This is a genomic window from Oenococcus kitaharae DSM 17330 (genome assembly GCF_000241055.1).
GTDB lineage: Bacteria > Bacillota > Bacilli > Lactobacillales > Lactobacillaceae > Oenococcus > Oenococcus kitaharae.
Genome location: NZ_CM001398.1, coordinates 57672 through 288357 on the forward strand (window position 1 = coordinate 57672; position 230686 = coordinate 288357).

Here is a 230686-nt window from a genome sequence, read left to right on the forward strand (position 1 = left end):
CATTACTTACATTGGTGATTGAACTACAAAAGGACAAGTTGGGCTGTTACCAAATGGCATCAGATCAGTTTACCAAGTAGTTACTCCCTCAAGATTGGGAAATCCTTTTTTCTAAAAAAACACGGGCTATTGCCGTGTTCGCATACGTAATATTAAAATTATCCTGATGTTTTAATAGCTCAAAAAATTTATCAAAACATAACTAATTACTTTAGAGCACTCTCCAATTCATTGTGAACACGGGTCTTTTTTTCAGTTTGGCGCATCAATTGCATGGATTGGCCGCCGATCGTGGCTCCGGTGCTGCGAATTTAATCAGACTAGATATTGTTTCAAACTTAGTGGTAATTCAAAACTGCCCAGCGACTAGTTAGAATTATTATTTAGATTTTTTAGAAACGCGATACACATTAAAATTACCATCCAATGGTAACTGATACTGGCCTTGCTTTTTTAGCATAAAATGTTTCTTCACATATTTCAGGAGTTTGCGTTCGTCTCGGCTCTTATGAAGTGAATTAGAATTGTAATTTGTCTCAATAAAATAGGTGGGTTTGGATTTCAATATTTTTTTGATACGCTGAGCGCTTATCTCAGCAATATTTGGATACACAGCTTTATAAATGCCCAACCCATTATCATGATTTTTATTTTCTAAAACAAAATTTTGGTTCTTCAAATAGTAAGAACAAACTGATACCGTCACAGGGTGATCGTAAATCAAAATAGTTTTTTTATTTACCCCCCTAAAGAAATTGTTGCACGTCTGAAAACTCTGATTATCTATAAGCATGCGTCTCATATAAACAACAGAATTCAGTGTGCCTAGGCAAAACACGGCAATTAATAGAATTTTTTTTAAATTCTCATGATCCGTTTTCGATATCAAAATAGAGATGCTAAACCAAAATATGCCGAGCCCTGGCACAAGATACCGACTAATCAATATTGGACGATCTACATAAGAAATCAGCGTGCCAGCTAAAATGACCAACAAAGTGGGAAGTATACCTCCAAGCGTTTCAAAATATTGAATTTCACAATTATTTCCGTGAGTACGATGTTCTTTTAGAAAAACAAACAGCCCAGCAACAATGATTAAGAATAGCAAGGCAGCTACCAAATATCCCGGTATCGAATTGATTAACGTAAAAGGAAATAGTACGAATTCAACGATTCGTTTCGGGCCAAATTTTCCTATCCAATAATCTGCACTTACTCCTGACACTTGGTGCAGGAAAGCCGGAATCCAAGGCAAATAAACCAATAGATCAACTACAACACTCAATAAATATTTCCAAAATTTGAATCCCTGATTTCTCCAACATAACAGGAATATAAAATAAATAAAAATCACATCTAAAAGAGCGTAGTAATGCGTATATGCAGCCAGAATGGAAAATACAGTCAAGCCAACCCAGAAGCGGTTTCGCGAACCCTGTTTCAATATGATCAATGCATTTAAAAAGGCACAGGTAACAAACAGAATCGCCCAACTATACATACGAATTTGTTCCCCGTATTGTAAAATCCCGGGCATCAAAAGAACGCTTACGCTAAAAATCAATGAAACAGTTTGTCCCCAAAACCGCTTAATATAAGTAAACGAAATTAAAAGTAAAAGTAAATACGGGAGCAAGGATACGAGACGCTCAATAGCTATTAATGCATAAATGTTTGTTGTACTAAAACTTAAAAATTTAGCTATCCAATAATACAAAAAGGGGTGAACATCTTTGGCTGTGAAATTTATTATCGACAGATATGAGTGGGGTATCATCGACAATGTGAAAGACTCATCGTTCCAAACATATTTAATTTGTGAATTAAAAATACACAGCAACAAAAAGATTAATATACATCCAATATTTGCAATCCTAAATAGTGTGTCCCTCTTCAATTTCATAAAAATTCCCTTCAAAAATTTTTTAAAAAATAAACATATACCAAGAAGCAGGAAAACTATAGGATCAAATCTCCGACTTCTAGATTTTCTTTAGTAATCGCATCAGCAGTTCCCACAAAAAAACAAACTCCTTTTTGTGCCAAAAGAGCAGCACAAAAATAAAAATATCAGCCGTCAAGGAAACAATCGCAATCAAGAACAAACCAGCAAAGCCACGCCAATCCAAAACGGTGGATAGATAAAAATTAAATGTCAAACTCAAACATAGAACCAACATATAAACGAGGTAATCTTTGAGATATGGGCTAAATTTCTTTCCGATACCATATTTCAAGACGAGACCCGGCTCCCACCAAGCATTAATTAGCAGATTGGTCAGGATTGTGCCTAAAAGTGTACCTGCAATACCCAATTTCAACACAGCAATAAAAAATACTGAGAGCAATAAGTTAAAGAAAGCTTCAATGATAGATTTCCAACCAATTTTACGATACAAGCCATATGCCGCAATGAAATTACCTGCTGGCTGCCGCATCTGATTGATTGCAAAATTGATAATAATTACAAAAACTGTAGTTGCAGACAACAGGTATCGGCTGCCAATCCAAACTTTAATAAATGGGTCAAGACAACTTGCCAACATCGAAACGACAAAAAATGTCAAGGAAAAATTTAGGAACACGTAGCGTTGGAAGATTTGGTAAACATGTTCCTTTGACCCATTCACAGTTAAATTACCCAAACTTGCCGTGGCTGCACCGACCGCTTTATTTAAAATACCGCCGAGTGCATTAGTGATAAGTGAGTAATTAGTATATAAACCAACCGATACCAAGCCTAGAAAGCTAGAAATCAAAAGGTTGTCAGTTCCAAAAACAATAATGCCGCCTATCTGAGATCCGATCAGACCCATGGTGTTATGCACAATATCATCTAAATCGCTTTTAGGGAGTTTAACCCCGGATAAATTATTTAAATATGGATATCTACGATCCACCTGCAGAGAAATAACCAAATTGGACAAAAATGTACAAGTTACCAGAATTATCAAAAAAAGAAAATAATTTTTCCAGACGAGAAGAATCACGACTTGCACAATTGACTGGAATAACATGAATATAAACTGATTGGCTAAATTCACATAATCTTTTTGATCAGCCGTCAGAATAGACCTCTTGTAAGCAAATAGATAGCTGACAACTGTATTAGCTAAAAAGAGGCAAAAATAGATTCTAATATATGGCACTGACCCATGCTTAATCAACAAGCCAATAAAGGGCAGAATGATCAGTCCGAGCATGCTAACTATGGCCGCGATGAAAGCATAGGCCTTCCGATAAAAACTCATTAAGGCTGCAATTTCATTTCGTTGGTCTTCTGCTAGTGGCCGATACATCGAGAAAATAATCGCCGAACCCAAGCCTAGTTCACTAAACGAGAGTAACGCCAAAATATTATTAAATAATCCATTTACACCTAGATACCTTAGCCCTAGTTCATGAATAAAAGTAGTTTGAACCACAAATCTCAATAAAATCGTTGCCATCTGAGTCAGGCTTGCAACCACAGAATTCAGAAGTGATCGTTGAAGTCGGCTTGATTCTTTCAATTAAACTCTCCTTTTTAACCACAATTAATCAGATTCAAGCACAATACAATCACCAATTAGAATGCGCAGTATGGACCCATCCATTTGCAGTTCATTTTATTTTTGATTCCCGAGGAATGTAAATTAGAATTAAATACATAAAGTGGTTTAACTCAAAGAAACTAATTCAAAACAAACCTTTTATTATTTTAGCCCTAAACAATTATATTGAAGATTCCATGGTCCTTACTTTAAATCAATTTTTTAAAATTGCAGAAGATCGTGCCTTAAGAGCGAGGACATATTTTGTCTCAATATGCATATCTGTTCACACATGTCATCCGTTTGGCTTGCCGACAATTGACCCTTTATGCCTGCCAACATGCCTCTCAGCTTTTGCTATACGATTATGAGAGGAGCTGTCAACAAACCTAAAAATGTCTGTTTATATTCCAATTGCCCACTGCGAGCTCTAAGAAATAGAACCATAATATTTATTTGACACCTTCTTATTTGTATAAAAACAAATTGTCAATCAGCTCCCAAGAGATCAATCCATTGTTTCATAACCTTTTTAGCGTTAAAAGCTTGAGAGCGCTCTAATGATAGTTCCTGATAATGTTTTAAAAGTGCTTTGTTGTGAAGTAATAAGTTAATTTTTGTCGCGAAAGATTCAATATCCAGTTGGTCAACCAAGATGCCATACTTGCCTTCACTTAGCAATTCTCTTGATCCAGAGGTTGAAAAAGCGACAACGGGAAGTCCCACACTCATTGCTTCGAGAATCACCAGTGAAAATGCCTCTGTTCGAGATGTTGAAATAAATAACGAACTATTGAGATAATGGTTCAAAAGTTCCTTCCCTTTTAAAAGGCCAACAAATTTAATTTGATTCGTTATTCCCTTGGAAATGATCATATTTTGAAACTTTGTTTCATCTTGTGGTGATCCCGTTCCAGCCACCTCAATATCTATGTCAGGTGATAATTTTTGAGCGATACTCGTTAACAAATCCAGCCCTTTGCTACCTAAATAGAAAGTTATTCTACTAGTATAAGAAACCACCTTATTATTTAAAGATGATACCTACCCATTATTCCCTAAATCAATCGCATTATGAATGAGAGAAATATGTGTATTCCATTTTGAAAAGTAGTGGACAGAATTTTCCGTGAGGCAGACGAGTTCATCAGCTCCTCGAATACCTGCTACCAAGTAATCATGAAATTCCTGCGTAACGGTGTTAATTGTTTTGTAACTTTCATGTATCCAAGCAATAACTCTGACATTTGGATATTTTTTTTTGATTTCAGGGATGGCTGCAAATTGATATCCAGATGTTAGTATCAATGTGTCAATGCCAGCCTTCATAATAAGCTGATTAACATCTCGAATGAATTGGTGCTGGAAAATATTGACATTATATTCATGACGGAAAAATAGGTCAATTCGGCGATAAACCGATAAACCTTTTCGTGCTAGAACAACAGGCAAAGCAGAAGAAGAAGATTTTGCCATAAAAACTTGATTAATATTCTTGAAATGCCACATGATGCGTGTGGGTGACACGGAATAATAATAGACTTTAATACCCTCTCGAGTACCTAAATGCTCACCAACAAAATTTACCATTCTTTCAACGCCACCAATTTCAAATCCCGAAGATACAAAACACAAGTTCATTTTCTCACCTTCCCATATATTGATGTATTAACCTTCAACCATTGTTAAAAAAATTACTAAATCCAATCTTTCAGAAACAAAAACCCTTGCATCTGGTCATCCCGAAAATACAATATTAGCCCCAAATGAAAACAGTGTCAGGCATAAGACTTTGATTAGAGTATATATTAATTACGATAGAACGAAGTTGCCTGGATTACTATCATTTTTCGTCACCAGTTTCTATTTTATGAGTCAATAGACCCAATGACAATGTATGCCCATTGTAAAGGGCACTTTTTGATTAATTGATCAGCCAGATGAAACTTAAATATTGTGAGAAAACTCTTGACCCAATCTTGAGATATCATACTAAATCGTCCTAACCTAAACTAGAATATTATTTTCGAATTCAATACATTCTCTAGTACCGAATCATACGAGTAATAGAGAAGAGAAAGCGCTGTTTGCACTTATCTATAAAAAGTTCCCGCGCATAATACGAAAATGAAATAAAAAAAGAAAATTTAATACTCTTGAGTATTAATAGAAATTTGTCGTTTAGTGAAATCTGATCAATAACTCGTTTAGCCATAACATAGCGTTTCTTTTCCCTTATAGAGTCAGACACTGAAATGGCCTTTTGAATTTCTTTCTCTGGAGTAATTATTCCCCGTCTGAGATTTTTTCTGATAATCTTAGAAATTAGAAATTGTCTGTATTCATTCACAGAACTAATCGAGTGAGTATTCGCTCTTTTTTTGACTAATTTATCCTTCATCATACCGAGTTTATATCCACACACTAAAGATCTTGCCACAAAATCATAATCTTCCACTGAGGGTATATTTCGATATGCGGATAAAGTGGTGAACACTTCCTTCCTTGCCAGCCACGTTGGATGCCAAAAAAAATTATTGATCTTTTCGAGTTTTAATACTTGCACCCCGATCAAGTTATGGTGAATACTGTTACTTTTAATATAACGATCGTTTTCATCAATCGAAGAAATTGATGAAGCTACAAGGTCGAGTTGATTGTTCTTTAAAAAGAACATCTCTTTTTTTAATCTGTCAGGGAGCATCACATCATCTGCATCCATACGAGCCAGATAAGATCCTTGGGCCACCTGGATACCCAAATTCAGTGAATTTACTAAACCTAAATTCTCCCTATTGATTATCAACTTTATAGGAAAATCCATTTCTTCTATTTTATCCTTTAATTGAGGTAGCGGATAATAATCAGGGTTATCAACCACTATGATTAATTCTTTGTTTCTATACGTTTGATGAATGATTGAGTCCAAGGCTTCTATAACCCAAATAAACGGTTCCTCATAGATCGACATGATGATACTAATTAAGTTCTCTCTAATTTCCATTTTCCATTCTTCTTATCTTTTTTATCTCATAACTTTAGATAGACAAAATTACCATTAGCCTGCATTCTTTTCCAGAAACCTAAATTGATCAAGAACTAATCACACACTTTCAAATTCCCCGTCAGAAAAAGCAACACGTTCGATCTGGTGCTTCATTTAACAACAAAGCGTCGTCAAAAATTTGTTTCTTTTTCAGTAGATATAGTTCCTAAATAAACCTCATTAATAAAACGCACAAAACCCACGGACATGTTATATGGGGATTTCTGAATTAATTCATTATCTCGTTTCCTACTCAATACCGAGGGTCTTTGATCAATCATTTTTTTCATAAAAGTTGACCAAACAGAAAGTGAATCACGTAGTGAAGGAAAATCATGGCCCTCCGTTATCTCGCCTTTGGTGTTTCTGCTTTCAGCTGACTGCAAAATTTTCATTCCACTAGCTTGCGCTTCAATGGCGACAAACGGCATCGCCTCAAAACGGGAAGGCAACAATAAGAAATCAGCCATGCTCATTAAATTGGGCACATCTCGTCGCACACCTAAAAATTTAATATATTGCTTATTAGGCGTAGACAGTGTATGTAAGAAACCATCTAGCGAACCTCCACCAACCATAACCAGAAAAACTTTTCCTTGTAATGTAGGAAAGCGCACTAACAAATCATTAAAAGCTGTAACTCCAAAATCTGGATATTTCTGAAATTCCAGCCTTCCTACGAACAGAAAAACACTTGCATCCTCGGGAATGCCTAAAGATTTTCTCATACTGGACCTTGTATCGAGATTAATTTTATAGTCTTTAGGATTCACACCATTAGGCAGAACGATAAATTGTTTATCATGAAACATCCACTTACCAGCTGCATCACTCGCAGCTACCTTAATTAAATTCGAATGGTCTAATATGTGTCTAAAATGAGGCATTCGTCCATAATAAAGAATCTTTTGAGTAAGGTTATTAAGATTTAGCGAGGTATTGTGCGAATGAAAAATAATTTTGGTCCGTAAATCCTTAAGTGCACCCAAGTAAGCAACCGAAGCAAGAGAATTAGCATTTATATGAACAAGATCAAACGCTCGCTCCTCAAAAAAACTTTTCAATATTCGATTTTTTCGAAAATGGTTCCGTCTCCCAAAGGGAAGATTGAGTTTGATAATTTTGATATCTAATTGCACAAAATCACTCTTCATAGAAATACCTTGTCTTGTGTCATCGAGTATATAAACATCAAATTCTTGATTGAAATTTTGTTGCAACAACTTCGCCATATTGAAAATAAAAGTTTCCGTACCGCCCCTGTTGGATGTCATTCCAATGAAAAGTATGGATTTTTTCCCCCCAGGGGAAAATTGAGTTGTAATAGGATCTACTTGTTCCTTCATCAAAATGCGGCCCTCCTCTCAAATGAATACATATATATGGAACAAGACTGAAACTAAACCTTTATGCATCGTAACTTGCGTACCTTTGAATCAAACTTTTATAAGCTCTAAATGTAAAAACTGGGATATCTCTTTTTTTAAATTTTGAATATACATCGAGCGAGTAACTCCAATTTCTATAATGTTTAAAGGACCAAAGAACGGCATACAAAGGTTCATGAAAATGGATTTTGTCAGATTTGATTAGCCTGTTATCCGATACGTTATTTTCTTTATAGACATAAGACGCAATTATAGCGTCAATTTGAGATTCAAAAAAATTCTTTCCTACTTTGTGTGACGTGGAAGAAGCCCTGTCAACGACCTTGTAAATTGAATACTTCGATATCTGAACAAAATGAGCATTAATGCCAACCATTTCCGAAAACATCGTATCTTCTTGTTTTAAAAATCGTGAGAAACCAAAACCGTTTTCTTTGATATATTTTCTTTTTATCATTTTTGACCAAGGTACATCGAAATTTAGTCTAATGCTCCACTCGTTGGCCATGATAGGATTTGAAAAATATTGGTCAAACAATCTTCTGAGAAATAGCCGATAATCATTGCGCTTTACAACTTCAACTTTTGGGCGAAAATATACCACATCGGAATCACTTTCAAAAAACTTCGGTAATATTTGGCTAGCCTGTTCATCAAAACAATCATCAGAGTCAGCAAAAATTAGCCATTTCCCTCGAGCTAAAGATATGCCATAATTTCTCGCAGCACCAGCGCCTTGAGCGGTACAATTTTCAATGATCACATTGGAAAACTGATCTCCTAAACTATTCAGGTTGTCTTTTACTGTCACAGACGAATGATCATCCACCACTATAATTTCAGAATCTTCAAGACTTTGGATAGAATGAACTAGCCTTTTTAAATTATTGAAATCATTTTTGTGTGGAACGATTATTGAGTATTTAACTTGCATTTCTTGTCTCCTTTAAACGACGCTTATTTTTTCTATTAATCCGCTAGTTTGCTAAAGCATAATGCGGCCTACTTAACCGTCGTTGATTTCGACAAAATTGCCAGCACGCACATCATTAATGCACCTGGCGCGCTTGAAAAAAAACTAGACGAGATGTTGATAGCGAGCAAGGAAATAAACATCGATATACAATAACAGTTTAGATTTTTATTTAATTGAGAAATTCTAAATGTTTTCACAACATTGATAGCGAGCGCTAAAAAAATCAAAATACCAATAAAACCAAATTGGCCAATTAATTCAGCAAAAAAATTATCAGATAAGAAACTCTTATCTCCACCTAGCCCCATCCCATAGAGTGTGTTATATCCTAGGTTCATGTATATGGGAGAATAATTTTGAGCTGCCATCGGAGATCCGAATGTTGCAAAACCAGCTCCAAATGGAAAATATTGCCTAAATAAATCAATGCTGCCAGTCATGAGTACCTGCCTAGGAGAGTAGAAACTTGTGTGAAAATAATTGATGATAGATGGCAAAGCAGTCAAGAGAGAAAAAAATAAAATAATGATAATCGTTCTCAAGCTAATTTGTGTGGGTTTCTGGCGAGTCAATGCCAATAACAATACAAAAACTGTGATAAAAAACAGTGACTGAGTTTTTAAAGATGACACAACCAAAATTGTGCATATCCAGAAAAAAGGTTGCTTATAAATATATTTCCGTGTATCCATAATTATTCCAAATAAAGCCAAAACTAATATGGCAAACGAAACTGGAAAACCAAAGAAAAACTCAAAATTTCTAAATGAATTATTTGTGGCTTCGCTCATGTCAACGATACGAAGTTGGTTGAGTAAACAAAAAAACAACGCAATCAGAAGAAATATTTTTATTGCAGAACCCAGCAATCTTTTCAGTTGAACCAAAGTATTTGAATTAGCTAATTGATAAACGGCAGAAAAAATCAGGAACGGTTTAGCAATAATAAGGGCATCGATTATGATTTCAATACTCGTTCTTTCAACACCACTAAAAAAATTTGAAGCAAGACCCGCTGAGAAAAATGTGGTCAATAGTAGCATAACGGTCAGAGATATTCGCTTTAATTTTCCCACAATAAAATAAAGTGTGTTGATCACCAAGGCTAAAATACCAGCTACCTCATCCAAGTTTGAAAATAAACCATTCAATGTAGACAACGCAAGTAAAACTAAAAGAAACAATATCAAAATAACTTGAAAATCAATTGTTCGCACATCATCTTCTACTTTACTTAACATTTTTAATGCCCAAAACTTTCTTTATCCACTCACTCTTAATACGTGAAACTGAGAGAGACCTTGCTCTTTCTAAAGAAAGACGCTGATATTTTAATAGTAAATTTCGGTTTTCCAACAATTTGCTAATCTGCTCAGCCATTTCTTTAGTATTGCTATTCGTGACCAAAACACCGTAAGTTCCATTTGATGTAACCTCCTCCAGCGATGGAATATCAAACGCAATAATTGGCAAACCAAAGCTCATTGCTTCAGCCGCTACCAAGGGAAAGCCTTCATATCTACTACACATCAAAAAAATCGTAGATCTCCAATAATGCTCTTTTAAATTTTCTCCAGAAAGTGCACCGACCCATTTGATTTTGTCTGACACTCGTTTTTGTTTGATAAGCTTTTTGAATTTTGTTTCTTCTTTCTTACTTCCGCTACCAGCGACCTCTATTGTGACACCACCGTCCAAATAAGTGGCTACATCACACAAATAATCTAAGCCCTTACTATCTATTTGTATTCTGCCTGTAAATGACACAATTTTAGAATTGAGAGAAGATTTTTCCCCCTCAGCATCTATAGTGACTGGGTTATGAATTACCACAACGTTGTTATTAATTTTTTTCCATCTTGAAGCCGTATAGCTCTCCAAGCAAACTATTTGGTCAGCCGACCTCATACTGGAAAAAAGTTTCTGCTTTTCGCTTTTAAACCTAACTTCGGTATAATTCTCATATAAATTGTGCGTCCAACAGATTACTTTGTTCGCACCGGTAATCTTTCTGATTTCATCAACAAACAAGATATATGGATTACACAAAATGGCGAGATCGTACTCTTCATCAGTAAAAGCGCTTTGAACGTTTTTCAAATGCCAGCGATCTATGACAGATCTCTTATCAAAGATGAACCTAACCACGGACCATATACACACTTTAAGCAAATTAATAATTTGAATAAAGTGTCGTGGCCTAATGATTTTTAAACCATTCAAATCGAAGTAATTATGATTCTCATAATATACGGTAACATCAACATCTTTATCTTTATTCAGCTCTTGAGCGATGAGTCTGACAATTTTTTGTTGACCGCCCATTTTGAATTGGGACTGAAAAAAAATGATCTTCATCTAATCATGGCCTCCTTCAACCGTCAATGGATGCATCAAGGATTTGATTGAAACTTTCAAAAAACTGAAGTCTGAAATTTTCACCGAAAAATATAGTCCCAACAAAAGATTCTTTAAATAAGCGGTTGGCATCGAACTGCAGGGCGAAATCTTTCCGTATTCGATCATATCTTTAGTTCTTATGGCAAATCTAGTTAAATAGGTTTTATCTAATTTTTTTTCTCTTTGAGAAAAATTTTGCTCGATCTGAACATTCAGAATCCGATATGTGAGACGTCTAGACCTAATTGAATCAAAAAAAAGTTGATCTACCTGATCTAAGAACAATCTTTCATCGTAAACATAGTCCCGATATATTGACGTTTTCACAGTTAAGCAGCTGTTGATAGCATTGAATTTTTTTGGGTTTATTTCTCCACTTTTTCGATTCAGTACTAATCTGTTCTTAAGAAACCCTTTTTCATTAGGGGAATAGATTACCCCATCTTGACCAATAATTTTGGGAACTATCACATCATAATGACGTCTAGTCTCAGACGATAACACTTTAAAAAACGATTTGTCTAAAACTGTATCGTCATCTAACCAACAAATATAATTGTTATCAGAAAAAGAATTCCGCCCAATATACTTCAAAGCCTTGTTATAAGATCGAGATAGACCCAAATTCAAACCATTTTGTATATATGCAATATGAGAATCAACATCATTTTTATTTCTCGACAAAAAAAATGGCTTATCACTGTTATCAATAACTACAATCTTGTTGTCACCCAAATTTTCCACCACGCTCTGGAAACTGTCAGAATTGTTTAAATATTTATTGTAAATTACAATAACAAAATAAATCATGGAGTCACCAGTACCTTAATCACGTTTCGATTTTTTTCAATACCAATCATTTGACGAACAGCCCTTCATACTTAGCAATAATAGTCTCCCAAGTAAATTCGTCAGCCACGCGCTTGCGAGCTGCCTTCGTATAAGCGGCAACGCGTTTGGCATCATAGGTCTCGGTCTCATTAATCTGAGCAGCTAGACTGCCTTGAGCTTTAGTCCAATACATGGCGCCTTCTTGAGCAACAGCCTGATTAAAAGGTACATCAATCAGCATATTTAATCGTGTCATCGATAAAGCTTCAAGCAAACTCGGATTTGTCCCGCCAACTTCGTGGCCATGAAAATAAGCAAAAGCCGATTCTCGAATATATTTCAACAGTTCCTGGTCATAGACAGTCCCGACAAATTTGACTCGCTGATCCTGATCAAAATGGGTCTGGGCTTTTAGCTGCTCGTAAAATTTATTCTCTTCGACATTCGTAATCAAGACAAAGTCCTTCTTTGTATCGCTGGCAATAAATTCGCGAATCATCGTCTCGTAATTGTTCTCCGGCACAAAGCGGCCGACAACAAGAAAATAATTATTCTCGGTGACATTTTTTTTAGCAAACCAGTCACGAACTTTTGTATCTTTGCTTGTAAGTTTGGACTTTTGTACATCAGTCCCATAAGCAATATAAGTCGTATTAGGATGAAAATCCGCATACTCCTTATTTATGTATTTCTCAATCTCAGGATTGTCAGCAATCACAAGATCAGCTGCCTGTACCATTTTCTTTTCTGAATATTTCCAGTATTTGCGGACAGGCTTGGGCCACTTAGCTCTCGCCCATTCGTGGCCATCCGGATTCAGATAGAACTTACCACCCAGAGCATGAATTTCTTTAACAAAATGCTGAGCAAAAGGTCCAATACGATTAGCAAGGACATAAAAAATAGGATGTTGATCCTTATTTTGTTTGCTAATCTGAATAGCTTCTTTGAGAGCTTTGTAATCATAAGCAATTGCTTGGGCCGAACCAATTTGCGGCACTTTAATTGAGAAGACATCGGCGCCATTGTAATCGAAGTGCTGATTTTTAGCCGCCAACTCACCGTTATCGGAACGTGAAGCAACATGATACTTGATTTTTTTATTTTGTTGACCAGCAGTCAGCTTATCAACAAAGGTTTCAAAACCCCCATAATTAGCTGGAATACCCTTTGAGCCAACGATATAAACATGCTGTATTTGTGAATCTGCCACTTAATATGCCCCCGTCTTCTTGCTACTAAAAAACACAAGTCTGACAGTTTTCAGACAAATCTTTGCATCGTTCATTAATGAGCGCTCTTCTATGTATTGGATATCAAGCCTAATCATATCGGCAAAATCCAGATCAGAGCGACCGGACACCTGCCAGAGGCCTGAGATGCCCGGTTGAACTAAAAGACGCTGCTTATCGTAATCTGAATACTTGCGCAGTTCCCTTTGCAGGCAAGGCCGTGGCCCGACAAGCGACATATCGCCCTTGATCACATTCCAGAATTGCGGCAGCTCGTCCAAAGAATAATGACGGATAGTACGGCCGATTTTCGTGACACGCGGGTCTTCTTTCATTTTGAACATACCACCATGCAGTTCGTTCTTCTCCAAGAGTTCGTCTTTCATATCATCGGCATTGGGTACCATACTGCGGAGCTTGTACATGGTGAAAGGACGGCCGTTCTTGCCAATACGCTCTTGGGCAAAGAAGATCGGGCCACCATCTTTTTTAATCACAATAGCTAAAAACAACATTGGAATAATACTCAAAATTAGGCCAATGCTGCCTCCTAATAGATCGAACAGTCTTTTAGCACACAAATAAAAAATTGATTTCTGACTAAAACCATTCAAATTTTTAATGTGGTCGTCTTCTGCCCGCAATGCCTTCATCTCCTGCTCCTCTCCTTTTAGATCAAAACTCTTCTGCAGCCATGCTATCGACTGGCAGTCCACCAATAATGCGAATCGCATTTTTCTTGAGAATATCAACACTTCGCCGCCCAACCGCACGCGTCAGCAAGGCATAAGCATCTGATAAATGATAGCGTTGATTCATCTCGGAACTATCCGCACCGCTAGCCACGGTCGCCGCTAAGCCTCTGCGAACTAAGTCCAAAGCCAGATCAGCGACTTCACTGCCGAATTGGCCATTGATAGAAGCTGCAGCAACTTGCAGAATCGCACCTTGCTCAACTAAGTGATTCAATTGCCCAGGATTAGCTAAGACAGCACGATTGGTCTCAGGATGTGCGATAATCATGGTCACACCGCGTGTCTTCAATTGAAAAATAACGCTAGCAGCAATCTTTGGAATCTGATCTTCTGGTAACTCGACCAGTAAGAATTTCTTGCTATCAGCTAACGTCAATAAATTGCCATGATCAAAGGCTGCTAAAAGATTCGCTGTCAATGGCACTACTTGTCCTGGAAGGATGTTAATGGGAATACCAGCTTCTTTGATCGAATTCCTCAAAGGGGCGATAGCCGCTTGGATGTCATCAGCTGTATTAGCCATCTTATCGGCCGATTGGTAAGGCGTGACGACTAAGGTCTGGATATTATCGGCGACAGCCGCCCTAGCTGCCTGCAAAGAATTGTCAATCGTCACAGGCCCTCTTGTCGGGTCAGGCAGTAAATGTGCATGTATATCAACCATCGGGAGAACCTTTGCAGTTGTTTCTTCATTAGCTGCAGCGCTAGGGGCAGGCGGTGTCTTGGTTTGTCTGCTAGCAATACGATTGGTCGCCTCAAAACTTGACCAGACCTTGGTCGGTTCAACAACCGCTTTTGTGGGCGTTACCTCTGTACTTTTGGCCTGATTCTGTACTGTCTCAGATTTTTTTTCTGGTCTATGATGGTGGGTATTCTGATGAACTTGTGCATTAGAAGCTCGCTTCATGGCGTCGCTGCTCATGACATTAGTCGTCGTATAACCATAGCCATAACCATATCCGTAAGCTTTCTCAGCTCTTTCAGGATCTCTGGATACAAGACCTAAGAGGTGTGCACGAGCTAAGGTCAAAATATGCGCTGCTTCCAAAAGACTCTTTTTCTTTGTCTTGCCTAGTGTAGCAACCAGCACGACTCCATCGGACCGCGGAATCAAAGACTGGGCGTCCGGTACTAGCAATAATGGTGTCGAATCAATGACCACAAGATCGAAATTACGACGCATCCAGTCAATAATCTGCACCATCTTATCAGAAGCTAGTAATTCAGAAGGATTTGGCGGCATCGGCCCAGAAGTCATGATAAAGAGATTGGACTGCTCTGAAGTATTGATAATTTCCGCCGGTTGATCATTCATGGCTAAGACGGTTGTCAGACCGCGATCGTTCGTCAGGCCAAAAGTCTTATGTATTGTCGGGCGACGGAAATCTGCATCAACCAAAAGAACTCGTTTACCTGTCTGAGCCCAAGTAACTGCCAGGTTCTGTGCCACCGTAGACTTACCATCAGACATTTCCGAACTCGTAAATAAAATCGTCTGAAAATGATTAATAGTAGCAGCCGCAAAATCAATATTTGCACGCAAGACGCGGAACTGTTCCGAGACGACATCTTGCGGATCATCCAGCGTGATCAGAGGTACACCATAACGAGAAGATCTTAAATCAACTGCTGATGCTTTCTTAGCTTTCCTCTTTGATGGCATTACTTCGCCCTCCCTTTGTGGAACGATGCATAATTCACCGTGCCAAGATTATTTAATTTCAATTGTTCAAGAAAGGACAAATCACGGTAGGTATTGTCAGACATTTCTTTAATTAGCACAAAGAGCACGACGATAAATACGCCCAGCAAAAAACCGGCCAGTGTAAATAGCCGGACATTCGGAGAAACCGGCGTATCTTGGCGAAGTCCCCTTGAGACGATAGAGACATTAGAAATAGATTTGCCCATCACCTGAACAGCTTTAGTCTTGAAGACATCGGCCGTCATATTGGCAATATCGCGTGATTCAACTGGGTCATTGGAACGAGCGCTGATAGAAAAAATCTGTGAATTTTGGACACTGGAGACTGTCACCATTGATGCCAGGCTACTGGAACTAATATCTGGATAACGACCACGCAGATTGCGAGCGACCTGATCCAGAATGACCGGACGCGTCGCTAAGTCTCTATATGTATAAATAATTTGAATATCAGCCTGCTGGTTGCCTAAAGCAGCATTAGGATCAGTATTGTTACTGCGATTAACTAGTAAAGCCGCCGTGGACTGGTATTTAGGATGAATAAGGAACCTGCTGCCGGCATAGGCAACTGCAGCCAGCACCAGAGCCGAAATGATTAGCAGAAAAAAATTCTTCTTGAACAGCTCCCATAGCCGCTGGTAAGAAATCGTCGTATCCATTAACTCTCCTAAAACTTCAAAAACAAAATGTATCACCTTAATACTAGCACCATACAAAAATGACAAAAACTAAATATTCATTTAATTTCAAAAAAACTGTCTTTAGCGATAATGTTCGTTTTTTCTCTTTTTGTCAAGTTTTAAAAAGGCCGAAAATCTATCAGTGACTATTTAGCAGCAGATTGCTCACACTTTCTCGCAAACGAATTAAACAAGGCTAAAAAGTTTGTTTTTCGTCTTAATCCGACTGATTTTCTCATAATCTGCAGCCTAATTCGGAAATCAACTGAAGATACATTATAGAAATAATATATAATCAAAGTTAATGAATGGAAATAAATTAGATTGGCTGGCTGCTGCTGCCGGAGTAGATATATTGAGGTACAGCATGCATAAAATTTTTCCTGTGTCAGTCGGAAACAAGCACTTTAATCGCGATCTGATGCTTGAAGCATCGGAAAAAGCAGAGGCCGGTTTATATACGATTGTTCAATATAAAGATATTTATGTGATGCTGATTCCAATTTCAGATCAGGAAGGCCTTCTGCTTGAACCAAAATTAGACCCAATCGACGATTTGCATAATGTTTTCGCAAATATTGACTTTGTTAATCATTCAATTAATACAGCTAAGCTTACGTATTATCTGTATACTGGCAAACCAGCTCCGGATTGGGATATCACATTGCTCCAGCTGCACGGCGCTATTAAAGCGGTCCGCACGGTCAGGCCTATGAACGAATTGGTTGCCTTCCACGTGTATACGGTCAAAATGATTGAAGCTCTGACAATTTTGGACGAAAAAAAATTCAAAGAGAGTCTCAGGGATATGCAGGGCTGTCATGTGTTTGGCCAAGCTCTCACGACGACGAACGTAATTCGCGGCCAAAAAGATATTCTGATTGATTTAATTAGCAAGTTGACAGATAACTTAAGCAATATGGGCTTTCCTGCTGGTCAAGCTATTCAAATGCAGACACAATCTGTCCAAAAAATTGAGTATCAGACAAACATTTTGAATTTCGATGCTTGGTTGAGGGAGATCCCTTGGATTTATTTCAGTGAATTTCGCAGGTACCAAAAGTCTCTTTTTCAAGATAAAGCCGAACGCATTAAAGATTATTTGGCCAACCATCTGCAAGATAATTCCCGTCTGAAAGACATCGCAAAAGCATTGAATATGTCTGAACAGACGCTCAATACGGTCTTCAAGAAAAAATTTCAAGTCACAATCAAGCAATTTTACATTCAGTTGAAAATCGAAGCAGCCAAACGTTTTTTGCTGACAACACGTATCAAGATCAAAGATATTGCCGATTATCTCGCCTTTATTGATGAGAGTTACTTCGTGATGACCTTCAGCAAAATCGTTGGCTGTACACCGGCGAAATATCGCCAGACTGGCAGACATCTTGATCAGAAAAAAAGCATCAAGTCCAAGATGTGAGCCTTAGTTTGTCTAGGCATAAAAATGCAACTCTTGGCCATCCCCGGCCGTTTTTCTTTATAATGACTTTAATGCAGGTGCTGGGAGCTTTAATTAGATTTACTTTCATGCGGTTAAAAAAATCGCATTTTTTTGCTGTGCTGGCTGCTTTGATTGTTGTTGCCAGTTTCGCCTTCAGCTTGTCGTCCCTTCTCGGACAATCCGGCAGCCGCATTAGCGAGAATGCCAGCGAATACGGAGCCGCGCAAAACGCGCTTGTCGTCTACGATGGTTACGCCAAAATCCCGACAGCCATTCAGGCCAGCTACAAAAATCTGCAAAGCCAGCTGAATCAGGTGGCCGGTGTTTTGGCCGATGATCAGATGGAAAATGGCAGCTCTTTTAGCCAATTGGATCTCTCGCTGCGCCAGACACAGCTTAAGCAGTTTGCCTACCGCCACCACATTCCAGTCAAAGATTCGCTTTCTTATCCGCAAGTCCAAGCACGGATGGCACAGGACCGCTACTACTTGTCGCGCGGCCGCAATGAAAATTCCCATATCCGCACACTGGCTGATGTCTTAAGCAGCTGGACAGGCCTGCTATTAACTGTCTTCAGTCTTTTCTGCGCGATTATCGCAGTCGCCGTGAGTGCCATCAGTGATACACAAAAATCGACTTTCAAGGGTCTGCCCATCAAAAACCGTCATTATGCCGCTGCCAATTTCCTCACAACGGCTGCCATCACCCTCAGTTCTTTGGTCATCAGCAGCTTATTGGTCGGCCTATTCGCCTTGTTATTAGGCGCCCGCCCAACCATTTCCAAAATTGTCTTTTTATCTTTTGGCCGCTTCCAAGCTGTCAATTTCTGGCTGTTATTCGTCATGATTCTGGTCACCAGCCTAGTTTTGTCGCTGCTTTTCTCCTTACTAGGACGCATTATCGAACAGTTCACAACGGTCAATTATTTTTTTGGCATCGGCTTGGGCCTGCTTTTCTCCCTGCCAGCTAATATCTTCGGCCTATTATCACTGCTTAACCCCCAGCAAATCCTCAGCGGAGACGCGGCCTTTGTCACAGGCCTGCACATGAATCTGCTGCCGATTTATTACCTGATTCTGCTAGTGCTGATTATCGCCAGCTATCTGGCAATGACCCTGCTGGCCGATCACAAAAAAGGGGGCCTGCTGTCATGAGAGCGAATTTTGTCTTTGAATTAAAACGCATTCTCAAACGCAAAAAGAATCGTTTCGCGATTGGCCTTTTTCTGATTTTGGCCCTCATTTTTGCGGGATTTTTCAGCCAGACAACTTTTCAAGGCGAGCGTGTCAATCAAGAACTGCTGACGCAGAATAATATTTATCAAATCCGCACTTTGCGCCATGTCCGCGCACACAATATCCCTAACCCGCCAGTCCTGGCTTTCTATCCCCAATCAATCCGCCTCAATACCCGCCGGGTTGCTGACCTTCAAAAACATAATTGGCAGCAATATGCCCGCGACAGCGCCGCTTATTTCCCAGCTTTTATCCGCTGGTATCAGCAAGGCGCCGCCCAAAATATGAGCTACCCGACCAACTATGGCGATACGAATACTTACCCGATGGGTTTTGTCGATTCAGCCAGCTATTACTATCGTTATGCAGCTAGCTATTATCGTGCCGCTGCCAATGCCAAGACTGTCAATCGTGCTGTCTTAGAAGAAGCTTCATCAGCCGGCAGTACATTAAATTTCCTGAAATCCGATGCCATGCCGGTCTTTTTCCTGCTTTTAATCGTGATTGTCTGCGATCAATTAGTCTCCGATAGAAAACACCGCTCGATTTTCCTCGGCCAGCCAGTTTCTTTATACCGGCGGACATGGTCTAAGACAGCGGCAGCCATATCAAGTTGGCTGATTCTGTCAGTCATCGCCATCGCACTGGTCGCTGTGATAAACGGCCTGCGTTTCGGCTTTTCCGACTGGCTGATTAACCATCCCTTGGCGCATAACGGCCGTTTTTACCCCTACTTCACACAAATTCAGCCCGCAATAGAGCTGCTGGAGGCAATTGCTTTACTGGCGATTTTAGGAATCTTGATCAGCCGGCTAGCCATCTTGCTGAATCTCATTTTGAAAAACGAATTCCTGACCGCCCTGATCCTAGCCATCCTAGTCTTTTTCGAGCGCGCCTACTGGTATCCCTACTGCGGCATTGGCGGCGATTACTCAATCTATCCCTTCCCCTACTTTCAGGTTGGCCGGCTAGTCACGGGCACGCAGAGCTCTATGTACGCACAAAACGGTCTCACATTTGCTAAAGGCATGCTGGTGACCGCTGCCTATGTGATCGTGCTGGAAATTCTGATTAAAATTATTTTGCTGGCGACAAAATCAGGCTATCTAAGGAGAAAATCATGATTAAAATCAGCCAATTAGATAAAAGTTTTAAAAATAAAGGCAGCCGGCAAGAAGTCTTAAAACAAATCGACCTGGATTTTCAACCCGGCCAGATTATCGGCCTGGTCGCACCCAATGGAACTGGTAAATCAACTTTGATTAATCTAATCATGGGCTATCTGCGGCCGACTGCCGGAACGATTGAGATTGATGGTGCCCGTTACAAAAATGAAGGCCAACGTGTAAAAATCCATCACAAAATTGTCACTTTGCCCGACCAGTTCGACTTGGAACCAGCCCTTTCCGGCCTCGATCATTTAAAACTTTACACCGGTGCTTACGGCCATGATAAAGACCGTGTGACAAAAATCATCGATCAGCTGAACATGTCCGGCTACGTGAAGAAAGCCGTTTCCAGTTATTCACTAGGCATGCGCCAACGACTGGTGTTTGCCATGGTCCTGGCTGCCGATGCCGATTATTTGATGCTGGATGAAGTCATGAACGGCCTGGATTTAAATAACGTCGAGCTGTTGTCGGATATCCTGCGGGCTCTGCGTGATTCCGGGAAAACCCTGATTATTGCTTCCCATATCCTAGCCAATCTGCAGTCAATTGCCGATCGGATTATCTTTTTGCATCACGGCAAAGTCGTCTTGGATTCTATCCAGCAGCAAGACGAGCAATTATTCGTCAAAGCTGACCTGACTGATACAGAATTGGCCAAACTGCCTGACGTCTTGAGTCACCATGCCATTAATTCTGTCGGTTACCGCCGGCTTTTCCCAGTCAGCACGCAGGGCTATGATTATGTGATCCGAGAAATTAAAAAAATCTCGCCAGCCGAAATCAGTTTCGGGACGAGAAATCTGGAAGATTATTATTGGAAATTCTTTGGTCAAGAGCAGTCGGCTGTTTGATTATTTTTTCAGGATTGAATCTGCAATCCGGCTGGTCAATTGCTGCCCGCTGGCTTGATCAAGATTGTTCTCTGTCAAAATCGCGACCAGATAGCGCTCTTTATCGGCAAATCCAATTGAATTCACATACCAGCGGTCTTGTGCGTTATTCAGCCAGCCGTTTTTAAAAGCCGGATCAGGCATGGTGCCAATGCCAAAACGCTGTCCGGGAACGATGCCTGCCATCACATTCAGGATATATGCCTGGTCAACTGCGGGCATTTTTTTAATATACTGCAATAGCTTGATCTGATCGGCAGCCGTTGTCGAAGACAGGCCAAAGCCGCTGTAATTAGCAACCGTCCCGGTCATCCCCAGCTTGGCCCAGAAAGCCATCAAGGCACGAAAGCCGCCGACCCGATAAAAAAGAGAGGTGGCAGCGTCATTGTCTGAAAACCGGATCATGGCCTGCGCTGTCTTGTCCAGATTGCCGCTTAAAGGGCCGTCGTCTTCAACAAGCATGGTTAAAATTGCAGCCTTAATCGAACTAGCCTGCCAGAAATTCGACCCGCCATTTTGAAAAGTCAGCTGACGGCCAGTCTGCGTGTCTAAGACAGAGACATCGACGCGAGTTTGGCCGATTAAAGCATTGATACGGCTTGTAAAGTCGGCTTGTGTCAGCATCGGGTCATTTGCAGCCGCGGCAGTGGCAGCGGCTAGGCGTTTTGCTGCCTGTTTTCTAGCAGTTACGCGGGCATAAGCACGCTGAGCCCAGGATTGAGACAGGATAAAACGGCGCGCTGGGCGAGTGCGGCGTGTCTTGCCAAGAATTTGAGAATTGTTTGCGACATAAATAAAAGCCCCCGCTAAGAGGACTGCAGAACAAATCACAAGCCACTTCTTTTTCATGGCAATCATCATACGCCTTTTCAATAAAATCCTGATTAAGCTTCCCGGGCAATCGTCTGCCAATCGTCCATGTAGACAAATCCGACTGCCTTTTCACCTGTATGTACACCGATCAAAGGACCGATTGTGATCAAGTCGCTTCGCAAATCGGGATAGGCTTCTTTAAAAGATGCCTGCCATTTTGTCGTCAGCTCGCGGTTGTTGGCATCAGCTAAAAGCACGCGGACTGGTTCGTCAAAACTGGGAAGATCCATCTCAAAACGTTTCAGTACCCAATCCCAGGCACGTTTCAGGTGCCTTTCTTTGGCAATTGCCACGATTTTACCTTCATCATTAAAAGTAAGAATCGGTTTGATATTCAAAAGCCCGGCCACCAAAGCGACACCGCCGGCCAGACGCCCAGTCCGTTTTAAATGACTGATATCATCCACGATGATAAAGACATGCGTCGAATTACGCAGGCGAGCCACTTTTTCCATAATCTGATCCCGCGTCTTGCCTTGTGCTGCCAGATCAGCTGCCATCAAAGCCTGGACACCGGAAACCATAATCGTAAAACGTGAATCCCAGACTAAAATATCCAAGCCTTCGTAATCGGCCGCTAGATTGACAGCTAGATTATAAAAGCCGGAAATGCCGCTGGACATGGTCATAAAAATAGCCTGCTGATAGCCATCGGCTTTGACTTGGTCAAAAGCTTTCAGTACATCAGCCGGGCTGGCCATCGACGTCGAGGGCATCTCTTTAGCTGCATTCATATCTTTGAAAAACTTTGCTGGACTGCTCCAGTCGGAATCGTATCTGACTTTGCCATTAAACAAAATCGGGGTCGGAATGACGTAGATACTGTATTTTTTTTCGTCTTCTTTGGAAATGTAAAAAGTGCTATCAACAATAATAGCGATGTTTTTTGCCATTTCAATCCTCCAATGTTTTATAGTCTTGTGCCCAGATAAAGCCCACAGCTTTCTCGCCCGTATGGACGCCGATCAAAGGGCCGATAATACCACGCTCAAAAACAATATCCGGCCATAGTGCCTTGCCTTTTTCCACCCAGGAATCCGCCAGCGTCGGGTTATCAGCATCGACAATCGTCACGCGCATTGGCCAGTTTGAATGGGCATAACCTTCAACAATTTTCCCAAAATTCTCTTCGATGTACTTCCAAGCACCGGTCATTTTCCGCTCTTTAGCAACGGCGACAATCTTGCCGTCCTTACTTGGATCAATATTTAAGATTGGTTTGATGCTCAGCAATCCAGCAATCAAAGCCTGGCCGCCGGAAAGACGCCCAGTCCGCTGCAGGTGTTTGATCGAATTAACGACAAAGAAGACACTGGTTCGATCTCTAAGCAACCTGAGCTTTTCTAAAATATCGGCCATCTGCCAGCCCTTTTCTGCTAAATCAGATGCCAATAAAGCTTGATTACCTGCACCCATTGTGGCGATCCGCGAATCCCAGACGTGAACATCTAGATCCTGATACTGTGCCGCTGCGGCAAAGGCTGCCTGATAAGTACCAGAAAAGCCTGAAGACAGCGTGACTAAAATAGCCTGATCGTAGCCGTCTTTTTTGACCTGATCAAAGATAGCCATTAAATCTCCGATAGACGGCTGGCTGGTCGTCGGTTGCACAGAACTGGCGGCCATTTGTTTGTAAAAAGCCGCATTCACGGGCCAATGAGATTCGTGATACACTTTACGGCCAAACAGCACCGGGTTATCGGCCACGTAAATGTGCTTGGCCAGCTGGACTTTATGAGGAATATAACTGGAACTATCAACAATGATGGCAATCTTGCTCATAAATTAAAATCTCCATTCAGAATCAAAGAAAGTTTCGCTAGAAAAAAGGGTCATAAGCTATTCTAACCCACTTGTCAAAAATCGTGATCCAAAAAAAGCACAAGTGAAGCTGTGAGCCTTTTCATTTAGAAACAAAAACAGCCTGCCCGGTCTAATAGGCAAACTGCTGTGTATATCTATTTAGGCTTTTTTGTCGACTGCATGGCCGCCGAATTCGTGACGCAAAGCAGCAACTACTTTGCCCGTGAAGGTATCGTCCTGCATGGAACGGTAACGCATCATCAATGACAAGGCGATAACAGGTGTCGGGACACGCAAGTCCATGGCTTCTTCCATGGTCCACTTGCCTTCACCAGAAGAATGCATACGTCCGGCAATCTGATCAAGATGCGGATCTTTAGAGAAGGCATCTTGAGCCAGTTCCATCAGCCAGCCGCGGATAACTGATCCATGGTTCCATAATTTAGCAACAGCTTCGTAATCGTAATCGAATTGTGAAGCTTCCAATACTTCAAAACCTTCGGCGATTGCCTGCATCTCGCCGTACTCGATACCGTTATGCACCATTTTCAAGTAATGGCCGGATCCAAGCTTGCCGGTATATAGGTAACCATCTTTTTCAGAGATAGCTTTGAATAAAGGCTCGATCGTCTTCCAAGCTTCAGGATCATCTCCGCCGATCATGAAGTTGCCGCCTTGACGTGCGCCTTCCATTCCGCCCGAAGTACCAGCGTCAAAGAATTTAATCCCGGCTTTAGTCGTGCGAACGTTTTGTTCCAAATTGTCTTTGAAGTTAGAATTACCACCGTCGATTAAGATATCGCCAGCATCCATTTTGCTGATCAAGTCATCAATAGTCGAATTTGTCGGTTTGCCAGCCGGTACCATGACCCAGATAATACGTGGGCTTTCCAGCTTGTCGACTAATTCCTGGGTGTCTTTAGCGGCTTCTGCACCAAAATCAACAGCTTCTTGTACTGATGCTGGATTCAAATCCAGGCCAACGACTGAAATATCGTGGTCAATCATGTTCTTAACTAAATTCAGGCCCATCTTGCCAAGGCCGATCATGCCAATTTTCATCTCTGCTCCTGCTCCTTATGTCCTCTATTATTTTATGAAATTATTTTTCTCTAATCAAGTTAATTAATGTAAAATATTTACATAGAGGTAAATCATGAATAATGTCGCAGAAGCAATCCGTTCACAATATCAGCAGCTCCACCCCGGCGAGAAAAAAATTGCCGATTACATTTTGGCTAATCAAGAGACAGTCGCCGATGCCACAATTCAAGGCCTGTCGCACAAAATCGGCACCTCGACCGCCTCGATTTCCCGTTTTGCCCGTCATATCGGCTACCCGAATTTCCGTGACTTTCTAATTGCACTGTCAGCTGGCAGAAAAAGCAGCAGTTCGGACTTTTTCACCGAGATCAAACAAGAAGATCAAAGCGAACAGATCGTGAAAAAACTGTTTTCTGCCGGTGTCTCAGCGCTGACGGCCACGGCCGCCAAATTAGACATGGCCGATTTGAACAAAGTCGTCGATTGGCTTATCTCATCATCGAAAATCGGCTTTTTCGGCATCGGCGGCTCATCGATTGTGGCCTTTAACGCCTATCACAAGTTCTTGCGCACGAATCTGAATATCGTCAGCCATCCAGACTACGATATCCAAATCATGCAGGCAGCTCATCTGACCAGCCGCGATCTTGGGATCGTTATCAGCCACTCCGGCCGAAATCAGGACACCTTATTAGTAGAAAACAAGCTTCGGGAAAACGGCTCAAAAATCGTTGCCATCACAGCCTTTCCAGAATCACCAATCGCAAAAAATGCCGATATCGTTTTAAATTCCTACTCTGAAGAAGTCAATTTCCGTCAAGAATCCATGAGTTCTTTGGTTGCCCAGATCACGATTATCGACACACTCTTTACGCTGGTTGGCCATCGCTTGAATAAAGAGACAGATCAGGTTATCGGTGCCATGCGGCACGTGATCGAGCAGACACGCGTGCACAAATAGTTTTGCCAGACAGAAAATTGATAAAATATAGCTGTAAATCCGATTTGGATCGGGTTGGATTAGAGGATGATCATGCCGCAAACATATCATTGGGCAATTGTTGGTCTCGGCCATATCGCCGAGGAATTTGCAAAAGCGTTTCAATCAGATAAGGGACAGCTTTATGCGGTCTGCTCGCGATCTATTGAAAAAGCCGAAGCTTTCGCTGCGGCACACAAGATTCCGAAAGCCTATGGCAGTTTGGATGATCTGCTGGCTGATCCGGTCGTGGATATTGTTTACGTGGCCACGCCGCATAATTTTCACATTCAGACGATTCTGCCGGCTTTAAAAGCTGGCAAACACGTACTGAGTGAGAAAGCCATTACGATGACCAGCTCAGAATTGGCGTCAGCAGTCGAATTAGCTGATCAGCAGCAGCTGGTCTTAGCAGAAGCGATGACCGTTTATCACATGCCTTTGTACGCCAAACTGCATCAATTTGCCAAGGATCGTCAATTAGGCGGCCTGAAAATGATTCAAGTTAGTTTCGGCAGTTATAAAGAAGCTGACCCGACCAACCGATTTTTTAATCCGCAATTGGCCGGTGGTGCTTTACTAGATATTGGCGTCTATGCTTTGGCCTTTGCGGCTGAATTTTTACAGGGCCGGCCGCAGGTGACGGGTACGAGCATGCATCGTTTTACCAGCGGTGTGGATGAATCTTCGACCATTTCTCTGCGGACAGATCAGGATGAATTGGCCAATGTATCACTGACTTTTCGTGCCAAAATGCCGAAAATGGGCATTGCTGCTTATGAACATGGCTACATCACGATCATGGATTTTCCAAGAGCCGACCAAGCTGTTTTCACAGCCACAGATGGCAGCACTGAGATTATCAAGGCTGGCGACAGCAAATCGGCCATGGCCTATGAAGTCCACGATTTTCAGGAAATGGTAGCTGGGCAAGAAAGCAATAATAGTCTGAAAAAGACACAGGCCGTCATGCGCCTGATGACTGAAGTCCGCAATCAGTGGGATTTCCGTTATCCCTTTGAAAAATGAGTACAAAAAAAGCAGCTCAAGCTGCTTTTTTATTTGATTGATTAATAGCCGCTTCCGGCTTGACCGGAATTGGCACCGCCACCGCTGAGCAGAGTCGAGATAATTGCGAAAATAACCTGATAAATAATCAGATATGAGCCAAGAAGCCACATTCCTGAGTAAAGCCAGAAATAACGCTTATAAAGGCCCTTTTTGGCAACTGGTGCTGCTGCCGGCTTATCCGTGCTGTCTGCCTTAGATGCTTTAACTGCTGGTGCAGTCGCCTGATCCAAGCCAAAGCCGTGTGCACGGATGAAGAATCCGCCCCAGATCAGGGCAATTCCGAGTCCAAGGAACAAAATCTGCTGCAAAATGATGTACAACCAATCAACAATGGTTATCCATATATTAATATTTGACATGTGTCTTCCTTTCGAACAACTTCTTTATTCTAACAAACAGATTGCGTTTTACTTAAAATACAGATTAAGAAACTTCTGTACTTCCGCCTGATAAGCCGCCGTATGCTGGCCAAAAGCCTGCACATGTCCGGAACCAGGAGCAATCCATAGTTGTTTTCTCGGATCCGGGTCAGCTTTATAAAGACTGTAAACCATGCGTGTCGGCACATAAGTATCTGCCCCGCCATGCATGAAAAGCATCGGGCGCGTGTTCTTCGCCACTTGTTTGACCGTACTTGCCTCGTGATAAGAATAGCCGGCAATATATTGCGAAAACAGGCTGACAGTCGGAATAATCGGGTCTTTAGGCAGGTGATACATTTGTTTGGCCTGATAAGCCACCTCGTCTTCGACACTGCTGTAGCCGGAATCTTCGATAATCGCCCGCACATTGGCCGGCAGCGGGTCGCCAGAAAGCATCGACACGGTCGCACCACCCATGGAAATACCAAAAGGCACAATCTCAACATTCTTATTTTGCGCCACTAGATATCGGATCCAGGCTTCGACATCATTTTTATCCAGCCAGCCAAAACCGACAAAATTCCCTTGAGACTGGCCGTGACCGCGATTATCGACAGTCAGTGTATTGTAGCCCAGCCGGTAGAACATATCAGCGTAGCCTTTCATACCAGTCTTATTGCTGCGAAAACCATGCACGACAATCACAGTCTTATTAGTCGGACGGGCAGCCGGCAGATAATCAGCATCCAAGGCCAGACCGCGATTTTGAATCGTCAATTGCCGGCCGGATTGGCTAAAACGCTGCTGAAAATCATCAACATAAGGCCTCGAAGTCGGTGTGAGCCCTTCATAGGTATAATCACGATTATTATGATTATTTCGAATCTCGGCAACATTAAAGAAATAGGCACAAGCCGCAATATAGACAACTATAAGTAAAATAAAAATTCTAAATAACCAACGTAACATCCGTTTAAATATACCATTCTATTTGTACTTTTCTTCTAATCCGCCCATCCACCAGCCAAGCAGGCAGCCCAAGACAAACATCACAAATGCCAGTATGCCCTGCATCAAATCCAGCTGGCTGTAATCGGCCACAGGCGGCAGCACGATCAACAGCGTCGAAGCAAGCACGATGCCCAAAATCGCGTGATAAAGTTTGCTGTAATAATGATCCAAAATTGCCGCCACTAAACGGGAAAACAGTGCTAACGCCAGCAGTGCGCCAATCGCCATCGGCAGAAATACTGACAAGCTGCCGGCTTTAAAAGCCGTAATCATCGGATCAAACAAGCCTAACAACAACAGAAAATTCGATGGGCTCAAGCCGGGAATAATAATCCCCATGGCAATTAAAGCACCGGCTAATAACCAGCTAGCAAAATTAGCCGGCAGCTGCCCGAACAAATTATCCATATTGGCCAAAAAAGTAAATGACACGATAAAAGCGATAGCTAAAGCCAGCCAATCACTTTTATGGCGGCCTTTTTGTCCGGCCTGTTTATATAGGGACGGAACCGTGCCAAGAATTGCACCAGCAAAGGCCCACATAACAATCAGGTTATAGTTGGTTAGCAGCCAACCAATCGGATTAGCCAAGGCAATAATGCCGGCCAGCGCGCCGATCCCAACCGGCAGAAAATAGCGGACGTTTAACCAAAAATGTTTCAGGGGATGAGCCATAAAGGCCAGCAAACGTTCATAAATACCTAAAATAGCGGCTAGGACACCACCGGAAACGCCCGGAAGGATAAATCCCAGAGCAATAAAGACACCTTTGAAAAAACGGAGCAGGTAATCGAGAATCGGGTTAACAGCAGACTTATTTTTCACTATATTTTATTCTCTCATATCTGGAGACGAACAAAGGTGCGCGTTTAATAAGCAGGCTTTTCCTGATAAGATAGAGGCATGTTTCCAGAGAGACTCAGAGCTTTGCGGCGCGGTAAAGGGATCACCTTAAAACAGCTCGCAAAAGCATTAAATCGGAATTTGGCCAAGGGCGAATCAAAGAACACGGAATCCCAGATTGGCAATTGGGAACGCGGCGAGAGAAACCCGAATTACCTTGAAGTCAAAAAATTGGCCGATTATTTTGATGTCTCGATGGATTATTTGGTCGGCCGCTACAATAACGATCAGGTTGACTTGGCTAAGGCCATGATCACGACTTCTAAGCTGACCTATAACGATACGCCGCTGGACAATAACGACAAGTACGAAATTCTCCAGCTCGTTTCCGGCTATCTGCACGCTCGCGGACGCCGTTCGACCGGTGATTTGCTGAATATCGATCATCAAGAGACTCTGGATTTATTCGACAACCACAATGGCTTTTAATCTGGAGACTTACATTCCCCGCCTCAAAGCCTGCCGGGATTATTTTGCCAAACTTTATTCTGTCAGCGATCTAATTGATGCGCTGCTTTTTTCTGATCTGGCCATCAGCCGGCAAAAACTGCCGGATAGCCTGCCTGAGTTGGCTTTGTCTGATTCGATGATGGTCGATATCCAGGATTTTTTGTCCAAACAGATTACAGCCGGCATGTCGGAACTGGAAATCCAGCAAAAAGTCCGCCCCGCTGAAGAACTGGATCAATTACTGGGCGACTACCGTCAGTATCTGATCGAACGTTACGGTATGTTTGCCTATATCGCCAAACCCTGGATTAATGACTTATATACCTACCTGGATGGCCGGCCGGCGCTGGAAATTATGGCCGGCAACGGCTTTTTGACTGCTGGATTGCGGCAATTACAGATTGATTACCCAATCACGGCCACTGACAATTTCGATTGGAAACTCATGGACCGGCAGATGACACCGATTACAAAAGTCGTCAAGATGGATGCCTCGGCTGCTGTCGAATATTATTTAAAAGATGTCGAGGTGATTGTATTGTCCTGGTCACCCCAGCACGCTAATTCGGACTGGCTGATTTTAAATTTCCTGCGTGTCCATCATTTCTTTAATCGCGGTGGTGAATTGATCGTGATCGGTGAGAAAAACGGCGTCACAAATTCCAAAAAATTCTGGCAGCAGGCTCAATTGAGCGTTCCGGTTTTGCTCAACCAAAATTGGCCGCGTTTTGACTTGGTCAAAGATCAAGTCTTTACTGTGAAATAATCTGGCGCAGTTTGCCGCGATAGGCACTAATATAGGATCCGGAAAATAGATGAGCATGCACCATTAAGTAATAAAGCTGATAGAACATCAGGCGTTGATCGACACCGGTTTGAAAAGGTCGGATACTCTGGTAACCCGCATAAAAATCGCGCGTGAAGCCGCCAAAAACAGTCGTAATACCGATATCGAATTCGCTATCGCCATAGTAAACGTCCGGATCGATGAAAATCGCTTCGCCATTATCGGCATCGAACATAAAATTGCCTGCCCAAAAATCACCATGAAGCAGGCTGGGTTGAACTTGGCGTTTTGCCATTAACTTGCGGAAAATCGAAATTGCCTGATTATAAGCCGCGTCATCCTGCCATTTGCCTTCGGAAATTAAGAGACGGCGCAAGACATTCAGGCGTTGTTCGATAAAAAAATTGGTCCAATCAGACTGCCAGCTGTTGATTTTGATTGTTTTTCCGGCTTTAAAATCGCTATCCAAGCCAAATTTATGGTTCGGACTCGTGATCGCGTGAATCTTGGCTAACCCCTGGCCCAGCGCGTATTGATTGCCGCTGTTAGTTGTGTGCAGGTACTCTAATAAGAGCCACTGATCTTTGCCGACTTCACCCAAAGCAAGTACCTTAGGCACACGGGCAGCCTGGCCTAATAAATGCAGCCCATCGGCTTCGTGCTGGAAAAATTCCGGCACTGATTTGGGCTGGACTTTAAGAAAATAGTGCCGCCCTTGACTGTCGGTCAAAGCATAAGCCCGATTGATGTCGCCGCCATGGACTTCTTGGAAATCAACGACTGGCGAATCTGTCGGTACTTTTTGCAAAAATTCTCGACTTAAAGTAAACATACTTTCATGATAAACATTTTCAATAGGCAGAAAAGCACATAAAAAAAGACGATCCGAAGATCGTCTAGTTTGGCTTTGCAGCTTTACGTTAGCTGCTAACGACAATTGTTACCAATTGCATCCACGTACTGTTAGTCCAGCAGCCTAGCAACTTCCACAAGATCCTAGGCGGCGGCGGAAATGCGTTCCTTGAGATTAAACTCAGCCGTCCGTGTTAGAAACGCGCCGTAGCAAACGTTTCCTCGACTCATCGCATCGAATAATAGTATATCACACACGACGCTTTTTGAACGCACGCAGTAACTTGGCCAGCGGTTTGCCATCATCATAATTCAGCGCATTGCGTGCATAAATACCAGATGCAAAACGCAGCATAATGGCAATCGTGATTACTTCCAAGCCGAAGGCGACCAGGCCATCCAAAGTTGTGGCCGAACCGACTGACATTCTAACCGGCATCACCGATTGGCTGAAGAAAGGAACGAAAGAAATAATTTTAAAAATTGGCGTGTTGGCTGCGGCCAAAGCTGCATAACCCAGGAAATAAGGCACAATCGCCACCCACATGACCGTCGAAGTCGATTGCGGTACATCTTCTTGGCGGCTGACCATTGAAGCAAAGACAGCTGCCAAAATAATATAGATGACAATAGCTCCGATCGTAATCAAAGAAGTCGAGATGATATAGCCGCTTCCCAGCTGCGACCAATCGATTAGATTGAGAAAACGTGCATAGCCGAATGGTCCAGCTAGCATAACGGCAATCACAGCTAAGATGGCATAGAAAATCAACTGGAAAATAAATAGCGAGACAATTGCAATCACCTTGCCGGCAAAATGCTGACGGGCAGGAACGGCCGCCAAGATACTGTCGAGGATCCGTGACCCTTTTTCCGTCCCCACTTCACTACCAGTCATCTGGACATAGACGGTCAGGAAGATGAAGATCGCGACCAAGGCAAACTGAGCAAAAGCATAACGCACGCCGCGATTTGTATTATCGTTGCTGGTACCGCCGTTTGTCACAGAAACATAACGGCTGTTAATCACGGCCGGGCTGGACAAGGAACTAACTTGCTCCGCTGTCAAATTCAAGCTGCTGATAGCAGATTGCACTTTCAGATTCGTGATCGCCTGACGGACCGTGTCGGCATCAATGGTGGCATCGGATTTATTGTTCGATACCAAAGTTGCCTTGGCATAGTCGCTGGAAACTGTCAGATAAGCATCAATGTGTTCTTTGGAGAGGCTTTTTCTTGCTTGAGCAGCTGTGTCCTGACGACGGACATCAGCCTGCCCTTTCAGTGAGGCTCTGATTGCCTGCACCTGCTGTCTGTTAGCGACAACGCCTAATGATGGCTTGTTATCAGAAATCGAATTCGTGACCAAAGCCGCAATACCGATACCGACAAGAATGAAAATAAAGGGCGACAGCAGCATCCAATAATAGGCCGGGCTTTTCAGATTTTTGAGAAAAACGTGTTTGGCTACAATCCAGGTCTTATTCATGAGTAAGTTCCTCCTTTTCGGCCTCGTCAATGGCATCCTGACCGATTTTCATCTTGAAAATTTGTTCCAAAGTTGGCGGTTGTTGATCAAACGCTGTGATATAGCCGTTTTTAGTCGCCAGCTCAAAGACTTGGCGTCCGACTTTTGGATCCGATAAAGTCACCTGCAGGCCGCCGGCATAATCCTCGACACTGACAACGCCTGGAATTGCAGATAGCTCGGCTTTTGTTGCAGGCGATTCCAAATAAATCATGGTCCGGCCAAAGGACTGGCGGACTTGACCGGTCTCACCATTTAAGACAACGTGGCCGCGATTAAGCATAATCACATCGTCAGCGATCGCCGAGACATTATTCATGTCATGTGATGAGTAAATAATCGCGGCGCCATTCTTTTTCTGTTCAACAATAATATCCAATAAAATCTGCGCGTTGACCGGATCCAAACCGCTGAACGGTTCGTCTAAAATAATTAATTTTGGTTCATGAATCAAGGCTGTGATCAGCTGGACTTTTTGCTGATTTCCTTTTGACAGCTTTTTGACTTTATCAGTCAGCTTGCCTTTAACATCAAATTTATCCATCCACTGCTGCATTTTCGGCCGGATTTCCTGGCGCGATTTACCATGCAGTTCAGCAAAGTAAAGAATCTGTTCGCCGATTTTCACATCCGGGTACAAGCCGCGTTCTTCCGGCAGAAAGCCAATCTCATTCATGACCTGGCTGTCAATTTTGCGGCCGTTCCAGGTAATCTGGCCGGAATCCGCTTCGATAAAGTTCAGGATCATCTTAAAGGTCGTGGATTTCCCAGCGCCGTTTTGACCGATTAATCCTAGAATCCGGCCATCGGCCAGTTCCCAAGACTCGTCGACAACCGCGCGAAGATCCCCGAAGGTCTTGCTGATATTTTCGAGTTTTAACATATCGCTCCTCTGAAACAAGTTTGATATCATAATAATAGCATATTAATACCACTGCTTGCTTTAAAAGCGCCAAAGAAAAAAGTCACTTTTTCGTGGCTTTTTTTCTTGTTGTTTTCTTGGCTGCGGCCTTTTTTGGTTTAGTTTCAGCTGCAGTATCTTTCTCTTCTTCTTTGGGCACTGGCGCAACCCAATTCTTTTCGATCTCAAAAAATGCCTCGATCTGATCGTTTAATTGGGTTAGATCATCCAATTGGACAATTTTCATTTTGGAATTGCTGATTTTCTCCGATTCGAATATCAAGTAGGTATGAACTGGAAGCTGAGCATCAGGATGGATCAGCTTGCGATATTCATTTTTATATCTCAAAGGCAGGATATAAGGTGCCAGCTCTAAAGAAATTGTCTGTCCGCCGCCTTCGACGCCACCGGCGATTTGTACTTCGCTGCGGTTAATCTGTGTGGGATCAAAGTTGCCTTCTAATGTATCAGCGACAGCTTGTGTATATTTGTCAGCTGGAAAGGAAGTCACGGCATAGTTTTGGCCGTCAATCAAATCCAGTATTGTTTGTCCTAAAATTTCAGTCATCTGCTCCATTCTAACAAAATGTTAGAATGACACTTGTGCAAAAGACAAAATCATCAAGTTCAGACCATTTGGATAAAGATCATATTCTGATTATGATCGCATTAGGCATTTTCACTTTTATGAGCGTTCTGGACGGCTCAATTGTGAATATTGCCCTGCCCTCAATCTCAAAAGATCTGGCCATTCCGCTAAACCAGGCAACTTGGACTGTGATTGTTTATTTAATCGTGATCTCGGGTCTATTGCTGCTGTTCGGCCGTATGGGAGATGTTTTTGGTAAAATCAAAATCTTTAAAATCGGTACGATCATCTTCACAATTGGTTCCTTTTTAGCCGGCATTTCCCGTTTCGGCCTCTACTTCTTGCTAGCAGCGCGTGTCGTACAAGCTGTGGGCGCTTCAATGACCATGTCGACAAGCTTTGGAATCACGACCTCTAATTTCCCAGCCAGCATGCGGGCACGAGCCATGTCTGTGATCGGGATGTTCGTCTCCTTGGGCGCAATTGCCGGTCCAGCTATCGGTGGCGCCATCCTGAGTATCTTCAATTGGACTTTCATTTTTTGGGTAAACGTGCCGATCGGTTTGATCGCCATCGTGATCGGTATCAAATATTTTCCGCAAGATACGATTGCCCAGCCCAACGAAAAAATCGACTACAGTGGTTCAACACTTTTCTTCTCCTTTGTCGCTGTTTTCTTCTTAGCGATTAATGCCGCCGAGGTAGTTGGTTTCCAAGATATTTGGGTCATCATCGGCTTGGTCGTGGCCCTTTTGCTTTTAGCAGCCTTCATCAAAGTCGAGAATTTAATCAAGTTTCCAATGATCAAACTCGAAATTTTCAAAAACCAGCTTTATTCCATTTCTTTGACAACGGCTTTTCTCGTCTTTGCGGTGAACTCCTATACAAATATCCTGATGCCCTTTTATTTGCAGGATCTTCGCGGCCTGACACCGGGTCAATCCGGCCTGATTTTAATGGCCTTTCCGATTGCCAATTTTATTTTTTCGCCGATTTCCGGATGGGCCGGCGACAAATTTGATAAAGAACTGATTACATTAATCGGTTTAGCCGGACTAATGCTCAGCCAGGTTGGCTACTTATTGATCAACGGCGGCTCACCCTATCTATTAATTATCCTGACCTTGATTGCAAACGGGACTTCGGCCGCCATCTTCCAGTCACCTAATAACGCTTTGACAATGAGTACAGTTCCCAAGCCTTTGTTAGGCATTGCCGGATCTGTCACCGCTTTAGCCAGAAATATTGGTTTTATTGTCGGCAATACATTTGCCACAACCATGCTGTTTCTCGGTATGAGTCATCTGGACGGACGACGTGTTTTAAATTATCTGCCTGCGCATCCTGATTATTTTCTGCAAGCCATGCACTGGAGCTTTATATTCGCCGCAGTCTTGGCTTTGGTAGCTTTTGTCCTGACCCTGTACCGCATGCTGAAACGACAAGTTCTCCAAAAATATATTGCTAAAAATTAACATTTTCACCCTTAGCATGCTTTAATGGAAACATGTATTATTCAAACGGGGAGTATTTTGAACTGACATTCAAACAAAAACTCTCGTATTTCTTTATCTCACTGGTCATTATTTCTTTGGGAAACGGCTTATCAATTGCTGCTGCCATGGGGGCAGCCCCTTGGTCGGCCTCTGCTGTTAATCTAGCCAATGTCACGCATCTGCCTACGATGCTTTTTTTAGCTATTGAGGCGATATTGGCGGCCGTTGTCAATCTTTTTTTGGTTGAGCATATCAATTGGCAAAGGACTTGCGGCAATATCATTTTTGGTCTGCTGTTCAGTCTGTTTGTGGCGGAATTTGCCAATCTGTTTCGTCCCTTATTTGTCGGTCTGGCCACCATTCCTAAAGTGATCATCGATCTGTTCGGTATTTGGTGCATCGGCATCGGCATTTCTGTGATTCAGCGCGCTAATTTCGTACTTCATCCCTTGGATAACTTGACAAACGTGGCCCGTTTTAAATTCTTCCATGGGTCGGCGCCATTAGGCCAATTATCCAATTTCGTGATCGCCGTCAGCATCTCGCTGGTTTGCTGGGCAATGTCGGGCCAGCTGCTGAGCTATGGTATCGGCACAGCCTACTGTTTCTTCCTGCAAGGCAATAATATTGCTTGGGGAGACCGGCACCTGTTCAAGCATCTTTTACATATTGATCCGACCAAAATATAAAAAAAGCTTCAGGCAATTTAACGCCTGAAGCTTTTTTTATTGGAAACAGCATCAGCTTAATCAGCACTTTTGCTGGTGTCCCAATGTTGTTTGATGAAATGGTCACGCTGCATATCCTGTAACGCCATGCGTGCTTGATGGTATTTGTAAAAATCTTGATGATAATCTTCAGCATCCCAGAAAGTCTGGGCATCTTCAATTGTTGTCACGATCGGGTCATCGCCAAATGTCCCTGAAGCAGCTAATTGTTTTTTAGAAGCCTCAGCAATTTGGCGCTGTTCTGGTGAATTGACAAAGATGACCGGTCGATAATTATCGCCGCGATCTTGGAATTGGCCACCCGCATCCGTGGGATCAGTCACTTGCCAATAAAGTTCGACCAGTTTTTCATAAGACATTTTTGCTGGATCGAACCAGATTTTAACTGCTTCGGTATGACCGGTCGTGTGTGACGAGACCTGCTCATAAGTGGGGTTGTCGACATGGCCGCCTGTATAGCCGGAACGCACTTTGATAATACCAGGAAGTGAATCAAAGGGTTCGACCATGCACCAGAAACAACCGCCGGCAAAGATAGCCGTTTGAATTTCGTCTGTCATAGAGCCTCCTTCAATGGAACGGATTCCAAAATCGTCCGCCATTGACAATTATCAGGATAAACCCAAAAATCACAATTAACAAGACAAACGACAAGACGGCCCAGTCGAGTGCTTTCAGTTTCTCAGAGAAATACCAGCTGCGTCTCTTTTTGGCACCAAAACGGCGTAGTTCCATAGCTTGGCTGACAGATTCAATCCGATCAATCGAGCTTAACAATAAGGGCACAAGAATGGCCGAAGCACCCTTCAAGCGTTTGAAAAATGGTGCTTTTTTAGAAATCTCGTTACCCTTGGCCTGCTGGGACAAGCTGATCTGGTGATATTCGCGTGTCACATCAGGAATATAACGCAAGGCCAACGAGACCGAATAACTGATTTTATAAGGAACACCGATGCGATTTAAGCTGGCAGCAAATTCAGATGGATTGGTCGTCAGCAGAAAAATCAAAGCCAGTGGAACAGCTACGATATATTCCAGGCCGATGTTGACCAAATACAACAATTCCTGCTGTGTCAAAGCGAAATAGCCGCTGCCCAATAAAATATCTTTGGATTGATAAATCTGACTGCCATAATTTGGCGCAAGGACATAAATCATGACCAGATTAATAGCCATAAACACAAGCACCAGCTTCATCAAAGCGGCCACTTCTGACATTTTCACGCGACTGATTTTCAGCAAAATCAAAGATAGAATCACAAGAAAAATCAGAAAACGTGTGTCTAAAACGATCATGGCAATGCCAGACAGCAGCACAAAACCCAGCAGTTTACTGGCACCGCTGCAACGATCCAGCCAAGTTCCACGATTTTTATAAGCCAAGCTAAAAGAATTATCAGCCACGAGTCATCTCCTCTTGTACCAGCCTTTTAGATAAAGCAACAGCATCTAGACCAGTCGATTCAGCTAAATCGTAAAGACTGGTCGGAGCAAGCGAGGCGCGTTTTAATAGGGCCGGATCATTGAGCAGTTCGGCCGGTGCCATGTCAGCAATCACCTGTCCGTCTACGAGTGCAATGGCACGATCTGTGTATTCCAGCATCAGGTGCATGTCGTGTGTGATCACAATGATCGAACAATCTTGTGTGCGATTCAGTTCTGCCACAAAATTCATCAGTGATCGGTAGTTGAGATAGTCCTGTCCAGCAGTCGGTTCGTCTAATATGAGCACTCTCGGCGCAAGTACCAGCACTGAAGCAATTGTGACACGCTTTTTCTGGCCAAAGCTCAAAGCTGAAATCGGCCAATGACGCATATTATCCAAGCCGGCTACTTCCAGCATGGTCCGTGTCTTAGCCTGGATCTGGTCATCAGACAGGCCACGCAATTTTAGCCCGTAAGCCACTTCATCGTAAACGATATTCTGGCTGATCATCTGATTTGGATCTTGAAGCACGTAGCCAATTTTATCGGCCCGTTCTTTGACTGACTGGCCATCTAGGGGCTGGTTATCAAACAAAATCCGGCCGCTATCAGGCTTCAAAAAGCCGGTCACAAGATTGGAAAATGTCGATTTGCCTGACCCGTTTTTCCCAACGATGGCGGTCATCTGCCCAGCAGGAAATGTCAGGTTCAAATCAGAAAACACAGCCTGTTTCGGGTAAGCAAAAGATAAATGCTGAATGGATAGAATAGGCTCCCTGGATTTTTTAGTCTTGTCGGGCTGTTTTTTCTCAAGCCAGACACTCAGCTGACGCTTGATTGCCTGGTGATCCAGTGAGGCTAAATCCGTAATATGTGCGATTTTGTTTAAATCCACGCCGGCATCGCGCATGGCTGTGATATATAAAGGTTCACGAAGGCCGGCCGAAATGACTGCAGCACTTGTTAAGACACGATCGGGTATATCATTTGCAATAATTTTGCCATGATCAATCACTAAAAGCTTGTCTGCTTGAATCCTCAAGGCTTCTTCCAAACGGTGTTCAATAATAATCACAGTCAAGCCGAGCTTCTTTTGCAGATCGGCAATCAATTGAATCGCCAAACGGCCGGAAGCCGGATCTAAATTAGCCAGTGGTTCATCAAACAGCAAAATTTTACTGTCGGAACTTAAAACACCGGCCATGCTGACACGTTGTTTTTGACCGCCAGAAAGTTCTTGAGGTGAATGTTTCTTCAGGGCTTCTAAATTTAATTCTTTTAACCAGTTCTCTGTTTGCGCAAGTAATTGGCTATGTTCTGTATTCTCATTCTCTAAAAGAAAAGCGGCGTCTTCAGCTACGGTCATGCCGACAAATTGGGCGTCCGTATCCTGCAGGACAGTACCGACTTCAAAAGAGAGCTGAAAAATATCCATTTTGGCAGCATCTTTGCCATTAATCAGAATACTGCCTGAATACTCACCAGGGACACTTTGCGGAATCAGGCCGTTAATCAAGTGGCCAATCGTTGTCTTGCCAGATCCTGAGGGGCCGGCGATAATGATTTTTTGCCCATAATCAAAAGCAAAGCTAACATTATGCAATGTAGCTTGGCTCTGAACACGATATTTAAAATTAACCTTTTGAAATTCGATCGCTGGCATGAATTATTTTTCAGACTTTAATGATCCGGTGCGAGTTCTCGTACGGCTGTATGCAACAAGCAGGATGCTTCCTACAATTGCAATGCCGACCATATTACCGATTCCGGCCCAAAAACCCTGAAGAAATACTTTAGCTGCTGGCTGGCGATAGACAACAATATCACCCAAAGGTGCAATCACAAACCAAGCAATCACGTTGGCAATCACCTGCCAGATATTGAAAAACCACAATTTTTTACTGGTCAATGTCTCTGTATCCAGCTTTAAATAGCGTTTTGCCAATCCAAGCAGCAGGCCCAAAACACCATCAGCAAAGACCCAAGTCCACCAGACGCCCCACCCGGCAACTGTGTCATTTAAGGCGTGACCGATAAATCCGACAAACAAACCGACAATCGGACCAAAAATAGCGCCGATCAAAGCCAGCCATGGCTCTGCTAAGTTAATCGTCGTATTTGCGACCGGCGTTGGAATAGCAACGAAACGCATCAAAACGAAAAAAACAGCAGTTCCGATACCAATAGCAACGACATCCCTGACGCTGATCCAACTCTTCTTCTTATCCTGCATCATCAATCTCCATTTTTAAAAATTATTGCACAAACAAATCTACCGACATAGCTTAGTAGACTGAATTAATATAAAACACATTGAAGCTGACTGCAAACCTATTCAGCTTTCGTCTGGTGCCTGGTTCTCCTGGCGTTTTTTCTCTCGATAAGCCTGGGCAAAATCTTCATGCGGCAAACGGTCCCAGAATTCCGGCTTATTCGTCTGACGCTGACGTGCAATCCCCATCGCGTGCTCGGCAACATCAGCTGTAATCGTCGATCCGGCTGCCGTAATTGCTTCTCTAGCGATGTCGACCGGCGCAATCAGTTTTGTATTGCTGCCGATAAAAGCATGGTCGCCGACCTTGGTAATGTGCTTATTTTTGCCATCGTAATTGACGAAAATCGTCCCTGCACCAATATTGACAGATTCGCCAATTCGAGCATCCCCGACATAGGTCAAATGGCCGATATGCGTATGGGCACCGATTTCAGCATTTTTTGTCTCGACAAAATTACCAATATGGACATCCGTACCTGTAACTGTCTTTTCACGCAAATGGGCATAGGGGCCAATTTCATTATCAGCACCAATCACAGAATCACGCTCAATCACGGTACCGGGTTTGATAACAGTGCCGGCACCGACGACGACATTGGCATCGATATAGGTGCTTTGCGGGTCAATCATCGAGACGCCATTGGCCATTAACTGTTCGTTGATGCGTTTGCGAGCCAGTTGATTAGCATCCGCCAATTGTTTTTGGTCATTAACGCCTAATAAATCGCGCCAGTCGTCTGCTTGAACAATTCGGGCACCAGGCAGCGCATCAGTCAGATAAAATTCTTTTTGCGCATTATTAGCTGTGACTTGTGAAATGGTGCGTTTAATATATTCTGTCCGAAAAAGATAAATGCCGGAATTGATCAGCTGAATTTGACGCTGGTCATCAGTGGCGTCTTTTTCTTCGACGATTTGTTCAACGACATTGCGTTGTCCAACAGGAATAATCCGGCCGTAACCAAAAGGATGCTTCAAAATTGTCGTCAAAACAGCCGCATCGAAGCCCTCGCCTTTTGCAACCAAATCAGCTAAAACATCACCTGTTACCAGCGGCATGTCACCGTTAATCACGAGAATTTTTTCGGCATCAACTTTAGAAAAAGCTGCCTGCAAAGCATCAGCAGACCCTAATTGCTGGGCTTGAACAACTGTCTCGTCAACATAAGATGCAAAATCTTCGCTCGCGGATTGAACCGCAATAATTTTATGCGGCTCAATTTTTCTCACAGCGCGGCAGACCCACTCTAAAATCGGCAGACCGGCAACCTCATGCAGCGGCTTGGGAAAATTATCTTTCATCCTGCTGCCCTTACCGGCCGCAAGAATGACTACATCAATTTCGGACACTTCGGTTTTCCCTTCCTCGGAATATATTTTCCTTGTAGTTGCCAATCTGCACTTTGATCACTTCACCGGAATCCAGATTTGTATCAACGTGCAAAAGCGACGTAAAATCATCTACCTGCCGCTGGCGGGCACGCCCTTCAGCAAACACAGCTACACCTTTAACGTGAGAATCGAATTCTTTAGCCAAGGTCTTCATGCCGTTGATCGTACCACCGGCTTTCATGAAGTCATCGACAATTAAGATATTTAATCCTGTCGGCAGGCTGCGGCGGGACAATTCCATTTTTTCAACATGTTTGGAAGAACCGGTCAGATAATTAACTGAAACAGTTGGGCCTTCGGTCACTTTATTTTCTCCGGAACGGACGATCACAAAAGGTACATTCAATTGAGCCGCAACAGCGGCTGCCATCGGAACACCCTTGGTCGCAGCTGTCATAACGGCTTGAATATCCATATCCAGATATTCGGTGGCAATAATGCGGCCGACTTGGCGCAAAATAGCCGGCTGACCTAAAAGATCAGACAAATAGACGTAGCCGCCTGGCAGAACACGGGTCTCATCGTTAACTTGTTTTAACATGTCGTTAACAAATTCGTCAGCTTCTCGCTCCAGAATATAAGGATAGAATTTAGCACCGCCAGCTGCACCAGGAATTGTCTCTAACAAGCCAACACCGCGCTCTTTCAGTGTTTTTTTTAAAATAGTCAAATCTTCGGAAATTGATGACTTAGCCGAAGAAAAACGATTGGCAAAAAAAGTCAGCGGGACCAATGTCCGCGGCCTTTCCATTAGATAACGGGTCATATCAACTAAACGTTCAGCTCGAGGTGTTTTCATAAATCTCCTTTCGCTAATATTCTACTAAAAAAAAATATAATTAACAGCAGATTCCGAACATTCGTCATTTCAAGCCGTCGGTTTTTCGGTTAGAATAAGGCTTATGAAAATCGTGAAATTTGGCGGAAGTTCTCTTGCAAACGGCGATCAAATCTTAAAAGTCATCAAGATTGTCAAAAGCGATCCGGCTCGGCGTGTCATTGTGGTTTCAGCTCCCGGAAAACGTTTTAGTGGTGATAGGAAAATTACGGATCTGCTTTTGGACTTGGCGCAAGCCGTCTTAAATCGGGAAGACCCGCAGGATATCTATGACAGTATTTTCCAACGCTATACCCAAATCGCGGCTTTTTTCCAATTGGATCCAGAAATTCTAACAGAATTGAAAACACATTTGTTCCAAATTACCCAAGCATCCTACCCTTCTGACGTTTTCTGCCAAGCTGCTTTATCAGCACAGGGCGAATATATGTCAGCCCGTTTAATCACGGCCGTCTTCAATCAAGTCGGACTAAAAGCGCGTATGCTGACACCCATGGCTATCGGGATGACTGTTTCCAAAGAAGCCAGAAATGCCCAGATTCTGCCGGCTTCCTATGCCAAAATCGCTCAGACAAAAATCGCTGACGACGAAATTATTATCTTCCCCGGCTTTTTTGGTATTACCAAAGACGGCTTGATCAACACTTTTTCTCGCGGCGGTTCTGATATTACGGGCGCAATTTTGGCTCGCGGGCTGGATGCCGATCTCTATGAAAACTTCACGGACGTCGATTCAATTTACGCGGTCAATCCAAAACTCGTCGACAATCCAGCACCGATTCATGAGATGACTTTTAGCGAGATGCGTGAGCTCAGTTATGCAGGTTTTGCCGTTTTCCACGATGAAGCTATTCTGCCGGCCATCGAAGGCAATATTCCGATTAATGTGAAAAACACGAACCATCCCGAAGCGGCCGGTACCATGATCGTCCCGCGCGCCAGGCTGACACACAAAAATAAAATCACAGGTATTGCCAGCGCCAATCATTTCCAGGCCATATACATCCATCGTTACCTGATTAATCGCCAAGTTGGTTTTACAGCAAGTATTTTAAAGATTCTCGCCGATCTGAATATCTCATATGAGCACATGCCCTCAGGAATTGACGACATCACGATTATTTTTGATAAAAAACAGCTTACAGGCGGCCGCAAAGAAAAACTGACACAGCGGATTCAAGAAGAAATTCAGCCCGACGCATTGGAATGGAAAAACGATTATGCGATTATCATGGTTGTCGGTGAGGGCTTGATTAATCGTGTCGGGGCTATGTCAGACGTCGTCGACCCTATGCGCGATGCCGGCGTCTCCTTGACCATGGTCAATCAGGGTGCTTCGGAAATTTCGATTATGCTGGGCGTCAAGCCTGAAGACGAGGCCAAAGCTGTCCGGGCCATTTATGACGCACACTTTGAAAACGGCCATGCAAAAAAAGAAGATTAAAGGCCAAGGCTGGCTTTTAAATCTTCTCCTAATTGATCAATTGTTAATTGTTCGTGAAAACGGACTTTTTTTGTAAACAAGTCTGCGATCGCAGCCGGCACAGGCAGCTTGGCAATTTGCGCGACTTGTTTGAGATTCGCGGCCGGATCATCAGCCGGCTTTTGGCCTAGTGCCGATAGGACAATTTCTGCAAACTTGAAAGGACTGGCCGTTGAAACAATTAATTGCTGCCGCTGAGTCGTAAACTGCTGATTTGCGTAAACAGCCACGGCCGTATGCGGATCCAATAAATAATCATGATCCCTGAAAGTCTCTTTGATCGTCTGGCTGGTCTGGTCAACATCAGCAAAAGCTGCGTTAAAAGACTGCTGCAGCAAGTCAAGGGTTTTGTCGTCGACTGTAAAGGTTTGCTTGTCAGCTAAATCGGCCATCCAGTGACGCGTCTTTTCAGCACCCGCAACATCAAAAAGCAGACGTTCCAGGTTGCTGGAGAGCAGAATATCCATGGCCGGGCTGGTCGTGACATGAAAATCGCGTTTGGCATTGTAAATTCCGCTGGCAAAAAAATCTGTCAGAACATGATTGGCATTGGAAGCGACTGTTAATTTGCCTAATGGCAAACCAAGCTTTTTAGCCCAGTAAGCCGCTAGAATATCACCAAAATTACCAGTTGGTACGGTCACGTCCAGTTTTTCACCAGACTTGAGACGACCGGATTTGAGCAGCTGCGCATAGGCATAGATATAGTAAATAACCTGTGCGACTAAGCGGCCAATGTTAATCGAATTGGCCGAAGAAAAACGCAAGCCGGCCGTCTGCATCTGTTTGGCCAATTCAGGATCCGCCAGCAGTTTTTTAACAACACGCTGAGCATCGTCAAAATTGCCTTCAACCGCCACAACATGCGCATTTTGACCTGGCGTTGTCGTCATTTGCTGACGCTGCAAAGCCGAGACGCCAACTGATGGATAGTAAACAACAATCTGTGTCTGGCCGATATCGCTAAATCCTTGCAAGGCTGCACCGCCCGTGTCCCCAGAAGTGGCCGTCAGAATAACCAAAACATCCTTTTGGCCGGTCTTTTTAACAGCCGCCGTCAATAAATAAGGCAGCAGCGATAAAGCCATATCCTTAAAAGCCAGTGTTGGACCGTGAAAAAGCTCTAGAAGCTGCCGTTTGCCATCTAAGGCATGGACTTTGACGATCTCCGGCCTATCGAATTGTGCATAGGCTTGATGCAGAAAATCCGCTAGCTCTCCTTGGCTGAATTCGTCAAAAAAGGTCGAGAGAACCAGCTGCCCAATTTGAAAATAATCGGCTTTTGCCAACTGGTCCCAATTAAAATCAATCTTCGGGAAAGCTTGCGGCACATATAGGCCGCCGTCCGGCGCCAAACCGTTTATCAGCGCCTGCAGGCCGCTGACGGCCGGCGCATTGCCACGCGTACTTTGAAATTTCATATAACCTCTGCGGTCATAATAGCAGAAAGGCGGATTTCGTGTTAGCATTTGTTCATGAAAAGTTATCGAATCGGTATTTTTGGTCTTGGCACTGTCGCTACAGGTGTTGTCAAAATCCTGCGCGAACAGGCCAAGACTTACGCCAAACGTTTTAACGTCGCTTTTGAAGTCGTCCAGGTCGTCGTCAGGGATACTGAAAAGTTGCGCGATCCCAAAACACAAGATCTCCCGATTTCCGATGACCCGAAAAGTATTTTGGAGAATCCTCATATCGACATCGTGATCGAACTGATCGGCGGTGTTAAGATCGCCAAGCACATCATCGAGCAGGCCTTAAAAGCCGGCAAACACGTAATTACAGCTAATAAGGATCTAATTGCTGCAGACGGCAGGCGTTTAGCAAAATTAGCTGAAGAAAATCAGGTTGGCCTTTATTATGAAGCGGCAGTCGCAGGCGGTATTCCGATTCTTCGGGCCTTATCGACCAGCCTCTCTCCGGACGAAATCCAGCAGATCAACGGTATTATGAACGGTACTTCGAATTTTATCCTGACACAAATGCGCCAGCACAAACTCTCATATGAAGACGCTTTAAAACTGGCTCAGGACAAGGGTTTTGCCGAGGCTGACCCGACCAATGATGTTCAAGGTATTGATGCAGCCTATAAATTACGCATCTTAACTGATTTTGCATTCGGCAAACAGGTCTCGCAAAACGATATCCAAATGACCGGTATTTCGACGATCACACAAACTGATTTAAAAGATGTCTCTGATCTCGGTTATGAAATCAAATTATTAGCGACTGTTAGCAAATCAGCAGCTAATAAATTGCAATTGTCCGTTGCACCAACACTGATGCCTAAAGACCACCCGCTGGCTTCTGTACAGAATGAGAACAATGCTATTTTCGTCAACAGCCGCTATTCCGGCGGTTTGATGTTTTACGGCCCTGGTGCCGGCGAATACGCAACGGCTAATTCCGTCGTCGCTGACTTATTAGCTCTGGTTACAGGATCGGCCGCACCGGCAAAATTTAATACACATCCCAGCAGTTCCTTGGCACTAGCAGGACCAAAGGATCGCATTGCCAGCCGTTATATGGTCTTTAAAGTCGCTGACCGGCCCGGCATTATCCATAAACTATCAGCTTTCTTTTTAATGAGCAACATTAATTTTAGAAACATTCGCCAGTATGATCCAGTTGATGACAGTACCCGCGTCGTGATTATTACCTATCCAGCTTCCGATGCTCAATTAAATCCAGTCAAGACGACAATCCGCCAGGCACGCGGCGTCAGTTTTATCCATGAATATAAATTGCTGGTCGAGCCAAAGGAAAACAGCCATGACTAAAATTATCGTACCAGCAACCAGCGCTAATATGGGACCAGGCTTTGATTCGCTGGGCCTAGCCGTCAATCTGTATTTGACAGTGACAATTGTCGGCCCCAGCAGCCAATGGCTGGTGCACCACCCCTTCGGCCCCGATGTTCCCAGCGATGAAAAAAATATGATCGTCTTATCAGCATTGACTGTCGATCACGATATTGAACCGCAAGAGCTGCGGATTGAATCAGACATTCCTTTGGCACGCGGCCTGGGATCATCCTCTTCAGCCATCATCGCCGGCCTCCTATTAGGCAACGAATTATCATCCACAGTCACATTAAGCAGCGAAACAATTTTCCAGCGTGCTGCTCAAATCGAAGGCCATCCTGATAACGTCGCTCCAGCAGTCTTTGGCGGTATTGTTGTTGCTGGGCCCAATCCAGCTAAGCCGAAAACTTTTTTGCACTACCAAGTTCAATTGCCTGCTGATTATCTGCCAATTGTTGTGATCCCTGATCGGCAATTAGCAACAAGCACATCACGTGATGTGCTGCCCGACCAGACTGACCGTCGTCAATCAGTGCAAAGCAGCGCACAAAGCAATATTCTTGTGGCATCACTTTTCAATAACGACTGGGCTAACACGGTACACTTGTTAGAGACAGACCGTTTTCATGAGCCTTATCGTTTAAAACTCGTTCCGGAACTGACAGAAGTTCGTCGCATCGCACATGACTTGGGCTTATCCGGCAGCTATTTGTCTGGCGCTGGTACGACCGTCATGACAATCGTCAAAAAAGATCAAGCAGGCAACCTGCTTGATCAATTAAAAAAATCCGAAAAATTAAAGGGTGCCCAAATTCAAGCTTTATCTTTTGATGCCAAAGGGGCACGGGTTATTAGAGATTAAAAAAAGATCCTCATGATGAGGATCTTTTTAAATCACGCGCTTTTAACCTCGCGGCCAAAGTTAATATCAATATTCTTCGTTAAAATATCTGTATAGCTATAAGAAACACGCTCGAACGTTCCTTCGGCCTTATCCAATTGCACAACGAACAGTGACGGATAAGTCTCCAATAAAACACCTTTGCGAGTCGTGGTCTTTTTGCGACCAGCCTGAGCGATTACCGTGATTTGACTACCGATTTTTGAATCAAGATCGTCTTTGATATTCTGCAGTACTTCTGGCATATAACCTCCTCGCGTTTTTACACTCTTACTATTTTAGCAGATATGGGTAAAATTTACAAGTGTTTGACAATTAGCGAGCAGAAATTACGGCGTTTTTGCGCAGATTCAACAGTAATTGTTCGTAATTTTCTAGGGTTAAACGCTCACCGCGAATCGAAAGATTAAAGCCGCTGTCAGTCAGAGATTGTTCAATCCGAGCACGATTTTCATCTGTTTTGCCGTAGCGGAAAAGCAGGTTGTTGACCAGAGATTTGCGCCGATGAGCGAAGGCGGCTTTAATCAAAGAAAAGAGCTCTTTTTCATAGGGAAAGGCTTTAAAACCGGCCTTGGGCGTCAGCATTACGACTGCAGAATCGACATTTGGCGAAGGCATGAAGGCTGACCGGGGTACTTGCAGCCGGATGGTCACGTCCGTACGATATTGGATAGCCAGACTTAATTCCCCGTATTCTTTGCTGCCGACTTGTGCCTGCAGGCGTGCGGCCACCTCTTTTTGCATCATGACCGTAATTGATTTAAATGCCAATTTTTCACCCAAGAGGTAAAAAAGAATCGGCGTTGTGATGTAATAAGGCAGGTTGGCGACAATTTTTAAGGATTTTGCGTCATGAAAAACAGAAAAATCAGCCTTCAAAATGTCCTGATTGATCACTTTGACATTGTCGTACGGCGCTAAAGTCTCCGCCAAGACAGGAATCAGTTTTTTATCAATTTCGTAGGCAACGACCTGCCCGGCTGCTTTAGCTAATTGCTCAGTCAACGAACCAATACCAGGGCCGATTTCCAAAACTGTATCATCCTGATTAATTGCTGCTAATTCAGCAATTTGACGCAGAACGTTTAAATCGATTAAAAAATTCTGTCCAAAACGTTTGCTGGCACGCAGATGATATTTATTCAAGATACCGGCAGTCCGTGCGGGACTGCCTATTTCTGGTCCTTCAATCAAAATTTTCTACCGCTTCTTTCAATTCTTTTTTTGTGATGCCAAACATATTCAGGCGTTTTAAAAGCTGTTTACCGTTGGTTTGGCCCAGATGCAGCTTGTCTGTTAATTTGCTGCGGCGAACTGCCGAATCCTGTCGATCAATCAGGCCCAAGCCGCTTAAATCTGCGCGCGTGATTTCTGGGCTGCTCTCTATTGCAGGCTGCTGGACATATTGTGCCAGTAATTTGCGTAGAATGGCCGGATCGGCATGCTCAACACCTAAAGAGCCTTTATGATGGGGCCGGCCTTCTGACTTTTGCAAGAAAGCCTGTCTGATTGTCGGCACCCGCTGACTGACGATTTTTCTAATCCGCTCTCCTTGGAAATCGGGATCCGTTAATAGAATCAATTCATGCTGCTGACTGGCTTGGTCAATCATAGCCAGCACAGCCGGACTGATTTTTGACCCACCCGTCTCAATTGTCTGGACTTGATTGCCAAAAGCCAAACGAAGCCTGGCTGTATCGTCTTTGCCCTCGACAATAAAGATCGTGCTTTTTACTTTTTCGGCCATAGACGATGCCCGTTTCTCATCGTAATTTGGGCTAATTCATCACGATCAATGCCTAAAATAGCAGCCAGGCCGTCAACGACAAATTTCGTCCAAGCCGGTTCATTGGTCTTGCCACGATGAGGAACCGGCGCCAGATAAGGCGCATCTGTCTCGACTAAAAGCCGGTCCAAAGGCACGACTTTAGCCGCTTCATGAATTTCTTTGGCATTTTTAAAAGTGACCATGCCGGAAAAACTAATATAACCGCCCAAATTAACCAGCTTCTCTGCCTGATGCCAATCACCGGCAAAAGAATGCATTTCGAATTTTTTGATGCCTTGTTCCTGCAAAATACGGTAGATATCATCAAAAGAATCGCGCATATGAATTGTGACCGGGAGATCAAATTCAGTGGCCAATTGTAAATGTTTTTCAAAAGCAGCCAATTGTGTCTGACGGTCAAATCCTTTAAAATGCCAATCCAAGCCCGTCTCGCCAACGCCGATCACAGCCGGATCAGATAACTGCTGGCGTAAAGGTTCTTGGGCAGCAGCATCAAATCCGCCCGTATCTTCAGGCTGAAAACCAACAATTGCCCGCACACCCTCATCAGCAAAATCATGGGCAATCTGAATCGCACGCAAATTAGCTTGAGCGTCATAACCGACCACATTCATTTCCATTACACGAAATTCGTGTGCACGGCCAACATAAGCCGCCACATCGTGATATAAAGCATCATCATTTAAATGCGTATGGGTATCGTAAACATCCCCAGGAATTTTAGTCGGATCGTAAATAGTCATGTTTCCAGTATAAAAGAAAAAGGCTATCTAGTTGAGCCTAATACCTGTGCAGTCTTATCTTTAATAAAGTCAGCTGACCGCTCCAGTTTCTCTTTTTCCTCGTCAGTCAGTGCCAAAGCCAACTGCTTAACAATTCCCTGCTTGCCGATGATTGCCGGATAGCCTAAATAAGAATCCAAAGGTGCGTAATAATTTGAAACTGGCAGCTCCTCATGAGCATCTTCGATGATCGCTTTTAACAATCTGCTGGCGGCGGCTGCGATTCCGAAATTCGTATAACGTTTGCCAAAGAAAACTGTATGACCGCCCATTTTAGCATCGTGATCAATTTGATCCAAATCCAGCTGCGTCTTAGATTCTGCCAACAATTCTTGAATCGGGCGGCCTAAGACACGCACAGTCGACCAAGCGACAAATTGCGAATTGCCATGCTCGCCCAAGCTGTAACCATCAACGCTGCGCGGATCAATATCCAAAGCGGCGGCTGTCGCGCGTTTCATACGAGAAGAATCCAGCAGCGTGCCGGTTCCTAGAACGCGATTTCGATCAAAGCCGGTCAAGCGCTGAAATAACGATGCGATCACGTCGCAAGGATTGGAAATCACGACCAAAACACCATGAAAACCGCTAGCCTTTAATTGCGGTGCACTCTCCTCGACATATTTTTTTGTAAAAGGCAGCTCAGCAAAACGATCCGTCGGCGTCTTCCAAGCCTCAGCTATATTGCCAAAAGCGCTGACAACAATATCAGCATCCTTCAAGTCTGCATATCCGCCAGCAAAAACACGCGTATGAGAAGCTAAATTAGCCTGCATATCCTGTAAATCCATGACATCAGCGGCCACTTTATCAGCTTTCGGATCAATTAAGACTAGTTCGGAAGCCAAACCCAATGTGACGATCTGCTGGGCTAAAGTCGAGCCGACATGCCCACTGCCTAAAATCCCAATTTTCGTCATGATCAGCCCTGAGTCCTATTGTGAGAGTGCATCGGAGCCGCATCAGCAGAAGCGTTTAAAACGGCCATATCTGCGTCTGAAATCTGAAAATCAAGCTGGCTGTCTTCTTCAATATGCTGCCGGCTGCGTGCTTTTGGCAAGGTGACCGTGCCATTTTGCAGAGTGAAACGCAGTGCTAACTGCGGCACGCTGACCTGATACTTGTCAGCTAATTGCTGCACAGACGGCGTGTTTAAAATATCGCCCGTAGCCAATGGCGAATAGGCTTCGATACGAATGTCGTTTTCCTTAGCAAAAGCCGAAATTTTCGGCTCGGTAAAACCAATATAATACTGAATCTGATTGACTACCGGCTTAATTTCAGCAATATTCAAAATGTTTGTCATATCATGGACATCGAAATTAGACAGGCCGATCGAACGAATCCGGCCGGAACGCTGCAATTCTTCCAGCGTTTTCCAGGTCTCTGTATTCTCACTGTCAAAGTGGCGACGGCCGGCTTGCGACCAAGGCCAAGGGCCGTGAATCAAATACAAGTCGATATAATCAAGATTTAAAGCTGTCATTGAGCGGTCAAAATCGGCCAGAATGGCATCACGTGTCTTATCGCCGGCTGGTAATTTGGTCGTCACCCAAAGATCTTCTCTTTTAACATCAGAATCCGCAATCGCTTGGCCAACAGAATGTTCGTTGCCGTAAGCACGGGCCGTGTCGATATGGCGATACCCTGTTTGCAAAGCTAAACTGACTGCATCATAAGCCGTCTTGCCCTCAGCTGTCTGCCAAGTGCCAAAACCGATTTTTGGAATCTTAGTTCCGTTATTTAAAGTATACGTATCTGTTAAAACTGACATCGCTGCCTCCTACTAATGAACATTATCCTGCTTCAAAGTGAGAAAATTAAGGTATGGCAGAAAAAGATTTATCACGTTTAACTAAAGAACAATTTAATGTCACACAAAAAGGCGCTACTGAACGCCCTTTTAGTGGAAAATATGATAATTTTTACGAAGCTGGTATCTATGTAGACGTCGTCGATGGCACACCGCTGTTTTCCAGCCAGGATAAATATGATGCCGAATGCGGTTGGCCAAGTTTTACTAAGCCGATTGCCGACCCGAATATCGTCGAAAAGACCGACGCCTCTTTTGGTATGACACGCACGGAAGTCAGAAGTAAGGCCGCCAACAGCCACTTGGGCCACGTCTTTGACGACGGTCCCTTAGACAGCGGCGGATTGCGCTTTTGCATCAATTCAGCTGCCTTGCGCTTTGTCCCGCTGGCTGATTTAAAGACCGAAGGCTACGGCGATTACGCTAAACTGTTCGACAAGCATCAAGCGCAGTCGTAACTGGGTTTTTCGCCTTCGTAAACATCAAGAATTTTACCAGACGGATCGACCGTGATTTCATCATACTGCCCGAATAATTCCTCATAATCCGGATTGATAGGCAGATCTTGAAGTTCCTTTTCATTGGCCGTTGGGCCGGAAATAATTAGATGCTGCGGATCAATTTGGTTCAGCAGCTCTTTTTTTTGAAAAATACCGTAATCACTCATTTTCAAATGTCCTTGAATCATTTCGTACACCCCGCTTTCTATGTTAAACATTCGCGAAAATTTTGCATTGCACCGCGTTTAACGACTTAAAATTGCTAAAATCGTGTCCAGCACGCCGTCATGATTGTTATCAGCAGCTGTCAAACGGCTCTTGTCAAAATACTGCTTCAATTCCGCTTGCGAGTTGGGCATGATATAGGGTTGGCCGACATATTGGAGCATCTCCAAATCATTCAGCCCGTCGCCGAAGGCTGCCATCTGGCCAGCCGGAATTTTCAAGTCATTGGCCAGCCTTTGCAGCCCAGTCGCTTTATCAGCACCGGCATTGACAATATCGATCGCGCCAAAACCCGACGTCGGCGTACGCAGGCCGGTTAACAGCGGATCATTTTCCAGCATGTCTAAAAACTGCTGGCCGGAATCCTGTTTCCAGTTGAGTGAAATTTTATCAATCGGGATCGTAATCTGGTAAAAAGAATCAATTGCCTGCCAATTAGGATAAAAATCGCTGATTGTTCCAGCGAAAAAAATCTGTGTCTTGGGATTTTGGACCGATTCCTGCCAATCAGGTGCAAAAGAACTGCCCTCTCCGGCAAACACAGCCGAAGTCGGTTTCGTGTCCAAAACCTGCAGCAAATCATAAATTCGCCTGACTTTTATCGGATTAATGACAGATTGATGCAGACGTTGATGACCCTTTTGAATGTAAGCACCGTTTTCTGCAACCATGGAAATCACATCCCCTTGCGGATCAAAGGGCGAAAAGAATTTGTTGATGCGCATGGCTTGATTGCCCGTTGCCAGCACGAAATGCTTCTTTTGCTGGCGCAGCAAGTCGACGACCTGTTTCATTTTTTTCTGATTGAAGTGATTGTGGCTGTCTAACAGCGTCCCATCCATATCACTGGCAAATAAGCGAATCGTTCCTGTCTCTGTCATGCTTTCTCCGTGTGCTGGCCATCGGGTAAATCCTTGACTAGATAACCTAAGGCGTGAATCTGATCGCGCAAACGATCAGAAGCGGCCCAATCTTTGTCAATGCGAGCCTGTTTGCGAGCCGCCAATAATTGTGACACATTATCAGGCAGCGGACGAGCGGCAGCATTGGCTTGCAAATCAATCCCAAAGACGCCCATCAATTGGGACAGTATGGCGAGAATGGCATCAGCAGAATCTTGTTTGGATCGACCGCTGTCAGCATAGGAATTAGCTAGCTTTACGAGCTCAAAAACGGCTGACAGAGCGTTAGCAACATTAAAATCATCATCCATAGCTGTGACGAAATTCTTTTCAATCACGGCCAAATTATCTGTAATCTCAGCATCGGCACCAACTGTTTTGCTGGCATGGGCCAGACGCTGATAAGCTTGGCGGATGCGGTCCAATTCAACTTTGGCACGATCCAATTCATCAGCTGAATAATTGATCGGACGGCGATAATGTGTGGCTGACATGAAATAGCGAATCACCTGCGGGTCATCATAGGAAGCCAAAAGATCATGCACAGTCGTAAAGTTGCCCAGCGACTTGCTCATTTTTTCGTTGTTCACATTGACAAAGCCGTTATGCAGCCAGTAATGAACAAATGTCTTGCCCGTATGTGCTTCGGATTGAGCGATTTCATCTGTATGGTGCGGGAAAACTAAATCAATGCCGCCACCGTGAATATCAATCGTATCGCCAAGATACTTGGTCGACATGACTGAGCATTCAATATGCCAGCCTGGACGCCCCTGCCCCCACGGAGACTGCCATTTAATCACATGGCGCGGCTCGTTTTTCCAAAGAGCAAAATCCAGCGGATCCTCTTTTAAAGCCAAAGCACCGTCATCCAGACGGCCTGAAGCACCTGTTTCCAAATCATCGAGGCTTTCATGTACCAAAGCCGTGTAATTCTTGGCCTTTCGGACACGAAAATAGACATCCCCAGATGATTCGTAGGCATAACCTTTATCAATCAAATCAGCGATGAAAGCGATAATGTCATCAATGACGTCAGTGGCTTTAGTCCGCGTTGTGGCCGGCAGAATATTAAGCGGCTTGGTATCGGCGTAAAAGGCCTTGATGTATTTATCGGCGATTTCCTTTTCGCTGACACCCTCTTCTTGGGCGCGATTAATGATTTTATCGTCAACATCCGTAAAATTCGAGACAAAGTTCACCTGATAACCCCGATAAATCAGGTAACGGCGGATTGTATCAAAAGCAATCGACGAACGCGCGTTTCCCACGTGAATATAGTTGTAAACAGTCGGCCCGCAGACATACATGGTTACTTTTCCGGCTTGGATGGGCTTGAAGACTTCTTTGCTTGCACTTGCGGTGTTGTAAACTTTCAGCATAATTCTATTTTACCTATCTCTGTCAATTCGAACATCGAAGCGCATTCAATTCTATTTATTTATTCGTCTGATTGAAAATAGTTGGCTGCGGCCGAATTGAATTCATGAGCATTCCTGCACTAGTTAGAAAAACAATGATCAAAAAACAATACTTTTAAGCGGTGGTGAACGTAAGCCTTAATGCGAAGATTTATCCGAAGATGTGCTATTTTTTAACAATTCCTTTTGCAGTTTTAAGGATTGTTCCAGCAAATCATTATTGCGCTGCTGGGCTTTCAGCAATTTTTTGGTTTCTTCCAACTGAGCATTGTAGCCGAATGCTTCGGAGGCGTTTTTCACAAGGAATTTATTGATTAGTTTCACAAAAAAGAAGACGCAGGCCGCGATCGCACATAAGGTGAGGACGTTTTCAAAAACAGTTCTGGAAGGATCCAGCACCAGTCTGAGATTGGCCGTATGACGCGGTGAAAATAAAAGCAGCGACATAAAATAAAACAAGTTCGATGCCAGGCTGATGACGCTTTTGATTAAATCGGTCAGGCTGCCGCCGACGATCACACCAATTGACAGCTGAATGATCGTTGGCGAGGTAATAAATTTCCGAAACTGATCGGCCTGTTCGCTGGCCAAAGTATCTTTAAGCTGGATTTTAAAATTCTTTTTCATCAGATTGCTCCTGTCAACTGTATTACTGTCTATTTTTCCATGAAAAAACCCGCTAATCAAGCAGCGGGTTTTAAATATGATGATTTATCTTCAAACTAATTGCATCAAGATCGGTACAACAATGATAAACAAGACAGTCGAAGTGGTCACAACATTCGTGGCATATTCAACATCCCCATGGCTCTGTCCGACCAAAATAGGCAGGACCGCCAATCCTGGAGCAGCCGATTGAATAATCAAAGTTGATGATTCCAAGGATGGCATACCAGCAGCAAACAAATGCAAAATACCAATCATTAAGGCTGGTGCAATGATAAAGCGGCCGATCAGGACAAGAATCGAATCTCGGTCAAAATGAATTGATTTCAATCCAGCATCGGCCAGCACAATGCCGATATAAATCAGAGACATCGGTGTGACAATCCCGCCAACCGTAGAAAAAGTCGTATCAATCCAGGCCGGTACTGGAATAGCCAGCAATAAGAACACCAGCGAAAACAGGAAACCAACTAAAGGCATCGGCAGTAGTTTTTTCCAATTAAAGGATGTTTTGGTGCCTTTGTCTTTTGTCGGATCATCAGCTGAAATGAAGAAGACGCCAATCGCCCAAGTCGAAATCGTATTCATAACATAATAAATCAAGAAATAAGGCATAGACTTGCTGCCAAACAAAGCCAGATTCAAAGGCAGGCCAATGAAAATCGTGTTTGCGTTGACAAACATATTAATAAAGGTACCGCGCCGTCCAGCACGAATTCTAAATATTTTTGTCAGTAGATAAGCAATGACATAACCCAAAAAGAAGCTGGCCGCCGCAAATAACAATCCGCCTGACAGAGAAACCAGCCGGCCGCGCGTCAAATAACGCAGCACGCTGACAAAAATCGATAAAGGCAAAGCAATATTCATAATTAAATAAGAAATATTGCCTTTAAAGGAATCGCTCAATTTGCCTGAGCGCCGCAAAATATATCCCAAAGCGATGATCAAAACAATTTCAACTACGCTTTGAACACTTGTAATAAAGGCATTCATTAGTATTCAGGCTCCCACTTCAAATCATCGACGGCCTTATTAACGTCTGCAATCGGCTCTCGGTTTAATCCTTGTTCAACGGCTTTTTTAGCTACAGCAATCGCCAGGGTGCGCGAGAATTCAGCCAGCTTAGCAACTGGTGGCAAGACAGCGGCACCAACCTTGCTAGTATCAACAATGCCGCCCAAACTATGAGCAGCGGCTGAAATCATTTCCGGCGTTAACAATTTGGCTTGTGCAGCAATCGCGCCTAGACCCAGTCCTGGATAAATCAAGGCATTATTCGCCTGGCCGATTTGATAGGTTTGACCTTTATAGCTGATATCAGAAACAGGCACGCCGGTCCCGATCAAAGCTTGGCCATCGGTCCATTTCAAAATATCCTCGGCTTTGGCTTCGGCTAATTTTGTCGGATTAGAAATGGGGAAAATAATCGGACGAGCTGTATTTTTAGCCATTTCCTTAACGACTTCTTCTGTGAAGGCACCCGGCTGCGTTGAAGTCCCAACCAAAATCGTCGGGTGAATGACCTTAACAGCAGCAGCTAAATCGGTTAAATCAGATGAATTGGCAAAATCTGCCCGTTACGCTGCGAAAGGTTTTTGTTCAGCAGTCAAAGTGTTGTCGTCATCAAAGAGCAAGCCTTGTTTGTCAACCAAGAAGAAATGCTTTTTGGCTTCCTCGTCGGATAAACCTTCTTGAACCATTTCTTCATGCAGCTGCTTGACAATTCCCATACCGGCAGTTCCGGCACCAAAACTCATGTAAGTCTGATCCGTCAGCTTTTCGCCGGAAATTTTTAAAGCACCTAAAACGCCGGCTAAGACGACGATACCAGTTCCCTGGATATCATCATTGAAAGTGGCGATCTTGTCTTCATATTTATTTAAAATCTCAGCTGCATTGGAACGACCGAAATCTTCCCAGTGCAGGTAGAGATTCGGGAAAAGTGTTTCAGCCTGATCCACAAAGTGATCAATAAAATCACTATATTTTTGCCCGCGTACACGTTTGAAACGATTGCCCAAATATAAAGGATCGTTTAACAGTTTTTCATTGTTCGTGCCAGCGTCAATCACAACTGGCAGCACGGTTGCCGGGTCAATGCCGGCAGCAGCTGTATAGACCATCAATTTTCCGACAGCGATATCGACACCTTGGACGCCCCAATCGCCGATACCTAAAATACCTTCAGCGTCCGTCACGACCAAAAGCTTGATATCACGGCCGTTAGCAGCGTGCTTTAAGCTATCTTGAATATTTTCCGGATGCATGATGTCCAGAAAAGCAGCGCCTTGTGTTTGCACAAAAAGACTGGAATAATTTTCGACTGAATCGGCGATCGTCGGGTCATAGACGATCGGCATGAATTCAACCACGTGCAGAGAAAATAGTTTATAAAATAGCACATGATTCGTGTTGAAGATTTCCATTAAAAAGAGGCGTTTTTCTAAATTAGTCTCTTTACTTTGAAATTGTGCGTAAGTCTGGTCAACTTGCTGCTGCAAACTCTGAATTTTGGCTGGCAGCAGTCCGTTCAAACCGAGTTCTTTACGTTCAGCTTCCGTAAAAGCCGTGCCCTTATTTGTAAAAGGGTCGTTTAAAATGCTTACTGGATCTGTCATATTTCTCTCCTAACAAACCCGATCAGCATAAACTTGTGCATCACGCATAGTCAAAATTTATAAATACGATAAAATTAATTTATATGAAATTGACAGACCTTGAGTACTTCAATAAGTTAGTGGATTTAGCTTCTTTCTCAAAGACGGCCGCTTTTTTCAATGTCAGCCAGCCGACGATTTCCTATGCAGTTCAACGTTTGGAACATGAATTTCAGCAGAATTTAATCATCCGCAGCCGTTCTCATGGCAGAGTTCAATTGACAAAGGCTGGCCAATTGCTGCAAATGCACGGTCAAAAAATTATGCAGGATATCCTGGCTGCTCATGAAGAAATCGATCGTCTGGCACTGCCGACATTAGAATTCGGCTTACCGCAGATCATTGGTAATTTTTACTTTCCGAAATTAATTAAGCATTTTATTAACAGTGCCATGTTTCAAAATATTTCCACCCATGAAGCGGGTTCAGGTCTACTGTTAAAAGCACTGCAAAAACATCAATTGGATATGGCACTGCTGTCATCAATAGAAACTATCAGCATGCCCGGCTGGCAGACAGTCGAGATCGATCGGCGGCAATATAAGATCGTGGTTAATCGCCGACATCGGCTAGCCAAACAGAAAAAAGTCGCTTTTGCAGATTTAAAAGATGAAAATTTTGTTGCTTTAAAAGAAGGATTCGTCCATCCGATTCCTTTTCGTCGATTAGAAGAAAAATATCGCATTTTCCCGAAAATCATTTACGAATCACCGGATATCAATATTATTAAAAAAATGGTCGCAGAAAACGCTGGAATTGCTTTTCTAGCTGAAATTGCCGTCAGCCCAGCAGACAAATTAGCGACACTCGAGATCGCTGCAGACAAAACGCCAGAATTTATAATCAGTCTCGTTTACCGCAAAGATTTGCAAATGGAAGAGATTGATCATTTTGCTCACGAATTAAAAAAGAAGTTACAAAAACCCGCTGAATTGAGAATAGCGGGTTTTTAATTTATTTCGTTGCGTTGAATGTTTGCGTCAGCCATTGGTCATAAGCAGGAATCCAGCCGTGCCGATAACCATATCCATGATGGATGCCTTGTAGGACTCGGCTTTGGACTGGAACGCCCGCCTGCCTTAGGGCTCGGATATTGGCCTGGAATTCATCGACAAAGGGATCTTCAGTTCCATAGCAGAAATAGGTCGGCGGCAATTGACCGCGGCGCAATTCATTGACATTGCGAGAAGCGATACTCAGCTGACCATAAAAGGAATAGATCATACCATCAGCAGCGACGTCAATCGGAATGCGGTCCAGGCTGTCGGGCTGGTATCGTTTATCTAAAGCCTGGCCCGTGACTGTGCTATCATAATTCAACAGCATTTCACCGGTTAAAATACCACCGGCTGAGAATCCCATGACAGCAATGTTCTTTTTCGGAAAACCGTAAACATCGGACTGTGAACTAACATAGCGGACACCGCGGCCAAATCCAAGGCGCCTTCATGCTGTGTATATGGCAGCACACGATAATTCACGACAAAACTCACATAGCCTCTTTTGGCCAGTTCTTCGGCGACCGGATAGCCTTCATTGACATTGCTGCGAAATTGAAAAGTACCGCCAGCACAAATTAAAACGGCGCCTTTGATTTTTGTGCCTCTTGCTACTGGAAAACTAATCATGTTCGGCCGGAAATTAGCACCGTCATCATTGCCGCCAGCGGCTTTATAATCCGTCTGTGTGGGCACATTATTTTTCTGCCAGAGATCAAAAGTCTGATGACGATGCGCATCGGCTTTCAAAGTTGGCGACACGACACCAGCCAATGGTGCTTTAGGCCTGCCTTGGTCTGTGCTCGATTCGCCTGAATTTCGAGGGTTTGGATTCTGAGCAGCCGAATTTTGATTGCCTGTAGAGCTTTGACTCGCCTGATTTTTTGATGCAGGAGTCCAAAATGGCCGTAAAAGAAAATAACCAATAGCCGCAATCACGACGAGAGCGGATAATGCGATAATCCATCGATTTTTTTTCAAAAAAATCACCTCTTTTGATTGGGAGCCAGCTGCCGTTCCCAAAAAGCCAAAGCTGAATTCTGCCAGCCCTCGGCACTAGTCCCGATTCCTAAAGCAAAACCATGTTCCAATCGCGGAAAATGATGAAATTCAGCTATCACACCGGCCTTTTTCAGATTATTGATGCGTTGGCGCATGATCGCCGGTGGGACAATCGCATCATCATCGCCCACTACGGCATAAGTTGGCGGATCAGTCCGACGAAATTCACTGCGCGACGTATATTGCATGATTACAGCTGCCGGCCGGCTTTTGAAATCAGCACCAAAGGTATCCGGCCCATAACTGGCAATATCTGCAGCCATTCTAGCGCCAGCTGAAGCGCCCCAGACTGAATAATTTCTTAGGGAGACTTGCAGCTGTTTCTCATTGCAGGAAATAAAAGCCAGTCCGGCAGCAAAATCTTCCGCAGCTTTTTGCTCGCTGCCAAGACGATATTGGACGCTAAAAGCACTAGCATTGTAGCCCTTTTCACTCAATGCTAGTGCTAGAGGCATACTTTCATGAATCGCACCGACATATTCAAAACCACCGCCGGGGCTAATAACAGCTGTAGGCGCGTTTTTCCGGCCACGAAAGAAAAATAAACCGCTATTGCGTTTTTCGGGATCTTTTCTCATTTCGGCTTCCGAATAGATCGGATAAAAGACCTTTTCCTGCCGCTGACGTGCCTGAATCAAATCATTCACGACACGCACGGTCGAGGCTGTGTCGATATGGCTGTGATAAGGCAGCAGTGGCTGAATATCATCCAAACGCATGTCACGATCCGGCAGCTGCTGATTAATTGGGAAAATGAATTCTGCAAAATCTTTAAAAGCCGGCAGGCCGATCACATCACGCACGGCCGTCTGTCCAGTAACCAATTGACCCTTTTTTAAAGAACTGACAGGTAATTTCAAACGTCTTTGACTAGATGCTGCCTGGTCAGCTGGTGCTTGCTGATTAGATCGTAAATTGATTGTGATAACCATCGCTGTCAGACCAAGAATGGCAATGACAATAAAGGCATATATTGCGTGTTGATACTTTCGCATGCGGGATCTCCTAAGGTCTTTGAATTGGAAAGGCTGTTTGGTGGCGAATCGCAAACAAATCTAATCTGGGTCATAATAGATGGTGTGTATTAAACGAACTTTAAGCGAGCACAATCGATCGAGAAAAAATGAGCTTATCTAAAAAAATCAAAGATCTTTTGCACAATCAGCCACCCAAGACTGAAAATCAAGACGATCCGGCAGCAGCAATCTCAGGCGACGGCCTAGTCCGTTTTCACTTACTTTTTTCTGGCCGTGTTCAACAAGTAGGCTTTCGCTACGAAGCCCAGCAGCTGGCGATCACCCTGAAGCTGACCGGCTGGGTGAAAAATTTATTTAACGGCCAAGTCGAAATGGAAATTCAAGGCCAGCCTGAAAAAATTGAGTCATTGATCAATCAGTTGTCGACCGTTGGCTGGATCAGAATTGATAGGGTGGAACGCCAGCAATTACCCGTCGACAGGCAGGAAAAACAGTTTATCGTCACAGGCTAGCTATTAGCCCTTCGGCTCAGACGCCGGAAAAACAAGTGTATCTTGGCACGCAGATGCTGGTAGGCCTGGTATGTGTGTCGCGAACGTTCTAGTTGTTTGTAACGGCGCGGATTTTTTTTATAAAACTGCTGATGGAAATTTTCTGCAGGCCAAAAAGTGCCAGCCGGTTCAATCGCCGTGACAATCGGTTGATCATAAAGACCAGATTTGGCCAAAGCTGTTTTAGAAGCCTGCGCGATCTGTCTTTGTTTGGCATCGCGAACAAAAATGACTGGTCGGTAATTGTCCCCACGGTCAGCAAACTGCCGCAAAGCATCCGTCGGATCCGTCAGCTGCCAATAAAGCGCCACGAGATCTTCATAATGAACAATCCGTGTGTCAAAAATGATTTCCACAGCTTCAACGTGCCCAGTTCCGCCTTGCAAGACTTCTTCATAACTGGGATTTTGCGTGTGTCCACCTGTATATCCTGACAAAACCAACAGAATACCCGGCTTATTTTCAAAGGGCTCGACCATACACCAGAAACAGCCGCCGGCAAAAATGGCCCGGTCGACATAGTCCGGGTCTTTTTCATAATGCCTGGACAAATCAAATTTCGCTTCACTACTGGCATTGTTCGTAAGTTTTAAATAAAAATCGGACAGGTCAGCCGTTAAATTATTGCGGGCCGCCAAGGGACGAAGCTGATATTCTAGATCAGACAAAGCTCCCTTTAAAGGACGGCCAGTTTCAGCTGCCTTTTTAGCTGTCAAAAGCTGTTTGCGCTCCCAGTCACGTGTGGCTGGATTTAAAATCAAGTTATAAATGTCATTCAGGATGTCTTCAGGATCGTTTATCATCTGGAGCACCGCCTTTTCGCTGAGGATGAAATCAGCTTCTGTCTTCATTATAAGGCGACGGCTGCCGACACGATTATCATAGAGATTATGGAGAAGCAGGAAAACATGGAAATCACAAAACTCATCACAGAATCTAGGAATCCCAACAGTATGCACATCGACCGTATGCCGACAATTGATCTGGTTAAGACCATCAACGCTGAAGATGCTAAAATCGCCAAAGCCGTAGCTAAACAATCCCAGCAGCTTGCCCAAGCCATTGATGCAGCCAGCAGTCGTTTTAATCAAGGCGGCAGGCTGATTTATTGTGGGGCCGGCACTTCTGGGCGTCTAGGTGTCTTAGATGCCGTTGAACTACTGCCGACTTATGGCCTGGATCCTAAACGCGCAATCGCTTTGATGGCTGGTGGACAATCAGCTATGTACCGCGCCGTCGAAGGTGCTGAGGACTCAGCCGATCTGGCTGACAAAGATCTGGCCGCCTTGCAGTTGTCTGAAAAAGATACTATCATTTCTCTAGCAGCCAGCGGTCGGACGCCTTATGCGATCGCAGCCGTTCGTTTTGCCAAACAAGCAGGCGCTTTAACGGTCGCCGTGACCTGTGTAGCAGACAGTCAACTCAGCCAATATGCCGATATCACGATCGCGGCCGTAACTGGGCCAGAAGTTGTCACAGGATCGACGCGCATGAAGGCCGGAACAGCTGAAAAAATGATTCTGAATACGTTATCGACGGGCATCATGATCAAAGCTGGCAAAGTCTATGAAAATCTCATGATTGATTTATTGGCAACAAACGCTAAATTGGTCGAGCGCGCAATCAATATCATCCACATCACCAGCGGCTGTGACTTAACAACAGCCCAAAACATTTTCCAACAGGCCAAACATCAACTGCCGCAAGCTATCATCATGGCCCAAACAAAATCCGGTTATCAGACTGCCGACAAATTGCTGCAGGCTCACGCTGGCAATGTTACGGCGGCTATCGCAGATTGGCAGGCTGAAAATGATGCAGAATAGTCAGGCGATCGCCGACTTAATGCGTGGCGCGATTGCCGATCAAGCTGTGTATGGTGTTTCTTATGCCTTGATTGGCAATGACGAAAACGAATCCCATTTTCTGGGCTTTCAAGGAGAAAATGCTGATGCTATCCCGATCGAAGCCGGCATGCGTTATGACTTGGCTTCTTTGACAAAAGTTGTCGGCACAAGCAGCCGGATTTTGCAGCTGCTGACTGCTGGCAAACTGCGTTTACAAGACCCAATCGGCCGTTTTATCAGCGGCTTGGACAAACCTGAAATCACAATCAGACAGTTATTACAGCATCGTAGCGGTTTGCGAGCCGACATTGCTCATGTCTGGGATTTTGACCGCAGCAGCTTAATTAAAGCCGTCAAACAAATGCCGCAACTGTGCCCAACTGATACAAAAACTATTTACTCGGATCTGAACTTTATGCTGCTCGGCTGGCTAATTGCTAAAATTGATGGCGATCTTTCAAAAAGCCTTCAGGAACATATCTTTAAGCCTTTAAATATGACAGATACAGGCTATAATCCCGACCAACACAATCTGGCAAATATCGTTCCGACTGAATACCAAGCCCAGCGCGGCGGTATCATTCGCGGTGTTGTTCATGATGGAAAAGCTCGTTTATTAGATGGCGTCAGCGGACATGCCGGCCTGTTTTCGACAATTAAAGATCTAACACATTTTTCGCAAATGTATCTTCATGACGGCCAATACCAGGGTCAGCAAATCTTACCATCAAGTGCTTTTCAGCTTTTGTCTGATAACGTGGCAGGCGGCCGGACGCTTGGCTGGCGCTGCTGGTCGCAACCAGCTGGATTAAAATTGTGGCACACAGGATTCACCGGGACTTCGATTGCGTTAGATTTAGTTAATCAAAAAGCCTTTATCTGTTTGACCAACCGCGTTTACCCAACCCGAGAAAACAAGCGCTGGCTCAGCTGGCGTTTAATGGCGATTCATGCTTTTTACGGCCAATCCGCGATGCAAATGCAATGACAAAAAAACGAGCCTTTCGACTCGTTTTTCATTTATTCTTATTCATCTTCGTCATCATCGACATTTGCAAGCTGTGCTTTGACATCGACAATCCCATCTTTGCCCATGCTCAGCAGCTGGTCAAAATGCAGTGCGCCGCCCAGCAATTGCTGATTGGCAAATTCGATGACCATCGGCAGATTCATACCCGTAACCACATTCAGTTGAGGATAGACAGCCAGCAATTTACTTGTGACATTAGCCGGCGTGCCGCCCAACAAATCCAGTGCAACGACAATATCAGAACCAGCCGCGTCTTCTTTGATGACAGTTTCAATCTGCGCCTGCAGTGTATCCGGACTCATACCCGGCTGCAAACTCAGCGCCGTGACACCTGCCACTTTGCCGACAATCATTTCTGCACTTTGCAGCAAGGCCTGAGACAAAGGACCGTGACTGACTAAAATTAACTTCATTGAACCTCCTTGTTTACATTAAGCAGCTTTGCCCAAAAGACCCAATGCCGAGCAGACAACGGCCACAATAATCACAATAAAAATCGCACGCGTTGACGTCATGCGTTTGCGGCCCAACATCCAGTATATAAGCCAAACAGCCAAACCAGGAATCAGTTTTGGCATAATCATATCCAAATGATCCTGCAGATTGATGGTCATCTTTCCGATATGAGCAACAAAGGGAATATTAACATTAATCAGGCTGGCGACCAAAGCACCTACAACATAGACACCCAGCAAAGTGGCCGCATTAGTCAAAGCATTCATCTGCCCTTGCAGCTTGGTCACAAGGGTAATACCACCTTTATAAGCGAAAGCCAGCTGACGCCAGCGGAAATACATAATTGCTAAATTCACAGCCAGCCAGATAAACAGGCCTGACGCGTTACCTTGGACAGCCATATTCGCAGCGATGGCACCAATGATCGCCGGAATCAAAGAAGCAAAAATCGTATCGCCAATTGCAGCCGTCGGACCCATGAGTCCGTTTTTCAAACCAGCGACAGTGGCTAGAGAATTAACACCCTCTTTTTCTTCCAAGGCCAGATCAACACCTTGAATCATCGTATTCAGATAAGGATTCGTATTGAAAAACTGATCCTGCACGCGCATGGCTTGTTTTAACTCCGGCGTATGATCACCATATAATTTACGCAGCTGCGGCAGCATGATAAACAAATAACCGGAACCCTGCATCTTTTCATAGTTCCAGCCTAACTGGTTCATGAAAAGATTTCGCCGGTTCATCTGCCGGAAGTCTTTTTTGGTTAACTTGTAATTAGTCTTCGTCGCCATTGATCTCACCATCCCCATCATCATTTTTAGGTGCAGCTGCTGTGCTATGAGAGGCCGGCAGTTTGCCCACCTCTTGTTTGTAAGCATTCAAAGCCAAGGCAAAACCAATCAAGGAAATGGCTACCATCGGCATGGCACTGAAACTGTTCGTAAAGCCCTTGGCAACAGATGCAAGGCCTGTGCCCAAAGACTGAATATTTGTGAAGACTGTGCTCAAAAGTGCTGTTAACGTAAAGCCCAAAATCAAATAGGCAAAATGTTTTTTAACCGGCAGATAACGCAGCAGAATCGCAAAACCAACAGCTGGCAATAAAGCGCCCGCCGTTGCCAGACCATTACTGAGCCAGACCATCTGTGTATTCAGCACTTTCACAATTTGTGCAACCAGTCCGCCGCCGAATTGTAAAGCAATAAAGACTGGGATACCGCGGGACAAAGCCCAAGGAATCGTGCCATAAAGATAGTTACGTTCAAAACCGCGATAGTTTTCCTCTTCGATCATTTTGTCGACCCGGTGCTGGAAGAAGGTGTTTGTAAAACGTCCTAAGACATCGGTCTCAATCATTAAAGAAGCTACCGGCACACCAATTGCGGCGACGGCCGTTTGGGCATTCATACCGGAACTAATTGAAAAAGCCGTGGCCAAAATCGTGCCAGAATTAGCATCGATTTTAGAGGCACCGCCAAATGTCCCAACACCCAAAACAGTCAGCTGCAAAGAACCACCGATGATCAGGCCTTGAGTCATGTTGCCCATTATGGCTCCAGTAATTAATCCGGCCCAGACTGGCTGTGCCAGAGAGGAAATAAAGGTCAGATCATCAATAATTTGATACATTGAATAAATCGTTAACAGGATTACCTGCCAAAGCAAAATTTGCCCACTCATGCTACTACTCTCTCCCTTATCTTACTTGACTAAATTTGTGTAACAGCTGCATCAAATCCAGCAATGGATCACTCGGCACCATTTGGACTGTCAGATTGACGCCTTTATCATGCAGTGCCATAAAAGCGTCAACATCTTCCTGCAGAACGTTAATTGATTTGGTCAGCGGACGCGTCCCCTCCGACTCGGACATATTGCCGACATTGACATCTGTAATCGCCACGCCAGCTGCAAGCAGATTGACAATCACTTGCGGTTTACGAGCTAGGATAAACACGCGCTGACTGTCATAGCGTCCCTTCAGGATATGATCAATCGCTTTTTCCTCATTTAAAATACTTAAGTTAACACCAGCTGGCCGAGCCAACTTAATCGCCGCTTTTTCAATTTCTGAATCGGCTGTTGCATTGTCAATGACCATGATCCGAGTGGGCTTGATCACACTCGTCCACATATTAGCCACTTGTCCATGTAACAAGCGCCCATCAATTCTCACCGCTGCAATTGCCATACTTACACCTTCCATCTAAAATCAGCTTCCCGGCTGATCCCTGTTCTCCTAGGTACATGCCCGAATTTTAGCCTACCTGGCCGGTAAATCCTGAATGATTGTTAGTAAAACTAACATTGGTCTATATAGTTCACACAAGAAAATCACTGGCAAAAAAAGCGGTCAAGTTTAATTCGATATAATCAAGTTGTCACCAGCTTCTACTAGCAGATTGAGGCCATCCAGTATGATTATTAAAATCCCGAAAAGATTAAAAAAAGGGCTGGATTTGTTTATCCATTATTTTCAGCAGGCCGATATTTCAAACAACGCGATCGTCTTAGCTTATTACCTGCTCTTATCTTTGCCGCCGCTTCTTTTGGTCTTAGGCAATCTATTGGCCTATCTGCAGGTGAGAAACGCGGACGCCATCAGCTACATCCTGCAAGTAACGCCGGCCGGCATGTCGGGCTATCTCAAACCCATCATCAGCTCTTTTCTCAATCAAGGCAGTAACGAAAGCTTATCTTTGGGCATTTTAATAGCCGTCTGGTCGGCTTCCGGCATGATCGCCACATTACGAAGCTGCTTTAACAAAATCTATCAGCCGAAAAAGCAAGAGAATCCGCTGCTATCACGAGCACTATCTTTTCTGCTGCTGGTCTTGGCTTTGCTGGCATTTGCGAGCCTGCTGACTTTGATCATTTTTGGCCAATACTTGTTAGACTTACTAAAAATTGACTGGCAGCATGCCTCCTTTTGGCTTTTAGAAATCGTTCAAGCCAAGAATCTGCTGGCCTTTGCTGGCTTTTTTGTCCTATTGTGTTCTCTATATTATTTCGTGCCCGAGACAAGGCCTAAAGCCAAATATGTCTGGTTAGGTGCCTTGTTTACCGATTGCTGCTGGTTCATGATGGCCGCGCTTTTTCAAAATTATGTGGCATTATTCGCTCATGGCATTTCTTCTTATCAGACGATCGGTACCTTTATTATTCTCATGTTCTGGTTAAACTTTTCCAGTCTTTTTCTGCTGTTAGGAGCTGTGATTAACGCCTGCTATCAAGCCTACTTTGAGCCGGGACGGCCAAGAAACAGCCAAGTCAAACGATCGTAAGATTTATATATTATAATTAAGTTATTATCAGACTATTTTGTAGGTAGAGTTTCACTTTTCACGCCATCGACAGGAGGTGACGACCTATGAATCTGAAAAGAATGTCGCTTTTATTACTCACGCTTTTTTGTGTCATCTCAATTGCTGTTTTAGAATTTGCCAATTACGGCTCGACCAGCAATAGCCATACGATTGAATTTTTCAATCAAAAACCCGAGGTCACGAGCGGCTATCAAGAGCTGGCTCGTTTATACGAGAAGACACATCCCAATATTAAGGTGAAAATTACGACCGTGGGAAACGGCAGTGGTGCTTCGGCTTTACAAGCCAAGTTTGTTTCTGGGGATGCCCCTGATATCGTCATGCTGGGCGGCCTTCCGGAAATCGACCGCTACCATAACCGCCTGCTGAATTTGGACAAACTGCCCATTCAAAAGAAAATCGTGCCGTCTTTGAAAAGCGGCGGTCGAATATACGGCCGCAATCTTGGTGTGGCAGTTGATATTGAAGGCTACGGCTGGGCTTATAACAAAGCTGTCTTTAAAAAAGCCGGCATTGATGCCGCTCAAATCACGGATTATGCCAGTTTTAAAGCAGCCGTCGAAAAATTAAATTCTCAGAAAAAGGCGCTCGGCCTCTCTGGTGTTTTTGGATTTAACGGTGCCGACACCAGTTCGATTACCTCTTTTTCGGCACAATTTTTGTCCCAGTCTTATCACAATAATCTGACAAAAGCCTACCGCAGCCAGCACTTAAACTGGCGTTACAGCAAGCGAATGGCGGCCTATGTTGATTTGGTTAAACGCTATAACGTCAAGCCGATTTTGTCGGTCCGATATGACGCATCTGTCCAAGACTTGTTTTTTCATGGCAAAGTGGCCATGATTCCACAGGGAAACTGGATTATTCCGACTTTGGATCAAGCACAAAAAGGTTTTTCAGCCAAGAATCTTGGCATGCTGCCTTATTTTGTCAAAGGCAAAGGCCAGATTATGACCGGTTCTTCTTGGTACTTAGGCATCACCAACGAACATCCTCAACGGGAAAAAGATGCCAAGGATTTTCTCCAATGGCTTTATAACTCTCCTGAAAGTGAAAATGTGATTGTCCAGCAGATGCGCTATGTCCCGCCGATAATCAATTTTGATCTGAATAAATTACCGGACCCGCTCTCCAAAGAAATTTATCGGATCGGCACCGGCAAACATGCAGAGGTTCCCGTGCACAAACAGTTCCCTAACGGCTTTAATCAAGAGGCTATCGGACCAAACATGCAGCGCTATTTTGCAAATAAGATCAGCTGGCAGCAGTTCGTACAACGCACTGAATCACAGTATTATCAGTTGCGGCAGATCCAAGGAGGCAGATAAATGTTTCAGAAAAAATATTACTACTGGCTTTTTGTCCTACCTAGCCTGGTTCTTATCAGCGTTATCATCCTAATCCCGTTTTTGATCGGAATCTTCTACTCTTTTACAAATTCCAATGGCATCACCGCTTCCTGGGTCGGCCTGAAAAATTACTTTCTGCTTTTCAGCGATGCCAATTTCCTGCAAAGCTGCTGGCTGACCTTCTTGTTCTCACTTTTGTCAGTGGCTGGTATCAATGTGATTGCGCTCAGTTTTGCGCTGCTAGTCACTCGCCGGGATAATCGTTTCACTAAATTCCTGCGGACAATTTTCTTCATTCCAAATCTGATCGGCGGTATTCTGCTGGGATTTATCTGGCAATTTATTTTCATCCAGATCTTTGGTGCTCTTGGCAGCCAGCTGCATCTTTCCTTTTTCAACGGCTGGCTAAGCACGCCTGAGAGCGGCCTGTGGGGCCTGGTTATTCTCTTCTGGTGGCAGATGAGCGGCTATATCATGCTGATTTATGTGGCTTTTCTAAATGCAATTCCGCGCAGTACGATCGAATCAGCAAAATTAGACGGCGCCAACGAAGGGCAAATCTTCTGGTGGATCAAGCTGCCGCAACTAGCACCAGCTTTTACGATCAGCCTTTTCTTAACCTTGGCAAACTCCTTTAAACTCTATGAACAAAACCTGGCTTTAACCAATGGCGGCCCATTCCGGTCAACTGAAATGATCGCGATGAATATTTATAACACAGCCTTCGTCAATTACCAGCAGGGTTATGCGCAAGCAGCTGGTATTCTACTCTTTATCTTCGTCGCCCTGGTTTCCTTTGCCCAGCTTTACTTCTCCAGAAAGGGGGAACGCCAAAATGAAAGCTAAAGTGGTTAGAAACATTACCTGGATTATCAGTGTTCTGCTGGCCTTAATCTGGTTATATCCATTCGTGATCGTTCTCATCAATTCGCTGAAAACAAAATCAGACTTGTTCAGCAATCCATTAGCGTTATCTCGACCGACTTTCGGTAATTATACCGAGGCATTCCTCTCTTTGAATTACGTCCAAAGTTTTTTCAATTCGACTTTAATCACCGTCACAAGTGTGTTGCTGATTACGCTGCTGGCTTCGATGACGGCGTATGCATTAGCTCGGACACATGGCAAAATCAGCTCGATCATTTATTACCTGTGTGCGGCAACGATGCTGATTCCCTTTCAATCCATTATGATTCCGCTGATTTCTCTGTTCGGACGAATCGATTTTTTGAACCGGATCAGCTTGATTCTCATGAATACAGGCCTGGCCTTGAGTTTATCGATCATCCTGTATTACGGGGCTTTTCTTGGGGTCCCAGCAAGTATTGACGAGGCAGCCATGATTGATGGTGCAAATACTGTCAAGGCCTTCTTCTCAGTTATTCTGCCTTCTGTCTCACCAATGACCGGAACCGTTGTTATTCTAAATGCCATGAAAATATGGAACGACTATCTGCTCCCATCACTGGTGATTAATAAAGACGGCATGTACACCATTCCACTGCGTATGTATTTCTTCTTCGGTGAAAACAATAGTAACTGGCAGCTAGCCCTAGCAGGACTGGTGCTGGCAATTATTCCGATCATCATTCTCTTTATTCTGCTGCAGAAACAGATTATGCAAAGTGCCACTGAAGGTGCAATCAAATAAGCGCTTAATCACCAATGACAACTTTTGTGTTAAAAGGCACGTTTTCATAGAACCATTTAGCATCAGATACAGTCAGACGAATGCAGCCATGAGAGGCCGGATGCCCCAGTTTCTCAGCTTCGGCCGCATTGTAGCTTTTATCAGCGCTGGTCGGCACACTATGGAAAAGATAAACGCCATGGTCTTTGAAGGAGACCCAATAGTTAGCACCTTCATTTAGAGATGGATTGAAAAAGGAAGGCCCGCGTTCTGCTTGGATATAAAAAGTACCGGTTGGTGTCGTATTATCCAAACCTGATGAACAATACATCGTATAGAGAGTTCGGCCGTCCTGGGCCTTGACATAGACGAGTTGTTCTTTTAAAGAGACTTGCACCCAAGCCCCGGGATTCTCCGAGAAAACAGGGTAGGCCTTTTTTTCGGATGCGGCCTGCCAATCAATTTTTGCAGGAAGCACTTTTGGGGCCGTTTTTTTTCTACTGGAGACGGCAGCCTGACTGGTTTGTGATTGAACAGACGAACTTTGGCTCTGGGTACCCGCTGTCTTTGGACGAGTGACAAAAAAGAGTATCAAAAAAGCCGCTAATAATATGACCCAAGCAGATAAGACAATGAGTTTTCTTCTTGTCATTACAAAGCCATTCTAGCTTACTTAGCGGCTCAAAATAGACAACTAGGCTGTTTTTAAAGGAGTATTAACGTAGATAACGCTGTTTTAATTCAGCCAAACTATCCTGATCCAAACCGATTATCTGCGTGAGATAGGCTTGTGGACTGCCAGCTACCTCACTCATGGCAGCAAAAGCGTTTGCCAGATAATCCGGATCTGTCATGATGAAATGTTTAGCATTATCAATATCAGCATCTGAAGCACCTTGTTGAATCATTTTGGTTAAATGAGCTTCATTTTCCGGCTGATTAAATTGATCAGACAGCGCGTAATCCCGGAAAACAGTCTCTTTGTCAACGCCAACCGCAGATAAAAACAGTGCCGAGGCCAAGCCGGTCCGATCTTTGCCCTTTGTGCAATGGAAAAGTAAAGCGCCTTGGCTGCCGTCCAATAAATAGCGAAAAAAAACCTGTAGGGTCTGCTGGGAAAATTCATCGACAACCATGTTGCGATAAGTAGCCATCATTCGCTCATAGGCAAAACCAAACTCGTGCGGTTCATGCCGAAAATCATTGGCATCGGCTGTGGAGTTGGTCGTATCCTCGTTTAGCAAAGGAAGTTCGATCTCTTCAATTGAATCCGAATAGGCATCCGGGTCATTTAAACGTTCATCTAAGCTTCTAAAATCAATCACACGTGCAATTTTATGATGCTTAAGTACTTTTAAATCACGAGCTGAAAAATCGGCCATCTTAGCGCCGCGAAAAAGGCGTCCCCAGCGAACTTGTCGATTGTCAATTGTCGAATAGCCGCCCAAATCTCGAAAGTTTCGGCCGCCTTTGATATTTAAAATACGTTTCTCGAACATATCACCTCAAAAAGAAAAAACCGCCATCGCGATTTAATTACTTAGTGCCGAATAAACGATCTCCGGCATCACCCAAGCCTGGGACGATGTAGCCTTTATCGTTCAAATGATCATCTAGTGCTGCTGCAAAAATATCAACATCCGGATCAGCCGCCTGAACAGCTTTGACACCTTCAGGTGCCGCAACTAGCACCATCAATTTAATATAACGAGCACCACGTTTTTTTAATGCCGCGATCGCGTCTTTAGCCGAACCGCCCGTTGCCAGCATGGGATCAACCACGATCACTTCACGCTTCTCGATATCTTCAGGCAGCTTGATAAAGTATTCATGCGGCTCCAGTGTTTTCTCGTCTCGATACATACCGATGTGGCCAATACGAGCAGCTGGAATTAATTTGACAACGCCATCGACCATGCCCAATCCTGCACGCAGAATCGGCACAACCGCCACCTTTTTTCCGGTTAATTGTTTGACGGTCGTATGTGCGACCGGCGTGTCGATTTCGACATCTTCCAGCTGCATATCCCGGCTGACTTCATAGGCCATCAAAGTGGCAATTTCGTTGACCAGCTCGCGAAAATCTTTTGTGCTCGTATTCTTGTCACGCAAAATCCTCAACTTGTGCTGAATCAGCGGATGATCAATAACTGTAAATTTAGACATTTTAGAACCCTTATCTATACTATCATTCCAAATGAAAATGTTGGCCGCCAGCTGACTTTTCCAAACGATTCATGTAAGCTTCTCCGATGCCTTTTTTCGCCAAGCCCTGGACATAAATTCTCTGAACGCTGTCGCGGTCGTCAAAGGCACGCAAGGCAGAAAACAATTCTTCGGCAGCAGAATCGGCGTTCTGGCCCAATGACCAGCTTCGCTCCTCAGGAAGGTCAAACTTCGCTAATATGTCCGTCAAAGCCAAAACCGCATCACTGGGTTTCAGCACTGTTTTTAGTTGTTCAGCATCCTCAGCCTGAAAAATAATCACTTCTTTGCTTGGCGCATAGTGGCGGTATTTCATGCCGGGTGCTTTTGGTGCAACACCTTTGGCCACCGTAATTGGTGAACTTGGGTCAATGACTTTTTCCCCAATCACTGCTGCAATCTCATCAGCTGTGACCGCACCAGGACGGAGAATCGTGGCGTCGGGAACTGATAAATCAACAATCGTCGATTCAACACCAATTTGTGAAGGGCCGTCATCAATTACAGCATCGATTCGGCCGGCCATATCATGCATCACATGCGCAGCCGTTGTTGTTGAGGGTTTGGTCGATAAATTAGCTGAAGGCCCGACGATTGGGTTGTTGAAAAGACTGATCAGGTTTCTCGTGACTTGACTTTTGGGATTTCGAAAAGCCGCCGTCGACAGGCCAGCCGTAACATTACTTGGCAGAATTTCATCATCAAGTAAAGGCAGAATCAAAGTCAAAGAACCCGGCCAGAAGTGAGCAATCAATTTCTCAGCCCGTTGATCTAATTTGGCAAATCGACGGAGCATCTGGTCATCGGAAACAGTCACAATTAAAGGATTATCATGAGGCCTTTTTTTTGCTGCAAAAACTTTATCAACCGGCTCGGATTTGGTTGCATCAGCACCAATGCCGTAGACTGTCTCAGTAGGAAAGGCTACCACGCCCCCTTTTGCCAAAATATCAGCTGCCCGCTGAATATCCTGATCATTCGTATGTAATAGTAATGTCACTTCAATTCCTCCATGCAATAAAACGATTAAGGCCGGCCATATCCTGAAAGATTTCCGGCTCGGCCTTGGGAAAACTAGCTTGAATCAGTTTGGAAATCGCCGGGCCTTGGGCATCATCCATCTCAAAAATAGCATATCCGTCCTTTTTTAAATGGCTAACCATTTCCGGTATCAAGCGGCGGTAGACATCCAAACCATCTTCTCCGGCAAAGAGCGCTTGATGAGGCTCATAATCCAATACCTGCTTGTCGACACTACCAGCGCCTTGGGAAATGTAAGGCGGATTAGAAACAATCAAATCAAATTGGCCGGTAACATTGTCCAATAAATCAGATAAAACAAATTTCACATTGGAAGCCGAGAGATTTTGTGCGTTTTCCCTAGCCAAATTCAAGGCTTTCCTACTTATGTCAACTGCTAACACTTTTTCAGCTTTTAATTCCAAAGCCAGCGTAATGGCAATATTGCCGCTGCCGGTGCCCACATCCAAAATAGCGAAATCCGGATCCAAAGGCAGCAGCTCCGCGTCTTTTACATGATCGATCAGCTCGGCTGTCTCGACTTCCGGAATCAAAACTCGCGAATCAACTTTAAAATGACGCCCGTAAAAATTTGCAAAACCCAACACGTATTGAACCGGTTTGCCCAAGACAACCTGCTGGAAATCCGACCTTAATTGTCGTTCTGTTTTGTCTGGAATTTCATCGGAAAATTTCAGCAGCAATTCGGTATTATTTAAGTTTAATTCACCACGCAAAAAAAGATCGATTGTTTCAAAATCAATCGACGTCTTAAAAAAATCATTTCTTATTTTGCGTAAAGTCGTCATGTTCCCTATTATAGTTAAATCATTTCCTCAAGCTGCTTTGTCTGATCGGCAATGATCAGTGCATCAATGATTTCTTCTAAATCACCATTCATGACACGATCCAACTTATTCAAGGTGAAATTGATACGATGGTCTGTCACACGGTTCTGCGGAAAATTATAAGTCCTGATGCGTTGAGAACGATCGCCGTTACCAATTTTAGTCCTTCTTTGCTGATCATAGAGCTCCCGATTTTCTTGAGAAAAATGATCGTAAACACGCGAACGCAGAATCTGCCAGGCTTTAGCACGATTCTGCTGCTGAGAACGCTGCTCCTGCATCTCCACTTTGATACCTGTCGGCAAATGCACCAGTCGAACAGCCGAACTCGTCTTATTGATATGCTGGCCGCCGGCTCCCGAAGAACGATAGACATCTTCACGCACGTCTTTAGGATCAATCAGATCGTCACTATCGATATCTTCAAATTCCGGCATCACTCCGACTGTGGCCGTACTCGTGTGAACACGTCCCTGTGTTTCGGTAACAGGCACACGCTGAACACGATGCGCACCGGATTCGAATTTGAGTTTGCTGTAAACTTTCTCTCCGGAAATATTGGCTACTACTTCTTTAAAACCACCAGCTTCACCAGGTGTCTGATCGACAATTTCAAACTGCCAATTCTGAGACTGCGAATAGCGTGCGTACATGTTCAACAGATCACCGGCGAACAAGTTGGCTTCATCCCCGCCTGCTGCACCCCGGATTTCAATAATAATGTTTTTATCATCATTGGGATCCTTTGGAATCATCATGAGTTTCAGTTCTTGAGCCAGTTTGTCTTGAGCGGGTTCTAGTACAGCCAATTCCGTTTTGGCTAACTCAGCCATTTCCTTATCGGCTAAAAGTTTTTTATCGTCTGCAATTTCCTGAGCATTTTTTTTGTACTGCTGATAGTTTTCGGCAATTGGCGTGATCTCCCCTAATTCCTTGGCGTACTTTGTGTATTTATTACTGTCTGCCGTTACTTCCGGATCGGCCAGCAGTTCGTTTAATTCGTCAAAACGATCAACGACTTTTTCTATTTGGGCAAAAAATTTATCCATCTCTTCTAGTATACGTGCTCGCTTTTAAAAATTTCAGTCACAACATTCCTTATCCAGTAACAAAAAAAGCCAGTCGTCATGGCTGGTTGGTTTGTTTAAAATTTCCGAAAACGCGCATAGCGCTGATCAACTAATTTCGTTGCCGGCATTGCAAATAATTCTTTAAATTCAGTGATTAACTGCTGTTTTAAAGCTGTGATATCCAACGGTTCGGCAATAATCTGGTCGACGATACCGTCATCCAGCAAGGCCTTGGGAGTCAGGCCCATTAATTCAGCTGCTTCGGCAGAGCGCTTAGCATCTTTCCATAAGATCGAGGCAAAACCCTCTGGAGATAAGACCGAATACTCACTATGTGCTGTCATCCATACCTGATCAGCACTAGCCAGCGCCAAGGCACCACCGCTGCCGCCTTCACCAAAGATCAGAGCAATCACAGGGACTTTTAACGACATCATGGTCGCGATGCAAGAAGCAATTGCTTCGCCTTGTCCGCCTTTTTCAGCATCAACACCTGGAAAAGCGCCCGGCGTATTGACCAGAGTTAAGACAGGCCGGTTAAAACGTTCAGCTTGTCTCATCAAGCGAATGGCCTTACGGTAGCCCCAAGGCTCCGGACTGCCAAAATGCGTAGCCAGACGATCTTTGACTTCAATCCCTTTTTGTGTCGCAATCAATGTGATCGGCTGGTCAAATAGACGGCCGATACCAGCAATAATGGCTGGATCGTCGCCGCTATGACGGTCACCATGGAATTCGTGAAAGTCTGTCAGCAGCTGATCAATTAATTGTCGACTGTCGCTTTTGCCATCGCTACGGGCTTGTTTGACAACTTCGGCAGCAGAAATGGCTTTCTCTTCTGTCATATCGCTGCCCCCCATATACGCTGTTGATTTAAAGCCAGCAGAGATTCAAGTTCCTGAGTTAAATTCTGGCGCGGGACAATTTCATCGACAAAACCGTTTTCCTGCAGTTTTTCAACACTTTGAAAATCGTCCGGCAATTTGCCACCCGTCGTCTGCTCAATCACACGTCGGCCCGCAAAGGCTACTAATGCCTTAGGTTCGGCTAGTGTGATGTCGGCTTCCATGGCAAAGCTGGCCGTCACGCCGCCAGTGGTTGGATCGGTCAAAACAACAATGTACAATAATCCAGCATCAGCATGCCGGGTAACAGCTGCGGTAATCTTAGCCATCTGCATTAAGGAATGAATCCCCTCCTGCATCCGCGCGCCGCCAGAAGCAGTGAATAGAATAACTGGCAGTTTCTGTTCAGTGGCGCGTTCAAAAAGCCGTGCTAATTTTTCTCCGGTCGCCTGACCCAGACTGCCCATCACAAAAAAGGGATCCATGATACCGACTGCTGCCAAATACTTATTCAAACGAACGCGCCCAGTCCAGACACTTTCATTCAACTTAGTGGTTTTCCGAGCCTTAGCTAATTTTTCCTGATAGCCTGGAAATGACAAAGGATCAGTGCTGACAACATCTTCATCCCATTCAGTGACATCGCTGGATAAGATTTTCAGACGTTTTCTGGCTGGAATCCGAAAAGCATAACCGCAATCAGGACAAATTTCCATATTGCCAAGACGCCGATAATAAAAACGCCCGTGGCATTTCGGACATTCACGTATAATCCCCGAAGGAATCTGTGATGAATAGGTATGGAGCAGTTTATCGGTCTGCTGTTTTGAGAAACTTGTTAATCGGTCAAACCAGGTCATGAAGCCTCCTTCTCAGTGAGCTGCTGTTTCCAAAGAGGCAAAAACTCTTTTTCAATATAATCCGTTGTCGAACTGTCCTGAACAACTGCTGGTGCATGCATCAAATCACGCTGATAGTCAAGGTTTGTTTTAACACCATCGATCGACATTTCGGTTAGCATACGATCCATCACCGACAACGCCTCTGGCCGATCTTTTCCGTGAGCAATCAGTTTGGCAATCATGGAATCATAGAAAGGTGGAATTCTGCTGCCGGAATCCACACCCGAATCAATACGCGCACCTGGGCAACCCAAAGGAAAATGAATCTTCTTAATCAGACCAGCTTGCGGCATAAAATTATGCCGTGGATCTTCGGCATTAATCCGGCACTCGATGGCACTGCCATAGATATGGATATCTTTTTGCTGCAAACGTAAGGCTTCTCCGGCCGCAACGTGAATCTGCATTTTCACAAGATCAAGTCCTGTCACCATTTCTGTGACCGGGTGTTCAACCTGAAGCCGCGTATTCATTTCCATGAAGTAGAAATGATGCTGGCTGTCCATCAGAAATTCAAAAGTACCTGTGTTCAAATAATCAATCTCATTAGCAGCTTTAGCCGCTTGAGCTAATAGCGCTTGACGTTCTTGTGTATTAATCAAAGAACAAGGACTTTCCTCAACCATTTTCTGATGTTCGCGCTGTAATGAACAGTCACGTTCTGGAAAAGCCAGCACATTGCCAAAAACATCCCGCATCACTTGCACTTCAATATGTTTCGGGTTTTCAATAACCTTTTCCAAATACATACTGTCATCATCAAAAGAAAGCTTTGTCTCGTGTTGGGCATCAGAAAACTTCTGACGAAGATCCTCAGCGCTATTGATCACACGGATACCCTTGCCGCCGCCTCCGGCCGCTGCCTTGAGCATGACGGGATAACCAATCTCATCTGCAACCTGCAAAGCCGCATCAACCGACGTAACAGCTTCTTCACTGCCTGGGATGACCGAAATACCATGTTTTTTCATCGTATCACGAGCATTGGATTTGTTACCCATTAACTCAATTGTGTCAGCTTTAGGACCAATGAAAACCAAACCGCACTCTTCACAAATTCGCGCAAACTCAACATTTTCAGATAGAAAACCGAACCCTGGGTGAATAGCATCAGCACCCGAAAGGACAGCTGCACTAACGATATTTTGAATATTCAAATAAGAATCCGCCGGTTGTGGACCGCCGATGCAGACAGCAATATCGGCCAGCTGAACATAAAGACTGTCGCGATCAGCTGTTGAATAGACCGCGACAGATTCTATTTGCATTTCACGAAGTGCTCGAATAATTCGAACTGCTATCTCGCCACGGTTGGCAATCAAGACCCGTTTAAACATCATCTTTACCTCACCCAATCAGAAAAAGTAAATCCGCTGAACAAGCCTTTTCCCCATCAACGGTCGCAACTGCATGAGCGCTGCCGATATTTTCCTTTAATTTATCCAAAGTAACTTCTAACTTTAGCACATCGCCAGGTCGAACCATACGGCGGAATTTAACCTTGTCGACACCACCAAAATAAGGTGTCTTGCCGGCAAAACGATCCATTTTAAGCAAGGCAATTGCGCCAGCCTGCGCCAAAGATTCAACGATTAAAACGCCAGGCATGACTGGGTTGCCAGGAAAATGACCCTGAAAAAATTCTTCATTGATCGTGACGTTTTTCTGTGCTTTGATGCTTTCTCCAGGAACTAATTCCAAGACTTTGTCAACCAGCAGCATCGGATAACGATGCGGTAAAACAGCTTGAATTTCTTCAGCTGTCATTTCAATTTTTTCTGTCATTTGCCTACCTCTGTTTTTACTTTGATCAAGGGCTGATCGTAATCAACCATTGACTCATTATCAATGAGAATTTCTGCAATTTGGCCGGCAACCTGGCTCTTAATTTCAGTCATCATCTTCATAGCTTCAATCACACAAACTACGTCGCCGACTTTCACCTGATCCCCGACTTTCACATAACTTTGAGCTTCTGGGTTGGGCTGCAGATAAGCCACGCCGACTAACGGCGATTTAATGGTTTGAAAATCATCCTCAGATTCGGCCGCTGATTTTTTTGGTGTTTCTTCTACGGCCGGAACAGCATTATCAGCCGCTGAAGATGCTGTATCCGCAACCTTCTGCTGCGGTATATCTGTTGTTGCCGGCACACTGTGATTTGCAGTCTTATTTTTAGATAAATAAAGATGCACGCCATCAACAGTCAGATCAAATTCACGGATACTGCTTTGATCGACTTGTTCGATTAAAGCTTTAATCGCTTTTTCGTCCACTTTTAATCACTCCATCTCTTTAATGCAAGTACAGCATTGTGCCCGCCAAAACCAAATGAATTACTCAAAGCATAATCTGCTTGTGTCTGTTTATTGGCTTCATTGACCAAATCAACTGGACATTCTGGATCTTGTTCAGTGATACCGACGTTAACCGGCAGCTGGCCATCTGATAACGCACGAGCAGTCGCGATCGCCTCGATCGCACCAGCTGCACCGAGTAAATGACCAGTCATCGATTTGGTACTGCTGACCAAAACATGGCTATCACTGCCAAACAATTGGTTAATTGCAGCAGCTTCTGCTGAATCATTACCCTTTGTAGCAGTACCGTGCGCATTAATATATCCGACTTGTGTTTTGTCTATACCAGCTTCTTCAACAGCCAGCTTCATTGCGCGAGCGGCTTGCGTGCCGGCCGGATCTGGGCTCGTAATATGATAAGCATCTTCGGTCGCACCATAGCCGACCAATTCGCCTAAGATCTTCGCACCGCGTGCTTGGGCATGTTCTAAGGACTCTAAAATCAAGGTACCAGCACCCTCACCCATGACAAAACCGTTTCGGGCTGCATCAAAAGGCAGAGAGGCTTTAGTTGGATCAGTGGATTTTGACAAAGTAGATAAAGCAGCAAAACCACTGATACCAATTTCGTTGACTGAGGCTTCTGATCCGCCTGTCAGCATGATATCCGCGCGTCCAGCTTGAATTGTCCGGAAGGCTTCTCCAATAGCATTTGCACCCGATGAACAAGCAGTTACAATGGTCATACAAATACCTTGGGCACCAAAACGGATTGCCAAATTGCCGGCAGCCATATTAGCAATTGAAGTTGGGACAAACATCGGCGATACACGATCATCGCCAAGATCATGCATACGAATCACTTGATCTTGGATTGTTGTTAATCCACCAATACCAGAGCCATAAATGACGCCAAAGCGTTCATCATCGACTGTATTTTCATTCAAACCAGCTTGTTCATAGGCCTCTAAAGCAGAATAAAGTGCTAATTGAGAAAAACGGTCCATTCTGCGCAAATCTTTTTTAGTCAAACGCTGCAAAGGATCAAAGCCATCTGTTTCACCAGCCAAAGTCACCCCTGTTGCACTTGAATCAAAAGCCGAAATAGGACGAAAACCAACTTTTTCTTGTCTCAATCCCTCGATAAATTCATCGGTCGAGTTTCCTAAGGGCGTCACTGCCCCCATTCCTGTGATTACTACTCGTGTCATACATTTCCTCCATCGTGAAATTAAAATCAAACCATGGCCAGGCCGCCATCAACTGTAATGACTTGGCCTGTCACATAATCGTTTTCCGCTAAAAAGACGGCCGTTTGAGCCACTTCATCAGGCTGGCCGAAATGGCCTAGCGGAATTTCGGATTTTAATTTTTCTTGTGTCTTTTCAGATAAAACGGCTACCATATCTGTCTCGATCATGCCAGGTGTAATCGCATTGCAACGTACATTCCTGCGGGCCGCTTCTCTGGCGATTGTCTTTGTCATGCCAATCAGGCCGGCTTTGCTGGCAGCGTAATTTACCTGGCCAACATTACCTATTAACGCAACAACACTGGAAATATTTATAATGCAGCCGCTGCGGGCACGATACATAGCTTTTAGTGCAGGCTGTGTCACATTAAAGCTGCCAATCAAGTTGGTCTCGATCGGTGCCTTAAAATCTTCCAAAGTCATGCGATTAGCCAGCATATCACGTGTGATACCAGCGTTGTTCACTAAAATGTCTAACTGGCCAAAATGTGCAAGTGCCTGAGCAACCATCTCCTGTGCTTCAGAAGCATCCGCCACATCACCCGTCACAGCAAACACACGCTGCGAATCAGTAAATTCAGCTAATACTTGTTCCGGAACATTTTTGCGGCCGTTTAAAACAACTCGGCATCCGGCTTGATAAAAAGCTTTGGCTATTGCCAGCCCGATACCGCGTGTACTTCCAGTAACCAAAACTGTTTTATTTTGTAAATCCATGCAAGAAAATCCTCCGAATATCAGTTTGAGACTGCTGCTAATGCTTCATCCAATGATTGCGCATCACTGACAGCCTGATAACTGTCGAGTTTGATTGTTTTTTTAGCGAAGCTCACCAAAGAATGGCCAGGACCTAATTCAATGACGTGAGTCACACCTTGACGCTGCAATTCTAATAAGCAATCTGTAAAACGGGTCGATGACACCATCTGCCGACTTAATGTCTCCTTGATTGTGTCCGCTTGAAAAGCTTGGCCTGTCGTGTTGCTGATCACATTGATCGCCATTGGCCGAAAATCAGTTTCGGCTAATTCCTGAACAAATTGATCATTAGCTGTTGCCATCAAAGGCGTATGAAAAGCACCACTGACCGGCAAATCGACGATCCGCTTGATACCGGCTTCCGTTAATTTCGAAACTGCTGCAGCCACAGCTTGTGTCTGGCCACCAATCACCGTCTGCTTGGGAAAATTATAGTTAGCCGGCTGAACAATCTGATTAGTCTCCTGCGAAATTTCTCGGCAGACGCGTTCAATTAAATCAGTATCAGTACTCATGACAGCTGCCATAGCGCCAGGAAAAGCTTCACTAGCCTGCTGCATTAAATCGGCACGTTTTTGAATCAGACGAAAAGCAGCGTCCCATTCTAATGCGCCAGCCGCTGCTAAAGCACTGTATTCTCCTAAACTCAAGCCAACTAAAGCCTGTGCTGCGGGCAATTGATTAGAGATAACTCGGTACAAGGCTGTACTCAGCGTAAAGATAGCAGGCTGAGCAAAACGCGTTTGTTCTAAACGTACATCTCCGGTCTGCCACATTTGCCAGAAATCAATGCCAGAGATCTCCGCAGCTCTTTGAAACACTTTAGAAAAAGCTGGAGAACTTTCATATAATCGGCTGTCCAAAGGGGCAATTTTGCCGCCTTGTCCGCTAAATAAATAAGCTAACTTAATTTTCTTGTCCTCCGAGCAGTGCCGCCGCCTGATCAGTCACTTCCTGCAAAATTTCAGAAGCAGGCTGGATCTTGTTGACTAATCCAGAAATTTCACCGGCCATATAGGCACCTTGTTCAGGATCGCCAGTCTGCACAGCACGCCTTAAGCTGCCGTTGCCAAGTTCTTCAACCGCTGCATAATCAGGATTATCGTTTTGTGCTTCGCCTTTTTCATTGCGGATATAATGCGTCGCCATTTTGTTTTTCAAAACACGCGCTGGATGACCAATATATTGACCAGTCACAAGTGTGTCGATGTCTTTAGCTTTTAAAACAGCTTCTTTATATAGCGGATGGATGTGACATTCTTCAGCCACAAGAAAACGTGTACCCATTTGTACACCTTGTGCACCCAGCATCATAGAAGCTGCCAAGCCGCGTCCATCACCAATACCGCCAGCAGCTATCACAGGAATATCGACTGCATCGACAACCTGCGGCACCAGAGCCATCGTTGTCATTCGGCCAATATGCCCACCGGATTCCATACCTTCAGCAATCACGGCATCAACACCTTCCCGTTCCATAATCCGAGCCATACCGGTGGATGGAACAACAGGGATAACACGAATACCCGCTTGTTGAAAAGCAGCTAAATATTCAGAGGGATTGCCAGCACCAGTTGTTACCAATGCGATTGAGTCCTTCTCTGCCAAAATCACTTCAATGACTTCTTTAACATGCGGAGAAAGCAGCATCACATTAATACCAAATGGGCGCTTGGTCAAAGACTTGGCGACCTCAATTTCGTGTCGAACCACATCAGCTGGTGCGTGGCCGGAACCAATAATTCCCATGCCGCCGGCGTTCGAAACAGCAGCTGCCAGTTTCCCATCTGCCACCCAAGCCATGCCGCCCTGAAAAATCGGATAACGCAAACCGAGTGATTTGAAAAACGGACTCAATAATTCCATCGAATTTATTCTCCCTTTTTTGCAACCAATTGCTTTGAGACAAAATCGACCAAGTCGCCAACTGTGTTCAAACCTTCTTCAACTTCGATCTTGACATCCAATTGGTCTTCGATCTCGTTCATTACTTCAAAAACATCCAAACTGTCGGCATCCAAATCGTTTTTAATGTCGGTGGTCATTTGAATTTTGTCAGCATCTTCACCAGTCTGGTCAGCGATGATGTCTTTTACTTTGTTGAATAATTCTTCTTGAGTCATGTGTTTATTTCTCCAAAATTTTTTTAATAGTAGTTGATTGATGTTTAAAAATGATAAATAATCGTGCCAACACTCAAGCCGGCACCAAAGCCGGTGAGTGTTAATAATTGATCCCGCTGAATCACGCCTTGGCGGACAAATTGATCCAGTAGCAAAGGGATACTTGCTGAGGAGGTGTTACCGAACTCGCTAACGTTGCTAAGAAAACGCTCATTAGGCTGCCCTAAAATCTGCGCTGCTTTATTCATGATCCGCTGATTAGCTTGGTGCATGAGAAAGTAATCCGAGTCATCCGGCGTCTGTTCAATTTGGTCAAAAGCCCGTCGAATAGATGCTGGGACCTGCCGCGTGGCAAATGAATATACCGCTTTGCCGTCCATTTGAAAATAAGGACTGCCCGTCTGCGGCTGCTGCCAGACCTTGGAAGCGACATAACTGCCGGCTGTCAAAGATTCGGCCTGCTCGCCATAAGTGCGCAAATCAGCCGCTAACAAACGATTTGCTTCCTGAGTTGTTTCCAACAAGACACCGGCCGCACCATCACCAAACAACACAGCGGTGCTTCGCTCCTGCCAATCGACGAGTTTGGACAAAACTTCCGAACCTATAACAACACCGTAACCCGCTGACAAGCTATTCACCAACCCTTGGGCTAGCTGTAAGGCGTAAACAAAGCCTGAACAGGCAACGTTAACATCAAATGCAAACGCATTAGTCAGTCCCATCGCAGCCGAGATCGTAGCTGCCGTTGAAGGCGCTAGACGGTCAGGACTCATCGTTGCCACAATCACATACGAAATTTCTTCGGGATGGATACCGCTGTCTTGAATCAGTTGTTTTAGAGCGCCGGCTGCCAGAGACGATGTCGTCTCATTGACTGCAATATGGCGATTAGAAATACCGGTCCGGCTTTTAATCCAGTCATCTGATGTATCCATGATCGCCGCTAGATCGTCATTGCTGACAATCTTTTCTGGCACCTGACTAGCCGTAGCAATTATTTTAATTGTCTTCATTGCTGTCGCCTTTCTCAGTCGCAATCTCTAAGAAGGACCGTAAATTCAACATAGCGCGTTCGATTAAATCAACTTGGCTGGTATCCATGTCGCCTAAGAAAGTCTCCGTCATCTGGCGATGAAAAGACTCGTGTGCGCGATAGATTAGCCGGCCGCGCCTGGTAAGGCCTAAACGAATGACACGTTGATCATCGGCAGATTGCAGCCGTACAACGTAGCCTTTTTTTACAAGCTTATCGATCGAAGCCGTCACAGTTCCTGGAGAAAGCTGCAATTTACGCGCCACAGCAGTCGTTGTCTTGTGGTCATACATCGTAATTGCATCAATTGTGTGCACTTCCTTGACTGTAATATCTTTAAAACGACTTGTGCGAAGGTACTTTTCTTCTACCTGCAGGATATCGTTATAAACTTCGATCAGCAGGCCGCTGATTCTCCTTATTTTTGGATCAGTCATACATTGCCGCCTGCGCTTTTTTAATGAACAAGTTCGTCCTTTTCCGGCGAAGCTGTCTCCTCAGGCGAAACAACGAACAAAAGCTGTGCACTCGCAATCTGTTCTGTGCCAACTGATGCTGTACAATCGACGACACCCATGTTTTCACGCACTTTGGTTAATTCAATACTAAGTTCGACCTGTTCGCCTGGAAGCAGCGAACGTACGAACCTTGCTGAGTGAATACCACCCAAGTAGGCCGTCTTATGTGCAAACTTAGGGGACTTCAGGATCAAAATCGAAGCCGCTTGAGCCAGCATCTCGATAATCAAAATATTCGGAACAGCTGTAATATCCCGCCGTCCCTGCATGAATTGTTCATTGACCGTGATATTCTTGACGGCCGTGATTGATTCATCCGGTGTAAATTTCGTGACACCATCAATCCAGGCAATCGGATATCGGTTAGGAATCAAATCAGCGATTTGTCGAGCATTTAATAACAACAGTCAACCTCCTTCAAATTTATTTCAAACATCAAAGTGTTTGTGCTTTGTATCTTAGCAACAGCTCTGCGTATTGTCAAACTTTGGCTACTTAAAAAAACGCACAAAATTCTTGTTTATGCCCAAATGAGGGCTCATAAAAGAAAAGATTACAAATTATTTTTCCTCTTAAAAACGAATAAAAGTAATTCGAACATCAAATAAATAGTTCTTGACAATGGTCAACTTATACCTGACAATTGGTTAACAAATGGGGGTGATTTTTATTGTCAACAAGTGAGACCCTGCTCGCTTTTCTCAGTCAGCATCCAGGGGAATGGCGCTCGGGAAGTGAACTGGCAACTCAATTAGCTATCAGCCGGACCGCGATTTGGAAGGCGTTTAATACGTTAAAAAATCAGGGTTACCTGATCGAAAGCAGACATGGCTTGGGATACAAATTATCAGCGGACGGCCGTCTGGACGAAAAAATTATCCGCAGTCTTTTGACAGCACCTGCCGATATTACATTGCATCTATTTGAAAGCGTCGATTCCACCAATACGCTGGCAAAAAAAATGCTGGCTGAGGGTCTAAAAAAGCCGGCGGTCATCATTGCAAACGAGCAGACCAGCGGTCATGGCCGTCGTGACCGCAATTTCTTTTCGCCTGCCAACAGCGGAATTTACATGACATTGGCCGTCCCGCTAAAACAAGGCGAAACTGTCATACCCGGCCTTTTGACAACCGCTTCAGCTGTTGCTTGCGGACGCGCCATTAAAGAAGTTTTTGGTATTCAAATTCAATACAAGTGGGTCAACGACCTCCTATTTCAGGATAAAAAATGCGGCGGGATTCTTTCTGAAGCCATCACGGACTTGGAAAGCGGTCAAATTAATGCCCTGCTGGTCGGGATCGGAATTAACGTATCGGAATCGCAGGCACCTCTACCGCCTTCTTTGAAAAACAAGGCCGGCAGTCTGGGCCAAGATGACGGTCAGCAGCGAAATGTCTTAATCGCTGCCTTGATCAATCAGTTTTTCAGATTATATGCTTCATATAAAGACACTGCATTCTTAGATGAATACCGACGTCATTCCTATATCCTGCGCCATCAGGTTGTGCTTGAATTTAATCATCAGAAAATCAGCGGCATTGCCCTGAAAATTGATGATGATGCTGAACTGGTTTTAGAAGACAGCAAGGGTCAACAGCGGCATTTTGCAGCTGGTGAAATTACAAAAGTAAATTTAAAAGAAAGGTTATATCATGGATAAATTCACCATTCAAAACAATTTAAAAAAGGTCGGGCTGGCTTTCCTATTAGCTATTTTCCTAGGATTCAGCTCGCAAATTACAATCCCATTAATTTGGGTGCCAATTACAGGCCAGACTTTAGCTGTCGGCCTAATTGCCAGTATCTTTGGCCTAAGTGTTGGTATTGAGTCTCTGTCGATCTACATTCTGTTGGGATGGTTGGGCCTGCCTGTGTTTGCTAATGCCCACGCCGGCCTGAGTGTTCTGTTAGGACCAACTGGCGGTTATATCTGGGGATTTTTAATCTACATCCTATTAGTACGTCTGATTAATCGCGACCACAATAGCTGGCAATTAGGTATTGCCAATCTATCAGCAGCCACGATTCAATTAATCATCGGTGCTGTCTGGCTCATGTTCGCCGCGCCAATGACACTGCCGGCTGCTATAGAAAACGGCATTTTGCCTTTCCTAATACCGGGATTAATCAAGATTACGATCATCTGTGGGATCACGATGCTGTCTTGGCGTTATCTACCAAAACTAAATCCAATTAATAAATAAAAAACAGGCCCCAGGGCCTGTTTTTTTAAGCTTTAACGATATTTTTACGAACCAGTATGACCACCAGCAAAATCGCAGCCATCAACAAGTCGGTCAACAGCCACTTTAATCAGCGGGCTGATCTTTTTGAGGAAACAGTTCTGCAAGCCGTTCTTTATCAGGATGGTGCCAATGCTTGCGGCAGACAGGCACGTAAGTCTCATCCCCGCCGATAAATACTTGGTCTCCAGCATACTGTGGTTTGCCATTAACAATACGCAGCTGCGTAATCGCCTTTTTGCCGCAAAAAGTACAAATCGTTTTCATCTCTTCTAATTTATCTGCGATTTCAAATAAACGCTTTGAGCCCGGGAAAAGATGATTAAAAGCGTCCTGACGCAGGCCAAAAGTCATGACAGGAATATTCAAATCATCAACAACTTCCGCCAGCTGGTCAACTTGTTCAGCGCTTAAAAACTGAGCTTCATCAATCAACACAGCCGAAATCGTATCAGTTGTCTTAGCTACTTCGTCAAAGAGGTTATCTTTTTTATGAATCGCGATCGCTTCGCGTTTTAAGCCGATGCGGCTGGCAATAATGCCGACACCCGCTCGGTCGTCAACATCAGGCGTCATCAGTAAGACTTTTTTGCCTTGTGATTCATAGTTATGGGCTACCTTCAGGATTTCGATTGTCTTGCCTGATCCCATAGCGCCGTATTCAAAAAATAGCTGTGTCATGTGTCCAATTATATCAGTGATATTTTTATGCTAGTCTATAATTTGTTTATGACTATTAGAAGCAAATTCGCCTTGTTTGCCGGATCGACAAGCTACATATTTTTACACAAAATCCTTCATCGCGGCGGCACCTCACTGCCTGGTAAAATCGCTTATCAGCTGGATCCAGCTATTTTAAAAGAATTTGCCGACAAAATCCAGACTGTGATTATCACAGGCACGAATGGTAAAACACTCACAACCGCCCTTTGCGCTCGAGTCTTATCCAAAAGCGGCCGCTTGATTATTACTAATAAATCCGGATCCAATATGATTCAAGGAATTGTTGCCACAATTATGGCTCACGCTGCTCAAATCCGCCAGGCTAATCGACAAGGGCAAAAACCCATTGCGGTTTTAGAAGTCGATGAAGCCAATGTGAAAGCGGCCGCCGAAAGTCTGCAGGCCAGTCATTTTGTCTTGACAAATATTTTTCGCGATCAGATGGATCGCTACGGCGAAATTTACACAACCTATGAAAAAATCACCGATGGTATCAATAGCAGCCCAAAAGCGGAAGTGATTGCTAACGGTGATTCTCCAATTTTCGCACGCAAACCCTATGCTAATCCCGTGACCTATTTTGGTTTTGCCGACCGCCCCGAGACTGGCGACCATCGTGCGCCAACAAACACGGACGGCATTTTGGCTCCGACCGATGATCAGGTACTGCATTACCACTATTTGACTTACGCCAATTTGGGCAGCTATTTTACGCCTGATAAAAGTTTCAAACGGCCCGATCTGAAATACGCCGTCACCAAAGTCGATTCGCTAACGCCAGCTAAATCTGATTTTGAAATTGATCAGCATGCTTTCACACTGCCTTTAGGCGGCCTCTACAATATTTATAACGCGCTGGCTGCTTATGCTTTGGGCCGTGAATTCGGGTTGACCGCTGATCAAATTTTTGCTGCTCTCAATGAAGATTCACGCATCTTTGGCCGCCAGGAACAGCTGCAAATCGGCGACCATCTTGTCACGATCGTCCTGATTAAAAATCCTGTCGGTGCTAACAGCGTCATTGACATGATGATTAGCGATCCGCAGCCCTTCAGCCTGGTGACACTGCTGAATGCCAATTATGCCGACGGTATTGATACCAGCTGGATTTTTGACGCGGAATTCGAGCGTCTGCATGAGACAAAACTGGCTAAAATTATTGTTGGCGGCCAGCGCTATAAAGACTTTAGCGTTCGTTTGAAAATGGCCGGTTTCCCCGACCAGATTGTCGAACAGGATTTTAGCAAACTGATTGACCGCATTAAAGCACTGCCGACAAAAAATGTTTACGTGGCTGCAACATATACAAGTATGCTCATGTTTCGGGCAGAATTAACCAAGGCCGGCTTGGCGAAAGGAAGCTTTTGATGGCAGATTACAAGCTTAGAATTGCGCACTTATATGGTGATTTGATGAATACATACGGTGATTACGGCAATGTGATTGCTTTGACCTACTATGCCAAACAGATTGGTGTAACTGTCGATTACGAGCTCGTCTCTCTTCACGATACTTTTAAAGCAGATGATTATGATTTCGTGCTTTTTGGCGGCGGGCAGGACTACGAAGAATCTGTGACCGCTAAAGACCTGCCTGGTAAATCAGCAGAAATTAAGACTTACATCGAACAAGGCGGGTCCTTATTAGCTGTTTGCGGCGGCTTTCAATTATTGGGCCGGACCATGGAATTTGCGGACGGCAAAGTCATCAATGGTATCGGCGTCATGTCGCATCATACTGTCAATCTGAATTCACCCGAATTAAAAGACGGCATGCGCGGCAAACGTTTAATCGGCAATATTGAAATTAAAAATAATGAAAACGGCGAAACTTACCATGGTTTTGAAAACCATCAGGGCCGCACTTTTTTGGGCGAGGGTGAAAAAGCTCTGGGCCATGTCATTTCCGGCAACGGCAATAACGGCGACGACCAGACAGAAGGCGTGATTTACAAACAAGTCTACGGCACCTATTTTCACGGCCCGATTCTGACACGCAATGGTAATTTGGCCAAGCGAATCCTTAAAAACGCACTCTCAAAACGATATCCCAAGGTTGATTGGCAAGGCAAATTAGCAGCAATCCCGACTGAGAGCTTTTAAAAATCAAGCAGCACTTTTTCGGCCAGCCAGCGTTTCCCAAAATAATAGGGCACAAAATATCAATCCCAGCAGGCCAAAAGCCATCGAAAAATTAATCATTTGGATCAGGTAACCGACCAGCGGAAACATGATAATCATCGATAAAGAAAAAAGCATACTGGCTGTGCTTAATAAGGTCGCTCGCTGACCGCTTGGAATTAATTGATTATTGTAATTGCTGAATAGCGGTTCAACAGCCGCAGCCAGCAGGTTGACGATTAAATAGAGGCCGACTAATGTCGGAATCCAATCGATCCATGTCAACAGCATACTTAAGGTCAGCAGAACACTCAGACCAAAAATTAAATGTTTTTGTGGAAAACGCCTCTGCAAATAAGGCGTCATCTGCACAGCGGCGATGTTGGTAATTGCCGAGGTCAGCATCAAAAGCGAGATTGACCAGCTGCTGAAATGATAGTCAGCCATCAAAGACTGGAAATAGTAATAGTAGCAGGTACAAATACTGGAAAATAAAGCCTCAATCATAATCAAATGCTGAAGCTGTTTTGTCTGATACAAAAATTTCGCCGATCCTTTGACAATGGACCAAATACGCGGCTGGCTTTCAGCGGCACGATCTTTTTGTCGGATGGGTTCATGCATTTTATAGGCCGTCAGGCCGGCAATGATAGCACAGGCAATTTCAATCCAATAGGTTGTCTGAAAATGCCAATGTACAAAGACAGCAGCCAACATAGCACCAATCGTACTGGCCGCCTCGATTAAAGAATTACTGACGCTAATCACATGCGGGTATCGGCCCTGGCGATCCTTTGGATCCAACGATTCGTACATCAGCGCATCGATCGTGCCGGACTGCATATTGTAAGACCAGGCACTAAAAATAAAAGAGACAGCAAAGAAAAAGAAATTGTTGGCAAAAAGCATAATGGCTGCACTAATAAAGGCCAACAGCCGGCCAAAGATGAGAATTGTTTTGTATTTGAAACGATCAGCTAAAACACCGGTCGGCAGTTCAAACATAAAACTGGCAATGTGAAAAATGCTTTCGCAGAGACCAATCTGCCATAATGACAAACCTCGCTGACCCAAATACATAACCCAGAGGCTCGTAATACCGAAATAGCTGGCAAATTGGTAGATGTAACCTTTATAGATATTTTGACGAATTATTTTATTGTCCATGCGACACTCCTAGAAGCATGTCAGGCCGACAATAAAAAGCGGTCAGCTCATCGCCAACCAACTGATCAAGTGTTTACAGTTCGGACTAACAGCAATAATTAATTATTTGCATTAAAAAAAGAGACACTTGTCCCCTTAGACGTTGAAATATTAATTATCGTGTGTTGTAGACTAATCCAAGCTGCCAAAATCACGAATCCCTTCAATAAATTAGATTCATTTTAACAAAAAATCATTTGCCGCGTAAGATTTTTTTCAAATTCTGCAAGAAAACATATCTGATTTTTTTAATGGGCAGAATAAACGCACCCATATCATCGACCATGTAGCCATTAAATCCCTTTTTAAATTCATAGACACCATCTTTGCCGGAACGATCACCCGAAACACCATAAAAATTATAGCCGGGAATCTTGGCATCAACGGCTAAATTCAGTATCTTCTCCTGAACTTGATAGGGCCCATAGAAATTCTTGAATTCGCTATTTGTGTAGCTGAACATATAACTAACTTCTTGCGGCTGAATAAAAAACAATGCACCGGCCAAATTAATCAAATGGCCTTTTTCCGCCATAATTTTCTTGGCCTGAGAAATCCGCTTGCCATGCTGCTCCATTTGACTGCGCAACTCTTTAATTTGATTGGCTTTATGGTTGTTTTGACGCTTTGCATCAGCAGCAGCCAATTTGTCAATTTGAGCTTGCAGCTGATCGATCAATTGCTGAAAATGCCCAATGTACTGATTCAATTCGATTTCGGCCACAACAAATTTCGCATTATCCTTAAAAGTCTTAAAAACACTTTCGTAATAAGCGAGCGACTTATCAGCAAAACCTAACCTCGCCGCCGTTTTACTTGTGTTTTCGTGAAATTTTGGCAACTCATCATAACCAATAAAGCGTGTCGTAACGCCGAATTCATGCGTTTTTTTAATCGAATACTGGGCCGCCTTGCTGAAACTGGCAAAAAGTGTTTTTCGATCTAATCCGGCGATATCCTTACGGTATTCATAATGAGGACTGGCAAAATTATAGCCAACTTGATCAAAAGACTGATAAATGAAGCCTAACTGTCGGTATATGGCCATGTAGCTGCTTTGATCCAGCTCAGTGACCTGTCCGTCATCGTCAATGCGCCGCAGACTCTTATTTGGAATGACACGCAGATAATAAACATGCTTTTTCTTTAAGCAGTCTTTTAAAGATTGGAAGAAAAAAATTAGCAGCTCACGGCTATTTTCGGCAGTCGGATCAATGACCGGTCCGCCCATAATCTCAGCGACACGTCCTGTTCGGCTTTTAACAATCGTAACCAAAGCCGACAAGAGAACATTTTCCCCCTCCTTGACGGCAAACAATTGTGCCTGTCTCGTATGCAAATTTTTAAAGTGATAATACTGCTCGATGCTTTGATAAAAAGACCCTTCAGGCTGAGTCTTTTCAAAACGATCAAACGATTCTGGATTCAGAATTGCAAATTCCACGTAATGACCTTCCTTTATATATTTAAGTATAAGCAATTCAAAAAAATGAACCATCAAAAAAACATCCGTCTAAGCAGATGTTTTTGAAAATTATTTTTTAGTTAACTTTAATATCAGATCATCTTTAGTGACCTGGCCGCTACTTTTCACGAGTTCAAAATGCGATAGGCTATTGGAATTCGTAATCACAACAATCACAGTATCATCGAAACCAGCTTTTTGAATGGCTGGATCCCAGAACTCAATCAGCAGATCTCCGCGTTTAACATGCTGGCCGCTTTCAAAATAATTAATAAAACCAGTACCGCGCATGTTGACCGTGCCGACTCCGATATGAATCAGACTGGCGATGCCGTCATCAGAAACCATTCCTACGGCATGCCGTGTCGAGAAAGTCGTTCGAATGATGCCGTCAAAAGGTGCATAGACTCGGCCATCATTGGGCTTGATCGCAAATCCTTCACCCATAGATCCAGAAGCAAAGGTCGGATCAGAGACATCCTTTAAAGGAACCAGTTCACCGGAAATCGGTGCATAATAGGCAAATTCACCTTCTTTTAATGCAGCAACTGGAATCCTAGCATTTTCCTTGCTGTCGCTGAAGTTTTTACCCCAGCTCTTTTCCAGTTGATCAACAATTTTGGCATGCGCCTTTTCGTCCAAAGTAACTTTCTTGAAAAACACAATTGTAGCAATGACCACGAGCAGTAAAGGCAGGCCGAACATCATGATTTTAAAGATTGTACTTCCCTGTCCTGTCACCGTATGAGAAGAAGCACCGGCTGTCATACCAGCCCAAACAGCCGTGATACCAACAACACCGTTTGAAATCGCGCCGCCTAGCTTATCCAGCAAAGGACGAACAGACAAAGTCAGGCTTTCGTCTCGATGCCCGAACTTCAATTGGCCGTATTCGACAGAATCCGTAATTGTCATCAAAACGACTAAGAAAACCAAAGGCTGCGGAATAAAGAAGAGTTCAGCACCGATCAGAACCAGCAGCAGAGAATTGCCAGCCATCGTAAACACAGCAATACCAACAACCAAGACAGCGATCGAAATGAAGAAGACATTTCGACGATTAAACTTTTGAGCCAGCGGCGGGAACAATAAGACGGCCAGCAAGCCAATGAAGGTGTTTAACGTAGCTAGAATTGAAAACTGGCTGGCATTGCCCAAGATATAGGTAAAGTAATACAGTTCCAGAGCATTTGTAATCTGAATACCAGTCGCATAAAAGGCATAAGACAAAGACAGCCACATTAATTGGTCATTGCGTGTCAAGACATGCAGAACATCCTTCAATGACGTCTTCTCTTTGTTCTTACGCAGATCAGAATCAATTTCTTTTGTTCCTAAACCAACAGCAATAGCCGAGATCCAAGAGATCAAACCAATAATCAACGCAAAAGCAAACCAGCCGCGATTGTCTCCCTGCCCATTATTGCTGCTCAAAGAAAAGAACAACACAATCGGCATCACAATTACACCAACAATATTCTGCCCGATCGTCGAACCAACACGAGCAAATGTTGCTGTCTTTTCCCGTTCGCGGGAATCAAATGACAAAGCCGGAATCATTGACCAAAAGCCGATATCCTTAAAGGAATAAAACACGTCCATCGTAATATACAGAACGGCAAAAATAATTAAATACAAGATCGGATTAGAAATATTCAATCCACCAAGATTAGTAAACAATAATGTTAGTGCAATCGAACCAACGGTACCACCAACAACAACCCAGGGCTTGAATTTACCCCAACGCGTTGTCGTGTTATCAATTGTATTTCCAATAAAGGGATCAATTGCCAGTTCGATAAAACGCAGCACCATAATAATCAGCGTAATATAGCCGATCATGCGGGCACCAGATGCACCGCTTTCCTTATCAAATAGATGCGATGTCACAAACATAATGAAATAGGTCGACAAAGTCGCATAAAACATGTCATGGCCAAAAGCACCAAAAGAATAAGACAGCCGCGAAGTTACTGTCTTCTTTGTTTTTTCCATAAAACTAAACTCTCCTTAATCCAGGTTATATTGCCAAACATTCTCAGGGATAGAACCTGCACATTATAGTAAGCGCTTCCAAAATAAATGTCAAGTTTTTTACTAAATGTTTATTAAAAATTTTCTAAACAGCAGCTACCAGCTGAAAAAATCACTCATTTTTATGCAGTGTAAGTAAAGCGCTAACAAAAATATTACAATGAGTTTAACTAACTATGGCAGTAACGATTAAAGAAATTGCAAAATTGGCATCCGTGTCTCCAGGAACTGTTTCTCGGATCTTAAATTCCGATCCGACTTTATCTGTGACCGAAAGTACACGCAAGCGCGTCAAACAAATCGCAGGCAAGCTGAATTATGAAAATAATCGCGAACAGAGAAGGAAAAATATTGCCACGATTGCGGTCGTTACCAGCATGTCCGAACAAAGAGAAGTCGATGACCCTTATTGGCGCAGCGTTCATCAGGGCATTAAGCAGGCCGCCAAACAAAGCAGAGCCACAATCGCAGGCATTTTTCGCTTGACTGATGGCCTGCATGGCGTTGATTTAAGCCAATATTCGGCCGTCATTGTAACCGGTGATCTATCCATTTCTGCCATTAGGCAAATCAAGAAAATAAACACGAATCTGGTTCTTGTTGATTCCCGAGACCGATTAGCCGATATCGATTCCGTCAACCCGGATTTAGCAGAAATGACCGAAAGAATTTTAAACGAATTCAAACAAAGCGGCCGCCAACACGTTGCCTTTATCGGCGGTATCAACGAACGAATTGATCTGGATGGTAAAATCAAAAGCCGCAGTAAAGATCCACGGACACTTGCTTATGAAAAATGGATGTCCCAAAAACAGCTTGAGAGTAGTGAAATACTAGGCAGCTGGTCGTCAGCTGCCGGTGTGGATGCAGTTAAAGTTCTGCTTCAGCAAAAGAAACCTTGTGATGCCTTATTAGTTGCGTCAGATGTGATTGCGATCGGTGCCATGAAAGCACTGCAGGAAAATGGCATTGTTATCGGAAAAGATTTGGCCTTGGCCAGCTTTGATGACTTAGATACAGCTGCCTATTTGAACCCTTCTTTGACCAGCGTGAACCTGCCTCAACACGCATTGGGTGCCAGTGCTGTCAGCCAAGCTATTGAGCTTTCCCAAAGCAGCCGCACTTGGACTAAGTGGGTAACCATCCCCAGCCGGCTTGTTTATCGCGAATCTTTTCAAAAAAATTGGTAAGCGCTTTCTTATGGCTTGCTTTTGTGGTAAACTACTTTTCGGATTTACTAAATGTTTACAAAAAACATCTATCTCGGCAGCCGAGGCGAGCTGAGTAGGCAGTTAGATAAATCACACCTGCAAACACGCATTGTTAGAAAGTATTGATTTCGAGACGAAATTTGGAGTTTTATTCATGACGGATATTTATACAAAATTAGAGACTATTTTTCAAGAAAAGTTTTCAGCTAAACCAGAGCGGCGTTTTTTCTCGCCTGGACGGATTAATTTGATCGGCGAACATACGGATTATAATGGCGGACATGTTTTTCCAGCTGCAATTACATTGGGTACTTATGGTGTTGCATCCAAAAGACAAGATCAGACAGTCCGCCTCTATTCGGGCAATTTTGAAGAACAAGGTGTTGTTAGTTTTGATTTGGATAAGATACAAAAAAGTCCTAACAACAGCTGGGACAATTACGTTAAAGGCATGATTCTCGCTTTGGAAAAGGAAGGTTTCCACATTCCTAATGGTTTTGACTTGGCCATCGAAGGCAATCTGCCGAATTCTTCGGGCTTGTCATCATCAGCTTCACTGGAGCTATTAATCGGCGTTGTTTTAGAAGACTTATTTGATCTGAAAACCACACGTTTGCAATTAGTTCAAGCTGGCCAACGGGCTGAGAATGACTTCATTGGCGTCAACTCAGGTATCATGGATCAGTTTGCCATCGGCTTTGGCAAAAAAGACCAGGCAATTTTCTTGGACACAAATACACTGGACTACGAACTCGTCCCAGCTAAATTCGGTGATAATGTGATTTTGATCATGAACACAAATAAGCAGCGCAAATTGGCGGATTCTAAATATAATGAGCGCCGCCAGCAATGCGAAGAAGCCCTCAAGAGGCTGCAGAGCAAGTTGGATATCAAATCCTTGGGCGAATTAAGCATCAGCGAATTCGATAAAAATACAGATCTCATCGCGGATGGTACCTTGATCAAGCGCGCACGCCATGCCGTTTACGAAAATCAGCGGACATTATTGGCTAAAGACGCACTGACAAATGGTGATTTGAAACAGTTCGGCCAGTTAATGAACCGCTCTCATAAGTCTTTGAAGGACGATTACGCAGTTACAGGGGATGAACTGGACACATTGGCCGAAACAGCTCAGCAGCAGGAAGGCGTTTTGGGTGCTCGTATGATTGGCGCTGGATTTGGCGGCTGTGCGATTGCACTTGTTGACAAAGATAAAGTGGACCAAGTCAAACAAGTTGTTGGCGACCGTTACTTTAAGAAATTCGGTTACCGTGCTGGTTTCTATGTCGCAAAAATCGGTGACGGTTCAAAAGCAGTAGATTAAAACAATATTTATATTTTATATGGAGGATTTTTAATGACGCAGAATTTAGCGGAGACTTTTGCGGATTTGGTTATCGGCTGCGGCCGTACTTATTCAGCGATGGATAAATTATATTTAGTCAATCGGATTTATGCTTTAAGCGGCGAAGAACATCAAGATTTTCCAGCCGGCATTTCTGACAAAGATATTCTACAGGTACGCGACCACTTGTTGCAGACAGCCGTTGCAAACGGAAAAATTGAAGACTCGTTAACAGACAAAGAAATTTTAGGGTCCGAATTAATGGCTTTGACAGTTCCAAAGCCCAGCACGGTTAATCACATTTTCTGGGAAAAATATAAACAATCACCCAACACAGCTACGGATTATTTCTTTAATTTGTCCAAGGCCAGCGATTACATCAAAACTAAAGCAATTGCCAAAAATATCGCTTTTCAGACAAAAACAGATTATGGCAATTTGGAAATTACAATCAATTTATCCAAACCGGAAAAAGATCCTAAAGCCATTGCTGCAGCCGGCAGACAAGCTTCGACCAGCTACCCGCTGTGCCAGTTATGTATGGAAAACGAAGGCTATTCAGGCCGTCTGGGCTACCCGGCTCGTGCTGAACACCGAATCGTGCGTCTGCCGTTAAATCACGAAACTTGGGGTTTTCAATATTCGCCTTATGCTTATTTCAATGAACACGCAATCTTTATCGCGCCAGTACACCGCCCCATGCATATTGATGCCGTCACGATCAATAACCTCTTGTCGATTGTGACAAAGTTCCCTGAATATACAGTCGGCTCCAATGCTGATCTGCCGATTGTCGGCGGGTCGATTTTAAGCCACGACCATTATCAAGGCGGCCGGCACGAATTTCCTATGGCCAAAGCAGCAGTTGAAAAGACTTTTGCCCTGGCGGGCTTTCCTGATGTTTCAGCCGGCATTGTCAAATGGCCAATGTCTGTGATCCGCCTTGCTGGTAAAGATCAAGACGATCTTGTCAAAGCGGCAGCGCATATTTTGGACAGCTGGCGGCACTATTCTGATGAGTCTGTTGATGTGCGTGCAGAAAGCCAAGGCGTCAGGCACCACACAGTGACACCAATCGCCCGCTTTAGAGATAATCAATTTGAATTAGATCTAGTTCTGCGCGACAATCAGACATCCAGCCAGTACCCTGATGGTATTTTCCATCCGCATCAAGATGTCCAGCATATTAAAAAGGAAAATATCGGCCTGATCGAAGTCATGGGATTAGCTATCTTGCCGGCACGTCTGAAGACCGAATTGGCCGAAGTGGTTAAATTTGTGCTCGGCCAAGACAATCAGATGGCCGATTACCACCGTCCTTGGGCTGAAAAACTGAAGGCTGATTTTACCGGTAAGGCCCAGGAAGCAGATGATTACGTTTTGCAGGCGACGGGGCGTGTCTTTGCCCGGGTTCTGGAAGATGCCGGCGTTTTCAAACGCAATGCAGAAGGTCAAGAAGCTTTTGACCGTTTTATTAAACAACTTTAAAACGAAATCAGTATCTTAAAAAGGAGGCCAGCATGATTTTTCGTCAAGATGCTTTTGGTAGATATGGTAAGCAGAAAGTGACTCGTTATACGCTGGTTAATCAGCATGGAACTAAAATTTCCGTCCTGAATTACGCCGGCATTTTGCAAGAATTTTCTGTCCTCGATGACGGTAAACGGCAACAGCTGCTGCTAAAGTCGGATGATTTAAGCAACTATACCGATAATGACCTTTATCTCAATCATATTGTCGGGCGTACCGCTGGCCGTATTAAGGATGCCTCATTTAAATTGAACGGCCAGGATGTTTCTCTGTTGGAGAATGAAAACGGCAATTCACTGCATGGCGGGCCGCAAGGCTTCTCTTTTCAATTCTTCCAAGTCGACCAGGCAGACGATCGCGGCAAGATTGTTTTATCCAAACAGATGACCGCCGCTGAAGACGGTTTTCCTGGTGATTTACTATTGACAGTCAGTTATGAATTAAGCGAGGATGATCGTTTAACAGTCACCTTCACAGGTCAACAGACAGGTACCGACGGGGTCTTCAATCCAACACTGCATACCTATTTCAATCTAGCTGACGATGAGGTTGGTGATATCACAGGACACGATCTATGGCTGAACAGTCATCAGCACTTGGCCTTTGATGCAAGCAAAGCCCCTGATGGCCGTTTGATCGATAATCAAGGCCCCTTTGATCTAAAAAATCAGCCGGATTTAGGCAAAGCACTGGAACAGTTAAAAAAGATGACCGCCGAAGGCGGGTTTGATGACGTCTTTTTGCTGGATCAGGCCCATCGCGTTGATACCGATCCTGCCGCTGTCATCACGGACCGCAGCAGCGGCAGACAGGTGCGCCTCTATTCGACAAGAAATGCTATTGTGGCCTATTCAGCCGATGCAATTGATCGGGCGCTGACCTTTAATCACGGCGCTGCTCATCCTTGGACTGCAATGGCATTGGAGGCTCAAACCGCACCAAACAGTGAAAATATCCCCAGCTTAGGTGATGTTGTCATTAGGGCCGGAAGTACACAGACTGTAAGTATCGATTACCAATATCGTCATTTATAAAGACATGAGTGATAAAGCCCCTTTTTTGAGAGGGGCTTTTTAATTAAAAAAGCTTATTATCCGAAAACTCAGGTAATAAGCTTTTAATATACATATAAAGAACAAGAGCAGGAAAATTAAGAAAACTTGATGCCGCCATCAACAGCAATGGACTGACCAGTAATATAATCACTTTCATCACTTGTCAGGAAACTAACCAGTTTGGCAACATCTTCAGGCTCCTCGCCGCGTCCCAAAAGAATGCCGTCAATAAAGGCTTGGCGTGTCGACCCCAATGGCACATTCTTGCGCTCCGAGAAACGCTGGTCAATTTCATCCCACATTGGTGTCAAAACAATACCAGGGTTATAAGCATTCACACGAATCTTATCAACGGCTAATTCCTTAGCAGCTGCTTGTACAAGACCGCGTGTAGCAAACTTGGTTGCTGAATAAATGCCCAGCATCTCAAAACCTTCCATACCAGCAATCGATGATGCCAATACGATTGAACCACCATCACCGGATTTGCGCATCAGACGCGGTGCTGTCTGCAAAGCCCAAATTTGCGACTTCAAGTTAATATTAATGACGTTGTCCACAGCCTCAGCTGGGGTTTCTTCGATGTTGTCAACCCAGTCAATTCCGGCATTGGCAACAAAAACATCCAGACGGCCGAATTTGTCTTCAGCGGTTTTGATCAAAGCTTCATTTACATCACGATGAGAAACATCCCCGGCAAAGGTAACGGCTTCCCCGCCGGCTGTTTTGATCTCACCAGCGACCTTATCCAATTTCGATTGTGTCCGGCCGTTAATAATCACAGCATATCCGTCATGCGACAGGCGCTTTGCGATTCCTTCGCCGATTCCTTGTCCGCCACCAGTAATAATTGCTACTTTTTTCGTCATTTCGCTCACACATCCTTTGTTTTGAAATTCACAAGTATTATTGTACAACTTTTTTGGAAAACGGTTACCATTTTAATCGCCAAACAGAAAAATTTATTCTTTTTCGACGTGAAAACAATCTGGAAGGTGTTTGCCGGCATGATCTTCGCCCAACAGCAGATGATCCACATGCCCCAAAAGCTGATTCAATGTATCAACAATATGCGGGTCATCCAATTCATAATAGACAGATTTTCCGATCCGCTCTTGGCTGATTAATTGATAGGCACGCAATTTCTGCAACTGATGAGAAACAGTGGACTGTTCTGACCCCAATGCGGCAACCAGTTCGCCAACATTCAACCGATCCTGCTCCAACAAATTCAAGATCTGGATTCGTGTTGGGTTGGCCAGCACTTTAGCAATTTTGGCCGCTTCATCCAGCTTTGCCTGATGGATTAATTTCAAACTTTCCGACATAGCTTCATTTTAAAGCATTAACAGAAAATGCTGAATTGTCCCCGATTCCCACATAATCGATGCACCAAGGAGAACATAAACAATTAATTGGAAAAGATCAGCATATGAATTTAAAAAACCGCGAATCAAAGGAAACTTCGTAATTTTCAAAGCAGTGAAAGATACAGCAGAGAGTATCAGCAAAAAGACAATCAAGATCACCGGCAGATAACTAAAATCCACACTAGCAAAAAAAGGAATGTAAATTGCGAGATTGTCGGCACTGCAAGTTGTCAAAGTCATCAGCACAACATCGCGGATTAAATGGGCATCAGAAGCTTTAGCTTTAGCAGTTTCATCTTCTTTTGAAAAGAAAGTCTTCAAGCCGACAGTAATCGGAAACAATCCTAATAAACCTAAAATCCAGCTTTCGGGAATAAATTTCAACAAATAAGCAAGCAGCAAGCTCATCACGATCAAAATACCATTGCCAATCAATTCACCAAAAAAGATCCGTCGATGGCAGCGGCTTTTTTGATGTTTCCCAAAAATTGCCAGTAAGACGATAAAATAATCTGATGTTGTCCCAAAATAAGAAAGCAAGGCACCTGATAAGACTGTAAGCATGATCCGCCTCTGATTAACATATGACTAACTATTCATATGTATATATGCTCATATTAGCATATGAAAAGTAAATAAAAAAGCCTTTCGGCTAATTAAGCAACTAAGCGTGTCCGGCGGATTTCGCTGCCATCTTTTGCTAAGATCAAAACATTCAAAGCTGCCTCTATCGAAGCGGAATGCGATCCACCGTCAATGTCATAACGGACACGATCGCTATCATCGTGCTGCATGGCTGCGATCGGGTTGCGGCTGTTGCCAGTCAGCAGAAAAGTCGGTGTATGTCCCGTCACAATCACTTTATCTGTCTGATTACGATGCCAGACAGAATCAACCGTTCCTCTTTTTTTAGGATCTTCCAGATACGCCTTCATGCCGCTGCTAAAAAGATAAGGTTCGCGAATCCAGATCAAGTCCTCGATGGCAGTGTCGTGATAATCCTGTTTGCTCCAATCAAGGCCCGCATGGACAAACAAACGCTGCTGGTCTTCGATGCCATATGGAATTCTATCCAAAAAATCAATATAATGTGCGTATTTCTCGTTCAGTTCTTCTTTGGTCAGCTCTATATTAATATCGTTGGGCGTCAAGCCGAGACGTTCCTGACTGCCTAAAATACCGTTCCTGCCCCAATTAAAAAACTTATCCGAATCCCCAAGTGCTGTGCCATACAGCATATCGTCATGATTGCCGTGAATAGCCAGCGCGCCATGATGTTCAACCTGGTCCATGATGAAGTCAATGACCTTGATCGGTTCATGTAAATTATCGCCGTTGCTGTCGGTGTAATCACCGAGGAAAATGAGCGTATAGCCATCCTGGCCAAATTCCGGCAGCTGGGTTATTTTTTTTAATGCCTGCCAATTCTCATGAATATCAGAGACTAAAATTGTTTTGTCGAGTTCGTTATGCCTTTCAAATTTATTCATTAAGAATATTTTAATATTCTGCGTTATCTTTTTCCGAACTTTTTAGAATTGTCAAAGCTTTTACATCTCTCTTTTCAAATTTTTTACTCATAGCAAGGCCGAATCAGACATTTCTTGGGCCGGCAAATAACCGCTATACAGCAATGGTTTTCAGTACTTTTTATCATCTATAAAAAAGATTGGATTTTTTGGAAAAAAAGACAAAAAAAATAACGTTCGTGTATTTTTGGGCTATTCTACATTTAAGCTAATTGATAACGCGTTTAGGGTGGTAATCCGAATATTTTTGGACAAAACGCTATTAGTGTGAAGATTTAGCAAAAAAGTTTAGGAGAGTTTTATGAATCGTTTTCGTTGGACTATTGTTGGAATAGTCGTCGTAATCATCGCAGCGGTTGGTGTTTACTTTGGCGTGAATAACGGCAAATCAGGCACTAACAACGCAGCTGGAAAGAGATCGGTTGCTATTATCACTGATACCGGTGGTATTGATGATCACTCATTTAACCAGTCTGCATGGGAAGGATTGCAGAAATATGGTAAGAGTGCAGGTTTATCCAGAGGAAATGGCGGATATAACTATTTCCAGAGTAATGATGAATCTGATTATAGGCCAAATATTAACTCAGCCGTTCAGGCTAAGTTCAATACCATTATCGGAATTGGTTTCTCTTTGGAAACAGTTATTAAGCAGTCTGCTCAACAAAACCCCAAAGTTAACTATGCCATCATCGATGATGTCATTCCAAATGTTAAAAACGTCGTTTCAGTAACATTCCAGACCGAACAGTCTTCATACCTGGCCGGTGTGGCAGCAGCAACAGCTTCAAAGACTCAAAAGATCGGCTTTATCGGTGGTGTTAAGGGTGACGTCATCGATACGTTCCAGGCCGGTTATGTTGCAGGTGCTAAGTCTGTCAACAAAAATATCCGTATTGATGTTCAATATGCGAACTCGTTCGCAAATGCAGCCCAAGGCCGTACGATCGCTTCTGCAATGTACGCCAATGGTGATGATGTGATCTTTACAGCTGCCGGTGGTACTGGTAACGGTGTCTTTGCTGAAGCGAAAGCTTTGAACCAGAGAAACACAGCAGCTAATAAAGTTTGGGTCATCGGTGTTGACCGTGACCAAAAGGCCGATGGCGCTTACACCGACAAAAACGGTAGCAAGTCGAATTTCACTTTGGCTTCAGCTGTTAAGGAAGTCGGACAGTCCGTTATCGATATTGCAAAGCAAGCACAAAACGGCAAGTTCCCTGGTGGCAAAGTTGTTACCTTCGGTTTCAAGCAGAATGGTGTTTATCTAGCAAGAGATTCAATGAGTGCCAACGTTTGGCAAGCTGTCCAAGCACAGCAGAAGCGGATCGAATCAGGTGCAATTAAGGTACCTGTTCATCCAAAGTCTTACGCTTCGGTACAATAAGATTAATCCTGCTCATCGCTTAATGGCGGTGAGCCTACATATTGGGGAGACACGAGGAAAGCATGGTAAATCAAACCCAGCAGGACATTCCTGCAATCGAAATGAAGCACATTGTCAAAAAATTCGGCGATTTCGCGGCCAATGATGATATCAACCTTGATGTGAGAGCAGGCGAAATTCACGCTTTGCTTGGCGAAAACGGTGCTGGAAAGTCTACGTTAATGAATATCTTGTCAGGTCTGCTGCAGCCGACCTCTGGCGAGATTTTTTTGCGCGGTAAAAAAATCACCATCAAAGATCCGGCGGCGGCGGCCAAACTCGGTATTGGTATGGTCCACCAGCATTTTATGCTGGTTGATGCCTTCACAGTCGCCGAAAACATTATCCTTGGTGCTGAGACAACTAAGGGCATGTCCTTGGATTTAAAAGCAGCCAAGAAAAGAATTCAAGAGCTCGTTGACAAATATAAGCTGGCTGTCGATCCAGAAGCTTTAACAGCCGATATTTCAGTCGGCCAGCAGCAGCGTGTTGAAATTCTCAAAACACTCTATCGTCAAGCCGATGTCCTAATTTTTGACGAACCTACTGCCGTTTTGACTCCGCAAGAAATTCAGGAATTAATTGCGATTATGAAAAATCTGGCAGCCGAAGGCAAGGCAATTATTCTGATCACACATAAGCTGGAAGAAATCAGACAGGCCGCCGATCGCGTGACAGTCATTCGTGCCGGTAAATCTTATGAGACCTTTGATGCAAAAAATGTTTCTGCTGTCACATTGGCTGAAAAAATGGTTGGCCGCAAAGTCTCCTTTACGACAGAAAAAAAGCCGGCCCAAGTTGGCAAAAGCATTCTTGATATTGAACATCTAACTGTTCAAAACGCTGAAGGCGTCACCAAAGTCAACGACTTATCTCTGGATATCCATGCGGGTGAAATCATTGGTGTTGCGGGCATCGATGGTAATGGTCAAACAGAGTTGGTTCAAGCAATTACAGGCCTGACTCATATACAATCCGGTAAGGTCACACTGGATGGCAAAGACATTACGAATAAATCTCCTCGGAAAATTATTCAATCCGGTACCGCGCATATTCCTGAAGATCGTTTACGCCACGGTCTGGAAGTCAACATGTCTCTTGCTTACAACATGGTCATCCAAAATTATTATGAGTCGCCTTATGCCAAAATGGGCGTCCTCCAATGGAAAGCTATCGCAGACCATGCACGCAAACTAGTCGATCAATTCGATGTGAAAATTACTTCTATTGAAGAACCAGCTGGGGCTCTTTCTGGCGGTAATCAGCAAAAAGCCGTTTTAGCTCGTGAATTATCCAGAAAATCAAAGATTGTCATCGCCGCTCAGCCAACTCGTGGACTAGATGTCGGTGCGATTGAATATATTCATAAACAGCTCGTTTCACAAAGAGATCTTGGTAAAGCTGTTTTGCTGGTCAGCTTCGAACTTGATGAAATCTTAGATTTAGCTGATAAAATCGCCGTTATTTCGTCCGGCAAAATTATCGGTACCGTTGATGCCAAAGAGACAAGTAAGGAAGAACTGGGCCTTATGATGACGGGCATGAGCCTGCAAAAAGCAAGACAGGAACTATCAGCAACCAAAGCGGAGGCCAAATAATGACACAAACTAACAACAAAGCATTGATTGCGGTTCTATCTGTTGTTTTCGGATTAGTTGCCGGTGCCATCATTATGCTGATCTTCGGCTACAATCCCTTCAGTGGATATGGGTCTTTAATTGCAACAGCCTTTGGTACGCCACAAAATATCGGTGAAATTTTCTCACAGATGACGCCGCTTATTTTGACCGGTTTATCCTTTTTAGTTGCGCAACAGGCTGGTTTTTTCAACATTGGTATGTCCGGCCAGCTCTACGCCGCTTGGGTAGGGAGCGTTTGGTTTGCACTAACCTTCCCACAATTACCAAATTTCTTGATTATTATCGGCGCAACCCTATTCGGTGTGATACTTGGCGGCATTTCTGGCTTGATTCCGGGCTACCTGCGTGCGAAATTCGGTGCATCTGAAGTCATTATTACGATTATGCTGAACTACGTTATTCTCTACCTTGGCAATAGCGCAATCACATCTTTTCCAAAGGCCATCAGACAGACAACTGATTCGACTAACCAAGTCGGTGATCATGGCAGCATTGCAATGAAGTGGCTGTCGGATTTAACCAATCAATCCTCCATTTCTGCAGGTATCTTTATCGCCGTGATCGTGACAATCCTAGTCTGGTTCATCATGAAAAAAACAACCTTTGGTTTCTCAATTGAAGCTGTTGGTAAAAACGCTGACGCGGCCAAGTATGCTGGCATTAACGAAAAAGCAACACAGATCTGGGCAATGACACTGTCTGGCGCCTTAGCCGGTTTGGGCGGTGTGACTGAAGGCTTGGGCCATTATGGCAACGTCTTTGTTCAAAACTCGACACCAGAGACAGGCTTTAACGGCATGGCGGTTGCTCTGTTAGGATCCGGTTCCTTTATCGGTGTCATCCTGGCAGCGGCTTTATTCTCAGCCCTGACAGTTGGCGGTTCCGGTATGCCTAACATCTCGGGTGTGCCAACCGAACTCGTTTCGATTGTCATCGCCTTGATTATTTTCTTTGTTGGTTCCAGCTATTTGATTCAGCTCCTGATTAAAAAGATCAAGGCAGCTGATGCAGCCTCTGCCGGTTCTGGAAAAGGTCCTAAGGGTAAAAAACCTAAGAAAACAAACCAGACTGAGGAGGCACAAGCATGAATATCCTATCAATTTTGGCCTTGCTAATTAGTACCACCATCATCTACTCGGCTCCTTTGGCTTTTACAGCAATCGGCGGGACTTTTTCTGAAAGAGGCGGCGTGGTCAACGTTGGCCTTGAAGGCATTATGACCATGGGTGCTTTCAGTTCGATTGTTTTCAACTTGTCTTTTGGCAATAGTCTTGGGCAATTAACACCTTGGCTGGGTTTGGTAGTTGGTGCCATTGTCGGTTTGGCTATTGCTTGGCTGCATGCTCTTGCCACAGTTACTTTGCGTGCGGACCATATCGTTTCCGGTACGGTTATCAATCTGATTGCGCCGGCCTTGGGTGTCTTTTTAATCAAGGTTATCTATGGCAAAGGACAGACAGACCAGATTAGCCAGAGTTTTGGTTATTCCGATATTCCTTTGCTGGATCGCATTCCGATTCTAGGCCGCCTTTTCTTCCATAACACAAGCTATCCAGCCCTGCTTTCTATCTTGGTTGCTTTCTTAACTTTTTACATCATCTATAAAACACGTTTCGGCTTGCGACTCAGGTCAGTCGGTGAAAATCCTCAGGCTGCTGATACTTTGGGCCTGAACGTTGCCCGGCTGCGTTACGAAGGGGTTCTGATTTCCGGCCTGCTTGGCGGTATTGGCGGTGCCCTTTACGCCGAATCGATTGCGCTGAACTTTGCCGTTTCAACGATTGCTGGTCAAGGATTTATTTCGATGGCTGCGATGATTTTTGGCCGCTGGAATCCGATTGGTGCCATGCTTGCAGCGATGTTCTTCGGCCTATCACAGTCCTTATCGGTTATCGGCGCACAAATTCCTTTAATCAATCAGGTACCGTCGGTCTGGCTGCAGATTTTCCCTTACGTGCTAACAATCATCATCTTGACAATCTTCTTTGGTAAGACGCGAGCACCAAAGGCAGATGGTGTTAATTACATCAAATCCGAATAAAACAAAAGCGGTTTTCCTAAGAAAACCGCTTTTTTAATACCTAAAATTATTTCTTAACATAAGCGTACTTGTAGTAGAAGGAATCACCAGAATTAAAGTTCTGCAGCCCCTTCAATTTCGGATTAACCAAGCTCGGATAAGCATTCCAATAAACTGGTGCTGCACCGGCATCCTTGGCTAAGGCGACTTCGGCATCAACTTCATCTTTCGTCCTGGCTTTGCTGTTCAAAGCATCTTGATCCATAGCCCGATTAAAGGCATCTGTATAAGTCTTTGACTGCCACTTGCCATCATTGTTTGTGCCATTATTTGTAAACAAAGTCAGATAACCAGTCGGCTCAGAATAATCAGATGACCAACCTGCGACCATCACATCAAAATTCTGATTCTGTTGATCTTGCAGACGCTGCTGGAAAGGTACAAATTTTTCAGACACCTTGACGTTTCCAAGCTGCTGCCAAGCCTGCTGCAGGTAATCAACTTCAGGCTTAGAAACAGGATTTTCAGCTGTCGCTTCTACAGAAAGGGACAAACTCGTCAAACCGGCCTGCTTCATTCCCTTTTTGAACAACTTTTTAGCCTGCTTGATATTGTATTGATAGTAACGTCCTGTCTGTTTACGCACAGCAGTCCCAAAATCTTTGCCATCAGCCGTTTTACCGCCAGCCCCGACAGGTACAAGCCCTGTGGCTGCCTTATACATACCGCCGGATATTTGATCAGCAATCGCCTGACGGTCAATCGACCGGCTCAAGGCCAGACGAATATTACGATTAGTCAGTCCTTTTGTCTTGCCAGTCTGGTTGAATTCCAGGTAAAAACTGGCATTTCCGTCATAGGTCTTAAAATCAGACCGGTTCTTATTAGCTGCAACAGCCTGTTGGGAGCCAAGTGGTGCCAAATCCAAACGACCCCTCTTATATAGTCCAATAGCTGCTGTAGGCTCTTTCACGACTGTCTCGACGACTTTATCCGTCTTAACGTGCTTTTGATCCCAATAGTTGCTATTTTTAATCAGATTGAATGAGCCATTGGTGCCATTCCAACCGACCAAACGATAAGGGCCGTCATAAACCTGCTTATTTGAAGCCGTACCGAGTTGTTTGCCGTATTGGCGCGCCACTTTAGGATTCTGAGCAAAAAATTGTGGTGCTGCCATTTCCAGCTCGAATTGCGGCATCGGATGATCCAACTCAACAACAAAAGTCCGGCTGTCTTTAGCGCGAACGCCCAACGAACTAGCTGACATCTTGCCCGCTTGAATGGCATCGGCATTCTTGATTCCTGAGAATTTATAGGCCGCTTGACTGCCGGTCTTCGGATTGACGATTCGCCGCCAGGCAAAGACAAAGTCGGACGCTGTCAACTTGTCCCCGTTTGACCATTTGAGTCCCTTCCGTAATTTAAAAGTCCATGTTTTGCCATCGCTGCTATGCGACCATTTTTCAGCCAAGCCAGCCTTAATTTGGCCATTTGCTTGACGGCTCAATAGGCCTTCCTGTACGTTAATCGCAATTTGGTCCGCATAGGCATCAGTCATCAAAGCCGTGTCCATCGTCGTCAAATCAGTCGGCATAGAAAAGTACAATGGCGGCCTCGCTTTTGCTTGTGCTGCTAGTGGTACTGCTGCTGACACACTCACGCCGGCAATTAACAACGCTGTCATTAAAGCTGCGCGTCCTCTGGTTTTTAAAATCATGTTTTAATGCTCCTCTCCTTCTCAATTCATGTTGAAAATAAAATTCCTTTATTATAACCACGAAAACGCGGCAGAATCAAATAAATTTACGAAATAATGACAAAATTTGTCCAACGTGAGACAGGTATGGTTTACAATTGCTGGAATACGATTTTTTCCAGTATAATTGAAAACGGAAATCAGCTCCTTAAAAACTGATAAAGATAATATGGCCGCGCGTTACATAGAAATTTATCAACAATTGAAAACAGAAATTATCCAAAATAAATATCCGATAGATTCCTTTTTGCCCAGCGAATGCAAAATGGCCGATCGTTTCGACTGCTCGCGGGATACAATTCGAAAAGCACTATTACGGCTTGGTGAAGATGGCTATATTCAAAAGCGGCATGGGCGCGGCTCGCAAGTCTTGCATCATAATCTGATTAATTTTCCTATTTCCGGTTTGACCAGTTTTCAAGAACTCAAGGAAGGCCAAAAACTCAATGCCAGCACAAAGGTTGTGGTTTTTGAGGAAATACAATCCACAACGGCTAATCATAAATTAACTGCATTTCCGATAGGCAGCAGGCTTTATCATGTTGTTCGCGTTCGATCCATCGATGGCTCTCCAAGCGTGATCGATGAAGATTACTTTGACCAAAAAATCGTCAGCAAATTAACACCTGAAATCGCCGCTGCCTCGATCTACGACTATTTGGAAAACCAAATCGGCTTGAAGATTGCCTACGCTGAAAAATCCGTTACCGCCACGCTAATAACTGACGCAGACCGCAAGTTGATGCCGGACCTGCCGAAATACGAAAATAGACTGATTCAAATTGAAAGCCGTGTCCATTTAGCCGATACAACTTATTTTCAGCACACGATCAGCCGTCATCGCCCAGATAAATTTCAATTTAACGAATTTTCTAGGCGTCAAAAGACAAACTAAAACCCAGTTGCAAAGACTGGGTTTTTATAATCAATATTTAACTGCAATAACTTCATAAGGGCGCAGGACAAACTTGTCAGCCATTCTGCTATCTGAATAATTGGCCAGAAGCAGGCTTCCTGATTGGGCCTCTTTGGGCAAATCGACCGTGACAGCTTTTTCGCCAAAGTGAGTGATAACCAGCAGGTACTGATCTTGCAGCTGTCGTTTAAAAGCATAGACCTCAGCTAGGTCAGCAAACATTGGCTGATAATCGCCTAATGCGATCACAGGTTCCTGTTTTCTTAAAGCAATCAAACGCTGATAAAATTGGAAAAGCCCTTGAGGGTCGGCCAAATCCTTGGCAACATTAATCTGCTGGAAATCGCCATTGGCCAGCCATGGCTTGTGATCAGAAAAACCAGCATACTTTTCTGTATTCCACTGCATCGGAATCCGAGCATTATCGCGAGACTTGCTTTTGACGATCGCAAAGGCCTCATCAGCACTTACCCCCTTATCCAGAAGCTCCTGATAAGCATTTTGAGACTCGACATCGACATAATCGGCCATCGATTTAAAATCAGGATCGGTCATACCGATTTCTTCACCCATATAAATATAGGGTGTGCCGCGATTCAGATGAATGGCAGCTGCCAGCATCGCCGCGCCAAGATGATAATACTGAGGGTTTTTGATGAAACGGTTAATCGCCCGCGGCTGATCATGATTGTTCCAAAACCAAGCCGGCCAGCCGCCGCCGTCAGAAAGCCCCTTACCCCATTCGTGGAGGATATGACGCAGTTTCTCGAAATCATAAGGTATTTTCGTCCATTTATTGCCGTTCTCATAATCCACCTTTAAGTGGTGGAAACTGAACGCCATGGACAATTCATGTCTGTCAGCTGCCGTGTAGGCGATAGCATTCTCTACAGTGGTCGAACTCAGTTCGCCAACCGTAATAACTCCTGGATGCTTGGCGAACACATCGCGATACATATTCTGCAGATATTCGTGGACAATCGGGCGATCAGTATACATGGGTTTGCCGTTGCCGCCATGCGGATCATCCAAAAGCTTCTGGTCTTTACCGACAACATTAATCACATCAAAGCGGAAGGCTTTAGCACCTTTATCCAGCCAAAAACCTAGGACCTTATTTAATTCAGCAATAACTTCTGGATTCCGCCAATTCAAATCAGCTTGCGAAATATCGTATAAATGCAGATAATCCAAATCAGTATTACCGAATGGTGCCCAAGCACTGCCACCGAATTTTGATTCCCAACTTGTTGGAGCCGAACCATCAGCTTTTTTTGGTCGTAGAATGTAGTAATCCTGATATTTTTTGTCACCAGCTAAAGCTTTTTGAAACCAAATATGTGCCGTCGACGTATGATTGAAGACCATATCCATCATGATGCTGATGTGATGTTCTGCCGCTTTAGCAACTAATTCTTCAAAATCAGCCATCGTGCCGAAGACCGGGTCAATCGCACAATAGTCGCTAATATCGTAGCCATTATCACGTTGCGGCGAAGGAAAAATCGGGTTCAGCCATAGATAATCAATACCTAGTTTGGCCAAATACGGCAGTTTTTCAATAATTCCGCGCAGGTCACCGATGCCATCCCCATTAGTGTCTTTGAATGATTTTGGATAAGCCTGATAAACAACTTTATTTGCAAATGTAGATTGTGTTTCCTTCATAAATTAATTAACCGCATCCTTAAAGACATTTTTCTTTTCAACATTGCGGACTGTATCAACATCACTGTCTTTAAAGCCCCAAAGATAAACAGCTAAGAAGGATACAATCGTCGTAATAGCACTTGCTAGCAGGAAGATGTAAATATTATTCGGATTTGTTTTTGAGAAAAAGGATGGAAAACCGATCCAAGAACCCGTGAAACCAAACATATCAATTTTCAAAAGCCCTGCGACAAAGGCACCCACGGCACTACCGACATTGGCCATCCAAAAGACACGGCCGTACTTCAAGTTAATACCATACATAGCGGGTTCAGTAACACCAGCAAAGCCTGACAGCGCACCGGCTAATGACAAACCTCTGATATCCGCTTTCTTACTTTTAGCCCAAACTGCTAATGCACCGGCACCTTGTGCGATCATCGTGAAGTTAATCAAACCATTTAATACAGAATGACCAGTGGAGGCAATATCATTAGAGATCAACGGAATAACCATCCAATGGAGACCGAAGATAACCAAGCACTGATAGAAGCCGCCTATTACCAAGCCGGCAATGGCTTCGTTGGCTGTGACTAAGAAGTTGATCACGGCGGCCAGGCCAGCAGAAATAAGTGAAATTACCGGTCCAAAGAGTACCAGCACAGCGGCCGATACGATAAACAAAGTAAATAGCGGCTGGAAAATAGAGCGCAAGCTTAGCGGCAAGACTTTCTTAAACCAGTTGCCAACCGGCCTTGCCAGCCAAGCTGCGAAAATAATTGGAAAGATCGAGTATGTGTATTGCGGAATATGAATCGGAATACCGAACAAGCTGGCATTCAATGGAATACCGAACAACGTACTCATCCCCTTTGTAGGTGCTGCCCACAAAGCGGCAATTGTCGGGTGAACCAGCACGCCGGCAATCGCGGCTACAACAATCGGATCAGACCGCAATTGTTTGGCTGCGGTGTAACCAACAAGAATCGGCAGGAAATAAAAAGTCGAATCGCCCATGGCATTAATAATGATATAAGTCGACGATTTAACATCAATCCAGCCTAAGTTGAAGGTAAACAGGGTTAAGAGGCCCTTTAAAATACCGGAAGCAGCCAGCAACCCAATAATCGGAATCATTGATCCTGTAATTGTTCCGATCAAAACCTGAAAAGCATATTTGATCCATCCCCAGAGATTAGTGGGGCGTTTCTTGGCTGCTTGTGCCTGTGTGGCTGCGATCGCCTGGTTGGTTGCGTCCTCATCAACAACGCGATCACCCAGCTGGGCAATTACCTCGTCGTAAACATCTGTGACAGCCGGTCCAATGACGACTTGGAACTGATCCAAAGCTGCATTATAGACAGCTCCAGCAATACCGTCCAGACTAGAGACCTTGTTAGCATCAGCCTTCTTAGGGTCCTTCAGGTAAAAACGCAGACGTGTAATACAGTGGATTAATTTATCAACGTTATCAGCACCACCGACACCGTCAATGATATCGGCTGCTAATTTTTTATAATCTTGTTTTGCCATAATAACCTTTCTTTCATCAATTACTTGCTTGTCGCCTGGCCAATTTCCTGGCCTTGCTGAGCCGGGCCGTAATTAACCGAAAATGTGTCCAGCGCATCTTTAGAATTCGTAATCAGCACCATCGTGGTTAATGGAAAACCAGCAGCTTTGATCATCGGCCAATCAACCTGAGCCAATTTATCGCCGCCAGCAACCACATCACCAACTTTCACAAAGAGCTTAAAAGGCTTGCCGTTCATGCTGACCGTATCAATGCCCATGTGGACAAGCACTTCTAAACCATCAGCACGCTTCAAGCCGACTGCATGCGGTTGAAGCACAGTCACCGTCCCGGCAGCAGGTGAAACGACAATCGGATCTTCCGGTTCAATCGCAAAACCTTCGCCCATCATTTTTTGAGCAAAAACCGGATCGGAAACCGTTGCCAGATCGGCCACTTTCCCGCTGACAGGTGCGTATAATTTCTCGTCATCAATTAATTCTTTTTTCTTTTTGCCAAATCCGAACACATGACCCTCCTAACTTGTACGTACAACATTGGCTTACAAGGTAATCATAAGCGATCCGAATACCCATTGCAAGCGTTTACATAAAACGCTTTCAAAAACATATTTTCACAAATAATTAGTCATCAAAAAAGCCTGTTTAACAGGCTTAAGAATTAAATAAGCTCAGATTGTGATTAAAAATGGTTGGATTAATTTCTGATTTTTCATGAGCCCGCAACTTGCCGTGAAATTTTCTCATCAGCAATTTTTAGAACCTGATCATAATTAGACAGAAAATGATCATCCACTTGATGCTCGATTTCAATCGCGGTTGCTGGAAAAGCTAGGATTAAATAATGGATAGCTAAGGCACTGGCAGTATCCAGCCCGAAAGAGCTTCATCAACTCAGAGAATTTTGGATGATAAAGCAGTGTCAGGTACAACGGAATGTAGTACAAAAAGACCCGCCTCCACAAAGAGGCGGGCTTGTATTAAGGCAAGTTATTCCATAAGGGCCTGCACCAAGCCCTCAGCCCACATTATAAAATAAAATAACACGATATATTCACGATCCGGCAGGTTTACGCAGTTTGTCTTAGCAGATGCCGGCACTCCTATAGCGACAAAAACCGCCAACTCAACGTTGACGGTTATCCCTCTTGAATTGCCCTTGCTGGACTCGAACCAGCGCATGATGGCACCAGAAGCCATTGCCTTACCAACTTGGCCAAAGGGCATTAACAAGATATCATTTTACCATGATATCGCGTTAAAATTCAAGCATTCGTCTGCTGTAATTTTGAATGATGAAGCCCATAGCCGTAATAGATAATCAAGCCAATCACCGTCCAGATCGCAAACATCAGTAAGGTCTGGCTCCTCAGCTGCGTAATGAAAAAGAAACTCGTAATTCCGCCAATAATCGGAATAATCGGATAACCAGGGACTCGAAAACCATCCGCATTAGCAATATCAGCTCGGTGTCGAAGCGGCAGGATACCAAAGTTGACAAAGACAAAGGCCGCTAAAGTGCCAGCATTGATCAAAGAAGCTAATTCTGAAAGAGGTACCAACCCAGCTAGGAGAATCTCGATCAAACCAGCAATCAGTAGGGAGTTCATCGGGACATGCTGCTTACCGGTGATTTTACCAAGAAATTTCGGTAATAAACCGTCCCGGCCGAATGAGTAGATCAGACGGGATGAAGCAAATACCAAGGCCAACACACCTGTGAACATGCCAATCATCGAACCAATGCCAATCACAGAAGCCAAGCCGCCCTGTTTGACATAACTGAAGGCAAATGACGCAGGATCACTCACATTCAAGTTTTTATAATTAACCATGCCGGTTAAGATAATAGCAAACAAAGTATAGAGAACCGCAGCAACCAAGACCGTATAAATAATGCCACGTGCCATTTGTGTTTTTGGTTTTTTAACTTCAGCTGTATGTGCCGCCAGGGTATCAAAACCAATGAAAGCAAAGAAGATGCCCGAAGTACTGGCCCAGATGCCCCCAAGTCCAAAGAGGCCGGTCTGAAATTCTTTTGGATAGAAAGGCACGTAATTACCCGGTTTGATAAAGAAGATACCCACGGCAATGAAAAGTGTCAAAATGAGCAGTTTGATCAAAACGAAAACATTTTCTACCCAGCGTGTCGTGGACAGGCCGATCATCTGAACCCCAAGGATCACCAATAATAACAGCACGGCCGGCAGGTTGATAATACCGCCTTCAAAGGGTCCAGCCAGCACAGCTTGAAAACCTTTAATATGATTTGTTTGCAACAAGCCGCCCAAGTAGGACGAAAATCCTACAGAAACGGCCGAAGTCGCTAAGAAATACTCCAAAATTAGTGACCAGCCTAAAAACCAGCCAACCACCTGCCCAAAGACAACCGACCCATACGAGTAGGCCGAACCAGCGACCGGCATTGCACTGGCAAATTCTGAATAGGCCATGCCGGAAATACCGGAAATGATGGCTGCAATCAAAAAGCCGATCGCCACAGCCGGGCCGGAATGCTGTGCTGCTTCAGTTCCCGGCAAGATAAAAATACCAGTACCGATAACTGTCCCAATTCCAAGTGCGACTAAATCTTTTGTGTCCAAAACACGTTTTAAGTGCGAATCTGCACTTGCAAACTGTGCAATCGAATCACGACGAAAAGATCGTTTAAAAATTCCCAAAATTACCTCCCTTAAAAAGTAAATTGTCAAAATTATGCCATGTAAGTAGACGAATGTAAACAAAAAAAGCCAAAGAATTCTCTTTGGCTTGTGAAATATTTGTTAACTTTAATTAAAGAGTCGCGTCATACCAGGCTAAGACTTGTTTGGGCGTCAAACGCTCGCCATCTCCGATGTGAGAAAGCTGTTTGCCATCCTGGAAAAGAACAAAGGAAGGAATACCTCGAAGCCCTTGAGCTTTAGCAATCTCAAGATTGGCATCGCGATCGGCGTCAAACCAATTAGCAGTCTGCGAGACGTGATCCCTGATGCTTTGGACGAAGGGTTTGATAGCTTTGCAGTCGCCGCACCAGTCAGCTGACAAAAACATTACCTGCCGTCCCGGCTCATTTATCTTATCTTCAATTACTTGATCGCTATTAACTTCTGGTTCATAAAAGTTCATACTTACATTTTATCAGTAAAATACGATTTGCCAAGTCCTTGAACACTTTTAACTGCAGGCAGACACAATGGCCGCCGAATTCAAGAGAATGCTGGTTGTTCGGACCATTGAGTCTATCTGATTATCCATATATCTGGCGTAATTGTTTGAAAAATAAATCAACAAATGCCATTAATTTTTCACGCGTTAAATAGACATTGTCGCCATTTTTGAAGGAAAGGACACTTTCGTAGGGAAAACCATCAGGAAACACAATCGGGCGGCCAGCCATAATTGCTTGATTAATAATTCGCAACTCAATCAGCGAATTAAAGCTTTCAGTAATTTTGTCCGCCTGATCCAAGGCTCTATTTGCAAAACGGCGATCCAAAGACAAAAGCACACTTTGCAAGAAAATTTGTTCTTTAGACTGAACCTGATCTAATAAAAGATGCGTCTGCCCCTCAGACCGATCAATATATTCTTTTGTATAATGCTGAATTGCTGGCATATCTGCTCCTCAAAATATCATTCACAGTTGGACAGCAAATGCTGTAGATATATAAATAAGGTTTATCTTATATATCTTCGTTTTCCGTGTCGACTAAATCATCATCAACCTTAGGATCCTGCACTTCATGCCCTGTAATTTTCTGAATTTCTTCAAAAAGAATACCCTCGCGCAAACCAGATTGAGAAAAAATCACTTGATCAGAATCAATGTATTGAAACAATTTAATCAAAGGCAGCATACCGCCAACGATAATATCGGCGCGTTCTTTGGCTAGACCCGGCATTTCACCGCGTTCTTTGGCATTTTTTGACAAAACCTCTTCAAAAATTTGATTTGCCTCAGTAGCCGGCAAATGATAACCGTGAATCGATAAGCCAATCATTTCCTGCTTGCGTCTGGAAATTTTAGCCATCGTTCGATTAGAACCGCCAATAGCCACAATTGGGAAATTTCGCACTTCTGTCAACCAAGCGACATCCGTAAAAAGACGCTGTAAAGCTGTAATTGCTCTAAAAAATGAGACAGCCGTTACTTTGTCTTTTTCCAGATATGTTTCCGTCAAATTGACGGATCCTGCCGGCAGGGAAACAGCGTGTATCTCCTGTCCATCCCTCACCATGACCATTTCCGACGAAGCACCGCCAGTATCCAAGATCAAAGCATTCTCGATTGGCAAAGTTTCAATGATGCCTAAATAGTCATAATGCGCCTCTTGCAGGCCAGGAATGACTTCCAATGGCTGATCCAAGGCACTTTGAAATTTACTTAAAAACTCTTTTTGGTTAGAGGCTTGCCGGACAGCTGCAGTAGCAACTGCTCTCACAGTAATCTCATCGTAGGCATCGATTTCTTTTTTGAAATTTTTCACTGCCTGGATTGTCCTGTCGATCGCATCGGGCTGCAAAACACGTTTTTTGCCCATGCCGGCCGATAGCCGTACCATTTCTTGAAAACGACCCAAAATCTCATACTGGCCGTCCTTCTCGTATTGACTGATTGTCATACGAACAGAATTTGATCCCAAATCAATCACTGCAAATTTTGCCATAAAGCCTCCTTTGTCTCCAGTGTAACTTATTGATCGCCAATAAATTTCTCAGCAAATTTATCTGAAACGAATTTATGGTCCAGAAAAAGCTGCTGGCTATCAACACTTCGTCGACGTTTGGAATGTTTGATATAACTGCCATCAGCTTTCATTTTCCACATGTTGACCGTGTCAGCCCACATGGTTTCAAAAATTTCCGCTACCTCAGCTTCACAGGCGGGGTCGAGAATAGGAACCATCAATTCTACGCGCCGATAAAGATTTCGAGGCATCAGGTCTGCACTAGCAATGTAAGTCAATGGCTGCTGCCCGTTAGCAAAACGATAAATACGCGAATGCTCTAAAAAGCGGCCGACAATGGAGTGAACTTTAATCTTATTCGTGACTGATTTTATTTCAGGTTTTAAGGTCTCAATACCTCTAATTAACAGATGAATCGGAACACCCGCTTGACCAGCAGCGACTAAATGATTAATGATCTCGGTATCATTTAATGAGTTTGCTTTCATCCAGATACCAGAACTTTGGCCTGCCGCTGCATGAGCAGCTTCTTGATCAATCAAGTCGGTCAGTCTCGCCGCAATACCGTTGGGTGAAATATAAGCTAGTTTAAGTTCGCTTGGCATTGAATAACCGGTTAAATAATTAAAAATCTGGGTCACATCATCTGCCAACTGTTCGTTTGCAGTGAACAAAGAGATATCAGTATAAAGACGGGCTGTGATTTCGTTATAATTTCCTGTTCCGATGTGCATATAGCGTGTCGTTTTGCCAAATTCTCTTCTAACGACCAAAGCCATTTTGGCATGCACTTTCAAATTCGGCAAACCATAAATGACATGAACACCTTCTTTTTCTAATTCTCCGGCCCAATGGACATTGTTTTCTTCATCAAAACGTGCCTTAACTTCGACCAAGGCTGTCACTTGTTTGCCATTGGCAGCGGCTCGTGCCAAAGCCGCGATGATTGGCGACTGGTCTGACACGCGATAAAGGGTCATTTTAATCGCCATCGTCTCGGTATCATCAGCTGCCCGATTAATAAAGTTGACCACAGGCGCGTAGTCATCATATGGATGCTGCAGAATCACATCATGGTCAGCAATTGTTTCAAAAATACGTGAACCCATCAAATCTCCTGCCAGGCGAGATTTAAAAGGTGTATACATCAATTCGGGCCGCTGAACCTGTTTAATCAAAGTATCCAAAAAAGCCAAATCCACAGGTCCTGAAACACGATAAACACGTCTCTTATTCAGAGGAAGCGCCTTCTCGAGGTGTTTTTCCAGTTTGCGCGACATCTGTTTTTCAGCAACCAGTCGAATTACCTGACCCCGCTCGCGCTTTTTCAGCTGTGTCTGAACTTCTTTTAGTAGATTGGGTGAATCTTCCTCGGCAATTTCCAGCTCCATATCACGCAGAATATGAAAAGCGGATACCTCTTGAATATCATAATGATTGAACAGAAGGCTAATAAATTCCTGAATAGTATCTTCGATTAAAACATATGTCTGGCCATCCCCAGTAGGCAGCTGAATGACACGCTGCAGGTTTTTCGGAACCTGAATAAAGGCATAACGATCAATTTTGCCTTTCTTCTTGCTGCCAGCTGCTAGTCGAATACCTAAATTCAAACTATCATTGGATAAAAAAGGAAAAGGCCGCGTACCATCATCAGCCATGGGCGTTAGAATTGGTAAAATCTCCTGCTCGAAATAATTTTGCAACCAAGCATATTGAGCAGGCTGCAAATCAGCTACTGCTAAGACATTCACGCCGCTTTTAGCCAGCATCGGAATCAAAGAACGCGCATAAAGGGAATGCTGTTTTTTTAGTTGTGTTCCGGCAGCAGCGGAAATTAAATCCAGTTCGGCAGATGGGGTTAAACCAGTGGGATCCTGAGTTATCAAATGCAGCTGCACCATTTGATGGATCGAAGCCAGTCGAACCATAAACCATTCGTCAAGATTTTTTTGCGTAATCGACAAGAAACGCGCCCGCTCCAGCAGCGGGTGCCTGATGTCTCTGGCTTGAGCTAAGACGCGGTCATTGAAACGCAGCCAAGAAATTTCGCGATTGACAAGATACTTTGAATTTTTTTCGTTTTCAGCCATAAATACAATTCTTACTTATTCTTACTTATGTACAAAAAAGAGCAGCCTCCCTGCAATTACCAGAGGCTGACACGTTTTTCAGGCGCACGATACATAGCGTCTTTAGGGCCAATGTTAAAGGTCTCAAAGAAATCCGCAAAATTCTTAACCGGCTCATTAGCACGCAATTTATTCGGTGCGTGTTCATCAATACTTGTCAAAAGTTTGATATATTCGGTACCAGCCTTCATACGCCAGATCTCAGCCCATGTTTTGAAAAATAATTCAGCAGAGAATTGATCATCCTCTTTTGCGGCCTGCAGTGCCGCTGAAAGTCCGCCCAAATCGGCAATGTTTTCCGTTAAAGTCAGTTTCGGATTAACTGGTGCACCATCAACGTCCAGGCGGGACCAGGAATCAACGATTGCTTGTGCTTTTTCTTGGAATTTGGCCAGGTCCTCGTCAGTCCACCAATTATTCAAAGAGCCCTTTTCATCAAAACGAGCGCCATTTGTATCAAAAGCATGTGAGACTTCATGTGCAATAACAGCACCGATACCGCCATAATTAGCTGATGCATCACGATCAAAGTCATAGAAAGGCATCTGTAAAATACCGGCCGGAAAATTAATTGAATTGGTCTGCGGATCGTAGTAAGCGTTGACTGTATCGGGCGTCATGACCCATTCAGTATTATCAACCTTGGTGTCCCAGCGGCCCAAATTGAACTCGGCTTCTTGTTTGACCAAGACGCGTTCGTTTTCGGCCAAACTGGCAGTCAAATCAACTTTGCGAGCCAGAAAACGTGCCGGTACCTGATCTGGATAACCGATTTTAATCGCAATATGATCTAATTTACTGATTGCTTTTTTAATCGTCTCTTGACTGAGCCAATCGTTATCAGTCAGGCGGGACCGGTAAACACCGATCATTTTATGAATCATGGCCTCTACATTCTTTTTGGCTTCTGGTGAAAAATGTTTGATACGGAAATATTCGCCTAAGAGAAAACCAAACTGGCGGTGTGCCAAAGCATAGGCAGCACGAGCTGCTTCAGGTGCTTGAGCGGCACCAGTCAGTGTCCGAGAATAGCTGCCGGCAATCTTATACAGATCATAAGAGGCAAAACGCGCGTAAGCCGAGGCATTGGCTGCTATTAGCCAGTTCTTAAAAATCGGCCAGTTCTCAGAAGCGAAGACTTTCTTGCCTGCTTCCCAAAAACGTTCAGAAGTCAAAACAACCTGATCGACATTTTTACCGACTAGTTGGTCAATATAATGTTTCAAATCGACTTGATCAACAGTGGCTGCAAAATCATCAATTGATTTAGGATGATAGTTCTTATAATATTCCATTTGTTCTTGACGGCTAAGCACCAATTTCGGCAGCAAAGCATCAAATTTTTTAGCATCGGAGACAATCTTGGCAACATCCTCTTCGCTATAACCAGCGGCTGCCAAAATTTTGCTGGTCATTTTAGACCAAGCTGCCAGTAAAGCTTCTTTTTGCGGATTATCATCAGCATAATAAGTCGTATCCGGCAAGATAGTATCAGGTTCGTCTACCCAGAAAATATAGTGGTCAGCTTCTTTAAAATCTGGTGCAACGCCAAAATTAAAACCAGTTGTGTAACCCTGCATATCCAAATCAGCAGCTTGATCAGAAAAATCCTGAAAACTCGTTAGTTTGTCAAGGACGGCTAGAGCTTGTTTGACCGGTTTGGCACCATCAGCATTCCGCTTTTCCCAATCATCGGCTAATTTATAAAAGTCAACAAAATTCTTTAAATAAGCCGGGGCCTCTTTTTCCCCCTTGGCAAAAGCCTCAGTATCGGCGCGCATATCATCCTCAATCGACAGGTATAAATCTGTAAACGAACTTGCAGCCGGCATATCGGGACGAATTTTTGCCGTTTTCAACCATGCTTCATTGACCGAAGCAAAGAGATCATCTTGTACTTTAACCATGTTTCCTCCTAAATTGTTTCAATTCTAACATTAAAAAGACCGCGATTGCTTGTTTGCCAAAACCACTCAGCATTTGTTAGCCACTATCATTGACTCAAGGCTTTCTGCAAGAATACTATAAAAACAGACCAGTTTCTGATGATAAAAACACGGAAAGAAGGACCTTATGGACGAATATCGTATTGAAGAAGACAGCTTGGGGCCAGTGAACATTCCACAAAATGCACTTTGGGGACCACAAACTGAACGCAGCCGCCAAAATTTTTCTGCCGGCAGCAAAATGCCTTTAGTCTTAATCAAAGTGCTGTTGCAGCTGAAAAAGGCCGCAGCTGATGCCAATCGAGCAGCAGGTACTCTGAGCGGTGATAAAGCGAATTTGATTATTCAAGCTGTTGATAAATTACTCGTACTCAATGATGAAGATCTCAGACAAGACTTTCCCCTGGTCATTTATCAGACAGGATCTGGTACCCAGACGAATATGAATGTCAATGAGGTCGTGGCACATATGGCAGGGCGGCTGAATTCACAAATTCCTATTCTTCCTAATGATGACGTCAATCAGGGACAAAGTTCAAATGATATTTTCCCGACTGCCATGAATATCACAGCTGCTTTGGCTGTCACTAAACTCAATCAGGCCATTCAACATTTAATCAGAGAATTAAAAAAGAAAGAAACGCAATATTGGCGGACTGTTAAGGTTGGCAGGACGCACCTTCAAGATGCCACCCCCCTAACTTTTGGGCAGGAAATCAGCGGCTGGGTCAGTCAATTGCAGCATGATTTGTCTTATCTGCAGACACTAGCACCGACGCTTAATGAATTGGCCATAGGTGGAACTGCTGTCGGGACGGGCCTGAATGCCGCACCAGGTTTTGCCCAAACAATTGCCAAAAAAATGGCTGATCTTTATCACATCCCCTTCACTGCTGATTCCAATAAATTCTATGGGTTAGCAGCACATTCCGGCCTTAATGTTGTGCACGGCGCGATCAAAACATTAGCCAGCGATCTCTTAAAGATTGCTAATGATATTCGTTTTCTAGCCAGCGGGCCAAGAGCGGGTTACGGTGAATTAACAATTCCAGCCAATGAACCTGGATCGTCAATTATGCCCGGAAAAGTGAATCCGACACAAGCCGAGGCCATCACAATGGCCGCAGTCCGAGTGTTAGGCAACGATGTCGTAATTAGTCTAGCAGCCAGCCAGGGAAATTTTGAAATGAATGTCTATAAACCTGTTTTGATTAGTGCCTTTTTGGAATCCGCTGATTTGCTCAGCACGACAATTACCTCATTTACAGACAAATTAGTCGTCGGGCTCACAGCAAATGTTCAGCGCATGCAAGAACTGTTAAATCAGTCCTTAATGACCGTGACCGCCTTATCGCCGCATATCGGCTACCACGATAGTGCCATGATCGCTCAGCTAGCGCAGCGAGAGGGGCTCACACTTAAGGCAGCAGCATTGAAATCTGGCAAAGTATCAGAGAAACAGTTCAATAAATGGGTTGTCGCAATTGGCATGACCAACATCCAATAGACCGCCAGGAATGAAACACCCCCCAGTAAACTCAGACAAACAAAAACCGCAAGCTCAGAAGCACAGAGCTTGCGGTTTTTGAAAATGTTTAATATCGTGATAAATTTTAAGCTGCCATACGACGATCAAACCATTTAGCAATCAGAGACAGGCCAAAGTTCAAAATGAAATACATAATTGCCAGGGCAATGAAGACTGGAATTGTGTAATTCGAATTTTGAGCATAAACAATCTGCCCACGGAAAGTCATTTCAGCTAACACAATACCAACTGCCAAACTGGTATCCTTCACCAAAGAAATCAGCTGTGAAATGATTGGCGGAATCATCTTCTTGATGCCTTGCGGCAGCACAATGTGCATCAAAGCTTGGGCATTACTCATCCCAACTGATCGTGCACCTTCTGTTTGGCCAGCCGGGACTGCCAGCAGGCCGCCTCGAATAATTTCAGCCAGCATTGTCGACTCAAAAACCGTCATCGCAATCACAGTCGCCCAGAAAACCGGCAGATACAGGCCAATTCTCGGGAGCACAAAGTAAATGAAGAAGATAATCAATAGAAGAGGCAGATTACGTATAACATCATTAATAATCGTCACGTAACGAGATAGAAATGGCACTTTTTCGTACATAATCACGCCAACAAAAGCACCAATCACGAGACTGGCAATCACAGAAATAATCGACACACCAATAGTTATGCCAAGCCCTCCAAGAAGGTAATTGATGTTGCTTGGTGTAAAAGCGTCAAATATACTTGCAGCGATAATCATCATGAGTCCTCCTTTGCCAATCCCTTAGTTTTTGCTTCCAAATATTTCATGTAATAACTCAAAGGCAAGGTAATAATCAGATAGAAAATACCAACAATAATATATGAGTTAAAACTATCAAAAGTAGCAGCGGCCACGTTATTAGCTGTATACATCAAATCTCCACCGGCCACAAAAGCTAGAATTGACGAGTTTTTTACCAAGTTAATGAATTGGTTTCCCAAAGAAGGAATCGCAATTTTGTAAGCCTGCGGCAGGACGATAATGCGTAAAGTTTGCGAAAAACTCAAACCGTTAGCACGAGCACCTTCCGTCTGGCCAATATCGACAGCGTTGATACCAGCGCGGACGGTTTCTGCGATAAAGGCCGATGTATACAAGGAAAGCCCAATCGTACCTGCAGTAAAACCATCCAACGCAATAACCCGTGTACCGACAAGGTAAAAAAACATCACGATAATCAGCAAAGGAATATTTCTGAAAACCTCAACATATATCCTGGCAATGCCGCGCGCAATCCGACTCGGAACGATCTGCAAAATTGCGAAAAGTGTCCCCAAAATCAAAGATGCAATCAGAGCAATAATACTAGACAAGACCGTATAACCGAAAGCCGTCAGAAAAGCACCAAAATTAGAAGTCAATAAATTTATCATCTCTCAAGCGACCTCCAGTTCAGTCCGGGAACACCACGGAACCATTTTCTGATCAAACGGTTATACGTACCGTTTGCAATAATTGCCTTTAAAGCGCGATTAGTCTGCTTAACCATGGCTGTCTGATGATTATCGTAAGCGACACCATAAGGCTCAGTGGTAAAAGTGCCGCCGACAACTGAATAGCCGGGGTTTTCTGTGGCAAGCCCGTATAAGATACCATTATCAGTTGTGAGCGCCTGACCTTGGCCGGCCTTTAAAGCAGCCATAGCCTGGCCATAATCGCCCAATGCCAACACTCGAGCTTTAGGAGCAAATTTTTTAATATTAATAACAGAGTTAGATCCAACAACACCAAGAATTGTCGATTTACTATTATTCAAACTACGCACATTTTTAATACCAGAACCGTCCTTAACCAAGATAGCTTGTCCGGCTTTAAAATATGAGTTTGAGAAATCAATGATTTTTTCACGTTCGGGTGTAATCGTTGCCGTGGCGATAAAACCATCAATATTCGCATTTTTTAATAACTGAATTCGAGTATTTGAAGTCACTACCGTAAAATCAGCCCGCATCGGAACACCAGACTGCTTTGACAGTTGAACCGTTAAAGCCTTAGCAATATCAACATCAAAACCTTCTGGCTCGCCGCTTTTGGTATTCATTAAGCCGAATAATTTAGTATCGGCCTTAACGCCCCAGCGAATGGCGCCCAAACGCTGAACACGTTCCCAGGTATCAACATGCCGAGCATTTCTGGCTGCCACAGCCGAAGCAAAAATGACACCTAAAATGATAACAACCGTTAGGATGATCGAGGTGATGATACCGATTCGCCTTTTTTTTGCTTTTTCCATTCAGTATCCTCCTTAATGATCCAAAACTTGATCAACAAATTGCTGAGCACGTTCACTTGTTGGTTTGTTGAAGAAATCTTCTGTTTTGGAGTCTTCGAGGATTTGACCATCAGCCATAAAAATAACGCGGTTGGCTACTTTACGGGCAAAATTCATTTCATGTGTCACGATCAGGCTTGTAAGGTCAGAATCATTAGCAATCTCCTGGATAATCCTTAAAACATCACCGATCATTTCTGGATCGAGCGCTGAGGTCGGTTCGTCAAATAGCAGCGCTAACGGCTTCATAGCAAGACTTCGAGCAATAGCGACACGCTGCTTTTGGCCACCAGAGAGCATGCTTGGCATCGAACCAGCCTTGTCTTTTAATCCAACTCGATCAAGCAGATCTAAGGCATATTTTTCGTTTTCCTCTTCCGGAATATGATTCACAATTCTAGGAGCCAACATGACATTTTCCAGCACCGACTTATTGTTGTATAAGTTAAAATGCTGAAAAACCATACCAACACGTTTGCGAATCTTATTGATATCGGTTTTCGGATCATGAATATCAAAACCGTTGACGGTCAGATGCCCTTCCTGAATTGGTTCCAAACCGTTAATCGCCCGAATCAGGGTTGATTTTCCGGAACCTGATGGCCCGATCAAAACAACTGTCTCGCCACGATCAATGGTCAGATTTACTTTTTTCAAAGCGTGAAAACTACCGTAATATTTTTCTACGTCCTGAAACTGGATCATAATATCCTTTTTTTCTTCGGCCATATAAACTCCTTTCAAATAGGTCTTCTGGTTAATGAAATTATACAGAACATTGATCGGCAAAAACAAAAAATTATTAATTTTAATAAAAAAAACGCCTTACTTGCCGGCGTTTTCCATACTCTGCATTTTATAAAGATCGTAATAATAACCTTTTTGAGCTAATAACTGGCGATGTGTCCCTTGTTCGACCACAACGCCTTTGTCCAAAACGAGAATCAAATCAGCATCTTTGATCGTCGACAGTCGATGGGCAATGGCAATTGTTGTTCGATTGGTTCGCATATTCTTCAGTGCTCTTTGAATAGCTGCCTCAGTCTGCGTATCAATGTTAGCCGTCGCTTCATCGAGAATCAGAATTTTTGGATCCCGGACAATGGTTCTCGCAAATGAGATCAACTGTTTCTGTCCAGCCGACAGAGAGGACCCGCCTTCCAAAACTGGTGTTTTATAGCCGTGAGGCAGCGAATCAATGAATTTATCTGCATCAACAAAACGTGCAGCGTCTACAATCTGCTGATCTGTAATTGAATCATCATACATCCGGATATTTGAATTGATGTCCCCATAAAACATGAAACTGTCTTGCAGGACCAGTCCCATTTTTTCCCGAAAATCGACAGGATCCAGATCTCGAATATCCTGTCCATCAATTAAGATACTGCCCTTTTGGAACTCATAGAAACGCATCAGCGCATTAATTGTGGACGATTTCCCAGAACCGGTGTGACCGACTAAAGCAATCGTCTGCCCTGGTTCGGCTGTAAAAGAAAGATCATGCAGAATAGTTGTCTTGCCGTCATAAGAGAAATCGACGTGGCGAAATTCAATCTTGCCATCAGTAATTTTGCCATTAGCATTCTCGTGCTGAGCAGGTTCATAAGTCGTATCATCGAGAATCTTACCTGCACGATAACCGGAAACGACGCCATCCTGAAAAGTCGACAAACTTTGCTGCACATTATTCAAGGGATTAAAAATGTTGCCGATCCAGTTCGTAAAGGCATAAATCGTCCCGCCAGCAACAGCAGCCGTAAAGGACTGATTCCCTAAATACCAGAGAATGAACACTGTCGTCATACCAAGTAAAAGCTGGTTCATCGGGCCAAGGAGCCGTGAGTCCATTTTGACCATGTGAAAACGTGCATCAAAATATTCCTGATTGATCTTTTCGAATTCACTCTTCATGCGTGTTTCTTGATGAAAGTTCTGAATGGTCTCGATGCCATTGATCGATTCAGCCAATTTAGCATTCAGAGCGGACAATTTAGCACGCATATTACGGTAAACACTTGAAGAATACTTTTGATAAACCCAGATCGTCAGCAAAGTCACAGGAACGATTAATAGCAGCCAATAGGACAAACCTGGATCTGAAGCGAACATAAAGATATACACACTAATGATTGAAGCAACCGCATAAATTAAATTGACCAGCAGCATCCAAAAATCAAAAAACGATTCAGTATCATTCATAACTCGTGTAACAAGTGCACCGCCAGGAACCTGATCAAAATAACGCATACCCAGTTGATGCAGTTTGGCATATAGACGCTTACGAACGTTATTTAAAGCCGTTTCAGAGGCTTGTCCATACCAGAAATTCTGAAAATAAGTTAATATAGCAGAAAAAATTTGGATTGCGCCGAAACCTAGTGCAAATGAGATAACGGCATTCAGCGGTGTATTAGGATTAGTCAACTGCTTATTCATGAAATTCTGCAGAATATAAGGCAGATAGCCGCTGATTAAAGTTGAGATCAGAGCAAATAAGATCGCGCCGGCAAACATCCAATAGGCTGGTGTGGCCATTTTAATCAAACGCCAGACAACAGCTAGCTGTTCATGTACTGGAATTGATTGCGACCAAATGCTGTTATTTTTTTTGTTTTTTTCTACAGTATTATCTGCCATTAGTTATCACCTCCAGTCAGTTTAGCTTCATAATGAGAGGCCATCTCCTGCTGATGGAAGGTATCTGCATAGTAGCCGTTTTGTGCAAGAAGTTCTGCGTGGCTGCCGCGTTCGATGACCCGTCCATGCGCAAAGACAAGAATTTCGTCTGCGTTAATAACCGAAGAAATTCTGGAAGCAGAAATAATTGTCGTCTGATCTTGACGCTGATTTTTCAAAGCTCCCAAAATCTCTTTTTCTGTACGAGCATCAACAGCTGAAAGAGCGTCATCTAAAATAAGAATTGCTGGATCGACAATCAATGCGCGGGCAATGGCAACACGCTGCTGCTGGCCGCCAGAAAGGCTGATGCCGTTTTCGCCGACTTCAGTCTCATATCCATTCGGCATTTGCAAAATATCGTCATGCAGCGCAGCTAATTTGGCAACTTGCTCGATTTCTTTTTGCGGTAGCTTTGGATTTGAAAAAGCAATATTTTCCGCAATACTGGTCGAAAAAAGGAAATTATCCTGGCTGACATAACCCAAGGAACTCAAATAGGCCGAGAGCTTATAATCGCGGATATCGTGTCCAGAAAAGTCAATCTCACCATCATATGAATCGAATTCACGCAAAAGCAGGCGTAATAATGTCGTTTTTCCGGATCCCACCGGGCCCACTAAACCCAGGGTCTTGCCACGGCCGACCTTGACATCGATATTTTTTAAAACCGTCTTGGTACCATCCGGATATGCGAAGCCCTTCAAACGAATATTCAATTCGCCTGGCTTGACCTGGGCAATGCCATTGGGATCATCGTGGATAGCACTTTTCTCATTCATCAAGTCCATCACACGATCATAAGAAGCATTGCCTCGCTCTAGAACATTGAATAATTGTCCCAAAGCAAACATCGGCCAGACCAATTGACTCAAGTAGGCCGCAAAACTAACTAATTGGCCAATAGAAATTGTCCCCCGCAGAACAAATTCGCCACCCAAGATAATCGTTAGCACATATGAAAAGGACATCACAATCGTTGCCAGCGGGTCAAAAAGAGAATCGACGCGAGCAACATGCGAATTCGTTTTAATCTGTTCGTCAGTCTGATGATTGAAATAATCGATATCTTCCTTAGACTGGCCAAGCGTCTTAATAACTTTCATACCCAAGAAGGATTCCTGTGTATGATCCGACATCTTGGAAAAACCTTCCTGATAAGCTGTAAACGCTTTACGCAGTCTCGGCATAATCAGTGAGACACCAAAAGCCAAAAATGGCAGCGGAATAATCGCAATCAGCGTTAAACGCCAGTCAACGGTTAAAATCATTGATGCCAAAACCAGAATGATGTTTGCCGATGAATCAAAAGTCATTAAGATGCCGCCGGAAGCAACTCGCTGGATCGAAGACAAATCATTAGATGCGTGGCTCATTAAATCGCCAGTCCGGTATTTTTGATAAAAGGGTGCATCCATTTCCATGTAGTGATCGTAAAGACGTTTGCGCAGCGTCCGTTCCAACAAGGCAGCACCCTTAACGATGTGCGTGTTCCAGCCATAACGAAAAACATAAGACGATAGAAAAAGCAAAGCCAGAATCAGCAAAAACACCAGCAGATATTGCCAGGTCAGATCTCTTTGAACGACTTTGTTTGTAAATAGGCCGATCATGTAGGGCGGGATGACATGCGACAAGTCAGTCAAGAACAGCAAAAATATCCCAACCGCGTACATCCGCCAATGTTCTTTAAAGAACCATTTTAACTTCAAAAATATACTCATAAAAAACTTGCTCCGAATAAAAAGTCGAATTAAAAATCCCGATAGCTTCCATTCTATCTCATTGCGTCAAGCCCATGTTTACAGCTATGATACAAATTTTTCCGCTCGCTAAAATCTGCTCGCTGCCAATTGGATTTGTGATCTAGCCTAAAAAACTGCTGTCATTGCAATGATCAACAATAACAGCAGTTTAAAATTCAACTTAATCGACGGCTTCAGAAGCAATTATGTGTAATTGGCCTTCAATTTGCCAATCAGATACAGTTGCCGGAATCAAAAAATGCATCCCCTTTTGCAGCAAATGTGATTCGTGATTGATAACAAGACTGCCCGAACCAGAAATAACGGAGCAGAGTGTATAGGCACCAATCTCATGATGCAAGACTAGACTGTCGAAAATTTCCCAGCCCCAGACTGCAAAGTAAGGTGAAAGGGGTGGTTCAACATAATTTGTTATGACATTGTCTCCGATCCGTTGATAGGAGATCTGCAGTTCTGGCGCCTTGAAAGGTACCGTTATCACCTCTTCAGACTTTTGAATATGCAAGGATCGTTTTTCATGAGTCTGCTGATCCACTCGGTCATAGTCATAAAGACGATAAGTCGTGTCCGAACTCTGCTGAGTTTCAAGCGCGACAATTCCTGCATTCAAGGCATGGACCGTACCACTGGGAACATAGACAAAATCACCAGCCTTCACAGGCAGCCTTTTTAAAAAATGTTCCCAATCGCCCGCTGCAATCATCTTTTTCATCTCATCTCGAGACTTGGCCTGATGGCCATAAATCAGATAGGCGCCTGGATCAGCACTGATAATATACCAACATTCCGTTTTCCCTAATTCATGCTCATGTTCTTCAGCATAGGCATCATCGGGGTGTACTTGAACCGAAAGGCTGTCTTCGGCATCAAGAATTTTCGTGAGTAAAGGGAAGGGTTTGTCAGCATTATGGCTACCAAACAATTCGGGCTCGTGCGCCCATAAATCATCTAAAAACTGTCCACGATAAGAACCGTTCTCTACTTGCGATCTACCATGAGGATGAGCTGAAATGGCCCAACACTCGCCAATCCTGCCATCTGGCAGATCGTAGCCGAACATATCAGCCAACTTACGGCCACCCCAAATTTTTTCATGAAAAACCGGTTTGAAAAATAAGACATCCACAATATTTCCTCCATCCGGACAGCCGTCAATGCAAATGCAATTTAGTCAAGGAGGTCAAACATTTGTTCAGTAATTATGCTTTTTTATGGCTAAAAAGCGCTTTGATACCACGTCTGATTACTTGAAAAAAAGTCAGCGAACGTACCATGTGACCAGGTTTCACATACTTCTGCATGGCTTTCAACACTTTTTGAGGCTGACGCGAAGCAAAGGTATAACTACCGTTATGGTTCGTCTGCACCGTATAGCGCGGAATCCATTTGCCCTTAAACATCACTGAAGCAATGACGTAGTTAACATCTTTCCAGGGGATCTGAATATACTTTCGCAAATCTTTCTCGTTGTAAAATTCAAAACCCTTGTTGCCAATCATGATCTTGCCGTATTCAGATAAGCCTAAAAAAGACGTTGCCGGAATAACTAAATCAACTTTCGAATTAAGCGACTGTACCATTTGGTTCTCCTTTTTAATAACAGCGAAACTAGCTTTTCAGCAAAAGAACGATCCCATTCAGTAAGCCTGAACTAAGATCGTTCTTAAATAACTTATAAACTCGGCTTACAAGATATTCAATACGTGAGCCACAATACCAAAGACGAAGATACCAATAATAATGATAATTGGCGAAACCTTTTTCTTTAATAGCCACATGCAGAAGAAAGTCAGCAATAAAGCTGCCAGTCCTGGAATCAAAGAATCCAAGTTATTCTGCAAGGTGGTAACACGTGTTGCACTCAGCGCCAAACCGCTCTGATATTGAGTGAAAGCTTCCTGCAATCCGTTGTGGGTCAAAGGAATCTTGGTCCAATCAATGTAAGCACCTTTAGCTAAACGCACATTAGAAACGACTGGCGTAAATCGAATTGAAACCCAGCGCTGTACCAAGGCTGCCAGAACAAACATACCCATGATTGAAGCGCCCTTTGTCACATCCTGCAGCAAACCGCCGGAAAGGTCTTCTGTAATTCGAGACCCGGCCCGATAACCAAATTCCTGGGTATACCACATAAATCCCCAACGAATAATGTTCCAAAGAACAAAGAACAAGATTGGTCCAAGAATATTACCGCTTAAAGCTAATGAAGCACCTAAAGCACCTAAGATAGGACGAACCGTGTACCAAAAGACTGGATCACCGACACCAGCCAGCGGACCCATCATGCCGACTTTAACACCTTGAATGGCAACATCATCAACAGCTGCACCGTTCGCACGGTCCTCTTCCAAGGCCAAAGTCACACCGATAACTGGTGAAGCCAGATAAGGGTGAGTGTTAAAGAATTCAAGGTGCCGCTTCAGGGCGGCTATCCGATCATCTTTATTTGGATATAATTTCTTGATAGCTGGGATTAAGGAAAATACCCAGCCGCCGTTTTGCATACGCTCATAATTCCATGACCCTTGGATAAAGGTGGAACGCCAAGCAACAGCTAAACGGTCTCTCTTAGTTAAATGAACCTTTTTTTCATCTGCCATTTTCTATTCCTCCTTTTCCTCAGTAATCATTCAAGATATTGTCAATCGGATCACCAGCATTGCTGCTGCCACCGCCATTTGACGAACTGCCTTTTTTAGAAAGATCAAGATAGATCAAGGCAAGCGAGATACCAATAGCACCAATCGCAATCAAAGTCAGATTTGTGACGGTTGCAATAACAAAACCGAGAATAAAGAATGGCCAAACTTCGCGGCTGGACATCATGTTGATAACCATTGCATAACCAACAGCCACAACCATGCCACCACCGATTGTCATACCGGCGTTCAGCCATGCAGGCATCGCACTTAAGACACCTCTAACGGCGCTAGCCGGAATGAAGAGCAATAGTGCAGCGGGAATTGCTATACGCAGGCCCTGCATGCAGATCGCAATAATATGCCAGAGATCAATACTCCCAATATCACCACGATCCGCGGCCCGGTCCATGATATGGATAATCGGTACGGCTAAGGTACGTGCGACCATTGTTAGGAACAAGCCAGCAACAGCCAGCGGAATCGCTAGGCCGATCGCAGAAGAAACACCCTTAGTTCCTTGTCCACCCAAAACCAGAATAATTGATGAAGCAACTGAGGCCAGAGCGGCATCAGGGGCAACTGCGGCACCAATGTTAGCCCAGCCCAAAGCAATCAACTGCAAGGATCCGCCTAACATGATACATGGAACCAAATCACCGGTAACGAGCCCGATCAATGTACAAGCGACCAAGGGCTGATGAAACTCAAACTCGTCTAGGATACCTTCCATACCAGCAAAGAAGGCAACTATGACAACTAAAATCATTGATATGACTGACATTTACTCTTTCTCCTTCGTGTCATCCAGCTGGAATCCGGCTTTTTTAATCATTGGCATCAGATCCTGACTGTTATCTGCAGGCACCTTCCGAACATCAAACTTGACACCCTCATCACGCAGATGTTCAAAAGTCTTGACATCATTTTCATCAACGGCCAACACATTGTTGATCATGGTCTTGCCTTCTGAATGGGCTAACGAACCAATGTTCAACTCAGGTATTTTGACACCGCCATCTACCGCGCGGGCAACATCTTGTGGTGTTTCAAAAAGAAGCAGGAAACGCTGATTACCAAACCTTGGATCATGCCAAATCTCTATCAATTTCTCAATCGGTATAACATTGGCTTTGACTTCCGGGGGAGCCGCTTCTGTGATGAGCGACTTCCTTAATTGGTCCTTGGCTACCGCATCAGAGACAACGACAATCCGTGTCGGATGAACCGACTTAGACCAAGCAGTCGCCACTTGTCCGTGCAGCAGGCGAGAATCCAACCGAGCAAGACTGATCTTCAATTGCCCATTGCCTTGAGCAACCATTGCTGGTGCCGGTTTGGGCTGAGATGCGTTTCCAGTATCATTCCCAGCCAAGCTCTCAGGCTTGATACGAACACCAGCCCGGCCTTCACCAAGGATGTGAGCTGCAATCTCGTGAGCGCTATTTAAACTCAAACGCGAAGAGTAAGCTTCAATCAGCATCGGCAAATTCAAACCGGTGACAATCGCCATCTTATCCTTGTGTTCTTCGTAAATAGCATTCGATTGATTGAATGGAGAGCCTCCCCAAAGATCAATCAGGAACAGAACTTCATCGTCACTCCCAAAGCCGGCAATGGCAGCTTCCAAATGTTTTCTTAAGTCTTCCGGCCCTTCATTGGGCATAAAAGTAACAGCAGTTACTTCTTTTTGCTCTCCGAAAATCATAGACCCCGACTGAAGAATACCCTTGGCAAATTCGCCATGACTTGCGATGACTATTCCAACCATCGTGCTATCCTCCTTAACTTCCATTCTGGAAGTTTCTTCATCGTACTTGATCTATTCTAATCTCTTTCTGAGATAATCGCAAGCGCTTACATATTTAAGCACTTACATTTTGTAAATTTTTCATATTTTCTAAAAGAGATACGAAAAAACAGGCACAAAGTCCTGCTTTAGCATCGAATATCCTGAATTAAAAACATTGATCTGATCGGGATGACGGGATTCGAACCCATGACCCCCACGTCCCGAACGTGGTGCTCTACCAAGCTGAGCTACATCCCGTACATGCGGTTTTTAAACCCGCAATAACTATTGTATCAGTCTCTGAGGTGATAGTAATAAGAAGAAATTGTGATATCGTCACGAGAGATAAAAGCACTTCTCAGCCTAAATGCAGTCTGGTTGTGCATAGCATTCTGCCACCAATGCTTGGGAACAAACTGCGGCACCATAATCGTCAAAGACCAATTGCGTTTGGCTGCCTGCTTGCTCATGGAGTCAATGAATTCACGTGCAGGCTGAATGACCGAGCGATAACTGGAATGGATGTCCACATAACGAATACCCGGGAAATACTTTTCAAATTCCTCGGCAGTCTCTTTCTCTTTTTTGATATTTGTATCAAAAGAGACATGCATGCCGATAACCTCGTCCCCAATGGACTTGGCATAATCCATAGCAGAAATTGTGACCCACGTAACATTACCCATAAACACAATCACCATCGCACCGTCATAATTATGTCGATGCAAGCGGGCTGTAGAAGGTGTTAATTTCAACTGTTTAGCAATGCTAACATAATGTGAATGTACATCATTAAAGAAGTGCAGAAGTATTGGCATAATGATTAAGTAAGGCCAAACACCACCAAAATGCAGTGCGAACATCGAAATAACCAGCACCAAAGAGATCAAAGCACCTATGAAGTTAACAAACGCTTTAAAAATCCACAGTCGGCCGCGTGCGCGCCACCAGTGAATAATCATGCCGGATTGGCTCAAAGTGAAAGGTACGAAGACACCAACTGCGTACAAAGGAATCAGAGCCTCTACTTTGCCCTTAAATACCAGCAGCAGGACAATCGCACCAATTGACAAACTCACAATACCATTAGAATACCCGAGACGATCACCACGGTCTTTAAACAAATGAGGCATAAATTTATCGTTGGCCATATTATAGGCCAGCATCGGAAAGGCCGAAAAACCCGTATTCGCGGCCACAGTCAGGATAAGCGCAGTTGATAGTTGGAAAAGATAAAAGCCAATTCCGCCCGCTCCAAAGATACTACCGGCGATTTGCGCCATGACAGTTGTTTGGCCATTAGGCACAATTCCCAAAAAATAACTGAAGAATGTCACAGAAACAAAGAATAGCCCTAACACGATGACAAGAATAACCAATGTCTTTGACGCGTTACGTTCCTTTGGACTATGAAAATTCGGAACTGAATTCGATATAGCTTCCACACCTGTTAATGACGAAGAACCAGAGGAGAATGCCCGCATAAACAAAATGAAGCCCACGCTCATGGTTGGTGCTATTTTTTCAGCCATTGTAGGTGCTTGATAAACAATTTGGCCCAGGCCAATCCGTACAAAACCGATAGCTAACATTGCGAACATGGCCACAATAAAGAAATATACCGGTATCATCAAAAAATTAGCAGATTCGCTCAATCCACGCAGATTCATCAGCATTAGAAGGATGACAATGATAATAGAAATCAGTAAAGAAAGATGCCGCACTTCTGGAATCGCTGAAGAGATGGCATCAGTGGCTGAAGCGGCCGATACAGCCACAGTCAGCATATAATCGACTAATAAGGATCCACCGGCAACTAAGCCGGTCCAAGAGCCCCAATTTTGAGAAGCCACGGCATAAGCACCGCCACCTGACGGATAAGCGTGGATGATCATCACATAAGAAAGTGCAATCGCACCCAATAGTAAAAGAACCAAGCCCGCGATTGGCAACTGCAGCCACAAAGCCGCCGCGCCACCGGCAAGCAAGGCCGTGGTAATCATTTCAGTTCCATATGCAATGGATGATAGTGCATCAGACGACAAGAGCGCCAATGCCTTAAATACATTCAGACTTTGAGAGCCTGTATCGTTAGTCTTTAATGGCTTCCCGATCAGTACTCTCTTCAAATACTTCAACATGACTAGATCATTATAGTAGCTTCACTCTTTTTTGTCAGACAAATATAAAAATAACCACACCTAGGTGATTATTTACTTTCTTCGACTGTGACCTTAGTGATTTTAATCGGGTTCTTAGGGAAAGTCTTTTCGGAAGTTGTGGCATTGGTTGTCACATCCGCTTTAGCAATCTGATCAACAATGTTCATGCCGGAAATTACCTGACCAAAAACTGTATAACTGCCATCCAAGCTCGGTGTGCCGCCATTTTTATAAGCATCATATATCTTAGTCGGATAAGCATTTTTATCCGTGATCTGTGCCTGTACATTGCTGCTGCTCTCTTCAATAAAGAACTGTGAGCCATTCGTATTAGCAGTCCCGGCATTCGCCATACCAATCGCACCACGAATGAAATATAAATTAGGGCTGATCTCGTTTTTAAACCCTGTACCAGCATCAATTTTAGCGTTCTTGTGTGCACCAGAGGCCCAGATCGATTGGCCGCCAGTACCAACATTTTTCGGATCACCACTTTGAATCATAAAATCTTTATAGACACGGAAGAATTCCAATCCATTGTAATAGCCCTCTTGAGCATGAGTCAGAAAGTTCTCCGCTGCCAAAGGCGCGTATTTATTGAAAATTTTAGCTACAACCGTTCCGGCTGTGGTTTCAAAAGTAACTTTTGTTTCTCCGCTGCCGATTGTTGTTGTTAATTGAGGTAAAGCCATGTTGTTCAACTCACTTTTGGAATATTTCGCATTTAGTGCACTACTGCTGCTAGAACTGGTATCACTGGCTGCCGTACTACTGGAAGATGAGGCAGCCTCACTAGCACGATTCTGCTGATAAATCGCAACGCTTTCCCATATAAAGAAAACCGCCACTAGGACCGATCCTAAAATAATTAAAATCTTATTTTTTTTATTCATAACCTATCCATCATAACGGTATTGCCCAAAAATTTCATTAAACGGGCATAAAAAAAACTCGCGTTTCGCGAGTCTTTGAATTTTTTTATAGATACTCGAGGGATTACTTTTTCGCAAGAGTCTTAGAAACAACTTGCATAGTCGCCCAAGAATTACCCTTAGTACCACCAGGGTTGTTACCATATGCCGAAGAGTAAGTCTTAATACGGTTATTATTCGGAATCCAGTTAATAGAATAAGAAGTTGGAATAACGAAAGCTGTATCATAAACATACTTTTGATACTTTTGGAACTGCTTGACACGATAAGAAGCCTTCAAAGACTTTTGGTTGTTAGTAGCATTCAGCAAAGAAGTCAAGCGCTTAGAAGCAAAATGGCCAAAGTTGAATGGTGCAGTAGCGGAGAAGAGATCAGTCTGTGATGGTTCAGAAGATGTGGACCATGCACCATCGGTGAAGTCCCAGCTTTGATCAGCGGTCGGATCAGTCATCATCGAAACCCAAGTGTTGAAATCAGTCAGTTTGCCCTTATAAAGCTTAACGGTAATACCAACCTTCTTCCACTGTTGGATGTAGTTCTGCGCAATGATTTCTGAATTGGCAGCACCGGAACGTGCCAAGTATGTCAGAGTCAAACGCTTTCCAGTAGATGGGTCAATACGGAAAGTCTTCTTGCTGTTCCATTTGAAGCCAGCTTTAGTCAAAAGACTGTTAGCACGTTTCAAATTCTGAGCAGCGGCATATCCAGGAACTGAAGAATCCCAGAACTTACCAAAAATAGGAGGTACAGTCGTGTTAGCAGGAACAGACAAGCCATTGTTATATTTCTGCAAAACTTGAGCTGTGTTACGTGCATAACCGATAGCCTTACGCAGATCGGTCTTTTGCAATGGCGTCTTACGGTCGGTGACGTTCATACTTGTCTTGGCATCATAATGTCCCAAGTTGAAGTACAAAGCTGAGAAGTATAGCGCTTGATTTCCAGTAATGGTATAGCCCTTAATACGGCGAGCCTGCTTATACTGATCATTGCCCAATTGTTGGTAAATATCGTATTGATGTGAACGCATAGATGCAACAGCTTGAGCAGTAGAAATGATAGTAACATTCACACCGTTCAGCTTTGGTTTAGCGCCCCAATAGTATGGGTTACGTTCGTAAGCAATTGATTCACCTGGAACAATTTTCTTAACACGGAAAGGTCCAGTAGTCAATGGGCGTGTAGTCGTCTTGGCATCAGAAACTAGTTTCTTAGGATCAACTGACTTCAAATACTGATATGGTTCAGCTGATTCCAAGAAAAAGCCATTTCCCGATTGAGTAAAACCAGGACGCATCGTCTTAAACTGAATGCGCAAAACTTTCCCATTTTCACCATCTGGATAAGTAATACCAGAAATTGTCTTTGCCTTACCAGCATGATAATCAGCCAAACCAACAATATCAGCTAAAGAATCTGTCCATCGAGATGAACCATAGGCTGGATTTGCAATCAATTCATATTCATATTCGACATCTTTGGCAGTTACTTGAGAACCGTCAGACCATCGAAGATTTTTACGCAAAGTAATCGTTGCAGTCTTATTACTGTTGTTGAAGGTGATGTTAGCAGGGCCGCCCTTTTTGAATTTGAACTGTGAATCAGTCCAGAACAATGATTCAAGAGCTGGTGCCTCAACATCGGCATCAGTAGCCTCTTGTGAAAGTGCCTGAACCCACTGCCCAACGAAGGGCGTATCAGATACCTCAGCTACTTTAACAGTGCCGCCCTTAATTGCTTTTTTCGAGCTCTTATAGGTCACAGGGAACGGATTTTTAATTTTGGTAGCAGCACTAGCGGTTAGTGGAGCAACAGTAGCAACTGCTGATCCAGCTAACGTAGCGAATGCAGTGGTACCGGCAAACCATTTAGAAATTTTTTTCATAAGTACATTCTCTCCTTATCCTTCCAAAGAATTGAAAATAATATTATACGAATATTAAATAGTTGTCAACTAGTTTGTTATCTTTTTTACCGATAAAATGGACCAGAAACTATTTGAATGTTAGCTTGTCTGACAAATTAGCGATCAAGCCAAAGATTGGCGTTGATCAGCCACACGGCGCAATGCTTGACCGATAAAGATCAGTGAAACAGACAACGCAAGAATCAAAAAGGAAGCTGGCAGCCACATCCATGGGCTTTGTGTCATAACCTCTGGATCAGTCGCTTTATTAACCAAGGTTCCTAAAGACGGCGTTGTGTATGGCAAGCCATAGCCTAAGTATGAAATACCTGTTTCCAAGCCAATATTGCCAGCGAAAGCCAAAGCGGTTTGTGCATAAAACTGAGAACTCAAATTAGGAAAAATCTGTTTCCACATAATAGCTAACGAACTCGACCCGCTGAGCTTGGATGCTTTAACATAGTCGTTCTCTCGTTCGGCAAAAGTCAAGGCTCTGAAAAAGCGCATGGAACCAATCCAGGAAAATAGAGAGATCACCCAAACCAAAGTCCAGATACTATAGTTATTGATGATCGTTAACAAAGTCAGCAGGATCATCAGAGTTGGGACAATCGACAGATAGTCGGTAATTCTCATCCAAATCCAATCAAAGAAACCACCATAGTAGGCAGACATTAATCCTAGAAAAATGCCAACAGCCATGATCACAATCGTGACAGGGATCGAAATTGACAACGAATTTCTAGCAGCGATGACAACCAACAGAAATTCATCACGTCCCCCATCGTCAGTACCCAAAATATGACCATTTGTGAATGGGGCAAGATTCGTGTCCATGATATCAACATTTGAAAAAGCATCTCTTGGGATAAACATTGATCCGATAAAGACACCGAAAACAACAATTACGAGAAAAAAGAAGCTAATCATTGCGATCTTATCTCGTTTAAATTCACGTACAGCTGCTTTCAAAAAAGAGTGAGCGTGCGCTTGCGATTCTGATTGTTCTATTTTTTTTGCTTTTGCCATATCAGCTCCTCCTTATTTAATCCTGATTCTTGGATCAACCCAAGACATAATAATATCGTTCAGCATGGATCCAATAAGCGTCAAGGTTCCAGAAAACAGCATGATGGCATTCATTGTTGTATAATCACGCGTCGTGATAGATTGAACGAATAGCCTGCCCATGCCTGGATAACCGAAAACAGTTTCCAGAATAACCGCACCGGAGAAAATCCCAACAAGATCAAAACCGAAGGTAGAAGCAACCGGGAGCATTGAATTTCTAAAAATATGACGCCAGAAAACACGTTTATTAGAAACACCCTTAGCTCTGGCTGTCCGAACATAATCAGCTGAGCGGGCATCAAGCAATGAGGTCCTTAAGGTATTGAACAGTGAGACGGTACTGAAGAGAGCAACTGACAGCGCCGGCAGGATCAAATGATAAAAGCGGCTGCCCAATACGGGCCAAAAACCGTTAGCATCGATGCTGACAGAACCCGTCGTAGGAAACCAGTTCAGTGTGAATCCAAACAAGAAGAGCATAAAGATGTAAATGACGAATGCCGGGATACCACCTGTAATTGAGTTATAAGTAGTCCAGAAACGGTCTCTGAAAGATCCTTCATGGGTCGCAGAAGCAACGGCCGTCGGAATACCAATTGTATAAACTAGGCCTAAGCTCAACAAGCCAAGCCAAACGGTATTCTGGATTCTTTGGCCCAGTAAGGTCGCGACAGGCTTCTGCAAAACAAAGGAATTTCCTAGATTACCATGAAAAATATTATTAATCCAACGAAAATATTGTGTTGGCCATGGATCGTCCAAACCTGCTTCCCGACGAAGCCTTAATAGCGTATGAATATCAGTGTGCGCTGAGAAACGTCCCGTAAATGGGTCTCCTGGCATCATCTTTGCAAGTGCAAATAGCAGGATCGTCATCAAAATTAATTGTGGAATCATAATTAAAAAACGACGAAGTATTAATTTCCACATTGTTACTCTCCTCCCTTTGCCAAAGCATCAGCCTCAGCTTTGCCCGAAGCCACACCTGCCGCTTCGGCCTCTTCACGCGTCATCGCAACAGAATGCGTATCTGTCAATTTGCGCATCGGATACGGCCTGCCGCTGGCATCATAATAATCTGCATGGTGGTCCTGATACTGCTTCTCAATTGCCAAACGATGCGCTTTATTTTGTTCACGATTGGTGACATCCATTTCCGGAATCGCAGCCAATAGACGTTTTGTATAAATGTGCTGTGGATCATCAAAAACATCATCACGAGTACCGATTTCAACAAAACGACCCAAATGCATAATCGCAATATTTTTCGTCATATGCCGAACGACGCCTAAATCATGGCTAATAAATAAATAGGAAATATTGAATTCTTTTTGAATGTCCTTCATAAAATTCAATACCTGAGCCTGGACTGATAGATCCAAGGCCGAGACTGGCTCATCAGCAACAATGAGCTTGGGATTGGTCGCAACCGCTCGGGCAATACCGATTCTTTGGCGCTGGCCGCCGGAAAACTGGAAAGGATACTGATATAAAGTCCGTTGCGGCAGGCCCACAATATCAAGCAATTGTTTGATACGTTTATCCATAGCATTGTTATCCAAATGCTCAAAGTTGTGCAATGGTTCAGCAATGATCTGATAAACCGTCTTTCTAGGGTTCAAAGAAGACATCGAATCCTGGAAAATCATTTGAACATCTCGGTTATAGTGTATCTTGCGCCGAGACGAAGCTTTGGTGACATCCTGGCCCTTATAGATAACTTTTCCAGCAGTTGCTTTCTCTAAACCAACGATCACCGATCCAATAGTCGTCTTACCAGAACCAGATTCGCCAACCAAGCCATATGTTTCACCCTCATTGATTGAAAAATTAACACCATCAACCGCATAAACATAGTCTGTAATTCGATTCCAAAAACCTGTCCGAATCGGATAGTGGACTTTGAGGTCTTCAATTCGCAATAATTCCGTCATTTACTTTGGGCCTCCTTTTGTCTGCGGCCGGGTTCAAGGTAGCCATCTTGAAATTTGAAGTCTTTCCATGCGTTGCCACGGACAAAATGGCCTTCTTCGGGTTCGGCCGGAACATCAGAAACTTTTTCTTTAGCGGCTTCCTGCATCCAAGGAACACGCTCCAAAAATAAATCACGCGAATGATCCATTTCCGACAACGCAGGTACAACGCCTGGAATGACGTAAAGTTGATCATTCAGCGTATCCAATGATGGATTAGCACGCAGCAGCGAACGCGTATAAGGATGCAAAGGATTCTCAAAAACTTGTTCGGCAGTCCCGCGTTCAACAATCTGACCAGCATACATAACAGCCACAGAGTCCGCCATTTCGGCCACAACCCCCAAATCATGAGTAATCAACAACACACCAATATTTTTTTCCGCTTGAATTTCCTTAATTAAATCCAAAATTTGTGCCTGAATCGTAACATCCAAAGCCGTAGTTGGTTCATCAGCAATCAGCAGATCGGGTTCATTGGCAATCGCAATCGCGATCATAACGCGCTGGCGCATACCACCAGATAATTCATGAGGAAACTGATCAGCAACTAATTCAGGTTTGGAAATACCTACTTCATCAAGGAGCTTGATAGTGTGTTCCTGCCATTGTTCCTTAGGAACAATTGAGTGAGCTGACATGGATTCCTGAATCTGGTCGCCAATCTTCATTAAGGGGTTTAAGGCAGACAAGGGATCCTGGAAAATCATGCCGACCTTAACGCCGCGAAGCTCCCTCATTTCTGCTTCCGTTGCGTCAACGATTTGATGACCATCGAGCATAATCGAACCAGTCACACGCGACTGGTTGGGATTATGCAAAGCCATAACGGACATCGCAAAAGTCGACTTGCCAGACCCCGATTCGCCAACAAGCGCTAATACTTCCCCAGGCTTTACCGAGAGATCAACGTTATAAAGTGCTGTCAGCCATTCACCATTGATTCTAAAATCAACACCGACACCTTTGGCTTCCAGCAAATTTTTGCCAATTATCATTTCAATCCTTTCTCTTTTAGTTTAATTAATAGTATGTAATGACTATACACAAAAAGCAATTATTAATCACAAAGAAAAAGACCAATTCTCAGAAAGGTCTTTTAAATTATTTGGCTTTTAAAACATTTTTGCTGGTACCTGTTGTCAGCACATCGTTGAAATTTTCATATGAAATCGAAATCATGTCGTGCAGCGCTTCTTGCGTATAGGAACCCATGTGCGGTGTGATCAAAACCTTGGGATAGAGCTTTAAGGCACGATCCGCTTCGAAATCACCAGTAGGCTGGCCATTGAAGTTCTTCCCAAAAATACTACCTTCATTTTCAATCACGTCAGTCGCAAAGCCTTGAATCTTGCCGGAGGCCACAGCATCCAAAATAGCAGATACATCCGTAATTTCAGCTCTAGCAGTGTTAACTAATATGGCACCGGTTTTCATCTTAGCCACATAATCCCGATTGAAATAATGGTGATTGCTATTCGGGAAATACGGTACGTGTAATGAGATGATGTCGGATTGGGCCAAAATCTGATCTTCATCAACATATTCCAAAAGTTCTTTGCCTGCTTCAGATGGATATAAATCATAGCCAAGAACACGTGCATTGACACCTTTCCACAACAGTGCCTCATCTAGACCAATTCGGCCTGTGCCAATAATGCCGACTGTTAAATCATGAATTTCTGTTGCAAATTCATCTGGCTTAATTTTAAAATCCCCAGCAGCTGTACGAGAGGTCGCTAAAGCAATATGCCGTTGCAGCGTCAAACCTAGACTAAAAGCTAGTTCAGAAACCGAAAACGGTGAGTAACCGGGCACATAGGCGACAATCTGACCATTTTTTTCAGCAGCCTTTAGGTCAACATGGTTGTAACCGACCGTACGTGTGAAAACATATTTAACACCGTAAGCCTTTAGCTGGTCTAAATTCTGTACATCACCGACACTGTTGCCACGCAGCAAAACAGCATCACAGCCTTCAGCTGTCTGGACATTATCATGAGTGAGATTTGCAGCAATCAATTTTAAATCGTAGTGATATTTATTCAAGTCGTTAAAACTTTGGATTTCGTTTTCGCGAACACCATAAGCAGCTATTTTAAAAGTCATTTTTTTCCTCTTAATCTAAAAATTAGTTATTTGAACAGACCTGTCGCACTTAAAATTTGCGTAGCAACGATCCAAAAAGGCATCAGCACTGTGGCGACAACTGTCGATAGCAGCGACGCGTTAGAAGCCAACACGGCCTGCCGGTCAAAAGCGATGGCGTAAGTCGAGGCAACGGCAGCTGTCGGTGTAGCCATCATGATGATAATCGTTTCCAAGGCATCAGCGCTCACAGGCAGAACGTGAGTAAGAGCCAGGATAGCCAACAGCACGATATTAATCAAAGGCACCAATAATACCTTATTAAACGAATAGTACCAGGAATCGCGATCAACAGCAGCTTTACTTAAGGAAATCGATCCCAACGTCGAACCAATACCCAGCCAAGCCAGAGGTGAAGCCAAACCGGCCAGATAAATCAGCGGCTGGCTAATCCAAGGCGCGGTCAAATCAATTCGATAAAAAGAAACGCTGCTCTTGACACCGGCTGCATCAACCACATTCATATGTGGAATCCAACTAGCATTTTGAATCAGCCAGAGAATTAAACCAGCAAAAGTTGCAATCACAATCGGATTTAAAAACATCTGTTTGATATTCTTCGCTTCCATTTTTAAGCCAGACATCTTAATGTAGCCGTATGAATAAAGGAAGATACGATAGCCAATATTAAAGACTGAGGCATAAATCACAGCTTTCGATGTCGGCCCAAAAATGCCAGCCACAATTGGAATACCAAAGAAAGTCGTTGAACCAAAATCAGTTAGGACACGCAGCACATCACTCTTATCCTTACCGTATTTCAGGTACATAAATTTTGTCACAAAAATTAAAATGATATAAATGGCGATACCCCAAATCAGGACATTCATACTTTGTTTAAATGTTGCGTAATCAATGCCCTGCATAAAGGAATTAAAGGCTAAGGCCGGCAAAGCGACTGCCAGGACAACTTTAGTCAGAACTTTTCCAAAATTTTCACCAAAAGTCCCGCGCTTGCGCAGGTAAAAACCTAATAAAATAATCGAAATTGTCGAAACAATCGCCTTTACAACATTCATGTTTTCAAAGGTCGATTGAATCGCATTAGCAATATTCATAATCTTCTCTCCAAGTTATGTTATTTTCTTCACACATAAGATTCAATTGTATCATATCACTTGTGAAAAAAACGACAAAAATAAAAAATCAGTCTAAATTCAGGCTGATTTTAAGTGCTTTAACAACATCATTCAAATTTTTTTCTTCTAAGGTGTCAACAAAATCGTGCAAACGCCGTTTGTCGATCGTTCTGATCTGTTCGAGCATAATAATCGAAGGCTTTTTAAGTTTCGTCGCACGAGCCGGCAGCCAAACATGCGTCGGCAGCTTGGTTTTAGACAATTTTGAAGTCATCGCAGCAATAATCACGGTTGGTGCTTTGATGTTTCCTGTGTCGTTTTGCAAAACCAATACCGGCCGGACACCACCTTGTTCAGAACCGATAACCGGGGATAAATCTGCAAAATAAATATCTCCGCGTTCAGGAACTTTTTTCCTAACCATTATTTGCACCAATGACTTCGGCTAAATCACCTGTATAAATCCGTTTGATACGAGGTGCTAAAGTAGTCTGAATCTCATCCACAATCGTGTGCGAGTATGCCGCAACCGACTCCAATGTAATTTCCTCCGGACCATCTTTGCCAATTAGCGTTACACGCGTCCCGAGCGGGTATTTCTGATCCAAGAGCACCATCGTCTGGTCCATCGTGATTCTGCCCAAAATCGGCATTTTCTTTTGATTAATCAACACGGAACTGCCTTGCATTCGCCGCAGCCAGCCATCATTGTAGCCAAAGGGCATCGTACCAACGTAACCGTCTTGCGGCATCGTTTGTGTGGCGCCATAACTCAAAGCTTGTCCTTTTTTAACGAAACGAACATCAGCTAGTTCCGTATAGAGACCCAACACTTTTTCCAACTGCAAATCCCGAGGCATAGGCAAATCACCGTTACTGACATTCACGCCAGAAATCAGCTGGCCAGGACGGATAGCCGCAAAAGAAATCCGTGGATCTCCGGCGTGCCAGATACAAGTTGCTGAATTAGCCATACTAAACAAGTCAGGATCAAACCCTTGTCTATCAACTAAATCGTGCCAGCGCTGCAGCTGCATATCGAAATAATGCTGACTTTGCTCACCGGATTCATCGGCCGTTGCAAAATGCGTATAAACAGAAAAAAGAGATAGTTGCGGGTTTTGATCAATCAGCTGTTTGGCCGCCGCAATCTGGTCAGCCTGATCAAAACCAATACGTGTCATGCCAGTATCAATGGCAAGACTGAGCATCAGCTGCCCGGATAATATAGGAAGATGCTGCAGCCAGTCAAGACTCGGTACTGTTATCACGATCTTGTTTTTAATGAAAAGATCCAGGTCCTCATACCCCCAGGCGCCTAGTACCCAAATTGGCCTAACAATACCAGCTTGCCGCAGTTCTAAAGCTTCATCAAGATTTGAAACAACAAAGGCATCAGCTGCTGCTGTCGTCTCAAAAGCCTGAGCCAATTGCACGGCACCTAGGCCGTAACCGTTAGCCTTCAAAACCGCATAAACTTTCTTGGCTTTAGTCCATCGTCTGATTGCCTGTAAATTATGTGTGGCGGCGTCCAAATCAACGCTCAACCAAGTGGGTCTATGAATTGCTGTTACCATCTTCAACCTCGATTAATACCTCAGTAGCTACCAAATCTAATTTTAGCTTATGCGAGATTGAAACCTGACAATTTTTTGCGTTAATTAGGCGGGATTTACGAAAAACATTAATGGCCGGTTTGCCATATTCATCATCTAAAATCTCAATATCTGTAAAATTGACGTGTTTGCCAATTCCGAATCCGGTCGCTTTAGCATAAGATTCTTTTGCAGAAAAACGGCTCGCCAAATACTCGTAGTAGGCTGCGCCTTTCCTCTGACTGAGCTGTTTTTTTTCAGATTCGGTCAGTACTTTATCCAAAAAACGGCTGTGTTTTTCAACAGCCGTTTTAATGTCGCTTATAGATTCAATATCGATACCGATTCTAAAACTCATGATTTTTTAACAATTTTAAATTCACGTTTTTTAGGTGCAGCCTTAGCAACGCCTTTAGGGCGTGCCTGGATTTTTTGGTTACGACGATCAGCTGGTTTGTGGCCACGGTCAATCGTAAACTCGCTCTTAAAGCCGCCACGACGATCACCACCGCGTCCGCCACGACCATGACTGCTATCACTACGGCTGCTGCCAGAAAAACGGTTTCCGTGGCTGCTGCTATGACCATGATCCGATCCGCCGCCATGGCGATGCGGCAGAGGTTTCTCTGCTGCAATATCAACTGGCCGCGTCCGTTCACTGTCTTTTGACAAAGCATTCAACAATGCCGCTGCCAGAATCTTGCCATCATACTGATCGGCAAGTTCCGCAGCTTCGTCCTCAACTTTGTCCAAACTGGTCTTGCCCAGTACTTCAAATGCAGCCGACTTAGCATTTTTTAAACGTGCCAAATGGGCTTCTTCAGCTGTAGGCGGCTTCAAAGCTGCCATGCGCTTGTTCGTCAGTTTTTCGATAGCTCTTAGATAATCAATTTCACCACGTACTACAAACGTGACTGAAATGCCATGATGTCCGGCACGGCCGGTACGGCCGATACGATGCACATAAGAATCCGGATCCTGCGGAATATCATAGTTGTACACATGTGTCACACCAGAGATATCCAAACCACGAGCAGCGACATCTGTTGCCACTAAGAACTGTAATTCGCCTTTCTTAAAGGAACGGAGTGTCCGCATACGTGCAGCCTGGTCCAAGTCGCCATGGATACCAGCAGCTTTATAGCCGCGCAGCTGTAATGCTTTGGTCAGTTCATCAACACGACGCTTTGTCCGGCCAAAGACAATGGCTAATTCCGGTTGTTGAACATCAAACAACCGCGACATTGCATCAAATTTCTCATATTCCCGAGTGTTAACCAAATATTGGTCAACAAGGTCAATGGTCAAGCCCTTAGAAGCGATGTGAATCTCTTCAGGGTCTTCCATGAACTTAACACCTACCCTTTTGATATCTTCCGGCATTGTGGCCGAAAAGAGCAAAGTCTGGCGTTCGTCTGGTGTATAGTGAATAATCGTCTCAATATCGTCTAAGAAACCCATATTCAGCATTTCATCGGCTTCATCCAAGACCAGCGTGTGAATAGCGCGCAAATCAATCGTGTGGCGATTCAGATGATCAATCAAACGGCCCGGTGTTCCCACCAAAACCTGTGGGTGATCTTTTAGGGCGTGGATCTGGCGGCGAATGTCATAACCGCCAAAGACAACTTGTGTCTTGATATGTTTTTCTTCACCAAGCTTATTCAGCTCTTCTTCAGTCTGCATAGCCAACTCACGTGTCGGACTGATAATCAGCGCTTGAATCCGAGGGTCTGTCGGATCAGCCTTTTCGATGATTGGCAAACCAAAGGCAGCCGTCTTTCCTGTACCGGTCTGTGCTTGGCCAATAACATCAACTCCTTGCAGGATCAAAGGAATTGTCTTTTCCTGGATCGGCGTGGCTTCATCATAGCCATGCTTTTTGACCGCAGCCAAAAGTTCTGGACTGAGTCCAAATTCTTCAAATTTCAATATTATAATCTCCTAAATTTTCGAAACGTAAATGTGCTGCTAGCAAAATCCGTTGCCTCAACGCAGCGAGTCATTCCTGTTAAGTGTACGGGATTGCTTCGCGTTTTGCAAATTATATTAATGATTGTTCGACTTTCTCCAAATGAAGACCGTGGCTCGCCTTCAAAAGAACCACATCGCCGGGTGATAATTGCGCTTTTAAATCTGTGGTTAGACGATCTAAAGACTTTTGATCATAGTGAGGCGCATTAAGATCTCGAGCCAGATTCTGCATGAGCGGGCCAACTAAGTAGACATGATCAAATCCAGCGGTTTGAATAGGCTCCTTGAGCGCCATGTGCATCGCAGCAGCCTGATCCCCTAATTCAAGCATATCGCCAAGAACCAAAAATTTATGTCCCTTTGATGGAAAAGACTGCAAAATGTGAATCGCCTCTCTAGCCGCCGTTGGGTTTGAATTATAAACATCAGAAATGATTTTCTCGCCCTGGCTGCCATTTAAAAGCTGCAAACGGTTTTTAGTCAATTGCAACTGGTCCAAACCAGTTTGAATATCGGAGGGGGTGAGGTCAAAACATTCAGCAGCTGCAATTGCTGCAGCTGTATTTTTTGCATTAAAAGCACCTAACAAATTCACTTGGTAATGCTGTTGATTGAGATCAAACGACAATGTTGAATTCGATGACACATGTTCTAGCTTGTATCTATTTTGTGCTCCCAGGCCAAATGTGATTTTTCTGCCAGCAAACTGCCCAGCGCGCGCCGTCAGCAGGGGTTCATCCCCGTCATAAATGAATGTGCCGTCTTTCTTTAAACCTGTAATGATTTCTATTTTCGCGTCTGCAATTCGCTCACGTGTTTTAAAAAAAGCGATATGTGCTTCGCCAATCATCGTAATCAAAGCGATGTCTGGTTGAATCAGGCCAGAGAGCGCCGTTAGCTGCCCAGGACGGTCCATCCCTATTTCAAATACAGCAATCTGTGTATCCTCAGGCATATCTAAAATTGTTTTTGGCAAACCGATTTCGTTATTGTTGCTTGCTTCGGTATGGTGGACACGATATTTTGTTGCCAAAATCGAGGCAATTAAATCTTTCGTTGTCGTTTTACCATTGCTGCCAGTCACGGCTATGCGAGTTGGATTAATCCGTTTCAAATAGTCTGCTGCCAATTGCCAAAAAGCAAGCTGTGTATCTTCTACCTGAATGATAGGAAGCTTGCTATCCACAAAATGATCAGCTAGAGATGCTGCAGCGCCTTTTTTGGCAGTAGCATCAATAAAAAGATGGCCATCTACGCCAGCAATTGTATAATCGGCGAATTTTTCATGTATTTTTGGATGATCATGATCAGATATAGGTAGAAACAAACCGTTCTGTCTAATTCGGCGGCTATCAAAATCAACACTTGTGACAAAAAGCTGTCGGGCCTTTCCCTCATCAATATTCAGCAGTCTGCCATGAACAATCTCGTTTACCTGACTAAGTGAATATTTCATTGTTAATGATCGCCTCTTATTGCCACTCTTTAATTTTATCGGTATTGACAACTAAACGGCAACTTTTCTTGAGCCACGGCCGAATTAAGCCTTATTTGGACCGATTTAAATAGCGTACAATTAGATTAGCTAGGTGCAGCCGCAATGAAATATTTTGCAAAAGCATGTCAACAGCTGAAAAAACAGATCAGCTGTTGAGTACGCATTGAAGATCGAAAGATTTTTGCCAAACAAAATCACAAATAAGCAAGCGGTTGTATCGTGTGCCAAGAGCTGCAAACATACAACTCCAGCAGCCGAAGGCCTTATGAATATACAGCCGAACAGTTAAATAAACCACACAATACCATTCAGTTTAAAAACAGCTTGTTTGCGATCGAAAAATATGAAAACGATTTAAGGGGTAAGCATGCTGAAAAGACTCAACGATCTGCCAAGTTGGAAAAGAAATATTTATATTCTATGGTTCGGAACCTTTATTATTGGGGTCGGATCGGGTGAGGTACTGCCTTTTTTGAGTCTCTTCACCGAAAGTCTTGGCAACTTTACTCGCTCCCAAGTCAACCTTTATTCTGGTATTGCTTTTTCATCCACCTTCTTAATGACAGCCGTTGTATCACCAATCTGGGGGCGTCTGGCAGACCGTGTTGGCCGAAAACCGATGCTGATTCGGGCGGCCTTAGGCATGGCGATTGTGTATACGCTGACCGGTTTTTCAACAAGTGTCTGGCATTTAATCGGTTTGCGCTTTCTAATGGGCTTTTTTAATGGCTATGTCTCTAACGCCAATGCCATGGTCGCAAAAGACACACCTAAAATAGAAGCCGGGCATTCCCTTGGCATTGTTGTGACCGGATATACATCAGGCGCCTTATTAGGACCACTGCTGGGAGGCGTTTTGGCCAATCTTTTTGGTTACCGAGTTCCTTTTTTTGTAACGGGTATCATTTTCTTTATTCTGACTTTTTTGACCATTTTTGGAATTCATGAAGATAAAACGACTCTGATCACAGAGAAACCTCAGGGCAAACAGCCCTCTGCTTTAAAGTCTGTGAACTTCCCATTAATGACAGTTGGCTTGTTTATCACATCCATGGTGGTCAATCTGGTGACAAATTCTATCAACCCGATCCTATCTCAATACGTCCGCGAACTGATTTCCCCGCACCTTAGCCAATTATCTGTGATTGCCGGCTTAGTGGCTGCTGCGCCAGGCATCACCGCTGTTATTTTTGCACCGCGCTTTGGCCGCTTGGGTGATCGTATCGGATCAGACAAAATTCTAATTGGCGGCTTTATGCTTGGTGTCTGTTCAATGATACCAATGGCCTTTGTGTCAAACGTCTGGATTTTATTTGTGCTTCGTCTCTTTATCGGCCTGACCAACGCCGCTATGAATCCTGCTATTCAAGCAATCATGGCACACGAAACACCACAAGAATTTACAAGCCGTATCTTTTCTTATAATCAAAGTTTTTTGGCCATGGGAAATGTGTTAGGTCCTCTGTTAGGTTCCTTCGTTGCCAATATCGTTGATTATCGCGGCGTCTTCATAGTCAGCGGCATTATGATGCTGTTGAATATGGCTAGTTTCTTTGCTTTTTCCAAGCCTCTGCGTGTACGCGCAAATAATTAAACAAAGCCATTATCTCAACAAGCCGGTCACTTTCAAATAATGTTTTGCAACACGTGCAGGCGAATAGTGGCGCACATTAACCAGATAATTCATATGCTGCATTTGTACCTGAGTAATATGGCCAGCCAAGTGGTTCAATGCGGACACAACTTTAGGATGGCTTTTTGCAAAACGCGTTTTCATCAAAGGGGCACCTTGATAAACTGGGAAAAAGTGATGCTGATCTTTTAAGACAACCAAATGATATTGTGCCAGCTGTGAATCCGTTGTGTAGGCATCAACTAAATTGCTTTGATTGTCATTCAGGGCTTGATAACGCAAATCAGGATCCATTGAAATGGTAGGAATATTAGGCAGGTGGTAATTCTTAACCAATCCTGGCCAGCCGTCGGGCCGATCCAAAAATTCACCGGTCATGCCGGCTTTGGGATTTGGCAAATTAATCAGGTCGCTAAGGTTTTTCATATGATATTGCAAGGCTAGACTTTTTTTGACTGCAATGCCATAGGTATTATTGTAAGCAAGCGGTTTTAACAGGGTCAGCTGTTGTGCGGCCATGGCTTTTTGAGCTGCTTGATAAGTCTGTACCGCACCACTGCCAGCAGGTAATTTAATCGGTTCTTTGGCTAACGTCTGCGTGATTGTCCCTGTAAACTCAGGATAAAGGGATATTTTATCTGATTTAAGCGCCGAAAAGAGAAAACTCGTTTTGCCGAAATTTGCTTTTAAGGTAACTTGTGCTTTTGGATCTGACTGCTTGATCAAATCCTGATACATATTGATTAAAATTTCAGGCTCACTACCCAATTTCCCGGCAATCACGATACGATCCTGCTGACCACTAGCCAGCACCGGCCAAGCTGTCGCTGTTATCATGCCAAATGACACAACTGCAAGCATCGCAATTGCTAATTGTTTTGGCAGCCGGGTCGTTTGATTAATCAGCCAGCCAATCAAAATAGCCATAAAAGTAGAGGCCAAGGCACCAATTATAATCAGATTTGTGTTATTCCGGTCAATGCCCAACAAGATGAAATCACCCAATCCACCACCACCTACCAGTGCTGCCAAAGTAGCCGTACCGATTGTTGTGACAGCTGCCAGACGAATGCCGGCAATAATGGCGGGCTTGGCCAGAGGCAGTTCGATTGACCTTAAAATTTCAAATCGTGAGAGTCCTAAAGCACGGCCAGCTTCGACAAGGCCGGGGTCTACCTCTTTTAAGCCTAAATAACTGTTTTGGAAGATTGGCAGCAGAGCATAAACAGATAAGGCAATCAGTGCTGGCGTAAAACCAATCCCAACTAACGGAATCAGCAAGCCTAATAAAGCTAAACTAGGAATCGTCTGCAAGCTGCTAGTAGCTTGCAGCAGCCATTCTACGAGACGAGCATGACGAGAAACATAAATCGCTAAAGGAATCGCGATCAAAGAAGCAATCAAGAGTGCAAAGAAAGTCAGCTGCAAATGCTGCCATAAAGCTAAATAAAATTGTGATTGACGATCCAAAAAAGTATTAATCATAGATATCCTTATTTTAAGTCAGAATAAAAAAATCCCAGCGGTTTAAAATAGACCCATGAACAAAAACAGACTCGAAGCTTTCACAGACGCCATCATTGCCATATTGGTAACCATTATGGTCTTGGAATTTCATGTTCCTCACACCGCTAGCTGGCAAGCCTTAGTGCAGGAAAATGGCGTCTATTTCCTCGCTTATATCATTGCTTTTGCTGATGTCGGGGTTTCTTGGTACAACCATCATTATTTATTCGCTATTGCCCAAAGAATCAATAAAAACGTTTATTGGTCAAACATGTTATGGATTCTCGCTTTATCCTTGATTCCCTTTGCAGTGGCCTTTATCGGGGCACACCCCAATAGCAGGGTGCCGGCCATTTTTTATTTATTGATTAATGCTGCTTGGGCGGCGAGTTATTTAAATCTTTCCAAACAAATCGCGGCTATCAATCAAGAAAGTGCGGAGGCCATCAAGCAAATGCCCGTATATAAATTCTTGCGTTCTATCTGGTGGATTGCTTACCCAATATCGCTGATTATCTTATTTTTCTGGCCGCCAATCGTGCTGCTTCTAGCTGCTGTAGAGATTACAATTACGGCGTTCAAGTCCGACAATCCAGAACTCGACAAACTGGAAAAATAGCACGATAACTATAGTATTTTGCCACTAACAGAGAATTGATAATCCTTTAAAAAGTGTTTAAACTGAAGGTATGGAAAACGCATACAATACAATTTTAATTGCGACCGACGGCAGTAAAGAAGCAACAGATGCCTTCAAAAAAGCCGTCACAATGACCCTGCTGCATGGTGAGGATACCAAGCTCGTTATTACGCATGTGATTGATACTCCTTCACTGCAATCTATGGGCACCTTCGATGATACTTTTCTAGAAAAATTGACTAAAGAAGCCACAGAAGATCTTGAAAAACTGAAAAAAGAGGCTGTAGCAGCCGGCGTCAAAGATGTACAGATTCACGTGGAATATGGGTCTCCCAGACAGCTGATCGCTTATCAGATTCCAAAAAAATATAATGCCGATCTGCTTATCCTTGGTGCTACCGGCTTAAATCAATTTGAAAAACTGCTGATCGGTTCAGTTACGTCCTTTGTTGTCCGGAATGCTAAAATCGATGTTCTGATCACAAAATAAAAACGTATCCACTTGTTGGACGCGTTTTTTGTTTGACCGTTTTTAGGCTTTCAGCGTTAAAGCGTTCGCTGCGACCACGATCGAAGACAGAGCCATCAAAATCGCGCCGACGGCCGGTGATAAAACGATACCAATTGGAGCTAATACGCCAGCTGCCAGCGGAATAGCAATTAAGTTATAACCGGCTCCCCACCACAGATTCTCAATCATCTTTTTAGTCGTGGCCTTTGCAATATCAATAAAACGGATAACATCAGATGGGTCAGATTTAACCAGAACGACATCGGCTGAATCAATTGCTACATCAGTACCAGCACCAATGGCAATTCCCACGTTAGCACGAGCCAGACTTGGTGCATCGTTGATACCATCACCAACCATCGCAACCTTATGTCCTTTTTCTAAAAGAGATGCAATGATTTTTTCCTTATCATCAGGCAATAATTGCGGGTAGACATCCTCAATGCCCAAGTTGGACGAAACAAGCGCAGCGGCACCAGCATTATCGCCGGTCAGCATCGCAGGTTTGATACCGCGTGTCTTTAACGCAGCAATAAACGTCTTGGCGTTGGATCGAATCTGATCACCTTGCGCAACATACGCTAGTGCTTTTTCGGCGTGTACCAAGTATGATAGAGAGTTTCCTTGCGCTTCTAATTGATCATTTTTTTGCTGATCAAAAGCGATCCCTTGTGTCTTAAGATATTTTGCTGAAACCACAAGATATGGCTGGCCATCAACTATACCAGACAATCCGGCGCCGGGAATGGTTTTATAATCAGAAACATTAGTTAAGGGTAATTGCTGATGTTTAGCAAAACTGATGATGCTTTTGGCCAAGGGATGACTGGATGCCTGCTCCAAGCTTGCAATAATTGCTAAAGTCCGATCATCGCTGTAATCATTGACGACAAATTTACCTTCTGTTAAAGTACCAGTTTTGTCCAAAGCAATCGTATCCAACTTAGTCGCATCTTCAATCGCTTGACGGTTGCGCACGAGCAGCCCTGTCTGAGCACTAATCGATGTGGAACGGGCAACCACTAGCGGAATCGCGATTCCCAAAGCATGCGGGCAGGCAATCACGAGAACGGTAACCAAGCGCTGCAGCGCACTGTCAAAATCATGTGTGACCAACAGCCAGATAACAAAGGTCAGAATTCCGACCACCAGCGCAACATAAAATAGCCAGGAAGCAACTGTATCGGCCATGTTTTCGGATTTCGATTTCTGCTTTTGAGCATTACTGATCATTTCCATGACTTGTGCCACAAAACCAGATTCGCCAGTACCAGTCACCTGCACTTGCAAACTGCCGTCCCCATTCAAGGACCCGCCAATGACTCGGTCACCAACTTTTTTGGCCACGGGCCGGCTTTCGCCAGTCAGCATCGACTCGTTAACTGCAGATGATCCGCTAATAATTTTGCCGTCAACGGGTACCTTTTGACCAGTTTTAACGAGTACCGTATCACCGATTTTAACTGTAGACAAAGGCATCAGCATTTGATGACCGCCAGCATGAATCACAATGGCTTGAGCTGGGAGTAATTCAGCCATTTTTTCAACAGCACTGCCAGCTTTATTTGTGGCGGTCTGCTCAATCCAATGCCCTAAAAGCATGACATCGATCAAAGTAGTCAGCTCCAGCCAAAAGTCCATCCCCATGCCGGTAACGAGGGCATATACACTATAAAGATAAGCCACGATAATAGCCATGGCAATCAAACTCATCATCGCCGGCTTGTGCATTTGTAATTCCATGCGAGCATGTTGAAGAAAGAGACCACCGCCATATACGAAAATGACGGTCGCAATCACAGCTGCGAGCCATTGAGAAGCCGGAAAAAGAATGATCGGCGTTTTGAGCAAACCCATCAGATTTGATAAGAGCAGAACTGGAATTGTGAGAACCAACGAAACCCAAAATTTACCCTTAAAATCGGCGGCGGCCATCATATCAGCATGATCCATCTTCATACCTGGCATATCATGATGCTGGGCATGGCTGCTCATATCATCCACGTCCATATCCATGTGAGCCATTTTCATTCCTGACATACTATGGCTGTGATCAGCAGCTTTAGGGGGCATATCCATATGCTGATGCATATCGGCCATGGACTTGTTTTCACCACTATCAGATTTACCCATATCCATATTTCTCATATCATCCATGCTCATTTGCAGGCCATTCCTTTCCCCGGCAGACAATCGCAAGCTACCATATCAGGTGCATCAACTTTTTTTGCTGTCAATATAGTGATCATTTCGTCAATGTCGGACTTGGAAATATCCGTGTCCTCTACTAAATGTGTTAAAACCATGCCTTTTTTCATCGCACACATCGAGCTGAATAAATCATCCCCAGCACTCAGCATGGCATCGCTTTCAGAAATTAAAGGCGCAAAACTTCGGCCGCGAACAACACCGTCATCGGTCAAGTAGCCTTTGTTTTCTAAACGCCGCATTAAGGTCTTAACAGTCGAAGGCTGCCAATCTTCCTGCTGGTCCAAATTCTCAATTACCTCAGCCGTAGTCGCCGAACCAAGAGACCAAATAATCCGCATCACACGCCATTCAGCATTTGAGATAGGTTCTTTTTTTAAGTTTACATTTGTCATCTAATTAAAAGTCTACACTTGTAAACTAAAATGTCAATAAAAAACACTCTTTCGAGTGTTTAATTCTTTAATAAAAACTTGGTTTGGCAAAATTAGTATTCGGTTCAACAACACCATTGGATTCGCGAATGCCCAACTTCGGATCTTTGATCAGATCAATCACATATTGAGAAACAGCCTGGCGCGCAACCTGAGCCCCAATTAAAGGCTGTCCTTTCTTTTGAATCTCGTATTTATGATTGCCATCCTGATCATACAGCCAGGTCATACGCATGTAGGTATAGTCAAGATCGGAGTTTTCCAATTCCGTCACAGCTTGTTTATGTGGACGGTAACCAGACCCGATCATCATCTGATTCCATTTGCCAAAGGCGGCGGCTACTTCATCATAGACACCAAGTAGTCCGGCAACGATTAAACGCTTTTTACCTAGTTGATCCATGACTGCAATCACATTTTTAATCGCGATTGGATCGTCAAAATCCATAAAAACAACATCCGCATCAGCGATGGCCATTTTCACATCCGTGGCTTTGCTGGCATCACCATCGACAAGACGCACACGCGGCGCACTGTCAGTCAACAAACGCTGTGTTGCCTGACGCGCAAATAAGATTAATTCGGCATCTGTCTGATCCTCTAACATTGGAATCAAAAAACGTGGAATATGTCCAGCAGCACCGATAATTGCAACTTTCATTTTTCCTCCTTATAAAAAAATCGAACTGTTAAGTCCGATTTTATGAAACACATGATTAGCCTTTGTGGCTTTGAATTTCTTTTCTTGCTGCAGCATCCAAGTTGTAGAAAGAATTGATTCCTTTATAAACCGAAACACCTTCAGGTTCGCCCTGATTCAATTCATCTTCAATTCTCATTAACTGGTTGTACTTAGCAATACGATCAGTACGGCTCATCGAACCAGTCTTGATCTGACCTGCGTTAGTCGCAACAACTAAATCAGCAATCGTGGTATCTTCAGTCTCGCCGGAACGGTGAGAAACAATTGCGGTATAACCAGCTTCTTTGGCCATCTCAATGGCTTCAAAAGTCTCGGTCAAAGTACCGATTTGGTTTAATTTGATTAAGATCGCGTTAGCAGCGCCAAGTTCGATACCCTTCTTCAGGTAATCAGTGTTTGTAACGAAGAAGTCGTCACCAACAATCTGAACTTTTTTACCAAGGGTCTTGGTTAATGTTACCCAGTCGTCCCATTCGTTTTCATCCAACGGATCTTCAACAGAAACAATTGGGTACTTGGCAACCAATCCTTCGATATACTTTTCAAAGTCTGGTGCAGTGAACTCTTCGCCGGTCGACCACTTCAACTTGTACTTCTTGGTATCAGCATCATACAATTCAGATGCAGCTACATCAGTTGCCAAAGCAATATCTTCACCCGGCTTGTAACCAGCTGCCTCAATAGCCTTGACCAAGAATTGTAAAGGCTCTTCATTGTTGGCAAAGTCAGGGGCAAATCCGCCTTCATCGCCAACACCGGTATTTTTGCCAGCAGCTTCCAATAACTTCTTTAAGTTATGGAAAGTCTCAGATCCCATACGAATAGCTTCTTTAACTGACTTAGCGCCGACAGGCATAATCATAAATTCCTGAAAATCAACTTTGTTGTCAGAGTGCGCACCACCATTGATGACATTCATCATTGGTGTTGGCAAAACGTAAGAATTTGGTCCGCCCAAATACTGATACAAAGGCAAACCGGATTCTTCAGCGGCTGCACGGGCAACCGCAATCGAAACTGACAAAATGGCATTAGCGCCAAGCTTGCCTTTATTCGGTGTACCATCCAAAGCGATCATGGCCAAGTCGATGCCCCGCTGATCGGCGGTATCAAACTTGCCGACCAATGCTTCGGCGATCGGGCCATTGACATTAGCAACGGCTTTTGTAACACCCTTTCCTTGATAGCGGCTTTTATCGCCGTCACGCAATTCAACAGCTTCATGCTCTCCAGTAGATGCACCTGAAGGTACAATTCCGCGGCCAAAGAAACCGTCTTCTGTGTAAACTTCAGCTTCAACAGTAGGATTTCCACGTGAGTCAAGAACTTCACGCGCATAAATACTTGCAATTAATGACATTATTTTCCTCCATGCAACACCTAATATTTTAACAGACCTTTACATGTGAAAAATCTAAATGTAAATAAAAACACAATCAAACCTGATTGTGTTTCAACAAATTTAATAGCGTTTAGAAAACTTTTGGCCTTCCAGCTTCGTACCCTTGGTATTGGCCAAGTCCGACTCAGTTTTTGTTGGGCTTTTATAAACAGTCTCGCCATCCGGTACAACTACCAATTCCGTCTCGGGATCAAAGAAATGGGCATTGGGCATTTCAAAAGTCAGCTCAGCCTCATCGCCTGTTTGTGAAATTTCTCTAGCGCCCACACGAGCGACGAACTGCTGGCTATCAAGCTGGAAATAGTACATCGTCTCAGCACCTAAAGGTTCTACAAGATCCAAACGGACTTTGACAGTATCACCAGGATATGTGTCCTTGGCGATCGGTTCTGTGTGAATATCCTCCGGCCTAATACCAAAGATAATCTCTTTGCCTTCATAACCGCGTTCTTTTAGAAAATGAGCAGTCCCTTTTGGCATTGTGAGCTGGATTTTTTTGTCCTTGGAAACCAGTTGAGTACCAGACACTGTGAGGTTCAAAAAATTCATTGACGGCGAACCCATAAAACCAGCAACGAATTTGTTGCCTGGATGATTATAGAGGTCTTCTGGCGACCCGTCCTGCTGGATGACACCATGGTCGATCAAGACAATGCGATCGGCCATCGTCATCGCTTCGATCTGGTCATGCGTCACATAAATAAAATTGTTGCCTAATTCCTGATGCAGTTTGGCAATCGTCGAACGCATCTCAACACGCAGCTTAGCATCCAAATTGGATAAAGGTTCATCCAGCAACATGACTTTAGCATCGCGCACCATAGCGCGTCCCAGTGCAACACGCTGACGCTGTCCACCTGATAAATTAGCTGGTTTGCGATCCAAAAAATCTGTTAAACCCAGCAGGTCAGCTGCTTTATCCACAGCCGCTTTAATTTTGTCTTTAGGCTCTTTGCGCAGTTTCAAACCAAAAGCCATATTGTCAAAGACGGTCATGTGCGGGTATAGCGCATAATTCTGGAAAACCATTGCAATGCCGCGGTTCTTGGGTTCGACATCGTTCATCACTTTGCCATCCATTTTGAATTCACCGCTCGTAATATCTTCCAAGCCGGCAATCATACGCAGGACAGTCGATTTACCGGATCCCGAAGGACCGATAAAAACTGTAAATTCACCATCCTTAATTTGCAGACTATAATCAGGAACAGCCGCCACGACCTGCCCAGGGTAAATCTTGCGTATGTGTTCCAACGACATTTCAACCATATTATTCTCCTTGGGGAAGACATAATTTGCTAGCTGCACCACCGCTTGGCAGCTTCCCATTCATCTCAGAGTTTCATGATTTTAGACTAGCATCAATATGTCGTGTTAATCTAAAAACGCTTTAATTATAAAAGAAAATGCAATTAATGTAAACGTTTTCATTCATTTTTTAACAACTGCTGCGCGCTGCATAATTTTAACCAGTTCCCAAAAAGTCTGAAAGTCCAGCGAGGCCCTGCCAACTAAGCTGCCATCAATATCCGGCTGAGCGATAAGATCGGCCAAGTTATCTCTGTCGACAGACCCGCCGTAAAGAATTCTGATTGCTTGTGCGGTCGGTGCGCCATAAAGACGGCGAACCGTTTTTCGAATCTGCTGGGCAACATCTTGTGCGCCCTTGGTACTGGCTGACATGCCGGTACCAATCGCAAAAGTAGGTTCAAAACCAATAATGATCCCTTTCATCTGCTCTTCTGTGATACCTTCCAGAACCGGTTCGACCTGTTCCATCTCTTCAACGTCCACAATCACGTCCAAACCATCATTCAAAGCTGTCCGTACTTTTAAATTCACGGTCGAATTGGTCTCGTTGAACAATTCCCGCCTTTCAAAATGGCCGAGCATGACGTAATCAACACCAATATTAGCCAGTGCTTTAGGAGAAGTTTCGCCTGTAAAGGCGCCGAAATTCTCCCAATGCGCATTTTGAGCAACGATCGAAATAGGGCTGTCGTCCGCTATTTTAATTAAGTCGGGTAAAAACAAATCTTGGGCAGCAATGCCAACTTCGACAGTCTGGTTATGTCCTAAGCGAGCAAGCAGTTTCTGCAAAAAAAGATCAGCTTGATCACGTAAAAAATTCATCTTCCAATTAGCAACGATAATCGGTTTTCTCATATTTCCATTATAGTTGAGTTATGAATTGGGTGACCTTGACAGTTGAACCTTGGATGCCGATAGGCGCCGACAAAGCCAAAGAAGATTTTGCACAGATTGCAGCGGCGACGGGTTTTCGTGTTTTGAAAATTGATCGTGCCAGAAAAAAAGCCGATTTAGTCGGTGCCCAGCCAGGTGATTTGATCATCCATCAATATCCGAGCTATCTCGGTGACGACTGGGAACTGGCTTTTGAACACGAACTGCAGCAGAAAGGTATTCTGTTTGGTGTTCTCATTCATGATTTTGAGCCTTTGCGTTTACCAGCTCAAGCAGAAAATTCGGCTGCTTTTCAAATCATGCATCAAGCTGATTTTTTAATCGTTCACAATCAGCGTATGGCAGACCGATTTTCAAGCATTAATGCACATATTTTTAAGATTCAGCTCTTTGATTACTTAACCGAGCATACGATTCCGGAGAAAAAAACCATCCACCACGCACTGCTTTATGCAGGCAGCTTGGCCAAAGCCGCTTGGCTGAAACATTATTCCCTGCCAATTCCTTTAACAGTCTTCGGTCGGGTTCCGCGCGCTTGGGACTTTTCAGTATCTAAAACCATCCAAATCAAGAATCCTATAGATCCGTCTATCTTACCCGCTTCCTTGCCGGCTGCCTGGGGACTTGTCTGGGATGAGGATTTGGATCCGAACAAGACACACTATCAAGACTACGAAAAAATTAATTCACCGCATAAGTTAAGCCTTTATTTAGCAGCCGGAATTCCCATTATTGTCTGGCAGCGGTCTGCTTTGGCCGAATTTGTTCGAGAACACAGGTTAGGTCTGCTGATTAATGACCTCACCGATATTAGCGAAGACGCACTATCACATTGTCAGATTAATTTTGACCAGTTATCTAAAATTTCTAAACAATTACAGCGAGGTTATTTTAGCCAAAAAGTTTTGCAAAAAGTGATTGACATGAAAAAAGCTATCCCAGACGGTTGTCGTCCAAAATAGCCTGCATTTCTTTTTCAATTTCTGGTGGTTTTTTCCATTCCTCCCAGCTGGTCATCGAAAAACCGGGGTCGGAATAGTGTGCATTAATGTATTTTTCTACTTTATCCACGTGGTTAGAGTGAGGAATATTGAGTTTTAATATTCTAACCTGTTGAATGAAATGTTTTTCAGCAGCATATTCGGCTCTGCCATTCATAATCACGTTGCCCAATTCCTCATAGGTCGTGCCGTCCAGGCGTGTAATCTCCTGGACGAGATCAAACACCATATAATTAGCCATTAATTCCCTCCTGAACTTGAGTTTGCTGAACGAGATGTCAGCGTTACTTCGACAATTCTAGGTGAAATTTCCGTGACACCCTTGGGCAGCGGCAGTCTAATTGTCAGTACACCGCCGGTATTGCTGACTTTGTTGACGTTTACGGTTATTGGAATGGAATCGATGCGGTCAATCACAGAACGATCACCTGTAATCTGCACACTCGAAGTGCTCAAGGTGACATTATATGTCGAAATCGCGCGCGATCCGGTAAATGTCGGATTTAAAGAAACAGTCTTGGTTTCGCGCGTACTATTATTAACGGCATACTGGCTGGTGACATCCAAAGTGGCGATCACGGTACCAGGGTTGATTTCAACAGACACAACGGAACCATTGCGGTCCACTGCCTTCAAGGGCACATTGCGCGTGATACTGGATTGTGTATTGGCCGGCACATCAAGGTTGGTAGACAAGTGGTCAACTATTTTCACTAAATCGCTGGGGCCAACCACTCTGGCTCGGCGCTGAGAAACTTTAAATCCTGAAACAACATACCTGCTGGCAATATTGTCACGATTATAGGTCGAAATAATCGGTACCATTTTAGATACTTTGCGTGAGACGTTAACTGTCAAAGTCGATGGATCTAATTTTGTTACCAAAGTATCTGACAGACCAGTCAGCCTGACAGTGACTCTTTGAGAACCAATTTTTGGATTCCTCAGATTGACCGTTGCACGGATTGTTCTAGAATTTTGAGCCGCCGTGACCAGTCCGGATGGTCCAGTAATATTCACACGAACACTCTGAGGAACACCTGAAAGATAGTATTTATTGTCATTAATTATGGCATTTAAAGGTACGTTCAGGTCAGCAGTCTGCGTTGTAATTAATTGATTTTGACGATTTCGATTTCCCCGAACATTGCCGATCGTACCCGTTACATAGACAAATAATACGATTGCCAGAACAAGCGTTGCAAGCAGCTGAAACCATTTGGTTCGCAAGAGTGAATTAATGGTTTTCATTAGAATCCCCTCCCTTAGATCGATTTCGGTTGTTTTTTTTCATCGGCCCAGCAACCCAGGCTGTTAAATTAGCAAAAATATCGCTTTGATTTTTTTCATTCTCTGGAATCAAACGTTCCCTTAAAAATTGATCATATTGCTCAGGTTTTAAGCTGCGGTGAAGAACACCTTTATGGGCCACTGAAACTTCACCCGTCTCTTCGGATACGATGATAACAATTGCATCCGTGGATTCAGCCAGGCCCAGTCCAGCCCGGTGACGAGTTCCTAAGTCTTTTGAAGTCGTCGGATCGCTTGAGAGCGGCAGATAGGCTGTAGCGGCTACTAGACGATCAGCCCGAATAACTGCCGCACCATCGTGAAGCGGGGTGTTTGGAATGAAGGTGTTAATCAAAAGCGCCGAACTAACACGCGCATCCAGTGCAATCCCTGTCTCGATAATATCTGAGAGACTTGTTTTTTGTTCAATGGCAATCAAAGCACCAATCCTGCGGCGGGACAAATATGGCAATGCCTGGTCTAAGGCTGTCATCACAATTTCTTCAGAAGGTACCGAAGGACCAGAGGGCCTAAAAAAAGACCGCGTCCCTAAGTTCTCCAAAGCACGCCTGATTTCTTGCTGAAATAGAACCACCAGTGCTATCGGGCCCCAATTGATAATCTGATCCAAAAACCAAGAAATTGTCTCCAGGCCAACCCACCAAGCCACCAAGCGCACGACAATTAAGATGACAATTCCGCGAACCAGCTGCATAGCGCGCGTTCCGCGAACCCAGTTAGCGACGTTGTAAAGCACAAACCAGACCACGAGAATATCAATCAAATGAACAAAATTTTCATATGTAAAGATATTTGATAAATCCATTGATTTTAGTATAACTTAACTGCCGTTGGCAGAAAGTGCCGAGGTCTCGGCAAAATTAATCTCTTGCAGTAAAGTCAGGCCAAGCTGCCTGGGAATACGATGTGTTTCAAATAACCGTTTGACTGCATCACGCTCAGCATCAATAGATGTCAGCGAAAAAGCCAGAATCAGCGCATCGTAATTGCGGTTAAATCGTTTGCTGGCCTTGATACGCGATAGCCAGCTTCGATAGTTGATGATTGTGTTAAAAGCTGCCTGACGGTCAAGTTTGCCCAATGTCTGCTGCTCTAAGTGCCCTGCCAGTGCCTTAATACCAGCCTTGGCACGTGCACGATGGACTGCAGCGTTTTCCTTTTTTGCTTGTGCGGCGTTAATCCGGCTGACCTGCAATTCGGTCATCTGCATCATGCGCCGAATCACACGTAAAAACCATTGAAAAGAAAAACTTCGCCGATGACCGATATCACGCAAAGACCAGCGCACGCCTCGCATATTGGCATGGTAAACAGCTGCAGAAATTTTCTTTTGACTATATATTTTTTCAATCGCCTCAACTTCAGCCTGCAGCGCGATCACACGGAAATCCTGCTCGCGTATAGCTAGTTTCTTAGCACCTGGCAAACGGCTTTTAAGCTGTAAATCGTTGATTTTCTGCTGACGCTCAAACACAAGATCGTAGATAGCAGCTTGTTTAGGGTCGACCACTTCGCCGCCGAATTCCGAATCATGCAGCTGAAATTTGAGTGCTTGAATGCCTGATTGTAATTGAAAGATACGGGCTTCGGTCTCACTGATATATTTATATTGACGTTCCTTTTGACCAAGCTCATTCAAATTAAAATCGGCTTCTTGATTCATCAGCTGAATATCACTCGGCAAAGTCGAAACCGGCCCTGAGAGCTTTGTCAGAATCGGCAGCATAATTGATGCAACAATCAGAGAGAAAATAACGACAACAGCTGCGATGAAGACCATCAGATAGTAATGTGGAAAGACACGGCCGGAGACCATTTGAATTGACAGCACAGCAGCGAGTGCGATCGCACCACGGACACCGGAAAACGCCATAATCATCGTTTGCACAATAGTTGGTTTTGGATTTGTTTTGATATTTCTTTTGTAGCTGATATATTCGTTAATATAAGTCCAAACCGCCCGAATGACAAAGATAATGCACCAAACTAAAATGCCATATAGAATGCCTGTAACCAGATTCAGCTGATCATTGATAATCGCGTCCTCATAGGCATGAGGCAGCTCCAAGCCCAAGATAATAAAAATCGTGCCGTTCAAAACAAAGGCCAGAGCCCGCCAGATCGTTTCGGACAAAACGTTGAATTCAAAACTCGCATTGTAATCAGCATTATTGCGTAATTTTGTCAAAATCCCGGCCACAACAACCGCCACAACGCCCGAAGATTGTTCTAGATCTTCGGCGATATAAAAGATCAAAAAAGGCGCCAAAATACTGATAATAACCTGCATGATTTCGTCGTTAGCACCATGCTGACGGATGATTTCCCGTGCCCAGTCAATCATAGAAATCAGCAAAAACCCTGTCAACGCGCCAACAATCGTGATATAGATAAAATTAAAAAAAGCATCATGCATAACAAATGAGCCCAATACCGTAGCGGACACAGCATATTTAAAGGCCACCAGGCCGGAAGCATCATTTAACAGACTTTCGCCCATTAAGACGTGCAGCAGATTGTCCGGGATTTTGATACGGGATAGAATCGTTCCGACAGATACTGGATCGGTTGGCGACAAAGCTGCCGCTAAGGCAATGCTGACTGATAACGGCAGGACCGGTATGAGTATGTGAATCAACCAGCCGCCACCAAGAGCTGTGACAAATACCAGGACAAAGGCGTTTGCAATAATCGGCGCACGCAGCTGCCAAAGTTCTCGTTTGGGAAAACGCCAGGCATCATTAAAAAGGAGCGGTGCAATAAAAATAAGTAAAAACCATTCGGTATCCAAGCCAATGGTCTCTTCAATGAAAAAAGATAACCCGACACCACAGATGATCTGTAATAGGCTGACTGGAAGCAAAGGGAAAAAATGAGCCAATAAGCTGCTGGCAACAATTAAAGATATAACAATTGGAAACAGCAGTAATAAGTCCATTAGTTTTCAGCGAATCCTTTCCCGATCATTTTGATTTCTAATTCCATATTGATATCCTGATTCTGTTTGATCGTGTGCTTGACTAAGTTGATAAGTCTAACATAATCTTCGGTGCTGGCATGATCGACGTTGACAATAAAATTCGCGTGTTTCGTGGATAACTGAGCACCACCGATACGAACACCCTGCAGGCCGGCATCTGCCACCAGTTTACCTGCGTAAAATCCCTGCGGCCGTTTGAAAACAGAACCATTGGAGGGCAGATTCAAAGGCTGTTTACTAATCCGCCGAAAATTAAAATCATCCATCCAGCGCCGGATAACAGCCTTATCATCAGGTGCCAGCTCAAAGACCGCTTGGAGAATATAATAACCATTTTGCTGAATACCTGAATTACGGTAAGAAAAACCCAGCTGTTCTTTGGTCAAAACAAGCGAGTGGCCGGCATGATCCAAAGCGATAACACTTTTCAGCACATCGGCCGTATTGCCGCCATAAGCACCAGCATTCATATAAACAGCACCACCGACTGATCCTGGCAGTCCAGCCGCCCACTCCAGACCCGACAGCCCATGCTCATAGGCAAATTCGGATACTTGAATCATATCAATTCCAGCATCGGCGATAATTTCATTGCCGCGGATTTGAATCTGCTTCATTTTGTCCATGATAATAATCAGACCGGCAACACCTTGATCCGATATCAGCATATTGCTAAGCTGTCCCAACACGTGCACCGGAATATCTTGATCAAAAGCTGCCTGGATTAGACGTTTTGTCTCCTGACTATTCTTGGGAAAAGCCAAATAATCAGCCTTGCCGCCAACCTGAGCAAAAGCGTACTCAGCAATAGGTTTGTCCTTATAAATCTCAATATCTGAAAATTGTTTAGTAAAATCTGCGATAACTTGATTTTATCATTGCAGGCAAACTTGGTTTAGACTGGTTTTATGAACTTTATTTCATGGAATATCGACAGCTTGAATGCCGCGATCGAACATAAATCACCCCGCGGCGAACTCACTTTTGCGCTGTTATCTCAGATAGCCGCCCAAAAGCCGGACTTCTTTTCTATTCAAGAAAGTAAATTACCAGTTACCGGTCTCAACGCTAAACAAACACAGGTTTTAAACGATCTGTTTCCGGGTTATTGCACTTTTGTGAGAAATAGTACGCCGCCAGCCAAAAAAGGCTATGCCGGCGTGATTACCTTGGCAAAAGAACAGCCGATTTCTTTCAATTGCCCAACAATTGACGCACCGGACACAATGGATGAAGAAGGGCGCATTATTTTGCTGGAATACCCGGATTTTTATCTCCTGAATGTTTATACGCCTAATTCAGGCGATGGTCTAAAACGTCTCGAGATGCGCGGTCTATGGGATGACAATTTTCGTGTCTATGTCAGCCAGCTGGCCGAAAGAAAAGCCGTTATCTTCTCCGGTGATTTAAATGTTGCCCACGAAGAAATTGATTTGAAAAACCCGTCAACCAACCATCAGTCAGCCGGTTTTACGGATCAGGAACGAGATAAGTTTACTCAGCTTTTAGAAGCAGGATTTACAGATACTTGGCGTTTTCAGCACCCTGATGATGTTGCTTATTCTTGGTGGAGTCAGCGAAATCGTATGGCTAAGCCAAACAACGCCGGCTGGCGGATTGACTACTATCTAGTCAGCAGCACGTTAAAAGATAAAATAAAAAAAAGCGGCATGATTGACAGTGGTACTCGTGCAGATCATGCGCCGATTTATTTACAAATGGCCTTTGATTAGTTCAAGTTTTTTCTCGCAGACAAATCTCCGTCATCTCTGGCGACTTTTCTAAGTTCGGTTTTCATCTGCTGTTCCAAGGCAGCCAGATCGTTTTCAGCCGCCAAACGCCGTTCGTGGCCCTGATTTTGAATTTCGATCGTCTGCTGAATTGTCTCAATCAAATTCTGCTGAGATTTCTTTAATGTATCAACGTCAATCACACCGCGCTCTGTTTCCTTAGCTGTATCCAAGGCAGATTGTTTCAGCATCTGAGAATTTTGTTCCAATAAATGATTGGTGGTTTCCGAAACAGCTCGTTGTGTGTTGATCGCATCACGCTGCTTAAATAAGGTCAATGCGATGGCAATCTGGTTTTTCCATAGTGGAATAGCTGTATTAATTGATGATTGAATTTTTGTCGATAACTGCCGGTTTGTCGTTTGAACAAGGCGAATTTGCGGCGCTTGCTGAATCGCAATTTGCCGAGTCAGCTTCAAGTCATAATTGCGTTTCTCCAAGGTGGCAAGCGTCTGGGCAATATCCTGGACCGTCTGGGCATCTAATTGATTCTGTGTTTTTTCGGCCCGCTTTTGAGCTGCAGTCAGAATATTTTCCCGAATATCTTTCTCTTTTAATTCCGCTCCGGCAATGTAGAGATTGAGCCGATTGTAGTAGTCAAGGTTTTTAGCGTATAAGCCTTCCAGCATTTTGTTGTCGGCAAGTAAACCCTTTTGCTGATCCGATAATTGTGCAGCAGCACGATCAATCTGCTGACCGACTTTCTCATATTTTGCACGCACTTCTAGAGCTGAACGCCGTACGCGCCCAAAAATCTTAGAAATCAAGCCGGCTTTTTGCGGCGCCAGTTCATCTGGTTTTGACTCATTGATTGTCACAACTAAATCGCGCAGATTATCGCCGATACTGCCTAAATCTTTATTTGAAACACTGTTCAAAACGTTCTGGGAAAAATCGGAAATTTCTTTTTGGACATCAGACCCATAACTAACAATCTGTTCAGGATCCAAGCCATCCAGCTGTTTGGAAATTTCTCTGGCTTGCTTTTGTTCTTCTGGACTCAAAGTTGGCAAAATAGCTCGCTCAGGCGACTTGTTTCCTGTCTTTTCAATTTCGTTATCACCGTTTGCCATTTGTCCTCCTAGACTGTCATACTTATATGTCTGCTATGTGCTTTTAACGACTGGATGTGCGTATACAGTTTCCCGACACTGAGTGAACTCGTATACATTTCACTACTGTTCTCATCCCCAATAATCAGACGAATAGCTTTTTGGCCAGCCAGCTGCAGTTTTAATTCTAGTCTGCTTGGCGCCTTTAAATCATCAACTTTAATATCACTTATATTTTGCCAGGAAATCAGTGATAACAATAAGTCATCTTGACCGGATTTTCTTGGGCTAGCGGGTTCTAACCCATAGGCCGTAAAAGAAGCAAAAGGCTGTCTGCCTTGTGATTGTCTTTTAAAAATGGCGACAGGAGATAAATCACTGCTGTCGGCTGAATGTTTGGCTGAACGCGTCCGATCGAAATATGCGTCAATTTTTTCCTTTGCCTTATCCAAAGCTGCACTGCCATTATCGAAAACATAATTCGTCAGCTTGTCTAGACGATCATCCGGCTGCGCCTCATCAGTTGTTTGGCTGTCGGCTTGTTTTTGGTCAATCGGTGCTTGGCCGCCGGATTTGATGTAACTATCAACAATCTTTTTCAGTTCTGGAATCGCGATATTTTTGACTTCGTTTTGTTTAATCGTAAATGACCCATCAAGCGTGGCCACATATAACTGATAATTTAAGCCTTCTGTCTGTACTTCTGTGTAGTAAATCCGCGGCCATTCATAAATAATCTTGTGACGGAAAAAATAGCGGTGATCAACACGTGCCAGACAGAAATCCGTAATTTCTAAAGAAGTCCAGCGTTTAAAAGCCGTAATCAAAAAATAACCTGCAATGATGAACAGCGTCAGTTCCAAAGTATAGATTGGCCATCCGCCGATATTTCTCGCCGTAAAAAATCCAATCGGCAGCAAAGCGGCAGCTGCTGGAAACAGTTTCCACCAGTCATAGCGGTAAATCAATATACCGGTCTCTTTCTTTTCTCTTTTTAAGGCTCTTTTCTTCGCAGCACGATTATTTTTCACAATCTGCCGATAAATTACATAAATAATCGCTGCTGGAATGACAAAAGCCATTGCCGCTCCAATCAAGCTGGCCGCGATATTGAATAGAACGTAGATGCCGATAATCCACCAAAAAATTTTCCAAAAAGACTTCATGCCTATATTTTATCGGAATCCGAGAACAGTTTCCGGCCTCCTAATAAAAACAAAATAAAAACCGTCGTATAAACGGTTTAGCGACGGTTTTATGCTTGTTTTGCCTTATCTTGAGACTGTTTTTTGTCCTCATTGAGCTTGATTTTTGCAAATAGGCTATCCATTAACGGATCGCTCTCGCCCATTTCGGCAGTCTTAATCGACTCAAACTTTTCTTTTTTCTTTTTTGCCATTTTCATCACCTGTATCTAGTCTCATTTTGACTTCTCGACGGAAATCGTCCATCGTTTTCGCGTGATACCGCCACCAATGTTCGGGATCCTGATGGTCGCTTGCCAGACCAGCTAAATAGCCTTCATGGTGGCTGATAATACTACCCGGATCAATGTGGTACTGTCGGCACAGAAAAACGGATAGCTGGATATCATTTTGCCATACTTTGTGGAAATATTCATGAAAAACTGACGGATCATAACCAATTAATTGAAAACCATCAGGACCGTAATACAATCCTGCTGGTTCACAAGTCTCAATCCCGATAAAGCTGAGATTAGCGGGGCCGGCTGCACGCCAAGCACGCATCGTCCAAGGCAGATATTGGCAAACAACTTTGTCATCAACGAATGCGCGAACAGCTACTTGGCGATCTATCTGGCCGGCTGCATAAGATCGATCCCACAGATCAAACCAGTCAGCAGCCATAATACCGGGTTCGGCTGTGGAATGAATCATGATACCTGAGGCTTTTAGCGGGTCGCCTTGCATAAAACAATCGTTATGCGTCATGTAGCGGCGAATAATTTTTAATTGCTGATCTGACAAATCTTTGCCCTCTACACCAGTTTGGCAAAATCCTTGATACGATCCTCACCAAAATGATTGATTTCATAAATGAGGATTTCAGCTGCAGCCTGCGCATCAAAACTCGCATTATGGTGATGTTCCAAATCCAGGCCTAATTCAGATGCGACTGTGTCCAATTTATGGTTAACCATGTCTGGATGAAATTTTCTAGAAATTGAGACTGTATCAAGGCTAACATAATGCGGCACCGGCAGACCATAGTAACGCAATGTTTGTTTAAGTACTTGGTTGTCAAAACGAATATTATGGCCGACAACAGTTGGATAATCAGCATAAAGATGCTTAATTTGTTCCCAGACATCCGGAAATTTGGGCGAATCAATAACATCGTCAGCGGTTAACCCGTTAACAGCTGTGTTCCAATAGGAGAAAGTCGTCTCAGGTTTAATCAAAGAATACCAATTATCGACGATTTGATTATCCTTGACAATTGTCAGACCCAAAGAATCCGCTGACCATGCTTCATTATTAGCTGTTTCAAAATCCATCGCAATAAAATTCATAGGCGATCCAGCATTTTCTCATAACGAGCGCCATGAGCGGTTAGACGCACATCTCGATCCTGGCCATCGTAACTGAAGGCAATTTCTAAATACTGATCAGGCAGAATTTCTTTCATGTAATCCGGCCACTCGACCAAAGTCAGGCCGTCAGCACCGATATAATCTTCAAAGCCTTGATCAGCGGCACCAATCGTTTCCAAGCGATAAGCATCAAAATGATAGACCGGGAAAGGCAGCCCGTGGCCCGTATACTGCTGGAGAATTGTGAAAGTCGGTGAATTGACGATTAAATCAGGATCATCAGATAATGCGTGAACCAATTGGCGCGTAAAAGTCGTCTTGCCGGCGCCTAAATTGCCTCGCAATAAAATCAAGTCGCCAGCCGATAAAAAACCCGCCAAATGCTCAGCGAGTTTTTTTGTATCGGCCAATGATTGTTTTTTTAAAAAGATCATCGTTTAAATTTTAACTTATTTCAAACCCTTGTCAGCCCTGCCGAACCATTTTAGCTGCAAAGTACGCATCTTCCCGTTCTGCTGGAATTGTTTCAAAACGTCATTCACACGTTCTCTTAATTGGACATCGGATTTTCTAAAACCAACACCGGTCTCATCAGTCGGATAACCACCCGTGATAATTTGGTAGTTCTGTGAATCCGGCAAGTGGTCAATATAATAGCCGGCATACATGGAATCAACCAGAATTCCTTGAATGCGACCCGCTTTCAGATCCATAAAGGCCTTATCAAAAGTATCGTATTTCGAAGGCTTACCCTTGACGTATTTTTTCAGCAGATTGCCATACTGAGAAAATTGTGTATCAGCTGTTGAAGCATTCTGTAGACCCAATGTGCGGCCTTTCATATCCGCAAAAGATTTCATATTATATTTCGATAATGTCACCAAAACCTGTGTTCCGTGATTATAGGGAATTGAGAAAGCAACTTTCTTTTTACGAGCTGGTGAAATCGTGTACCCATTCCAAATGGCATCAATCTGGCCGTTGTTTAAAAGCTGCTCTTTAGTGGCCCAATTAATCGGTTCCCACTTGACTTTGATACCTAATTTTTTAAAGGTTGCATCAGCCAGGTCGACATCAAAACCAACCAATTTGCCTTGTTTGTTGCGAAAACCCATCGGAATAAAAGTATCATCGAGGCCGATTGTCAGTCTCTTCTGCTGTTTGATTTTATCCCAACCATCCGTCTTGGCTTTTGTTGTACTGCTGGCTAGATAAGTCCAAGCTCCGGCAACAATTGCCAGAATTAAGACAATGATGCCGATGTTTACGTATAATTTTCTTCTTTTATTATTAGTCATTTTTATTCTCTCTTTACTTCTGTTTTGAAATCAAATATTCTATCCGAAATTTTTTCTGCAAAAGGGGCATCATGTGTAATCGCCATCTGCGTCACGCCGCGATCCTTAAGTTCTTGAACCACCTGTACAACCTGATCTGTTGAAAACTCATCTAAGGCCGAAGTCGGTTCGTCGTAGGCCAGAATTTTTGGATCCATGGCTAAGGCTCTAGCAATGGCAGCACGTTGTTTTTGCCCGCCAGATAATTGATAAGGATAAAGGTAAGCTTTATCTTCAATTCCCAGCTCGGCCAAAATATGTCGAACCTTCTCGACCGCCTGCTCCCGCTCGGTCTTTTTAACAAGCGTCGGTGCTAGAATCGCGTTTCCCAGAACCGTATACTGAGGAAACAGATTGAAATCCTGGAAGATAACGCCAACTAAAGCATTGCCGCCTTTTTCTTCAACATTGACTGTCTGTCCATCAATGATCATTTGACCAGAGTCAGCCGTTTCCAAGCCGGCAATGATGCGAAGCAGGGTCGTTTTACCAATACCGGATGGGCCGACGATACTGAGAACCTCACCATCATTCACTTTGAGATTTAAATTTTTGAAAACGTTTTTCCCGTTAAAACTTTTAGTCAATCCTTGAATATCCAGCATCATGCCCACTCCCGATAATTTGATTCGATCTTTTTCATAATGACGGTCGCTAATGCGGTAAATATCAGATAAAGAACTGCCACAATCACATAAGGCATCAGGCTGACATCCGCCACCGCATGCCCTTGTGCGATATAGAGAATGTCTACCAAGCTGATGACGTATCCCAATGACGTGTCCTTGATCAGATTGATCACCTCATTGCCGAATGAAGGAAGCACGATTTTAAACACCTGCGGCAGGATGATTTTGCTGAATGCCTGACGATGGCTGATGCCTAGCACAAAAGCAGCGTCATATTGGCCTTGTGGAATAGCTTGAATACCACCTCTAAATATCTCAGCCAGATAGCCCGCATAATTCAGGACGAAAACCAGTACAGCCGCTGTCATTTTCGGAAACACAAGCCGGTTATCTGTCGCGAGTGGCAAACCGAAATAGAAAAACATCAGCTGCAGCATTAGTGGCGTTCCGCGAATAATCCACACATAGGCGTTTAGCAACCAGCGCAGGATGAAAAACTGCGAACGCAGGCCGATGGCAATCAGGATACCCAAGGGTGTAGCACCCAAAAGGGTCAGAATGAATAGGCCAACTGTGATGTTCAGGCCGGTCAAAATATCAGGTAAAATTGAGAAAATGTAGTTCATGCTTTCCTTTCTGGAATAAATAAAAAAACGCCCTCAATCAATAAAGATTGAGAGGGCGTTGTGCGCGGTTCCACCTCTTAACGCTATTAAATTGCTTTAATAGCCTCAGTGAGTCAAAGACTCTGACGATAACGGGTGACCCGGCAGTATTTCGGCTGCACTCACAGGTGTGGTTCGCTTGTATCAATGATCGACTTTCCAGCAGTGCCGATTCTCTTGGCATCTCAAACAAGTTACTCTTCTGTTCGTTGTTTTATTTATTCGATTACTTAGAAGCTTACTCGGATTAAAATAATTTGTCAATCCTTTTAATGACAGTTATTAAATACCTCCTCCAAACAAGGAAAACGAGCCACAGATATCAATTTATTTCATAAATAAGTCAACATAAAGTCTAAAAAAGCGCAAAATAAATCTAACAATCACTTTAAAATTCATCATGAATCAAGCAAGAAGATCAACAATCAACGACGTTGCCCGTTTAGCAGGTGTGTCGATTACAACAGTTTCTCGTTTTCTTAACCACAACTATACAAAAATGTCTGAAGCAACCCGGCAAAAAATTGATGAGGCCGTGAAGCACAGTGATTACCATGTTAATCGCCAAGCACAAACTCTCAAAAAGCAATCGAGCAGACTGATTGGTGTCGTTGTAGCTGACGTTGAAAACTTTTTCTCATCCTTATTATTTAAAGGAGCTGACGAAGTGCTGGCCAAAAAAAATTTTCAGATCATTTTAATGAATTCCAATAATTCCCAGATTATCGAACGACGACAGATACAGCGCTTGCTTGAATTGCAGATTGACGGGATTCTTCTACAACCAATGAGCAGCAAGTCTAGCAATTACAGTTATCTACAAAAGCAACGAATTCCGCTCGTAATTGTCGATCGACAAATCCAGCCAACTCTCTGGCCAGAGGTTGTGACAGATAACTATGCTTACTCCAAAAAATTAGGTCAATTAATGATTCAGATGCAGTATCCGCAAATTCTTGTTGTCAGCGAACCCATTGACAAAAACTCAGCTCGCCAAGAACGTTATATGGCACTCTTCGATTTGCAAAAACAAAATTCATTTCAATTAGGCCTCGTTGAAATTCAAAAAACAACTAATGATGAAGAAATTTTTCAATCATTGCGAAAAAAAACCAATAACTTTCACACGAAAACAGCGCTCTATGCTCTAAAGGGACCGCTGCTTTTGCGCATTATGCGTATTCTAAACCAGCGGCATGTTAGCGTCCCGGACCAAATTGGATTATCAGCTTTTGATGATTGGGAATGGGCCAAATTAACTCATCCAGTCATGACAACAATTCAGCAAAATCCAAAAATAATTGGATCAACAGCGGCTCAGGTGCTTGTGAAAGAAATAGAAGGGACAAAGCCCATTAAAGCAGAAACTATAATTGTGGAAAGTCAATTAAACGTTGGCCACTCCTTGTGAATTTTTTATGAATCCAATTGACAGTTAAAAAAGTGCGTAGTAAGCTAATCTTTGTGCTCAGGGAAAACGTTTTCCTAAAAAGAAGCATAGTTAATTTAAAATTAACAAAGGAGACCTTCTTGAAAAATAATCAAATTGTTATAAACACATTAGTATTACAGCAACAGCACGATAAAGGACAGACACAAACTGCATTGGTAGATCAACTCGTCAATGCGGGCATATGGCGTATTGAGCTTCGCCGCGAATATTTCCATTTCTTTTTGCAAGAAATGGAAGCGCTTAATTATGCAAAATTGGGAAAACGTTTGACCTTATTTTATTCGGTGCCCGATGTCCTGTTTATACAAGGACAAGTAAACCCCAAATTATTACAATATTTCGCTGAAGCCAAGCTATTTGGAGCTAGTTACGTCAAACTGAATGTTGGTGATTTTGCTAGCTTTCACGGCGATCTTCAAAGGGAACTTGGGAGCATTCTGCCCAAGTCAATCGAGCTTAATGTGGAAAACGATCAAACACCTTTGAGTGGATCAGCTGAAAACATCGAGTCATTTCTTAAGAATGCAAAAGACCATCACGTCAAGGTTGGATTCGTTAACGACTTAGGCAATTGGGTTTTCACAAAACAAGATCCCTTCACAGCTACAAAACGATTAAATTCCTTCACAAATTATCTTCATGTAAAAGATTATGTTATGGAAAATGGTCAGCCTAAAACCGTTGCAATTGATCAAGGCAATCTGGATTGGCGAGCATTGCTCAATTTAACAGCCGGTGATTTACCAGTCGCTCTAGAGTATCCAGTTGAATCAATGACACAACTACAATTGGATATCAGTATTTTGGAAAAATACATAGAAAGCCGGCCCTAAAATGACGAATGTAATCATCGGATGTTTGCTGTTATTAACCTTCTTTGCCTTCATCTATTTTGTTATGCGCGGCGGTAATATCATGATTGGCTTCTTTTTCATGGCCATTTTGTGGACTGTGATTGGTGGAATCCCCTATCACACTGCCATCAACGATATATTTTCACAGCCAGCAATGGACTATGGATCAACAATTGTTGTGATCATCTTTGGTTCTTGGTTCGGTCGAGTGCTTGTTGACACGAATATTGCTGGATCGATTAGCCAGGAAACCATTAAAGTGAGCCGCAAGCATCCAATTACTGCAACGATTTTGGTTTGCCTAGTCACAGCCTTCATTTTCACCAGTTCTTACGGTGTCGGCGCTGTCATTGCCGTTGGTGTGATATTGCTACCCATTTTGGAGTCATTAGGCCTGCCAAAAAATATTTCAGTGGTCGCTTTTGTGCTCTCAGTGGGTGCACCAATGTATGTCAACATTGTCATTATTAAACAAATCCAATTGTTTTTCCCAAAAGTTATATATGGTAGCAAATATTTAGCGTATGGCTTTTCGGCGATGGCGATACAAATGCTGTTTGTAATAGCTTTTATCATCTTTCATGCCCAATCAATCCATGCTACTGAAAATACATCTGTCGCCACTATGAACAAGACACCTGTTTATAGTTTTTTCATTCCTATCTTGCCGGTATTGATGAATTTAGTTTTTGGTTGGCAACCAATCCCATCTTTGCTTTTATCCATTATTCTAGCCTTGTTGTTAACTGGAAATATGAAAACCTATCATGATTGTTTGAATTTAATTAATAAAACTATCAGTCAATCAATTTCCGATATCTCCGGTTTATTAGTGATGCTGTTTATTTTAACTATGTTTAGCGCAGCGGCTGTTAAAAATACCGCACGTTTCAGCAGCATTCTACAAAATATCGTCCCACACAGTCCTTGGATTATCGCGATTGTTTTTGCCATTTTGGCTCCTCTGGCACTTTTTAGAGGGCCACTCATGGTTTGGGGGGCCGGATCAGCAACTGCAGCAGTTATTGCCGGAACAGGCTTTTTTAATCAATATTTCGCTTTCGCTTTGATCACAGTACCAGCTGTATCAATGGCTGTTTCAGCGTGTGTGACCCAATCCTGGAACTTATGGGCTATTGAATACACACACTTAAACCCCAAAAAATTTCTGTTAACAGGTGTTCCTTGGGGCTGGACCATTTGTGCCGCCAACTTATTGCTGGCCGTGATTATGTTTAATTAAATGAATAGATTAGGAGATGCAAGATATGGAACAAGCTAATCATTTTGACACACAATACTTTCGCTTAGATGGTAAAAATGCCATTGTCACAGGCGGGGCATCCGGGCTGGGACAATACTATACACGGGCCCTGATGCAATCGGGTGCTAATGTACTGGTTGTCAGCCGTAGCGAAACTGGTTGGCAGGAAACGGCCGAATCAGTCAAAGGCAGTGGACAAAAAATAAAATTTTTAAAACAAGATATCACCGATGCCGATGCACCAGCCACCATTGTTAACTACGCCGAAAAGATATTCGGCAAGATCGATATTCTTGTTAACAACGCCGGTATGCAACGGCGCAATAAATGGCAGGATTTTAATGATCAAGACTGGCGGGCTGTGATTGATTTAAATCTCAATGCTGTGTATTTTTTGTCCCACGCCGTTGCTAAAGTCATGGCTGAACAGCATGCTGGCAAAATTATCAATATTGCTTCGATGCAATCATACCGAGCGGGCAAATTTATTTTCCCTTATACAGCTAGTAAACATGGCATCATCGGTCTAACCAAGGCCTACGCAGATGCCTTGGCAGCCAGTAATATCCAAGTCAATGCTTTGGCACCAGGATATATTAACACGCCCATGACACAGGCCTTACGTGACGATAAAGGGAGAAATGAAGAAATTTTGTCCCACATTCCAGCGGCACATTGGGCCGATCCATCAGAATTGATGGGCGCAATTGTTTTTCTCGCCAGCACAGCTTCGAATTATATTACCGGTGTCACGCTGCCAGTAGATGGCGGATATCTACTGAGATAAAAAACCAAAAAAGGAGAAAGAACCATGAAAGTAGTTGTACCTAAAAATTTATCACAAGCAGGGAAAGATTATTTGTTAACACATCATTTCGATCTGATTACAGTACCAGACGATCGACAGGAAACCATTTTAAAATACGGTCAAGACGCAAATGGCATTATTCTAATGACCGACCCTTTTGATAATGAGACGTTAAAACAATTTCCTAATTTGAAAATTATTGCTCGCCATGGTGTGGGATTCGATAATGTTGATCCAACATTTGCAGCCAAACAAGGTGTTGTTGTCACAATCACACCGACAGCAAATGCAGCAACCGTGGCCGAAACGACTTTAGCTGAAATTTTTGATCTATCGAAAAACTTAACACGCGTTTCACATGAAATGCGCCTGGGAAACTTCGCCTACAAGACCACTCATATGGGTTTTGATTTAAATGGTAAGACACTTGGCGTCATGGGGTATGGCCGAATCGGCCGAATCGTTGCCCAAAAAGCTGAAGCCCTAGGGATGAAGGTCTTAATTTTTGATCCGTTTATTAAGGACAGCCAAGTCGGAAAGCTAGTTGACCGAGACAGCTTAATCAGTCAAGCTGATATTATTACACTTCATTTGGTTGTCAATGAACAAACTACGCATTCGTTTGGAAAGCGCGAATTCAGTCTCATGAAAAAGACGGCTTCCTTGGTTAATTTGGGTCGCGGGGCTCTAATTGATGAAACAGCGCTTATAAAGGCCTTAGCCGAGCATCAAATCCGTGCCGCAGCCTTAGATGTGTTTGATGCAGAACCGTTGCCGTTAAGCAGTGCGTTTTATCAACTCGATAACGTACTGTTAACACCGCATATTGCTTCTAATACGAAAGAATGCATGGAAAGAATGGCTGTTGATTCAGCAAGTGAAGTTGTACGTGTTCTGTCTGGTAAAAAAGCCAAATGGGCCGTGAATCAAGTGGAATGAGAATATATAGTTAACTAAAAAACTACCATTTACTATGGTAGTTTTTTAACAAAAATATGTGAATTATAGATTTAACCAAGATTATCTGGCACACTAATAGATTTTTTTACCTAATTCATCAATTAATTGGAAGAAACGGTCGTGATCTACCTTGGTAACAAGGGTGATCGGCCGACCATCGGCTGTTTCAAAAGTCCGGCCGTCTGACGGGCTGCTGACTGAAACATCACTCAAAACTTCTTTAGTTTCGGCCACGTCATGATAACCGCTGTATAGGGTCGTCAGCACATCCCACATGAAATAAGTCGAATTTGTCTCAAAGTGGTCTAGGGGTGGTACTAACGCATAACCCTGACCGATCAAATCCAAAATCGGATACTTGCGCTGTGATGCCCAGTGACGACGAATATCACGCGTCAATGGGACCTGGCGCGTACTTTCCAGCCCAACCATATGAATCTTGATGGACGAATCCCAGACATCTTTAACGGCCTGCGGATCCCAGTAAGCGTTCCATTCGATTGTGCCATCTTGCTCAGGTTCGGCTACGTTGCCCTTGTTGTCTAAAGTACCGCCCATCCAATAAAGCTCGTCAATTTTATCCGTAATCGTCGGATCAATTTTTAAAGCACGAGCCAGATCACTCAAAGGCCCAGTCATGACCAAAGTGGTTTTGCCTGTCTGAGCCTGCAGTTTGTCAATTAAATCCAGATGCGCCGCTTTATCAGCGACAGCTGTCTGAATATGGCCGCTTTCGTTTAACAGTGGAAAGGCATCAAAAGAAAATGCATCCATGCGCCATTCTTTAGGAAAAGGATGAACAGCACGCGAGTCAGATGCTGCCGGCTGAATTTGCAGACCATGGCCAAAACGGTCAATCAGCTTTCTCGTTGCCGACAAGGCCGGTTCCAAATAAGAATCAGCACCCATGACGCCCACGCCGGTCAGGTTAATATCCTCCATTTGCATCAGCAAAAGCAGCGAAACTAAATCATCGACACCACCATCATGACTAAAGTACACATTTTTCTTCATTAGTAATTTTCTCCTCCTAAAAAGATTAACAAATTCGTTCAGCTAAATTGTAAAGAACGTGCCAGCTGCACCGCTCGACGTGCTAACAATTGCTGAGCATCGATCACGCGGTCCGATTCATAGGCTTCGCGCTGCTGAGCCACCGATAACTCTGTACAGGCTAAAATCACACAATCACACTTTTCATCGATGAGCATGTGCTCAATCAAGGCGTGGAAACGTACCCGGTTCACTTGGTCGGCTTCTTTAACATCCTTGTAAATGACATCCATGACTTTCTGCTGCCAAACAGGGTCGGGCAAGATTGTCTGATAGCCCAATGCAGCAATATGCGGTTGGTAAATAGCTGCATCAATCGTACCGGAAGTCGCTAATAAGCCAACACGCAAATTCTTAGAAGAAAATTGTTTACAAGCGGCCGCAGCTAAACTGGGCATATCTAAAATCGGCATGTGTGCGGCTTTTTGCAACTGGGGCAGAAAATAATGTGCCGTATTGCAGGTAATCAAAATAAAATCGGGAGAAAGCTGGTTCATTTGCTGGACATCTTCGATTAAAAAAGGCAGTGGATTTTTTTTAGAACGACCCAAAATATAGGCTGTGCGGTCTGGTATGGCTGCGTGATTAAAAACAATGTAATTCAAATAATCTTGGTCTTTTTGTGCCCTAGCCAATTGATTAATGCTGTCAATAAATGCCTCAGTCGCACGCGTACCCATGCCGCCTAAAATACCGAAAAAATTTTTCATGCCATACCTCGCAAATCTATTTAACGAGAATATACACTAAAGCTCTTTGAATATTGACGAGCATGTCATAAATCTTAACAGCAAAAGGAATCTTAGCGGCTCAAAGGTCATGCAGAATATCCGCCTGTTGTTTGCTGCGCAAGCCGCCAAACAACAATATCTGAAATTAATTGATAATCGATTGGCTGGTCAAAAGGCAGCTGAATCGTACCCTTGGAAGTTTTATAATTTTTCAGCCGGTCGGCAAAAACCGCGGGAGCTCGACCGCCCGGGTATATGCCAATGTGATTTTTAAAGGCCGCAAAATGAATCAAGTTCGTCCCTTGCCAAAAAGTCGGCATGCCATAAGAAATTTTTTCGGTGGCGTCTGGTGCCGCAGCTCTAATTGTTTGACGGATTTTCTGAAGAACCGGTTGTAAAGACTCCGCCTGTGCAGCTATATAATCATCAATATTGCTAGTTGCCATATGATTATCCTCTAGGAAAATTTTTAAATACATTCGGTTCATATCATTACAGTTCTTGATACTCTTTTTGCCTATCAGATGCCGATAACAAGGGCTAAAAAGTCTCAAGACAAGCATATTGTAACCTTATTTTCACTCGCTTTGGCTTGTCCTGTATCTCCCTGGCAGGCAACTATATCAGCTTAGAGAATATGTTATTATTATCACATACTGTTGAAGCGGACTCATCCAGAAACAGTATTGCAAATATAAGCGTTTTCAATAAACGCAGCATTGTCCGCAATCTTCTCATTGGAGAGAATGACTATGAAATTAAAAGAAAAGGTGGCTATTGTCACCGGCGGTACATCAGGTATCGGAGAAGCTTCAGCGATATTGTTCGCTGCTGAGGGCGCAAAAGTGGTCGTTGCTGGCCGTAATCAGGAAAACGGCCGTGCGGTCGTTCAACATATCAAAGATCAAGGCGGCGAAGCCGTTTTTGTTCAAGCCGATATGTTAAATACCGATGACATTGATAAGCTGTTGAACACCACAATTGAGGCATACGGCAAAATCGACATTTTATTCAACAATGCAGGTATTTCAGTGGCCAAACCGCTTGAGGAAATGACCTACGAAGAGTTTGACGATGTCATGGATACTAATCTGAAAGCACCTTTTCAGATGTGCAAACAAGCGATGCCTTATTTGATGAAAACCAAAGGTACGATTCTTAATACAAGCTCCATCGCGGGCCTCTCGACAAATTCAAATAGTTATGCCTATAGTGCTTCAAAAAGTGCCTTGATTTCTCTAACCAAGGTCCTGGCGCGCGATTACGCTGCAAAAGGTGTTCGCGTTAATGCCATCTGCCCGGGCATTACCGAAACACCGATCTTAAATACCGTTAATGGCGAACAGATGTCATACCTGGAGGCTATCATTCCAATGCAAAGAGTTGGACAGCCGATAGAAATTGCCAAGCCTGCATTATTCTTGGTCTCTGATGATGCATCATATATCACTGGTTCGACTTTAGTTGTTGACGGCGGTATCACATTAGTCTGACAATCGAATTGACTACTAAAAACCTTCCAAATCTGGGAATTTGCCTGACGAGGAAGGTTTTTTATACAAATTTGAAAAATTTTATTCTTCTTTTTCTTGAATATTCCCAACAATCTGATATGACTGGTCCGTGTATTGCATGATCTCAATTCTATTTCCTTCTGGATCGTGAATCCACATTTGCCAAGTATGCGAATTACCAATACTAGGTCCAGAATCGATGGCAATATCTTTATTGATGAGCTTCTCTTTAGTCTGCTGAATATCGTCAACCAGCAAGCTGAAGTGCGAATAACCAACATATTCATTAAAATGCGTATGTGGTTTCTGTTCATCGAAGGCTGGGAAAAACTCAACAAATTGGCCAGGTGCTAATTCAAAATAAATAATTGCAATGCCTTGTGGATCTTTTTGTGCCCTTTCGTAAAAAGGATGGCCTTTTTGATCTCGATAGACACTGTTTCTAACCAGCATCTTAATATTTCCCTCAAGCTTATCTACGTAAAATTCGCGGATCGTCTCGATGTCCTTTGCGTAAAACGACACATGCATTAACGATGTGAATAACATATTTTTTCCTCACTATTTTCTAATTTTTCAACTTGCATTTGTCAAACTTTGCCAATACACGACACCGGATCACGATCGAATAAAGCAATTATTAATAAATTTTCTAATTGGGATGTTGTAAACTTCATGATCATAAAAGTCGATACCGTGGGTGCCGTTTGGGACAAAATTCAAAATTATTGGGACACCATTCCGCGTCAAAGTATCTGCAAAGCGCTGTGAAAACGCCGGTGGTACAAAACTATCTTTTTCTCCATGCAATAGATAAAAAGGCGGCTGTGTACCATCAATGTCGGATAGAGGATCATAAGATTGCAAAAGTTTGAGAAGCTTGTCCTCGTTATCTTCACCAAAAGATAATTGGTCAGCACTTTGGTCGCCTATCTTCATCAATTGTCCTGTATTGATCTGTACTTGATGAAATTCATAAAGGTTAATTGGTGCATAAAAACTAACCACACCTACAATTCGATAAAAAGCCGATAAATGTCTTTGAATACCAATTTGACTGGCCAATAAGCCGCCGTGAGTCTCTCCCCAAAGCACTATTCTTTGAGTATCTATGTGCCAGTCTAGGCTGTGTTGACTCAAAAAATTAATTGCATCAACGCAATCTTCTAAGTTTTCCGGATAAACCACCTCGTCATTCAAACGGTAATTAAGGCTCACAACCGCATAGCCATCTTGTAATACATTTAAAATTTCACTCAAATGATGTGTCTTATCACTTTTGATAAAACCACCACCATGGATAAAAATTACAATCGGATATTTATCCTTTTTAATTGACGGCAGGTATAAGTCTAATTTATTTCTTTTGGAGTCATTCTTATATGAAATATCAGAAACAAGCCTACCATCACCTTGTAAATCATATTTGCCTTCCGTGAAATTGTACTGTTTAAATATCAACTAAAAATCCCTCCTGCTATGAGATATTAATCTTGATCATCTGCTGTAAATCTGATTCCCGCGTCCTGACGAGCCGTTTCTAGAACTTTCATAACATTCAGAGTGACATTTAAATTTGCAGCAGCTAATGTATCATTTTTTTCGTTAATTATTTTGAAGATCTGAATAAATTCATTTTCCATGGCATCATCATAATGATTCAAATTGATAGTTTGTGTTGGTTGACCAATTTGTGTCAAGCTAACATTCTCAACCTGAGAAGGAATCGACTCTACATCAATGTGTCCCTTAGTTCCTTGGACGGTCATGAACGGTGAACTTTCAGAATCTTTAGCGGCACTGCAAACAGCTTGGAATCCTTTGTAAGTTAAGACAAGAATCCCCGATGTGTCAATACCGTTAAATCCTTTATTTGGATAGTAGTGAACACTTTGTGGTTCGCCAAAGAGGGCAACTACAAAGTAAACATTGTAAACATTGATGTCATAAAGCGATCCGCCGGACAATGTTGGATCAAAGACCGGCAAAACATGCCTTTTTAAATATTCATTGTATCTTCGCGAATATTGCGAATAATTACACATAACCAGTTTAATATCTCCGAGTTGCGGCATCCTTCGCTGAATCTCTTTAAAATTTTCGGTGTAGGTTAATCGATTAGCGCCAAATAATAGGCGTTGATGATCTTCAGCTGTTTTAGCGAGATCTGCGGCCTCTTTGTAAGTTGATGTAAAAGCTTTTTCACTAATAACCTGCTTGTTTGCTAAGAGTGCTTTCTTTGCAAAACCATAATGTGCACTATTGATCACACCTATATACACCACATTGAAGCTGGTATCACTTAGAAAGTCATCAATGTTGTCATAAATAGTATTGATTTTATACTTTTTCTGGATCAAAGCAGCCGATGTTTGATCAACACTTCGAAAATACATCGCGGTGCATTGCACATTTTCTAATCGGGAAAAAATATCTAAAGCTGCTTGCGTGATCAAACCAGAACCAATAATACCAACATTCATTTAAAGCCTCCTCAATACGATGCCGATAGTTATGCGACTCCCAATATGCACTGCAAGGCCAGCAAACGGGGTGATACATGAAAATTTAGTCATATTTTTTCCTCGATTGCTTCAATAATTTTAGGAGCAGATTTAATCATTGCAGTCGAACTAACATTGAATATCTTCAAAGAATTAAATCTTTCCCTTTCTCGAATCGGAATGTCATTGGTTAAAACAACAGCTGCTGCTCCTTTGATATCATCAGGACCAATTCTGTTTTCAATGCCCAAGGCTCCTTGTGTCTCAACTTTGATTGCCACTCCAGCATTTTTAGCGGCTTTTTCGATCGCTTCCGCAGCCATAAAGGTGTGTGCTACACCAGCCGGACAAGATGTTACTGCTAATATTTTCATTTTAAGATGCCTCCAGTGGCTTCAGAAAGTAAAGCCAATAATTCTACAGGATCATTAATTTTAAAAAGTTTTTCTTTAAAATCGTCATAAATTAATTTTCTAGCCAATTGAGACAATATTTTGAGGTGCAAGTTTGCTGAACTATTACTGACAGCAATCTGGAAAACAATACGAACTGGTTCTTGATCTCCCCATGGAATTGGTTTTTGCAATCTTACAAAGGCCAATCCAGCTTCCTTGACAGCCGATGTTTTAGCATGTGGCAAACCAATACCATCTCCGAGATTTGTCGAAAGTTCCGTCTCACGATCTAAGACCGCCTGAATATAAGCTTCTTGATCGTTTAATTTATTGCTGTCCCAAAACAGTTGAGCAACATTCCGAATCACCTCTTCTTTACTGTGATAATTTGCATCAAGTTTAATCAATTTTTCATCAATCAACATATTCGATATTCATTCCTCATCAAAGATTCAAATCGAATTCTTCGCCTTCTTGCGTTACTTTTACATCTTGATCGGTCGTGTCATCTAACTTTGTCCGTTGATGTTTAGTTAAAATAATAAAGAGGGTTCCTACTAAGGTACCAATCAGCACAGCAAGTGCGTATAGCCAAACATTTGTTGTTCCTGGAAAAGTCGGAATACCACCCCAGTTGACCATTGTTCCGGCACCCAACAATATGGTAGAAATAGCTCCTGCAGTCGCACCAACGATACATCCTGCATATACCTTGGCATCGGAAAGAGCCAATGGAATAGAGCCCTCTGTAATACCAAAAGCTCCCAAGAAGAGCGCTGCTCGTCCAACTTCTTTTTCTTCAGTTGTAAATATCTTTGGGCGAACTAATGTCACTAAAGCGCAAACTAAAGGTGGTACAACTGTCGCGGTGACAGTTGTTAACAGCAGCCTTTGTGCAATCATAATTGGTAGACCAGTTTTAGGATCAATGGTTGCTAGCATAGATAAACAAACTGCGCTCAACGCTTTAGAACCAAAAAGACCCAAATCAAAGGAACCGATAATGCCAAAAGCGATGCCTATCAAAATTAGGTTGCTCGTTCCTAATCCGGATACAAAAGTAGTAAGCCAGTGGATAAAAGCTACCACCCACCCAGTCACCGCAAAATTCATAATCATAGCGCCCGATAAGGCTGCAATACACGGAATGACAATGATACTGACTAATGCAGAAAAATTCTTAGGTACTTTGATTTTTTTCAAAAACATAATCACAATGCCGCAGAACAGTCCAGCAAATACGCCACCTAAAAACCCAGCACCGCTATCCTGTGCTAATTGCCCAACAATAAAACCTGGCGCAATAGCTGCCTTATCGGCAATGGAAAAACCAATATATGCAGCAATCACAGGAGCCATTAAGTTCAGTCCTGTCTTTCCCAGTGTGAACAAAAAAGCCGGAAAACTGCCCAAATCCTTATATACAGTCGGCCCACCAAAAGCAACACCAAGACCAGTCATAATACCACCAACTACGACTACGGGAATTAAGTAAGAAACTCCCGCTAAGAGGTGCTTTCTCAAGTGCTGGAAAACATCAATAAAATCATGCATCTTATCATCTCCTGTCCTTTTAAGACAATCGCGCAATCCAATCGTTCGAAGTTCGCAATTGATCACCTTCACAAACTCATTACAGCAGATAATTATCTCAATGTAAACGCTTTCATTTTACTTTGTAAATTTGTTCCGTAAACGCGTATTTTACAGCTCATTATTTGAACATTGTGCCAAACATGACCAAATACGATATTTACTTTTAGATATTTTTAGTTCAAAGTACAAAAAGAAATACCTTGATTTTTGAAGCAAAGGAGTAAACATGAATATTGTCCAAGAACTGGAAAAACATCGCCACTTCAATAACTCAGAAATTACGATTGCAAATTATGTCTTACAGAATAAAGACAAGGTATTGGATATGTCAATCCAAGAACTCGCCAAGGCAACTTACACCTCAACATCAACAATTGTCAGGTTATGTCGAAAAATAGGTTTAAAAGGTTACCAGCAGTTCAAAATCACGTTATCTGCTAATTTACAAGACAAATTTGAAGAAATAGCTAGTGTCAATGCTGATTTTCCTTTTACAAATCAGGATTCTAACTTAGATATTTCAAAAAAAATCTTGGAATTATCTCGCGAATCCATGGAAAGTACCTATCAACTGCTTTCAAACGAGGCTTTGGCAAATACTGTGCAGATGATTCTTCAAGGGAAAAGAGTGGCAATATTTGCATCCGGTGATACCTATATCGATGCACTGGCTTTTCAGAATGACTTAATGAAAATACATCTAAATATGTTAATGTCCACAATACCCTCTGAAGATTTGCAACTTGCTTTAACTTTAGATAAAAACGATTGTGCCATCATTATTTCGTATAGTGGGGAAAATAAAAATTTGGTGCGTTTAATCAAGATACTCAAAAGCAGCGCCTCGAAAATAATCGCAATTAGTGCCAAACGCGACTCGTCTATCGCAAAGCTGAGCGATATTGTTCTACCGATATTTAAAAAAGAAGATCCATCTATCAAATTTTCTACTTTTTCATCACAAGTAGCCATTAAATATGTTCTGAGCGTTTTGTTTTCCTGTATTTTTGCAAGTAATTTTGAAGAAAATAGCCGACAAAGAATTAAAACAGAAACAATTCTGTTAGACACTCGGTTTAGATAAAAAAATCTCACTCGGCTTGACTCACTGTTGAACTAGCATTACAACTATTGATGAAAATTAGACTCGTGTCATCAACAGCACGCACTCCACATGCATGGTCTGCGGGAACTGATCAATCGGCTGTACAGGTTTGGCCACTTGATAACCTTGCTGCCTAAGCAAAACGACATCGCGTACCAAAGTGGCCGGGTTGCAGGAAACATAGACAAATTTTTTCGGCTGCATCTGGCCAACGGCCTCGATCAGTTCTGGTGAAAGGCCCTTTCTTGGCGGGTCAACAAAGACCACATCCGGGCGAATACCGGCCTGTGCCCATTTAACAAATTGTTCGGGCGCATCAGCCGCGATGTACTCGGCGTTTTGAATATGATTGGCCTGCATGTTTTTCTTGGCATCAGCGACAGCCGGTGCAACAACTTCCACACCAATGACTTTTTTCACTTGGCTGGAGATATACAAGCCAATTGTGCCGATTCCCGAATAGGCATCAATGGCTAATTCATCACCGGCAAGATCTGCCATCTCAGCAGCTTTCTGATATAAAACGGCTGTCGTCTGCGGATTAACTTGATAAAAAGAATTCACGCCAATCTCAAAATCCAAGCCCAGTAGTGTGTCATGAATCACGGGGCTGCCATAGAGAACACGATTATCCAGACCCAACTGGACATTAGTTTGCTTGGGATTGTAATTTAAAATCAGACTGGTCAAATCCGGTAAAGTTTTTTTAATCGCAGCAACAACCGCTTTTTCCTGCGGCAATTTTTTGCCAGTTGCAACGATCGCCAGCATCATTTGACCCGTGACGTAGCCACGGCGCACCATTAAATAACGCAGCAAGCCTTCCCGTGTGATTTCGTCATAAGCGGAGACACCAAAACGATTCAGCACATCACGTGCAATTCCGACAGCAGCATCAATTTTCGGATCGTTTAAATAATAGTCATTGATTGGCACGAGCTTGTGCGACCCGCGGCGATAAAAACCCGTCGTCAGACGTCCCTGCTGAAACTTAATCGGTACGACCGTCTTATTGCGGTAATGAGTCGGGTTGGCCATGCCAATGGTCGGCAGCACCTCAACCTGATCGAGACCCGCTTTATGAAACAGCTGACGGACTTGTTCTCTTTTAAAAGCCAGCTGTGCCGGATAAGCGAGATTTACAAGCGGTGCGATGCCACTGGCAATCATGTCGGCATGCTCGCTAATCACGCGGTCCGGTGAAGTGGTCAGTCGTTTTAGCACACGAGCAAAGGCATAAGAATTTAAAACACGCGTAATTGCAAAAGAGATTTTCTCGCCTGGCAGGCTGTCGGAAACAAAAATCGGAAAGTCATCAATTTTGACGACCCCGAGCCCTTCGTAGGTCAAATCGATGACATCCCCGACTAATTCTTGATTTTTAACCAAATTAGGACGATTATTTTTACTCACTTACTGCCTTCCTTGTGCTTTTTGACCAATTTTGAGGCCGTTTTAAATTCTTCCTCAGCCCGCTTAACCATCACTTCATTGGCTGTCTGAGCCCGCATACGAGACCCGGGACGCATTTTGGAAGTCTCGGCAACAAATTCAATATGCTGCTGGAGATTTTCAAAAGCCATTGGCGCCACACCACCAAACTCGCCATCTAAATTCACTTTCATCTGGTCATTAGATAAAGGCGCAACGGCTACTTTGCTCGTCTTGATATAAGTGATCAGCTTATCTTTGATATGCGAGCCATTATTCAGCGCCTTGGTAATCAAGTTAAACAGCTGAACAATATTGGACTTTTCAACAATCAGCAAAGAAAATTTGCCATCATCCAGCTTGGCATCGGGGACAATTTTTTCAAAACCGCCGACTGAATTGGTTAGGGCCAACAATACCAGGCTAACTTCACCTTCATAAACGCCATCATCATAGCTGATGCGGACTGGCACTGATTTAATCCGCGTAATCAGCTCGGCACCTTTTGTAATATAAGCCAAATAACCGTACAACGACTTCAGCATGGATGGCACTTCATAAGTCAATTCAGACAAAGTACCCAAGGCGCCGATATTCATAAAGTAGTCCAGGCGTGATTTGCCATCGGTGATTTTGCCGATATCCATTTTGATCGTTTCGTGCTTATTGATTGCTTTGGCTGCTTCGACTAAATCATCGCGCGGAATTTTTAAGGCACGCGCATAATCGTTGGTAGTCCCAGAAGGAATAACGGCCATTAAAGGGCGTTTGTCTAAACCTGAAATGCCATTGACGACTTCATTAACTGTCCCATCTCCACCGGCAGCCACAACTAAATCAAACCCATCTTGAGCTGCTCGTGCTGCTTCATCGCGCGCGGAAAAAGCCTTAGGTGTTGTTTCAAATACAGATGTCTCATAACCAGCCTTCTCGTAAACTTTCATGATTTCGACTAAATCTCTTTGAATGGCTTCACGTCCAGAGGAAGGGTTATAAATTATACGTGCTCGTTTCATATAAAAACAATTATAGAGGATAACGGGACGGCCTTGGACAAAAAAAGACCGCTAGAGAGGCGGTCTTAGAAGTGATATGCAATTTAGCGCTTGCTCAATTCAGCCAGCAGCAGTTCATGAACCACTTTAGGATTGGCATTGCCATGCGTACTTTTCATTACTTGGCCAGTCAAATAACCAATCGCACGATCTTTACCGCCCTTAAAGTCATCAACAGATTGCTGGTTATTATCCAGAATCTGACTAATCATCGGCGTCAATTTTGATGGATCGGATAATTGTACAAGACCATTTTCCGTGACATAAGCCTTGGGGTCTTTACCTTCGGTAATTGCAGTGAAGACTTTTTTGGCTTGCTTCGTCGAAATTGTACCATCATCAATCAGCTTGATCAATTCAGCTAAATTAACTGCCGTCAATTTGGTGTTTTGAAGATCTAATTGCGTCTCGTTCAGATAGGCATTAACATCCCCGATCAAATAGTTGGCAGCCCGCTTTGGATCAGCACCGTTGGCAACTGTCTGATCAAAGAAGTTGGCCATTTCGAGTGTCTGCGTCAGTACAGCAGCATCTTTATCCGAGAGGCCGAACTCAGTCATATAACGGTGGACGCGAGTAGCAGCAGCTTCCGGCAAACGCGACCTGACTTCATCAATCCAAGCATCGGAAACGTGAATTGGCGGCAAATCAGGTTCTGGGAAATAACGGTAATCATCGGCCCCCTCTTTGACACGCATTAGGATCGTTGACTTGGTCGGCTCATCAAAACGACGCGTCTCTTGACCAATTGTGTGACCGGCCATTAATTCTTCGCGTTGGCGTTCCTCTTCATAAATCAATGTGTTGCGAGCATATTGAAACGAGTTGACGTTTTTAATTTCGACTTTGGTACCAAACTTCGCGGCCCCGATCGGACGAACGGAAATATTGATATCAACACGCATCGAGCCTTCCTGCATCTTCACATCAGAAATACCCGTGAATTGGATCAGCTGACGCAGTTTCTCCAAATAAAGGTAGGCTTCTTCAGGGCTGGTAATATCTGGCTGGGAAACAATTTCTACCAATGGCGTCCCTTGACGATTCAAATCGACCAAGGAATAGCCCTTGCCAGAATGCGAGTTTTTGCCGGCATCCTCTTCGACATGCAGTTCTTTAATTCCAATACGCTTAGTCTGACCATCAGGCATCTGAATTTCCACATAACCATCATGTCCGATCGGCGTCTGCTGTTGAGTCACTTGATATGATTTCGGGTTATCAGGATAAACATAATTTTTTCGATCCCAATGTACATCGCGCGAAATCTGTGCATTCAGTGCCAAAGCGGCCATCATACCGCCTTCTAGAGCGGCTTTGTTAGCAGAAGGCAGAACGCCAGGATAGCCCCAATCAATCACGTTCGTATTTTCATTAGCCGGATCACCAAAATTAACCGGCGAAGGTGAAAAGGCTTTGGATTTTGTTTTTAATTCAATATGGACTTCCAGCCCAATTGTTGTTTCAAAACTCGACATTAGAAACTCACCTCCGGATGCTGTTCATATAGTTTTGTCGCCTGTTCAAAGGCATAGGCTGCGCGGTAAATCGTGCTTTCATCAAAAGGACGGCCAATAATCTGCAGACCGACCGGCAGATGATTAGCAAAACCGGCATTAATCGACATACCTGGCAGACCAGCCAAATTCACAGGAATTGTCAGCAAATCATTCATATACATTTTGACTGGATCATCATCTTCAGAGCCAAGGTCAAAGGCTGTCGAAGTCGTCGTTGGGCCCAAAATCAAATCATGATCCTGAAAAACTTTAGTAAAATCAGACACAATCAAAGTCCGGACCTGAGCGGCCTTTTTAAAGTAGGCATCATAGAATCCGGCTGATAAGGCGAATGTTCCTAACATAATTCGCCGTTTTACTTCTGGACCAAAGCCTTCAGAACGTGTCTTGACATACAAATCTTCTAGAGTCTGGCCTTCTTGACGTGCTGAATAACCGTAACGAATACCATCAAAACGCTGCAGATTCGAAGAAGCCTCAGACGAAGCTAGAATATAGTAGGCGGCAATGCCGTAGCGAGAATGCGGCAGGGAAACTTCATCAACGACGGCACCTAATTCCTCAAATTTAGCAATCGCTTTTTTGATGGTTGCTTTGACGTCGTCGTCGATACCCTTAGCAAAATATTCCTTAGGCACGCCCACACGTAAGCCCTTAACACCGCCTTCAATGTTGGCTAAAAAGTCCGGTACCGGGCTGTCTTCGCTTGTCGTATCACGAGGGTCTTTGCCAGCAATCACTGACAAAACACGTGCATTATCTTTAACAGTCCGTGTCAAAGGACCAATCTGATCCAAGCTGGAACCAAAGGCAATCAGTCCCCAGCGTGAGACACGGCCGTACGTTGGTTTCAAACCAACAATGCCGTTAAAAGCAGCCGGCTGACGAATCGAACCGCCTGTATCAGAACCCAATGCAAATGGGATCAGGCCGGAAGCAACAGCTGCTGCCGATCCGCCCGAAGAACCGCCGGGAACCTTTGTGTGATCCCAAGCGTTTGCCGTCTTGCCAAAGAACGAGGTCTCAGTCGAACCGCCCATGGCAAACTCATCCATGTTCGTTTTGCCAATCACAACCAATCCCAGTTTGTTCAGCTTTTCCATGACGGCTGCATCATAAATTGGGACAAAGTTGTCCAAAATATGCGAAGCAGCTGTTGTCCGAAGCCCCTTGGTGACAATGTTATCTTTGACAGCCAAAGGAATGCCGGAAAAAATATTGTCAGCGTCAATGCCGGCAGCGTCGATTTCAGCAGCGCGTTTTAAAGCACCTTGACGGTCCAAAGTGATATAGGCATTGACGTCTTTTTGGGCATGTTCAGCTTTATCTAAAGCTGCCTTTGCCAAGTCAACAGCGGTAATTTCCTTATTGACTAATTTTTTGTGCAAACTAACTAAATCTTCCTGAAAAAAATCAGTCATCTCAGCTCTCCTCATCAATAATCGCGGGAACTTTAATCTGCCCGTCCTGCGTTTCCGGCGCATTGGCCAATAAAGCAGCCTTTTGTCCTGACTTGACAGCCAAGTCTTCTCTTAATACATTGACATTATTTGAAACAGTATAGGTCGGCTCAACACCTTCCGTATCGACCTCGTTTAATGTCTCGACAAGGTCTAAAATACTGGCTAATTGACCGGTCAGAACATCTAATTGCTGATCGGAGAAATGCAGCTTGGCGAGTTGTGCGACATGGGCCGCATCTTCGCGTGGTAATGAATTTGACATAGTGCCCCCTTGCTAAAATTTTAACAGTTTGCGGCTTGGACAAAAAGAAAAAGCGGAATTGAATTCCGCTTACGACTTATCACATCTTATGTTTTACAAGTGTCTTATAACGCGAATACCAAAGATCAACATAACCCTGTGAAAAAGGTCCGGCATGTGTGTTAATCATGTTAATCAAAATCTTTGTGTGTGCCCGGAGGATTTCGTCAATCTCAGGCGGATAATGCCACAATTGACTATGCGCAACATATTCATCTGCATCAAGCAGATGTTTTGTGCCGTTTGTTAGTACTTTAATATCAAGGTCATAGTCGATGTACTTCAGCGCCTCTTTGTCCATGACGTAAGGACTTGCCAAATTGCAGTAGTAACTTACGCCGTCGCTGCGCATCATCGCAATAATGTTAAACCAGTATTTATTATGAAAATAGACAAGCGCCGGTTCGTGTGTGACCCAACGCCGGCCATCATCCTCTGTCACGAGCGTGTGGTCATTCAATCCGATAATGGCATTTTCACTGGTCTTTAGAACCATCGTATCGCGCCAGGTGCGATGCAGGTGGCCATCGTGCTTGTAACTTTTGATCGTGATAAAGTCGCCTTCCCGCGGATTGCGAGCTGCGTCTTTAGCCATAATCTTACCTCAAGACATTCCGTCTTCGTTTAAAGTTTAGCACAGTGGCTCCTTTTTCAGATGACGGCTAAACTTTCCGGATGCAGCTTTAACCATTGATAAGCAATAATGCCGGGCGCAGTCGTGACTTTGCCAGACAAAATCAATTGTTCCAATTCATCAAAAGTGACAAAGAGCGTTTTGACAAACTCACTGGGATCAAAATGTTTATCACTTTTGCCGATCAGCCCAGAAAGCAGCATTAAATGAGTCGCTTCATTTGTAAATCCTTCACTAGTGCTGATTAGAAAAATCTCCTTGGCATCTCGATAGGACAAGCCTAATTCTTCTCGTGCTTCACGAAGCGCAGCTGTCTTGGGATCTTCGCCTGGATTAATCAGGCCGGCTGGAAAACTGGTCCTTTCGGCGTTCAAGCCGGCACGATACTCGCGGCCTAAAGCTAATTTAATGCCGCCATCTATGCGTATTGGTGCGACAAAAGCCACAGCATCCCCATGCAAAACGACTTGTCGATCAACGGTCAGCCCATCAGGTGTGTGAATCTTTCGATCCACAACATCGAAGATCTGGCCATGAAATTCTTTTGTTTCCTTTAAAATTTTCCCTTTTTCAGTCACCTTGTTCCCCAATCACTTTATCAATCAACTCGGCAGAAAACCCTTTTCCATATAGATACTGACGGGCTTTGTAGGGACGTTCTCGGCCATATTTGCTATAACGCGGCCAAATTCGCGCCAGCACGCGGCGAGCGTTTTCTAATTGCACATCCGGATCTTCGCTAAAGTCTAATTTCTCTAAAACAGTTTTAATCAAATCAGCATCATAACCTTTGCCGTACAGAGCCTGATTAATTTTCTGTCTTTGAATCATGGCCGGATTTTTCGCATAATGTTTTTGAAATTTTTCCGCCAAAGCCAAGGCATTCTCCGCCTGATTATCAGTTTTATAATCCTGCATGGCAGCTTGTATATCGACCGGCGCAATGCCAAGAGCCTGTAGTTTTCTGCTGATAACTAGCGGGCCGACGGATAAAAGACGCGCCTGCGTGTGGACAAAATTCTCAGCATAAATCCGATCATCAATATATTTTTCTTCTTTTAAATGCGTGACTGCACTATCAATTGCCTCGGCATCGAAATGCTGTGAACGCAGTTTATCACGAAGTTCCTTTTCGGTGCGAAGATGGTGAGACAAAAAAGTCAGTCCGCGCGAAAGCGCACGAGCCGACTCTTCAAACTTTTTAATCGTTGAAACTTCTTGATCATCCAATTCGCGATTTTTGGCCAAACCGAACTTAATCAGCGTCATTTCCGTGATGCCAAAAGCGAACTTGCCATCCAGCTCAAGATTATAACGGCCGTGAATTTTCTGAGCCGATATTTTTGTAATCTTTTTCGTCATTAATTAAATCATACGAAGTCTTAATTAGATTTTAAAGTTGTCCCAATCCTTAATCAGATATTTGTCATCAATATCCGGATCTTGCGAGGTCAGAATCTTCGGCCCGTCGTGGGTAATCACAAGCGTATGCTCAAACTGCGCCGACCAGCCGCCGTCTTTTGTTGAAACGGTCCAGCCATCTCCAGCATAATCAGTTTTAACTTCCCAAGTGCCTGTGTTGACCATCGGCTCAATCGTAATTGTCATGCCGGGCCGCAAACGCAAACCGTGACCGGCAACACCAAAATGCGGCACCTGCGGATCTTCATGCATAGTTGGGCCGATGCCATGCCCGATATACTCGCGCACGTTGCCAAAATGATTCTCGTCAGTCACATAGTGGTCAATTGCAGCGCCAATATCACCAATACGGTTACCGACAACGGCCTGGTCAATACCAATATATAGGGCCTTATGAGCAACTTCATACAGACGTTCGATTTCCGGGCTGACAGTTCCAACGCGATAAGTCCAAGCAGAATCTGCAAGGCCGTGATTCTTTTCGACAACTGTGTCGACCTTGACTAAGTCGCCGTTTTCCAAAATCAGGCCCTTACGAGGAAAGGCGTGGGCCACTTCATCATTGACTGAAACAGTCACAGCATATTTAAAACCATCAAAACCGATTTGACTCGCAATAGCACCGTGCCCTTCAATATAGGCACGTGATTTTTCTTCGATTTCCCAGGTATCCAATCCAGGCTTGATCAAACTGCGCAGCATGTGATGCATACCGCTAATCACATCACCAGCAGTATCCATCTCTTTTATTTCGTTAACACTCTTTAATGTAATCATACCTTCGATTATATGCCTTCTATTTTTTTACTTATGTTCTTTCTCAATATAGATTGGGCGCCGCTTAGACTCCAAGAAAATGGCCGCAATATAACGGCCGACAATCCCGAGACTGGCCATTTGCAGACCGCCAAAAAACATAATAATCACGGTAATCGTCGTCCAGCCGCCAATTGCAATTGCTGGATCCAACAGCTTTCTGACAATCACAAAAATGCCGCCAATCAAAGCTAGAAGGGTCGTCACAGAACCCAAAACGGTCACAAAAGTCAGCGGTGCCGTCGAAAAAGAAATGATCCCGCTAATCGCATATTTGAAAAGTTTCCAAAAACCCCACTTGCTGCGGCCTTTTTCTCTTTCGATATTTTCATAACTGATGTACTCGGTATTAAAACCGATCCAGGTGAACAAGCCCTTTGAAAAACGCTGATTTTCCGGCATGGCCAACAAAGCCTGAACCATCTGCCGGCTCATAATCCGATAGTCGCGGGCACCTTTCACTAATTTCGTCGAAGAAATCTTAGAAATGAAATGATAAAACAAATCAGAACAAAAACTGACAATAACCTTTTCGCCTTTACGATTCGACCGCCTTGTTGCCACGCTGTCTAGGTGCTCTGTCACTAATTTTTTCAGCATTTTTGGCAATAAAGCAGGCGGATCTTGCAGATCCACATCCATGATAACTGCAAAATCATAGTGCTGTGCATAAGACAATCCCGCATAGATTGCAGCTTCTTTACCAAAATTCCGGGAAAAAGACACAAAATGTATATGACTGTCCTGAGCCGATAGGGCCTTTATCTGTGCTAAAGTCCCATCGCTTGACCCATCGTCAATGTACCAGATATCATAACTCAGTTGATTTAAAGGCCCGGGCAAAGCAGCCAAACTTTCTCGGGTTAAATCCCGCCTGAGGGCATGATAAAAAAGTGGAATATTCTCTTCTTCATTTGTGACCGGCACAATAATTGCGAGTGTGGGACTAACGGAATTCGGCATACTTATAGTTTATAGATTTTTTTGGCGTAATAAAGCGGGACACCCAGGGCAACAATCAAAAGAGAGACGATAATGCCAAAAAGCTGCTGCCCTGTGGGGTCAGTAAAGGCATTCACGATTGTCGAAATTTCAATGAACAAAGTACCCGCGATTGCTAATGTCGGGAATAAGGGGTGCAGAGGCGCTGAAAAATGCGGTTTTCTCTGCAGGTGGTGACGCATAATAAACACTGCCACAAAAGTCAGCAGATAAAATAGGAAGCTCACAAAAACCAGCCAATCGGATAAATCTTGTGAAGATGAAAAAGCATTCAATAACAAAGCTGCGATCACGATTTCAAAAATAGTAGCATAGTTAGGCGTTTTGGAATGTTTACCTAAAGTATGAAAGAATCCAGAAAAAGGCAGCTGCCCTTTGTCGGCCATTTCAAAAACAACTCTAGGAAAACTGAGAATTTTAGAATTCAAGGTGCCAATCACAGAAATCATGACACCAATGTCCATCAAGCGGCCACCAATCGGACCAAAAGCACCGGACAAAATATGAAAAGGTGCCTGATCACCCAAAGCAATGATTTCTTTAGCCGGCAGCGACTTGAAAACGCCAAAAGAGACACCCATGTAGGCCAGCAGCACGATAAAAATGCCAGTCGTCACAGCTCTTGGCAGTGTCTTTTGAGCGTTTTTAATCTCGCCGCCCAAATTAGAGATCACGACCCAGCCATCGTAAGCAAACAGCGTCGATAAGACGGCCACGCCGAAGTTGCCTTGCCCGATTTGATTGGCAAACAGGTTGACCAGACTGCTCGTTGCGCCAGCGTGACCGAAGAAAAGACCAAAAATAATCAAGGCAAAAATAGGGATCATTTTGATACTGGTTGTCATAATCGCAAACACACGGCTGACACGGTTTTCCAGCATATTCATTAGTGCAATTAGAATACAAGCTGCTACGGCAATACAAAAAACACTGCCTAGACTAAAAATCCCAAAATTAATTTTTGCCGGTAAATGAAAAAAAGTCACAAAAAGGGTCGAAAAAAAGTAGGAAACTGAAGCGATTAAAGCCGGCCCATAAAAAGAGATCTGCATCCATCCAGCTAAAAATCCCCAGAACTTGCCGAAAATCTTACTAATATAGATATAAATGCCGCCCGTCTGAGGCATTTCGGACCCGAGTTCGGCGACAGACATGGCTGACGCCAAAGTCACGATCCCGCCGACGAACCAAGCCAATAAGGCCATCGATGTCGATCCGGCTTCTTGAAGTACCCGCCCCTGTTTAAAAAAGATCCCTGATCCGATAACCGTACCAATGACAAGTGATAAAGTACCGAAAAATCCAAAATTTCGTTTGAGTTGCTGCTCGTTTTCAATCATAAGTTTGTCCCAGTATAATGGGCAGAAAACTTTAAAGCAAGTTTTTTTTAAACTTTTTTGCATTACTTATTGAAAGTAAGTACAATATAGGAAAGGAGATCATCATGGCAATTTCAGTATTAGATTCCGCTTCGTTTGAGCCGGAAACAAAATCAGGCGTGACTGTCACTGATTTTTGGGCAACTTGGTGCACACCCTGCAAAATTCAAGCACCGATTCTTGAGAAAATCTCTGAGACAATGACTGACGTCAAATTCAGCAAGATCGATGTTGACCAGAATCAGGAGACAGCTTCCGGATTGGGCATCCAGGCTATCCCAACTCTGATCATTAAAAAGGACGGTCAGGTTGTTGACCGCGTGGTTGGCGTGCATAATCAAAAACAATTGAACGAAATTATCAACAAATATCGTTCTTAAGTGTTGTGAAATTTTATACTTTTATTTCGAAAACCTGCATGATAGCGGGTTTTTATTTTTATTCTAAATTCACAAGTGATAGAATACAAACGAAGAAAAGAAGAGGTATTTAATGGCGGAAAACAAACGTTTTGGGGCCGATCTTGTACTCGAGTCCCTTTCGAATCATGAAGTTAAGTATATTTTTGGTATTCCCGGTGCCAAGATTGATCGGCTTTTTGAAGCAATTGCCCACACACCCGGTGCACCAAAATTAGTAATTACTAAACACGAACAGAATGCAGCTTTTATGGCCCAAGCAGTCGGCCGTTTGACAGGAAAACCCGGCGTGGTTCTTGTCACATCCGGCCCTGGTGCATCTAACTTGGCGACAGGAATTTTAACCGCACAGACTGAAAATGACCCGGTAGTCGCAATTGCTGGCCAGGTGCCGCGTAATGATTTGTACCGGCGGACTCACCAGTCAACGCCTTCGGTACTGCTGTTCAACGGTATTACGAAATTTACGACAGAAATTCAGGATGCTGAAAATATTTCCGAAGTAATTGCAAACGCTTTTGATGCCGCTACCAAAGCACCACAGGGTGCATCCTTTATCAGCCTGCCGCAAGATGTTGACGACAGTCCTGTCACAAGCAAAGCACTGGCAAAAGTCCAGACCATCACGGCCGGCCCAGCTGATTTAGACGGCATTAAATCCTTGGCAGATAAGGTTCGTCAAGCCAAACTGCCTGTCATTCTCGTCGGCCAAAGAGGCTCAGACGAAAAAGTCGTTGCAGCCCTGCATGCCTTTTTGCACGGGGTTAAATTACCAGTTGTTGAAACATTCCAAGGCGCCGGCGTGATTGATCACAGCCTGCTGCAGCAATCATTCTTCGGACGTGTCGGCCTGTTTGCCAACCAAGCCGGTGATCAGTTATTGAAAGCTGCTGATCTGGTGATCACAGTGGGTTATGATGCCGTCGAATACGAACCTCGTGTCTGGAACAAGGAAAACCGTTTGCAAATCGTCACGATCGATTCGACCGATGCGCAAATTGACGCACACTATAACCCAGCCTTCCAATTGGTCGGCAATATTGCTCAAACATTGAATTTGCTGGCTGATGAATTGCAGGATTACACAGTCAGCGACGCTGTTGAACAACGCCTGACAGCTTTTCGTGATCAGCTGCAGACAGAACCCGGCGGACCTAAATTCCAGCCTGCTGACGGCCTCTCGCATCCCTTGGATGTCGTTCATGCGATTCAAAAACAAGTCACAGATGACATGACCGTGACTTTGGATGTCGGATCTGTCTATATTTGGATGAGCCGTTTCTTCCGCTCCTACCGTCCGCGCCATTTCCTGATTTCTGATGGCATGCAGACTTTGGGTGTGGCACTGCCTTGGGCGATCGCCGCTTCCTTGGTCCGTCCTGATGAAAAAATCGTCAGTGTCTCCGGTGATGGCGGCTTTATGTTTTCCAGTGCAGAATTGGAAACGGCTGTTCGTTTGCACGCAAACATTGTCCACATTATTTTTAACGACCAAGGCCACTACGACATGGTCAAATTCCAAGAAGAAATGAAATATGGTCAGTCAGCCGGTGTTGATTTCGGCAAGATTGATTTCGTTAAATATGCAGAATCCTTTGGTGCCAAGGGCCTGCGCGTGGATAATCCCGATCAGATTGACTCAGTTCTTAGCGAAGCCTTTAATTGGAACAAAGGTCCGGTTGTTGTGGATGTTCCAGTCGATTACTCGCACAACACGGAGCTGTATGCTGATTTGATCCAAGGAGCGACAGACTAATGGCTGACTTTTCAAAAATTTACCAGCACGGTATCCTAGCACAAATCATGGATGGCCAATATGACGGTACGACAACAGTTGGTGATCTGTTGACTCATGGCGACTTTGGCATTGGCACCACCACCGGTATCGGTGTGGAATTAATCGTTCTAGACGGAAAGGCCTATGGCGTCCCAAGCAGCGGCAAAGTCCGTTTGCTGGATTTGCAGACTGAAAAAGTGCCTTTTGCAACTGTGAACTTTTTTGACAAACAGCTGCCTAAAGAAACTTTGACCGACATGACTTCAGCCGCCTTTGAAAAACACGCCGTTGAACACGGCGCTTTGCAAAATGTCTTTACAGCTGTCCGCCTGCATGGTGAGTTTACAGATGTCCTAGCGCGCTCTGCTGATCAGCAGCAAAAACCTTATCCGCCCTTTGCAACAGTTGCTGCCTCTCAGCATGAATTTCACGCCGATAAGCTGCAGGCGACCATCTTGGGTTACTACACACCTTCAGTATATGAAGGGGCTGCTGCTGCCGGATTTCACCTGCACATCTTAGCTGATGATCATTCCTTCGGCGGCCATCTGCTGCATTTTCATATCAAACAAGCTGATTTACAGCTGCAAGTATTTGATGATTTCCAACTGCATCTACCAACCAGCAACAAGATTTTCCGTGACCGCCAATTAGACCTACCGACTTTAAAAGCGGCCATGCGGAAAACCGAATAAAATATTATTACTCTTTATGCCAGGCTTAGTTGCCTGGCTTTTTTATTCGCTTTCATAACATTTGTTCAGCAACGTAACGGGCATAGGTCTTATGATTGGCTAAAAGCTGAGTCTTATGATTGGCTAAAAGCTGAGAATGTGTACCAGAGCCAGTAATAGTACCGTCCTCCAAAAAGTAAATATTATCTGCCGATTTAATTGTTGAAAGCCGATGTGCAATCGCAATCACAATATGTTTTTCAGCCAGTTCTTCCATGATCTGCTTAACTTTCATCTCCGAATCTGCATCCAAGTTAGCCGTGGACTCGTCAAATATATAAATCCCAGCCTCTTTCAAAATAGCTTGGGCAATCGCTAAGCGCTGAAGCTGGCCGCCGGAAATATTATTGCCATCCTCTAAAAGCTTGTCATCCAGATGCCCATTAAATGCTTCCAAAAGGCCTACTTTTCCAAGCACATCTTTGATCTGATTATCTGAATAGTTTTCCTTCCTGCCGAAAGATAAATAATCCCTCAAACTGCTACCTAATAAATCAGCTTTCTGAGAGATATAGCCGATACTTTGGCGCCAAGAGAACAAGGAAAATTGTGTAATATCGCTTGTCCCAGACAGAATTACGCCACTGTTAGCGGCATAGAATTGTTCAATGAGAGAAACGATCGTTGTCTTGCCAGCACCACTAGGGCCGACAATTGCTGTCATTGTATTGGGCTTAAAAACCATATTAATATCATCCAGCGTGATAGTCTTAGCATCATCATAGGCGAAATTAACATCTTTAAATACCAAATCACTTTGAGAGTCTCTTGGCAAAGCACAACCGCCCTGTCGTTCGTTTTGGCTGTTGTCTCTTAGCTGCATTAAAACATTCATGGCCGTTTTTGCGCCAACATAACCATGGAAAAATTCGCTGAAACTGCCTAAGGGCACCATAATCTGAATGACATATAACAAAAAGGCGATCAAAACACCATTTGTAATGCTGCCATTGTTCAGCAGATAACCACCATAACCAAAAATTCCCAGCATAATCAGCATCATCACAGCACCTATTAAAGGATTAATAAGCGCATTGATACGAGCCAAACGTCTGCCTGACTCAAATAATACCTTCATATCATCGGCGTCATCTTTTTGAACGATTTTTTCAGCTGCATTTGCTTTAATCATCTTGACCAAACGGAAAAATTTGGAGGTATGTGTTGCGAATAAAGATTTTTGATCTTGAAAATCTGCGATTCTGTTGGCTAATGGTGCACCTAATAAGCCGAATACGCCCACCATTAATAGAACACCAAACAAGGTTACAATCGTTAAAGCCCAATTCAAAGACAAGAGAACAACAGCAATCCCAACAATAGTCAAAACACCACTGATCATTTCGGGCAGGCTGTTTGTAAATAAAGTCCGTAGTAAATCAATGTTATTATAAATTTTATTCGCCAAATTGGTTGATTCTTGCTCCTCAAACCATCCGACACGGTGCTGAAGTACCTGGTTAAAAGTTCCTTGTTGGTAGTTTTTAGTAGCGATAGCGCCGATCAGGGCAAATAAATACAGTCCAAGTGCGTTAAACAACAACTGCATAACAAAAATAGCGGCTAAAAAGATGATCTGCCGATAATCAATACCTCGCTCGTAGGAATCAATTAATCTCTGCACAATCAAGGGCACCATAATCGTGCATAAAGCGGATAACATTTGGCAGCTTGTAGCTAAAACAATAAGCGCTTTTTGGTAATTTGTCAGAGCAATTTCCTTAAAAATACCTCTGATCGAAACCTTGGCTCTCAGTGCCGACTCTGGTATTGTATCGTCTACTACATCATTTCTTATTATTTGCAACATAATAATTTCCTCAAAAAATATTTATTAAACGATATGATATCACTAAAAACGCACATAAGACTTGCCCTCCCCAAAGCTCGATAATCGTCAATTAGACCTGCCGACCCTAAAAGCGGCCATGCGGAAAACCGAATAAAAAATTATTACTCTTTATGCCAGGCTTAGTTGCCTGGCTTTTTTATTGACAAAAAGTCCATTTTACAATGTGGCATAACTTCCAAAAGACCAGATTTTTCCCTTGACTCACCTTTATGAAAGCGCTACCGTAGATAGCGATGGGGAATGTGAGCGAACGGGTAAAAAACCAGTCATACCGGCACTTTTGGCTGTCACATTTTTCATGAAAAGCATAAAAAACGACCTGTAATCGTAAACTAAAAAAATTATCCAAGGAGGCAGCACGTGTTACTAGGAAGCATTGAAGCAGGCGGCACAAAATTCGTCTGTGCCGTCGGAAATGAAGATTACCGAACCAAAGATATTGTTCGTTTTCCAACCACAACACCAGAAGAAACACTAACCAAATGTATTGATTATTTCAAAAAATTTGATGACTTAAAAGCGATTGGTATTTCTTCTTTTGGCCCGATCGAGTTAAGGAAAAATTCACCCAAATATGGTTTCATTACCAATACACCCAAGCCGGGCTGGTCTGATGTCGACTTTGTCGGCCGGATCAAAAAGGCCTTTAATATTCCGATCCATTGGACGACTGATGTGAATGGGTCGGCCTATGGCGAATATGTCATTTCGACATTGTTCAACGAACATATCAATTCATTGGTTTATTACACGATTGGCACCGGTGTTGGCGCCGGCGCAATTGTCAACGGCCAATTCATCGGCGATCTCGGCCATCCAGAAATGGGCCATGTACGTGTTAAGCGCCACCCGGACGATCTTGATTTCCCAGGCATCTGCCCCTTTCATGGTGATTGCTTGGAGGGATTAGTTTCCGGTCCAACTTTTGAAGCCCGCACTGGCAAAAAAGGACAAGACATTCCCCTGACAGACCACGTCTGGGATATCATGGCTTACTATGTCGCCCAAGCTGCTTTGCAAACGACTTTGACTTTACGGCCTGCCAAGATTGTCTTTGGCGGCGGCGTGATCAGTGAGGAATTCTTAAAGAAAGTCCGCGTACAGTTTAAAGACTTAATGAATGATTACATTGACGTCGGCAAGCTGGAAGATTATCTTGTGATGCCGGCAATCAAGGAAAACGGTTCAGCAACACTAGGCGACTTTGCCTTGGCCTTGCTTGAATACCGCAAATAAATCGGTACGGATCGTCAAAGAACTTCCTCACCGCAAGCTTTTTTGGCGGTCAAAAATTGGTAAAATATTGAGAATATAAGGAAGGATTAAATTTATTATGGATGCTTTAGTATTAACTGCTGTTAAGCAAATGGAAGTACAGGAGACTAAAAAGCCGACACCAAAGGCCAACGAAGTCTTAATTGAAAGCAAGTACGCTGGAATCTGTGGAACCGATCACGCTTTGTATAACGGATTACCAGGTTCAGCAGCTGCTGTACCACCAATCGTATTGGGACACGAAAACTCAGGCATTGTTGCTGAAGTTGGTGCTGACGTTGTTGATTTTAAAGTTGGCGATCGTGTCACGGTCGATCCTAATATCTATTGCGGCAAGTGTTTTTACTGCCGTACCGGCCGTCCAGAACTCTGCGACAATTTATCAGCTATCGGTGTCACCCGCAATGGCGGATTGGAGCAGTACTTCACAGCTCCTGAGACACAAGTCTACAAGGTGCCGGATAATGTTTCCTTAAAAGCTGCCGCTACGACTGAACCAATTTCATGTGCTGTCCATGGCGTGAAATTATTGAAATTGACGCCTTATCAGAAAGCTTTGGTAATTGGAGACGGCTTTATGGGCCAGCTCTTCGTACAATTATTGCGTGCCTATGGTGTGCACCAAGTGGATTTTGCCGGTATTATCGATGAAAAACTGGCCTTGAATAAAGAAAAGTTCGGCGTAACCAATACCTTCAATACCACACGCGACCAGATTCCGGCTGACTATGATGTTGTTATTGAAGCTGTCGGCTTGCCTCAGACACAAGAACAGGCTGTGAATGCAACTGTCAAAGGTGCTCAGGTCTTGATGTTTGGTGTCGGTAAACCAAATCAGGAATTCAAGATGAATACCTATGAAGTTTACCAAAAGCAGCTGACTATCCAAGGATCCTTCATCAACCCCAACGCTTTTGAAGATTCTCTTGCCTTATTGTCGAGCGGCAAACTGGATGTTTTGCCATTGATCAGTAACGAGCCTTCTCTCAAAGATGTGCCTGATTATCTAGACGGTACAATTAAAGACGTTAGCAAGGCCGTTGTGAAAGTCGGAGAATGACCCGGCCGGGTGTACCTCGCCCGCAAAACAAACCAGACGCCGCAAGTGCCAGTTTTCATACAACTTCCACCACGGCTTCTACAGCCAGTTTAATTGCCTACTTTGCAATCTCGATTGTGATTAATTCAGCCGGAAACGTCTTGACCTTGGTCACAAGTGCCAAGATCCATCCTTCCTACCTCGGAGCTGCCTATTGGACAGCTGCGACAGCCAATTTCGGTAATGCTTTGCATTGGAATCTATTTTGGTCATTTATCATCATCGGATTGATGACAATTGTCCTAAACGCCCTGTTAGTCGGGCATTGGTCTTGGCAGCGCGCCTTGGGAAATTTGTTATTTATGTTGCCCTTTTCCGCATTAATCCAAGTATTCGCTGACTTTTTCAACGGCGTCTATCCCTTTTTTGCAGGACTGCCCGCAGCGCATAGTCCAGCCATGATCATTTTTTACATCTGCCTGAATTTCTTCGGTGATGCTTTGATCGGGATTGCGATTTCTATTTATCAGCGTGTGAATTTGATTCTCCATCCTGCTGACGACTTAATGCAGATCCTGCGTTTTAAATATCTTAAAGGGCATGCTGCCACTGCGATGTGGGTTTCATACCTGCCGCCAACTATTCTGACGGTGATCGCTTTGATCATTTCGCATCAATTTACGAATTTCGGTCTGGGAACAATTTTTGCCTTGTTATTCCAGGGCGGTATTACAGGCGCGGCCGATAAAATCGTCTTCCCAAGACTTCATCACCGTGCCATTCACGTTTCCCAAAATTAGGAGGTTTTATTAATATGGCTTTGAGTAATTATTTTACGGGTATTCAGCACGTCGGCATCCCTGCCGCTAATTTGGATGAGACAGTCAGTTTCTATAAATCACTGGGATTCGAAGAAGCCGGTCTTTTCGAAAACGGCAGCAGTCATTGTGCCTTCATGCGTTTTGGCAATCTAACCATTGAGACTTGGGATGGCGATCCAACAGCTCAAAAAGCTGGTGCCATCAATCACATCTCGATGAATACAACTGATGTTGACAAAGCTTTTGCTGCTGCAAAAGCACAAGGTCTTCATCTCGTCGATAAAGAAATTCAATCGATTCCATCATTTTGGGACAACGGTATTCGTTTCTTCAATATTCTAGGACCAAATAAAGAAACAATTGAATTCTGCCAGATTCTCTGAAATTAAATCATGACATTTGAAAAGCACAGCTTTAATGGCTGTGCTTTTTTGTACGCGGTAAAATTTATTCAGATTTATTTTTCAGTGCTTCTTTGATTTCAGTCAAAAGTTTGACAATTTGGCGCAAACAATAAAGAACATACACAACCACCGCTATTAATAGAACATAAAACAAGAGATTAATAAACATAGCAAAGCCAAAATACATCATCGTCATCAAGTCCTTTTTCAGTTAGTCCGTCTCTTCAATCAATTATAATTTAATCAAAGATCTCGTTTTCGATTTTCTGGCCATTAGCCAAAGCGACAGCATCATGCAAAGAAATCCTGACCATATTTTTAATGGCTAAATCCGTATAAAAGGCAACATGCGGAGAAAGCAGCACATTATCCATGGCCATCAATGCTTGTGCATCGGCCGGAATTATTTTCGGATCAGAGACAGCGCTCATGAATTCATTTTCGTTGGGCAAGACATCCAAGGCTGCGCCGGCCAGCTTGTCACTCCTTAAATTAGCCAGCAAGGCATCGGTTACCACGAGGCCGCCGCGAGCAAAATTCAAGAAGTAACTACCTGCCTTCATTTTGTCAAAGAAAGCCGAATCAGCCATCCCCGCAGTCTCGTCATTCAAAGGTGTGTGGAAAGTCACCACATCAGCTTGTGCTAAGGCCTGATCTAGATCAACATAATCCAAAAAAGCTTCATTTTGAGCATGATAAACTGGGTCAACTGCCAAAACTTTGGCTCCCAGGGCATGCAGCATCTCAGCCAAAGCAGAACCAATCCGCCCAGCACCAATCACAGCAATAGTGAGATCGTGAATTTCGCGTCCTTGAGGCGCAGCCGACCACTGCCAATCGCCACTCGTCGTTGCCCGATAATAGCGTTTGTTGTTGCGGATTAAGTTCATCAATTGCGTCAGCGTATATTCAGCAATAGCTCTTGGCGAATAGGCAGCAACATTGGAAGCTCTCAAGCCGGCTTGATGAATGGCTGGTAAATCCAAAATATCGTAACCGACTTGGCGAATTGTAATCTGCTTGATACCAAATTCGGCTAATTGCTGATAGACAGAATCAGGAATCGCAACCGTCTGCTGAGTCACGATTGCATCATAGCCCTTAGCCAGGCTGACATTTTTTTCTGAGAGATAGTCAGTCAGCTGGTCGACTTGATGGCCAGTCTGCTGGCAGAATTCTTTAATATAGGGTTTTTCGTCGCCTAAAACGGCATACATCAGTATTTTCATATTGCTACAATCCTAGCAAAAAAGGGCATCGATAACAAATTTAATTGGCTTCTTCTTGACAAGTTCGTCAGCAGCGCATAAAATGACATATTGTCACATGACAGATCGTCACATTTTATGCCAAAAGAAACTTTTTACAATTTAAGCGAAGAGAAACGTCAGCGGATTCTGCGAGCAGCTCAAAACGAGTTTTCTCGTGTGCCCTTAGCGGAAGCCAAAGTTGCCAGAATTGTCTTGGATGCCGGGATTCCTCGCGGAAGTTTTTATCAATATTTTGATGATATCAGCGATCTTTATCACTATTTTTTTAAAAACAAGGCCCGCAGTTTTCAGGAAAATTTCAAGAAAGCTGTCCTAACACACGATGGCGACCTGATTGAAGCTTGGCGTTTTATGGATAAGCAGCTCATAGGCACAATCATTAAAAGCCGCAATTCGGTTCTTTTCGAAAATGCTTTATTAGGGCTGGATATTCAACGCAGTCAAAAAATGCTCCGGCATTTTTCTCATTTTGATGATCCGGCTATTCAATCTTTAGATGATCTTTCTTACATCGACTTTTCCGAATTGAGAATCGACAGCCTGGATGATTTCAAAGCGCTGGAAAAAATTTTTTCAGGTTTCGTGCTGCAAGCCGTCAGCAGTTATTTTGCAAAAAAACGCGCCGGCGAGGCTGTTGGCTTAGATCAGATTCTGGCACAGACTGATAAAGAAATTAATTGGCTGAAATACGGTATCAAGAAGGAGACAGAACATGATTAAACTTTCCAAAGGACGCATGAGTGCTTGGATTGTCGCACTATCGGTCCTATTTATGATCATCCAGGTCTATACAATGCTGCGTTTGCCGGATCTGACTTCCGATCTGATCAATAACGGTGTTGCTAGGGGAAACATTACATATATCTATCACACAGGTGCTTGGATGGCGTTTTATTCTCTGCTTTCCGTCCTATTCGGCGTGGCCAATACCTACACATCATCGGTGGCTTCCCAGAAACTGGGCATGCGCCTTCGACGCGATATCTACGATAAGGTCATGGGCTACTCTAATGAAGAGTTTGATAAAATCGGCACTTCTTCTTTAATTACACGAACAAGCAACGACGTGGTTCAAATTCAAAATGTTGTCATGATGTTTTTGCGTTTGATGATTATGTCGCCGATTATGCTGATCGCAGCCAGTGTCTTAGCTTACGGCAAATCCGCCCGTTTGACAGAGATCTTTCTCGTCGCCATCCCAGTATTGATCCTCATCATCGGCGTTGCCATGTATTATGCCGTGCCTTTATTTAAAGCCATGCAGAAGAAAACAGATCGTATCAATCTGGTCTTTCGCGAAGGTTTGACCGGCGTCCGTGTGATTCGAGCTTTTGGCCGCGACCAATTCGAACAGGACCGTTTTAAAGAGGCCAATCAGGACTTCACGCAAAACGCGGTCAAAGTCTTTTCAATCATGTCCGTGATTTTCCCGCTGGTCACTTTGGTCATGTCCGGCACAAATGTTGGTATCACCTGGTTCGGCGGACATTTGATTGCTGATCAAGCCATGCAGGTCGGTGATCTGGTCGCTTTTATGACTTACGCCATGCAAGTGCTGCTGAGTTTTATGATGCTGGCCATGATTTTCGTGATGGTACCCAGAGCCCAGGCCTCAGCTGATCGGATCAACGAACTTTTACAAGCACAATCCACGATCAAAGACCCCGCAGCATCAGCCAGCGCGTCTCAAACAGCTTCTCTAGTTTTTAAAAATGTCGGATTTAAATACACAGGTGCAGAGGATCCAGCTCTATCCGGCGTAACTTTTTCTGCCAAATCCGGCCAAACAGTCGCAATTATTGGCGGCACGGGTTCCGGAAAATCGACACTGATTAATTTAATTCCGCGCTTTTACGATGTGACGACCGGCAGTATCCAAGTAAACAGCCAAAATATTTCTGATTACAAGCAGGAAAATTTACGCGATTTGATTGCTTTGACGCCGCAAAAAGCCATCTTGTTTACCGGGACGATTCGTGAAAATCTGAAATACGGTAATCCACAGGCGACTGATATGGAACTTTGGCATGCCTTAGACGTTGCGCAAGCCAGTGATTTCGTCAAGGAATTGGTTGATGGCCTGGATGCTCACGTCGAACAAGGCGGCGATAATTTTTCCGGTGGTCAAAAACAACGTTTGGCCATTGCGCGAGCTTTGGTGAAAAAAGCGGCGATTTATATTTTCGATGATAGTTTTTCGGCCTTGGATTTTAAAACCGACGCCAAACTGCGGGCAGCATTAAAAACAGATCCTGAAATCCAAAAAGCCGTCGTCGTGATTGTCGCTCAGCGTATTTCGACAGTTGTTGATGCTGACACAATCCTCGTCTTAGAAGACGGCCGCATGACGGGTGCTGGTACCCATGCCGAACTTAAAAAGAGCAATCAGGCATACCAGGAAATCATCGACTCGCAAATTCGTAAAGGAGATCAATAATGGCTGAAAGCAAAAACACAAAACAGTCGCACGGCAGCGGTTCTTTTGGTCCTAGCATGGGCCGTCCCGTGCAAAAAGCCAAACATTTCTGGCCAACCAGCAAGCGGCTGTTTGCTTATATGAAAAGACAATGGCTGGCCGTCACTTTTGTGATTCTCTTTGCGATCGGGTCAGCGATTTTCCAGACACAAACACCGAAAATACTCGGCCGGGCAACAACGGAAATTTTTAAAGGTGTCATGACGGGAGGAGCACAAATTAAAGCTGGCATCCCCATCTCGACTTTTCCAATTAACTGGCAAAAAATTGCCGGCATTATTCTGGAAGTAATTATCCTCTACGTCCTCGCGGCACTACTGTCTTTTATCCAGCAGTATATGATGACGCGTGTCTCGCAAAAAACTGTCTTTGATTTGCGGCGTGACTTGAAAGCCAAAATGGCCCGCCTGCCGATTAATTACTATGATACGCATACAAATGGAGATGTCATGTCGCGGGCAACCAACGACATGGATAACATTTCATCAACTTTACAGCAGAATTTGACGCAATTAATTACCTCCTTTGTGACCTTCTTTTCGATTCTATGGATGATGCTGTCCATTTCTTTGCAGCTGACTTTATGGGTCTTGATTATTGTGCCGGTCTCGATTGTTATCATCGGCATCGTGGCACCACGTTCACAAAAATTCTTTTCCGCCCAGCAGAAATCGCTTGGCCTGTTAAACAACCAAATCGAGGAAAGCTACGCTGGGTATACGATCGTGCGTGCCTATAACCATGAAGATAGCGAACGGAAAACTTTTGCCGAAGAAAATGAGCGTTTGTATAAGGCCAGCTGGAAAGCACAATTCGTTTCCGGCATGATTATGCCCTTAATGACTTTCATTAATAATTTAGGTTACATCGGCATTGCCATCATCGGCGGCATCAAAGTCGCTAATGGCCAAGTGACCATCGGCAATATTCAAGCTTTCTTACAGTATACGAATGAGTTCAGCCAGCCAATTACACAAATCACGAATTTGACCAATCAAATTCAGTCAACAATCGCCTCGGCGGAACGTGTTTTTCAGGTACTGGATGAAGATGAGATGCTGGATAACCATCAGAATCTGCCAGTAGTCAAAGAATCTGAAATTATCAATTTCGACCATGTTCAGTTTGCCTACGGCGATAATAAAGAACTGCTGATGACCGATTATAATTTACCAGTCAAACAAGGTGAAATGGTCGCAATCGTCGGACCGACAGGTGCCGGCAAGACAACGATGATCAACTTATTGGAACGCTTTTATGACATTCGCGGCGGCTCCATCCGCTTTAGAGGACGAGATACGCGCGACTTGGACCGTGCAGATCTGCGCAGTCATTTTGCTATGGTGCTCCAGGACACCTGGCTGTTTTCCGGATCAATTCACGATAATATCGCCTATGGCCGTGAGAATGCCAGTGAAGCCGACATTCTAGCAGCGGCCAAGGCCGCTCATGTTGATAGTTTTGTCAGGCAGCTGCCTAAGGGTTATGAGACACTCTTAAATGAGGAAGCTTCCAACATTTCGCAAGGACAGCGGCAATTAATCACGATCGCCCGTGCATTTCTAGCTAATCCAGAAATTCTGATTTTAGATGAAGCGACTTCGTCAGTCGACAGTCGGACAGAAATCCAGATTCAGCACGCCATGCAGAATCTATTAAAAGACCGGACAAGTTTCGTCGTGGCTCATCGTCTGTCCACGATTCGCGATGCCCAGCATATCGTTGTCATGAATCACGGTTCGATTGTTGAAACAGGCAGCCATGATTCTCTGATGGCAAAAAATGGTTTTTACGCTGACCTCTACAATAGCCAGTTTTCCGGAAAGGCGGTAATCTAATATGAAAAAGAAAAGTCGTCTTGTCATAACAATATCGGCGCTTCTGGTCATTATAGCTGCCGGCACGCTACTGTTTGTTTTCCGTCCGGCACAGTTGTCGACGACACACAATCATTACCGAATCAGCGGGATGTCTGCTAACATTCGCGGTACGGCCAGCCCCGCCAAACAAATTCAATATCGAGTCGGTAACGGTACAAAAAGAACGATAGCAGTCCGGTCAGGCAGTTTTGCCATTAATCTGCCTGCTTCCGACCACAAACAGATTGTCACGATTTATAATCACGGGCGTTCAAAAAAAGTCACTGTTTCTGCTGCAACAGCTTTAGCAGACTACCAGCGTTTCGCCGGAATCTATAATCAAGCATTAATTGCCAGCCGTTTGCCCAAACATCTCCAGCAGATAGCTAAAAATCCGGCTGCCGATCCCGCAAAAAGCCAGCAGCAAGCAGCAGAACTAGCTGCCGCAATGGCCAAAATTCAAAAAAACAGCCAAAAAGAACTGCTGCCAGTGCAGCTAAATAACACGATCCGCAGCCTGCCTGCCCAGCACAGCTACCAGCTAAGAATCAATGTCCGGCATCAGCAGCTGATCGGTATAACGCTTATCTCGCCTTTAGCCAGCCTGAGAAATCAAAAAGCACAACAAACAACAGGTTCTTTTGTCACTGTCTTAGCCCTGATTGCACAAGCCAGCGGTGCAGATCCCAGCCAAGTACTCAAGGATTTTGGCAAAACAGCTCGTCAGGCAAACAATGCCAAAACGACATCGCTGCGTCCTATTCGCTCTAAAGGCGTCCAGTTCGATCTGGGTGTTTCAACACAAAATTTGTATGTTTATGTTGGCAAATACGATCATTAATCAGCCTTTTTGTGATACTTGAAATCGTTTTCCTTTTGTTGGATAATGGAAAAGTTACGTAAAACGCTTTACACAACGTCTACCAATACAGAAAGGTTTTTATGGGAATTTTATTTGCACTAATCCCGGCCCTCACTTGGGGTTCGACGGGATTAATTAATACAAAAATGGGTGGTTCGGCCGCTCAACAGACATTAGGTATGACCTTTGGTGCTCTGATCTTTGGCCTCGCTACGATGTTTATCTTCGTGATTCCTCAAGGAATCTCCGTCGATTATCATATTTGGGTAGTCGGCTTGCTGTCAGGCTTGTTCTGGGCTGTAGGAACGGCTGGACAATTTGTCGCTTATAAGGATATGGGCGTGTCTTCAGCCTTTCCAATTTCAACTGCTGGACAGATCATCTCAAATGCCTTGATGGCTGCAATCGTCTTAGCTGAATGGCGGACTGTTAACATGTGGATCTTCGGTGTGATTGCCGTTGCCTTGGTAACGGTTGGTGCATTGCTTACCGCTGCTCGTTCCCGTGCTGCAAAACAGAATAATACGGCGCGGCCAGCTTCATATACGCACGGCCTGATTGCCATTCTGCTTTCAACAATTGGCTACATGTTCTACTTTGTTTTTCCGAATTTGATGTTTAAGACCGGCTTTATCAGCCCAGCGGTTCATGATGCGCACAATGGCGTTGATTACATGACTGCTATCGTTGGCCCGCAATCAATCGGACAAGTGCTGGGTGCCTTTTTGATCGTCTTATTCGTCTTCCATGAAGGCAATAGGATGTTTGAAAAACCAACTTGGAAGAACATTCTGACTGGTCTTAGCTGGGGTATTGGTAACTTATTCATGTTTATTTCCACTGCCAATCCGGCAATTGGACAAGCTACTGCTACCACGCTGTCACAGATGGGCGTGATCGTCGGTACCTTTGGCGGTATCTATCTCTTGCACGAAAAGAAGACACCAGATCAAATGGTCAAAATTGTCATTGGTGCCCTGCTGGTTGTTCTCGGTGGTGTACTGATTTCCAACTTGAATCATTTGTAATCCATCTCTAAAAGATATTAAAAAAACAGGCAAATGCCTGTTTTTTTGTTTAACGGAACATTGTTTTTAAGGCTTTTGCCATGACCACAGGATTTTTTTCATAATGATGCAGTTTGGTCAGCCTAGTTTCAGGGATGCCCAAGAAATGATAGACGGCCGTCTGAGCGGCGCGTATTGAATATTGTTCCGTGAAGACCATATCGAAAGGCATCTCGGAAAACTGGCTGATGAAGGCCAAATTTTTAGATCCTTTCGGAACGACTTTTGGCCGGTCGCCGACTGCCCGTCGGTTAAATAGTGCACTGGCATAAGGCATATAGACAGGGATTACGTTTACAATCGAATCCCAGATCTCATCTAAGTGGTTAGCTAATTTATCCTGACTATCATCAACTTCATTCAAATGACCAAGCAGCTCAGTCAGAATCTCGCGGCCAGTCATGTCAATAAAAGGCTTATCGACATAATCGCCATTAACTCTAGGAAACATCGCATAGCCCCAAAAGATCGTCTCATTTTCCTTTTGTGTTTTAAAATGCGGCTGGTGATGCACAACAATCGAAAGCAGATTACTGGAATCAACCCAAGTGTTCAAGGCGTTTCCGGGCTGCTGCTGCGTAATACGCGTAATTTGATTCAGTAGAAAATGATTATTCGTCGTGACTGTAAAACTCATCCATTCCGATTGCGGCCTGTCATTGAAAAACTTATCCGGCTGCCCTAAGGAGTAAAAGTGTTCAGTCGCTTGTTTCCACAGAGCTGCTGACGGCGCGTATTCGTCATTTTCGACAATCGGTGTATCGAGGTCGCCGATGCTGGCTGAATCCGTGATCGCACCGTTCGTATCAAAGACCAGATCGTCTTCTGCTAGGGCGATCGTGGACTTTTCACCAGCAGGCTGCTGCTCGATTTGCAGACCTTTGACGATAATATCATCACGAAAAGGCGTATCAGCAAAATCAAAAGCTGTCACTTTCACATCGTTAACGAATTTAGCGCCCTGATCAATTAAATATTGACGCATGGGCAGAATCAAGGATTCATATTGGTTATAGGGCGTTCGTGTGACCCCTTCCAGTGTGTTAATGCGGGAAAACTCCAAAATCATCCGGTTCATATAACGCCGCAGTTCCATAGCAGAAGACTCTTTTTTAAAGGCAAAAGTCGTTTCCCACATGTACCAGAAATTAGTTGTGAAAATATGTGGACTATTTTTGAACCAATCGGCGATCGACACATCGTTTAGCTGCTGCTCATCCTTTTCCGGGATCATCATCAATTTCGAAAGCAAAGTGCGGTCTTTCATATTAAACTGCATCTTGTTGTAATCATTCTTGCCGCGAATCCGCAAACCATCTGTCTTATCCATCAGCCTTGCAACATCGTGAGTCGGATGCTGATGATCAAAATTCAAAATATCATCAGTTACAGATTGGCCCGGGTTGTCTAAAGAAGGCACACTTTTTAACAGATCCCACAAATTTTCGTAGGTTTCTTCGTTCAACATACGGCCGCCCTCGGCTAAAAAGCCGGCTGTATTGGATAATTTAGGACCCTTATATTCTTTTGTGTAAGCTTCGACTTTGTCACCATCATTTGCACCATGGGAATTTAGGCCATAGAAAGTGATTTGATCGCCTGACCAATGGCCATCTCGGATCAAATACAGGCCGGCTGCCAAATTGCCGATGCCGCTTCCGATCATATACGCATGCTGTGTCATAAAATGCTCCTTTTTAGATTTACAAGATTATTGTGACACGAAACAGGCAGTGGCAGAAGCAAGGGTGGGATTTTGTAATATGACGTTGTAGATGTTTGACAAACGCGCCAGCTATGTTATATTTGTAGACATAGATTTCAAACGACTTGATCCGGAGAGTAGTTTTGAACCAAAGCAGAGAAAGTTGGCGTTTGATGCAAGCCAACGTGCGGGGAGAGATGAACATGGCCGGTGATTGGCTGGTGCGAACCGTTTACGGAAAACACCAGACGGAATGGCCCTCGTTACCGGGCACGCCATTAGAGGCAGCTCATACGCTTTGCTTTAGATGGTTGGCAAGACTTGTGTTTGGCAACAAAACAAGTAAAGCAGGATGGTAACGCGTTAATCGCTTCTGTATTTCAGGAGCGATTTTTTTATACCTTTGTTTCCGGATTGAAATCGTTTAAGAAAATGGGATGGTCTATTACATGGAAAACACACTCAAGAAAACTGCATACGTTTCACTCACGGTCTTAGCCGCCAGCGGATTGGCCTTCATTGCGCCAGCCGTATCTCAAACTAACACTGCCGATGCCAAAGCTAAGGCGATCACGATCAAAGTCGGCGTCATGACGATGAACGACGAGGACAAGGCCGAGTGGAAAGTCATCAGCCAATATGCTAAAAAACATGGCAATGTCAAACTTCGTTTTGTCCAATTCACTGATTACAGTCAGCCTAACCGTGCCTTAGCAGACGGCGACATCGATATCAACGCCTTCCAGCATTATTACTTTTTGGATAATTGGAACAAAGAAAATAACGCTAATTTAAAGCCGATTGCTAAAACAGTTATCGCGCCGCTACGTCTTTATACGAAAAAGAATTACAAAAGCGTCAAAGATTTACCAAAGAACGCCCAGATTGCGATTCCTAACGATGCGACTAACGAAGGCCGCTCGCTTGTCGCTTTGCAGACGGCCGGCTTAATTAAATTAAAGAAGGGCGTCAAACTGGCAACGCCGTCTGACATTACCAGCAATCCCAAGAACATCAAAATTGTGCTTGTGGAAGCTTCGCAAACGGCCCGTTCGTTGGGTTCTGTTGATGCCGCTTTCGTTAATAACACCTTCGTTCCGGCTGCTGGATTAAAATTCAATTCAGCCATCTATGTGGAGCCGGTTAACAAGGCTTCCCGTAAATGGATCAACGTGATTGCAGCTCGTCCGAATTACAAACAAAATAAGAGCAAATACGCTGCTTATAAAGAAATTATCAAGGGTTATCACGAAAAGAAAATCAAGCGTTTGATCAAAAAATACTCAGGCGGAACTTCGCTGGCAGCCTGGGATATCAAGCTGAAGTAAGCCAGCACTTAAAAAGCAGAGGACAAAATCATGTCAGAAAATACAGATACAGTTACATTAGTTAAGCCGCCTTTTAGAGCCGATATTGTCGGCAGCCTGCTGCGGCCGCGAGATTTAAAGGACGCACATGCACAATTAGCAGCCGGTCAGATTGATCAAGCCCAGTTGTTAGAAGTTCAGCATAAAGAAATCAAGCGCATCGTTGATGAACAAGTCCAACTCGGATTAAAAGATGTGACTGACGGCGAATTTTCACGCAGCTGGTGGCATTTGGATTTTCTCTGGGGACTGAATGGTGTCGGTAAATATGATTATGAAAAAAGTTATAAGTTTCACGGCAGCAAGACGCGTACAGATAACGCCGAACTAATTGGAAAAATTGCTTTTAATCCTGATCATCCCTTCTTTGCCGCCTTCGGCTACTTGAAATCAATCACGCCTAAGGGTGTTCTGCCTAAGCAGACAATTCCATCTCCCAGTCTGCTCTTCCGCGACAACCGTAGTGATAACTGGCATCAGTTTTACGATAATTGGCAGGATTATTTGTCCGATATTGTCACTGCCTATCGTCAGACCATCTTGCATTTTTATGAATTGGGCGCACGTTACGTTCAATTAGACGATACGACTTGGGCCTTTTTGATCAGCAGTTTAAATGCCAGCAAAGATGATCCGGACAAACACGCTGCTTTTGAAAAAATTGCGACTGACTCTGTTCAGATTATCAACCAAATTCTGGATGGTCTGCCTGAAGACTTAACTGTCACAACACATATCTGTCGTGGTAACTTTCAGTCAACTTACTTGTTCTCTGGCAGCTATGACACGATTGCCGACTATCTTGGTCAGTTAAATTACGACGGTCTCTTCTTGGAATACGACAGTGACCGTTCCGGTGGTTTCGCGCCCCTAACCAAGATTTGGAATCAAGATAAAAATAAAAGAATCGTCCTTGGGATCGTGACATCGAAGTTTCCTGAATTAGAGAGTCAAGAATTATTAGTTGATCGTATTAAAGAGGCTTCAACTTACGTACCCCTTTCTAATTTGGCCATCAGCACCCAATGTGGGTTTGCGTCCACTGAAGAAGGCAACAAGTTAACCGAAGCTCAGCAATGGGATAAGTTAAAACTCGTGATCCAGACTGCCAAAACTGTTTGGCCTGAATAAGTTTCAAAGCGCACAAAGCGCTTGGTTCTAGTGATGTCGAGCAGCGGCCACTCAATTGCTTCATAAGCAATGTTATGCAGGTTCGACTCCTGCCGTCACGTTCGGATCCTATAAGATCCCTCACGAAAAATCCGAAAGCATAAACTTGTGCTTCAAATAAAGTTTAAAAGGAGCAGCATATGTCAGTTGCAAAAGTGGCAGATTATTTTCAACAATACGGACTGGCTGACAGAATCCATGTTTTCCAAAAATTGACTGCGACTGTGCAAGAGGCAGCCGAGACATTAGGCATTCAAGCCGACCAAATCGCTAAGACTTTGGCTTTTGACTTGGATGGCAGCCCGTTAGTCGTCGTCACCAGCGGATTGACACGTGTCTCCAATCAAAAATTCAAGGCCAGTTTTGGAAAACGACCGACCATGATCGCCAACGATAAATTGGAACAAATAGTCGGTTACGTGGCCGGCGCTGTCTGTCCTTTCGCCTTGAATCCCGGCGTCCGTGTTTATCTGGACCGTTCATTAGAAAAACACGACCTCTATTATCCAGCCGCCGGAGATGTGAACGCAGCGATTAGATTGTCCCTACAGGAATTGGAAAAATACTCGCACCCGGCCGCCTGGGTCGATGTTGCTAAATAACAAATTTAAAAGGAGAAAAAATGCCTGAAAAAACAGAAATTAGACAAGAATATTTGGATAAACTCGCTGACTTGATCAAGATTCCCAGCGTTTCAGCGAAGAAAACCGGTTTAAAAGAAGCTAGTCAGCTGATCAGCGGCTACTTCCAGCAATTAAAGGCCGATCAGGTCGCCATCGATGATGAATTTGAATTCCCGCTCGTGATTGCCAAATTCAAAGCAGCAAAAGCAGGTGCAAAGACCATCTTGATTTACAACCATTATGACGTCCAGCCGGCCGAACCTTTTGATCTTTGGCACAGTGATCCTTGGACTTTAACCCAGCGCGATGGTAAACTTTTCGGCCGCGGCGTTGATGATGACAAAGGCAATTTATTGGCGCGTTTAACTGCTTTAGCTGAATACTTGGACGCCCACGATCATCAATTACCAGTCAACATTGATTTTGTCGTCGAAGGTTCTGAAGAAACGGCTTCACGCGGCCTTTCCGACTATCTGATCAAACACGCAGCCGAACTGCAGAATGATTTGGTTATTTGGGAATCCGGCGGCTATAATAGCAAAGATCAGCAAGAAATTAACGGCGGCACTAAGGGTATTGTGACTTTTGATTTAGTTGCCAAGACGGCTGATCGTGATTTACATTCCAGTTTGGCACCTGTTATCGATTCAGCTGCTTGGCAATTATTAGAGGCGATTAATTCCCTGCGTAATCCGGACGGCACGATCGCAGTCAAGGGTGTTTATGACACAGTCCGCCCAGCTAGCACGCGTGAACAGGATCTGGTCGAAAAATACTCAACCATTGATCAGCATTTATTAGTCAACGATTTCAAACTAACAGCGCCGCTTTTAAACAGCAGCACCCGCGAGGAATTATTAAAAGCCCTCTACTTCTCGCCGGCTTTGAACATCGAAGGCATCAGCAGTGGTTATGAAGAGGCCGGTGTGAAAACTGTTTTGCCTGCCCAAGCTGTGGCCAAACTTGAAATTCGCTTGGTTCCGGACCAAGATCCGCATGATATTTTTGATAAAGTCGCAGCTCACTTGAAGGAAAAAGGCTTTACAAATGTCAAAGCCGTCTATACTTTAGGCGAAAAACCCTATCGCTCTGACCTCTCAGCTGACGAAATCCAGCGTGTGATTGCGATTACGAAGCATATTTATGGTGATGATATTTCCTTGCTGCCGACTTCGCCAGGAACCGGCCCGGCGGCTTATTTTTACGACAACTTTAAATCGCCGATCGCAGCTGTTGGTATTGGCTATGCTGCTTCAGCGGATCATGCACCGGATGAAAATGTCCGTTTGAAAGATTATGATGATCATATCGAATTTATTAAGGAACTAATTAGCAGTTATGAGTGATCCAATCATCGATTTTAAAGATGTCAGCGTCCATTTTCAAAACGGCAGCGAGGCCGTAGATGCGGTTAAAAACATCAATTTACAGATTAAAGCTGGCGAGATTTTTGGCATCGTCGGTTATTCTGGTGCCGGTAAATCAACACTGGTTCGCTTGATTAATCTGCTGCATAGCCCGACATTGGGTGATATTTCTGTTGCCCACGTTCACAGCGTGGCGAACGGGCAAGTCTTAATCAAGGGCAAGGCTCTGCGGCAGTTGAGGCAAAAAATCGGCATGATTTTTCAGCATTTTAATCTGTTAGATCAGTCGACCGTTTTGCAAAACGTGCTTTTTGCCTTGAAACATTCTGGTCTTAACAAAACAGCACGCATCGCCAAGGCCAAAAAATTGATTGACCAGGTCGGGCTAACAGACCGGATTGATAACTATCCAGCTCAATTATCCGGCGGCCAAAAGCAGCGTGTCGCGATTGCCAGAGCCTTGGCTAATGATCCGGAGATCCTGATTTCTGATGAAGCAACCAGTGCCTTGGATCCAAAAACGACCAAGCAGATTCTCCAGCTATTAGCGGATCTGAATAAGAAGACCGGTGTCACGATTGTCTTGATTACGCATGAAATGCAGGTGGTAAAAAACATCGCCGACCGTGTTGCCGTCATGAAAAACGGTGAAATTATCGAGCAAAATGCGACTTATGATATTTTTGCCAATCCGCAAAAAGCTTTAACCAAAGAATTCATCGAGACAGCTTCCGGCAGTCAAGAAGCGCTGGAAAAGGTCTTGCAGCAGCCTGAAGTCAAACAGCTTCCCAGTAATGCACTTCTTGTCGAACTATCATTTAGCGGCAGTACGACTGGTGAACCAGTGATCTCCCTTTTGGCAAAAAAGTTTGATGTGACCGCTGATATTTTATACGGCAACGTTGAAAGCATCCAGGGGATCGCCATCGGCACGCTGATTGTGGTTCTGCAAGGCAGCAAGGCAAACATTCAAAAAGCCTTAGCAGAAATTAAAGACAGGAAAATCGGTTTGCAGACGATCAAGGAGGGAAAATGATTAACTGGTTAAATAAAATCATGCCCAATGTGATCTCAATGGGCTGGGGCGGCGACTACGGCTGGTGGCAATCTATCTATCAGACTTTGTTTATGACGCTTTTTTCAGCCCTGATTGGCGGTTTAATCGGGCTGATTTTTGCCATCATTCTTGTCCTAACAGATAACGACGGCATTTTGCCTAACCGGCCGGTATTCTGGCTGGCCGATAAAATCGTTTCCGTCTTCCGCGCAGTCCCTTTTATCATTCTGCTATTCGTTATCTCACCCTTTACACACCTGCTGATTGGCACCACCTTAGGCGCAACAGCTGCCTTGGTTCCCTTGAGCCTATCCGTCGCACCTTTTTATGCTCGCCAGATTCAAGTCGTTTTGAAAGCTGTTGACCCAGGCAAAATTGAAGCTTCTCAGGCACTTGGCGCCAACAATTGGGATTTGCTCGTAATTTATATGAAAGAAAGCCTGCCGGAAATGATCCGTGTGTCGACTGTGACTTTGATTAGCCTGATCGGGCTAACAGCCATGGCTGGTGCGATTGGCTCTGGCGGCTTAGGCAACACGGTCGTCACCTTCGGCCAGCAGTCCAAATACGATGTGGTCTGGGTTGGTACGATTCTGCTGCTTCTATTAATTTTCGGTATCCAAGCAATTGGTGATTGGTGGGCCAAACACAGCAATCACGCCGTATAGCCATAAAAAAACACCCCACAATTGAGGTGTTTTTATTTGTCCAAGTATGATCGTCACTCACGCTGCAAATAAACGCGATAACGGTCACCAGCGTAGTAGGTTTGTACGAATTCAAAAGGTTTACCATCGGTTAGATAAGAAGTCTGCCTTAAGAAAAGCGCTGCCTGGCCGTTGGTTAAATCAAGGCGTTTACAAATATTGACATTCGGAACCAACGCAGAAAATTCCTGAATTGCCTTGCCAAAACGAAAACCCTTTTCTTCCAAGTATTGATACAAACCGCCCGCCATCTCATTTCGCGTGATGTTGCCAACTAAGGCAACAGGAACGGTCGTAATTTCATAGGCAATTGGTTCATCATCACCGTAACGCACACGTTCCATCGTAATCACATCTTGATCACGGCTGATTTCCAAATTCGAGGCCTCAATTAAAGACGGCTGATGGCGTTTTAAAAAAATAAATTTCGTCTTAGCTGTCTTACCTTGCGAACGCATAATTTGTGTAAAACTGGTCACGCCCTTTAAATTTTCTGAGACTTCATTATTTTGTGCTGACACATAAGTGCCTGACCCCGGTTTGCGCAGCAATTTGCCTTGGTTAACCAATAGTGTCGTTGCTTGGCGCAGCGTCATGCGCGATACTTTATATTCTTGGGCTAGTAAACGCTCTGATGGCAGCCGGCTGCCGCTTTCAAATTGCTGTTTGTCGATTCTTTTTGCTAAATCATCTCGGATGCGAAGAAACACTGGCACACTACTCATAAGGCTGCAGCGGCTTTTAAGCCATCTCCATCCACAAAATTGTCCAACAGATCCTGCTGGTCATTTAAAATGTTAAAGTTCGCCCGTTTGCCGGCTTCCAGCGTACCAACATCAGACAGACCGAACTCACGCGCCTGATTCACAGAGGTCATCTGGACAGCATCTTCGATACCGGCACCTGTAAATTTCTGGACATTCTTAAATCCAAGAATATATTTCAGAACAGATCCAGCAAGGTGGCCATTTTCTAAACGTGCAGCGCCATCTTTGATAATCACTTTCTGACCGCCTAATTCAGAAACTTCGTTTTCCTTTTGTCCCTTGGCGCGCATCGAATCGGTGACAATTTCAATCTCGTGCGGGCCCTTCAGCAGATAAGCCAACTTCACCATTTCACCCGACACATGAACGCCATCCGTAATTAATTCCACTTTCACGGAAGGCGTCAAAACACCATAACCCGTCACACCGGGCTCGCGGCCTTCCAGCTGCGACTGACGATTGTACAAATGCGTCACATGCGTCGCTAAAGTCTGGCCTTTATTCATCTTGAAATAAGACTGATCCGTATGCCCGGCGGACAATACCACGCCCATATTATGCAGGCCGGCTTCAAAATCCGAACCGGCTTCTTCTGGTGCATATGTCAGTAATTTGATCAAGCCATTAGCCGATTGCTGCCATTGCCTAAACAATTCCAAATCTGGTTTGATCACATATTGTGCCGGCTGAGCACCATTCATTTCCGCATTAATAAAGGGGCCTTCCAAATGAATACCGCGAATCATCGAATTATGTTCAGCGGCTTGGGCAATCGACTTTAAAGCTGCATCGATATGCTCTTTAGTCTGTGTGATCGTCGTCGGAAAAACAGTCGTGATCCCTTCTTGGCGCAAATGCTGCGTGAAACGGTTCAAACCGTCAACATCGGCATCCATCGTATCAAAACCATAGCCACCATGCGTATGGACATCGATAAAGCCCGGCACCAGGATACTGCCGGCTGTCGTTTGAACAAGCTCATCATCAGCTTCCGGCGTGAACTCAGCCATACTGCCAAGCGCTTCAATTGTATTAGAAAAGCGCAGAAAGCCATTTTTCAAGACTCCTGCGCCAGTATAGATATCAACATTCTTAATTAATTTAGCCATAGCTCCATTATATATTGGTCTATCCCAATTAAACAAGCATTATGAAGCTAAAGCTTTTTTGGAAGCTGCAATCATCTTTGGCTGAGACTTGCCATCGACAGCTGCTTTGGTGACGGTCACCTGTGTAATTTCAGGTTTTGACGGAATCTCGTACATGGTTTCTTTCATCGTCGCTTCCATAATTGACCGCAGGCCACGCGCACCGGATTTCTTCGTGATCGCAATTTTAGCCATTTCTTTTAAGGCACTGGGCTCAAATTCAAGCTTGACGCCGTCTAAAGCGAACAAAGCTTGGTACTGTTTGACCAAGGCATTTTTCGGCTTCGTCAAGATTTGGACCAAATCATCTTCATACAGAGGATCCAAGACAGAAATAATTGGCAAACGACCCAAGAATTCCGGAATCAGCCCGAACTTGATAATGTCTTGATCGGTCAGCTGAGTCAAAGGATTCTCTTTGTTAAATTCCTGCTTGGCTTGCTGGTCTTCGTGACCGAAGCCGATCATTGATTCGCCAAGACGATCGCGAATTACCCCATCGACACCGTCAAAGGCGCCACCGACGATAAAGAGAATGTTCGTGGTATCGACTTGAATGTATTCTTGCTGGGGGTGCTTGCGGCCACCTTGTGGTGGTACCGAAGCAATCGTGCCTTCCAGCAGCTTTAGCAAAGCCTGCTGGACACCTTCGCCGGAAACGTCACGCGTGATGCTGACATTTTCGGATTTCTTAGCAATTTTATCGATTTCATCGATATAAATAATGCCGCGCTGGGCTTTTTCAACATCAAAATCGGCTGCCTGCAAAAGCTTTAAGACAACATTTTCAACATCTTCGCCCACATAACCAGCTTCAGTCAAGGTCGTTGCGTCAGCAATGGCGAAAGGCACATCCAGCATCTTGGCCAAAGACTGTGCTAGATAGGTCTTACCTGAACCAGTCGGCCCGACCATCAAAATATTTGACTTCTGCAGTTCGACATCACTTTTGTGTTCCAAAGATTCATTGACACGCTTGTAATGGTTGTAAACTGCGACAGCCAAAGTCTTTTTAGCCTCCGTCTGTCCAATCACGTAATCATTTAAGCGATTGACGATTTCTTTTGGTGTTGGTAAATCATCAAGAATGAGTGTCTGCTGCTCGTTGGCCAATTCCTGATCAATGATCTGCTGAGCCAAAGCCACACATTCATCACAAATATAAACACCGGGACCAGCGATTAATTTTTTCACCTGATCCTGCCGCTTGCCGCAAAAAGAGCAAGCGATCGTTGATTGCATCGATTCTACGTCCATAGCGTCTATTATATCAAAGTTTGCATATTACAAATAGTTATGAAAGCAAATAAAAAAACGCTTAATGCGTTTTTAATGATTACTTCTTTGCAACTGCTTTAGCGTTGCTGACAATGATGTCAACGGCTTTTTGAATCTTCAAATCGTGGCTCAGAAGACCGGCAGAAATTGATTTTTCAACTTCAGCTTCTTTGATATTGTACTCAGTAGCCAAGCTCTTAACCTGGGCATTGATCTCATCGGCAGTTGGCTGCACCTTCTCGGCACGGGCAACGGCTTCAAGCACCAAATTAGTCTTGACACGGTTAGGCGCACCTTCTGTCATCTGCTGAGTCAGCTGTTCTTGGCTTGTACCAGTGATCTGGAAATACATCTGCGGCTGGATGCCTTGAGAAGCCAAATTATTGAAAAAGTTCTGAGTCTGACGAGAAATGTCGTCCTGCAATAATTCATCAGGCAACTTGTCAGGATCCAAGCTTGAAGCGTCAACCACTTTTTGGATGGCGGCGTCTTCGAATTGGTCCTGGCTCTTGTCAGCTTTGTCTTTAGCGAGCTTTTCCTTCGTCTTGGCCTTCAATTCCTCAAGAGAAGAAACA

At 43.7% G+C, this 230686-nt stretch carries 226 protein-coding genes, 3 tRNA genes and 2 pseudogenes (1 of these 231 running past the window's edge); 67 read left to right on the forward strand and 164 right to left on the reverse strand.

What is annotated here, in order from left to right; genetic code table 11:
* Positions 1 to 379: 379 nt before the first annotated feature.
* The 14 genes from OKIT_RS00275 to OKIT_RS00335 form a co-directional block, all read right to left on the reverse strand.
* Positions 380 to 1906 (reverse strand): glycosyltransferase family 39 protein, encoded by a 1527-nt coding sequence (locus tag OKIT_RS00275; protein WP_007744280.1) that lies wholly within the window; start codon positions 1904 to 1906, stop codon positions 380 to 382.
* Between the two features lie 79 nt (positions 1907 to 1985).
* The gene (locus tag OKIT_RS00280; RefSeq protein ID WP_241778156.1) at positions 1986 to 3473 is read right to left on the reverse strand and encodes a lipopolysaccharide biosynthesis protein; all 1488 of its coding nucleotides are present in this window, start codon (positions 3471 to 3473) and stop codon (positions 1986 to 1988) included.
* 552 nt (positions 3474 to 4025) lie between these two features.
* Positions 4026 to 4559 (reverse strand): glycosyltransferase, encoded by a 534-nt coding sequence (locus OKIT_RS09280; RefSeq protein WP_081466732.1) that lies wholly within the window; start codon positions 4557 to 4559, stop codon positions 4026 to 4028.
* Between the two features lie 21 nt (positions 4560 to 4580).
* A complete protein-coding gene (locus OKIT_RS09285) occupies positions 4581 to 5126 on the reverse strand; it encodes a hypothetical protein (protein WP_207635518.1) in 546 nt (181 codons plus the stop codon).
* A gap of 454 nt (positions 5127 to 5580) precedes the next feature.
* Positions 5581 to 6540 (reverse strand): glycosyltransferase, encoded by a 960-nt coding sequence (locus OKIT_RS00290; RefSeq protein WP_007744288.1) that lies wholly within the window; start codon positions 6538 to 6540, stop codon positions 5581 to 5583.
* Positions 6541 to 6713: 173 nt separating this feature from the next.
* A complete protein-coding gene (locus tag OKIT_RS00295) occupies positions 6714 to 7928 on the reverse strand; it encodes a glycosyltransferase (RefSeq protein WP_007744290.1) in 1215 nt (404 codons plus the stop codon).
* 61 nt (positions 7929 to 7989) lie between these two features.
* Positions 7990 to 8904, reverse strand: coding sequence for a glycosyltransferase family 2 protein (locus OKIT_RS09290; protein ID WP_007744291.1), 915 nt, complete (start codon positions 8902 to 8904; stop codon positions 7990 to 7992).
* A 68-nt stretch (positions 8905 to 8972) separates the two neighbouring features.
* Entirely contained in the window at positions 8973 to 10187 is a 1215-nt protein-coding gene (locus tag OKIT_RS00305) for an O-antigen ligase family protein (RefSeq protein WP_007744293.1), read from the reverse strand.
* Entirely contained in the window at positions 10177 to 11304 is a 1128-nt protein-coding gene (locus tag OKIT_RS09295) for a glycosyltransferase (protein ID WP_007744295.1), read from the reverse strand. Before OKIT_RS09295 ends, OKIT_RS00305 begins: the two co-directional genes overlap by 11 nt.
* The gene (locus OKIT_RS00315; protein WP_007744298.1) at positions 11305 to 12156 is read right to left on the reverse strand and encodes a glycosyltransferase; all 852 of its coding nucleotides are present in this window, start codon (positions 12154 to 12156) and stop codon (positions 11305 to 11307) included.
* 46 nt (positions 12157 to 12202) lie between these two features.
* Positions 12203 to 13390 (reverse strand): beta 1-4 rhamnosyltransferase Cps2T, encoded by a 1188-nt coding sequence (gene cps2T / locus OKIT_RS00320; protein ID WP_007744299.1) that lies wholly within the window; start codon positions 13388 to 13390, stop codon positions 12203 to 12205.
* The gene (locus OKIT_RS00325) at positions 13391 to 14062 is read right to left on the reverse strand and encodes a sugar transferase (RefSeq protein ID WP_007744300.1); all 672 of its coding nucleotides are present in this window, start codon (positions 14060 to 14062) and stop codon (positions 13391 to 13393) included. It abuts the gene before it with no gap.
* A 22-nt stretch (positions 14063 to 14084) separates the two neighbouring features.
* Positions 14085 to 15827 (reverse strand): polysaccharide biosynthesis tyrosine autokinase, encoded by a 1743-nt coding sequence (locus tag OKIT_RS00330; RefSeq protein WP_007744301.1) that lies wholly within the window; start codon positions 15825 to 15827, stop codon positions 14085 to 14087.
* On the reverse strand, positions 15827 to 16528 hold the full coding sequence (locus OKIT_RS00335) for a YveK family protein (RefSeq protein ID WP_007744302.1): 702 nt from the start codon (positions 16526 to 16528) through the stop codon (positions 15827 to 15829). The genes OKIT_RS00330 and OKIT_RS00335 overlap by 1 nt, the downstream gene beginning before the upstream one ends.
* Positions 16529 to 16853: 325 nt before the next feature.
* Between OKIT_RS00335 and OKIT_RS00340 the strand changes: the two genes are divergently transcribed.
* The 4 genes from OKIT_RS00340 (at position 16854) to OKIT_RS00355 (ending at position 21254) form a co-directional block, all read left to right on the forward strand.
* Positions 16854 to 17975, forward strand: a complete 1122-nt coding sequence (locus OKIT_RS00340) for a helix-turn-helix domain-containing protein (protein WP_007744304.1) — start codon at positions 16854 to 16856, stop codon at positions 17973 to 17975.
* Positions 17976 to 18046: 71 nt separating this feature from the next.
* Positions 18047 to 19150 (forward strand): hypothetical protein, encoded by a 1104-nt coding sequence (locus tag OKIT_RS00345; protein WP_148127726.1) that lies wholly within the window; start codon positions 18047 to 18049, stop codon positions 19148 to 19150.
* Entirely contained in the window at positions 19147 to 20355 is a 1209-nt protein-coding gene (locus tag OKIT_RS00350; protein WP_007744315.1) for an ABC transporter permease, read from the forward strand. Before OKIT_RS00345 ends, OKIT_RS00350 begins: the two co-directional genes overlap by 4 nt.
* Positions 20352 to 21254, forward strand: coding sequence for an ABC transporter ATP-binding protein (locus tag OKIT_RS00355; protein WP_007744316.1), 903 nt, complete (start codon positions 20352 to 20354; stop codon positions 21252 to 21254). The genes OKIT_RS00350 and OKIT_RS00355 overlap by 4 nt, the downstream gene beginning before the upstream one ends.
* Here OKIT_RS00355 and OKIT_RS00360 read toward each other — a convergent pair whose 3' ends face one another.
* The 4 genes from OKIT_RS00360 to gnd all read right to left on the reverse strand — a co-directional run bounded on the left by OKIT_RS00360 (position 21255) and on the right by gnd (position 25031).
* Entirely contained in the window at positions 21255 to 22142 is an 888-nt protein-coding gene (locus OKIT_RS00360) for a serine hydrolase (RefSeq protein WP_241778144.1), read from the reverse strand. It abuts the gene before it with no gap.
* A 35-nt stretch (positions 22143 to 22177) separates the two neighbouring features.
* Positions 22178 to 23059, reverse strand: a complete 882-nt coding sequence (locus OKIT_RS00365; RefSeq protein ID WP_007744318.1) for a DegV family protein — start codon at positions 23057 to 23059, stop codon at positions 22178 to 22180.
* Position 23060: 1 nt separating this feature from the next.
* Positions 23061 to 23948, reverse strand: a complete 888-nt coding sequence (locus OKIT_RS00370) for a DegV family protein (RefSeq protein ID WP_007744319.1) — start codon at positions 23946 to 23948, stop codon at positions 23061 to 23063.
* A gap of 180 nt (positions 23949 to 24128) precedes the next feature.
* Positions 24129 to 25031, reverse strand: a complete 903-nt coding sequence (gnd, locus tag OKIT_RS00375; RefSeq protein WP_007744320.1) for a phosphogluconate dehydrogenase (NAD(+)-dependent, decarboxylating) — start codon at positions 25029 to 25031, stop codon at positions 24129 to 24131.
* A gap of 94 nt (positions 25032 to 25125) precedes the next feature.
* Between gnd and OKIT_RS00380 the strand changes: the two genes are divergently transcribed.
* A complete protein-coding gene (locus tag OKIT_RS00380; RefSeq protein ID WP_007744321.1) occupies positions 25126 to 25974 on the forward strand; it encodes a MurR/RpiR family transcriptional regulator in 849 nt (282 codons plus the stop codon).
* A gap of 72 nt (positions 25975 to 26046) precedes the next feature.
* The gene (locus OKIT_RS00385; protein WP_007744322.1) at positions 26047 to 27021 is read left to right on the forward strand and encodes a Gfo/Idh/MocA family protein; all 975 of its coding nucleotides are present in this window, start codon (positions 26047 to 26049) and stop codon (positions 27019 to 27021) included.
* A 41-nt stretch (positions 27022 to 27062) separates the two neighbouring features.
* Here OKIT_RS00385 and OKIT_RS00390 read toward each other — a convergent pair whose 3' ends face one another.
* From OKIT_RS00390 to OKIT_RS00400, 3 genes are read right to left on the reverse strand one after another with little or no spacing between them, the layout of a single operon-like run.
* On the reverse strand, positions 27063 to 27422 hold the full coding sequence (locus tag OKIT_RS00390; RefSeq protein WP_007744323.1) for a hypothetical protein: 360 nt from the start codon (positions 27420 to 27422) through the stop codon (positions 27063 to 27065).
* Positions 27423 to 27470: 48 nt separating this feature from the next.
* Positions 27471 to 28394 (reverse strand): alpha/beta hydrolase, encoded by a 924-nt coding sequence (locus tag OKIT_RS00395; RefSeq protein ID WP_007744324.1) that lies wholly within the window; start codon positions 28392 to 28394, stop codon positions 27471 to 27473.
* Positions 28395 to 28412: 18 nt separating this feature from the next.
* Entirely contained in the window at positions 28413 to 29261 is an 849-nt protein-coding gene (locus tag OKIT_RS00400) for a DUF368 domain-containing protein (protein WP_007744325.1), read from the reverse strand.
* Positions 29262 to 29339: 78 nt separating this feature from the next.
* Between OKIT_RS00400 and OKIT_RS00405 the strand changes: the two genes are divergently transcribed.
* Both OKIT_RS00405 and OKIT_RS00410 read left to right on the forward strand, forming a co-directional pair.
* Positions 29340 to 29768 carry a helix-turn-helix domain-containing protein gene (locus OKIT_RS00405; RefSeq protein ID WP_007744326.1) on the forward strand — a complete coding sequence of 143 codons (429 nt, stop codon included), beginning with the start codon at positions 29340 to 29342 and terminating at the stop codon, positions 29766 to 29768.
* Positions 29758 to 30555, forward strand: a complete 798-nt coding sequence (locus tag OKIT_RS00410; RefSeq protein ID WP_007744327.1) for a hypothetical protein — start codon at positions 29758 to 29760, stop codon at positions 30553 to 30555. The genes OKIT_RS00405 and OKIT_RS00410 overlap by 11 nt, the downstream gene beginning before the upstream one ends.
* Here OKIT_RS00410 and OKIT_RS00415 read toward each other — a convergent pair.
* The 4 genes from OKIT_RS00415 to OKIT_RS00430 all read right to left on the reverse strand — a co-directional run bounded on the left by OKIT_RS00415 (position 30542) and on the right by OKIT_RS00430 (position 34425).
* Positions 30542 to 31408 (reverse strand): fructosamine kinase family protein, encoded by an 867-nt coding sequence (locus OKIT_RS00415; protein WP_007744328.1) that lies wholly within the window; start codon positions 31406 to 31408, stop codon positions 30542 to 30544. The two genes, OKIT_RS00410 and OKIT_RS00415, sit on opposite strands and share 14 nt — an antisense overlap.
* Positions 31409 to 31678: 270 nt before the next feature.
* On the reverse strand, positions 31679 to 32917 hold the full coding sequence (locus OKIT_RS00420; RefSeq protein WP_007744329.1) for an ABC transporter permease: 1239 nt from the start codon (positions 32915 to 32917) through the stop codon (positions 31679 to 31681).
* On the reverse strand, positions 32910 to 33839 hold the full coding sequence (locus OKIT_RS00425) for an ABC transporter ATP-binding protein (protein ID WP_007744330.1): 930 nt from the start codon (positions 33837 to 33839) through the stop codon (positions 32910 to 32912). The genes OKIT_RS00420 and OKIT_RS00425 overlap by 8 nt, the downstream gene beginning before the upstream one ends.
* 82 nt (positions 33840 to 33921) lie before the next feature.
* Positions 33922 to 34425, reverse strand: a complete 504-nt coding sequence (locus OKIT_RS00430) for a hypothetical protein (RefSeq protein WP_241778145.1) — start codon at positions 34423 to 34425, stop codon at positions 33922 to 33924.
* Positions 34426 to 34517: 92 nt separating this feature from the next.
* Between OKIT_RS00430 and OKIT_RS00435 the strand changes: the two genes are divergently transcribed.
* Both OKIT_RS00435 and OKIT_RS00440 read left to right on the forward strand, forming a co-directional pair.
* Entirely contained in the window at positions 34518 to 35921 is a 1404-nt protein-coding gene (locus OKIT_RS00435) for an MFS transporter (protein ID WP_036593906.1), read from the forward strand.
* A gap of 32 nt (positions 35922 to 35953) precedes the next feature.
* Positions 35954 to 36631, forward strand: a complete 678-nt coding sequence (locus tag OKIT_RS00440; RefSeq protein WP_007744333.1) for a DUF6198 family protein — start codon at positions 35954 to 35956, stop codon at positions 36629 to 36631.
* A 56-nt stretch (positions 36632 to 36687) separates the two neighbouring features.
* Here the strand turns inward: OKIT_RS00440 and msrA (OKIT_RS00445) are convergent, their stop codons facing one another.
* The 6 genes from msrA (OKIT_RS00445) to purR all read right to left on the reverse strand — a co-directional run bounded on the left by msrA (OKIT_RS00445) (position 36688) and on the right by purR (position 42561).
* Positions 36688 to 37230, reverse strand: a complete 543-nt coding sequence (gene msrA, locus OKIT_RS00445; RefSeq protein WP_007744334.1) for a peptide-methionine (S)-S-oxide reductase MsrA — start codon at positions 37228 to 37230, stop codon at positions 36688 to 36690.
* A 10-nt stretch (positions 37231 to 37240) separates the two neighbouring features.
* Positions 37241 to 38074, reverse strand: coding sequence for an energy-coupling factor transporter transmembrane component T family protein (locus OKIT_RS00450; RefSeq protein WP_007744335.1), 834 nt, complete (start codon positions 38072 to 38074; stop codon positions 37241 to 37243).
* Positions 38067 to 39758, reverse strand: a complete 1692-nt coding sequence (locus tag OKIT_RS00455) for an ABC transporter ATP-binding protein (protein ID WP_007744336.1) — start codon at positions 39756 to 39758, stop codon at positions 38067 to 38069. Before OKIT_RS00455 ends, OKIT_RS00450 begins: the two co-directional genes overlap by 8 nt.
* A gap of 3 nt (positions 39759 to 39761) precedes the next feature.
* Positions 39762 to 40331, reverse strand: coding sequence for an ECF-type riboflavin transporter substrate-binding protein (locus OKIT_RS00460; protein ID WP_036593654.1), 570 nt, complete (start codon positions 40329 to 40331; stop codon positions 39762 to 39764).
* Between the two features lie 99 nt (positions 40332 to 40430).
* Positions 40431 to 41720: a bifunctional UDP-N-acetylglucosamine diphosphorylase/glucosamine-1-phosphate N-acetyltransferase GlmU gene (locus OKIT_RS00465; RefSeq protein ID WP_007744345.1), complete on the reverse strand. Its 1290-nt coding sequence runs from the start codon at positions 41718 to 41720 to the stop codon at positions 40431 to 40433.
* On the reverse strand, positions 41707 to 42561 hold the full coding sequence (gene purR / locus OKIT_RS00470) for a pur operon repressor (protein WP_007744347.1): 855 nt from the start codon (positions 42559 to 42561) through the stop codon (positions 41707 to 41709). Before purR ends, OKIT_RS00465 begins: the two co-directional genes overlap by 14 nt.
* Before the next feature lie 103 nt (positions 42562 to 42664).
* Here purR and OKIT_RS00475 point away from each other — a divergent pair, with 103 nt between their 5' ends.
* A complete protein-coding gene (locus tag OKIT_RS00475) occupies positions 42665 to 44044 on the forward strand; it encodes an aspartate kinase (protein WP_007744348.1) in 1380 nt (459 codons plus the stop codon).
* On the opposite strand, the gene thrC is transcribed toward OKIT_RS00475, so the two are convergent.
* Positions 44041 to 45504 carry a threonine synthase gene (thrC, locus tag OKIT_RS00480; protein ID WP_007744356.1) on the reverse strand — a complete coding sequence of 488 codons (1464 nt, stop codon included), beginning with the start codon at positions 45502 to 45504 and terminating at the stop codon, positions 44041 to 44043. The two genes, OKIT_RS00475 and thrC, sit on opposite strands and share 4 nt — an antisense overlap.
* Positions 45505 to 45558: 54 nt before the next feature.
* On the opposite strand from thrC, the gene OKIT_RS00485 reads away from it, so the two are divergent.
* Both OKIT_RS00485 and thrB read left to right on the forward strand, forming a co-directional pair.
* Positions 45559 to 46860: a homoserine dehydrogenase gene (locus tag OKIT_RS00485; RefSeq protein WP_007744359.1), complete on the forward strand. Its 1302-nt coding sequence runs from the start codon at positions 45559 to 45561 to the stop codon at positions 46858 to 46860.
* Positions 46853 to 47746 (forward strand): homoserine kinase, encoded by an 894-nt coding sequence (gene thrB / locus OKIT_RS00490; protein WP_007744361.1) that lies wholly within the window; start codon positions 46853 to 46855, stop codon positions 47744 to 47746. Before OKIT_RS00485 ends, thrB begins: the two co-directional genes overlap by 8 nt.
* A gap of 32 nt (positions 47747 to 47778) precedes the next feature.
* Here the strand turns inward: thrB and OKIT_RS00495 are convergent, their stop codons facing one another.
* From OKIT_RS00495 to OKIT_RS00520, 6 genes are all read right to left on the reverse strand, one after another.
* Positions 47779 to 48030, reverse strand: coding sequence for a Veg family protein (locus OKIT_RS00495; protein WP_007744363.1), 252 nt, complete (start codon positions 48028 to 48030; stop codon positions 47779 to 47781).
* A gap of 70 nt (positions 48031 to 48100) precedes the next feature.
* Positions 48101 to 48979: a 16S rRNA (adenine(1518)-N(6)/adenine(1519)-N(6))-dimethyltransferase RsmA gene (gene rsmA, locus OKIT_RS00500; protein WP_007744366.1), complete on the reverse strand. Its 879-nt coding sequence runs from the start codon at positions 48977 to 48979 to the stop codon at positions 48101 to 48103.
* Positions 48972 to 49532 carry a ribonuclease M5 gene (gene rnmV / locus OKIT_RS00505; RefSeq protein ID WP_007744367.1) on the reverse strand — a complete coding sequence of 187 codons (561 nt, stop codon included), beginning with the start codon at positions 49530 to 49532 and terminating at the stop codon, positions 48972 to 48974. The genes rsmA and rnmV overlap by 8 nt, the downstream gene beginning before the upstream one ends.
* Positions 49517 to 50317, reverse strand: a complete 801-nt coding sequence (locus OKIT_RS00510; RefSeq protein ID WP_007744369.1) for a TatD family hydrolase — start codon at positions 50315 to 50317, stop codon at positions 49517 to 49519. The genes rnmV and OKIT_RS00510 overlap by 16 nt, the downstream gene beginning before the upstream one ends.
* 23 nt (positions 50318 to 50340) lie before the next feature.
* The gene (locus tag OKIT_RS00515) at positions 50341 to 51279 is read right to left on the reverse strand and encodes an L-lactate dehydrogenase (protein WP_148126071.1); all 939 of its coding nucleotides are present in this window, start codon (positions 51277 to 51279) and stop codon (positions 50341 to 50343) included.
* Positions 51279 to 52130, reverse strand: a complete 852-nt coding sequence (locus OKIT_RS00520; protein ID WP_007744372.1) for an aldo/keto reductase — start codon at positions 52128 to 52130, stop codon at positions 51279 to 51281. The genes OKIT_RS00515 and OKIT_RS00520 overlap by 1 nt, the downstream gene beginning before the upstream one ends.
* Before the next feature lie 53 nt (positions 52131 to 52183).
* Here OKIT_RS00520 and msrB point away from each other — a divergent pair, with 53 nt between their 5' ends.
* Positions 52184 to 52627 carry a peptide-methionine (R)-S-oxide reductase MsrB gene (gene msrB, locus OKIT_RS00525; RefSeq protein ID WP_007744373.1) on the forward strand — a complete coding sequence of 148 codons (444 nt, stop codon included), beginning with the start codon at positions 52184 to 52186 and terminating at the stop codon, positions 52625 to 52627.
* Here the strand turns inward: msrB and OKIT_RS00530 are convergent.
* From OKIT_RS00530 to OKIT_RS00555, 6 genes and pseudogenes are all read right to left on the reverse strand, one after another.
* A complete protein-coding gene (locus OKIT_RS00530) occupies positions 52612 to 52887 on the reverse strand; it encodes a hypothetical protein (RefSeq protein WP_241778146.1) in 276 nt (91 codons plus the stop codon). The genes msrB and OKIT_RS00530 overlap by 16 nt on opposite strands.
* Before the next feature lie 27 nt (positions 52888 to 52914).
* The gene (locus OKIT_RS00535) at positions 52915 to 53775 is read right to left on the reverse strand and encodes an HAD-IIB family hydrolase (protein ID WP_007744377.1); all 861 of its coding nucleotides are present in this window, start codon (positions 53773 to 53775) and stop codon (positions 52915 to 52917) included.
* A complete protein-coding gene (gene cysS, locus OKIT_RS00540; protein ID WP_007744378.1) occupies positions 53772 to 55178 on the reverse strand; it encodes a cysteine--tRNA ligase in 1407 nt (468 codons plus the stop codon). The genes OKIT_RS00535 and cysS overlap by 4 nt, the downstream gene beginning before the upstream one ends.
* A gap of 177 nt (positions 55179 to 55355) precedes the next feature.
* Complete coding sequence (locus tag OKIT_RS00545) at positions 55356 to 55844, reverse strand: MscL family protein (protein ID WP_007744379.1); 489 nt, start codon at positions 55842 to 55844, stop codon at positions 55356 to 55358.
* Between the two features lie 90 nt (positions 55845 to 55934).
* The gene (locus tag OKIT_RS00550) at positions 55935 to 56879 is read right to left on the reverse strand and encodes an AEC family transporter (protein ID WP_007744381.1); all 945 of its coding nucleotides are present in this window, start codon (positions 56877 to 56879) and stop codon (positions 55935 to 55937) included.
* Positions 56879 to 58504: pseudogene (locus OKIT_RS00555) on the reverse strand (malolactic enzyme). The gene OKIT_RS00550 and the pseudogene OKIT_RS00555 overlap by 1 nt, the downstream one beginning before the upstream one ends.
* An 83-nt stretch (positions 58505 to 58587) precedes the next feature.
* Between OKIT_RS00555 and OKIT_RS00560 the strand changes: the two are divergent.
* Complete coding sequence (locus OKIT_RS00560; protein ID WP_007744383.1) at positions 58588 to 59496, forward strand: LysR family transcriptional regulator; 909 nt, start codon at positions 58588 to 58590, stop codon at positions 59494 to 59496.
* 1 nt (position 59497) lies between these two features.
* Here OKIT_RS00560 and OKIT_RS09300 read toward each other — a convergent pair whose 3' ends face one another.
* The 3 genes from OKIT_RS09300 to OKIT_RS00570 are packed head-to-tail and all read right to left on the reverse strand — an operon-like array spanning position 59498 to position 61598.
* A complete protein-coding gene (locus tag OKIT_RS09300; RefSeq protein ID WP_007744385.1) occupies positions 59498 to 59905 on the reverse strand; it encodes an alpha/beta hydrolase in 408 nt (135 codons plus the stop codon).
* Positions 59878 to 60522, reverse strand: coding sequence for a hypothetical protein (locus tag OKIT_RS09305; RefSeq protein WP_007744386.1), 645 nt, complete (start codon positions 60520 to 60522; stop codon positions 59878 to 59880). Before OKIT_RS09305 ends, OKIT_RS09300 begins: the two co-directional genes overlap by 28 nt.
* A 5-nt stretch (positions 60523 to 60527) precedes the next feature.
* Positions 60528 to 61598 carry an alpha/beta hydrolase gene (locus tag OKIT_RS00570; RefSeq protein ID WP_007744388.1) on the reverse strand — a complete coding sequence of 357 codons (1071 nt, stop codon included), beginning with the start codon at positions 61596 to 61598 and terminating at the stop codon, positions 60528 to 60530.
* Positions 61599 to 61726: 128 nt separating this feature from the next.
* On the opposite strand from OKIT_RS00570, the gene OKIT_RS00575 reads away from it, so the two are divergent.
* The gene (locus OKIT_RS00575) at positions 61727 to 62092 is read left to right on the forward strand and encodes an acylphosphatase (protein WP_007744392.1); all 366 of its coding nucleotides are present in this window, start codon (positions 61727 to 61729) and stop codon (positions 62090 to 62092) included.
* Here the strand turns inward: OKIT_RS00575 and msrA (OKIT_RS00580) are convergent.
* Entirely contained in the window at positions 62089 to 62982 is an 894-nt protein-coding gene (gene msrA / locus OKIT_RS00580; protein WP_007744394.1) for a peptide-methionine (S)-S-oxide reductase MsrA, read from the reverse strand. The genes OKIT_RS00575 and msrA (OKIT_RS00580) overlap by 4 nt on opposite strands.
* Positions 62983 to 63039: 57 nt before the next feature.
* On the opposite strand from msrA (OKIT_RS00580), the gene murQ reads away from it, so the two are divergent.
* Both murQ and OKIT_RS00590 read left to right on the forward strand, forming a co-directional pair.
* Positions 63040 to 63957 carry an N-acetylmuramic acid 6-phosphate etherase gene (gene murQ, locus OKIT_RS00585; protein WP_007744396.1) on the forward strand — a complete coding sequence of 306 codons (918 nt, stop codon included), beginning with the start codon at positions 63040 to 63042 and terminating at the stop codon, positions 63955 to 63957.
* Entirely contained in the window at positions 63944 to 64966 is a 1023-nt protein-coding gene (locus tag OKIT_RS00590; RefSeq protein ID WP_028291797.1) for a serine hydrolase domain-containing protein, read from the forward strand. The genes murQ and OKIT_RS00590 overlap by 14 nt, the downstream gene beginning before the upstream one ends.
* Positions 64967 to 65004: 38 nt before the next feature.
* Here OKIT_RS00590 and OKIT_RS00595 read toward each other — a convergent pair whose 3' ends face one another.
* The 4 genes from OKIT_RS00595 to OKIT_RS00610 are packed head-to-tail and all read right to left on the reverse strand — an operon-like array spanning position 65005 to position 67658.
* Positions 65005 to 65421, reverse strand: coding sequence for a PTS sugar transporter subunit IIA (locus OKIT_RS00595; protein ID WP_007744399.1), 417 nt, complete (start codon positions 65419 to 65421; stop codon positions 65005 to 65007).
* An 18-nt stretch (positions 65422 to 65439) separates the two neighbouring features.
* Positions 65440 to 66258, reverse strand: a complete 819-nt coding sequence (locus OKIT_RS00600; RefSeq protein ID WP_007744400.1) for a PTS system mannose/fructose/sorbose family transporter subunit IID — start codon at positions 66256 to 66258, stop codon at positions 65440 to 65442.
* Entirely contained in the window at positions 66242 to 67147 is a 906-nt protein-coding gene (locus tag OKIT_RS00605) for a PTS mannose/fructose/sorbose/N-acetylgalactosamine transporter subunit IIC (RefSeq protein ID WP_007744401.1), read from the reverse strand. Before OKIT_RS00605 ends, OKIT_RS00600 begins: the two co-directional genes overlap by 17 nt.
* Before the next feature lie 16 nt (positions 67148 to 67163).
* On the reverse strand, positions 67164 to 67658 hold the full coding sequence (locus OKIT_RS00610; RefSeq protein WP_007744402.1) for a PTS sugar transporter subunit IIB: 495 nt from the start codon (positions 67656 to 67658) through the stop codon (positions 67164 to 67166).
* A 226-nt stretch (positions 67659 to 67884) separates the two neighbouring features.
* Between OKIT_RS00610 and OKIT_RS00615 the strand changes: the two genes are divergently transcribed.
* From OKIT_RS00615 to OKIT_RS00630, 4 genes are all read left to right on the forward strand, one after another.
* Positions 67885 to 68751 carry a YihY/virulence factor BrkB family protein gene (locus tag OKIT_RS00615; RefSeq protein ID WP_007744403.1) on the forward strand — a complete coding sequence of 289 codons (867 nt, stop codon included), beginning with the start codon at positions 67885 to 67887 and terminating at the stop codon, positions 68749 to 68751.
* Positions 68752 to 68837: 86 nt separating this feature from the next.
* Positions 68838 to 70121: an ABC transporter substrate-binding protein gene (locus OKIT_RS00620; RefSeq protein WP_007744412.1), complete on the forward strand. Its 1284-nt coding sequence runs from the start codon at positions 68838 to 68840 to the stop codon at positions 70119 to 70121.
* The gene (locus tag OKIT_RS00625; RefSeq protein WP_007744415.1) at positions 70122 to 70988 is read left to right on the forward strand and encodes a carbohydrate ABC transporter permease; all 867 of its coding nucleotides are present in this window, start codon (positions 70122 to 70124) and stop codon (positions 70986 to 70988) included.
* Positions 70978 to 71793, forward strand: a complete 816-nt coding sequence (locus OKIT_RS00630; protein WP_007744416.1) for a carbohydrate ABC transporter permease — start codon at positions 70978 to 70980, stop codon at positions 71791 to 71793. The genes OKIT_RS00625 and OKIT_RS00630 overlap by 11 nt, the downstream gene beginning before the upstream one ends.
* A 4-nt stretch (positions 71794 to 71797) precedes the next feature.
* On the opposite strand, the gene OKIT_RS00635 is transcribed toward OKIT_RS00630, so the two are convergent.
* From OKIT_RS00635 to fabZ (OKIT_RS00725), 19 genes are all read right to left on the reverse strand, one after another.
* Positions 71798 to 72424: a L,D-transpeptidase gene (locus tag OKIT_RS00635; RefSeq protein ID WP_007744417.1), complete on the reverse strand. Its 627-nt coding sequence runs from the start codon at positions 72422 to 72424 to the stop codon at positions 71798 to 71800.
* A 64-nt stretch (positions 72425 to 72488) separates the two neighbouring features.
* Positions 72489 to 73271: a tyrosine-protein phosphatase gene (locus OKIT_RS00640; protein ID WP_007744418.1), complete on the reverse strand. Its 783-nt coding sequence runs from the start codon at positions 73269 to 73271 to the stop codon at positions 72489 to 72491.
* A gap of 37 nt (positions 73272 to 73308) precedes the next feature.
* On the reverse strand, positions 73309 to 73938 hold the full coding sequence (gene upp, locus OKIT_RS00645; protein ID WP_007744420.1) for a uracil phosphoribosyltransferase: 630 nt from the start codon (positions 73936 to 73938) through the stop codon (positions 73309 to 73311).
* Positions 73939 to 73960: 22 nt separating this feature from the next.
* A complete protein-coding gene (locus tag OKIT_RS00650) occupies positions 73961 to 74977 on the reverse strand; it encodes an L-threonylcarbamoyladenylate synthase (RefSeq protein WP_007744422.1) in 1017 nt (338 codons plus the stop codon).
* A 1-nt stretch (position 74978) separates the two neighbouring features.
* Positions 74979 to 75806, reverse strand: coding sequence for a peptide chain release factor N(5)-glutamine methyltransferase (gene prmC, locus OKIT_RS00655; protein WP_007744423.1), 828 nt, complete (start codon positions 75804 to 75806; stop codon positions 74979 to 74981).
* Positions 75807 to 75820: 14 nt separating this feature from the next.
* Complete coding sequence (gene prfA, locus OKIT_RS00660) at positions 75821 to 76894, reverse strand: peptide chain release factor 1 (RefSeq protein WP_007744424.1); 1074 nt, start codon at positions 76892 to 76894, stop codon at positions 75821 to 75823.
* Positions 76895 to 76989: 95 nt separating this feature from the next.
* Positions 76990 to 77760 (reverse strand): acetyl-CoA carboxylase carboxyltransferase subunit alpha, encoded by a 771-nt coding sequence (gene accA / locus OKIT_RS00665; protein WP_007744425.1) that lies wholly within the window; start codon positions 77758 to 77760, stop codon positions 76990 to 76992.
* Positions 77757 to 78620 (reverse strand): acetyl-CoA carboxylase carboxyltransferase subunit beta, encoded by an 864-nt coding sequence (locus OKIT_RS00670; RefSeq protein ID WP_007744426.1) that lies wholly within the window; start codon positions 78618 to 78620, stop codon positions 77757 to 77759. Before OKIT_RS00670 ends, accA begins: the two co-directional genes overlap by 4 nt.
* Positions 78617 to 79999, reverse strand: coding sequence for an acetyl-CoA carboxylase biotin carboxylase subunit (locus tag OKIT_RS00675; protein WP_007744427.1), 1383 nt, complete (start codon positions 79997 to 79999; stop codon positions 78617 to 78619). Before OKIT_RS00675 ends, OKIT_RS00670 begins: the two co-directional genes overlap by 4 nt.
* Positions 80000 to 80009: 10 nt before the next feature.
* A complete protein-coding gene (gene fabZ / locus OKIT_RS00680) occupies positions 80010 to 80447 on the reverse strand; it encodes a 3-hydroxyacyl-ACP dehydratase FabZ (RefSeq protein ID WP_007744428.1) in 438 nt (145 codons plus the stop codon).
* Positions 80444 to 80938 carry an acetyl-CoA carboxylase biotin carboxyl carrier protein gene (gene accB / locus OKIT_RS00685; RefSeq protein WP_007744429.1) on the reverse strand — a complete coding sequence of 165 codons (495 nt, stop codon included), beginning with the start codon at positions 80936 to 80938 and terminating at the stop codon, positions 80444 to 80446. The genes fabZ (OKIT_RS00680) and accB overlap by 4 nt, the downstream gene beginning before the upstream one ends.
* A gap of 2 nt (positions 80939 to 80940) precedes the next feature.
* Positions 80941 to 82173, reverse strand: a complete 1233-nt coding sequence (gene fabF, locus OKIT_RS00690; RefSeq protein WP_007744430.1) for a beta-ketoacyl-ACP synthase II — start codon at positions 82171 to 82173, stop codon at positions 80941 to 80943.
* 26 nt (positions 82174 to 82199) lie between these two features.
* Positions 82200 to 82931: a 3-oxoacyl-ACP reductase family protein gene (locus OKIT_RS00695; RefSeq protein ID WP_007744431.1), complete on the reverse strand. Its 732-nt coding sequence runs from the start codon at positions 82929 to 82931 to the stop codon at positions 82200 to 82202.
* A gap of 20 nt (positions 82932 to 82951) precedes the next feature.
* A complete protein-coding gene (locus tag OKIT_RS00700; RefSeq protein ID WP_422385579.1) occupies positions 82952 to 83920 on the reverse strand; it encodes an ACP S-malonyltransferase in 969 nt (322 codons plus the stop codon).
* Positions 83880 to 84839: a nitronate monooxygenase gene (locus OKIT_RS00705; RefSeq protein WP_007744434.1), complete on the reverse strand. Its 960-nt coding sequence runs from the start codon at positions 84837 to 84839 to the stop codon at positions 83880 to 83882. The genes OKIT_RS00700 and OKIT_RS00705 overlap by 41 nt, the downstream gene beginning before the upstream one ends.
* Before the next feature lie 5 nt (positions 84840 to 84844).
* Entirely contained in the window at positions 84845 to 85096 is a 252-nt protein-coding gene (locus tag OKIT_RS00710) for an acyl carrier protein (RefSeq protein ID WP_007744436.1), read from the reverse strand.
* Positions 85097 to 85140: 44 nt separating this feature from the next.
* Positions 85141 to 86112, reverse strand: coding sequence for a beta-ketoacyl-ACP synthase III (locus tag OKIT_RS00715; protein WP_007744437.1), 972 nt, complete (start codon positions 86110 to 86112; stop codon positions 85141 to 85143).
* The gene (locus tag OKIT_RS00720; RefSeq protein WP_007744438.1) at positions 86099 to 86569 is read right to left on the reverse strand and encodes a MarR family winged helix-turn-helix transcriptional regulator; all 471 of its coding nucleotides are present in this window, start codon (positions 86567 to 86569) and stop codon (positions 86099 to 86101) included. Before OKIT_RS00720 ends, OKIT_RS00715 begins: the two co-directional genes overlap by 14 nt.
* Before the next feature lie 20 nt (positions 86570 to 86589).
* On the reverse strand, positions 86590 to 87054 hold the full coding sequence (gene fabZ, locus OKIT_RS00725; protein WP_007744439.1) for a 3-hydroxyacyl-ACP dehydratase FabZ: 465 nt from the start codon (positions 87052 to 87054) through the stop codon (positions 86590 to 86592).
* 266 nt (positions 87055 to 87320) lie between these two features.
* Between fabZ (OKIT_RS00725) and OKIT_RS00730 the strand changes: the two genes are divergently transcribed.
* A complete protein-coding gene (locus OKIT_RS00730) occupies positions 87321 to 88310 on the forward strand; it encodes a biotin--[acetyl-CoA-carboxylase] ligase (RefSeq protein ID WP_007744440.1) in 990 nt (329 codons plus the stop codon).
* Positions 88303 to 88854 (forward strand): biotin transporter BioY, encoded by a 552-nt coding sequence (locus OKIT_RS00735; RefSeq protein ID WP_007744441.1) that lies wholly within the window; start codon positions 88303 to 88305, stop codon positions 88852 to 88854. The genes OKIT_RS00730 and OKIT_RS00735 overlap by 8 nt, the downstream gene beginning before the upstream one ends.
* Positions 88855 to 88959: 105 nt before the next feature.
* Here OKIT_RS00735 and OKIT_RS00740 read toward each other — a convergent pair whose 3' ends face one another.
* On the reverse strand, positions 88960 to 89574 hold the full coding sequence (locus OKIT_RS00740) for a thymidine kinase (protein ID WP_007744443.1): 615 nt from the start codon (positions 89572 to 89574) through the stop codon (positions 88960 to 88962).
* Between the two features lie 48 nt (positions 89575 to 89622).
* On the opposite strand from OKIT_RS00740, the gene OKIT_RS00745 reads away from it, so the two are divergent.
* Together OKIT_RS00745 and OKIT_RS00750 are read left to right on the forward strand one after the other, a co-directional pair.
* Positions 89623 to 90984, forward strand: coding sequence for a Mur ligase family protein (locus OKIT_RS00745; RefSeq protein WP_028291799.1), 1362 nt, complete (start codon positions 89623 to 89625; stop codon positions 90982 to 90984).
* Positions 90984 to 91718: a type 1 glutamine amidotransferase gene (locus OKIT_RS00750; protein ID WP_007744445.1), complete on the forward strand. Its 735-nt coding sequence runs from the start codon at positions 90984 to 90986 to the stop codon at positions 91716 to 91718. Before OKIT_RS00745 ends, OKIT_RS00750 begins: the two co-directional genes overlap by 1 nt.
* Before the next feature lie 3 nt (positions 91719 to 91721).
* Here OKIT_RS00750 and OKIT_RS00755 read toward each other — a convergent pair whose 3' ends face one another.
* The 3 genes from OKIT_RS00755 to OKIT_RS00765 form a co-directional block, all read right to left on the reverse strand.
* A complete protein-coding gene (locus OKIT_RS00755; protein WP_007744446.1) occupies positions 91722 to 92903 on the reverse strand; it encodes an MFS transporter in 1182 nt (393 codons plus the stop codon).
* 232 nt (positions 92904 to 93135) lie between these two features.
* Positions 93136 to 94386: a peptidoglycan bridge formation glycyltransferase FemA/FemB family protein gene (locus OKIT_RS00760; RefSeq protein ID WP_007744447.1), complete on the reverse strand. Its 1251-nt coding sequence runs from the start codon at positions 94384 to 94386 to the stop codon at positions 93136 to 93138.
* Between the two features lie 90 nt (positions 94387 to 94476).
* Positions 94477 to 96402: a sugar MFS transporter gene (locus tag OKIT_RS00765; RefSeq protein WP_007744448.1), complete on the reverse strand. Its 1926-nt coding sequence runs from the start codon at positions 96400 to 96402 to the stop codon at positions 94477 to 94479.
* Positions 96403 to 96617: 215 nt separating this feature from the next.
* On the opposite strand from OKIT_RS00765, the gene OKIT_RS00770 reads away from it, so the two are divergent.
* The 4 genes from OKIT_RS00770 to OKIT_RS00785 all read left to right on the forward strand — a co-directional run bounded on the left by OKIT_RS00770 (position 96618) and on the right by OKIT_RS00785 (position 101564).
* A complete protein-coding gene (locus OKIT_RS00770) occupies positions 96618 to 97631 on the forward strand; it encodes a LacI family DNA-binding transcriptional regulator (RefSeq protein ID WP_007744449.1) in 1014 nt (337 codons plus the stop codon).
* A gap of 175 nt (positions 97632 to 97806) precedes the next feature.
* Complete coding sequence (locus tag OKIT_RS00775) at positions 97807 to 98979, forward strand: galactokinase (protein ID WP_007744450.1); 1173 nt, start codon at positions 97807 to 97809, stop codon at positions 98977 to 98979.
* A 33-nt stretch (positions 98980 to 99012) separates the two neighbouring features.
* Positions 99013 to 100488, forward strand: a complete 1476-nt coding sequence (gene galT, locus OKIT_RS00780; protein WP_007744451.1) for a UDP-glucose--hexose-1-phosphate uridylyltransferase — start codon at positions 99013 to 99015, stop codon at positions 100486 to 100488.
* A gap of 32 nt (positions 100489 to 100520) precedes the next feature.
* A complete protein-coding gene (locus OKIT_RS00785; RefSeq protein ID WP_007744452.1) occupies positions 100521 to 101564 on the forward strand; it encodes an aldose epimerase family protein in 1044 nt (347 codons plus the stop codon).
* 116 nt (positions 101565 to 101680) lie between these two features.
* Here OKIT_RS00785 and OKIT_RS00790 read toward each other — a convergent pair whose 3' ends face one another.
* The 4 genes from OKIT_RS00790 to OKIT_RS00805 form a co-directional block, all read right to left on the reverse strand.
* Complete coding sequence (locus OKIT_RS00790) at positions 101681 to 102454, reverse strand: glucose 1-dehydrogenase (protein WP_007744453.1); 774 nt, start codon at positions 102452 to 102454, stop codon at positions 101681 to 101683.
* Between the two features lie 93 nt (positions 102455 to 102547).
* Positions 102548 to 102913, reverse strand: coding sequence for an ArsR/SmtB family transcription factor (locus tag OKIT_RS00795; protein WP_007744454.1), 366 nt, complete (start codon positions 102911 to 102913; stop codon positions 102548 to 102550).
* Positions 102914 to 102922: 9 nt separating this feature from the next.
* The gene (locus tag OKIT_RS00800; protein ID WP_007744457.1) at positions 102923 to 103519 is read right to left on the reverse strand and encodes a cadmium resistance transporter; all 597 of its coding nucleotides are present in this window, start codon (positions 103517 to 103519) and stop codon (positions 102923 to 102925) included.
* 92 nt (positions 103520 to 103611) lie between these two features.
* The gene (locus OKIT_RS00805) at positions 103612 to 104445 is read right to left on the reverse strand and encodes a metallophosphoesterase (RefSeq protein WP_007744459.1); all 834 of its coding nucleotides are present in this window, start codon (positions 104443 to 104445) and stop codon (positions 103612 to 103614) included.
* A 340-nt stretch (positions 104446 to 104785) separates the two neighbouring features.
* Between OKIT_RS00805 and OKIT_RS00810 the strand changes: the two genes are divergently transcribed.
* The 4 genes from OKIT_RS00810 (at position 104786) to OKIT_RS00825 (ending at position 109591) form a co-directional block, all read left to right on the forward strand.
* A complete protein-coding gene (locus tag OKIT_RS00810; protein WP_007744461.1) occupies positions 104786 to 105871 on the forward strand; it encodes a BMP family lipoprotein in 1086 nt (361 codons plus the stop codon).
* A 62-nt stretch (positions 105872 to 105933) separates the two neighbouring features.
* Positions 105934 to 107508 (forward strand): ABC transporter ATP-binding protein, encoded by a 1575-nt coding sequence (locus OKIT_RS00815; RefSeq protein WP_007744463.1) that lies wholly within the window; start codon positions 105934 to 105936, stop codon positions 107506 to 107508.
* Complete coding sequence (locus OKIT_RS00820; protein ID WP_007744466.1) at positions 107508 to 108638, forward strand: ABC transporter permease; 1131 nt, start codon at positions 107508 to 107510, stop codon at positions 108636 to 108638. Before OKIT_RS00815 ends, OKIT_RS00820 begins: the two co-directional genes overlap by 1 nt.
* Positions 108635 to 109591 carry an ABC transporter permease gene (locus OKIT_RS00825; RefSeq protein ID WP_007744468.1) on the forward strand — a complete coding sequence of 319 codons (957 nt, stop codon included), beginning with the start codon at positions 108635 to 108637 and terminating at the stop codon, positions 109589 to 109591. The genes OKIT_RS00820 and OKIT_RS00825 overlap by 4 nt, the downstream gene beginning before the upstream one ends.
* Positions 109592 to 109637: 46 nt before the next feature.
* Here OKIT_RS00825 and OKIT_RS00830 read toward each other — a convergent pair whose 3' ends face one another.
* Positions 109638 to 111290: a peptide ABC transporter substrate-binding protein gene (locus OKIT_RS00830; protein ID WP_007744470.1), complete on the reverse strand. Its 1653-nt coding sequence runs from the start codon at positions 111288 to 111290 to the stop codon at positions 109638 to 109640.
* Between the two features lie 208 nt (positions 111291 to 111498).
* Between OKIT_RS00830 and treR the strand changes: the two genes are divergently transcribed.
* A complete protein-coding gene (gene treR, locus OKIT_RS00835; protein WP_028291801.1) occupies positions 111499 to 112224 on the forward strand; it encodes a trehalose operon repressor in 726 nt (241 codons plus the stop codon).
* A gap of 30 nt (positions 112225 to 112254) precedes the next feature.
* On the opposite strand, the gene treC is transcribed toward treR, so the two are convergent.
* The 10 genes from treC to OKIT_RS00885 form a co-directional block, all read right to left on the reverse strand.
* Positions 112255 to 113913 carry an alpha,alpha-phosphotrehalase gene (gene treC, locus OKIT_RS00840; protein WP_007744473.1) on the reverse strand — a complete coding sequence of 553 codons (1659 nt, stop codon included), beginning with the start codon at positions 113911 to 113913 and terminating at the stop codon, positions 112255 to 112257.
* Positions 113914 to 113916: 3 nt separating this feature from the next.
* A complete protein-coding gene (locus OKIT_RS00845; RefSeq protein ID WP_007744475.1) occupies positions 113917 to 115428 on the reverse strand; it encodes a PTS transporter subunit EIIC in 1512 nt (503 codons plus the stop codon).
* A 20-nt stretch (positions 115429 to 115448) separates the two neighbouring features.
* The gene (locus tag OKIT_RS00850; protein ID WP_007744476.1) at positions 115449 to 115937 is read right to left on the reverse strand and encodes a PTS sugar transporter subunit IIA; all 489 of its coding nucleotides are present in this window, start codon (positions 115935 to 115937) and stop codon (positions 115449 to 115451) included.
* A gap of 644 nt (positions 115938 to 116581) precedes the next feature.
* A tRNA-Gln gene (locus OKIT_RS00855) sits at positions 116582 to 116654 on the reverse strand.
* Positions 116655 to 116693: 39 nt separating this feature from the next.
* The gene (locus tag OKIT_RS00860) at positions 116694 to 118109 is read right to left on the reverse strand and encodes an APC family permease (protein WP_007744477.1); all 1416 of its coding nucleotides are present in this window, start codon (positions 118107 to 118109) and stop codon (positions 116694 to 116696) included.
* 112 nt (positions 118110 to 118221) lie between these two features.
* Positions 118222 to 118554, reverse strand: coding sequence for a thioredoxin family protein (locus OKIT_RS00865; protein ID WP_007744485.1), 333 nt, complete (start codon positions 118552 to 118554; stop codon positions 118222 to 118224).
* A 121-nt stretch (positions 118555 to 118675) separates the two neighbouring features.
* Entirely contained in the window at positions 118676 to 119044 is a 369-nt protein-coding gene (locus tag OKIT_RS00870; protein WP_007744486.1) for a hypothetical protein, read from the reverse strand.
* A 67-nt stretch (positions 119045 to 119111) separates the two neighbouring features.
* The gene (locus tag OKIT_RS00875) at positions 119112 to 120095 is read right to left on the reverse strand and encodes a Ppx/GppA family phosphatase (RefSeq protein ID WP_007744487.1); all 984 of its coding nucleotides are present in this window, start codon (positions 120093 to 120095) and stop codon (positions 119112 to 119114) included.
* A 26-nt stretch (positions 120096 to 120121) separates the two neighbouring features.
* Positions 120122 to 122209, reverse strand: coding sequence for a polyphosphate kinase 1 (ppk1, locus tag OKIT_RS00880; RefSeq protein WP_007744488.1), 2088 nt, complete (start codon positions 122207 to 122209; stop codon positions 120122 to 120124).
* A 56-nt stretch (positions 122210 to 122265) separates the two neighbouring features.
* Positions 122266 to 124155 carry a M13-type metalloendopeptidase gene (locus OKIT_RS00885; protein WP_007744489.1) on the reverse strand — a complete coding sequence of 630 codons (1890 nt, stop codon included), beginning with the start codon at positions 124153 to 124155 and terminating at the stop codon, positions 122266 to 122268.
* Between the two features lie 166 nt (positions 124156 to 124321).
* Here OKIT_RS00885 and OKIT_RS00890 point away from each other — a divergent pair, with 166 nt between their 5' ends.
* Positions 124322 to 125701, forward strand: coding sequence for a class II fumarate hydratase (locus OKIT_RS00890; protein WP_007744490.1), 1380 nt, complete (start codon positions 124322 to 124324; stop codon positions 125699 to 125701).
* A 106-nt stretch (positions 125702 to 125807) separates the two neighbouring features.
* Here OKIT_RS00890 and OKIT_RS00895 read toward each other — a convergent pair whose 3' ends face one another.
* The 26 genes from OKIT_RS00895 to OKIT_RS01020 form a co-directional block, all read right to left on the reverse strand.
* The gene (locus OKIT_RS00895) at positions 125808 to 126476 is read right to left on the reverse strand and encodes an amino acid ABC transporter permease (protein ID WP_007744491.1); all 669 of its coding nucleotides are present in this window, start codon (positions 126474 to 126476) and stop codon (positions 125808 to 125810) included.
* Complete coding sequence (locus OKIT_RS00900) at positions 126473 to 127129, reverse strand: amino acid ABC transporter permease (RefSeq protein WP_007744492.1); 657 nt, start codon at positions 127127 to 127129, stop codon at positions 126473 to 126475. The genes OKIT_RS00895 and OKIT_RS00900 overlap by 4 nt, the downstream gene beginning before the upstream one ends.
* Entirely contained in the window at positions 127126 to 127989 is an 864-nt protein-coding gene (locus OKIT_RS00905) for a transporter substrate-binding domain-containing protein (protein WP_007744493.1), read from the reverse strand. Before OKIT_RS00905 ends, OKIT_RS00900 begins: the two co-directional genes overlap by 4 nt.
* Positions 127990 to 128001: 12 nt before the next feature.
* Positions 128002 to 128733 carry an amino acid ABC transporter ATP-binding protein gene (locus OKIT_RS00910; protein ID WP_036593922.1) on the reverse strand — a complete coding sequence of 244 codons (732 nt, stop codon included), beginning with the start codon at positions 128731 to 128733 and terminating at the stop codon, positions 128002 to 128004.
* A gap of 120 nt (positions 128734 to 128853) precedes the next feature.
* The gene (locus OKIT_RS00915) at positions 128854 to 130668 is read right to left on the reverse strand and encodes an ABC transporter ATP-binding protein (protein WP_007744495.1); all 1815 of its coding nucleotides are present in this window, start codon (positions 130666 to 130668) and stop codon (positions 128854 to 128856) included.
* The gene (locus tag OKIT_RS00920; RefSeq protein WP_007744498.1) at positions 130668 to 132431 is read right to left on the reverse strand and encodes an ABC transporter ATP-binding protein; all 1764 of its coding nucleotides are present in this window, start codon (positions 132429 to 132431) and stop codon (positions 130668 to 130670) included. The genes OKIT_RS00915 and OKIT_RS00920 overlap by 1 nt, the downstream gene beginning before the upstream one ends.
* Positions 132432 to 132633: 202 nt before the next feature.
* Complete coding sequence (gene manA, locus OKIT_RS00925; RefSeq protein WP_028291804.1) at positions 132634 to 133602, reverse strand: mannose-6-phosphate isomerase, class I; 969 nt, start codon at positions 133600 to 133602, stop codon at positions 132634 to 132636.
* A gap of 70 nt (positions 133603 to 133672) precedes the next feature.
* Complete coding sequence (locus OKIT_RS00930; RefSeq protein ID WP_007744501.1) at positions 133673 to 134053, reverse strand: DUF956 family protein; 381 nt, start codon at positions 134051 to 134053, stop codon at positions 133673 to 133675.
* Positions 134054 to 134158: 105 nt separating this feature from the next.
* Positions 134159 to 135076 carry a PTS system mannose/fructose/sorbose family transporter subunit IID gene (locus tag OKIT_RS00935; protein WP_007744503.1) on the reverse strand — a complete coding sequence of 306 codons (918 nt, stop codon included), beginning with the start codon at positions 135074 to 135076 and terminating at the stop codon, positions 134159 to 134161.
* 19 nt (positions 135077 to 135095) lie between these two features.
* Entirely contained in the window at positions 135096 to 135899 is an 804-nt protein-coding gene (locus OKIT_RS00940) for a PTS mannose/fructose/sorbose transporter subunit IIC (RefSeq protein ID WP_007744506.1), read from the reverse strand.
* Positions 135900 to 136886: a mannose/fructose/sorbose PTS transporter subunit IIA gene (locus OKIT_RS00945; protein ID WP_007744508.1), complete on the reverse strand. Its 987-nt coding sequence runs from the start codon at positions 136884 to 136886 to the stop codon at positions 135900 to 135902.
* Between the two features lie 205 nt (positions 136887 to 137091).
* Positions 137092 to 137165: transfer RNA gene (locus tag OKIT_RS00950), tRNA-Pro, on the reverse strand.
* Positions 137166 to 137200: 35 nt separating this feature from the next.
* Entirely contained in the window at positions 137201 to 139048 is a 1848-nt protein-coding gene (locus tag OKIT_RS00955) for a potassium transporter KimA (protein WP_007744510.1), read from the reverse strand.
* Positions 139049 to 139116: 68 nt separating this feature from the next.
* Positions 139117 to 139962 carry a peptidylprolyl isomerase gene (locus tag OKIT_RS00960; RefSeq protein WP_007744512.1) on the reverse strand — a complete coding sequence of 282 codons (846 nt, stop codon included), beginning with the start codon at positions 139960 to 139962 and terminating at the stop codon, positions 139117 to 139119.
* 103 nt (positions 139963 to 140065) lie between these two features.
* Entirely contained in the window at positions 140066 to 141886 is a 1821-nt protein-coding gene (locus OKIT_RS00965; RefSeq protein WP_007744514.1) for an oligopeptide ABC transporter substrate-binding protein, read from the reverse strand.
* A 144-nt stretch (positions 141887 to 142030) separates the two neighbouring features.
* Positions 142031 to 142936, reverse strand: coding sequence for an ABC transporter permease (locus OKIT_RS00970; RefSeq protein ID WP_007744515.1), 906 nt, complete (start codon positions 142934 to 142936; stop codon positions 142031 to 142033).
* 12 nt (positions 142937 to 142948) lie between these two features.
* Positions 142949 to 143908 carry an ABC transporter permease gene (locus OKIT_RS00975; protein WP_007744516.1) on the reverse strand — a complete coding sequence of 320 codons (960 nt, stop codon included), beginning with the start codon at positions 143906 to 143908 and terminating at the stop codon, positions 142949 to 142951.
* Between the two features lie 2 nt (positions 143909 to 143910).
* The gene (locus OKIT_RS00980; protein WP_007744517.1) at positions 143911 to 144912 is read right to left on the reverse strand and encodes an ATP-binding cassette domain-containing protein; all 1002 of its coding nucleotides are present in this window, start codon (positions 144910 to 144912) and stop codon (positions 143911 to 143913) included.
* A complete protein-coding gene (locus OKIT_RS00985) occupies positions 144909 to 145946 on the reverse strand; it encodes an ABC transporter ATP-binding protein (RefSeq protein WP_148126080.1) in 1038 nt (345 codons plus the stop codon). The genes OKIT_RS00980 and OKIT_RS00985 overlap by 4 nt, the downstream gene beginning before the upstream one ends.
* 109 nt (positions 145947 to 146055) lie before the next feature.
* Positions 146056 to 147060: an NAD(P)-dependent oxidoreductase gene (locus tag OKIT_RS00990; protein WP_007744520.1), complete on the reverse strand. Its 1005-nt coding sequence runs from the start codon at positions 147058 to 147060 to the stop codon at positions 146056 to 146058.
* A 26-nt stretch (positions 147061 to 147086) separates the two neighbouring features.
* Positions 147087 to 148157, reverse strand: a complete 1071-nt coding sequence (locus OKIT_RS00995; RefSeq protein WP_007744522.1) for an AEC family transporter — start codon at positions 148155 to 148157, stop codon at positions 147087 to 147089.
* An 88-nt stretch (positions 148158 to 148245) separates the two neighbouring features.
* Positions 148246 to 148602 carry a type II toxin-antitoxin system PemK/MazF family toxin gene (locus tag OKIT_RS01000; protein WP_007744524.1) on the reverse strand — a complete coding sequence of 119 codons (357 nt, stop codon included), beginning with the start codon at positions 148600 to 148602 and terminating at the stop codon, positions 148246 to 148248.
* Positions 148595 to 149755: an alanine racemase gene (gene alr / locus OKIT_RS01005; RefSeq protein ID WP_007744526.1), complete on the reverse strand. Its 1161-nt coding sequence runs from the start codon at positions 149753 to 149755 to the stop codon at positions 148595 to 148597. The genes OKIT_RS01000 and alr overlap by 8 nt, the downstream gene beginning before the upstream one ends.
* Positions 149736 to 150131: a holo-ACP synthase gene (gene acpS, locus OKIT_RS01010; protein ID WP_007744528.1), complete on the reverse strand. Its 396-nt coding sequence runs from the start codon at positions 150129 to 150131 to the stop codon at positions 149736 to 149738. Before acpS ends, alr begins: the two co-directional genes overlap by 20 nt.
* On the reverse strand, positions 150128 to 151705 hold the full coding sequence (gene cshA / locus OKIT_RS01015) for a degradosome RNA helicase CshA (protein ID WP_007744530.1): 1578 nt from the start codon (positions 151703 to 151705) through the stop codon (positions 150128 to 150130). The genes acpS and cshA overlap by 4 nt, the downstream gene beginning before the upstream one ends.
* Positions 151706 to 151817: 112 nt before the next feature.
* On the reverse strand, positions 151818 to 153203 hold the full coding sequence (locus tag OKIT_RS01020) for a UDP-N-acetylmuramoyl-tripeptide--D-alanyl-D-alanine ligase (RefSeq protein ID WP_007744532.1): 1386 nt from the start codon (positions 153201 to 153203) through the stop codon (positions 151818 to 151820).
* A gap of 409 nt (positions 153204 to 153612) precedes the next feature.
* Here OKIT_RS01020 and OKIT_RS01025 point away from each other — a divergent pair, with 409 nt between their 5' ends.
* Positions 153613 to 154839, forward strand: a complete 1227-nt coding sequence (locus OKIT_RS01025) for an MFS transporter (protein ID WP_007744534.1) — start codon at positions 153613 to 153615, stop codon at positions 154837 to 154839.
* Between the two features lie 9 nt (positions 154840 to 154848).
* Here the strand turns inward: OKIT_RS01025 and OKIT_RS01030 are convergent, their stop codons facing one another.
* The gene (locus OKIT_RS01030; protein ID WP_007744536.1) at positions 154849 to 156363 is read right to left on the reverse strand and encodes an ABC transporter permease/substrate-binding protein; all 1515 of its coding nucleotides are present in this window, start codon (positions 156361 to 156363) and stop codon (positions 154849 to 154851) included.
* Between the two features lie 55 nt (positions 156364 to 156418).
* On the opposite strand from OKIT_RS01030, the gene OKIT_RS01035 reads away from it, so the two are divergent.
* Both OKIT_RS01035 and OKIT_RS01040 read left to right on the forward strand, forming a co-directional pair.
* Positions 156419 to 157003: a TMEM175 family protein gene (locus OKIT_RS01035; RefSeq protein WP_007744538.1), complete on the forward strand. Its 585-nt coding sequence runs from the start codon at positions 156419 to 156421 to the stop codon at positions 157001 to 157003.
* Positions 157004 to 157073: 70 nt separating this feature from the next.
* A complete protein-coding gene (locus OKIT_RS01040; protein WP_007744545.1) occupies positions 157074 to 157514 on the forward strand; it encodes a universal stress protein in 441 nt (146 codons plus the stop codon).
* A 42-nt stretch (positions 157515 to 157556) separates the two neighbouring features.
* Here the strand turns inward: OKIT_RS01040 and OKIT_RS01045 are convergent, their stop codons facing one another.
* From OKIT_RS01045 to tpiA, 6 genes are all read right to left on the reverse strand, one after another.
* Entirely contained in the window at positions 157557 to 159614 is a 2058-nt protein-coding gene (locus tag OKIT_RS01045; protein ID WP_422385580.1) for a copper-translocating P-type ATPase, read from the reverse strand.
* Positions 159615 to 159694: 80 nt separating this feature from the next.
* Positions 159695 to 160138, reverse strand: coding sequence for a CopY/TcrY family copper transport repressor (locus OKIT_RS01050; RefSeq protein WP_007744548.1), 444 nt, complete (start codon positions 160136 to 160138; stop codon positions 159695 to 159697).
* 67 nt (positions 160139 to 160205) lie between these two features.
* Positions 160206 to 160838 (reverse strand): NAD(P)H-binding protein, encoded by a 633-nt coding sequence (locus OKIT_RS01055; RefSeq protein ID WP_007744550.1) that lies wholly within the window; start codon positions 160836 to 160838, stop codon positions 160206 to 160208.
* A gap of 55 nt (positions 160839 to 160893) precedes the next feature.
* Positions 160894 to 162240, reverse strand: a complete 1347-nt coding sequence (gene eno, locus OKIT_RS01060; protein ID WP_007744552.1) for a phosphopyruvate hydratase — start codon at positions 162238 to 162240, stop codon at positions 160894 to 160896.
* Positions 162241 to 162342: 102 nt separating this feature from the next.
* A complete protein-coding gene (locus OKIT_RS01065) occupies positions 162343 to 163551 on the reverse strand; it encodes an ABC transporter ATP-binding protein (protein WP_007744554.1) in 1209 nt (402 codons plus the stop codon).
* A 162-nt stretch (positions 163552 to 163713) separates the two neighbouring features.
* Entirely contained in the window at positions 163714 to 164448 is a 735-nt protein-coding gene (tpiA, locus tag OKIT_RS01070) for a triose-phosphate isomerase (protein ID WP_007744555.1), read from the reverse strand.
* Positions 164449 to 164468: 20 nt separating this feature from the next.
* Between tpiA and OKIT_RS01075 the strand changes: the two genes are divergently transcribed.
* Positions 164469 to 165449, forward strand: a complete 981-nt coding sequence (locus OKIT_RS01075; RefSeq protein WP_007744556.1) for a glycosyltransferase — start codon at positions 164469 to 164471, stop codon at positions 165447 to 165449.
* On the opposite strand, the gene OKIT_RS01080 is transcribed toward OKIT_RS01075, so the two are convergent.
* From OKIT_RS01080 to murB, 5 genes are read right to left on the reverse strand one after another with little or no spacing between them, the layout of a single operon-like run.
* Positions 165421 to 165729: a hypothetical protein gene (locus OKIT_RS01080; RefSeq protein WP_007744557.1), complete on the reverse strand. Its 309-nt coding sequence runs from the start codon at positions 165727 to 165729 to the stop codon at positions 165421 to 165423. The genes OKIT_RS01075 and OKIT_RS01080 overlap by 29 nt on opposite strands.
* On the reverse strand, positions 165729 to 166739 hold the full coding sequence (locus OKIT_RS01085) for a CdaR family protein (protein WP_007744558.1): 1011 nt from the start codon (positions 166737 to 166739) through the stop codon (positions 165729 to 165731). Before OKIT_RS01085 ends, OKIT_RS01080 begins: the two co-directional genes overlap by 1 nt.
* On the reverse strand, positions 166726 to 167604 hold the full coding sequence (gene cdaA / locus OKIT_RS01090) for a diadenylate cyclase CdaA (RefSeq protein WP_007744560.1): 879 nt from the start codon (positions 167602 to 167604) through the stop codon (positions 166726 to 166728). Before cdaA ends, OKIT_RS01085 begins: the two co-directional genes overlap by 14 nt.
* A 15-nt stretch (positions 167605 to 167619) precedes the next feature.
* Positions 167620 to 169737 (reverse strand): cation:proton antiporter, encoded by a 2118-nt coding sequence (locus tag OKIT_RS01095; RefSeq protein ID WP_007744563.1) that lies wholly within the window; start codon positions 169735 to 169737, stop codon positions 167620 to 167622.
* On the reverse strand, positions 169737 to 170642 hold the full coding sequence (gene murB / locus OKIT_RS01100) for a UDP-N-acetylmuramate dehydrogenase (RefSeq protein ID WP_241778160.1): 906 nt from the start codon (positions 170640 to 170642) through the stop codon (positions 169737 to 169739). Before murB ends, OKIT_RS01095 begins: the two co-directional genes overlap by 1 nt.
* 45 nt (positions 170643 to 170687) lie before the next feature.
* Between murB and OKIT_RS01105 the strand changes: the two genes are divergently transcribed.
* Complete coding sequence (locus tag OKIT_RS01105) at positions 170688 to 171512, forward strand: exodeoxyribonuclease III (protein ID WP_007744567.1); 825 nt, start codon at positions 170688 to 170690, stop codon at positions 171510 to 171512.
* Here OKIT_RS01105 and OKIT_RS01110 read toward each other — a convergent pair.
* The 9 genes from OKIT_RS01110 to OKIT_RS01145 form a co-directional block, all read right to left on the reverse strand.
* Entirely contained in the window at positions 171509 to 172642 is a 1134-nt protein-coding gene (locus tag OKIT_RS01110) for a toxic anion resistance protein (protein ID WP_007744568.1), read from the reverse strand. The two genes, OKIT_RS01105 and OKIT_RS01110, sit on opposite strands and share 4 nt — an antisense overlap.
* Positions 172643 to 172650: 8 nt before the next feature.
* Positions 172651 to 173787, reverse strand: a complete 1137-nt coding sequence (locus OKIT_RS01115; RefSeq protein WP_007744569.1) for a hypothetical protein — start codon at positions 173785 to 173787, stop codon at positions 172651 to 172653.
* 89 nt (positions 173788 to 173876) lie between these two features.
* Complete coding sequence (locus tag OKIT_RS09680; protein ID WP_162141368.1) at positions 173877 to 174020, reverse strand: hypothetical protein; 144 nt, start codon at positions 174018 to 174020, stop codon at positions 173877 to 173879.
* Positions 173992 to 174609, reverse strand: a complete 618-nt coding sequence (locus OKIT_RS01120) for a peptidoglycan recognition protein family protein (RefSeq protein ID WP_007744575.1) — start codon at positions 174607 to 174609, stop codon at positions 173992 to 173994. The genes OKIT_RS09680 and OKIT_RS01120 overlap by 29 nt, the downstream gene beginning before the upstream one ends.
* 11 nt (positions 174610 to 174620) lie before the next feature.
* Positions 174621 to 175154, reverse strand: coding sequence for a 3'-5' exonuclease (locus OKIT_RS01125; protein WP_007744576.1), 534 nt, complete (start codon positions 175152 to 175154; stop codon positions 174621 to 174623).
* The gene (gene tsaE / locus OKIT_RS01130; RefSeq protein WP_007744578.1) at positions 175151 to 175609 is read right to left on the reverse strand and encodes a tRNA (adenosine(37)-N6)-threonylcarbamoyltransferase complex ATPase subunit type 1 TsaE; all 459 of its coding nucleotides are present in this window, start codon (positions 175607 to 175609) and stop codon (positions 175151 to 175153) included. Before tsaE ends, OKIT_RS01125 begins: the two co-directional genes overlap by 4 nt.
* Positions 175610 to 175624: 15 nt before the next feature.
* On the reverse strand, positions 175625 to 176473 hold the full coding sequence (locus OKIT_RS01135; RefSeq protein ID WP_007744579.1) for an amino acid ABC transporter substrate-binding protein: 849 nt from the start codon (positions 176471 to 176473) through the stop codon (positions 175625 to 175627).
* 2 nt (positions 176474 to 176475) lie between these two features.
* Positions 176476 to 177117: an amino acid ABC transporter ATP-binding protein gene (locus OKIT_RS01140; RefSeq protein ID WP_028291809.1), complete on the reverse strand. Its 642-nt coding sequence runs from the start codon at positions 177115 to 177117 to the stop codon at positions 176476 to 176478.
* A complete protein-coding gene (locus OKIT_RS01145; RefSeq protein WP_007744581.1) occupies positions 177117 to 177767 on the reverse strand; it encodes an amino acid ABC transporter permease in 651 nt (216 codons plus the stop codon). The genes OKIT_RS01140 and OKIT_RS01145 overlap by 1 nt, the downstream gene beginning before the upstream one ends.
* A 439-nt stretch (positions 177768 to 178206) precedes the next feature.
* Here OKIT_RS01145 and OKIT_RS01150 point away from each other — a divergent pair, with 439 nt between their 5' ends.
* The 5 genes from OKIT_RS01150 to OKIT_RS01170 all read left to right on the forward strand — a co-directional run bounded on the left by OKIT_RS01150 (position 178207) and on the right by OKIT_RS01170 (position 183124).
* Entirely contained in the window at positions 178207 to 179217 is a 1011-nt protein-coding gene (locus OKIT_RS01150; RefSeq protein ID WP_007744582.1) for a LacI family DNA-binding transcriptional regulator, read from the forward strand.
* Positions 179218 to 179336: 119 nt separating this feature from the next.
* Positions 179337 to 180092, forward strand: coding sequence for a sugar phosphate isomerase/epimerase family protein (locus OKIT_RS01155; RefSeq protein ID WP_007744584.1), 756 nt, complete (start codon positions 179337 to 179339; stop codon positions 180090 to 180092).
* A gap of 1 nt (position 180093) precedes the next feature.
* Positions 180094 to 181356 carry a hypothetical protein gene (locus tag OKIT_RS01160; RefSeq protein WP_007744585.1) on the forward strand — a complete coding sequence of 421 codons (1263 nt, stop codon included), beginning with the start codon at positions 180094 to 180096 and terminating at the stop codon, positions 181354 to 181356.
* A 25-nt stretch (positions 181357 to 181381) separates the two neighbouring features.
* Entirely contained in the window at positions 181382 to 182164 is a 783-nt protein-coding gene (locus OKIT_RS01165) for a glucose 1-dehydrogenase (RefSeq protein WP_007744586.1), read from the forward strand.
* A gap of 24 nt (positions 182165 to 182188) precedes the next feature.
* Complete coding sequence (locus tag OKIT_RS01170; RefSeq protein WP_007744591.1) at positions 182189 to 183124, forward strand: phosphoglycerate dehydrogenase; 936 nt, start codon at positions 182189 to 182191, stop codon at positions 183122 to 183124.
* 93 nt (positions 183125 to 183217) lie between these two features.
* On the opposite strand, the gene OKIT_RS01175 is transcribed toward OKIT_RS01170, so the two are convergent.
* From OKIT_RS01175 to OKIT_RS01185, 3 genes are all read right to left on the reverse strand, one after another.
* Entirely contained in the window at positions 183218 to 184159 is a 942-nt protein-coding gene (locus OKIT_RS01175; RefSeq protein WP_007744592.1) for a nucleoside hydrolase, read from the reverse strand.
* 38 nt (positions 184160 to 184197) lie between these two features.
* Positions 184198 to 184908, reverse strand: a complete 711-nt coding sequence (locus tag OKIT_RS01180; protein WP_007744593.1) for an aspartate/glutamate racemase family protein — start codon at positions 184906 to 184908, stop codon at positions 184198 to 184200.
* Between the two features lie 107 nt (positions 184909 to 185015).
* A complete protein-coding gene (locus tag OKIT_RS01185; RefSeq protein ID WP_007744594.1) occupies positions 185016 to 185375 on the reverse strand; it encodes an iron chaperone in 360 nt (119 codons plus the stop codon).
* Positions 185376 to 185681: 306 nt separating this feature from the next.
* Between OKIT_RS01185 and OKIT_RS01190 the strand changes: the two genes are divergently transcribed.
* Entirely contained in the window at positions 185682 to 186422 is a 741-nt protein-coding gene (locus tag OKIT_RS01190) for an SDR family NAD(P)-dependent oxidoreductase (protein WP_007744597.1), read from the forward strand.
* An 81-nt stretch (positions 186423 to 186503) separates the two neighbouring features.
* Here the strand turns inward: OKIT_RS01190 and OKIT_RS01195 are convergent, their stop codons facing one another.
* The 6 genes from OKIT_RS01195 to OKIT_RS01220 form a co-directional block, all read right to left on the reverse strand.
* Positions 186504 to 186992, reverse strand: coding sequence for a VOC family protein (locus tag OKIT_RS01195; protein WP_028291810.1), 489 nt, complete (start codon positions 186990 to 186992; stop codon positions 186504 to 186506).
* Between the two features lie 69 nt (positions 186993 to 187061).
* Complete coding sequence (locus tag OKIT_RS01200; protein ID WP_007744602.1) at positions 187062 to 187904, reverse strand: alpha/beta hydrolase; 843 nt, start codon at positions 187902 to 187904, stop codon at positions 187062 to 187064.
* A gap of 26 nt (positions 187905 to 187930) precedes the next feature.
* Complete coding sequence (locus OKIT_RS01205) at positions 187931 to 188926, reverse strand: Gfo/Idh/MocA family protein (protein ID WP_007744603.1); 996 nt, start codon at positions 188924 to 188926, stop codon at positions 187931 to 187933.
* Between the two features lie 89 nt (positions 188927 to 189015).
* Positions 189016 to 189321, reverse strand: coding sequence for a PTS fructose transporter subunit IIB (locus OKIT_RS01210; protein WP_007744606.1), 306 nt, complete (start codon positions 189319 to 189321; stop codon positions 189016 to 189018).
* A complete protein-coding gene (locus OKIT_RS01215) occupies positions 189318 to 189767 on the reverse strand; it encodes a PTS sugar transporter subunit IIA (protein WP_007744608.1) in 450 nt (149 codons plus the stop codon). The genes OKIT_RS01210 and OKIT_RS01215 overlap by 4 nt, the downstream gene beginning before the upstream one ends.
* A 19-nt stretch (positions 189768 to 189786) precedes the next feature.
* The gene (locus tag OKIT_RS01220) at positions 189787 to 190896 is read right to left on the reverse strand and encodes a PTS fructose transporter subunit IIC (RefSeq protein WP_007744610.1); all 1110 of its coding nucleotides are present in this window, start codon (positions 190894 to 190896) and stop codon (positions 189787 to 189789) included.
* 268 nt (positions 190897 to 191164) lie between these two features.
* Between OKIT_RS01220 and OKIT_RS01225 the strand changes: the two genes are divergently transcribed.
* A complete protein-coding gene (locus tag OKIT_RS01225) occupies positions 191165 to 192022 on the forward strand; it encodes a MurR/RpiR family transcriptional regulator (RefSeq protein WP_007744611.1) in 858 nt (285 codons plus the stop codon).
* A 57-nt stretch (positions 192023 to 192079) separates the two neighbouring features.
* On the opposite strand, the gene rlmD is transcribed toward OKIT_RS01225, so the two are convergent.
* The 11 genes from rlmD to OKIT_RS01280 all read right to left on the reverse strand — a co-directional run bounded on the left by rlmD (position 192080) and on the right by OKIT_RS01280 (position 203027).
* On the reverse strand, positions 192080 to 193456 hold the full coding sequence (gene rlmD, locus OKIT_RS01230) for a 23S rRNA (uracil(1939)-C(5))-methyltransferase RlmD (protein WP_007744612.1): 1377 nt from the start codon (positions 193454 to 193456) through the stop codon (positions 192080 to 192082).
* Complete coding sequence (locus OKIT_RS01235) at positions 193453 to 194490, reverse strand: diacylglycerol kinase family lipid kinase (RefSeq protein WP_028291811.1); 1038 nt, start codon at positions 194488 to 194490, stop codon at positions 193453 to 193455. Before OKIT_RS01235 ends, rlmD begins: the two co-directional genes overlap by 4 nt.
* An 83-nt stretch (positions 194491 to 194573) precedes the next feature.
* Positions 194574 to 196007 (reverse strand): Asp-tRNA(Asn)/Glu-tRNA(Gln) amidotransferase subunit GatB, encoded by a 1434-nt coding sequence (gatB, locus tag OKIT_RS01240; RefSeq protein WP_007744614.1) that lies wholly within the window; start codon positions 196005 to 196007, stop codon positions 194574 to 194576.
* Positions 196007 to 197470 carry an Asp-tRNA(Asn)/Glu-tRNA(Gln) amidotransferase subunit GatA gene (gene gatA, locus OKIT_RS01245; protein ID WP_007744616.1) on the reverse strand — a complete coding sequence of 488 codons (1464 nt, stop codon included), beginning with the start codon at positions 197468 to 197470 and terminating at the stop codon, positions 196007 to 196009. Before gatA ends, gatB begins: the two co-directional genes overlap by 1 nt.
* 1 nt (position 197471) lies before the next feature.
* Positions 197472 to 197774, reverse strand: coding sequence for an Asp-tRNA(Asn)/Glu-tRNA(Gln) amidotransferase subunit GatC (gatC, locus tag OKIT_RS01250; RefSeq protein ID WP_007744617.1), 303 nt, complete (start codon positions 197772 to 197774; stop codon positions 197472 to 197474).
* Positions 197775 to 197853: 79 nt separating this feature from the next.
* On the reverse strand, positions 197854 to 198408 hold the full coding sequence (locus tag OKIT_RS01255) for a DUF402 domain-containing protein (RefSeq protein ID WP_007744618.1): 555 nt from the start codon (positions 198406 to 198408) through the stop codon (positions 197854 to 197856).
* Between the two features lie 56 nt (positions 198409 to 198464).
* Complete coding sequence (locus OKIT_RS01260; protein WP_007744619.1) at positions 198465 to 199025, reverse strand: NUDIX hydrolase; 561 nt, start codon at positions 199023 to 199025, stop codon at positions 198465 to 198467.
* Entirely contained in the window at positions 199018 to 199809 is a 792-nt protein-coding gene (locus OKIT_RS01265) for a RecX family transcriptional regulator (protein WP_007744620.1), read from the reverse strand. The genes OKIT_RS01260 and OKIT_RS01265 overlap by 8 nt, the downstream gene beginning before the upstream one ends.
* Before the next feature lie 24 nt (positions 199810 to 199833).
* Positions 199834 to 200646: a type I methionyl aminopeptidase gene (gene map, locus OKIT_RS01270; RefSeq protein WP_007744621.1), complete on the reverse strand. Its 813-nt coding sequence runs from the start codon at positions 200644 to 200646 to the stop codon at positions 199834 to 199836.
* Positions 200647 to 200673: 27 nt separating this feature from the next.
* Entirely contained in the window at positions 200674 to 201648 is a 975-nt protein-coding gene (locus OKIT_RS01275) for a glycosyltransferase family 2 protein (RefSeq protein WP_007744622.1), read from the reverse strand.
* 2 nt (positions 201649 to 201650) lie between these two features.
* Positions 201651 to 203027: an APC family permease gene (locus OKIT_RS01280; protein WP_007744628.1), complete on the reverse strand. Its 1377-nt coding sequence runs from the start codon at positions 203025 to 203027 to the stop codon at positions 201651 to 201653.
* A 104-nt stretch (positions 203028 to 203131) separates the two neighbouring features.
* Here OKIT_RS01280 and trxA point away from each other — a divergent pair, with 104 nt between their 5' ends.
* The 3 genes from trxA (at position 203132) to budA (ending at position 205957) form a co-directional block, all read left to right on the forward strand.
* Positions 203132 to 203446: a thioredoxin gene (gene trxA / locus OKIT_RS01285; RefSeq protein WP_007744629.1), complete on the forward strand. Its 315-nt coding sequence runs from the start codon at positions 203132 to 203134 to the stop codon at positions 203444 to 203446.
* A 112-nt stretch (positions 203447 to 203558) separates the two neighbouring features.
* Positions 203559 to 205241, forward strand: a complete 1683-nt coding sequence (gene alsS / locus OKIT_RS01290) for an acetolactate synthase AlsS (protein WP_007744632.1) — start codon at positions 203559 to 203561, stop codon at positions 205239 to 205241.
* On the forward strand, positions 205241 to 205957 hold the full coding sequence (gene budA, locus OKIT_RS01295; RefSeq protein WP_007744634.1) for an acetolactate decarboxylase: 717 nt from the start codon (positions 205241 to 205243) through the stop codon (positions 205955 to 205957). The genes alsS and budA overlap by 1 nt, the downstream gene beginning before the upstream one ends.
* 52 nt (positions 205958 to 206009) lie before the next feature.
* On the opposite strand, the gene OKIT_RS01300 is transcribed toward budA, so the two are convergent.
* Positions 206010 to 207806, reverse strand: coding sequence for an ABC transporter ATP-binding protein (locus OKIT_RS01300; RefSeq protein WP_007744635.1), 1797 nt, complete (start codon positions 207804 to 207806; stop codon positions 206010 to 206012).
* A gap of 402 nt (positions 207807 to 208208) precedes the next feature.
* Between OKIT_RS01300 and scrK the strand changes: the two genes are divergently transcribed.
* The 4 genes from scrK (at position 208209) to OKIT_RS01320 (ending at position 211366) form a co-directional block, all read left to right on the forward strand.
* Complete coding sequence (gene scrK / locus OKIT_RS01305) at positions 208209 to 209084, forward strand: fructokinase ScrK (protein WP_007744637.1); 876 nt, start codon at positions 208209 to 208211, stop codon at positions 209082 to 209084.
* Positions 209085 to 209181: 97 nt separating this feature from the next.
* The gene (locus tag OKIT_RS01310) at positions 209182 to 210183 is read left to right on the forward strand and encodes a zinc-dependent alcohol dehydrogenase family protein (RefSeq protein WP_007744638.1); all 1002 of its coding nucleotides are present in this window, start codon (positions 209182 to 209184) and stop codon (positions 210181 to 210183) included.
* Positions 210180 to 210962, forward strand: a complete 783-nt coding sequence (locus tag OKIT_RS01315; protein WP_007744639.1) for a DUF6198 family protein — start codon at positions 210180 to 210182, stop codon at positions 210960 to 210962. Before OKIT_RS01310 ends, OKIT_RS01315 begins: the two co-directional genes overlap by 4 nt.
* Positions 210963 to 210976: 14 nt before the next feature.
* Complete coding sequence (locus tag OKIT_RS01320) at positions 210977 to 211366, forward strand: VOC family protein (protein WP_007744641.1); 390 nt, start codon at positions 210977 to 210979, stop codon at positions 211364 to 211366.
* A gap of 260 nt (positions 211367 to 211626) precedes the next feature.
* Here the strand turns inward: OKIT_RS01320 and OKIT_RS01325 are convergent, their stop codons facing one another.
* A complete protein-coding gene (locus tag OKIT_RS01325) occupies positions 211627 to 212616 on the reverse strand; it encodes a D-2-hydroxyacid dehydrogenase (protein WP_007744643.1) in 990 nt (329 codons plus the stop codon).
* Positions 212617 to 212706: 90 nt separating this feature from the next.
* Between OKIT_RS01325 and OKIT_RS01330 the strand changes: the two genes are divergently transcribed.
* From OKIT_RS01330 to OKIT_RS01350, 5 genes are all read left to right on the forward strand, one after another.
* Positions 212707 to 213378 carry a TetR/AcrR family transcriptional regulator gene (locus OKIT_RS01330; RefSeq protein WP_241778148.1) on the forward strand — a complete coding sequence of 224 codons (672 nt, stop codon included), beginning with the start codon at positions 212707 to 212709 and terminating at the stop codon, positions 213376 to 213378.
* Positions 213371 to 215095 (forward strand): ABC transporter ATP-binding protein, encoded by a 1725-nt coding sequence (locus OKIT_RS01335; protein WP_007744645.1) that lies wholly within the window; start codon positions 213371 to 213373, stop codon positions 215093 to 215095. The genes OKIT_RS01330 and OKIT_RS01335 overlap by 8 nt, the downstream gene beginning before the upstream one ends.
* On the forward strand, positions 215095 to 216972 hold the full coding sequence (locus tag OKIT_RS01340) for an ABC transporter ATP-binding protein (protein ID WP_007744647.1): 1878 nt from the start codon (positions 215095 to 215097) through the stop codon (positions 216970 to 216972). The genes OKIT_RS01335 and OKIT_RS01340 overlap by 1 nt, the downstream gene beginning before the upstream one ends.
* Position 216973: 1 nt before the next feature.
* The gene (locus OKIT_RS01345) at positions 216974 to 217834 is read left to right on the forward strand and encodes a hypothetical protein (RefSeq protein ID WP_007744649.1); all 861 of its coding nucleotides are present in this window, start codon (positions 216974 to 216976) and stop codon (positions 217832 to 217834) included.
* A 101-nt stretch (positions 217835 to 217935) separates the two neighbouring features.
* Entirely contained in the window at positions 217936 to 218883 is a 948-nt protein-coding gene (locus tag OKIT_RS01350) for a GRP family sugar transporter (RefSeq protein ID WP_007744651.1), read from the forward strand.
* Positions 218884 to 218932: 49 nt separating this feature from the next.
* Here OKIT_RS01350 and OKIT_RS01355 read toward each other — a convergent pair.
* Positions 218933 to 220612, reverse strand: a pseudogene (locus tag OKIT_RS01355) (oleate hydratase); the annotation flags it as partial.
* Between the two features lie 464 nt (positions 220613 to 221076).
* Between OKIT_RS01355 and OKIT_RS01365 the strand changes: the two are divergent.
* From OKIT_RS01365 to OKIT_RS01395, 7 genes are all read left to right on the forward strand, one after another.
* Positions 221077 to 221955 (forward strand): MetQ/NlpA family ABC transporter substrate-binding protein, encoded by an 879-nt coding sequence (locus tag OKIT_RS01365; protein WP_007744662.1) that lies wholly within the window; start codon positions 221077 to 221079, stop codon positions 221953 to 221955.
* 30 nt (positions 221956 to 221985) lie between these two features.
* Positions 221986 to 223125 carry a vitamin B12 independent methionine synthase gene (locus tag OKIT_RS01370; protein WP_007744663.1) on the forward strand — a complete coding sequence of 380 codons (1140 nt, stop codon included), beginning with the start codon at positions 221986 to 221988 and terminating at the stop codon, positions 223123 to 223125.
* 29 nt (positions 223126 to 223154) lie between these two features.
* A tRNA-Met gene (locus OKIT_RS01375) sits at positions 223155 to 223226 on the forward strand.
* Between the two features lie 78 nt (positions 223227 to 223304).
* Positions 223305 to 223766, forward strand: a complete 462-nt coding sequence (locus tag OKIT_RS01380) for a YbaK/EbsC family protein (RefSeq protein WP_007744664.1) — start codon at positions 223305 to 223307, stop codon at positions 223764 to 223766.
* A gap of 20 nt (positions 223767 to 223786) precedes the next feature.
* Positions 223787 to 225133: a M20/M25/M40 family metallo-hydrolase gene (locus OKIT_RS01385; protein WP_007744665.1), complete on the forward strand. Its 1347-nt coding sequence runs from the start codon at positions 223787 to 223789 to the stop codon at positions 225131 to 225133.
* The gene (locus OKIT_RS01390) at positions 225126 to 226190 is read left to right on the forward strand and encodes a methionine ABC transporter ATP-binding protein (protein WP_007744666.1); all 1065 of its coding nucleotides are present in this window, start codon (positions 225126 to 225128) and stop codon (positions 226188 to 226190) included. The genes OKIT_RS01385 and OKIT_RS01390 overlap by 8 nt, the downstream gene beginning before the upstream one ends.
* A complete protein-coding gene (locus tag OKIT_RS01395; RefSeq protein ID WP_007744667.1) occupies positions 226187 to 226879 on the forward strand; it encodes a methionine ABC transporter permease in 693 nt (230 codons plus the stop codon). The genes OKIT_RS01390 and OKIT_RS01395 overlap by 4 nt, the downstream gene beginning before the upstream one ends.
* Positions 226880 to 226932: 53 nt before the next feature.
* Here OKIT_RS01395 and OKIT_RS01400 read toward each other — a convergent pair whose 3' ends face one another.
* From OKIT_RS01400 to tig, 4 genes are all read right to left on the reverse strand, one after another.
* Positions 226933 to 227643, reverse strand: a complete 711-nt coding sequence (locus tag OKIT_RS01400; RefSeq protein ID WP_028291813.1) for a GntR family transcriptional regulator — start codon at positions 227641 to 227643, stop codon at positions 226933 to 226935.
* Positions 227640 to 228794, reverse strand: a complete 1155-nt coding sequence (nagA, locus tag OKIT_RS01405; protein WP_007744672.1) for an N-acetylglucosamine-6-phosphate deacetylase — start codon at positions 228792 to 228794, stop codon at positions 227640 to 227642. Before nagA ends, OKIT_RS01400 begins: the two co-directional genes overlap by 4 nt.
* A 39-nt stretch (positions 228795 to 228833) precedes the next feature.
* Complete coding sequence (gene clpX / locus OKIT_RS01410) at positions 228834 to 230090, reverse strand: ATP-dependent Clp protease ATP-binding subunit ClpX (protein WP_028291814.1); 1257 nt, start codon at positions 230088 to 230090, stop codon at positions 228834 to 228836.
* A 79-nt stretch (positions 230091 to 230169) separates the two neighbouring features.
* Positions 230170 to 230686: the end of a trigger factor gene (gene tig, locus OKIT_RS01415; RefSeq protein ID WP_007744674.1), read on the reverse strand. Its footprint extends 803 nt past the window's final position; only the last 517 of its 1320 coding nucleotides appear in the window; its start codon lies off the right edge, out of view; its stop codon occupies positions 230170 to 230172.

Bases quoted from the DNA above. Each gene is read 5' to 3' on its own strand.
- OKIT_RS00275 (WP_007744280.1), bottom strand. From the start codon at position 1,906: ATGAAATTGAAGAGGGACACACTATTTAGGATTGCAAATATTGGATGT.
- OKIT_RS09285 (WP_207635518.1), bottom strand. From the start codon at position 5,126: ATGGTAAATTTTGTTGGTGAGCATTTAGGTACTCGAGAGGGTATTAAA.
- OKIT_RS00290 (WP_007744288.1), bottom strand. From the start codon at position 6,540: ATGGAAATTAGAGAGAACTTAATTAGTATCATCATGTCGATCTATGAG.
- OKIT_RS00295 (WP_007744290.1), bottom strand. From the start codon at position 7,928: ATGAAGGAACAAGTAGATCCTATTACAACTCAATTTTCCCCTGGGGGG.
- OKIT_RS09290 (WP_007744291.1), bottom strand. From the start codon at position 8,904: ATGCAAGTTAAATACTCAATAATCGTTCCACACAAAAATGATTTCAAT.
- OKIT_RS00305 (WP_007744293.1), bottom strand. From the start codon at position 10,187: ATGTTAAGTAAAGTAGAAGATGATGTGCGAACAATTGATTTTCAAGTT.
- OKIT_RS09295 (WP_007744295.1), bottom strand. From the start codon at position 11,304: ATGAAGATCATTTTTTTTCAGTCCCAATTCAAAATGGGCGGTCAACAA.
- OKIT_RS00315 (WP_007744298.1), bottom strand. From the start codon at position 12,156: ATGATTTATTTTGTTATTGTAATTTACAATAAATATTTAAACAATTCT.
- OKIT_RS00325 (WP_007744300.1), bottom strand. From the start codon at position 14,062: ATGAAGGCATTGCGGGCAGAAGACGACCACATTAAAAATTTGAATGGT.
- OKIT_RS00330 (WP_007744301.1), bottom strand. From the start codon at position 15,827: ATGCCATCAAAGAGGAAAGCTAAGAAAGCATCAGCAGTTGATTTAAGA.
- OKIT_RS00335 (WP_007744302.1), bottom strand. From the start codon at position 16,528: ATGGATACGACGATTTCTTACCAGCGGCTATGGGAGCTGTTCAAGAAG.
- OKIT_RS00340 (WP_007744304.1), top strand. From the start codon at position 16,854: ATGAATGGAAATAAATTAGATTGGCTGGCTGCTGCTGCCGGAGTAGAT.
- OKIT_RS00345 (WP_148127726.1), top strand. From the start codon at position 18,047: ATGCAGGTGCTGGGAGCTTTAATTAGATTTACTTTCATGCGGTTAAAA.
- OKIT_RS00350 (WP_007744315.1), top strand. From the start codon at position 19,147: ATGAGAGCGAATTTTGTCTTTGAATTAAAACGCATTCTCAAACGCAAA.
- OKIT_RS00355 (WP_007744316.1), top strand. From the start codon at position 20,352: ATGATTAAAATCAGCCAATTAGATAAAAGTTTTAAAAATAAAGGCAGC.
- OKIT_RS00360 (WP_241778144.1), bottom strand. From the start codon at position 22,142: ATGAAAAAGAAGTGGCTTGTGATTTGTTCTGCAGTCCTCTTAGCGGGG.
- OKIT_RS00365 (WP_007744318.1), bottom strand. From the start codon at position 23,059: ATGGCAAAAAACATCGCTATTATTGTTGATAGCACTTTTTACATTTCC.
- OKIT_RS00370 (WP_007744319.1), bottom strand. From the start codon at position 23,948: ATGAGCAAGATTGCCATCATTGTTGATAGTTCCAGTTATATTCCTCAT.
- gnd (WP_007744320.1), bottom strand. From the start codon at position 25,031: ATGAAAATTGGCATGATCGGCCTTGGCAAGATGGGCCTGAATTTAGTT.
- OKIT_RS00380 (WP_007744321.1), top strand. From the start codon at position 25,126: ATGAATAATGTCGCAGAAGCAATCCGTTCACAATATCAGCAGCTCCAC.
- OKIT_RS00385 (WP_007744322.1), top strand. From the start codon at position 26,047: ATGCCGCAAACATATCATTGGGCAATTGTTGGTCTCGGCCATATCGCC.
- OKIT_RS00390 (WP_007744323.1), bottom strand. From the start codon at position 27,422: ATGTCAAATATTAATATATGGATAACCATTGTTGATTGGTTGTACATC.
- OKIT_RS00395 (WP_007744324.1), bottom strand. From the start codon at position 28,394: ATGTTACGTTGGTTATTTAGAATTTTTATTTTACTTATAGTTGTCTAT.
- OKIT_RS00405 (WP_007744326.1), top strand. From the start codon at position 29,340: ATGTTTCCAGAGAGACTCAGAGCTTTGCGGCGCGGTAAAGGGATCACC.
- OKIT_RS00410 (WP_007744327.1), top strand. From the start codon at position 29,758: ATGGCTTTTAATCTGGAGACTTACATTCCCCGCCTCAAAGCCTGCCGG.
- OKIT_RS00415 (WP_007744328.1), bottom strand. From the start codon at position 31,408: ATGTTTACTTTAAGTCGAGAATTTTTGCAAAAAGTACCGACAGATTCG.
- OKIT_RS00420 (WP_007744329.1), bottom strand. From the start codon at position 32,917: ATGAATAAGACCTGGATTGTAGCCAAACACGTTTTTCTCAAAAATCTG.
- OKIT_RS00425 (WP_007744330.1), bottom strand. From the start codon at position 33,839: ATGTTAAAACTCGAAAATATCAGCAAGACCTTCGGGGATCTTCGCGCG.
- OKIT_RS00430 (WP_241778145.1), bottom strand. From the start codon at position 34,425: ATGACTGAAATTTTAGGACAAACAATACTGGATTTGATTGACGGCCAA.
- OKIT_RS00435 (WP_036593906.1), top strand. From the start codon at position 34,518: ATGATCGCATTAGGCATTTTCACTTTTATGAGCGTTCTGGACGGCTCA.
- OKIT_RS00440 (WP_007744333.1), top strand. From the start codon at position 35,954: ATGTATTATTCAAACGGGGAGTATTTTGAACTGACATTCAAACAAAAA.
- msrA (WP_007744334.1), bottom strand. From the start codon at position 37,230: ATGACAGACGAAATTCAAACGGCTATCTTTGCCGGCGGTTGTTTCTGG.
- OKIT_RS00455 (WP_007744336.1), bottom strand. From the start codon at position 39,758: ATGCCAGCGATCGAATTTCAAAAGGTTAATTTTAAATATCGTGTTCAG.
- OKIT_RS00460 (WP_036593654.1), bottom strand. From the start codon at position 40,331: ATGATGCAGGATAAGAAGAAGAGTTGGATCAGCGTCAGGGATGTCGTT.
- purR (WP_007744347.1), bottom strand. From the start codon at position 42,561: ATGAAAACACCTCGAGCTGAACGTTTAGTTGATATGACCCGTTATCTA.
- OKIT_RS00475 (WP_007744348.1), top strand. From the start codon at position 42,665: ATGAAAATCGTGAAATTTGGCGGAAGTTCTCTTGCAAACGGCGATCAA.
- thrC (WP_007744356.1), bottom strand. From the start codon at position 45,504: ATGAAATTTCAAAGTACGCGTGGCAATGCGCCGGCCGTCAGCGGCCTG.
- OKIT_RS00485 (WP_007744359.1), top strand. From the start codon at position 45,559: ATGAAAAGTTATCGAATCGGTATTTTTGGTCTTGGCACTGTCGCTACA.
- thrB (WP_007744361.1), top strand. From the start codon at position 46,853: ATGACTAAAATTATCGTACCAGCAACCAGCGCTAATATGGGACCAGGC.
- OKIT_RS00495 (WP_007744363.1), bottom strand. From the start codon at position 48,030: ATGCCAGAAGTACTGCAGAATATCAAAGACGATCTTGATTCAAAAATC.
- rnmV (WP_007744367.1), bottom strand. From the start codon at position 49,532: ATGGCCGAAAAAGTAAAAAGCACGATCTTTATTGTCGAGGGCAAAGAC.
- OKIT_RS00510 (WP_007744369.1), bottom strand. From the start codon at position 50,317: ATGACTATTTACGATCCGACTAAAATTCCTGGGGATGTTTACGATACC.
- OKIT_RS00520 (WP_007744372.1), bottom strand. From the start codon at position 52,130: ATGTCAGTTTTAACAGATACGTATACTTTAAATAACGGAACTAAGATT.
- msrB (WP_007744373.1), top strand. From the start codon at position 52,184: ATGGCAGAAAAAGATTTATCACGTTTAACTAAAGAACAATTTAATGTC.
- OKIT_RS00530 (WP_241778146.1), bottom strand. From the start codon at position 52,887: ATGTTTAACATAGAAAGCGGGGTGTACGAAATGATTCAAGGACATTTG.
- OKIT_RS00535 (WP_007744377.1), bottom strand. From the start codon at position 53,775: ATGACAGAGACAGGAACGATTCGCTTATTTGCCAGTGATATGGATGGG.
- cysS (WP_007744378.1), bottom strand. From the start codon at position 55,178: ATGCTGAAAGTTTACAACACCGCAAGTGCAAGCAAAGAAGTCTTCAAG.
- OKIT_RS00545 (WP_007744379.1), bottom strand. From the start codon at position 55,844: ATGAAAAAGAATTTTAAAATCCAGCTTAAAGATACTTTGGCCAGCGAA.
- OKIT_RS00550 (WP_007744381.1), bottom strand. From the start codon at position 56,879: ATGAATGCCTTTATTACAAGTGTTCAAAGCGTAGTTGAAATTGTTTTG.
- OKIT_RS00560 (WP_007744383.1), top strand. From the start codon at position 58,588: ATGAAATTGACAGACCTTGAGTACTTCAATAAGTTAGTGGATTTAGCT.
- OKIT_RS09300 (WP_007744385.1), bottom strand. From the start codon at position 59,905: ATGGGATTCTCAGCCGGTGGTATTTTAACCGGTGAAATGCTGTTGAAT.
- OKIT_RS00570 (WP_007744388.1), bottom strand. From the start codon at position 61,598: ATGCGAAAGTATCAACACGCAATATATGCCTTTATTGTCATTGCCATT.
- OKIT_RS00575 (WP_007744392.1), top strand. From the start codon at position 61,727: ATGAGCTTATCTAAAAAAATCAAAGATCTTTTGCACAATCAGCCACCC.
- msrA (WP_007744394.1), bottom strand. From the start codon at position 62,982: ATGAAGACAGAAGCTGATTTCATCCTCAGCGAAAAGGCGGTGCTCCAG.
- murQ (WP_007744396.1), top strand. From the start codon at position 63,040: ATGGAAATCACAAAACTCATCACAGAATCTAGGAATCCCAACAGTATG.
- OKIT_RS00590 (WP_028291797.1), top strand. From the start codon at position 63,944: ATGATGCAGAATAGTCAGGCGATCGCCGACTTAATGCGTGGCGCGATT.
- OKIT_RS00595 (WP_007744399.1), bottom strand. From the start codon at position 65,421: ATGAAGTTAATTTTAGTCAGTCACGGTCCTTTGTCTCAGGCCTTGCTG.
- OKIT_RS00600 (WP_007744400.1), bottom strand. From the start codon at position 66,258: ATGGCGACGAAGACTAATTACAAGTTAACCAAAAAAGACTTCCGGCAG.
- OKIT_RS00605 (WP_007744401.1), bottom strand. From the start codon at position 67,147: ATGAGTGGGCAAATTTTGCTTTGGCAGGTAATCCTGTTAACGATTTAT.
- OKIT_RS00610 (WP_007744402.1), bottom strand. From the start codon at position 67,658: ATGGCAATTGCAGCGGTGAGAATTGATGGGCGCTTGTTACATGGACAA.
- OKIT_RS00615 (WP_007744403.1), top strand. From the start codon at position 67,885: ATGATTATTAAAATCCCGAAAAGATTAAAAAAAGGGCTGGATTTGTTT.
- OKIT_RS00620 (WP_007744412.1), top strand. From the start codon at position 68,838: ATGAATCTGAAAAGAATGTCGCTTTTATTACTCACGCTTTTTTGTGTC.
- OKIT_RS00625 (WP_007744415.1), top strand. From the start codon at position 70,122: ATGTTTCAGAAAAAATATTACTACTGGCTTTTTGTCCTACCTAGCCTG.
- OKIT_RS00630 (WP_007744416.1), top strand. From the start codon at position 70,978: ATGAAAGCTAAAGTGGTTAGAAACATTACCTGGATTATCAGTGTTCTG.
- OKIT_RS00635 (WP_007744417.1), bottom strand. From the start codon at position 72,424: ATGACAAGAAGAAAACTCATTGTCTTATCTGCTTGGGTCATATTATTA.
- OKIT_RS00640 (WP_007744418.1), bottom strand. From the start codon at position 73,271: ATGTTCGAGAAACGTATTTTAAATATCAAAGGCGGCCGAAACTTTCGA.
- upp (WP_007744420.1), bottom strand. From the start codon at position 73,938: ATGTCTAAATTTACAGTTATTGATCATCCGCTGATTCAGCACAAGTTG.
- prmC (WP_007744423.1), bottom strand. From the start codon at position 75,806: ATGACGACTTTACGCAAAATAAGAAATGATTTTTTTAAGACGTCGATT.
- prfA (WP_007744424.1), bottom strand. From the start codon at position 76,894: ATGGATAAATTTTTTGCCCAAATAGAAAAAGTCGTTGATCGTTTTGAC.
- accA (WP_007744425.1), bottom strand. From the start codon at position 77,760: ATGACAGAAGAGAAAGCCATTTCTGCTGCCGAAGTTGTCAAACAAGCC.
- OKIT_RS00670 (WP_007744426.1), bottom strand. From the start codon at position 78,620: ATGACCTGGTTTGACCGATTAACAAGTTTCTCAAAACAGCAGACCGAT.
- OKIT_RS00675 (WP_007744427.1), bottom strand. From the start codon at position 79,999: ATGTTTAAACGGGTCTTGATTGCCAACCGTGGCGAGATAGCAGTTCGA.
- fabZ (WP_007744428.1), bottom strand. From the start codon at position 80,447: ATGACAGAAAAAATTGAAATGACAGCTGAAGAAATTCAAGCTGTTTTA.
- fabF (WP_007744430.1), bottom strand. From the start codon at position 82,173: ATGACACGAGTAGTAATCACAGGAATGGGGGCAGTGACGCCCTTAGGA.
- OKIT_RS00695 (WP_007744431.1), bottom strand. From the start codon at position 82,931: ATGGATTTACAAAATAAAACAGTTTTGGTTACTGGAAGTACACGCGGT.
- OKIT_RS00705 (WP_007744434.1), bottom strand. From the start codon at position 84,839: ATGGAATTATTGAGTCCGTTTTTCAAATCACTCGGTTTGCGTTATCCG.
- OKIT_RS00710 (WP_007744436.1), bottom strand. From the start codon at position 85,096: ATGACTCAAGAAGAATTATTCAACAAAGTAAAAGACATCATCGCTGAC.
- OKIT_RS00715 (WP_007744437.1), bottom strand. From the start codon at position 86,112: ATGAAGACAATTAAAATAATTGCTACGGCTAGTCAGGTGCCAGAAAAG.
- OKIT_RS00720 (WP_007744438.1), bottom strand. From the start codon at position 86,569: ATGACTGATCCAAAAATAAGGAGAATCAGCGGCCTGCTGATCGAAGTT.
- OKIT_RS00735 (WP_007744441.1), top strand. From the start codon at position 88,303: ATGGATAAATTCACCATTCAAAACAATTTAAAAAAGGTCGGGCTGGCT.
- OKIT_RS00740 (WP_007744443.1), bottom strand. From the start codon at position 89,574: ATGACACAGCTATTTTTTGAATACGGCGCTATGGGATCAGGCAAGACA.
- OKIT_RS00745 (WP_028291799.1), top strand. From the start codon at position 89,623: ATGACTATTAGAAGCAAATTCGCCTTGTTTGCCGGATCGACAAGCTAC.
- OKIT_RS00750 (WP_007744445.1), top strand. From the start codon at position 90,984: ATGGCAGATTACAAGCTTAGAATTGCGCACTTATATGGTGATTTGATG.
- OKIT_RS00755 (WP_007744446.1), bottom strand. From the start codon at position 92,903: ATGGACAATAAAATAATTCGTCAAAATATCTATAAAGGTTACATCTAC.
- OKIT_RS00765 (WP_007744448.1), bottom strand. From the start codon at position 96,402: ATGGAAAAAACAAAGAAGACAGTAACTTCGCGGCTGTCTTATTCTTTT.
- OKIT_RS00770 (WP_007744449.1), top strand. From the start codon at position 96,618: ATGGCAGTAACGATTAAAGAAATTGCAAAATTGGCATCCGTGTCTCCA.
- OKIT_RS00775 (WP_007744450.1), top strand. From the start codon at position 97,807: ATGACGGATATTTATACAAAATTAGAGACTATTTTTCAAGAAAAGTTT.
- galT (WP_007744451.1), top strand. From the start codon at position 99,013: ATGACGCAGAATTTAGCGGAGACTTTTGCGGATTTGGTTATCGGCTGC.
- OKIT_RS00785 (WP_007744452.1), top strand. From the start codon at position 100,521: ATGATTTTTCGTCAAGATGCTTTTGGTAGATATGGTAAGCAGAAAGTG.
- OKIT_RS00790 (WP_007744453.1), bottom strand. From the start codon at position 102,454: ATGACGAAAAAAGTAGCAATTATTACTGGTGGCGGACAAGGAATCGGC.
- OKIT_RS00795 (WP_007744454.1), bottom strand. From the start codon at position 102,913: ATGTCGGAAAGTTTGAAATTAATCCATCAGGCAAAGCTGGATGAAGCG.
- OKIT_RS00800 (WP_007744457.1), bottom strand. From the start codon at position 103,519: ATGCTTACAGTCTTATCAGGTGCCTTGCTTTCTTATTTTGGGACAACA.
- OKIT_RS00805 (WP_007744459.1), bottom strand. From the start codon at position 104,445: ATGAATAAATTTGAAAGGCATAACGAACTCGACAAAACAATTTTAGTC.
- OKIT_RS00810 (WP_007744461.1), top strand. From the start codon at position 104,786: ATGAATCGTTTTCGTTGGACTATTGTTGGAATAGTCGTCGTAATCATC.
- OKIT_RS00815 (WP_007744463.1), top strand. From the start codon at position 105,934: ATGGTAAATCAAACCCAGCAGGACATTCCTGCAATCGAAATGAAGCAC.
- OKIT_RS00820 (WP_007744466.1), top strand. From the start codon at position 107,508: ATGACACAAACTAACAACAAAGCATTGATTGCGGTTCTATCTGTTGTT.
- OKIT_RS00825 (WP_007744468.1), top strand. From the start codon at position 108,635: ATGAATATCCTATCAATTTTGGCCTTGCTAATTAGTACCACCATCATC.
- OKIT_RS00830 (WP_007744470.1), bottom strand. From the start codon at position 111,290: ATGATTTTAAAAACCAGAGGACGCGCAGCTTTAATGACAGCGTTGTTA.
- treR (WP_028291801.1), top strand. From the start codon at position 111,499: ATGGCCGCGCGTTACATAGAAATTTATCAACAATTGAAAACAGAAATT.
- treC (WP_007744473.1), bottom strand. From the start codon at position 113,913: ATGAAGGAAACACAATCTACATTTGCAAATAAAGTTGTTTATCAGGCT.
- OKIT_RS00845 (WP_007744475.1), bottom strand. From the start codon at position 115,428: ATGGCAAAACAAGATTATAAAAAATTAGCAGCCGATATCATTGACGGT.
- OKIT_RS00865 (WP_007744485.1), bottom strand. From the start codon at position 118,554: ATGAACTTTTATGAACCAGAAGTTAATAGCGATCAAGTAATTGAAGAT.
- OKIT_RS00870 (WP_007744486.1), bottom strand. From the start codon at position 119,044: ATGCCAGCAATTCAGCATTATACAAAAGAATATATTGATCGGTCTGAG.
- OKIT_RS00875 (WP_007744487.1), bottom strand. From the start codon at position 120,095: ATGGCAAAATTTGCAGTGATTGATTTGGGATCAAATTCTGTTCGTATG.
- ppk1 (WP_007744488.1), bottom strand. From the start codon at position 122,209: ATGGCTGAAAACGAAAAAAATTCAAAGTATCTTGTCAATCGCGAAATT.
- OKIT_RS00885 (WP_007744489.1), bottom strand. From the start codon at position 124,155: ATGGTTAAAGTACAAGATGATCTCTTTGCTTCGGTCAATGAAGCATGG.
- OKIT_RS00890 (WP_007744490.1), top strand. From the start codon at position 124,322: ATGGACGAATATCGTATTGAAGAAGACAGCTTGGGGCCAGTGAACATT.
- OKIT_RS00895 (WP_007744491.1), bottom strand. From the start codon at position 126,476: ATGATGATTATCGCTGCAAGTATATTTGACGCTTTTACACCAAGCAAC.
- OKIT_RS00900 (WP_007744492.1), bottom strand. From the start codon at position 127,129: ATGATAAATTTATTGACTTCTAATTTTGGTGCTTTTCTGACGGCTTTC.
- OKIT_RS00905 (WP_007744493.1), bottom strand. From the start codon at position 127,989: ATGGAAAAAGCAAAAAAAAGGCGAATCGGTATCATCACCTCGATCATC.
- OKIT_RS00910 (WP_036593922.1), bottom strand. From the start codon at position 128,733: ATGATCCAGTTTCAGGACGTAGAAAAATATTACGGTAGTTTTCACGCT.
- OKIT_RS00915 (WP_007744495.1), bottom strand. From the start codon at position 130,668: ATGGCAGATAATACTGTAGAAAAAAACAAAAAAAATAACAGCATTTGG.
- OKIT_RS00920 (WP_007744498.1), bottom strand. From the start codon at position 132,431: ATGAGTATATTTTTGAAGTTAAAATGGTTCTTTAAAGAACATTGGCGG.
- OKIT_RS00930 (WP_007744501.1), bottom strand. From the start codon at position 134,053: ATGGTACAGTCGCTTAATTCGAAAGTTGATTTAGTTATTCCGGCAACG.
- OKIT_RS00935 (WP_007744503.1), bottom strand. From the start codon at position 135,076: ATGGCAGATGAAAAAAAGGTTCATTTAACTAAGAGAGACCGTTTAGCT.
- OKIT_RS00940 (WP_007744506.1), bottom strand. From the start codon at position 135,899: ATGTCAGTCATATCAATGATTTTAGTTGTCATAGTTGCCTTCTTTGCT.
- OKIT_RS00945 (WP_007744508.1), bottom strand. From the start codon at position 136,886: ATGGTTGGAATAGTCATCGCAAGTCATGGCGAATTTGCCAAGGGTATT.
- OKIT_RS00955 (WP_007744510.1), bottom strand. From the start codon at position 139,048: ATGTTGAAGTATTTGAAGAGAGTACTGATCGGGAAGCCATTAAAGACT.
- OKIT_RS00960 (WP_007744512.1), bottom strand. From the start codon at position 139,962: ATGAATAAAAAAAATAAGATTTTAATTATTTTAGGATCGGTCCTAGTG.
- OKIT_RS00965 (WP_007744514.1), bottom strand. From the start codon at position 141,886: ATGAAAAAAATTTCTAAATGGTTTGCCGGTACCACTGCATTCGCTACG.
- OKIT_RS00970 (WP_007744515.1), bottom strand. From the start codon at position 142,936: ATGGCAAAAGCAAAAAAAATAGAACAATCAGAATCGCAAGCGCACGCT.
- OKIT_RS00975 (WP_007744516.1), bottom strand. From the start codon at position 143,908: ATGTGGAAATTAATACTTCGTCGTTTTTTAATTATGATTCCACAATTA.
- OKIT_RS00980 (WP_007744517.1), bottom strand. From the start codon at position 144,912: ATGACGGAATTATTGCGAATTGAAGACCTCAAAGTCCACTATCCGATT.
- OKIT_RS00990 (WP_007744520.1), bottom strand. From the start codon at position 147,060: ATGACTTTTAAAATAGCTGCTTATGGTGTTCGCGAAAACGAAATCCAA.
- OKIT_RS00995 (WP_007744522.1), bottom strand. From the start codon at position 148,157: ATGAATATTGCTAATGCGATTCAATCGACCTTTGAAAACATGAATGTT.
- OKIT_RS01000 (WP_007744524.1), bottom strand. From the start codon at position 148,602: ATGGTTAGGAAAAAAGTTCCTGAACGCGGAGATATTTATTTTGCAGAT.
- alr (WP_007744526.1), bottom strand. From the start codon at position 149,755: ATGGTAACAGCAATTCATAGACCCACTTGGTTGAGCGTTGATTTGGAC.
- acpS (WP_007744528.1), bottom strand. From the start codon at position 150,131: ATGAGTTTTAGAATCGGTATCGATATTGAATCTATAAGCGACATTAAA.
- OKIT_RS01020 (WP_007744532.1), bottom strand. From the start codon at position 153,203: ATGAAATATTCACTTAGTCAGGTAAACGAGATTGTTCATGGCAGACTG.
- OKIT_RS01025 (WP_007744534.1), top strand. From the start codon at position 153,613: ATGCTGAAAAGACTCAACGATCTGCCAAGTTGGAAAAGAAATATTTAT.
- OKIT_RS01030 (WP_007744536.1), bottom strand. From the start codon at position 156,363: ATGATTAATACTTTTTTGGATCGTCAATCACAATTTTATTTAGCTTTA.
- OKIT_RS01035 (WP_007744538.1), top strand. From the start codon at position 156,419: ATGAACAAAAACAGACTCGAAGCTTTCACAGACGCCATCATTGCCATA.
- OKIT_RS01040 (WP_007744545.1), top strand. From the start codon at position 157,074: ATGGAAAACGCATACAATACAATTTTAATTGCGACCGACGGCAGTAAA.
- OKIT_RS01045 (WP_422385580.1), bottom strand. From the start codon at position 159,614: ATGGATATGCCCCCTAAAGCTGCTGATCACAGCCATAGTATGTCAGGA.
- OKIT_RS01050 (WP_007744548.1), bottom strand. From the start codon at position 160,138: ATGACAAATGTAAACTTAAAAAAAGAACCTATCTCAAATGCTGAATGG.
- OKIT_RS01055 (WP_007744550.1), bottom strand. From the start codon at position 160,838: ATGAAAGTTGCAATTATCGGTGCTGCTGGACATATTCCACGTTTTTTG.
- eno (WP_007744552.1), bottom strand. From the start codon at position 162,240: ATGTCATTAATTGCAAGTATTTATGCGCGTGAAGTTCTTGACTCACGT.
- OKIT_RS01065 (WP_007744554.1), bottom strand. From the start codon at position 163,551: ATGGTTGAAATGTCGTTGGAACACATACGCAAGATTTACCCTGGGCAG.
- tpiA (WP_007744555.1), bottom strand. From the start codon at position 164,448: ATGAGAAAACCGATTATCGTTGCTAATTGGAAGATGAATTTTTTACGT.
- OKIT_RS01075 (WP_007744556.1), top strand. From the start codon at position 164,469: ATGAATTGGGTGACCTTGACAGTTGAACCTTGGATGCCGATAGGCGCC.
- OKIT_RS01080 (WP_007744557.1), bottom strand. From the start codon at position 165,729: ATGGCTAATTATATGGTGTTTGATCTCGTCCAGGAGATTACACGCCTG.
- OKIT_RS01085 (WP_007744558.1), bottom strand. From the start codon at position 166,739: ATGAAAACCATTAATTCACTCTTGCGAACCAAATGGTTTCAGCTGCTT.
- cdaA (WP_007744560.1), bottom strand. From the start codon at position 167,604: ATGGATTTATCAAATATCTTTACATATGAAAATTTTGTTCATTTGATT.
- OKIT_RS01095 (WP_007744563.1), bottom strand. From the start codon at position 169,737: ATGGACTTATTACTGCTGTTTCCAATTGTTATATCTTTAATTGTTGCC.
- OKIT_RS01105 (WP_007744567.1), top strand. From the start codon at position 170,688: ATGAACTTTATTTCATGGAATATCGACAGCTTGAATGCCGCGATCGAA.
- OKIT_RS01110 (WP_007744568.1), bottom strand. From the start codon at position 172,642: ATGGCAAACGGTGATAACGAAATTGAAAAGACAGGAAACAAGTCGCCT.
- OKIT_RS01115 (WP_007744569.1), bottom strand. From the start codon at position 173,787: ATGAAGTCTTTTTGGAAAATTTTTTGGTGGATTATCGGCATCTACGTT.
- OKIT_RS09680 (WP_162141368.1), bottom strand. From the start codon at position 174,020: ATGGCAAAAAAGAAAAAAGAAAAGTTTGAGTCGATTAAGACTGCCGAA.
- OKIT_RS01125 (WP_007744576.1), bottom strand. From the start codon at position 175,154: ATGAATTTTATTGCGATGGATTTTGAAACAGCTAATAATGAAGCATGG.
- tsaE (WP_007744578.1), bottom strand. From the start codon at position 175,609: ATGATCTTTTTAAAAAAACAATCATTGGCCGATACAAAAAAACTCGCT.
- OKIT_RS01135 (WP_007744579.1), bottom strand. From the start codon at position 176,473: ATGACTAATAATAAAAGAAGAAAATTATACGTAAACATCGGCATCATT.
- OKIT_RS01140 (WP_028291809.1), bottom strand. From the start codon at position 177,117: ATGCTGGATATTCAAGGATTGACTAAAAGTTTTAACGGGAAAAACGTT.
- OKIT_RS01145 (WP_007744581.1), bottom strand. From the start codon at position 177,767: ATGAACTACATTTTCTCAATTTTACCTGATATTTTGACCGGCCTGAAC.
- OKIT_RS01150 (WP_007744582.1), top strand. From the start codon at position 178,207: ATGAATCAAGCAAGAAGATCAACAATCAACGACGTTGCCCGTTTAGCA.
- OKIT_RS01160 (WP_007744585.1), top strand. From the start codon at position 180,094: ATGACGAATGTAATCATCGGATGTTTGCTGTTATTAACCTTCTTTGCC.
- OKIT_RS01165 (WP_007744586.1), top strand. From the start codon at position 181,382: ATGGAACAAGCTAATCATTTTGACACACAATACTTTCGCTTAGATGGT.
- OKIT_RS01170 (WP_007744591.1), top strand. From the start codon at position 182,189: ATGAAAGTAGTTGTACCTAAAAATTTATCACAAGCAGGGAAAGATTAT.
- OKIT_RS01175 (WP_007744592.1), bottom strand. From the start codon at position 184,159: ATGAAGAAAAATGTGTACTTTAGTCATGATGGTGGTGTCGATGATTTA.
- OKIT_RS01180 (WP_007744593.1), bottom strand. From the start codon at position 184,908: ATGAAAAATTTTTTCGGTATTTTAGGCGGCATGGGTACGCGTGCGACT.
- OKIT_RS01185 (WP_007744594.1), bottom strand. From the start codon at position 185,375: ATGGCAACTAGCAATATTGATGATTATATAGCTGCACAGGCGGAGTCT.
- OKIT_RS01190 (WP_007744597.1), top strand. From the start codon at position 185,682: ATGAAATTAAAAGAAAAGGTGGCTATTGTCACCGGCGGTACATCAGGT.
- OKIT_RS01195 (WP_028291810.1), bottom strand. From the start codon at position 186,992: ATGTTATTCACATCGTTAATGCATGTGTCGTTTTACGCAAAGGACATC.
- OKIT_RS01205 (WP_007744603.1), bottom strand. From the start codon at position 188,926: ATGAATGTTGGTATTATTGGTTCTGGTTTGATCACGCAAGCAGCTTTA.
- OKIT_RS01210 (WP_007744606.1), bottom strand. From the start codon at position 189,321: ATGAAAATATTAGCAGTAACATCTTGTCCGGCTGGTGTAGCACACACC.
- OKIT_RS01215 (WP_007744608.1), bottom strand. From the start codon at position 189,767: ATGTTGATTGATGAAAAATTGATTAAACTTGATGCAAATTATCACAGT.
- OKIT_RS01220 (WP_007744610.1), bottom strand. From the start codon at position 190,896: ATGCATGATTTTATTGATGTTTTCCAGCACTTGAGAAAGCACCTCTTA.
- OKIT_RS01225 (WP_007744611.1), top strand. From the start codon at position 191,165: ATGAATATTGTCCAAGAACTGGAAAAACATCGCCACTTCAATAACTCA.
- OKIT_RS01235 (WP_028291811.1), bottom strand. From the start codon at position 194,490: ATGAAACGAGCACGTATAATTTATAACCCTTCCTCTGGACGTGAAGCC.
- gatB (WP_007744614.1), bottom strand. From the start codon at position 196,007: ATGTCGAGTTTTGAAACAACAATTGGGCTGGAAGTCCATATTGAATTA.
- gatA (WP_007744616.1), bottom strand. From the start codon at position 197,470: ATGACTGATTTTTTTCAGGAAGATTTAGTTAGTTTGCACAAAAAATTA.
- gatC (WP_007744617.1), bottom strand. From the start codon at position 197,774: ATGTCAAATTCATTACCACGCGAAGATGCGGCCCATGTCGCACAACTC.
- OKIT_RS01255 (WP_007744618.1), bottom strand. From the start codon at position 198,408: ATGGCTAAAGACGCAGCTCGCAATCCGCGGGAAGGCGACTTTATCACG.
- OKIT_RS01265 (WP_007744620.1), bottom strand. From the start codon at position 199,809: ATGACGAAAAAGATTACAAAAATATCGGCTCAGAAAATTCACGGCCGT.
- map (WP_007744621.1), bottom strand. From the start codon at position 200,646: ATGATTACATTAAAGAGTGTTAACGAAATAAAAGAGATGGATACTGCT.
- OKIT_RS01275 (WP_007744622.1), bottom strand. From the start codon at position 201,648: ATGCCGAATTCCGTTAGTCCCACACTCGCAATTATTGTGCCGGTCACA.
- OKIT_RS01280 (WP_007744628.1), bottom strand. From the start codon at position 203,027: ATGATTGAAAACGAGCAGCAACTCAAACGAAATTTTGGATTTTTCGGT.
- trxA (WP_007744629.1), top strand. From the start codon at position 203,132: ATGGCAATTTCAGTATTAGATTCCGCTTCGTTTGAGCCGGAAACAAAA.
- alsS (WP_007744632.1), top strand. From the start codon at position 203,559: ATGGCGGAAAACAAACGTTTTGGGGCCGATCTTGTACTCGAGTCCCTT.
- budA (WP_007744634.1), top strand. From the start codon at position 205,241: ATGGCTGACTTTTCAAAAATTTACCAGCACGGTATCCTAGCACAAATC.
- OKIT_RS01300 (WP_007744635.1), bottom strand. From the start codon at position 207,806: ATGTTGCAAATAATAAGAAATGATGTAGTAGACGATACAATACCAGAG.
- OKIT_RS01310 (WP_007744638.1), top strand. From the start codon at position 209,182: ATGGATGCTTTAGTATTAACTGCTGTTAAGCAAATGGAAGTACAGGAG.
- OKIT_RS01315 (WP_007744639.1), top strand. From the start codon at position 210,180: ATGACCCGGCCGGGTGTACCTCGCCCGCAAAACAAACCAGACGCCGCA.
- OKIT_RS01320 (WP_007744641.1), top strand. From the start codon at position 210,977: ATGGCTTTGAGTAATTATTTTACGGGTATTCAGCACGTCGGCATCCCT.
- OKIT_RS01325 (WP_007744643.1), bottom strand. From the start codon at position 212,616: ATGAAAATACTGATGTATGCCGTTTTAGGCGACGAAAAACCCTATATT.
- OKIT_RS01335 (WP_007744645.1), top strand. From the start codon at position 213,371: ATGATTAAACTTTCCAAAGGACGCATGAGTGCTTGGATTGTCGCACTA.
- OKIT_RS01340 (WP_007744647.1), top strand. From the start codon at position 215,095: ATGGCTGAAAGCAAAAACACAAAACAGTCGCACGGCAGCGGTTCTTTT.
- OKIT_RS01345 (WP_007744649.1), top strand. From the start codon at position 216,974: ATGAAAAAGAAAAGTCGTCTTGTCATAACAATATCGGCGCTTCTGGTC.
- OKIT_RS01350 (WP_007744651.1), top strand. From the start codon at position 217,936: ATGGGAATTTTATTTGCACTAATCCCGGCCCTCACTTGGGGTTCGACG.
- OKIT_RS01365 (WP_007744662.1), top strand. From the start codon at position 221,077: ATGGAAAACACACTCAAGAAAACTGCATACGTTTCACTCACGGTCTTA.
- OKIT_RS01370 (WP_007744663.1), top strand. From the start codon at position 221,986: ATGTCAGAAAATACAGATACAGTTACATTAGTTAAGCCGCCTTTTAGA.
- OKIT_RS01380 (WP_007744664.1), top strand. From the start codon at position 223,305: ATGTCAGTTGCAAAAGTGGCAGATTATTTTCAACAATACGGACTGGCT.
- OKIT_RS01385 (WP_007744665.1), top strand. From the start codon at position 223,787: ATGCCTGAAAAAACAGAAATTAGACAAGAATATTTGGATAAACTCGCT.
- OKIT_RS01390 (WP_007744666.1), top strand. From the start codon at position 225,126: ATGAGTGATCCAATCATCGATTTTAAAGATGTCAGCGTCCATTTTCAA.
- OKIT_RS01395 (WP_007744667.1), top strand. From the start codon at position 226,187: ATGATTAACTGGTTAAATAAAATCATGCCCAATGTGATCTCAATGGGC.
- OKIT_RS01400 (WP_028291813.1), bottom strand. From the start codon at position 227,643: ATGAGTAGTGTGCCAGTGTTTCTTCGCATCCGAGATGATTTAGCAAAA.
- nagA (WP_007744672.1), bottom strand. From the start codon at position 228,794: ATGGCTAAATTAATTAAGAATGTTGATATCTATACTGGCGCAGGAGTC.
- clpX (WP_028291814.1), bottom strand. From the start codon at position 230,090: ATGGACGTAGAATCGATGCAATCAACGATCGCTTGCTCTTTTTGCGGC.